Origin of the sequence: Streptomyces sp. 35G-GA-8 (assembly GCF_023534745.1) — a bacterium.
Lineage (GTDB): Bacteria > Actinomycetota > Actinomycetes > Streptomycetales > Streptomycetaceae > Streptomyces.
In genome coordinates, this window is sequence record NZ_JAMHJQ010000011.1 from 1 (window position 1) to 230,686 (window position 230,686).

Consider the following 230,686-nt stretch of genomic DNA (forward strand, 5'->3'; position numbering starts at 1 on the left):
CGTGCGCGCCGCTCGGGGGCGCGCCGCTCGGGAGCGGGGGCCGAACGGCCGGACGCGGGGCGCGCGGGGGCCGGGCGGGACGCCGGGGCGGGACGGGGCGCCGGGCGCGCGGCCCCTGACCCGGCCGGTGCGGGGACGTCCGGGCGGATCTCCATCCGGGCCTCGGTACGGGCCGGGGGCGCGGAGAAGGCCCGGACGTCGACGGAGCTGATCGACTCCGTACGGCTGTCCGGTTCACCGTCGGGCCCCGCCTCCTCGGCGGTGCGCACCTGAAGCTCCTTGGCGTAACGGCGCTCCATGGCCGCCCGTCCGGACAGCAGCCGGATGGCGGTGCTGAAGCGTTCCGTCGGGCGTGCCTCATTGAGCTCGTCCTGCCTGCGGAGCCACATCGGCACCAAGTAGGCGGCCCAGGCCCCGACGATGACTGCGTAGATGAGGCCGCTGCTGCTCACGGTTCACACCGTAGAGGGGTTCGCACGAGGGCATCCGCCAATTGAGCCGGTGTGTCGCACGATCTAGCTGATAGCACTGACTTTTTTTGTGATGGTCCACATCACTTTATGGCCATATGTCAATCAATATCGAACACTTATTTCATTTTATGATCGTTGCCGGTCGCACCTCGTCGGGCCCTGCGCCAGCGCCGTAGCAGTCCGTCGGGCACCTCCTCGGCCGTGAGCACATAGACGAGATGGTCCCGCCACGCCCCGTCGATATGCAGATAGCGCGGCCGGAGCCCTTCCTCGCGAAATCCGAGCTTGTCGACGACCCGGCGGCTGGGACCATTCTCCGGACGGATACAGATCTCGACGCGGTGCAGTCCGACCATGCGGAAGCAGTGGTCCACCGCGAGGGCGACCGCGGTCGGCATGACCCCGCGCCCCGCGACCTCGCGGTCCACCCAGTAGCCGATATGGCCCGAGCACATCGAGCCCCAGGTGATGCCCGCGACGGTCAGCTGGCCGACGAGCCTGCCCTGGTACTCGATGACGAAGGGCAGCATCCGCCCGGCGTTGGCCTCGCCGCGCAGATGGCGGACCATCTGACGGTAGGTGGGGCGCTGGGCGATCGGACCGCCCGGGGGCGGTGGCGGGATCGTCGCCTCCCAGGGCCGCAGCCAGTCGCGGTTGCGGCGGTTCACCTCACGCCAGGCGCGCTGGTCGCGCAGCCTTATGGGGCGGAGGGTGATCTCGCCGTCCACCAGCGTCACGGGCCAGGCCGGGTTCATCCGGAGGTACGGGGGTGATCGCCGCCGTGGATCTGGTCCACGGCGTGGACGAGCAGCCGGCCGAGTACGGCGAGACCGTCCCGTACCCCGCCCGTCGAGCCCGGCAGGTTCACGATCAGGGTCCGCCCCGCGACACCCGCCAGACCACGGGAGAGAGCGGCTGCGGGGGCCTTCGCGGCGCCCTCGGCGCGGATCGCCTCCGGGATGCCCGGGATCTCGTAGTCGAGCAGGCGCCGGGTGGCGTCCGGGGTGCGGTCCGTCGGGGAGATACCCGTACCGCCGGTGGTCAGGATGACGTCGTACGCGGCTGCCACGCCCTCGCGCAGGGCCTGTTCGACCGGATCCCCGTCGGGGACGACCTTCGGTCCGTCGACCGCGAAGCCCAGCGCGGTCAGGCCGTCGGCGAGGATCGGGCCGCCCGTGTCGGCGTAGACGCCGGCGGCGGCGCGGTTGGACGCCGTGACGACCAAGGCGCGGTACGTGGATGTGGACGGAGAAGGGGACGACGGGGAGGGGGACGACGGCGACGGGGCGGCGGACTGCCGCTCGGGCCCGGGGCCCCCGCTTCTCGCGGGCGTACTCACTCCGTGCCTCCGTCCGCCTCGGAGACCGCCGCCTCCGGCGGCACCTCCGCCTCGGGGCGGGTCCAGTGGCCCGATTTGCCGCCCGTCTTCTCCTCGACCCGTACGTCCGTGATGACCGCGCCCTTGTCGACCGCCTTCACCATGTCGACCACGGTCAGCGCGGCCACCGAGACAGCGGTCAGGGCCTCCATCTCGACGCCCGTGCGATCGGTGGTCTTCACCGTCGCGAGGATCTCGACGGCGTCATCCGCGACCGAGAGATCGAGCGTGACCCCCGAGACGGCGAGCGGATGGCAGAGCGGAATCAGGTCGGGGGTCCGCTTGGCACCCATGATGCCCGCGATACGCGCGGTGGCGAGGGCGTCCCCCTTGGGCACTCCCCCGCCCCTGAGCAGTTCGACGACGCGCGGCGAGACCAGCACCCGGCCGCTGGCGCGCGCGACGCGCGCCGTGACCTCTTTCGCCGAGACGTCGACCATACGAGCCGCGCCCGACTCGTCGATATGCGTCAAGCCGCCTTGCTGAGGGGGTCCGGGGGTCTCCCCCCGGGAAAACACAGTCATTCGCTGTGGCGCTCCCGGTCCGGGCCCGACGGGGCCTGTGTGGGCAGACACGGTACCGCCACCGCGTGGCGATCAGCCGATCAGGACGACGTCGACGTCCGTGCCGGGCTCCACCGAGACGGACTCCTCCGGGATCACGATCAGCGCGTCGGCATGGGCGAGGGCGGCGATGAGATGGGAACCGGCCCCGCCCACGGGGGTGATCGTGCCCTCCTCGGCGTCGTACGTACCGCGCAGGAACTGCCGGCGGCCCGCCGGGGACGACAGCGTCTTGCCGGCCGCGAGAGTCGCCCGGACAACGGGGCGGTGCACATCCTCGCGGCCCATCAGAGCGCGGATCGCGGGGCGGACGAACAGCTCGAAGGAGACGTACGAGGAGACCGGATTGCCCGGGAGGGCGAGCAGCGGGGTGTGTTCCGGGCCGATCGAGCCGAAGCCCTGCGGCTTGCCGGGCTGCATGGCGAGCTTGCGGAAGTCGACACCGCCGCCCGGCTCGTCCTCGTCGCCGACGGTGGAGAGCGCCTCCTTGACGACGTCGTACGCCCCGACGCTGACACCGCCCGTGGTGACGACCATGTCGGCGCGGATCAGCTGGTCCTCGATGGTGGCGCGGAGCGTGTCGGCGTCGTCGGTGACGGCGCCGACACGGTAGGCGATGGCGCCCGCGTCCCGGGCGGCGGCGGTGAGCGCGAAGCTGTTCGAGTCGTAGATCTGGCCCTCTCCCAGCTCCTCGCCGGGCTGGATCAGCTCGCTGCCGGTGGAGAGCACGACCACGCGCGGGCGGGGTCTGACCCGTACCGAACCGCGGCCGATGGCGGCCAGCAGACCGATCTGCGGCGGCCCCAGGACCGTGCCCGCCTCCAGGGCCAGGTCTCCGGCGTGCACATCGCTGCCGCGCGAGCGGACATGGGCGCGCGCCTCGGCCGAGCGGAACACCCGTACCTCACCGCTCGCGCCCTCACCACCGGCGCCGGCGGGGCGCATCGCGGTGGCCGCGGCGCCGCCCGCGCCGCCGTCGGTCCACTCCACCGGCACGACGGCCTCGGCGCCGGGCGGCAGCGGGGCGCCGGTCATGATCCGGGCGGCCTGCCCGGGGCCGACCTCGGGCAACGCGCCGCTGCCCGCCGCGACATCGCCGATAACGGTCAGCACGGCCGGGAACTCGTCGGTGGCCCCCGCCACATCGGCCGTGCGGACCGCGTATCCGTCCATGGAGCTGTTGTCGAACGGCGGCAGAGCCACCGGTACCGTGACGTCCTCCACCAGCACACAGCCCTGGGCGTCGGGCAGTTGCAGCTCGATGGGGTCGAGCGGATGGACCGCGGCGAGGATGTCCGCGAGATGGTCGTCCACCGACCAGAGCCGCTCGTGGCCGGCGGCCGGTACCGATTCTGCCGTGCTGCTCAAGTGCTACATCTCCTCGCTGACATAACTGCGGAGCCAGGCACGGAAGTCCGGGCCCAGGTCTTCACGTTCGCATGCGAGTCTGACAATGGCACGCAGATAGTCGCCGCGGTCACCTGTGTCATAACGACGGCCCTTGAAGACCACGCCATGGACCGGTCCGCCCACCTTCTCGTCCACGGACAGCTGCTGGAGCGCGTCGGTGAGCTGGATCTCACCCCCGCGGCCCGGCTCGGTCTGACGCAGTATCTCGAAGACGGCGGGGTCGAGGACATAACGGCCGATGATCGCGTAATTGCTGGGGGCGTCGGCGGTTTCGGGCTTCTCGACCAGATCGTGCACCTTGACCACATCGGAGTCACCGGTGGGCTCCACGGCGGCGCAGCCGTAGAGGTGGATCTGCTGGGGGTCGACCTCCATCAGCGCGATGACGCTGCCGCCCTCCCGCTCCTGGATCTCGACCATGCGGGACAGCAGCGGGTCGCGCGGGTCGATCAGGTCGTCTCCGAGGAGCACCGCGAAGGGCTGGTCACCGACGTGCGGGGCGGCACAGAGCACGGCGTGGCCGAGGCCCTTGGGGTTGCCCTGACGCACGTAGTGCATGGTGGCGAGGTCACTGGACTCCTGGACCTTCGCGAGACGGCCGGCGTCCCCCTTCCGGGTAAGCGCCTCCTCCAGTTCGTAATTCCGGTCGAAGTGGTCCTCCAGCGGACGCTTGTTGCGGCCGGTCACCATGAGGACGTCGGAGAGCCCGGCGGCCACGGCCTCCTCGACCACGTACTGGATCGCGGGTTTGTCCACAACCGGCAGCATCTCTTTGGGAGTGGCCTTCGTGGCGGGGAGGAACCGGGTGCCGAGGCCCGCGGCGGGGATGACAGCCTTGGTGATCCGGGAGGACGAGTGAGTCATGCGGAGCACCCTATCCGCGCTGTATGGGCGGAAGATGATACTCCGGTTAACTTTCGTTTCATAAATGATCAGACGCGAGGTTTGTGATGTCCGGTGCGTAATGATGAGCAATGACATGACCGGAAAAGCAGCGCTGCGCCGCGAACTCCTCGCCACGAGAGCGCTCCTGTCCCATGAGGACGTCCGGGAAACCGCGGCGGTTCTCGCGCGGCGTGCGCTCGATCTGCCGGAACTCGCCCGCGCCCGTACCGTGGCCGCCTATGTCTCGGTGGGGCGCGAGCCGGGCACGCGCGCGCTGCTCGACGCGCTGCGCGCGCGGGGCGTACGGGTCCTGCTGCCGGTGCTCCTGGCGGACAACGACCTCGACTGGGCGGAGTACGAGGGCGGGGACCGGCTGGCCCCCGCGGGGCGGGGGCTGCTGGAGCCGGACGGTACCCGGCTCGGCGTGGACGCGGTGCTGGACGCGGAGGTCGTGCTGCTGCCCGGCCTCGCGGTGGACGGGCGCGGGATGCGGCTGGGGCGGGGCGGCGGCTCGTACGACCGGGTCCTCGGGCGGCTGGCCCGCGCCGGAGCGGAACCCGCGCTGACCGTCCTGCTGTACGAGAACGAGGTGGTCGCGCGAGTCCCTGAGGAACCGCACGACCACCCCGTACGGGCCGTGGTGACGCCGGGGGGCGTCAGGCGCTTCGACGACCAGCAGCGTTAGAGCGCTGCGACGAACGGCGGCGTCGGAACGCTTCGACGACCGGCGGCGTCAGGATCTGGGCGGCTCAAGCGTGAGCCTGTCGCTCGTCGCGCGCTCCACCGAGTTGACCGTGAAGGACCAGTCGAGCAGCTCGCCCTTGGCCCACTTGTCCGTCTGGTCGGTGTAGTGCGGGCTGTACGCGTGCCCCGAGGCGCCCGTCAGATTGATCCAGCGGGACTTGTCCCAGTCGCCGACGTTGACGACCATCCGCATCGAAGGCACCCACACGACCTCGTACCCGCCCGCCGCGTTCCAGCCCGTCGCGTTGACCGCGGCCTCGCCGCCGCCGAGGTTCCACGGGCCCCGGTTGAGCATCTGCCGCAGAATGCTGGGGCCGCTGGTGCCGAGGGTCTGGTTGTCCAGCTGGAGCTGGTGCAGCCGGCCCCAGCTCCAGCTGGAGACGTCCTTGCCGAGCTTGGCGGTCAGCTCCCAGCGAGCGTCCTCCATGGCGCGCTCAAGCAGCTTGTCGCGGGTCTTGGTGGCGTCGTCCCTGCGGCTGCCCGGGGAGCTCCACCACGCGTTGTCCTCGTCCTTGATGATGCCGCGCACGACCTCGTACCAGCGGTCCCCGCCGTCCGGCTGGGCGGCGTCGGGCGCGCGCTGGCCGCACTCACGTACCAACGGGACGTCGTCGTCCGCCGGGCCTGTGCTGTCGGCGGGACGGACGTTCAGGCACTCGCCCTTGACCCGTACCTCCTTGGGAAGCTTGTTCCCGAAGGCGAGCTTGAGGACGTTGCGCCAGACCGCGTTGAAGTAGGCGGCGGCGCCCGAGTCGGGCTCCTGGGTGTAGTCCCAGCCTTCGAGGAGCTTCTGCGCCTCGCGTACGGACGGCTCCGCGATATCGATCTTGAGCAGATAGGGCATCAGCAGCTTCGCGATCTCGCTGGTGTTGTCCATCTGCATGGTCTGCATGTCGTCGGTCGAGATCTTCCCGCCGTCCTTGATCTTCGACTCGATCAGGTCGTTTATCCGCTGGCTGCGGGCGCCGTAGCCCCAGTCCTCGGTCAGCGGGTACGGGTACTTCTTCGAGTCGACGACGGCCTGGTTGGCGGTGACGATGTAGCCGCGCTCCGGGTTGTACTCGTACGGCAGCTCATCGAAGGGGATGTACCCCTTCCACTGGTACTTCGGGTCCCAGCCGGGAGCCGGCGTCCGGCCGTCGAACCCGTCCGAACGGATCGGGATGCTGCCCGGCGCCTGATAGCCGATGTTGCCCTTGGTGTCGGCGTAGATGAGGTTCTGCGAGGGGACCTCGAAGTGTTCGGCGGCCTTGCGGAACTGGCCGAAGTCCTTGGCCTTGTTGAGCTCGAAGACCGCGTCCATGGACTTGCCCGGCTGGAGCGCGGTCCACTGGAGCGACACGGCGTAGCCGGAGCCGCGGTCCGGGGCGACGTCGCCGACCGGGGCCTTCTCGCCGACCTTCACCAACTCGCTGTCCCGGTCCGAGACCACCGGGCCGCGGTCGGTGGAGCGGACAGTGATCGTCTTGCTCTGGCCTCCCGCGACCTTGATCGTCTCCTCGCGGGTCTTGAACCGCTTCTCCTTGTCGCCGTACTGGTAGGAGTCGCCGTTGACCTTCTCCAGGAAGAGATCGGTCACATCGGCGCCGAGGTTGGTGAAGCCCCAGGCGATGTCCTGATTGTGGCCGATTATGACGCCGGGCATTCCGGCGAACGTGTAGCCCGCCACGTCGTACTGGCAGGTCGCCGAGACGCTGCGGCAGTGCAGACCCATCTGATACCAGAGCGAGGGCAGCTGGGGCGCGAGATGCGGGTCGTTGGCGAGGAGCGGCTTGTCCGTTGTCGTGTACTTGCCGGAGACGACCCAGGAGTTGGAGCCGATGCCGCTGCCGCTCGGGCCGAGCAGTTCGGGGATCTCGTCGAGCGTGCCGGAGAGCGCTTCGAGCTGGGAGTTGAAGCCGGAGGTGGCGTCGGAGGCGCTGTCGGCGCCGCTGGTGCCTACGTCTGTGCCGGTCCCGGTGCCCGTGCCGGTGCCGGTCCCAGTGCCGGTGCCGGTGCCGGTGCCGGTGCCGATGCCGGTCCCGGTGCCCGTGCCGAGATCTGAGCCCGTGCCTGTACCCGTGCCTGTACCGCTTCCCGCGGCGTCGCTGGGCTCGGCCTCGGGGTCGTACTTGCCGGTGATCGAGTCGATCCCGCCCTCGCTCACGATCGGCTTGTTCCGGTCGTACGGATACGACGGGTACAGGTCATCGATCTGCTGGTCGCTCAGCCGGCTCGTCAGCAGCGAGCGGTCGATCTCGTCCTGCATATTGCTGCGCAGGTCCCAGGCCATCGCCTTGAGCCAGGCCACCGAGTCGACGGGCGTCCACTTCTCGGGCTTGTAGTCATTGGTGAAGCTCAGCGCGGCGTACTCGACGGAGATGTCCTCGCTGTCACGGCCCTCCAGATACGCGTTCACGCCGGCCGCGTACGCCTGGAGGTTCTTCTTGGTCTCCGCCGAGAGCTTGGTGTCGTACTCGCGCTGTGCCACCCCGTGCCAGTCGAGGGTGCGCAGGAAGGTGTCGGTCTTGAGCTGGCTCTTGCCGAACATCTCGGAGAGCCGGCCGGAGGTCATATGGCGCCGGACGTCCATCTCCCAGAAGCGGTCCTGCGCCTGGACAAAGCCCTGGGCGCGGAACAGGTCCTCGTCGGTGTCCGCGTAGATCTGCGGGATGCCGTAGCTGTCGCGTCTGACGTCCACGCGATCGGAGAGGCCTTCGAGTTCGAGCGTCCCCGTCGTCTGGGGGAAGGAGGCACGGACCGTGCTGACGCCCCAGTACGTGCCGTAGCCGACGCCGCCGACGAGCGCCAGCACCAGGACGATCACGATCAGACGGGCGCGTCGCCCCTTCTTTTTGGCGGAAGGGGGGGCTGTGTTGGCGGGCATCGCTGTCCTTCGAGGGGCAGGGTGGTCCTGGGAATGCTGGAGCAACCATAGGCGCAGCCGTTCATCGTCCCGGACGCGGTGTCATGTAGTGCGACTCGTCGGACGATCGCACATGTGATCACGCCATGGTTCCCGCCATACAGCGGCCGAAAGGGAGGCACAGATCACATCGGCTCGTACTGGCGATCGAAAGCGTCAAGAAAACGTTAAAGATTAGGTAAGGTAACGAAGTACCGGCTGCCGGAGGAACGATCCGGCATGCGCGAGGGGAAGGATCGGCCGCTGTCTGTCCACCATCTCAACGAACTCCTGCTGATCGGCTCTCTCGTGCTGCTGATCGCGGTCGCGGCCGTCCGGATCTCCTCCCGGAGCGGGCTCCCCAGCCTGCTGCTGTATCTCGGGATCGGGGTCGTCATAGGGCAGGACGGCCTCTTTCACGTCAAGTTCGACAACGCCGAACTGACGCAGGTAATCGGATATGCCGCCCTTGTGGTGATCCTGGCCGAGGGTGGTCTGGGCACCAAGTGGAAAGAAGTGAAACCGGCGTTGCCCGCCGCCGCCGTGCTCTCCACCGTGGGGGTCGCGGTGAGCGTCGGGGTGACGGCCTCGGCCGCGCACTATCTGATCGGCCTGGAGTGGCGGCAGGCGCTGATCGTCGGCGCGGTCGTCTCCTCGACGGATGCCGCGGCGGTCTTCTCCGTGCTGCGCAAGGTGCCGCTGCCGTCCCGGGTGACCGGGGCTCTGGAGGCCGAGTCGGGCTTCAATGACGCCCCTGTCGTGATCATGGTGGTCGCGCTCTCGGCTGCGGGCCCGGTCGAGCACTGGTACGTGCTGGTCGGCGAGATCACGCTGGAACTGGCCATCGGCGCGTGTGTCGGACTCGCCGTGGGCTGGGCGGGCGCCTTCGGGCTGCGGCATGTGGCCCTGCCCGCCTCCGGGCTGTACCCGATCGCCGTGATGGCCATCGCCGTCTCGGCGTACGCGATCGGTGCCACGGCACACGGCAGCGGCTTCCTCGCCGTCTATCTCGCCTCGATGATCCTGGGGAACTCCAAGCTGCCGCACGCCCCGGCCAACCGCGGGTTCGCGGAGGGGCTGGGCTGGATCGCGCAGATCGGCATGTTCGTCCTGCTCGGGCTGCTGGTGACCCCGCACGAACTGGGAGACGACTTTCTGCCCGCGGTCGTCGTCGGTCTCGTACTGACCGTGGTGGCCCGGCCCCTGGCCGTGCTGATCAGCCTGCTGCCGTTCCGCATCCCCTGGCAGGAACAGGCGCTGATGTCCTGGGCCGGGCTGCGCGGCGCGGTGCCCATCATCCTGGCGACCATCCCGATGGTGTCGAACATCGAGGGCAGCCTCCGGATCTTCAACATCGTCTTCATCCTGGTCGTCGTCTACACGCTGATCCAGGGGCCGACGCTGCCCTGGCTGGCCAAGGCCCTGCGGCTCGGCGACCCCGCCGAGGCCGCCGACCTGGGCATCGAGTCGGCGCCGCTGGAGCGGCTGCGCGGCCATCTCCTCTCCGTGGCGATCCCCGCGCACTCGAAGATGCACGGCGTGGAGATCGGAGAACTGCGGCTGCCGGCCGGCTCCGCGGTGACCCTGGTCGTACGGGACGGCAAGAGCTTCGTACCGCAGCCGGCGACCGTACTGCGCCGCGGCGACGAGCTCCTGGTCGTCGCGACCGATCCGGTACGGGACGCCGCCGAGCGACGGCTTCGGGCGGTCGGACAGGGCGGAAAGCTGGCCGACTGGCTGGGGACTGGCGCCGGTGCGGGGGCGGGGGCGGGGGCCGGAACGGGTGTCTGACCCGGCGCCCGAACCGGTGTCCGAACCGGTCCCGGGACCAGGACGGGCACCGGGACCGGGACGGGCACCGGGACCGGGGGCACCCTCCGTCCGTAATCGCAGGCGCGCGTTCATGATGTTCACTCCTTTCCCAGGTGGCGTGGTGTTCGTGCCTGTACGATGAAGGCATATTTGATCGACCAACTCTGCCTGACGCAGTGCTGGCGCGACCGTATGGCGGCCGTGGCGTTCCCCGATGTGGGCCCTGGTATCTACCGCAGTTCCGCGCAAGAGGACAGCTCTCGGCGGCGCCCGTCCATCCGGGGGCGCGCTACCAGGCGGCGGAAAGGCAAGGACCGTGTCCCACAACACGGTCGACACCACCGAGGACGCCGCCCCGGCCGCGACGCCCCGTCCCGGATACGGGCGGCTGCTGCGCACGCCAGGCGCCTGGACGTTCCTGCTGCCGGGTTTCGCCGCCCGGCAGCCCTTCGCGATGCTGACGATCGGCATCGTGCTCCTGGTCCAGCACACGACCGGCTCCTATGGCAGCGCGGGCGCCGTCGCCGCCGTGACCGGTGTCTCCATGGCGCTCTTCGCGCCGCAGGGCGGGAAGCTCGCCGACCGGTTCGGGCAGCGCGCGGTGCTCGTCCCGGGCGTGCTGCTGCACACGGCGTCCGTCACGGCCCTGATCGTGCTCGCGCTCACCGACGCCCCGCTGTGGGCGCTGTTCCTCGCCGCCGTCCCGACCGGCGCCTCGGTCCCGCAGATCGGCCCCATGGTCCGGTCACGCTGGGCCGCCGTGCTGGGAGGCAGCCCCTCCGGGGGCCCCTCTGACAGCCCCTCCGGTTCAAGCTCTGCTTCGAGCGCCGGTTCGAGCGCCGGCTCCCGCTCCGGCGGCGACGCGTCGCTGCTCCCGACGGCCGCCGCGTTCGAGTCCGTGACGGACGAGTTCACCTTTGTCATCGGTCCGGTGCTGGCAACCGCGCTGTGCACCGGCGTCCACCCGGCCGCCGGACTGATCGCCGAAGCCGTGCTGACTCTGGTCGGCGGGCTGCTCTTCGCCGCTCAGCGGCGTACCCAGCCCAAGATCGTCCGACGTGGGGAAGCCGGCCCGGCCGAGCCTCGTGCCTCCGCGCTCTCCGTGCCCGGGGTGCGGGTCCTCGCCATCTCCTTCCTGGGGATCGGTTCGGTCTTCGGGGGGATGCAGGTCTCGCTGACCGCGTTCACCGAGGAGATCGGCAACCCCGGCGTGAACGGTCTGCTGTACGGCGTCTTCGCGGCGGGCAATATGCTCGCCGGCATCGTCTGCGGCGCTGTGGCCTGGAAGATCGGGCCACAGCCCAGGCTGGTGGTCGGATACGCGGGGCTGACGCTGGCCGCGTCGGCGCTGTGGGCGGTGCACTCGGTGCCGTTGCTCGCCGGACTGGGACTGCTGGTCGGTCTCTGCATCGCGCCCGCGCTGATCACGGGCTACACACTGGTCGAGTCGCTGGTGCCCGCTTCCGCCCGTACCGAGGCGTTCACGTGGCTGACCGGCGCCGTCGCGCTCGGCCAGGCCGCGGCGGTCACCGTCGCCGGACAGCTGGCGGACGCCCATGGCGCGAGCGCCGGTTTCCTGGTGCCGTTGGTGGGCACCGCGCTGGCGCTGGTCACGCTGGTCACTCTGCGTTCCTGGCTGACCCCGACGGCCTCCGGGCGGGTCTCCACGCGTGCGATGAGTCACCGCGTGCCGATGGCAGTGGACTGATCGCGCGGAATACGTCAGTATGGAGCGTCGTTAGCACTCATTGAGTGAGAGTGCCAGGAGGAGCAAGTGCCGACCTATCAGTACCAGTGCACCGAGTGTGGCGAGGGCCTTGAAGCGGTGCAGAAGTTCACCGATGATGCCCTCACCGTGTGCCCGAATTGCCAAGGACGCCTGAAGAAGGTCTTCTCCGCGGTCGGCATCGTCTTCAAGGGCTCCGGGTTCTACCGGAACGACAGTCGTGGCTCTTCGTCGAGCAGCGCGCCTGCTTCAACGGGCTCCTCGGGCTCCGGTTCGGGTTCCGCGGACACGAAGTCGTCCTCGTCGTCGGAGTCCAAGGCCCCGGCGTCGGCCTCGTCCTCCTCCGGCTCGGGCTCCTCCTCGGGCGGCTCCGGGTCCGGTTCGGGCTCCAGCTCCAGCTCGTCGAGCAGCTCCAGCGGTTCCTCCGCCGCCTGACGCCTCCCTTCTCTTTTTCTTTGGTTCTTGGCTTCCGTTTCGTGGGGACCCCGCCGTTTTGAACGGCCGGGGTCTTTCGCGTATGCGCGGGCGAGTACCGCTACTGTGATCGGATGGCGAACGCAGAGATCGGCGTGATCGGTGGCTCGGGTTTCTACTCCTTTCTGGAGGATGTGACCGAGGTCGAGGTGGAGACTCCCTACGGACCCCCAAGTGACTCCCTCTTCCTCGGCGAGATCGCCGGCCGACAGGTCGCGTTCCTGCCCCGGCACGGACGCTCCCACGGCCTCGCGCCGCACCGCATCAACTACCGCGCCAATCTGTGGGCACTGCGTTCCGTCGGTGTGAAGCAGGTTCTGGGACCGTGTGCCGTGGGCGGGCTGCGGCCGGAGTTCGGGCCGGGCACGCTGCTCGTGCCCGATCAGCTGGTGGACCGTACGAAGGCGCGCACGCAGACCTACTACGACGGGCTGCCGCTTCCGGACGGAAGCACCTCGAAGGTCGTGCACATCTCGCTCGCCGACCCGTACTGCCCCGAGGGACGCAGGACAACACTGGCGGCGGCGCGTGGGCGCGACTGGGAGCCGGTGGACGGCGGGACGCTGGTGGTCATCGAGGGCCCGCGTTTCTCGACGCGGGCGGAGTCGCGGTGGCATGCGGCCATGGGCTGGTCGGTGGTCGGGATGACCGGGCACCCCGAGGCCGTACTCGCTCGTGAACTGGGGCTCTGCTACACCTCCATGACTCTGGTGACGGATCTGGACGCGGGCGCGGAGACGGGCGAGGGGGTCTCCCACGAGGAGGTCCTCAAGGTCTTCGCCTCGAATGTCGACCGGCTGCGCACGGTGCTGTTCGACGCGGTGGGCGGATTGCAGGCGAGCGAGACGCGCGACTGTCTGTGCTCGCACGCTCTGGACGGGATCGACACCGGGATCGAGCTGCCCTGATCACGATGTGCCCGGCCCCCTCGCGAACCATGCGCGAGAAACCGGGAATTGCGGCGATGCCCGCCTGAACCACTCGGGCGGGTGGGGAAGTTGTCCACAATCGGTGACTGATCCACAACCCGCAGCGGGATCGTGACGGACCGTGCATCGTGAGGAGCGACCGCAGAACTCCTCACGGCAGGTGGTTGCCATGTCCCGTTCCTTCTCGCATGATCCGTCGCTTCCTCCTCTTCCAGTTCCAGGTTCTTCGCCCGTCCCCTCCCCGCTCTCCTCACTCTTTCCTTCTCCTCTCCCCTCACCCGCCGCGCCCGAGCCGTGCGGAGTGCCGCCCTTCGATCCGGTGCGGGTGCGAGGCTCGGGCCGACGGCTGCGCAGAGCCCTGTCCAGGCGGCGGCGTGCGACGGCGGCCGGACTGGCCATGACGGCTGCCGCGCTGGCCACCGCGGGAGCGGGAGGATCCGTCCGTGCGGCGGCGGATGCCGGCGCCCGCGCGGAGTCCGGGGCACCCGGCGCCGTGGCGGTGGCGAATCCGTCCCAGTCGTCCCGCGCTCAGCGGGCCGCGAAGATGGTGTCCGCGCCGGTCCGTATCGCGGACGGGGCGACGGTCCGGCTGCTGCGCCGAGGAGACCGCGTGGATGTGATCGCGGCCGCGGAGGGGGCGCCGGAGGCGAGGGTGGTGGCCTCGGGCGCCCGGGTGATCGAGGTTCCGAGGACACGGGAGACCGTCGTGGACACCGGGGACGGCGGGGCGCTCCTTGTCCTCTCCGTTCCACGCGCGACCGCCACGGAGCTGGCCGCCGCGGGCGCCACCTCGCGGCTGGCGGTGACGCTGTGCTGAGCCTGCTCGTGCGGGGCCGGCTCGTCGGGCGTCGGTTCGTGCGGGGTCGGTTCGTACGGGGTCGGTTGGCGCTGGGTCGGCGCGTTCGCACTCGCACTGGCGAGCTGTGGGGTCGCCTGATCGCGTCTGCGGATTGGACAGTGTGGGCACGCGCTGCCGTAGGTTGCGAAGCTGATTGTCACCTCTACCGCACATGCGAAGAAAGGCTCACTCGTGAGCAAGGAGAAGGAGAGCGTATTGGAAGGCTTCAAGGCCTTCCTGATGCGCGGCAACGTGATCGACCTCGCGGTCGCGGTGGTCATCGGCGCGGCGTTCACGAATGTGGTGAACTCCGTCGTCAAGGGTCTGATCAACCCGGTGGTCGGCGCGTTCGGCACCCAGGATCTGAACAAGTACAGCTCATGCCTGAAGTCGCCGTGCGAGACGAACGACGCGGGCGAGGTCGTGAGCGGCATTCCGATCATGTGGGGAACGGTGCTGAGCGCGGTCCTCACGTTCCTGATCACGGCGGCCGTCGTGTACTTCCTGATGGTCCTGCCGATGTCCAAGTACCTCGCCAGGCGGGCCAGGCAGCAGGCCGCCGAGGAGGAGGTTCAGGAAGCCGTGGACGTCAGCGAGCTGGAGGTGCTGAAGGAGATCAGGGACACTCTGATCGCGCAGCGCGGGCCGGGCACGGCCGTCCCTGGACAGACCACCGCGGGACAGGCAACCGCCGGTCAGACCACCAGCGGCCAGGCCACCCCGGGGACGACCAATCCAGGGCAGGGAAATTCGTAGCGGCTGATCGCCGCACGGCTGGTCAGAGTCAGAGGTGGTGGGGCGGCTTCTCGTCCAGGAAGCGGGCGAGATCGGCCGCGCTGTCACCACCCCCGCCGGGTCGGTCTCCCCAGCCACGGTCCGTGTCGTCCGTCGACTGCTGGTCCAGCGGATCGTCGAAGATCAACGCCGGATTGGGGCGGGGTGGCCGGGACGGCTGGGCCGACGGGGACTGCTCCGCTGCCGGAGGCTCGGGGGTGGGGGCGGTGCTCATGGCTCCAGGGTACGGGCGCGCGGTCCCCACCGTGACGGCGGCGGATGCGAGGAAGAGCTCGGGCGGTTCTCGCGTCCGGGCCGGGGGCGGCGACCGTGGGGGTGGGGGTGACACGTGCCGGGAGCGCGGACCACCGTGGTACGGATGAGGGTTCATGACATCCAATGACGCACTGACCGACGTGGCGGGCCTGCGGGTGGGGCATGCCCGAGTGACCGGGGACCGGGCGCTGACCGGCACCACCGTCGTGCTCGCCCCGGAGGGCGGGGTGGTGGCCGCGGTGGACGTACGGGGCGGTGGGCCGGCCACCCGGGAGACCGACGCCCTCGATCCCCGCAATATCGTCCAGCGCGTCGAGGCCATCGTGCTGACGGGCGGCAGCGCGTACGGGCTCGACTCGGCATCCGGGGTGATGGCGTGGCTGGAGGAGCGCGGGCGCGGCATCCAGGTCGGTCCCGACCCGTCCCAGGTGGTGCCGGTCGTGCCGGCGGCCGGGGTCTTCGATCTGGGGCGCGGGGGCGACTGGCGGGTCCGGCCGGACGCGGCGACGGGCCGTGCGGCGGTGGAGGCGGCGGCCGGTACGGCGAGCGGGGCACCGGTCGCGGAGGGCGGTGTGGGCGCCGGGACGGGCGCTCTCGTCGGCCCGGTCAAGGGCGGGATCGGTACGGCGAGCCTGGTCCTGGACTCCGGGATCACCGTGGCCGCCCTGGTCGTGGCCAACGCGGCGGGTTCCGCGATCGATCCGCTGACGGGCGTGCTGTACGGGCGCTACCTCAACGGCCGTACGGCGTACCCGGCGCCCGAGGTCCACGAGGCGGCCCAGCGGCGGCTGGCCGAGCTGCGCGAGCGGAACGGACCCCCGCCGCTCAACACCACGCTCGCCGTCGTCGCGACCGATGCCGAACTGTCCCGGGCACAGGCGCACAAGCTCGCGGGTACGGCGCACGACGGCATCGCGCGCGCCGTCCGTCCCGTGCATCTGCTCAACGACGGGGATACGGTTTTCGCCCTGGCGACGGGTCAACTCCCCCTCGCCGAGCGCGATCCGCTCGCCCTCAATGAGGTACTGGCGGCCGGAGCTGACGTTGTGACCAGGGCAATCGTGTCCGCCGTCGTGGCGGCGGAGAGTGTGGCGGGGCCCGGCGGGACCTTCCCGTCGTACCGGGAGCTGTACCGGCTCGACTGACCGGCGTAGTCACCGAGTTGGCGGGGGGCGCGCGGGAACTTCACGTACGCCCCCTTCGTTTTCTCAAACTTAGGACGCGATGTCAGCCCTAGGCACTACGTTATGCAATCACCAAGTGACATGTGGCGACGGCCTGGAGACCCATCTTGAACGATCCTTACGAGACAACCGAGACGCACCTCGAGCGACTCCTGGGTCGGGCACTCAACTCCTTCGACCTGCCGGACGCATTGGTCGAGCGACTGAGCCATGCGCTGGCGCACGCCAGCTCGCTGTGCTCCGCGCACCACAGTGCGGGGCTGCACCGCGAGACGTACCGGCACACGTATCTGCTCGTCGACGGCAGCGCACTCAGTCTCTGGGAGCTGGTGCACAACACCGGCCGGGACGAAGCGCGGTCGCACGAGCTGTACGCGGAGGAGTCCGAGGCGCAGTTGGCCGCGGCCCGTCTCTGCCGTCCCGGCAGCCCCGAGGCGCCACGGCTCTCCGACGACGGGGCGGCGGGCCCGGAGGCCGTGCGCGATCCGGACGGGCCGCCCATGGACGATGTCGCGGCGGGTCTGCTCGCGGAGCTGGAGTCCGAGCGCACGGCCGAGATCGACGCGCATCTCGCCCTGCTCCGCGGTCTGCGGGCCATGCCGTCGACCCCGGTTCCACGGCACCGGATGTACTCGCCCGACAACTCCCCGGACCATGCCCGCCGGGTGCTGCGCCGGGCCGAGAACGCCGACCGGCCGGGCGAGGAGACCGCGCGGCTGCTGCGGACGGCGTTCGCGCACCACATCACGCAGGTCTTCGGCAGACAGTGCCAGGTCGAGGGCAAGGACGCGGGGTTCATGCTCTACGAGCACGCGTTCCTGCTGATCGACGGCAGCGAGACGAGTCTGTGGGAGGTGGAGCACACGGCGACTCCGGACGGCCGTCATATGTGCGAGGTCTACGAGACGGAACACCTCGCGCGCGAAGCCATGGAGCTCCGCGCGCAGGTGAGATGACATGAGGTGAGGACGGGGGTGCGACGGGGCGGGTCGTACGCCGTCAGGGGTGGGCGACGTACGACCACGAGGACCCGGCTCAGGCGGCCACCGGTACCTTGGCGTCCGCGCCAGGTCCCCCGTCACCGGTGATGCCATCGGCGGTGCTCCCGGCGTCCGCCGTCCGGTCCGGGCGGCCCGTCCTGCGGGCTTCCTTGAGCAGGATGACCAGCCCGGTGCTCACCGCCGTACCCGCCGCGATCGCGATCAGGTAGAGGAACGGATTGCCGATCAGCGGGATCACGAAGATGCCGCCGTGCGGGGCCCGGAGCGTGCACTCGAAGAGCATCGACAGCGCGCCGGTGACCGCGCCGCCCGCCATCGCGGACGGGATCACCCGCAGCGGGTCCGCGGCCGCGAAGGGGATCGCGCCCTCGGTGATGAAGGAGGCACCGAGCACCCAGGCGGCCTTGCCGTTCTCCCGTTCGGTACGGGTGAACAGCCTGCCGCGTACGGTCGTGGCCAGCGCCATGGCGAGCGGCGGGACCATGCCGGCGGCCATCACGGCTGCCATGACCTTGAGGCTGCCCTCGTTGGGGTTGGCGAGGCCGCCGACCGCGAAGGCGTACGCGACCTTGTTCAGCGGGCCGCCCAGGTCGAAGCACATCATCAAGCCGAGAACGACACCGAGGATGATCGCGTTGGCGCCGGAGAGACCGGACAGCCAGTCGGTCAGCGCCTTTTGGAGGGAGGCGATGGGTTTTCCGACCACCAGGAACATCAGGAAGCCGACGATCGCGGAGGAGATCAGCGGAATCACGACGACCGGCATGATGCCGCGGAGCGGGGCGGGGACCCTCAGCTTCTGGATGGCCATCACCGTGCCACCGGCGATCAGACCGGCGGCCAGGCCGCCCAGGAAGCCCGCGTTGATCGTGAGGGCGATGGAGCCGCCGACGAAGCCGGGCACCAGACCGGGACGGTCGGCCATCCCGTACGCGATATAGCCCGCGAGGACCGGTACCAGGAAGCTGAACGCCAGGCCGCCGATCTGGAACAGCAGGGCGGCCCAGCTGGTGTGGTCCGTCCAGATGAAGTGCTCGGCTACGGAAGGAGCCTTGTTGATGGTGTAGCCGCCGATGGCGAAGCCGAGGGCGATCAGAAGCCCGCCCGCGGCCACGAACGGAACCATGTAACTCACGCCGGACATCAGCCACTTACGCAGCTTGGTGCCGTAGCCCTCGCCCGGTCCGCCCGCGTTGTCCACGGGCGAGGCGTGGTCGCTCGCCGTACCGGTGACCTCGCCGCGCTCCGCCTTGCCGCGTACCTCGGCGATCAGTTCGGCGGGCCGGTTGATGCCGGCCTTGACGCCTACGTCGACGGTGGGTTTCCCGGCGAACCGCTCCTTCTCCCGTACCGGCACATCGTGGGCGAAGATCACGGCGTCGGCGGCGGCGATGACGGCGGGGTCGAGCCGGTTGAATCCGGCGGACCCCTGCGGCTCGACGGCCATCTCGACGCCCGCCTGCTGCCCGGCCTGTTCCAGCGCTTCGGCGGCCATATAGGTGTGGGCGATCCCGGTGGGGCAGGAGGTGACGGCGACGATCCGGAAGACGCGGGCGGGGGACTTCTCGGGCTCCTCGGCCGCAGACGCGGCGGATCCGGCAGGCGTGGCGGGCACCGGCTCCGGCTCCGGCTCGGGTCGCGGCTCGGAGGCGGGCCGCGCGGCGTCCTCGCCACGTATCAGCGATGCCGCCGCGGTCGCGTCCGTCGCCGTACGCAGGGCCGTCGTGAAGTCCTCGTTCATCAGGCGCCGCGCCAGGGCGGAGAGGATCGTCAGATGGGCGTCGTCGGCACCGGCCGGGGCCGCGATCAGGAAGATCAGATCCGCGGGGCCGTCCGGGGCTCCGAAGTCGATGCCCCGTGCCGAGCGGCCGAAGGCCAGCGTGGGTTCGCTGACATGGGCACTGCGGCAGTGCGGGATACCGATGCCGCCGTCGAGTCCGGTCGGCATCTGCGCCTCGCGCGCGGCCACATCGGCCAGGAAGCCGTCCAGGTCGGTGACCCGGCCCAGGGCCACCATCCGTTCGGCCAGCGAGCGGGCCGCGGCTTCCTTCGTCTCGGCGGCCAGGTCGAGGTCGACCAGGTCCGCGGTGATCATGTCGCTCATCGCGGGCTCCTTCGCTTGCTTGTCGCGCGGGTCAGGTGAGTGGAAGAGGAGGCAGGGGACGGGGATGGGGACGGGGGCGGGATCATGAAGCGGGCTCCGTGAGAGGACGGTCCAGCGGGACGTCCGCGGTCACCGTGACCGCCGACGGGTCCAGGTCCGCGGGCGACGGCATCACGCTGCCCGGCAGCTGCACCGCCGCCGCGCCGTGGGCGACGGCGGACGCGAGAGCGTCGGGGCCTTCGCCGCCCGCCGCCAGGAAACCGGCCAGCGAGGCGTCGCCCGCACCGACGTTACTGCGTACCGCGGCGACGGCGGCGGAGCCGAAGTACGTCCCCGCCTCCGAGACCAGCAGTTGGCCGTCCGCGCCGAGGCTGGCGAGGACGGACCCGGCGCCGAAGGTCCGCAGCTCCTCCGCGGCCTTGACCGCGTCGCCCACCGTCGCCAGGGGGCGGCCGACGGCCTGGGCCAGCTCTTCGGCGTTCGGCTTGACGACGTCCGGCCGTTCCCGGAGGGCGGCCAGCAGCGAGGGGCCCGAGGTGTCCAGCGCGATCCTGGCTCCGGCGCGATGCGCGCGGGCGACCAGCTCCGCGTACCACTCCGGTGCGAGACCGCGCGGCAGACTGCCGCAGCAGGCGATCCAGGCGGCCGCTCCCGCGTGCGTACGGATCGTGGAGAGCAGCGACTCGGACTCGACGGCCGTCAGTTCTGGACCCGGCGCGTTGATCTTCGTCAGCGTGCCGTCCGGCTCGGCGAGCGCGATGTTCGAACGGGTCGCGCCGGCGACCGGCACCGGCGCGACCTCGATGCTCTGCTCCGCGAGCAGTTCGGCGACGAGCGCGCCCGGTGCGCCGCCGAGCGGCAGTACGGCGACCGTACGCCGGCCCGCCGCGGCGACGGCCCGCGAGACATTGACCCCCTTGCCGCCGGGGTCCATGCGCTCGGCCGTGGCCCGCAGCACTTCGCCTCGGTCGAGGGCCGGGACCTCGTACGTACGGTCCAGGCTCGGGTTCGGGGTGACGGTGAGAATCATGCGGCGCTCTCCTGGTCGCACGGCTACTGGTCGCACAGCTCCTGCTCGCACAGCTCCTGCTCGCATGGCTAGACGCACAGCACTTCGGTGCCCGCGGCCTCTACCGCCGCGACGTCCGAAGGGCTGAGCCCGCTGTCGGTGATGAGCAGGTCGACATCGGCGAGAGCGCCGAAGCGCGCGAAGTGCTCCTGGCCGTGCTTCGCGGAGTCGGCGAGCAGCACCACCCGCCGGGCGGCGCCGACGAGCGCGCGCTTGACCGCGGCTTCCGCGAGGTCCGGGGTGGTGAGACCGCCCTCCGGCGAGAACCCGTTCGTGCCGAGGAAGACGACATCGGCGCGGATCTCGCCGTACGCGCGCAGGGCCCAGGCGTCGACGGCGGCGCGCGTGCGGTGCCGCACCCTGCCCCCGACGAGATGGAGATCGATGCCCGGGTGGTCGGCCAGGCGGGCGGCGACGGGCAGCGCGTGGGTGACGACGGTGAGCCCGCACTCCAGCGGCAGCGCCGCCGCGAGCCGCGCCACGGTCGAACCGGCGTCCAGGATCACGCTGCCGTCCTCCGGCAGCTCGGCGAGCGCCGCGTGCGCGATACGGTCCTTCTCGTCGGCGGCGGTGGACTCGCGCTCCGCGAGATCGGGTTCGAAGTCGAGCCGCCCGGCCGGTATGGCCCCACCATGCACACGCCGTACGAGCCCGGCCCTGTCCAGGGCCTTGAGATCACGCCGTACGGTCTCGGCGGTGACCTGGAACTCCTCGGCCAGCGACAGCACATCGACGCGGCCGCCCTCGCGGGCGAGGCGCAGGATCTCCTGCTGTCGCTCCGGTGCGTACATGTGGTTTTACGTCCATTCCGTGCCCGAACCTGTGGTTTCGGCGAGACGCTACGCCAAGATTTCCAGAAAGTAAACAGATCCGGGCACGGTACGGACAGAGTCGGGCGTCAGCCGTTCTCGGCGGTCGCGCTCCCGCCGTAGTCGACGGCTCCCTCGCCGCCCTCGTGCCCGGCGGGGCCGTCGTCGTTGCCGGCGGCACCCTCGTCGGACGCGCCGCCGACAGCCCCGTCACCGACAGACCCGTCACCGACAGACCCGTCCCCAACGGAACCGTCGCCCACCGACCCGTCGCCGATCCGCGCGCCGACCGCCGCCAGCGCGGTGGTCACGGGCTGGAAGAACGTCTCGCCGCCGACCGTGCAGTCGCCGCTGCCACCGGAGGTCAGACCGATGGCGCTGCCGTCCGCGGTGAAGAGGGGGCCGCCGCTGTCGCCGGGCTCCGCGCAGACATCGGTCTGGATCAGGCCGGTGACCGTACCCTCCGCGTAGTTGACGGTGGCGTCGAGGCCGGTGACCGAGCCGTCGCTCAGCCCGGTGGTGCTGCCCATACGGATCACCGCCTGGCCCACCGTGGCCTCGGCGGCGCCGGTGATCTCCACAAGCTGTCCGTCGCCCGTGTCGACCGCGCTCGGAGCCTCGGTGGTGGCGTCGTCGTAACCGACGAACGCGAAGTCGCCCTCGCCCGGGAAGGTCGCCTGCTGGACGGTGCCCACCGGCGCCCCGCCCGCGGCGTCCGACCACGCGGCGGCGGCGACTCCGCAGTGGCCGGCGGTGAGGAAGCCAGGCGCGCCGTTGCCGTCGATGACGTTGAAGCCGAGCGAGCAGCGCGCGCCGCCGCCGAAGATGGCGTCACCGCCCGCGGCGACGGTCTTGAACTCGCCCGCGGACCTCTTGATACGCGCCGTGTCCGCGCCCAACGACCTGACCGTGGACTCGATCCGGTCCCACTCGTCGCCGGTGACGGTACGGTCCGCCGTGACCTGGATCTGGTTCGTCCTCGGATCGACGGCCCACGCGGTGCCCGGAATGGTGGCCCGCTGCCGCAATGTCGCCGCGGCGGACTTCAGTTGGGCCGTGCTGTTCCTGACGCTTCGCACCACGGCTCCCGACCTGGCGACTTCGGCACGCATATCGCTGTCGTCGCTGTCGTCGCTGTCGTCGCCGACGACATTGATGATGACCTGCTGCCTGTCCTTGTCGTAGTAGGCACCGGCGAAGGCCGGACCCAGCCGCGCGGCGATCCGCGAGGCCAAGTCCCCCGCGGACAAGGCGCTCAGAGTCTTGGGCGCCGGGGCCGGAGTGGGGTCGGATCCGGTCCCCGAGGCATTGGCCTGGGGCAGCAGAATCGCGGCCGCCACCACGGCGGCGGCGCCTCCCCCAGCGAAGACGATCTTCCGCTTGGGTATGCGTTTGTGGCTCAACTCGTGACCTCCTGTGGGGAACGGAGTCCGCTCGTCGGCAGCAGACGAAACGCGCTGGGCGCTATGGGCCTTGATACGGGGGAGACCTGAGTTGTGTTCAGCTCGGCCGTACGCGAATGACGGAGACCCGCACCTGACGCCTGCCTGGTGCGGGTCTCCGTATGCGCATGGCCACTACGCCCGAGCATCCTCCACGGCGGACTCCTCCACCTGCTGCTTCGGCCGCGCCGGCAGCGCGAACATCACCACGAAGATCGCCACCAGCACGGCGACCACCCACCACAGCGCGTGCTGGAATCCGTCCACGAAGGCCGTGCCGACCGCCAAAGGGCCGTCGGCCGAGGCGCCACCGACCCGGTCGTCGATCACGCCGAAGAACACCACCGACACCAGCCCGAGCCCCAGCGCGTTGCCCATCTGCTGGGTGGTGTTGATCAGACCGGACGCCGAACCCGCGTGCTCGCGCGGCACTCCGGACAGCACCGCGTCCGTCAGCGGCGCGACGATCAGCCCCATCCCGAGCCCCATCACCGTCAACGGCAGCGCCATCTGCCAGGCATGGATCTCCGTTCCGTACCGGCCGGCCTCCCAGATGTAGAGCAGCAGCCCCACGGCCATCGTGAGCGCGCCCGCCTGGAGCACCTTCCGGCCGAAGCGCGGCACCAGCTTCTGTACGGACAGCCCCGCCGCCACCGAGACCGCGATCGAGAACGGCACTCCCGTGAGCCCCGCCCGCAGCGGGCTCCAGCCGAGGCCTATCTGCATATAGAGCGTCCAGACCAGGAAGAAGATGCCCAGAGCGACCCCGAAGGTCAGCTGCACGGCGATGCCCGCGGCGAAGCTCTTCACCTTGAACAGCGACAGCTCGACGAGCGGCGAACCGTCCTTGCGCGTCTTCCTCTTCTCGTACGCCACGAAGCCCGCGAACACCAGCACGCTGCCCGCCATGCACAGATGGCCCCAGAGCGGCCAGCCCAGCTCGCGCCCGCGCGTGAGCGGGTAGATCAGCATCAGCAGCGCGACGACCACCAGCACCACGCCGACCAGATCGAGCCGGAGCGCCTTGGGTGCCTTGGACTCGATGATGAACTTCCGGCCGAGGAGTACGCCCGCGATCCCGACCGGCAGATTGATCAGGAAGATGGGCCGCCACTCCAGCCCGGCGATGTTCCACTGCGTCAGCAGCGCGCCGAGCAGCGGTCCCGAGACGGCGCCGAGGCCGACGATCGCGCCGAACATCCCGAAGACCTTGCCGCGTTCGTGCGCGGGGAAGGTGACATGGATGATCGCGAGCACCTGCGGGACCATCATCGCCGCCATGGCGCCCTGGAGCAGCCGTGAGCCGGCCAGCATCTCCGGGTTCGCGGCGAAGCCGCAGAGCGCGGAGGCGACCGTGAAGCCGGTGATTCCGATCAGGAAGAGCCGCTTGCGGCCGTATATGTCACCGAGTCGACCGCCGGTGATCAGTCCGGCGGCGAAGGCGAGGGCGTATCCGGCGGTGATCCACTGGATGGCCCCGAAGGAGGCGCCCAGATCCCGTTCGATGCTCGGGATGGCGATATTGACGATCGTGACGTCGACCAGGTCCATGAACGCGGCGGTCATGACGACGGCGAGGGCCAGCCAGCGACGACGGTCACCGGGCGCGGAGACCGCTCCGCCGGCGGCCGAGCCACCGGCCGAGCCACTGGCCGAGCCACTAGTGGAAGCAGAAGCCTTGTTCAGAACAGCCACAGACGTTGAGAGAGCAGGTGAAGACGCAGCAGAAGGAGAAGAGGCGGGCGAAGAACTCATGCGGACGAAGCTAGAGACCATCTAGGTCAAAACATGTCCTAGAGAGCGCGCACCATGGATCCCATGACCGACACCCCGGCGCGGCTCCTCACCCTCCTCTCCCTCCTCCAGACTCCGCGTGAGTGGCCGGGCAGTGAGCTGGCCGAGCGGCTCAGCGTCAGTCCGCGCACCATCCGCCGCGACATCGACCGGCTGCGCGCCCTCGGCTACCCCGTGGAAGCCACCATGGGCGCGGTGGGCGGCTACCGGCTGGTCGCCGGCACCGCCATGCCGCCGCTGCTCCTGGACGACGAGGAGGCCGTCGCCATCGCCGTCGGGCTGCGCGCCGGGGCGGGCCATGCCATCGAGGGCGTGGAGGAGGCATCCGTAAGGGCACTCGCCAAGCTGGAGCAGGTGCTGCCCTCCCGGCTGCGCCACCGCGTCTCCACGCTTCAGGCCGCGACGATCCCCCTCGCCCGGGGCGACGGCGCCACCATCGATCCGCGCACCCTGACGGTGATGGCCTCGGCGGTCACCGCCACCGAGCGGCTGCGGTTCGGCTACCGCTCGGGCGACGGTACGGAGACGAAGCGGCAGGTCGAGCCGTACCGTCTCGTCTCCACCGGCCGACGCTGGTATCTGGTGGCGTACGACCTCGGGCGCGAGGACTGGCGTACGTTCCGGGTCGACCGGGTCAGCGAGCCCTTCGCCACCGGCGCGCGGTTCCGCCCGCGTGAGCTGCCCACCGGGGACGCGGCGAAGTTCCTGAGCCGGTCGATGTCCCGGATGCAGCCGCGGATGGAGGTGGATGTGAGCTTCCGGGCGCCCGCGCGGTTCGTGGCGGCGAGGCTCCCGGCCCATCTCGGCGTGCCCGAACCCACCGGGCCGGACTCCTGCCGGCTGCGCACCTCGGTGAAAGACTCGCTGGAGTGGCTGGCGCTTCGACTGGCCCTGGTGGACTGCGAGTTCACGGCGCACAGTCCGGAACAGCTGACGGACTACCTGCGGGATCTGGGGGCGAGGCTCACCCGGGCTGCCGCCCCGGAAGCGGCATCGTAGGAGCCGGGACGGACACACCCCGGACAGAGGTGAGCCCCGGCACCTGGGGGGGGTTGGTGCCGGGGCTCGTTCTCGGGGGCCGACGGGTCGGCCCGTGTGTACCGCTCGGAGAGACAGTACGAGTAAGGGCGACACTACGGCTACAGAACGGCGACGTCACGCCGCCGCGTCGAAACCTGTGTCACGAGCCATCTTTTTCAACTCCATCAGCGCGTGCTTCTCGATCTGCCGTATCCGCTCGCGCGTCAGACCATGCTGCTTGCCGACCTCGGTGAGCGTTCGCTCCCGGCCGTCCTCGATGCCGTACCGCATCTTGATGATGGAGGCCGTGCGCTGGTCGAGCTTGCCGATCAGATCCTCCAGCTCCTCACTGCGGAGCAGCGTCAGCACGGACTGCTCGGGCGATACCGCGGAGGTGTCCTCCAGCAGATCACCGAACTGCGTGTCTCCTTCGTCGTCCACCGACATGTTCAGACTGACCGGGTCACGCGCCCAGTCCAGTACGTCATTGATCCGCGCCGGGTTCGACCCCAGCTCCGCGGCGACCTCCTCGGGCTCCGGATCCCGTCCGTTCTCGCGGTTGAACTCCCGCTGGACGCGCCGGATCCTGCCCAGCTCCTCCACCAGATGGACCGGCAGCCGGATCGTCCGTGACTGGTCCGCTATGGAACGCGTGATGGCCTGGCGGATCCACCACGTCGCATACGTCGAGAACTTGAAGCCCTTGGCGTAGTCGAATTTCTCCACGGCACGCACCAGGCCGGCATTGCCCTCCTGGATCAGGTCCAGCAGGGGCAGACCGCTGCGCGGATAGCGCCGCGCCACGGCGACCACCAGGCGGAGGTTCGAACGGATGAAGATGTCCTTCGCACGCTCGCCCGCGGCGACCAGCGCCTCAAGCTCTTCGTGCGAAGCGCCACCCGCTTCGCTCTTCACCTCTCCGTCGAGGATCTGCCGGGCGTAGACTCCGGCCTCGATGGTCTGGGACAGCTCGACTTCCTTTGCGGCGTCGAGCAGCGGCGTACGCGCGATCTCGTCGAGGTACATGCCGACCAGGTCGCGGTCGGCGATCTCCCCGCCTACAGCGCGAACACCGCTTGCCGCTTTCGTCCCGCCAGAGGCGGTACGACGGGCGACGGCACGGGTTGCCATGCGAGCTCCCTTACTGAACTGAGTAGGTCGCGACACCCTCCCGGGTGCCCTGCATCCGAAGGAAACAACGACTGGAATCCGGACAGAATTCCCATGCCGTACATGGATTTTGTGATCATGCAGTATGCTGCGCCGCCGCGACGGGGCAGCCGGTGCCGGGGAGAGGTTCAGAAGCCCAGGTCAGGGCGGGGATCGGAGCGAGGTTCTGAGCGAGATTCGGAGCGAGGTTCTGGGCAAGGTCACGGGCCGGGACCCGGTGGTTCCGTATCCCTGTGGCCCACATTCCTGAAGACGGCGCGAGCCCGTCTTTGGTTGCTCGACCGCTCGCCGGCCGTGCGCTCGCCTGGTGAGTCGCAGGAGCGACCGTCAGCCGAACTGCACCGATCTCTTCGCCAGGCCCATCCAGAAGCCGTCGATCACGCTCCGGCAGCTCTCCAGCTCGCCCTCCGACGCACCCAGCGTCACGAAAAGGGGGGCGAAGTGCTCCGTACGGGGGTGGGCGAGGCGGCCGGCCGGGGCCTTGTGCTCGAAATCGAGCAGGGCGTCGACATCCCGCGCCCGCAGCGCCCGCGTACCCCAGTCGTCGAACTCCGCCGACCAGCCGGGCACCCCGCCGCCCGGCTGCCGCAGCGCGGCCAGGTTGTGGGTGAAAAAGCCGCTGCCGACGATCAGTACGCCCTCGTCCCGCAGCGGCGCCAGCTTGCGGCCGATCTCCAGCAGCTTCCGCGGGTCAAGCGTGGGCATGGAGACCTGAAGCACCGGAATGTCGGCCTCCGGGAACATCTCCACGAGCGGCACATACGCGCCATGATCCAGCCCGCGGTCCGGCACGTCCTGCACCGGCGTCCCGGGGCCGCGCAGCAGCTTCCGTACGGAGTCGGCCAGGCCGGGCGCCCCCGGCGCCGCGTACTCCACCGTGTAGTAGCGCTCCGGGAACCCCCAGAAGTCGTACACCAGCGGCACGGCCTCGGTCGCGCCGAGCGCGAGCGGGGCCTCTTCCCAGTGCGCGGAGACCATCAGGATCGCCTTGGGGCGAGGCAGCGTCGCGGACCAGGCGGCCAGTTCACCGGGCCAGACCGGATCGTCGGCCAGCGGCGGGGCCCCGTGGGAGAGGTAGAGGGCGGGCATGCGCTCCGAGATGGCGTTCATGACTACTCCCGTGTCTGTTGATCCGCTTACGCCCGTCAACCGATCGCGATCGATCTGATCCATCTGATCCATCTGATCCATCTGATCCATCTGATCGATCGCGATCTACTTGAATCCTCAAGCATTCGATTCCCAGAACCCTAACCAGATCTAGTTTAAGTTTCAAGAATGGGTAGAGTGGAATATATGACCACGGCATCCACCGGCAGCGGCGCCGGTACGGGCGGGGAGCCTCGCTGGCTCAGCGACGAGGAGCAGCGCGTCTGGCAGGCGTATCTCCAGGCCACCACCTTGCTGGAGGACCATCTCGACCGCCAACTCCAGCGCGACGCCGGGATGCCGCACATCTACTACGCCCTGCTCGTGCATCTCGCCCGCGCGCCCCGGCGTCGGATGCGCATGACCCAGCTGGCCAAGGACGCCAAAATCACCAGGTCACGGCTGTCACACGCGATCGCGCGGCTGGAGCAGCACGGCTGGGTGCGGCGCGAGGACTGTCCCTCCGACAAGCGCGGACAGAACGCGTTCCTGACGGACCAGGGAAACGATGTCCTGGAGAAGTCGGCGCCGGGCCATGTGGCCGCCGTACGCCAGGCGATCTTCGACCGGCTCAGCCCCGAGCAGGTCGGCCAGCTCGGCGAGATCATGCGCGTGATGGCGGAAGGGCTCCAGCCGGAGGGTACGGGCGCGGATCTGCCCTGGCGCCGCTGAAGTACGAGGTCCCGACGTACGGCGCGCAGACGTTCTGACGTACGACGTTGTGACGTACGACGTTGTGACGTACGCCGGAGACCGAGTTGCCCCGGTACCACCGCTGAATCGCGGCGGCACCGGGGCAGTTCCATGCCATTTCCCTGCCATGGGGCAGCGGCCTTGCCGGCACGCTGCACGCTGCCCCAGGGGCGGCGGCCTCAGTGCATCGCCACCGGCATCTTGATCTCGTCCTCCGCGCCCTCGGCACCCGAACCCGAGGCGACCGACGAAGTGCCGGGACGGCCCGTGTTGATGAGGGTCACGGCGATCGCCGAGGCGACCAGCAGGATGCCGACCGCCCACCAGATCGCGCTGGAGAAGCCGGCCACCAGGGCCTGGAGCTCAAGCAGCTGCGCGTTGGTGGCCGTCGCCGCGTGGGAGGCGACATACGCAGTGGTGGCCGAGGCCGCGATCGTGTTCAGCAGCGCCGTACCGATCGCGCCGCCCACCTGCTGCGAGGTGTTCACCATCGCCGAGGCGACACCCGCGTCACGCGGCTCGATGCCATGCGTGGCAAGCGCCATGGCGGGCATGAACGCCGTACCCATACCGAGGCCGAGCAGCAGCTCCGCCGGCAGGATCAGACCGGTGTACGAGGAGCCGATCTCCAGCTGGGTCAGCAGGAGCATGCCGACGGACGCGACCAGGAAGCCGGGACCCATCAGGTACCGCGGCGGCACCCGGGTCATCAGCCGGGCGCCGATCTGTGTCGAGCCCGTGATCATGCCCACGATCATCGGCATGAAGGCGAAGCCCGTCTTGACCGGCGAGTATCCCTCGACGACCTGGAGGTAGTAGGTCAGGAAGAGGAACAGTCCGAACATGCCGATGATGGCGAGGCCCAGTGAGAGGTAGACACCGGCGCGGTTGCGGTTGGTCACCACGCGCAGCGGCAGCAGCGGAGCCTTGACCCTCGACTCGACGGCCACGAACGCCGCCAGCAGGACCACGGCGGCGACGAAGAGCGAGATCGTCGTCGCGTCGCTCCAGCCGTCGGACTCGGCGCGGGTGAAGCCGTACACCAGCGAGACCAGGCCCAGCGTGGAGAGCACGACACCGGGAATGTCCAGCGCGGAGCGGTTGCGGCCCTCGGCGGGCTCGCGGATCACGAAGTACGCGCCCAGCGCGGCCACGATCGCGAACGGGATGTTGACGAAGAACGTCCAGCGCCAGTCCAGGTACTCGGTGAGGAATCCACCGAGGATCAGACCCACGGCGCCACCGCCACCGGCGATCGCTCCGAAGATGCCGAAGGCCTTGGCCCGCTCCTTGGCATCGGTGAAGGTCACGGCGAGCAGCGACAGAGCGGCGGGAGCGAGCAGCGCGCCGAAGACACCCTGGAGTGCGCGGGCGCCGAGGAGCACCCCCTCGCCGTTGGCAGCGCCGCCGATGGCGGACGCGGCGGCGAAGCCGATGAGGCCGGTGACGAACGTGCGCTTACGTCCCCACAGGTCGGCGATGCGCCCACCGAAGAGCAGCAGACCACCGAAGGCGAGGGCGTAGGCCGTGATGACCCACTGCTTGTTGCCGTCCGATATCCCCAGATCCTGCTGGGCGGAGGGCAGCGCGATATTCACGATCGTCGCGTCGAGCACGACCATGAGCTGCGCGAGGGCGATGAACACCAGCGCTTTCCAGCGGCTGGGGTCGACGGCCGTGGCACCCGGTTCGGGGCGCCGTGTCTCGGCTGTTTTTGACATGGAGGGATCCACCTAAGGGTGCGTAAAGGCGAAAACGTACGTAAGGGCACGCGACGTTGCGTGACTTACGAAGTCATGGGGTCGAAGTCATGCGGTCATGGAATCTCTGGTACGGCCGCTGGTGCGCGAGCCGCTGGCCGCGGGCTCGGGCATGGGTCGGCGGACCTCTGAGCTGAGTGGGCCACTGGAGCCGCCGGCACCGCTCCCGGAGCTACTGGAACGGAGTGGGCTGGTGGGAGTGGGCTGGTGGGACTGGGATGGGCTACTGGGACTGTGGGGGCCTGGCCGCCGGGGTTCGCGGTCCTGGCCTGTGCGTTGGTTCAAGGGCGCGTCACGGAGCGGCGCGGCGCAGATCCTCCAGAGTCACGGCCGAGCCGGCCAGTTCGGACCTGGCGGGTGCTTCCAGGCCATCGAGGAACAGCTGGAGATGCCGGTGGACGAACCGGTCCATACCCAGGCAGCCGGTGCCAGGGAGTGGGCGGGTGAGCTGGGACAGCGCGACCATCAGATCGCCGACGGCGACATCCGTACGCAGCCTCCCGGCCTGACGCGCCCGCTCCATGAGCCCTTCGACAACCGTCTCCAGACGCACACGCTGGGCGTCCAGATCGGGCCGTTCCCTGTCGAACGTAGCGGACAGCATCGGGCAGAGCGCCCCGACTCGTTCGTCCGCCGCGGCATGCACGAAGCGGCGCAGCGCGATGAACGGGTCGGACTCCTCCGCGGCGATACGGTCCGCCTGGTCGGCGACACTCTCCATGACGGAGCGCACAACAGCGTGAACGAGGGCATACCGGTCGGCGAAGTGCCGGTAGAGCGTGGCATTGCCGATGCCGGCGCGGCGGGCGATCTCGTCGAGCGGGACGTCGGGCCCGAACTCCACGAACATCTCACGGGCCGCCGCCACGATCCGCTCCCGGTTGCGCAGAGCGTCCGCACGCGGACGGGGTGCTCGGCGCGCAGGAGTTTCGGCTGCGGTGGCGGTCACGTCGAACCCTTCCCTCGGTCGTCGCAAGCGGGGATCGCTTCCCCGCTTTCCAGAGACACCGGTGCAAACGGGGAAGCCATCCCCGGTTATTTCACTCAAACATGTGAGCTGGGTCACCCTGCTCCATTCGGTGGCGGAAACCCACGATCGGCGCACCCAGCGAGCGCCGACACGCCGACCGACGCAGGGTGATCGAACAGCGCAGTCAGTACGGCCGACTGCCGCGGACGTAAAGGGCGACCGCATGCAGCAGAGGCGTCAGATACGCGGATCCGGACACGGGGCCGGAGCCGAGGACAGGGCCGGAGCCGAGGACGGGGCCGGAACCGAGAAGGGGGCCGGGAACACCGACGGCACGGCCCGCACCCGCACCCGCAGCCGCAGCCGCACCCGCATTCCACGCGTTCGTGGCATCGTCGCCCGGGCCAAGGGCCCCCGCCGGGTCACCGCCATCGCCGGACTCACCGCGCTCACCCTCGCCGCCCTGACCACGGCGAGTTCGCCCCTCCACGCCACCCTCGCCGCCTCCGGGGGCCCGGGGCTGGCCATGAACTCCCCCCTCGGCCCGTGCCGCATCGCCTCGAACAACGCCGTACAGATGTCGGAGGGTCTGCCCACCCCGCCCGGTTACTCCCGCTCCACGGGCAAGGTCCGCGCTCTCAATCTCATGATCGATTTCTCGGACGCACCGGGCCCGGGGAAGGCGCTCGACCGGCTCTCCGAGTTCTTCCCGAAGACATCGCAGTGGTACAGAACCAGTTCGTACGGGCGGCTCGACTACCGCCCCGAGGCCCCGCTGTCGGAATGGGTACGGATGCCGCTGCCCTTCGCGGACTACGGGATCGCGCGCGGGTCACCGTACGAGCCGGGCTACCGCAAGCTGGTCGACGACATCGTGGCCGTCACCGACTCGCGGGTGGACTTCAGCGCGTACGACCTGGTCAACATATTGGTCACGCCCAACGCCGGCCCCTCGGCGCTGGACACCGTCCTGTCCGTCACCTTCTCCGGCAACGCGGACGCCCCGCAGGCGGACGGCGCCCCGCTCTCCAACACGTCCTTCGTCTACAGCCGTCAGGACGACGGCTCGGGATCGTACGCCGAGACCGGCTACCGAGTGCTGCCGCACGAGAACGGCCATGTCTTCGGCCTGCCCGATCTCTACACGATGGACGGCGGCGGCTCGGTCGGGCACTGGGACATCATGTCCGAGGACTGGGGCGCCAACAACGATCTGCTGGGCTGGCACAAGTGGAAGCTCGGCTGGCTCGACGACGAACAGATACGCTGCGCGTCCGGTGCGGGCAGCAGCGACCATGTGCTCGGGCCGCTGGCCACCACGGGCGGGCCGAAGCTCGCGTTCGTGCCGATCTCCAAGGAGTCGGGGTACGCGGTGGAGGTACGGACGCGCGAGGGCAACGACGAGGCGGTCTGCGAGCCGGGGGTCCTGATCTACCGCGTGGACTCCGCGGTCGACACGGGTCGCGGCCCGATCACCGTCGCGGACGCCAAACCGAACAGCGGTGGCTGTACGCGCAGGCCCAATGTGCACGCGGAGCTGTCGGACGCGCCGTACCGGCCGGGGCAGACCTTCACCGACCCGGACAACGGCATCAAGATCTCGGTGCTTGAGCAGGAGCCGGACGGAAGTTTCAAGATCAGGGTGAAGCGTTCATGAGGGCCGGGGCCCGTGGCCCGAACGTGAGCCTGAGCCTGAAGGTGAACCCGAACCAGAACCGGAACCCGAGCCCGTGCGGGAAGCCGAACCCGAACCGGAACCCGAACCCGAACCCGAGCGGATGTGCTCCGCCACGGGGTCCCGCAGCTCGCGCTTGAGGATCTTGCCGGTCGGGTTACGGGGCAACGGCTCCTCCTGTACGAGCACATGGGCCGGCACCTTGAACGCGGCCAGACGACGCCCGACATGGGCCCGCAGCTCCCCGGCCTCCGTCCCCGCCCCGGGCCTGATCCGCACCACCGCCGCGACCTCCTCGCCCAGCACGGGGTGGGGGACGCCGAGCACGGCTGCGTCGATGACGTCCGGGTGGGCGTGGAGTACGTCCTCGACCTCGACGCAGTACACGTTCTCGCCACCGCGGACGATCATGTCCTTGACCCGGTCCACGACGCTGACGCGCCCGTCGTCCCGTACGACCGCGAGGTCACCGGTCCTGAACCAGCCGTCGCGGGAGAACGCCCGCGCGCTCGCCGCCTCGTCCCGCCAGTAACCACGTACGAGCGACTGGCCGCGCAGGCACAGCTCCCCCACCTCCCCCTCGGGCAGGGGCCGGCCGGCCGGATCCGCGATCCGCAGTTCGGTGACGGGTGTCGGACGTCCCACGCTCGCCGGGAACCGTCGGTAGTCGGCGCCGAAGTTGGCGAGCACTCCGCCGGAGGTCTCCGTCAGGCCGTAGCCGTTACGGGCCTCGACACGCTCCCCGTAGCGGGCGGTGAGCCGGGCGACCAGATCGGGCGGCGCGGCGGCGCCGCCGGTGGCGAGCATGGTGAGGGATTCCAGCGGGTCGTTCGCGGCCGTCGCCTCCTCCAGGAGTTGGAGGGCGGTGGCCGGGACGCCCGCGAAGTGCGTCACCCGGTGCTCGTGGATCAGCTCCAGGGCCCGCCGCGCGTCCCACTTCCGCATCAGCACGAGCGTGCCGCCGACGGCCATCGCCGAATAGAGGCTGGTGAACGCCGCCACATGGAAGAACGGGAAGGTCATGAGCGTGATGGGCGCGGGACCCTGGCCGGGGATCCGCCCGCGTCCGAGGGCGGAGGCGGCGGCCTGGAAGCGCGGGTTCATGGCCGCGCCGGCCTGGGCGAGCTGCGTGGCGACGGCACCCTTGGGCCGCCCGGTCGTCCCAGACGTGTAGATGATGGTGGCGTCGTCCTCGGGCCGCACCTCGACGTCGGGGGGCGCGGCGGCGGGATCGGGGGCGGGCAGTTCCTCGTACCGCTCCGTGCGCGGGCCGATCTCGCCGTCGTAACCGTCGTAACCGTCGTGGTCGAGGTGGTCGAGGTGGTGGAAGACGACGATCCGCACCCGCTCACCGTCGCGCTGCCCCTGGCTCTGCCCCTGGCCCGCGGCCCAGCGGCTGACGCGCGGCAGCCGCTCACCGTCCACGAGCAGGACGCGCGGCGCGCAGTCGTCCAGCGCGTGCCGGAACTCGTCCTCGGTCCACCAGGCGTTGAGAGGTACGGCGATCAGCCCCGCCAACTGGGCGGCCCAGAAGGCGATCTGCCACTCGGGGTGGTTGCGCATCGCGATGACGGCGCGGTCGCCGGGGCGCAGCCCGTACGTATCGAGGAACCGGTTAGCGAGGGCGGAGGCGGCGGCGAAGAACTCCCCGTACGTATACGTCCGGTCCTCGGCCACCAGGAACGGCTGATCGCCGAAGGCCCAGGCCGGCTCGACGAACTCGCGCAGGGTGCGCGGCCCTTCGGCGTAGACGAGCGAGCCGTTCTCGGCACGTACGACGGCGAACGGCGCCCCGGGCGCGGTGAGGATGTGCGACACGGACACCTCGGGAATCTCTCCAAGCGCTTGCTCAACCGGAGGCGACGCTACTCCACCGGCCGGGGGGAGTCGATCCGGTCCGCCGCGCCCGGTCAGTCGACCTGTGTCCCACAGGTGATGTTGAGAGCGGTCGCGGTCATGGAGCGGGCGCGGTCGGAGGCGGCGAATGCGGCCACGTTCCCCACGTCCTCCAGCGAGGCGGCCCGCTTGAGCATCGTGCGCCGCTCGATGTCGTGAACGATGGCCTCGCGTCCGTCGAAGTCGGCGGGGAGCGTCTCCGCGATCCCGGCGGTCTGCAGCGTCAGCGCCCGGATCCCGTACGGCCCCAGCTCACACGCCAGTTGGCGGCGCAGCGATTCGAGCGCCTGGAAGGCGACTTGGAGCTCGCCCAGGCTGAACTCGGGCGTGGGATCGCCGTACCCCCCGAACACCAGGATCACACCGGAACGGCGCGGCTTCATATGGCGCGCGGCGGCGCGCGCGGTCAGGAAGTTCGTCCGCAGGGCGGTCACGACGGGCCGTTCGAAGTCCGCGAGCGCCATGTCCGCGAGCGGGGTGCCCTGCACATCGTTGTGCGAGATCAGATTGAACGAGATGTCGATACCACCCGCGCGCTCGACGACATCATCGGCATGTGCGTCCACGGCCCGCTCGTCGAGCGCGTCGAGTACGGCGGTCTCGACGGCGCCGCCCTCGGCCCTGATGCCCGAGGCGACGCTCTCCAGCGGCCCGGGGGTCCGGGCGGCGAGAAAGACCCGCGCCCCTTCCCGCGCGAAGGACCGCGCCACGGCGCCACCGACGGCCCCGCTGCCGCCGTAGACCACGGCGGTCTTGTTCCTGAGCAGCATGTCCGCTCTCCCACTCACATCGGAACACGACGGAACGAACGCCCGCCACATGAAACGACCGCGGCCCCACCCAAAACTCATCGCCACACCCCGCCCGCGAGCTCGCGCGAGCTGCCACCACCGAGACACCCACACCCCACGCCGACCACCTGCCGGACAACGCCACCCGCTACACTGTCTGCGGCGGCGCAGCCTCACCGGCCGCGCCACGCCTTCGTAGCTCAGGGGATAGAGCACCGCTCTCCTAAAGCGGGTGTCGCAGGTTCGAATCCTGCCGGGGGCACCAGCCAAAAGGCCCCGGACCGATCATGGTCCGGGGCCTTTTACATCTGCTTCTGACATCAACGAGGGCGGTCACTCGCAACCGGTCGCCGCTTGAGCAGCCGGTCCATGTGGCTGATGGCCTCGCGCGCTGGGTGTCCTGCACGACGTGCGTGTACACGTCCATGGTGATGCTGATCTGACTGTGCCCGAGGATCTCCATCACGACGCGGCGCGCGACTCCGGCGACCGTGGGGAGGGTAGCGGTGCCGTGGCGGGCGTCATGGAGCCGGATCACACGGAGGCTGGCAGACTCCGCGCCGCAGGTGAAGGAGCGGTAGACGTTCCGCGGCTCGACCTGGCGGCCGGTCCGGGTGGCGAAGACGTAGTCGGAGTCCTGCCACTTCTCCCTCGCCTTGCCGCGAGCGGCCGCCTGTCGCATGCGGTGCCAGGGCAGGGGCGCTACATAGAGGGCAGGCAGCGGGACGCCGCGGCGACGGCCGCTCTTCGGGTCGTCGTCGTAGAGGACGCCACGGCGGCGCTGGGTCTGCTGGCGGACGTAGAGGACGCTGTTGTCCAGGTCGAGGTCAGACCAACGGAGACCGATGATCTCCCCTCGGCGAAGGCCCATGGCGAAGGCGAGTACGAAGGCCTCGTAGAGCGGGTCTTTGCGTGAAGCGGCGGGGAAGTCCAGCGTCTCGTCGAGAGTCCAGGGCTTGAGCTCCCGATTGTCGGTGCGGGGCGGCTCGACAAGCTTGGCGACGTTGCGCGTGATCAACTCCTCACGGCAGGCAGCTTGCGGTGTCAGCTCAGGTGGTCGCCTTGTCGGTGACGGATGGCGGGGGCACCGGTACGGCTCCGAAGGTCGAGCACCGGGACCAGTACGCGGGGCACGGCCGAGGGCTGGGCATGGTCAGCGTCATCGCACACCGGGTCGTGGTCCACGACAGCGACGGCGGTCACACGGTCACCGCGGAACTCTTCACGGACCTACGCCGAGGAGGGCACACGTGCTGAGCGTCACGACCAACCGCGGGTTCTGGTGCGAGTGCTGGACAGAAGGAGTGCACGGGCAGTTGCCTCCGGCTCTGTTCGGTTCCTTCGACGTGTACTCGGAGCGCGAGGCGGACAACTGGGTGTCGACGATCCTCCGCACCATCTCACCCGCCCTCGGCACCGACGCTTTTCAAGAAGCGTGGGAACGGCTCTACAACCATCGCATCGACACGAGACGAGCGCTCTTGCGCAGGGACCCTGGGCGGTGTCCGTCACCCACGTCAGCACACGCATCACCTGGACAGTACGGCCAGCACTCTTCGTGCCGATGGCACACCGCCAATGCGGGAAACTTCCTTCTTTCGCTCACGAGTTCAACCCCCAGCAGACCAAAATCGGCCGATGGTCCTCATTAAGGTGCTTGCATGACGGAGACAGACGGGAAAAAACGCAGGCCCAGACAGCTTGGTGAGCTCACCGACGTCCACGACTTCCTGGAGGAAGTCCGACTCCGTCCAAACATGTGGGTCCGTGGTAGTTCATTGCAGCACCTGGACTCCATGCTCACGGGCTACCGCATTGCCCTGGGCGTCCACGACACCGCGGAGCCGTTCGACTTCTGGAACCCCGGCAGGACGGGCCGCTTCTCCGAGTGGCTGTGTCAGCGGTTGAGCCGCCAATCCTCCCTCGGCTGGGCAACAGAGATCGAGCGCGAGGCGGAGCAAGCCGGCATACCTGCCATGGAGATGTTCTTCGAGTTCCTAGACGAGTTTCGCGCCGCTCATAAGCAGCTTCCCGGCGAACCGGAGCTCGACAGCCACAGCGCAGCGGAGCCCCAACAGCCCCTTGCCACAGACTGAGTTACAACTTTCTCTACTGGTTCAAGCCCCGGCTGCGCTCCGCCGGGCGCGCTCCCGGCTCCGCTGCGGGCGCCGCTCCTGCCTTCGGCCCGCTCCGCCCGCACTGCGCCGACGCGCGCCCACGAATGGGAAGAGGCCGGGCTATGGGTGGCAAGCATCGCACGATCGAGGCCGCGGTCAGAGCCTGTGCCTCCAGCGGGGGATCGGCCGGCACCGGGATGGAGGGGGCGCCGTTGCCGGGCGCGGGCACGTTGTGGCCTGCGCGGGGAGCTCCCATCCTGTCCACCGCCGACCCAGGCAGAGCCGAGCAGACGCGGCCCAGGGCGTCCAGGTCGTTCGTACAGTGGCGCGCTCCACCTCGCCCTGAACCACGCCCGCTCCACGGTGTGTGGGTCGACGGCGGACGGGATGGGAGCTGGGGTGAGTGGTGGGTTAACGCAGTGAATCAGTCCGCGATCCTGAAGCTACTGAGTGCGCACCATCACGGTTTTCGTGAATCGGCGGTCCGCCCGGTACTGAAGCGGACCGCCGTCGGCGCTTAGAACTGGCTCACCCAGGTGATGATCCGCTCGGCAAAGTCCTGACCGAAGACCTTGCGGGCCCCACTTCTTAGGCCAAATGCAGCAGCACCGAGAAGTCCGCTCGGGGCACGGTGCCTCGAAGAGAAGGCACGGACAGCCGTCCACGATGACTTCCAAAAGGGGTCCCGGCTCGACGCAGGGACAGGCTGCCCCCTAATCCGCACCTGGGGCCGGCGCGGCCGCACACCGGTGGTGCGGGTCACCGCCGCCAACACCAAGCGGGTGTCGAATCCTGCCGGGGCACAGAGAAACACCAGGCCAGAGGCCCTTCCGTCCAGACCGCGGAGGGGCATCTGTGCTTACAGCATCCATGCAGCAGGTGCGGAGGAGCGGGCGCTGCCGCAGGGGGTAGACGTACGCAACCTTGAGGCCCTCTCGACGGTCGGTGACGTTGCGCTTACCGTGTGTCGAGTTGGATACCGGGAGTGTGCTGGCCTCTGGGGGCGGGATGCAGCGCAGGGACGGGTTTCGGCGAATCGTCAGCGAGTTTGGTGCGACGTGCAAGCAGGCATTGCTGCACGGGCAGAAGGAAGCCGCGATACGAAGGGCAGTGGAGACACTTCTTGTCGACGCGGCGGGCGTGTTGGGGCTACGGGCTGTCCTGCACGCCGAGGTCGCGATCACCGCGCACCGTATTAGACCCGACCTGGCAGTGCGGATCGGGAAGTCACCGCGCAACATCGTCGGCTATGTCGAGCTGAAAAGCCCAGACAAGAACGTGATCCATCCTGGCGGGCTGAACCAGCGCGACCGCCGTCAGTGGGAGGGCATGGCGAAACTCCCCAACTTGATCTACACCAACGGCCAGACGTGGATCATGTACCGCTCGGGCCGGCAGCACGGCGACACCATTCACCTTGACGGCGATCTGCGCACCGCCGGCTCTCGCTTGCGGCTGCCGGCTGTCAGTGAGGCCGCCTTCGAAGCAATGCTGATCGCGTTCCTCAGCTGGCAACCGCACCCGCTGACGTCCATGCGGGAAGTGGTCGCCCATGTAGCTCCTCTGTGCACTCTCCTGCGTGACGCCGTCCACGACCGCCTCGACGCCGAAGCCGGCCTCTCACGTCACCAACGCCCGTTCACCGACCTGGCATCCACCCTTGAGGTCGACCTCTTCCCGACCACGGACGACCGGGACAAACGGGCGGCCTTCGCTGACCGCTACGCCCAGTCCGTCACCTTCGCTCTCCTGCTCGCCGGCTCCGACACCACCGGCGACAGCGACAGCGCATTGGCCGGTATGAGTCTGCACGAAGTAGGCAGGCGTCTGGGGGCGGAGCACTCCGTCATGGGCCGCGCCCTGCAGATTCTCACCGACCAGGTCGAGGGAGAATTCCGCGACAGCCTCGACATGCTCGTACGCGTCATCGACGCCATCGACTGGAGGAGTGCCCTGGCCGGCGAACCCGGCTTCCACATCCATCTCTACGAGCACTTCCTGCAGGAGTACGACGCCGACTTGCGCAAGGACTCCGGCACCTACTACACGCCGGCACCGCTGATGACGGAGATGATCCGCCTTGTTGATGAGGTGCTGGCCACCACGCTGGACTGCCCGGACGGCTTCGCCGACCCCGGTGTGTCCATCATCGACCCCGCCATGGGCACCGGCACCTTCCTCACCGGCATCATCGACCTCGTCGCCCGTAAGCAGTCCGAAGGCGGCAACGAAGGCTTCCGCGCCGAATCCGTACAGGAACTAGCCGGCCGACTGATCGGTTTCGAGAAACAGATGGGCGCCTTCGCCGTCGCCCAGATGCGTGTCGGGCAGATGCTGCGCCATCTCAATGCCCGGGTCCGGCTGCACGACATGCGCCTGCACTTGGCCGACACCCTCGCCGATCCCTGGCGTCCCAGCGAACTCTTTGATCGATACGGCGCCTTGTGGGGGCCCTTACGTGATGACGCCGAAGCAGCCAGCACCATCCAGCGCGACGGACGCATCACCGTTGTCATCGGCAACCCGCCCCACCGCGAACAGGCAGAAGGCCAGGGCGGATGGATCGAAAAGGGCTCACCTGGCCGCGGTGACCCACCTCTGGACGCCTTCCGGCTACACGGTGCCGCAGGCGTGTACGAGAACAAACTGAAAAGCCTGTGCACCTACTTCTGGCGCTGGGCCAGCCACAAAGTCTTCGACCAGCACGACGACCACCGCCACGGCGTCGTCTGCTTCGTCAGTACAGGCGGATTCATCCGCGGAGCCGGATTCCAGGGCATGCGCTCCTATCTGCGGCGCACCTGCACCGAGGGCTGGGTCATCGACCTCACCCCCGAAACCAAAAGACCCCCGCTCAACAGCCGCTTCTTCCCCGGTGTCCAGCAGGAGTTAGCCATCGGCATCTTCGTCCGCCGGCAGGGTGAGCGACACGAGGAACTGGCCCCGGTCCACTACACAGCCGTCCACGGCACCCGCCAGGGCAAAGAACAGCAGCTGCAGCACCTGCACATCGGCGGTCCTGGCTGGCGTACCTCCCGCCCTGCCGAGCCCGCCCCCTTCACGCCCGCCTCCATCAGCGGCTGGGATACCTTCCCCGCCCTCACCGACCTCATGCCCTGGTGCAAACCTGGCGTCACCACCAATAGGAACTGGGTCATCAGTCCTTCCAAGATCACCTTGCGCCTACGCTGGGACCGCGTCATCCAAGAACGCAACCCCGCCGCCAAACAGGCCCTGTTCAAGAAAACCCACAGCCGTACTCTCGATCGAGAAGCCCCCCAAATCCCCGGCCACCCCCACCCCGCGATCCTCCTTCGTGACGAGCGCGGTCCCTGCCCGACACCAGTACGTATCGCCCGCAGAGCCCTGGATCGTCAATGGCTCATACCGGATGGCCGCCTCATCGACCGCGCACGTTCCGAGCTGTGGCAGGCCGACATCGACAGCCAGATCTACGTCATCGAGCAGCATGCCCAGCCCTTGCAGACAGGTCCGGCACTGCTGTTCACCGCCCTCGTCCCCGATGTGCACTACTTCAACGGAAATGGCGGCCGCGTCCTGCCGCTCTTGCACGCTGACCACACACCCAACATCGCCCCGGGACTGTTACACCACTTCGCCAATTCCTACGGCCTCCAAGAAGTCCTCGCCGAGGACCTGCTCGCCTACATCGCCGCCATCACCGCCCACCCCGCCTTCACCGAGCACTACACAGACGACCTCAACTCCCTCGGCGTACGCATCCCTCTGACCGCCGACCGCGGCCTCTGGCACGAGGCCATCTTCCTCGGACGCCACATCCTGTGGGCGTCCACCTTCGGTGCACGCTGCATCAACCCCGAAGACGGCCGCCCGGCAGGCACATCGAGCTCCTGGCGACGCCTACACCCCGAGATCATGTACGCCCGAGAAGTCGCGCCCGACACGCTTCCTTCCGCGATCAGCTACGACAGCGAACGCCAGCACCTGGTTATCGAGGGCGGCATCTTCACCGGTGTCACGCCACGTATGCGCAACTACACCACCGGCGGGCGCAACGTCCTCGACAGCTGGCTCGGCTATCGCAGCGACCGCACCGCCGGCAAAATCACCAGTGAACTCGACCGCGAGCGCCCCGAACACTGGGAGCCCGATTGGAGCAGGGAACTCGTAGAAATCCTTGCCGTGCTCAGCCACCTCACCGCCATGGAACCGCAGCAGGCAGAGCTACTCAACCGCATCGTCGCCGCACCCTTGATCGACGTCGCTGAACTCACCCGACGCCGCGTCCTCCCGGTACCCGAGCACTCCAAGCACGCTCACACGGGTGCGGATCACACGTTCCTGCCCGGCATGGAAACAGTCGATGGCCAACCGCCAGAACCCGTCGCCCCCCTTTCCCTCCCAGACGATCCCCCAGGTAGCGCGCTGCCCACGCAGCACTCACCTGTGCGGCCCAACCCACACACTCGACGGCGCCGCGGCCCCGCCTGATCCGTGGCGCCGGCAGTCAGTTCGCATTCGCTTTCGGACTGCATCCGCATTTGCTCCCATGGTGGAAGGGCATAGAAACTGCTGAGAAGCCTCCATCCAGAACGCATTCAGCACACATGAGAACGGGAAGCCCCGCGAACACGTGAGAACTGGGGAGGGATGTCTCCCCAGGCCAGGCACCCTGCAGCCGACGTTCCCGCAGGCCACAGCCTCGCCCCGGGAAAACCCCTAACGCGGGTGTCGCAGGTTCGAATCCTGCCGGGGGCACAGCACAATATGCCGCTGACCTGGGGTTTCTCCCCCAGGGAGGCGTTCTGTTCGGCCTCGGTCTCCCCGGGAAGCAGGTTCGTACAGGTGTCGGCCGTGACGGTGATCGAAGGAGTGGCCGGGCATCTCCTGGATGTCCTTCAGGTCAGCCCCAGGCGCCTGGGCGAACGCAGCAAGAACAGTTCAGCGACGCCGTGTTCGCATCGTGACTCTGACGCACCACCTCGTTGAGAGCCGCTCCGTTCATGGCGCCATCAGTGACTCAGCTCGCGCGACTCCCACATGCTTCGCATCTGCTCACGGGCCTGATTGGGGGCGGGGACTCGTTCAAAGGCACCCGGGGAAACCCGATGAATGACGTCGATCCCGTAATGGTGAAGAAGGTGCCGTTCCTTAGGATCGAGCGCTTGAGGGAAGAGCGCTGCAAGGCGGCCGACCGCGTCAGGGGCATATCGCGCGTAATCGAGCAGTTGGGCCAGTGCCTCGCGCACGTAGCTACGCTCGACGCGCGACTTGGCCTCGATCAGTTCGCTTCCCTCGGGACCGTTCAAGAAGATGTCACAGATGCCCGCCGCACTGGCGAAACGTGTCGCTGTGGTGTCCGTGAGAGTTCGGCAGAATTCGATGACCAACGCCGACTCCTCCCGGTTGAAAAGAACCTTTTGCGCGGCTCGCTCCACCGTCGTGGAGCGAGTGTGCTGCCGCTCCACCGGCAACTCGCTGACCGTGTCGGGCAGCGCCACAGCGCCCGCCTCCTCCAGGGCCGTCCTGGTGGTAATCAGCAGACCGTCGATTCCCGCACGAGCCCGCTCACCGGACAGCACCAACTGCCCTGGGTACATGAAGGTGGACCTGTAGTCGAGGAGAGCGCTCAACGTGGCGTACGGAATCTCCGCCGGACCGAACTGGCGCAGACTGTAGACCGTGTGCCAGCTCTCGCCCCCCTGCTTCGGCGGCCACATCACGTCGGCGAAGGAACTGTTCCGGAAAATGGCCCCGATCTCACCGATGGCACGTACGTGGTTCTTCCCGGTGAAAAGCACTACGTCACCGGTGCGGACCGCTGCCATCTTGCCATCGTGGCCTGGCGTGGCACCCCAGAAGCGGGCCTTCCCGTCCGGGTGGAACTCCTTCAGACGACCCAGCTGGTCGTCCGTCAGCCTCTCGGCGAACTGGGATTCGGTGAACGGAACAAGCCGGTCCAGGGTGTCCTTCCAGTGCCGCCGCGACTCGGCACTGCCGAACGCCGGGGAGATCAACAGACGTGTCGCGAAGCTTGAGTCGGCGGATGCCTTCTCCGCTCGGGGTCCCTCAACATGGAAGCCGAGTCGGGTCAGCACCGGGACAACTGTCGCGGCACCTCCGGAGAAGTCACCTGGTCCCAAAGCGTGACCGTTCACATGACGGTGGGCCACACCGACGATGGCCTTGGAGTCATATCGGCGGCCGTCATGAAGGATCAGATAACTTCGAGCAGGCTTGAATCCGTACGTGGAGAGGAACACCTCCCTGCTGAGGTCGTCATACTCCGCCAGTGTCTGGAGCACATGGTCACGGGTGACGTCATCGATTCCCACATTCAGATCATATGACTAGCGGTCGGCTCGACGACGGTCAGAATCAGCTCCAGGCGGATCGTTCCTCACGTGGCTCCCGCGCCCTGCGCCGGATCAACCGACCTTGCGTGCTTGTGGTATTGAGGGAGCCGGGCACGGCTCGGCACATCGAGCGGTGCCGGACGTGCGTGCGCGATGCGTGAGTGGACGGAGGTCGCAGTACTGACCAAAGGAGCCGTCGGCTATCCCCAGCGCGATCCTGAAGGGCACCTCCGGCCCCTGCGATGAGGAACCGGGTAGCCATCCGCATGCCGCGTCCTACTCGTCGTCCTTTTCCCGGTCTTCTTCGAAGACGAAGAGCGGTTTGGCGCCGTGAGCGGGTGTTTCGGCGTAGGCGATGGCTTCCGTGAAGCGTTCCAGCGGGAACGGGCGGCCTTGGGGGATGGTCAGTACTTCATCCGCGACCAGGGTGCGCACCTCGGACAGCGTGCGCAGCGCGTCCGTGGGTGAGGTTGTGCCGAACCAGCGGTTCAGCCAGAAGCCACGGACCACTTTGGTCTCGTAGATGACCGAGCGCGCGGACAGCGGAATCGTCAGCGCCGCCGGGGCGGTCTGCCGGTGGGTGGAGAGCGCGCCGTAGATCACGGTCTCTCCTCCCGGAGCCAGTGCCTGGGACACCTGGGCGGCTACGTGGCCCGCGACACAGTCGACGGCTTTGCGTACGCCGGCCGGTCCGGCGATGTCCCTTACACGTTGTGGCAGATCCTCGTCCTCGGTGCAGATGACCTCGTCGCCACCGAGCGCCTTGATCTCCGCGACGGCATCGCGCCGCCGCACCACATTGATCGTCCGAATACCCAGATGCCTGGCCAGCTGAATGACAAGTCGGCCGACGGTGGAACCCGCCGCCGTCTGCAACAGCCATTCTCCCGGCCGTACATCGAGTTCCCGGGTCACCAGGAGCAGCGCGGTCAATGGATTGACAGCGAGTTGGCAGGCGCTGGAATCGCTCAGATGGTCGGGGACCGGCAGAAGCCGCCGCGTATCGGTGACAAGGTATTCCTGCCAGGTGCCGGCCACAGGCGGCCCGGGTACGGCCGGGACAGTGACGGCCACCACACGCTCGCCGATCTTCAGTCCCTCGGTATCCGGACCCAGGGCCTCAATATGGCCTACGCACTCCATGTACCCGCCGACAGTGGGAAACTCGGGCGAGAAACCGTAGCGACCACGCAGCACGTGCAGATCGCTGGCGTGAATCGGAGTCGCCTTCACGCGGATCAGCGCCTGGCCGGCCTCTGCCGTGGGAACAGGCCGGGATTCCAGCCGCAGGACATCGTTCGGCTCGCCGGGCCCTCCGGCCACGAGCGCACGCATGGAGTGCGGCATGAGTGACCTTCCGTCTCTCAGCACCCGCTGAACTCTCAGCACTCGACGAATTCGACGAACTCGACGAACTCGGCGGGCGGTCCGCGCAGGAGCGACGCAGCCGATCTCCAGGTGCCACCCCTGCGCTCCTCCCAGCTTGCGCTCCTTCGCGAGCGCTGTCATGTCGTAGCGGCCTTGCCCCCTGACGGCTGCTCCTACGGCCGCTTCGGCCACGGCCCGGTCGTTCCGCGTACAACCCTTGGGCCCCATTACCGGTCATATCTGCACCGGACGACGCATGTGCGCGGGGTCGGAGGCCGTCAGGATCAGGTCCCCGCAGGTGGTCGGCCCGGGATACCGATTCGGATGGGCCGCCACGGCGTCCGGCGTGCCGTAGGAGAAGAAGACACGCATGCAAAAGCACCTGCGCACCACCCTCGCGACCACCGCCTCGGCCGCTCTCGTCGGCGGTCTGCTGCTCGCCGCCGGGGGCACCGCCGTCGCCGCGCCGTCCGGCATTCAGGGCGACTTCAACGGCGACGGTTACCGCGACCTCGCGATCGCCGCGCCCCTCGGGAAGATCAGCGGGAAGTCGGGGGCCGGATACGTGGCCGTCGTCTACGGCACCAAGAACGGACTCGACAAGTCCAAGCGCGCCATCATCAGCCAGGCCACCACCGGTGTTCCGGGGGTGGCGGAGGAAGGAGACTTCTTCGGCGACCGTCTCACCACCGGTGACCTCGACGGTGACGGCTACACCGATCTGGTGGTCGGCGTACACAGCGAGCGGATCGGCGACAGCGACTCCTACGGCGTCATCACCGTCGTCTGGGGCGGCGCGAGTGGACTGAAGTCCGCCGTCGACATCTCGGCGCCGCTGCCCGAGTACCGGAGCGAACTCGGCTGGGACGTCGCTTCCGGTGACTTCGACGGGGACGGACGCACCGACCTGGCCGCCCTCAATAACTCCATGCCCGGACTGAACATCTTCAAGGGACCGATCTCCCGGACCGGCAAGGCGGCGGGCCTCGTCGGTATCGACACGCTCGACCAGACCGACATCAGCGCGGACAAGATCATCGCGGGGAATGTCAACGGCGACGGCGCGACCGACCTCCTGGTCCTGGGCCAGCAGCAGAGCGACGACGACGTCTACCCGACCCGGGGCGTCCTCTACAAGGGGGGAAAGAGCGGTCTCAAGGCGTCGAGCAAGGTCGCCGGGGGCTACGAGGCGGTCATCGCCGATGTCGACAAGGACGGTTACGGCGACATCGTCACCGGCAACTTCATGGAGAAGTCCGCCGACGAGCCGAACGGCGGCCACGGAGGCGCGGTCACCGTGACCTACGGCAGCGCCGCCGGGCTGTCCACCCGTACCCCGGTGCGTATCACCCAGGACACCACCGGAATCCCCGGCACCGCCACCAAGGGCGACCGCTTCGGCTGGGGTCTGGCCGCGGGTGACACCAACGGCGACGGATACGCGGATATCGCGATCGGCGCGCCGGGCGAGGACACCGGGAGCGCGATCGACACGGGCAGGGTCACCGTGCTGCGCGGCTCCGCCAAGGGACTGACCGGCACCGGATCCATAAGCTTCTCGCAGAACACGGCGGGGGTGCCCGGTGTCTCCGAGGCCACGGATCAGTTCGGCGCCTCCGTCAGGCTCACGGACAGCAACAGGGACGGCCGCGCGGAGCTGGTGGCCGGCGCCTTCGCCGAGAACGAGGGCGCGGGTTCGGTCTGGCTCTTCAAGTCCGGTACGAGCGGTGTCACCACCACCGGTTCGACGTCCTTCGGCGCCGCCTCGGTCGGGGGGCCCACCGGTCTGTCGTACTTCGGCCAAGTCCTCGCCGGGTAGGTAGGGGCACAGCACGGATCAGAGGTCGGAGGCAGGGGGCAGGGTCAGGGGTCAGGTGCAGTCGAGCTTCATCTGGGCCGCCGCGTGGTGGGCTCCGTAGCGGTCCCGGCCTCCCCAGTCCCTGCCCCGGTCGACGAGTTGCACCGAGAAGGAATCGCCCTCCACCCGGTAGCTGCCCACGCTCACGAGGCTGCCGCGGTGGACGGTCTGGCGTACGCCGAAGGCGGCGTAGGCGGGATCCCGCCACTCTCCGGCAGCAGAAGCTCACGATTGGTTGATTGACCTTTCCCCAGGGTCAGAGCGCACCGTCCCGTCACCGGGCCGAAAGCGGTCCGGTGACGGAGGATGGGACCTCGTGGAACTGCTCACGATCGGCGAGTTCGCGGCGCGGTCGCGGCTCTCGCCCAAGGCGCTGCGGCTGTACGACCGGCTCGGACTGCTCACACCCGCGCGGGTCGACGCGGTCACCGGCTATCGCTGGTAACGCCGGGACCAGGTGGAGCGCGCCAGGCTGGTCGCCCTGCTGCGGCAGCTCGACATGCCGCTGGCCAGGATCGCCGACGTGGTGGCGCTGTCGGGTGAGCGGGCGGCCGACGAGGTTGCGGACTACTGGACCGAGGTCGAGGAGCGCCATGCCGTACGGCGCGAGGTCGCCGACCATATCCGTGACCGACTGTCGGGCAGGAGAACCCACATGTACGAGGTCAAGACCATCGACACCCCGGAGCAGGCCGTCCTCACCGAGCGCAAGCACGTGCTCTCCGACGAACTGCCGCGCTGGATCCCGGCCGCCCTCGACCGGCTGGGGAAGGCCGCCGGGGAGTGCGGGGGCATCGCCGGCATCCCGTTCGTGGCGTACTACGCGGCGGTGAGCCCGGACAGTGACGGGCCCGCGGAGGCATGCGTTCCGGTCGCGGACATCGCGGCGGCGGAGGCATACGCGGCGGCCGGCGGCCATACACGGACCGGCCGTACGACCACACTCCGCATCGAACCGGCGCAGCGCCTGGCGTACGTGCGCATCACCAAGGCCCAGGTGGCGCACCCGCAGATCCTCTCCGCGTTCGAGGCGGTCGAGGAGTGGATCACGGCCCAGGGGCTGACGGTCAGCGGGCCCTGCCGTGAGATCTACTTCGCGGACTGGGACGCCGCGTCGGCCTCGGACGAGGTCTGTGACATCGCCTTCCCGGTGGGTGAGGCGGATACGGCGGGCTGACCCCGGAAGGCGGTCCCGGGCCGGTCGGTCCCGAGGCCCAAGCCCCGGGCCAGGCCGGTCCCGGGCCGCCCTCACGTCCCCGTCTTCGCCTCCGCCGGTGCCTTCCACTCCGCCACCGTCGTCGTCATCGCCTCCACCACTCGACGGCTGCGCCCCTCGTTCTCCCGGATCGTGCGGTTGAACTCCACATGGATGAACGGGACTCCGTCGTCCGCGGCGAGCTTGCCCTGCTTGTTCGTACGTCCCGCCAGCGGGCACTTGGACGACCACGCGCGGCACACCCGGAAGCCGTCGTCCGCCAGCGCCCGCGCCAGAGTGACGGCCTGGGCGCGGCCGTCGTCGCCCGCGCCCGTGGACACCACCGCGTCGTGCGGCGGCGACGTCGAGTCCGCGAAGCCGTGCACCTGGATGCCGGGGAGCCCGCGGGCGACGAGTTCCGCGCAGACCGCGTGGAAGATCGTGTCGGTACGGTGGGCGACATCCGCGGCGTTCCCCTTGCCCGCCGCGCGGTGGGCACCGGCCACGACCAGCACCCCGCCGGGGGCGCCCCGCAGCACCCCGGCGCCGAGGGATTCGCTGTACGAGTCGGCGATGGGGTGCGGCACCTGCACCGAGAAGCGGACCGGCGCGTCGAGGTCGATGTACACCCGCCCCCAGCCGCGCACGTCCTCGCGGGCCCGGTCGGCGATCTCCGCGTACCGCCGGCCCTCGGTCGTGCCCTTGGCGGTGTCCCGGAGTATGCGCACGCCGAAGTCGACCTCGGCGAGCTTGCGTTCGGCCTCGGCGCGTTTGCCGTCGAGATAGAGTCCGACCCCGGCGGCCACGGTCTCGCGCTCGACGCGGCCGGGCGGCAGGAAACCGGCGTCGGCCACGGTGTCCGCGGCGAATCCCGAGATCCGGTGTTCCAGATCGAGGTCATTGCCGGTGGCGGGCGCGGAGGGTTCGTCGGAGCGCCGGTCCAGGACCGGGGTGACGATCACCACAGCTGCCGCGATCAAGACCCCGACCAGCAGGCTTGCCATGATTGTTATCTTCACGGTCGGAGATCGTGTCATATGACGTTCAAAATACCTATGTGAAGCAACCCACCCCTCTGCCCCGCGGACGACGCGCCGCCACCCGTACGGCCCTTCGCGCCGCCGCGACAGCCTCTCTCGCCACCTGTCTCGTCATGGCCGCCGCGGGGTGTTCCGTACTCGGCTCCGACGACGGGGGGGACGCGAAGGGGGGCGGCCCCTCGTTCACGGTCGCCGCCGCCGGTGACGTACTGATCCATCCGCCGCTGACGGAGCAGGCGGCCAAGGACTCGAAGGCCAAGGGGGGCAAGGCCGGCAGCCTGGACTTCGGGCCGCTGATGGCCGGGGTGAAGCCGGTGATCAGCAAGGCGGATCTGGCGATCTGCCACATGGAGCCGGTGGTCGCCAAGAAGGGCGGGCCCTACGAGGGGTTCCCGAACTTCCAGGTCCCGCCGGAGATCACCACCACGCTCAAGGACCTCGGCTACGACACCTGCTCGACGGCGTCGAACCACTCGATCGACCACGGCGAGGCCGGGGTGCGCCGCACCCTGGACGCGCTCGACGCGGCCGGACTCAAGCACACGGGCTCGGCCAGAAGCCAGGCGGAGTGGGAAAAACCGCTCATCATGGACGTGAAGGGCGTGAAGGTGGCGCAGATCTCCTTCGCGTTCGGCTTCGTCCGTAACGAAGTGCCCGCGGACAAGCCCTGGTTGGCCAACAAGACGTCCTTCAAGGCGATCAAGGAAGCCGAGCAGCGGGCCCGCAAGGCGGGCGCGGACGTGGTCATCCTCAGCATCCACTGGGGACGCGAGTACCAGTCGGCGCCGAGCACCTCCCAGCTGGAGCTGGCGCGCCGTATCGCGAAGGACACCGGCATCAATCTGGTGATCGGGCACCACGCCCATGTCGTGCAGCCGATGGAGAAGATCGGCAACACCTGGATCGCCTTCGGCCTCGGCAACCAGATGGCCCGGCACGAGGTGCCGAACGGCCAGTCCGAGGAGGGGGCCATCGGCTGGTTCACCTTCACCAAGCGCGGCGGCGAGTGGGACGTGAAGGCGCAGTACCTGCCGACGTTCGTCGATGTGCCGCCGGAGCCGGAGGACCCGGAGCAGCCCGACAAGCTCCCGGCGGGCGCGGTCAGGGACTACCGGCTGCTGGACCCCGCGGTGGCGGTGAAGGAGGGCGCCTCGCCGGACGGTACGAAGTACAGCGACGAGCAGCTCGCCCGGTACCGGCTGGCATTCGAACGTACCCAGGGCACGATGCTGAACCGAGGCGCGATCAAGGACGGGCTGACGCCCCTCCACGAGCTGCCGGAGTAGGGCGGGGTACGAGGCGAAGATCCGGGCGGAGGTTCCACGTATCCGGCGTGTTACGCCTGTAATTCAAATCACAGGCACGTCAGGCCGGTTTTGGACAACCATTCGACCCTGCGACCAGTCCTCTTTTCGCGGTGAATCGGTCCCGTCCGGACCTCTCACCCCACCCCACACGTCGCGTGCGCGCGGGCACCGCAGCTCCGGCTGCCCGCAATCATCTTGAGAGAGGTACCACCCCATGGCCGTTTCGTCGGCGAAACGGCGGCACAAGGTCCGCAGGCGGGCCGACATGTCGCTCCTGGGCGGCATACGCCCGCCGATCGCGGTCCTCTCGGCCCTCCTGCTCGCACTGGCCGGGCTCACGGCGCTCGGGTTCGGCAAGCCGGCCTACGAGCCCCTGCCCACGGCCGTACGCACCTCGCAGCAGCACTTCGCCGAGGACGGCGCCATCGCGTTGCGGGCGTCGCTCGACGAGTCCATCACCGACCTGAACCGGACCGCGTCGCTCTTCAACGCGGGCGACCCGGTCTCCGCCGACACGGTCCTCGACAAGCTGGGCAGCGTCTACCAGAAGTGGCGCGGCTCGGCCATCGTCGAGATCAAGTCCGGCAAGCTGCTCGCCGCGCGCGGTGAGAACGTGCCGCTCCTGGCGGTCGACCGGGAGAAGCTGTCCGACGAGGACGGGCTCGCCCCCCGGATGGTGCGGCTGAAGAACGGCGAGACCCGGCTGCTCACCTTCGCCCTGCTGTCGTGGGAGGGCCGGCCGCAGCAGCTGCTGGTCACCTCCAACAGCCTGAAGGTCCCCGGCATCAGCCTCGGCAAGTTCCGGGCGATCGCCGTGGTCGACTCCGGCGGCACGATCCTCAGCAGCGACGGACTCCGGGGCCCCGAGGACATCCCCTCGAAGACCGTCGAGGACGAGGTCAAGGAGACCAAGAAGCAGCTCGCGTCCTTCGCGAAGCTCGCCGCCGAGAAGTCCGCCGCGAACCCCGTCACCACCAAGGAGCCCGGCTCCGGCGGGTTCTTCGGCGTCAGCGGCACCATGACCGGCTCCCGTATCAGCCAGGAACGTCCGGTCGTCGGTTACGCCACGCTCGCCGCGCCCGAGGCCGGCGAGTCCACCGACGCGACCGGCCTCGGACTGTCCGTGGTCACCCTGGTGACCGTCCCCGAGAACACCAGCCGGGTGACCGACCCGCTGTTCAGCCTGTTGTCCGCCGCCGCGCTGATCGTCATCGGGGCACTGGCCGTGGCCATGCTGCTCGGTACGGTCCAGCGTCCGCTGATCCGGCTCTTCCTGGAGAGCCGCCGCCTCACCCGCGGGGATCTCACCCGGCCCGTGACCGTGCCCCGGTTCGGCGAGACACGCCGGATCGGGGACGCGCTGGAGCGGCTGCGGCTGCAACTGCTCGGCGCCGCCCCCGCCGAGACGGGCGACGACGCCACCGGCCCCGACGGCACCAAGCGCCGGCGCGGACGGCGCGTGGGCACCCGCGCGCTGCTCGCCGGCTGCGGCATCCTCCTGCTCATCTGGTCCGCGCCGATGATGCTGCTCCTCAACCGCGCCGGCGACACCATCGTCGTACCGCAGCAGCTCGTCAACGACCAGCGCGACCGCAGCGACACCCTCGCCGACCGCGTACGCCGCGCCCTCAACGAGGGCCACGCCGACCTGCTGTCCGTCGCCACCCTCATCGGCGACCAGACCTCCCCCACCGACATGGCCACGGTCCTCGAACGCACCATGACCGAGCACCCGCGCTACCGCTCCCTCTACGTGCTCTCCCCCGACGGCACCGTCCTCGCCAAGGCGGGCGAGGACCCGCAGCACCCCAGCGGCAAGCGCGAGGGCAACGCCCCCCTCGCCGTCCTCACCACCGACACCAAGGAACCCCACATCGCCGGATACGCCGAACTGCCCGGCCGCGACGGCGCCCTCGTCGTCGGCGAGTTCCGCGTCGACTTCCTCAACTCACTCCTCAAGCGCCCCGGCCTCGGCCAGGTACGCATCGTCGACGCCCAGGCCCGCACCCTGGGCTCGAACAACGGCTACCGCGCGTTCCAGAAACTGCCCTCCAGCAGACTCGACTCCCTCGTCGAGGCCACCGGCCAGAAGGTCGGCCTCAGCCCACGCCCCAGCGGAGTCCTCTTCCGCGACGACGACGGCATCCAGATCGCCGCGGCCGCCCCCTTCGTCGGCGGCGGCGCCGCGAAATCGCTCGGCTGGACCGTCGTCAGCTGGCAGCCCGCCTCCGCCCTCGCCATCCCCGAGTACAGCGCGCAGAACCGCACAGTGCTCGCCGGACTGCTCGGGGTCACGGCAGCCGCCGCCTGCCTGGGCTGGCTGCACATCGTCGTCGTACGTCCGCTGCGCGAGCTGGCCGGACAGGCCGAGACACTGGCCGACGGCGACCGCCGCACCGTCCTCTACCCGCGCCACCACGACGAGGTCGGGGCCATCGCACGCTCCCTGGAACTGCTGCGCCAGCAGCTCCAGGAGCAGCGCAGGCGCGAAGGCGCGCCGCCGGCCCTCGCCGAAAGGATCTGACCGACCGTGCTCTTCCTCTATTTCGTGCTGCTCGTCTGCAGCATGATCCTGTTGGTCGCCGGACTCGTCGAACAGCGACGGCACTTCACCAACCTGAACCGCATCCCCACCCGGGTACTGGTCAACGGCATCCGCGGCAAGTCGTCCATCACCCGGCTGTGCGCGGGCGCGCTGCGCGGCGGCGAGCTGGTCACGGTCGCCAAGACCACCGGTACGGCGGCCCGGTTCATCCACCCGGACGCGACCGAGGAGCCCGTCTACCGCAAGTTCGGCATCGCCAACGTGGTGGAGCAGATAGGCATCGTGCGCCGGGCCGCCGCGTACAACCCCGACGCGCTGGTGATCGAGTGCATGGCCGTCATGCCGGCGCTCCAGGAGATCAACCAGTCCAAGCTGATCCGGTCCACGATCGGCGTGCTGTGCAACGTACGTGAGGACCATCTCGCCGAGATGGGCCCGACCCTCGACGACGTGGCCCGCTCGCTCTCCCGCTCGATGCCGGAGGACGGCATCTGTGTCACCGCGGAGAAGGACCGGTTCGCGATCCTCCAGGAAGAGGCCGACGCCCGGAACTGCCAGCTGATCTACGCGGATCCGGAGACGGTCTCCGACGAGGAGCTGCGCGGCTTCAGCTGGTTCACGTTCAAGGAGAACGTGGCCATCGCGCTGAAGGTCGCCGAACTGCTGGGTGTGGAGCGCGAGACCGCGCTCCAGGGGATGTACGACGCGCCGCCGGACCCGGGTGTCCTCTCCGTGGAGCGCTACCTCACGCCGGACGCCAAGCGGCTGCGGTTCGCGAACGTCTTCGCGGCCAACGACCCCGAGTCGACGCTGATGAACATCAACCAGCTGCTCGATCTGGGCGCGATCAACCGTCCGCTCCATGTGGTCATCAACTGCCGTCCCGACCGGGTCGAGCGCAATGGCCAGATGGGCGAGATCATCCCCGAGCTCCAGCCGGAGAAGGTCTTCGTCATCGGCCATCCGGCGAAGAGCGCCATCGACGCGATCCCGGCCGACTGGCGCTCGCGCGCGGTCGACCTCGGCGGCGACAAGCGCGATCCCGAGGAGTTCATGCGCGAGCTGCTCGGCATGCTCGGACCCGACTCCTCACTGGTCGCGATCGGCAATATCCACGGCCAGGGTGAGCTGCTGCTCGAACACCTGGCGGAGCTGCCGCCGGACGAGACGCCGGACCCGGAGGACGGGCCCGCCGATCCGCCCGCCGGACCGCCCGCCCGCCGTTCCGCTCCGGGACAGGCAGCGGAACCGCACATTCCGGCGCAGGTCCAGGCGCAGGCACAGGACCAGGTGTCGGACACCGTCGCCATCCCGGTCGTCTCCGCCGACGCCGGCCCCGGGACCGCCCCGCAGCAGAACCAGCAACAGCAGCAACAGCACCCGCGTCACGAAGAGACGATGGCACTGGCCCGTTACGCGCCGCGCCTCGACCCGTTCCAGCCCTACCCGGAGGCGTACGAGCAGCGCTACCAGCAGCGTCCCGCCGCCGGACCGCCGCGTGAGCGCGGCCTGTTCGAACCGGTCCAGATGCCGGTCCAGACCCCCGAGCAGACGCCGGAGCAGGCGCCGGAGGGGACCCGGGACCAGCGGCAGCCGGACCCGTACGACTCCGGCGACGCCGCGCAGCACCACTCCTCGCCCCGCCAGCAGCCGCACCAGCCCGAGTACCCACAGCTCCCGCACTCCCCGGACCCCTCGCACTCCGTGGCGCCGCAGAACCCAGGAGAACCCCGTTGATCCCCGCAGTCCTCACCCCCGAGATCGCCGCGATCGGCATCGGTCTGGGCCTGATGTTCTCCCTGATCTGCTATCTCACGACCAACCTCTCCCCCGGCGGCATGATCACGCCGGGCTGGCTGGCGCTGACCCTCGTCGAGGACCTCCAGCGCGCCGCCATGGTCGTCGGCGTGACCGTACTGACGTATGTGGCCACGCTGGTCGTGCAGCGCTTCGTGATCCTCTACGGAAAGCGCCTGTTCTCCGCGGTCGTCATGATCGGTGTGCTCCTCCAGGGCACCGTGATGATCGTGCTCTCGCTCGAATTCCCGCTGATGTACGCGAACCAGACGCTCGGCTTCATCGTCCCGGGTCTGATCGCCTACCAGCTCGTACGCCAGCCCAAGGGCGCGACCATCCTCGCCACCGGCACGGTCACGCTCACGGCCTATGTAGTCCTCACCGCCGGCATCCTGCTCGGCGCCCTGCCGTCAGCCTGACCCGCCCATCCACGGGAGCCGATTCGTCATGAGTGCCAAGTCCAAGAAGCGGGGCCGCCCGGTCCTGCACGCCGCGACGGTCCTCGCGCTGCTGGCCGGCAGCGCCTATCTCACCGTCGAACTCCGCAAGGACGAGCAGGCGAAGGCGCCCGCCGTCCAGGCCATCACCGACATCCCCGCGCTGACGTCGGGCAACGGGAGCACGGCAGGCGAGCAGACCTGGGAGCGGCTCCAGAACCCGGCGCGCTCGGTGCTGCGCGGCGGGGACGGCGAGATCCTCGCCACCTTCACCGACGACGCGCGCACGGCGACCCTGACCGGCCCCAGCCGCACCTTCGACGAGCCCACGAACACCAAGTCCCGGGTGGTCACCGAGAACTGGGTGCGGCTGATGCCGGAGGCGTGGAAGAAGGGCGCCGAGAAGGAGAAGTGGTTCAAGGACTGGTTCAAGGAGTACTTCGGCAGCGAGGAGGACGACATCTTCGCGTTCGCCTTCCAGTACGTCGAGGGCGCGCCCATCAAGAAGGACGACGAGGGCGTTCCGTACTCGGGCGACGCGTTCTTCGGGCCGATCGACGAGTCGAATCCCACGAACCGGCTGGAGCAGTCCGACTTCTACGACTACCTCGGCATCCCGTACACCTTCCGGGACGGCACCACCATGCAGCCGGAGCAGCCGAAGTACCGCGCGCTGGACTGCTCTGGCTTCATCAGGACGGTGTTCGGCTATCGCGCCCGCTACCCGCTGATGGCGACCGACAAGGCGGGCGACGGTCTGCCGCGCACCGCCAACGGCATGACGCGCTCGGACGTCGGCGTGGACATCTACAAGCTCCAGGGCCCCGCCCCCTGGTACACGCGGCCGGAGTCCACCAGCAAGCTCCAGCCGGGCGACCTGGTGTTCTTCAAGATGGACAAGCGGACCGGGAACCGGATGGACCATGTCGGCCTGTACATGGGCAACGACACCGACGGCCACCAGATCTTCGTCTCCAGCCGCAAAGAGGTCAACGGCCCGACGATCGGCGACCAGGGCGGCACCTCGCGCCTGGACGGGAACGGCTTCTACGCGGGGCTGCTGCGGGCGGCGAAGCGCCTCTGACGGCCAAGCGCCTCTGACATAGGGCGGGGGGCGTCACCGTACATACGGTGACGCCCCCCGCGGTCGTCTCAGCGCAGTTCCTCCGGGCAGCCGGTCCCGCGCGGCAGCTGGTACGGCGCGGCCAGCCGGTAGACGCCGGGGCGCGGCGCCAGCAGCTCCGTCCACTCGTCGCCCTCCACGTTCGTCTCGGCCTTCAGCAGACAGCCGTTGGGGTTCGTGTAGACGTTGGGCCCGTCCTTGTCCGCCTTGGACGCCGGCGTCTCCTGCGGGGGCAGCACGCTCTTGCCCTCCTCGTCGACGAGTCCGAGCCACGGGGAGTACGGGATCCGGATCAGCACCCGCCCGGCCGACTTCACATGGATCGTCAGCTCGCCCGCGCCCGCCCGGTCCACCGTCGCGGGCGGATCGGCCAGCGGCATCGGGTCCTTGACGGCGAAGAGCTGCCAGTTGGAGTCGCCCCAGACGTGCTCCAGATAGGGCAGCCCCTTCCGCACGAGCTCCGCCTCCAGGCCCGCGCCGGAGTCGGGCTTGCCCTTGGGCAGCACCACATAGTGCACGGCCCAGCGGTCCAGCCAGCCGCGGTAGCTCTCCGCGGTCAGCGTGTCGTCGTAGAAGAGCGGGTTGCGCTCCATGTCCGCCTGGCGGTTCCAGCCGCGGGCGAGATTGACGTACGGAGCGAGCGCGGAGGCCTCGCGGTGGCTGCTGGCCGGTACCACCTCGACCCGGCCCTTCTCCGCGCCTGTCCGCTGCAACTGGTTGACCAGCGGCGCCAGCGCGCGTGTCCAGGACGCGGTGGGCGCCGTACGCACCATGTCGTCGACGCCCTTGAACCCTATCCAGAAGTTGAGCCCGGCGAAGGCGATGACCAGCGCGTACCAGCGGCGGGAGCGCGGTGCCGCGTACGGCAGCGCGGCGAGCAGCACCACACCCGCTATGACCATCGCGAAGCGGGACACATTGGACCCGATCTGCGAATCGATCACATAGGTCCCCAGCACCCCGACGCCGTAGACCGCCGCCGCGACCCGGACCGTACGCCACTGACCGGGGACGAGCACGAACACGAGCACCGCGAAGAGGAAGGGCAGCGAGGCCGTCCCCACCGACATCGGCTGCGTCCCGGAGAACGGGAACAGCCAGGAGGAGAGCGCCACCACGGCGGCCGGCGCGAGACCGAGCGCGTACGCGCCGGGGCGCCGCTTGTTGAGGAACAGCGCCGCCGCGACGACCCCGAGGAACAGCCCGGCCACCGGGCTCGCCGCGGTCGCGAGACCGGCGAGCGGGGCGGCGGCGACCGCCTTGGCCCAGCGCTTCGTCCGCCAGCGGTACGGCCAGCAGAACACCGCCGCGACGGCGCCGAGCGCGAACATCATGCCGAGGCCGAAGGTCACCCGCCCCGACAGCGCGTTGCACAGGAACGCGAAGACCCCGGCCATCGAGCACGCCACGGGGTTACGGACGGCCGGTACCCGGACCAGGATCAGTGAGGTGAGGGCCGCGGAGAGGGTCCCGACGATCATCATCGTCGTACGGACTCCGAGAACGGACATCAGATACGGCGAGACCACGCTGTACGAGACCGGGTGCATCCCGCCGTACCAGGCGAGGTTGTACGCGGAGTCCGGGTGCTGACCGACGAACTCGGCCCAGGCGTCCTGCGCGGCGATGTCGCCGCCGCTGTTCGCGAAGAAGAGGAACCACACCACATGCACGACGGCGGCGACGGCGGCGGTGAAGAGGACGGGATGACGGGCCACCCGCCCCCGCAGGCGCCCCCAGGACCCCTGGGGCTCCTGGGGCTCCTCTGGCGGCGCGTCGCCGCGCGGCGCGGGCAGTCGTATTCGTGGCCGGGCGGGCCGGGCGGGCCGGGCGGTGTCCCGCGCGGGTGAGGTGACACCGTCGGGCGGGGTGACGCCGTCGGCGTGCGTCGGCTCAGTGGTGGTCACTGCGGCTCTCCACGTCTTTCCGTCTCACCGTTGTCCCACCCGGTGTGCCACCCCCGACATCCGGCAAGACGCCGTCCCCGCGTCCGGCGGTTGCCCGGGCGGCCGGCCGAGCAGGTGCCTCATGCAGATGTCCGTTTCGGGACGCTAACACGTGGCGGCGGCCGGGGAGGACGCCATTTCCGGCGCCTTCCCCGGCCGCCGGGCCCCGCGGGGGCCGTCGGACGCGCGGTGGGGCGGGTCAGCCGACCCGGGTGAGCTTCGCGCCGAAGCCCGGTTCCAGCAGCTCCTCCTGGAGCGCGACCGGCGCGGAGACCCTGCCCGCACCGGTGCCGACGGTGACCTCTCCGACGACCGTGCCGGAGGCGGCGGTGTGCGGCACCGGCTCCTTGCCCTCGGTGAGATCGAGCTTCACCTGAAGGCCGCCCCAGCCGACCGCCTTCAGGTCCTTGGTGGAGACCACCGGGGTCCGGCCGCCGAGGCCGTCGTCCACGTACCCGACGAAGTCGCCCTTCTTGACCACCGTGGCGGAGGTGACGCCGTCCTGGGCGCTCTTGATCAGCTTGAGGCTGTTCTGGATCGCCAGCTCCAGTTTGTCCCAGAGCTTCACGGCGTCCTGGGCACCCATCACCATGCCGATGATCCGACGGTTCTGACCGTCGATGATCGTGTTGGCGGACCACAGCAGATTGCCGCCGGCCGGGGTCGACGAGCCGGTCTTGATCCCGCTCACGCCGGGCTCCAGCAGGATCGAGTTGTTATTGATTATCAGGTTGTCGATGCCCGGGATCTCGACCTGGGGCAGATTCACGATCTCGCGGAAGACATCGTTCTGCATGACCGCCTTGCCCAGCTTCAACTGGTCGGTGGCGGTGGACACGGTGGAGGACTCCAGACCGCTCGGGTCCGTGTACGTCGTGTTCGTCATGCCCAGGTCCTTGGCGGCGGCGTTCATCTTCTCGACGAACGCCGACTCCGACTTCGCGTCCCAACGGGCCAGCAGCCGGGCCGCGTTGTTCCCCGAGGGGATCATCAGCAGCTGGAGCATCTGCTTCTGGGTGAACTCCTGGCCTTCCCTTATCGGCGCGGTCGACTCGTCGGGACGGTTGGCCTCTTCGCCCGCCTTCTTGTCGACCTCGATCTTCGGGCCCACCTGCTCGCCCGTGATCGGGTGGTCCTTGAGGATCACGTACGCGGTCATCACCTTCGCGACACTCGCGATCGGCGCGGGCTTCTGCTGCCCGTACGTGCCGATCGTGCCGACGCCCTCGACCTCGACGGCGCCCTGGCCCTCGGCGGGCCACGGCATGTCGAGCTCGCCGCCCTCGAAGGTGAACGTGGGGTCCGCGGAGAGCGCGAGCGTGGGCGCCGGGAGCGGCCGTACGGCCTGTACGACCGCGAAGACGATCAGGGCGAGCACGACCAGCGGCGTGTAGATCTTGACCCGCCGGACGGCCGTACGGACCGGAGTCTCGGGCGGGGCGGGCTTGTTGGTCAGCTCGGCCAGCAGATCGAGCGGCGGCATGGGCGGCATCGGCTGCTGCCGGGTCCGCTCGGCCGCCTCGGGGAGCGGGGTGGGCGCGGACGGGGGCGGCGACGGCGACGGGTACGCAGACCGGGACGGAGACACGGGAGCGGGCGGCAGGTCGTCCCGGCGCAGCGGTACGAACGTACTGGTCCGCTCGGCCGCCGACTCGGGCTGCTCACCGGCCCGTTCCTCGGGCTTCTCGGTCGGCTCGGCCTTCTCCCCGGCTTTTTCTCCGGCCTTCTCCCCGGCCTTCTCCCGCACCGTGAGCGTGGTGGTGACCTGATCGACGGCGGGCCGCGGAAGCGTCTTGAAGACGGCGGTGGGCCGGTCGACGGGCGTGGAGTCCGCGGCGGGGGCGTCGGTCTCGGCCGGGCCGGCGTCGTCGGCGGCGGTGGCGTCCTTGGAGACGTCGTTCTTGGAAGCGTCGCCCTCCGGGGTGTCGTCCTTGGAGTCCGGCTCGGGCGTCTTCTTGGTGTCCTGCTTGCCGGACGCGTCGCCCTCGTCGGGCTCCTCCACCTCGTCGGCCTTGTCGCCCTTGTCGGCCTTCGCCGCATCGACGTCGGTGTCCGTGTCGGCGGACACGGACTCCTCGGCGCCCTCCGCCTTCTCCGGATCCTCCGCCTTCGCGGGCCCGGCCTTCGGCGGCTCGGGGGCCGGAGTTATGCGCACACCGTCCGACACGTGCGCGCTCTCGGCCTCCCCGGACTCCTCCGTACGATTCGCGATCGCAACCTTCGTCGACACCGCCGAGCCGGAGTCCCGCTCCGCCCGCCCCGCCCCATCGGCCGCCGCTGTCGCCGGTTCTCGGAAGACCGCGAGCCGCGGGTCCCGCTCTCCCGTGACCGTCTCCCCCGATGACTTCCGCTGATCCGACTTGCCGGGGGACTCGCCCGCCACCGTGTCTCCTTCATGTCTCATCCGACGTACCGAACTGTCCGAAGCATCTGTCAGTGTCCTGCTCTGAGACCTCGGCCAACGTGCTAGACGAGAACGACATACATAACGGTTCCCGCACAAAGCACCCAGGCACCCTCGACAGACCAATGTGAGAGGGGTCACCCTGTCATTCATCCACGCGGGGAGGCATGGATGGGCAGGAGCCGCAGAACAATTCCGGAGGAGCTTCTGCTGCTCGCTCTGGACCCGGCCACGGGTACCACAGCGCAGCCGCAGTCGCTCGACCTCGGCCTGGCCGGAGCACAGCTAGTAGAGCTGGCTCTGGCAGGACGGATAGCCCCTGACGGGGATCGTATCGCCGTGGTGATGCCACGGCCGACCGGAGATCCGACTCTGGACTCCGCACTGGAGCTGCTGCGCAGACGCGGCAGCCCGGTCCGGGCCGTCCACTGGATCGGCGGGCCCCGCCTGGGGCTGCGCCAGACGTATCTCTCGCATCTGGAACGGTGCGGCATGGTGCATGCCGTCGAGGGCCAGATGTGCGGAGTGCTGCCGACGACTCGCTACCAGGCGACGGAGACGGCGATCAGCCGGGAGATCAGGTCCCGGCTGGACAGTGCGATCCGCACCGGCGTACCGCCGGACCCGCGGACCGCGGCGCTCGCCGCGCTGGCCCACGCGGTCGGACTCGGCAAGCACCTCTACCCCGGTAACGAGGGGCGCTCGTCGCGCTCCCGCCTCCGGGACCTGATCAGACATGACCCGATGGGCGGTCTCGTGGCACACGCCGTGATGGACGTCCAGAACGGTGTGGGCGCACAGCCACGCCGTAATCCCGCCCAGGGCGCCCCCAGCGCCCCGGGTGGCGGACGGACCCCGGGAGCCGTGCCGATGCAACCGCATCACGGCGGCATGGCCCGCGTTCCGGCGCACTGAACGACCCGCACATCCGCAGCACCTCAACACTCTCAACACCCGCAGGAACCGCAGGAACCGCCAACACCGCAGTCCGCCGCACCGACGTCCCCAGAGCCGGTCCGGGAGCCGCACAAAACGCGCGGGGCAGTCAGACGACACCAGTCTGACTGCCCCGCGCGTCGCGTACCGGCCCCCTGATGGCCTTCTGACGACTCCCTGACGGCCCTCTGACGGGCCCTGAGGGGCCCCTGACGGCCTGTGGGCGATCAGCCGGGGCCCGGGGGTGGGTCGGAGCCCGTTCCGGCGCGGGGGCGCTCGCACCGGCGCGCGAGGAACCGCGCAGACCGGTCCATTCGTCTCTGTGGCCATTTTCCAGCGCAGTCACGGCATTTGGTGGCAGTCTGCTGAGCAGTAGATACGTACAGCTACGCAGCCGGAGGTGCAGTTTCCGTGGCGTCCAACGTCAATCCCACCGTCAGGCGACGCCGATTGGGCCAGGAGTTGCGCCGGCTCCGCGAGCTGAAGGGCATGACGGCCGAGGAGGTGGCGGAGCGCCTGCTGGTCTCCCAGTCGAAGATCAGCCGCCTGGAGAACGGCCGCCGTTCCATCAGCCAGCGCGATGTCCGTGACCTGTGCGGAGTGTACGAGGTCGAGGACCAGCGCATCGTGGACTCGCTGATGCAAATGGCCAAGGACTCCCGTCAGCAGGGCTGGTGGCACGCCTTCGGCGACATCCCGTACAGCGTGTACATCGGTCTGGAGACGGACGCGGCGTCCCTGCGGGTGTACGAACCCCAGGTCGTCCCCGGGCTGCTCCAGACCCGGCCGTACGCGGAGGCGCTCATCAACGGCGCGCTGCCCGAATCCCCGGTGCTCGACGTCGAGAAGCGCGTCGGGGTCCGACTGCGACGGCAGGACCGCATCAGCACGCCCGAGGACCCGCTGCGGCTGTGGGCGGTGGTGGACGAGGCGGCGCTGCGCCGCCGGGTCGGCGACCGGCAGCTGATGCGTGAGCAGTTGGAACACCTCGTCGAGCAGTCACAGCTCCCGCATGTGACGGTGCAGGTGCTGCCCTTCGACATGGGGGCGCATCCCGGAATCACCGGACATTACGCGATTCTTGAATTCCCGGACGCCTCGGACTCCAGCGTGGTCTACATCGAGGGCGTGACGAGCGACCTTTATCTGGAGAAGGCGAATGATGTGCAGCGCTACAGCGTGATGTACGAGCACCTGCGCGCACAGGCCCTGAACGCCGATCAGACCCGGCAGTTCATCGCGGATATCGCCAAGGAATATGCCCGCTAGCGGACCCTGAGTCCGAGCGGGCTTCCGAGCGGGCTTTCGAGCCGTATACCGGCTGCCGGATCCAGAGGAGCCGGCCGGCGGCCGGTCGGTGATTGACCGGTGGCCGATCAGCGGTTTCAACGGAGCCCGCCACCATGTCATTTGCGTGAAATGTCGAATACGCCCACTTCCCCGCGCCGAGCGAGGGGAAGGTACACCTCCGCTACCTGAATGCGGAAGACCCCCAGGGGATAAGCCATCAGGACGAGTGAACGCCCGTCCCGCCCATGGAGTGGGGCTAGTAGCGTCGATCATGCCAGCAGGAAGTTGGCGCTATTTCACCCCCATTGCTGAACCGGAGCGAACATGGCAATTCTTCAGGGCGCTACGGACACGTGGATCAAGTCCTCGTACTCCGGCGGAAACGGCGCGTGCGTAGAGGTCAAGTCCCCCGTCGTCCAGGCCATTGCCGTCCGGGATTCGAAGGACCCCGAAGGTCCCTCGATCTCCTTTGTCCCCACCTCATGGAATGCCTTTGTGCAGGAAATGAACAAGGGCGCCTTCGACCTCGGCTGAGGTCATTCGGCGCCCTGCACCCGCACCACGGAAAGAGCCCTCTCGACCGGTCCGCCGTCCTGGCCGAGGGGGCTCGGCCATGCCCGGCGCCGGCCTCCCCGCCCTCTCCGCCTCATCTTCCGCTCTGTCACGTCCTCGCATTCCCGGCCGCATGGGACCCGCATCCCCTGCGGTCATTTTCGTTGTGGCCGAAGCCTGACGAAGTGCTCGCTCATCGTGTGGGCGCCGTCACGTTCACGACAACGCCCCAACAGGTCAAGAACAAGTAAAATCGTTCTGCGTTCTGACCTGAGTTCACATTTATGACCGGCGGGACCCTTGACCAGCCGCCGCGCCAGGCGGTTCAATCCCCGAAGTCCCCGCTCCCGCACGGGGAACCGGCGACCGGACGAACTGACGAAGAGCACTCGACGTTCATAAGGCGGACCCCTGGAGGGGGCACATGAACAGCCTCGACTGGATCGTGCTCATCGCATACTTCGGTGTGATGGTCGCGATCGGCCTCTGGTCGCACAAGCGCGTGGACAACGTCAGCGACTTCTTCACCGCGGGCGGCAAGATGCCCTGGTGGCTTTCCGGTATCTCGCACCACATGTCCGGTTACAGCGCGGTGATGTTCACGGGATACGCGGGCATCGCCTATATCTACGGTGTCACCTCATTCGTGACCTGGTCACTCCCGATCGCCATCGGCATCGGGATCGGCGCCAAGCTCTTCGCGCCCCGGCTCAACCGGCTGCGCTCGCGGCTCCATGTCGCGTCGCCGCTCGAATACCTCAAGAACCGCTACGACCTGAAGACACAGCAGGCGCTCGCCTGGTCGGGGCTGCTGCTGAAGATCGTGGACGTGGGCGCCAAGTGGGCGGCCATCGCCACCCTGCTCTCCGTCTTCACCGGGATCTCCCTCAACCAGGGCATCCTCATCACCGGTGTCATCACCGGTATTTACTGCACCGTCGGCGGGCTCTGGGCCGACGCCCTCACGGAGCTGGGGCAGTTCATCATCCAGCTCTTCGCCGGTATCGCGATGCTCGTCGCCGTCATGAGCAAGCTGGGCGGCTTCAGCGCCCTGTGGACGGTCTGGGACAAGCTCCCCGAGGGGCACGCGGAACCGACGGCCGGGCCGTACACCGTGACGTTCCTGCTGGCCTTCCTCTTCATCAAGACATTCGAGTACAACGGCGGCATGTGGAACCAGGCCCAGCGCTACATGGCGACGGCCAACGCCCGTGAGGCGACCCGCTCGGCCCGGCTCTCCGCCGTCCTCTGGCTCGTCTGGCCGCTGGTCCTCTTCTTCCCGATGTGGTGCGCGCCGCTGCTGGTGGAGGCGCAGAAGCCGGACGCGTCCGACTCGTACGCCCTGATGACCGAACAGCTGCTGCCGCACGGTCTGCTGGGCCTGGTCATCGTCGGCTTCTTCTCGCACACCATGGCCATGTGCTCCTCCGACGCCAACGCCATCGCGGCGGTCTTCACCCGGGACATCGCGCCCGTCGTCTCGAAGGCGGCACGCGGCTGGTCGGAGAGGGCGGGGCTGATGGCGGCGCGGCTGTCGACGATCGCGTTCCTGGCGCTGTCGATGGCGATCGCCACACAGGTCAACTCGCCGACGTTCAAGGACATCATCACCGTCGTGATCAAGTGGGTGGCCGGGCTGATGGGCCCGATCGCGATCCCGTTCATGCTCGGTCTGCTCAAGCCGTTCCGCAGGTCGGGACCGACCGCGGCGCTGACCAGCTGGGCGCTGGGGCTGCTGGCCTTCTGGCTGGTCAACTACCCCATCAACTGGAGCGTCGACGGCGGTGTGCCCCTCCAGTACCAGGTATCGGTCCCGCTCGCGGTCTCGCTGGTGCTCTACATCGTGATCGGTTTCCTGAAGCCGGAGGAGTCCGACGAGCGCGAGGTGCTGCTGGCCCGGATCAACGGGGAGGGCGACGGCGACGGTTCCGAGCTGACCGCGGCCTCGCTGCGGGTGCCGGCGCCCACCGAGCCGGGTGACGCGAGGACGACGGACAGGAAGGGCTCGGACGGCTGAGGCCGAGGTCACGGGTACCTCTCCGGGACCGCCGTGCGGCGGGTACGGGCGTACGTCACGCCCGTACCCGCCGCACCCTCGCGTCAGGACCTCGCGTCAGGACCCCGCGTCAGCCGCGCGGATAGCGGATGAGCCAGCCCGAGGCCGCGCTGCCCGGGCTGTGCAGCGCCGGGCCCTGGGTCATCTCCATCGCGAAGTCGTCGGCGATCTCCAGCAGGGTGGGCCGGCCCTCCAGCTCCGCCAGCCACGCGGGCGGCAGCGCCGTCTCGCCGTGCAGCGCCCCGAGCAGCGCGCCGCAGAGCGTGCCGGTCGCCGCCGACGGGCCGTCGTGGTTGACGGCAAGGCGCAGCCCCTGGCGGATGTCCTCGGCCACCAGGGCGCAGTAGACGGCGACGGCGAGCGCCGACTCCGCGGTACGTCCCTCGCCGAGCGAGGCGATCCGTTCCGGGCCCGGGATCCCCTGCCGTACGGCGCCGAGCGCCTGCTGAAGGGCGTCCGAGACCGGCTGGTGCCCCGGGCGCGGGGTGAGCTGGGCGAGAGCGCGCTGCACGCCCGCGTCCAGCGTCTCGCCGCGTGCCAGGGCGTGCACGATCACCGCGAAGGCGCCCGCCGACAGATACGCCCCCGGGGAGCCGTGCGTCTGCACGGCGCACTCCACGGCGAGCTGGCACACCAACTGCGGCTCCCAGCCCACGAGCAGCCCGAACGGCGCGGACCGTACGAGGGCGCCCGAGTCGCGCGCGATGGTGTTCTTGGGCTTGTCGAGTGTGCCCATGATGGTGTCGCCGAGCCCGGTGAGACAGGAGATGGTCGGGTCGCGGCGCGCGTACAGCCACTCCTCCTGGGCGAGCCAGCCGCCGTCCTTGCGGCGCAGATCCGGCCCCCAGTCCCGCTGGGTCGCCGCCCAGCGCAGATGCGCGCGGTGCACATCGGTCGGCGGATGCCAGGCGCCGGTGTCCCTGCGGACCTGGGCGCGGATCAGCCCGTCGACGGTGAACAGGGTCAGCTGAGTCGCCGAGCCGACCGCGCCGCGGCGGCCGAAGGCGGGCACGAAGTCGTTCACGGCGCCCTCTCCGTGGGCGGCCCTGATCTCGTCGAGCGTGAGCGCGGAGACTCCGGTGCCGAGCGCGTCCCCGATGGCGCCGCCGAGCAGACAGCCCCGCACCCGGCTGCGGAAATCCTGCTGTTCCGCACGGCCCCAGATGGCTCCGGACGGTGTGCTCACGCGCCACTCCCTCCCCTGTGCCTCCGAGCGACCGCACAAACTGCGCAGCACTGTAATCGACCGGGAACAGCGGGTTGAGGGCGCGCTTCGCGCTCGCTGGTGCGGGGTGGGGCGGTATGGGCGGCGGACGCCCGGCAGGTCGGTTTTGGGCGGCCGGGCCGGGTGCGAAGGTTTCGTGACGGTTACGCGGGGCCCTCGGGGCCCTTAGCGCGGTGCTGTCCGGAGGCCGGGGTCATGAGGCCGGGGTCATACGGACGCCGGGCTACGGCCCGGACGCTCGCGCTGCCGCATGGCGGGCCGCTCCAGATGGGTGGCGGCGCGCAGCAGCCATTCGACCGGGCCCATCCGGAACCGCCGCATCCACCAGGCGCTCCACACCACTTGTACGGAGTAGATGGCCACCGCGATGCCGAGAACCGCCGCGTACGGCACACGGCCGATGAGCCCGAGGCCGATCCCCGTGAAGATCAGTACGCACAGCAGCGACTGGCTCAGATAGTTGGTCAGCGCCATCCGCCCCGGCCGGGCGAGCACCTCGGCCAGCCGCGCGCCGCGCGCGGTCCTGAACACGCGCAGGAGCGTGGCGACATACGCGGCGGTGAGGAACGGCGCGCTCACGAGATGCGCGGCGTTGGCGAAGAGGTTGTCGTGCCCGCCGAAGGTGTAGAAAACCGAGCCCGCCAGCCCGACGGGGAAGCCGATGAGCTGGATGAGCCTCAGCTTCCCCTCCTGGGCGGCGGGGTCGGCCAGCACGCGCCGCTTGCCGGCGGCCAGCCCCACCAGGAAGGCGGAGAACGCCAGCGGCCCCTGGAAGAACAGGATCAGCGGGAACGAGGTCCCCAGCGAGGAGATCCGCTCGCCGATGACCGACCCGAAGCCGCCGCGCATCGCCTCGGTGCCCGCCCTGCCGTCGGCGAGCATCCTGGCCTGCTCGGCGGCGGTGGGGGTCGCGGAGGCACCGTCGATGAGCATCACGAGGACGGCCACGGTCAGGAACAGCAGCGCGATCGTGCCGGTGATGATCCCGGCCACCCACAGCGCGCGGCGGGGCGAGATGCCGCGCACCAGGAAGAGCAGCAGACCGAGCACGGCGTAGGTGACGAGGATGTCGCCGTAGAACAGCAGGACCGCGTTGGCGACACCTATCAGGAACAGCCCGCCGAGCCGGCGCAGAAAGCGGGGCCGGAAGGTGAGCCCGCGCGCGGCGGCGGAGTTGAGCTGGAGGGTGAAGCTGTAGCCGAAGAGGAAGGCGAAGAGGAGATAGAACTTCGACTCGAAGACGAACCGGACGACGTTCTCCGCGACATCGTCGTGCCAGGCGAGCCGGGCCGGATCGGGCACGTCCAGCAGGGTGTAACCGCTGGCGAAGAACGGGATGTTGACCATCAGGATGCCGAAGAGCGCGAAGCCGCGCAGCGCGTCGACATCCGCGAGCCGCGCGGTCGCGGGCGCACCCGCGTCGGCCGGGCCGGTCTGGGACGGTGGTGTCATACCGTACGACGCTACGGTCGGCCGCCGGGGCGCCGCATCCGACCAAAGTAGGTCCCCGGGATCCTTCTGTCTCTCCTGGGGAGTGCTCCGCTCCGGCTCACGCCCAGCGGGCGGCGAACTCGTCGCGCGCGGCGACGACTCGGGCGATACGGGGGCGGAGGCGGGCGGTGTCGACACCGGGGGCGTGGAGCAGTTCTTCGAGGTGGCCGACCACGTTCGCGAGGTCGTCCCATTCGGCGTCCATGGCGAGCAGCGTGGCGAGCGAGGCGTCCAGCGCCTCCCAGTCCCCGCGCACGGCCCCGCTCAGCATGGCCACATAGGCGGGCATCTCGGGCGAGGGGTCCGCGGTCTCCGCCAGCCGTCGCGCCAGCTCCCGCCAGGCCGGGACCCCGACGGTCGCGCCCTCGCTCCCGGTCACCGTCATTGCTCGCTCAAACGCGCCGTACAGCGGCTCGTCGACGCTGTACCGGTCGGCCGCCGCACGTGCCGCGGGCCACTGGCCGGTCCTGCGCAGCGCCTCGCAGCGATCGGCCAGGTCCTGGACGCCTGCGCCGGTCAGCTCGTCCAACAGACGAAGGGCCTCCTCGGGTCTGCCGAGGTTCAGGCTCGCGCTCGCCGCCCTGCGCCTGGCGTGGTCCGCGGTGACGTCCAGGGCGACGCACCTCCCCAGATCGGCGAGCGCCCGCTCGGGACGGCCCATGGCCACCTTCGTACCGGCTCGCCAGTAGTACGCCCACGCGTCGTCCGGATCGATCTCCAGGGCCCGGTCCAGATCCGCGAGGGCGTGCCCGTAGCGGCGGCAGGCGTGGTGGGACCTGCCGCGCAGCGCGAGCGCCCAGGTGTCGTCGGGCACTTCGGCCAGCACCACGGTGAGATCGGCTACGGCCTCCTCGTGCAGTCCGGCACGCCGCCTCGCCTCTCCCCGCTCCAGCCGGATCCACCGCAGGCGCCCCTCGGCCTCGACGGCGCGGTCCAGGTCGGCCAACCCGCCCGCGGTGTCGTCCAGTTCCTGGCGCAGCCGGGCGCGATGGACCAACGCCCAGGCATAGGCGGGGTCCGAGGCGATCGCGCGGTCCAGATCGGCGCGCGCCTCCGCGTGCTTGCCCAGCAGATGGCGGACGGCCCCTCGGCCCGCGCGGGCCGAGGTATGACCGGCGTCGATCGCCAGGGCCCTGGTCAGCTCCTGCTCCGCCTCCTCGTTCCGGTCGGTGAGCCGGTACGCCTCGCCGCGCTCGGAGGCGATCCAGGCGCTGTCCGGCGCCAGTTCGACCGCTCGGTCGAGATCCGCGAAGGACCGGTCGGACTCCCCCATGTCGCGCAGCACGCGGGATCGGCGGGCCAGCGCCCACAGATACTCGACGTCCAGCTCCAGGGCGCGGCCGAGATCGGCCAGGGCGGCGGAGTGCCGCCCCAGTCCGTGCTGGGCGACGCCCCGGCAGGCCAGGGCGTAGGCGTTGGTCGGGTCGAGCGCCAGGGCGCGGTCCAGCAGTCCGACGGCTTCTTCGCGTCGGCCGGCGAGCCGTAGCGTCTCCCCGTACTCGTCGAGGATCCACGGGGTGTCCGGGGACAGTTCGTCGGCCCGGCGCAGATCGGCCAGAGCCCTCGCCAGATCGCCGTTCAACTGGTGGGCGAGACCCCGGCCGTAGTGCGTCGTGGGCTCGTCGGGATCGAACGCGAGCGACCGGTCGTACTCGGCCAGTGCCTGTGCGTACTCGCCCGCGCCCCGCAGTTCCCGCCCCCGTACGGTGTGCGCCGCCGCGCGGCCCCGGGTGTCCAGACCGCTCCCGTCGAGCAGCAACCCGAGGGCCGTCCGTATCCCCACTTCCTCGTCGTCGAGCGCGGCCGTCAGCCGCCGCCCCCAGTCACGGGCCACGGCGTCGTCGGTGTCCTCACCGGCCTCGGCCAGGACCTGCGCGGCGCGGCGGGCCGCCGCCTGGCTTTCGCGGCATCCCTCGACCACGTCCCGCAGCGCCTCGGCGAGCGCGGCGCGCGGACCGGCGCACAGCGCGTGGTAGGTCTCCTCGAAGCGCTGCGCGCGCCACTCCGCGCTCTCCCACACCTCGTCGGCCCGCAGGCCCGCTTCCGTCTCCTCGCGCCAGCGGGCGAAACATCCGGCGAGCGCCGCGTGCCGCTCGCTCCAGCCGCGCGGCGAACGGGTGCGCTGCAAGCGCAGCATGGGGGCGCGGACCACCCCGTGGTACGAGACGCCCGTGTCCTTGCGGGTAACGAAGGGCAGGGCGCGCAGCCAGTCGTAGAGCCCCGCCGCGTCCTGCGGCGCCGCCGCCCGGAAGACGTCCTCGTCCAGCCGGCGGGGCAGGGCGCAGGCGAGGGCCGCGGCTCTCCGTACCGGGTCCTGCTCCCATTTGAGGAAGCGTTCGACGGCGGTGGCGCTGGGGTCGCCGACGTCGGCGCGGTCGGCCGGCTGGTTCTCGGCGAGGGTGGAGACCAGGACGGGCAGACCGCCGGAGAGCCGCAGCACCTCCTCGACCACGGTTTCGTCGGTGACGTCCTTGGCCGTGAGCAGCTGGCGTGCCTCGTGCTCCGTGAAGGGTTCGAGCCGCTGGTCGGTCATGAAGTCCGCGAAGCCGCCCCAGCGCGCGGCGTCGAACGGGCGCTGTCCCGCGAGGGTGACGATGACCTGGGCGGGCAGCGCGCCGTACCGTTCCGTCGTCATCAGGTCGCGCAGCCACGCGTCCAGGAAGGGTGCGGTGCGTTCGTACGTGTCGAAGAAGAGCGCGATCCAGGGGACGCGGCGGGCGACCTCGGCCAGCTCGGTGACGAGTACGGGGGTGAGCACCCGGTCCGGCGCCAGCACGAGCTGTACGTCCTCCTGGTCGCGGAAGCGCGCGCTCAGCGTGGCCCGCAACCGGTCGGCTCCCGCCGCGAGTTGTACGGTGTCGAGCGCTCCGGCGAAGGCCCCGACGACCGGCACCATGCCGAGCCCGATGACGCCCGCCGTCACCGCGGCCGTGCTCGCGGCCGACGGCACGGGCGGCGGCTGCTGCTGCGGTGGCTGCCGCCGCGGTTCCACGGACTGCGGGAACTGCGGCGACCGCTGCTCCGGCTGATCGACGAGCGCGGCCGACGAGGACTCCGCCTCGTGCCGCCGCTGCCGGTAGGTGGCGAGCAGCCGGTCCAGTTGCTTCAGTGGATGCCCTTGCTCCGCGAGCTGTTCGCCGAGCACGGCCATCGCCTCGGGGACACTGCTCACGGACTCGTCGATATAGCAGGTCAAAGCCCCGCGTTCGCGTGCGGTCTGCTCCAACTCCCGTACCAGGAACGTCTTTCCCACCCCCGCGTTGCCGTGGATGTGGAAGAGGAAGCGATGCCGGTCGTCGTCGGGCGGGACGTCGAAGTTGGCGCGGAAAGCGCCCAGCTCGTCACGGCGCCCGATGAAACGCGCCCTCCGACGCCGCCTGATCAGCTCGGCCATCGACATCTGTGCTCGCGCCACGCGCCCCTCCACGTCCCCCGACGAAGGGCCCCGTACGCCCCGGCCCCCAGTCTGGCAGGAGCGGCAGCGGTTCCGCATGGTCCGTTCACCCGCCGCCGCGGGCGGCGGCGGGCGAACGGACCATGACGCTCAGCCGTCCTCGCCGCGCACGGGCAGTACGGGGAGCAGAGGCAGCAGCTCCGGCAGATGCCCGTCCGACGCCGCCGCCGTCCGTACGCGCTCCTCCGGGACCTCGCCGTACAGCGTCGTGCGCGGCTTCGCCGGGCGGCCCGCCGCGTCCGCGATGGCGATGAGGTCCTTGACCGAGCGGTACGAGCCGTAACTGGACCCGGCCATCCGGGAGATGGTCTCCTCCATCAGCGTGCCGCCCAGATCGTTCGCACCGGAACGGAGCATCTCCGCCGCGCCCTCCGTGCCCAGCTTCACCCAGCTCGTCTGGATATTGGTGATGTGGGGATGCAGGAGGAGCCTGGCCATCGCCATGACCGCGCGGTTGTCGCGGTCCGTCGGGCCGGGGCGGGCGATACCGGCCAGATAGACCGGCGCGTTGGTGTGGATGAAGGGGAGCGTCACGAACTCCGTGAAGCCGCCGGTCTCCTGCTGGATCCGGGCGAGCGTACGGAAGTGGCCGAGCCAGTGGCGCGGCTGGTCGACATGGCCGTACATCATCGTGGAACTGGACCGGATGCCCAGTTCATGGGCGGTCTTGACGACCTCGATCCATGTCGCCGTCGGCAGCTTGCCCTTGGTGAGGATCCAGCGCACCTCGTCGTCCAGGATCTCCGCCGCCGTGCCCGGGATCGAGTCGAGTCCGGCCTCCTTCGCGGCCGTCAGCCACTCGCGGATCGACAGGCCGGTGCGCGAGGCGCCGTTGACGACCTCCATCGGGGAGAAGGCGTGGATATGCATACCGGGGACGCGTTCCTTCACGGCGCGCGCGATGTCGAAGTACGCCGTGCCGGGGAGGTCCGGGTGGATTCCGCCCTGCATGCAGACCTCGGTGGCCCCGACCTCCCACGCCTGCTGGGCACGGTCGGCGACCTGGTCCAGGGAGAGGGTGTACGCGTCGGCGTCCGTGCGGCGCTGCGCGAAGGCGCAGAAGCGGCAGCCGGTGTAGCAGACATTGGTGAAGTTGATATTGCGCGTGACGATGTAGGTGACGTCGTCGCCGACCACGTCCCTGCGCAGCTCGTCGGCGATCCGGGTCAGCGCGTCGAGCGCCGGGCCGTCCGCGTGGAGGAGCGCGAGCGCCTGGTCGTCGGTGAGCTTCACCGGGTCGTCGGCGGCCTGGGCGAGTGCCGACCGTACGTCCGTGTCGATACGGGAGGGCACCATGCCGGGGGCCGCGGCCTCGCGCAGCGCCTCCCAGTCGCCGTACACCTCGTCGAAGTCGTCGCGCCGGTCGGTGGTGCGGCCGTCGGTGTCGATCGTGCGGTGCAGATCCGTACGGCCGGTGGCGGTGAAGCCCTCGTCGGGCTCCTGCCAGGGCAGCCCGGCCGGCCGCGTGTCCTCGCGGGCGAGGCCGGTCTCCGGGTCGGCCAGCGCCCGGACGTGCGGCATCAGCCGGGGGTCGAGCCAGGGCTCGCCGCGCGCGATGAACTCCGGGTAGATGGTGAGCCGCTCGCGCAGCGCGAAGCCGGACTCGGCGGTACGCGCGGCCAGTTCGTCGATGTGCGGCCAGGGGCGTTCCGGGTTGACATGGTCGGGGGTGAGGGGCGAGACGCCGCCCCAGTCGTCGATGCCCGCGCCGATGAGCAGCGCGTACTCGCCCGCGGCGGAGCCGCCGATGGTCGCTGTGACCAGATTGGGCGGGGCCTGGATACGGGCGGCGGGGCCGAGGACGTGCCGGGTCACGGCGATGGCCGCCGCCAGCTCCTCCAGCTCGGCGTCCGGCATGCCGCGCATCGCGGTGTCCGGCTTGGCGCGGAAGTTCTGGACGATGACTTCCTGGATGCCGTGGTACGCCCGCTGGACGCGCCGGAGCTCGAAGAGGGCGTCGGCGCGCTCCTCGTACGACTCCCCGATCCCGATCAGCACGCCGGTGGTGAACGGGACGTTGGAGCGGCCCGCGTCCTCCAGCACCCGCAGTCGTACGGCGGGCTCCTTGTCCGGCGAGCCGTGGTGCGGGCCGCCGGGCTCGGACCACAGCCGGGTGGCGGTGGTCTCCAGCATCATGCCCATGCTGGGCGCGACGGGCTTGAGCCGCTGGAGATCGGTCCAGGACAGGACGCCCGGGTTGAGATGGGGCAGCAGCCCGGTCTCCTCCAGGACGCGGATCGCCATGGCGCGGACATACGCGAGGGTGTCGTCGTACCCCTCCGCCTCCAGCCACTCCCGGGCCTCGGGCCACCGGTCCTCCGGCTTGTCGCCGAGCGTGAACAGCGCTTCCTTGCAGCCGAGCGCGGCGCCCTGACGCGCGATCTCCAGGACCTCGTCCGGGGAGAGGAACATGCCGTGCCCGGCGCGGCGCAGCTTGCCGGGGACGGTGACGAAGGTGCAGTAGTGGCACTTGTCCCGGCACAGCCGCGTCAGCGGGATGAAGACCTTGCGGGAGTACGTGATGACCCCCGGCCGGCCGGCCGCCGCCAGCCCCGCGTCCCGCACCCGCGCGGCGGAGGCGGCGAGATCGGTGAGGTCGTCGCCGCGCGCCTGGAGCAGCACGGCGGCCTCGGCGACATCCAGCGCGACGCCGTCCCGCGCCCGCCTGAGCGCACGCCGCATGGCGTTGGCGGTGGGTACCGCCGTTCCTCCGGGTTGTCCGCCCGATGGGGCGGGGTGTGCGGGTGGTCCGGGGTGTGCCGGTCGGCCGGTCCGCTCTCCGGCGGGTCGGGGGGTCGTCGGTCGTCCTGTTCCGGATTCCTCAGGCACGCGGGTCGTCATCCTCCGAGAATACGTTCGGCCGTGCACCCCACCAGGGGACGGGGGACGGGGTGAGGCGGGTCCTGGGCGACACCCCCGGGCGAGGGCCGAACCGGCAGGCCGGGCCACCCGAGGAACCACATCTGCATTTCGCCTGCACCGATGCTACATTGCAGTCATGACTGCTCTCACCATCCGGGATGTCCCGGAAAGCGCCCTCGCCATACTGAAAACCCGTGCAGCCCAAGCCGGAAAGTCGCTCCAGGCCTACACGTTGGACCTCCTTGTCGGTGCGGCCACCAGCCCCACACTCGCCGAGATCACCGCCCGCGCCGAAGCGGAGGCGAGTACGACACTGACCATCACGGACGTACGGGACGCGATCGACGACGCGCGGGCGGCGCGGTGATCGTTGTCGATTGCTCAGCACTCGTCTTCTTCCTGACCGACGACGGCCCCACCGGACACCAGGTACGGAAACGTGTCGTCGAGGAGGACCGCCTCGCCGCACCTCATCTGATCGACTACGAAGTCATGTCCGCCCTGCTCGGCCTGGCCAGCGGTCGGCGCGGAGGAGTCCCCAAACTGAGCGAAAGGGCACTCCGCAAGGCCATGGCGACGTTCCGGGATCTGCCGGTCGACCGGCACGAGACCCTGATCCTCTGGGAACGCGTCAAAGCTCTGTCGGCGAACCAGTCCGCCTACGACGCCCAGTACGTCGCCCTCGCCGAGACCCTGGGAGTACCACTGATCACGAGCGACGCCAGGATCGAGCGCAGCGGCGCGGCACGGTGCGAGATCGAGGTCTTCGAGGCGCGCGCCTGATCCCGTTTCGGTGCGTGAGATGCCTTTTCGGTGCGAGAGAGGCCGCGCGCATGTCCCGTCCGTGTTTCCGCCACCTGCCAATCCCCTTCCCTTGCCTCCTGGTTCACGGCTCAATACCAGAGTTCGAACGCACGAATCGGGTGGTCGCTGTGACCACTTGTCCCTCTCGGCACCCTGGGAGCCGCCGGCATGTGCAAGGACCACGCAGACACCCATGACAGCGCGATAGCCCGACGGGGCCTTCTGGTGACGGGCGCCGCCGCCGCGCTTACGTTGAGTACCGTGAGCTTCGCGAACGCCGCGCCGGCCGCCGGGAGCGGCGGCGGAGAGACCGGCGAACAGACCAGAACCGTCCGCGGCACACTGCCGACCGGCTCCCCCGACTTCGTCCATCTGCCCGTCGAGGTGCCGCGCGGCGTCCGCGAGATCCATGTCTCGTACTCCTACGAGCGCCCCGCCATGCCGGCGGGCACCCAGGGCAACGCCCTCGACATCGGCATCTTCGACGAGCGCGGCACGCGGCTCGGCGGCAAGGGCTTCCGCGGCTGGTCGGGCGGCGCCCGCACCGAGTTCTTCCTGCGCGCCGACGCGGCCACCCCCGGCTATCTCCCGGGCCCGGTGAACGCGGGCACCTGGCACATCGCGCTCGGCCCGTACACCGTCGCCCCACAGGGCCTGGCGTACGAGGTGACGATCACGCTGCGGTTCGGCACCCCGGGCGAGACCCCGAAGCCGGTGTACCCGCCGGAGCGCGCCAAGGGACGCGGCCGGGCCTGGTACCGCGGTGACTGCCATATCCACTCCGTCCACTCCGACGGCAGGCGCACACCCGCCGAGATCGCCGCGCTCGCCAGGGCCGCGGGTCTCGACTTCATCAACACCAGCGAGCACAACACGCATTCCGCGCACAGCGCCTGGGACGGCCTGTGGGGTGACGACCTGCTGATCCTCACCGGCGAGGAGGTCACCACCCGCAACGGGCACGTCGTGGCCCTCGGCATGGACGGCGGTACGTTCATCGACTGGCGCTACCGCGCCCGCGACAACCGTTTCGGCCACTACGCCCGCGAGATCCGCCGCGCCGGCGGTCTGGTCGTCCCCGCCCACCCGCACGCCACCTGCATCGGCTGCAACTGGAAGTTCGGCTTCGCCGACGCCGACGCGGTGGAGGTGTGGAACGGCCCCTACACGGTCGACGACGAGGTCTCCCTCGCGGACTGGGACAGCACCCTGGCCTCCGCGGCCCGCTCCGGACGCCCCTGGACCCCCGCGATGGGCAGCAGCGACGCCCACCGCGACCCCGACCCCATCGGCACCCCGCAGACCGTCGTCCTGGCCGAGGACCTCACCCGCGACGCCATCGTCGCCGGTATCCGCGCGGGTCACAGCTATGTCGCCGAGTCCTCGTCGGTCTCCCTGACCTTCGGCGCGGCGGGCGGCCGGGGCGGCCACGCGGGCATCGGCGACCGACTGCGCGTCCGCGACGACGAACCGGTGACGGTACGTCTGGAGGTCACCGGCGCCCCGGGATGCACCACCCACTTCGTCACCGACCAGGGCACCCTGCGCACGGGCACGATCCCGGAATCCGGCACGGGCACGCTGGAATGGAGCACCACCGCCACGTACGCCACCTACGTACGCGCGGAAGTACGCCACGCCCCGAAGACCCCGGGCCTCCCGGGCGCGCTCGCGGCGTTCACCAACCCGGTGTTCCTCGGGGAGTGACAGCACTCTGAACGGGATGCCCGGCCGACACCCCCGAGCGCAGGTGTCGGCCGGGCCCCTGGGGAAGCAGGGCCTTTATCGGGTCGCGCCGTCGGGCCACAGGACGGTGACGGGCACGCCTACGCGCCCCGCGTACGCCACGACATCGGCGGTGCCACCGTATCCCCGGGCCGGCAAGCCGTCCCAAACGGCGAGTACGACGTCGGAGAGGCCGACGAGGATCTCGCTTCCCGCCTGGTGTGCCTCCGAGGTGGATTCGGTCATTCCCGTGTGGTGGGTATCAGAGGCGCTGGAGAACAGCGCGTCGTATTCAGCGTGATGCCAGTCGGGCAGGTCCTGGCGGTACTGCGCTGCCGGGATGACGACCTCGATCTTTCCTCCGGCGTCGAGGACTGCTTGACCCCACCATGTGTCCGGCCCGTCGGCGATACAGCTGATTCCGACGAGGTCGCGTACGTCGAGCGTGGCGATCTGTTCGGCGAGCATGACCTTTACTTGCCGCTCGATCTCCTTGGACAGGCCGCGATGTCCGGTGATGCCCACGCGCATGGTGTGCCCCCTACAGGTAAGCGGTGTGTGGCTACTCCAGCGGAGCGGCGCTGGAAGCCGGTGCGGTGCGCCGCTATCTCGCTGACCCGGACGCGTTCTTACCCGGGTTCTTGAGAGCCTTTTACGTGCCGGCCCACCGGGTCCTCGTCCACCGGGTCGTGGAAACCTCGATCCGGTGGGCGCGCGCAGATCCCGCCGTGCGCTACGGGCGTCCGGCCCGCTGGCCTGTCCACTCCGTGAGCGCGTGGCGCAGGCCCGCCGGGTCCGGGTGGTCGGCCGCCCAGGCGATATAGCCGTCGGGCCGGACGAGCAGCGTACGCGTGGCGCTGTGCGCGAACTCGGCGTACAGCGCCGGGCCGTCGTCCGGCACCGCCGACCGTACGTGTGCGTCCCCATGCGGTCCCACCGCCACGAACCGGCCCGCGCGCAACGCCTCGTACAGCCGTCCGGACGACAGCGCCAGGTCGGGGGCGCGTCTGCCGACCAGCGGGTGGGCGCCGCGCGGGGAGGGGTACGCGATGCCGATGCCCGTGACCACGCGCATCACACGGTCGCCGAACGGGGCGGCCCGGAAGAGCAGTTGGGAGCCGGCCGACCGCAGGGCGCGCAGGGGGGTGGAGCGGGCCAGCGCGAACCGGGTGATGATGCCGCTGGCCCGCAGCACCATGGCGCCGACCGGGTGGCGCTCGGACTCGTACGTGTCGAGCAGCGCGTCGCCCGCACGGCGCGCGAGCACCGCCGACAGCTTCCAGCCGAGGTTCGCGGCATCCTGAAGACCCGTGTTCATGCCCATGCCGCCGGCCGGGGAATGGACATGCGCGGCGTCGCCCGCGAGGAAGACGCGCCCCACGCGGTAGTGCGGCACCTGCCGCTCGTCGCTGTGGAAGCGGGAGATCCAGCGCGCGTCGTGCATGCCGTAGTCGGAGCCGAGCGCCTCCCGGGCGGCTTCCCGCACCTCGTCGAGATCGGCGGGCGCGCCGTCGGGGAGCTGCCTGGCGCGGTTCCAGCCCATGACGCGGTACCAGCCGTCGCCGAACGTGCCGATCAGCGCGAGATAGTCCCCCTCGGCGTTGGCGATCAGCGGGGCGGGCGGATTCTCGGTCAGCCGGACGTCGGCCAGCACCATCGAGCGGATGACGGCGGAGCCGGGGAAGGGCAGCCCGAGGGAGCGGCGGACGGTACTGGAGGCGCCGTCCGTGCCGACGACATAGGAGGCGCGGAGCGTGCGGAGCGTGGAAAGCGTGCGGGCCCCGGCCCCGGCCCCCAGCTCCGGCCCGGCCCTCGCCACCTCCACCTCCGCGCCGTCCTCGTCCTGCCGTACGCCGGTCACCTCGGTGTCGTACAGAAAGGTGACACCCGCCTCGCGGGCACGCCGTTCGAGCAGTCGCTCCACCTCGTACTGCCCGACGATCAGGACGTACGGGAAGCGGCTGCGCAACCGGCTCAGATCAATGGACGCCCGCATGAGCAGCCGCAGTTCCCGCACCCGGTATCCGCGCGCCACCAGTTCGTCGGCGAGCCCGCGCGCGTCCAGCTGCTCCATCGTGCGGGCGTGCACGGCGAGCGCGCGCGTGAGATTTCCGACGGCTTCCGAGCGGCGTTCGACCAAGGTCACGGAGTGTCCGGCGGCCGCCAGATCCCCCGCGAGCAGCAACCCGGTCGGACCGGCACCCACCACGATCACATCAGTCACGGCCGCTGCCTCCTCATCGTCCGTACCAGCGGTGGTCACCGTCCTACCCATACCCACTGGTCAAGCGAACTACGGCGCTCCGCTTCGCCCGGGTCAATGGCGGTCCGGATCCTGTCGAGGGCTTGTGCAGACCCCCACTCACTGCTGACGCACAGCCATCGACAAGGCAGACTGTCGAGGGCGATACCGGCAGTGGCAGGCAGGGGGAGCTATGGAACGTGACGGCGGGCCGCGCGTACCGGAGCAGCGGGCTCCGGCCGTGCCGGGTGACTCCGGCGAGCTGCGCTTCGGCGTGCTCGGACCGGTACGCGCCTGGCGCGGCGGCGAGCCGGTGCCGCCCGGGTCACCGCAGCAACGCGCCCTGCTCGCGGCCCTGTTGCTGCGCGACGGCCGTACCGCCACGGCCGGTGAGCTCATCGACGCGCTCTGGGGCGACGACCCGCCCTCGCAGGCGCTGGCCGCCGTACGGACCTACGCCTCGCGCCTGCGCAAGAAGCTCTCCTCCGGCGTGCTCGTCACCGAGGCCGGCGGCTACGCGGTGCGCAACCGGCCGGATCTGCTGGATCTGAACGTGGCTCAGGAGCTGGCCAAGGAAGCGGAGAAGGCCCGCGTCGCCGGGGACCGCAACCAGGCCCGCGAGCTGCTGAACAAGTCGCTGGAACTGTGGGAGGGCGAGACGCTGGCCTCCGTGCCCGGCCCGTACGCCGAGACGCAGCGCGCCCGGCTGGAGGAGTGGCGCCTCCAGCTCACCGAGACCCGGCTCGATCTGGACCTGGAGGTCGGCTGCCACGCGGAGGCCGTCTCCGAGATGACCGTCCTGACCGCCGCTCACCCGCTGCGGGAGCGGCTGCGTGAGCTGCTGATGCTCGCGCTCTACCGCAGCGGGCGGCAGGCGGAAGCGCTCGCCGTCTACGCGGACACCCGCCGGCTGCTCGCCGAGGAGTTGGGCGTCGACCCGCGTCCCGAACTCGCCCAGCTCCAGCGGCGCATTCTCCAGGCGGACGCCGAGCTTGCCCGCCCCGTCGAGCAGCCCGCGCCGCCCGCGACGTTCACGCGCCCGGCCCAGCTCCCGGCGACCGTGCCCGACTTCACCGGTCGCGTCTCCTTCGTACGGGAGCTGGGCAAGCGGCTCTCCACGGTCGAGGGGTCCGTGATGGCGGTCTCCGCGCTCGCGGGGATCGGCGGCGTCGGCAAGACGACCCTGGCCGTGCATGTCGCGCACGCGGCACGGACGTACTTCCCCGACGGTCAGCTGTACGTGGACCTCCAGGGCGCGGGCACCCGGGCCGCCGAGCCGGAGAACGTCCTCGGCTCGTTCCTGCGGGCGCTCGGCACGCCCGACACCGCGATCCCCGACTCCCTCGACGACCGCTCCGCGCTCTACCGCTCGACGCTCGACGGCCGGCGCATCCTGGTCCTGCTGGACAACGCCCGCGACGCCGCGCAGGTCCGCCCGCTGCTGCCGGGTACGGAGGGCTGCGCGGCGCTGGTGACCAGCCGGGTCAGAATGGTCGATCTGGCGGGCGCGCATCTGGTCGACCTCGATGTGATGTCGCCGGAGGAGGCGCTTCAGCTCTTCACCCGGATCGTCGGCCAGGAGCGCGTCACCGCCGAGCGCAAGGCGGCGCTTGATGTCGTCGCGGCGTGCGGCTTCCTCCCGCTGGCCATCCGGATCGCGGCGTCCCGGCTGGCGGCCCGCCGCACCTGGACGGTCTCGGTCCTCGCGGCGAAGCTCGCCGACGAGCGGCGCCGGCTGGACGAGCTCCAGGCGGGCGATCTCGCGGTCAAGGCGACCTTCGAACTCGGCTACGGCGCCCTGGACCCGGCCCAGGCCCGCGCCTTCCGCCTGCTCGGCCTGGCCGACGGCCCGGACCTCTCGCTGGCCGCCGCGGCGGCCGTACTGGACCTGCCGCTGCACGACGCCGAGGACCTGCTGGAGTCGCTGGTCGACACCTCGCTGCTGGAATCCGCGGCCCCGGGCCGCTATCGCTACCACGACCTGGTCCGCCTGTACGCGCGCGCGTGCGCGGAACGCGACGAACAGCCGCCCTCGGAGCGGGAGGCGGCGCTCTCACGGCTGCTGGACTTCTACCTGGCGACGGCCGCGAGCGTGTTCGCCCTGGAGCGCCCGGGGGACCGCCTGGTGGACCACCTGGAGCAGACGACATACCCGGGCCTGTCCTTCACCGACCGGCACGACGCGCAGGACTGGCTGTACGCGGAGGCCAACTGCCTGCTGGCGTTCGTACGCCAGTGCTCGGACACGCCGACGCTGCGGCGGGCGGTGGACCTTCTGTGGGCGGCACTGGACCTCGGCGAGTCGGGCGCCAACTCGAAGGACTACGAGGCGTCGGCGAGAGTCGTACTGGAAGCCGCGCGTGTCCGCGGCGACGCGTTGGCCGAGGGCCGGGCCCTGATGACGCTGGCCAACGTGCACAGTGTGGCGGGCCGCTTCGACCAGGCCGAGGAAGAGGCGGCGGCGGCCATGCGGCGTGCCGCCACGACCGGCGACGTACCGCCCGGGTGCTGGGCGCCCAACGTCCGGGGAATCATCGCGCTCTATCAGCACCGGCACGCCGACGGCGAGCGGCACCTCACCATGGCCATCGACAACTTCCGGGCCGACGGGGACCTTCCCGGCGAGGCGAGCGCGCTGTGCAATCTCTCGCGCATCCGCTTGGCCACGGGGCGCACGGACAGCGCGATCGCCCTCGCGCGGCAGGGCATCGGCATCTACGACGCCCTCGGTCACACGTTCCGCGGCGCGAACGGCCGGTACGCCCTGGGGCTGGCACTCGCCCAGGGCGGACAGCTGTCCGACGCTGCGGAACGGCTCAACGAAGCCCTCGCCGTTTTCCGGGACAGCCGCCAGAGGCTGTGGGAGGGAATGGCGCTCTTCCGGCTGGCCGAGATCGACATCTCCGCCCGGAAGATGGCGCAGGCGGCGTCGAACGCGGAAATGGCGCTGACCGTACTCCGCGACATCGGCGGCGAGTGGCGCCGCGGCAATGTGCTGACCGTGCTCGGCCGCGCGCTCAGCGGCATAGGGCAGACGGGCCGTGCCCAGGTCTGCTGGCAGGAGGCGCTCTCGATATACGAGGCTCTGGGGTCACCCGAGGCGAGCGAGGTCCGTGCGCTGCTGAGGCCCGTGGCGGCCGCGTAGGCCCTGCCCGGCCGACAGACCTGGGTCCCGCGTCAGGCCGTTCATCGTTCGTTTATCGCGCCACGGCATCGTCACTCCTGTCGGTCCGCCGAATCGGGGGGCGCACGGATCGGCGAGGGGCCGCGGCGCTAAGGTATGCGGCCTTGTGTGCCCGCCCGGCGGTCCCCGGGGGAACCGCCGGGCGGGTACGGCCGATCCGCCACGCAGAGCAGATAACGGGAGATTGTGATCATGGACGACGTCAAGAAGAAGGACACGGCGGTCAAGCCGCAGGACCAGCACGCGACGGGTACGGAAGAAGAAGGCACGGCCACGACTCAGGACCAGCACGCCACGGGTGGCGGGATCGCCACGCTGGACCAGCACGCCACGTCCGAGCCCTTCAAGCCGGGCGCCTAAGACCTCACCCTCGCGGGGGAGGCGGCCGCGGCGGCGCGGAGGGGGAGCCGCCGCGGCCGCCGCATGTCCGACGACCTCGCATTCACGCCATTCGATGGGCGTAAACCGCCATATCGACCGAACAAGCGTGCCCTAATACTTAGGGTACTGAGGGTCGAGAACGACCGACGAGCCCACTTTCAGGAGTTGAAGTGACGCGTACGAAGAAGTTCTTCGTTGCAGCGGCTGTCGCGCTCGCCGCCGCGGCGGCTACGGCCTCCCCGGCCATGGCGGACGCGCACGCCACCACCATGGGAAGTGGTGTCTCCGTCCAGGACGCGCACGCCACCGGCGGCGACGCCACCACCAGCGACGTTCACGCCACCTGAGGCACGCGCCGCGCATGGAGAGGGGCCCGGGCGAGATATCGCCCGGGCCCCTTCTCGTGTCCTACGACACGCCCTGGCTGTCGACCGTCGCCTCGCACTTCCGTACCCGCGCGACCTGCTTCGGGCTGTCCATCGGGACCCTGACCGTCGTCGTCTCCCCGCCGTCCAGCTCGACCGTCGTGTCGCCGAAGTCGACGGCCGAGCCCGACGCGTCCTCGAAGGTCACGTCGACCTCGTAGGTGTCCGTAGGACCGGCTCCCGCCGACACCCGCACGGTCGCGTATGTGACGGCCTTCCGCTTGCCCTTCGCCTTGCTGACGCAGGTGACGATCCGCGCCTCGGCGCCCGCCGTCGCCGTGGGCGTCGGGTCGTACGAGCTGCCGGACGAGCCGTAGTCGTCATCGGAGTCGTAGTCCGAGCCGGAGTACGAACCGTTGCTCTTCTTCGAGTTGGAGCAGCCACCCCCGCCGCCGCTCGATCCCTTGCTCTTGCCGCTCTTGCCGCTCTTGCCGCCCGTGGAGGACGAGAACCCCGTCAGGGCCAGCACCACCAGAACCAGTACGGCCGCGACCTTCAGACGTCGACGTATCACGATCGAGTCACTCCCCCGTATGTACGCATTCTCACCGACGGCCCAGGGTCCGACGTACCCGTGGACCTGTCAAACGGGCGCGACACGCGAGCAGTTGGGGCGCGGGCGCCCCCGGCGGCGCGGCGGGCGCCCGGCGGTCGCGTGGCGGGGGCCGGATACGCGGCGTAGCGTCGCTGACGGAGCACGATCACGCACCGCGAAGGAGGGCCGACGATGGTCCGTAACATCCTCGGCTCGCTGCTCGCTCTCATCGGAGCGGCCGCCGCCGTCCTCAGTCCCTTCCGTCCCTGGTACGACGGCCGGGAGGGGAGCGACTTCCCCGTCACCGACCTGTTCAACGGCATCTCCGGCAACGGCTCCAGCGTCTTCGTCTCGCTCGCGCTGCCCTTCCTCTTCGCCGCCCTGGTCACGCTGTTCGGCGTGGTGCTGCGCTCGCGCGCGCTCGTGGGGCTGGCCGGTCTTGTCGTGCTCGGTTTCACGGTCCTGTGGATGGTGCGCCAGGGCCAGTCGGCGGACGGCCTCGGCGTCACCGCCACCGGTTCCGGCCTGGGCACCGGCGTCGCGTACGCCGCCGGCGGCGGGATCGTCCTGCTGCTGGCCGCGCTGGTGATGAGCGGCCGCAGGCGCCGCGCCCAGTGGCGGAGCCAGGAGCCGCCGTACGACTACGAGGTCCCGTACCCGCAGCAGTACCGGCCCCCGCAGCCGCAGCAGCCCGCTTACGAGCACACGCCGTACGAACACACGCCGTACGAGCACGCGCAGTACCAGCAGCCGCAGTACCAGCAGGCGCAGTACCAGCAGCCGTCCGGGCCCCCGGGGCGATACGACCAGTACGCGTACCGGCCCTACGGATACGAGCCCCAGCCGCCGCCGTCCTCACCCCCGGAGGAGTGGTCGCCGCACGACGGCGACACCCAGTCGCTTCCCCGGGTCACCGACGAGCAGTGGAGCCCGAGCTCCACACCGCCGACGGGACCGCCGCCCGAAGATCCGCCCGACGCCCCACGGTCGCGCTGACGCCCGCCTCGGCGCGACCCTCAGCGCGAGCCGCGCCCCGTGGCCGTCCCCTTCACCGAGTCCAGCGCGTATACACAGCGGTCCCTGCTGCACGCGTACACCACGCCCCGCCGGGCCACGGGCGAGCCCGTGATCTCGCCGCCCGTCGCCAGCTTCCAGCGCAGCTGGCCACCGCTCGCGTCCAGCGTGTAGAGGACATGGTCGGCCGAGCCGAAGTGCAGCCGGCCGTCGGCGACGACCGGTGCGCCGATGACCTCGCCGCCCGCCGCGAAGCGCCACTTGGGCGTGCCCGTCACCGCGTCCAGCGTGTACAGGGCGCTGCCGCTGCCGACATGGACATTGCCGTCCGCGACCAGCACCGGTTCGATCGACTGCCGGGATTCCGTCGCGATGCGCCAGCGGTCCTTGCCGGTGGTGGCGTCCAGCGCGTACACCGTGCCGAGATAGTCCGCGAGATAGACACCGCCGCCCGTCACGGCCGGTCCCGGGGCGAAGGCGGGCGGGGAGAGGAAGACCGCGGGCGCCTCGAAATGCCAGCGCACATGGCCGCTGACCAGATCGATGGAGAGCACGCGCGTACCGGCCGAGACATACAACTGGCCGTCGGCGGCGGGCCGTAGCCGCACGGGCACGCCCCCGCAGGAGGCGGCGTCACCGATGGGGTACGACCACAGCTCGGTGCCGGTGCGCGCGTCCAGCGCCAGCAGCCGGGCGTCCTTCCACACGTACACCGTGCCGTCGTGGATCGCGGGCCCGGCCTCCGGTGTCTCGAAGTCCGTCTGGGCCCCGGCGGTCTCCCACAGCTTGTCGCCGTTCGACGCCTCCCACGCCTGGACGCCGCCGCCGCGCGTACCGGTGACGACCGTGCCCCGGTCGACCTTCAGGGAGTACACCCAGGCATCGGTCTGGAGGCGCCAGCGCTCGGCGCCGTCCGCCGCGTCGAGCGCGTACAGCGTCGGCCCGTCCGAGGCGTGGATCCGGCCACCGGCGACGGCCATCGCCCACGCCACGTCCCTGGTCTTGAACTGGCGGCGTCCGCTGGCCACATCCAGCGCGTGCACCTCGAAGGACGTGACATAGAGCAGATCGCCGTCGACGACCGGCGTGCCCCAGACGTCGTTGGACATCCGGAACCGCCAGGGCCGCCAGCGGCCGGGAGCGCCTTCGGGAGGCGCGGCGGGCGCGGGCACCGGCGGTGCGGCCGGGGCGGGCGCGACGCCGGTGGCCGCGTCCGTACCGTTCAGCCCGGCGGGCGGCCGGATCCAGCCGGTGGCGGGGCCCGCGTCGGCGCCGCCGACGCCGACGCGCGTGTCCGCGACCCGGGGTCCTGGACCGATCGGCACCGGCGACCCCGCCAGCCTGAGCGGGCCGTCCGGCGGCGCGGAGCGGGGCGCGTGCGGCAGCGCGGGCGGCGACATCGCGGCCGATTCCTCGGACCGGCCCGCGTGCTGGCTCTCGTTCCCGCCACCGCCGCCCTGTCGCGCCGGGCCGGGCCGCCACGCGGCGTCCCAGTCGGGGGCCGCCTGCGCGGGCACCGGCGGCTCGTGCGCGGGCCTCGGCGGTACGGCGGCGATCGCGCCGGGACCGGCGCCCGGCGCCGCACCGGCACCGGCGTGCCGTACGGCGGGCGCGGGCCCCCGGCCGCCGGCCCTGCGGCGCTCGATCATCGCGGTGGCGAGATCCGGCAGCCACGCCGACGCCGTGCCGCTGTCGTCGCTGCCCGAGGCGAAGAGATGCGGGGCCAGCTGTGCCTGGAGATCGGCGGGCGAGGGCCGCTGGGAGGCGTCCATCTTCATGCACGCCTCGATGAGCGGTCTCAGCTCCTCCGGCAGCCCCGTCAGGTCCGGGCCCTCGCGCAGCAGCATGAAGACCGTCTCGACGGGGTTCGCGCCATGGAAGGGCGCGTGTCCGGTGGCGGCGAAAACGAGGGTCGAGCCGAGCGAGAAGACATCGCTGGCCCCCGTCACACTGCGCGAGTCGCGGGCCTGCTCGGGCGACATGTACGCGGGCGTCCCGACGGCGACATTGGTCATGGTCAGCCGGGTGTTGGAGACTCCGGAGGCGATGCCGAAGTCGATGACCCGCGGCCCGTCCTCCACCACCAGCACATTCGACGGCTTCATGTCCCGGTGCACGAGATTGGCGCCATGGATCGACTGGAGCGCCTCCGCGATCCCCGCCGCCAGCCAGCGCACCGCCTGGGCCGGCATCGGACCGCACTCACTCACTATCTCCTCCAGCGAGGGGGCGGGCACATACGCCGTCGCCAGCCAGGGCACGGCGGCCCGGGGATCGGCGTCCACGACGGCGGCGGTGTAGAACCCGCTGACGGCGCGCGCGGCCTCCACCTCTCGCGTGAAGCGGACCCGGAACAACTGGTCCTCGGCAAGCTCGGTACGTACCGTCTTGATCGCCACCCGGCGGCCGGACGCCGAGCGTGCGAGATAGACCAGCCCCATGCCGCCGGCTCCGAGCCGCCCGAGCACCTCGAAAGGGCCGATGCGCCTCGGGTCGTGCTGCGTCAGCTGCTCCACTTGCCTGCCACCTCCCCGTACGGGCCACAAAGGTACGGCCCCGTGCCCCCTGATTCTTCCTGTCGGAGGCGCCGGTTGCGAACCCGGGGGCGGATCGGGGTGTCTCACCTCGATCCGGACACTCATGTGCTTTCCTGCCCCGCTCCCCGCTCCGACGCGGGCTCCGGCTCGCGCTTCGGCTCGCGCTTCGGCTCGGCCAGCACGGCGAAGTACGCGCCCTGGTTGTCCAGCAGCCCCGCCATCCGTCCGTGGTCGATGTCGAACGGAGGTGCGGTGATCCTGCCACCGAGCCGCACGACCGTCGCCGCCGTCTCGTCGCAGTCGTCGACCGAGAAATAGCTGAGGAAATGGCCGGGCAGCTCCGCCGGGAACGCGTCCGTTATCACGCTGCGCCCGCCGATCGCGCTCTCCGCGCCCGGCGCGGAACCGGCCGGGGACCACAGCCGGAAGTCGATGCCGTCGCCCGGCAGATCCCTGCCCCGGAAGCGGAAGACCCTCTCGTAGAACGGGTCGACGCGCTCCTTGTCCCTCGTATAGACCTCCGTCCAGCAGAAGGATCCTGGCAGGCCCGTCTTCTCGAAGCCCAGGTCCTCGCCCGCCTGCCAGAACCCGAAGACCGCGCCGGCCGGATCCGCCGCCAGCGCCATCACACCGAACCGTCCGACGGCCATCGGCTCCCGCACCAGCTGGCCGCCCGCCTCCCTGATCCTCGCGCTGAGCGCGTCGGCGTCCGGGGTCGCGAAATAGATGGTCCATACGGTCGGCATCCGGCCGTCCCGCTTGGCGACGAGGCCCGCGACGCGCCTCCCGCCACTGAACGCCAGGGTGTAGTGCCCGTCTTCCATGCCCTTGGCCCGGCCGAAGGTCCAGCCGAACAGCTCTCCGTAGAAGCGCTTGCCCGCTTCCAGATCGGGGAGTGACACATCCACCCAGCACGGCGTGCCTTCCGCGAATGCGTCCATGTCCCGGACTCCTTCCGTATGGATAAATAGAACAATTGATTCACTATCGCAGCGTGAACCCGCCGCCACCCCGAGTTATCCACCGAAGTTGTCCACAGGCTGTTGATAACACTATTCAAGCCCGCGCCCGCGCCGCCCGCCTCCCGGATCACCCCGCGAGCCCCCCGCCCGCTCCTGGCCCGACCTCCGGTCCGCTCCCGGTCCGCTCCGGCTCCGCGATGGCCGGTTCCCCATTTGCAGTCGGCCAAATCGCGCTCGGATCACCCCTCGGTAAGCTGACTGCATGACAGGACAAGTGCGCACCGTCGACGGCCGCGTGGCTGGTCGACGCGGGCAGGCGACGCGGCAGAAGCTGCTCGACTGCCTCGGCGAGATGCTCAGCTCCTCGCCGTACCGGGACGTCAAAGTCATCGATGTCGCCCGCAAGGCGGGCACGTCACCCGCGACCTTCTACCAGTATTTCCCGGACGTCGAGGGCGCTGTCCTTGAGATCGCCGAGGAAATGGCCAAGGAGGGCACCGGCTTGACCGCGCTGGTCTCCGGCCGCTCCTGGGCCGGCAAGGCCGGCTGGCAGACGTCCGAGGAACTCGTCGACGGCTTCCTCGACTTCTGGCGCAAACACGACGCCATCCTCCGGGTGGTCGATCTGGGCGCGGCGGAGGGCGACAAGCGATTCAACAAGATCCGTATGAAGATCCTGAACTCCGTGACCGGCTCCCTCACGGAGTCCGTGAAGGAGCTTCAGTCCAAGGGCAGGGTCGACAAGGACATCAGCCCGGCGGCGCTGGCCGGCTCGCTGGTCGTGCTGCTCGCCTCGGTCGCCTCGCACCAGAAGGGCTTCCAGAGCTGGGGCGTGAAGCAGGCGGAACTGCGGCCTACGCTCGCCCAGTTGGTCCATCTGAGCGTCACCGGCAAGAAGCCCACGAAGTAACGCTCCGCCGAAGTGCGGAAGTATCGCTCCACAGAAGCAACGCTCCGCAGAAGTAACGCGCTCCACCTGAGGTAACCCGCCGAAGCGGGCCGGCGCCCGGGCCTGCGGCCACGGTACGTACGTACCGCGCGCCCCTCCCCCGTTCTGTCATGCCGGCGGCAGCAGCCGTTCCACCAGCGCTCCGATCAGCGCACCCGCCTCCACCGGGAACACCCGCCACGCCTCGAACCGCTCCGAGTGCGGCGATATGGGCGGCGCATGGACGAGGTTGAATGACCCGCGTGGACGACGACCGGCGACAAGAGACCTTCCGCGCCCTGCTGCGCGCCCAGCCCGTCTGGGACACCGAACTGCCCGCGTTCGATCCGGCGGGCGCGCCCGACGAGCCGCTGCCGCTGTTCCACCGCTGGTTCGCCGAGGCGGTCGCCGCCGGCCAGCCCGAGCCGCACACGATGACGCTGGCGACCGCCGACGAACAGGGCCGGCCCGATGTACGGACCCTGATGCTGCATGACGCGGACGCGCGGGGCTGGCACTTCGCCTCGCACGCGACCAGCCGCAAGGGCCGCCAACTGGCCGCGCGCCCCGAGGCCGCACTCGGCTTCTACTGGGCGGCGCAGGGACGTGCCGTACGCCTGCGGGGCGAGGTACGCACGGCAGGCGCCGAGGAGAGCGACGCGGATCTGCGGGTCCGTTCGACGGGAGCGCTGGCCTCCGCGCTCGTCGGCCGGCAGAGCGAAGTCCTGGGTTCGGCCGAGGAGTTGGCGGAGGCGAGCGCGGCGGCGTGGGAGCGGGCGCGGCGCGAGCCGGACGCGCCGGCGCCGTCCTGGACCGCGTACACGCTCGTGCCGGACGAGGCGGAGTTCTTCCAGGGCGACGCGCGCAGACAGCATGTGCGGCTGCGCTACCGGCGCGAAGGGGGCCTGTGGACAAGGGAGTTGCTCTGGCCATGACGCGGGGCGACGGGCAGCGGATGTGATCGATTCGCAACCCTTTTCCCATCTTGACCGAGACCCAACAAGTGAGGATGCGGTTACGCTCAGCTCTCATGTCCGACGATTCCGGCCGCGCCAACAGTCTTCCCGTGTATGTCATCGGCGCGGGACCCGGTGGGCTCGCCGTCGCCGCCGCACTGCGTGAACAGGGCGTACGGGCCGTCGTACTGGAGAAGTCCGACGCCGTCGGCGCCTCCTGGCGCCGCCACTACGAGAGGCTGCGGCTGCACACCACCCGCCGGATGTCGGCCCTGCCGGGGCTGCCGATCCCCCGTTCCTTCGGGCGCTGGGTGCCCCGCGCGCGGCTGGTGCGCTATCTGGAGAAGTACGCGGAGTTCCACGGCCTGGACATCGTCACCCGCGTGGAGGTCACCCGGGTCGAGCCCTCCCCCGACGGGACAGGCTGGCTGCTGCGGGCCACCGGCGGCCGGGAGCTGACCGGCCGCGCCGTCGTCGTGGCCACCGGCTACAACCACACCCCCCGGCTGCCGTCCTGGCCGGGCCGCGCGTCGTACGGCGGCGAGTTGCTGCACGCGGGCGAGTACCGCGACGCCCGGCCGTACGCGGGCAAGGACGTCCTGGTCGTCGGCGTGGGCAACACGGGCGCGGAGATCGCCGTGGACCTCGTCGAGGGCGGCGCGGCACGGGTGCGTCTGGCCGTCCGTACCGCCCCGCACATCGTGCGCCGCTCCACGCTGGGCTGGCCGGCGCAGGCGACGGCCGTGCTGGTCCGCCGGGTGCCGGTCCGACTGGTCGACCGGGCGGCCCGGACACTGGCCCGGATCTCGGTGCCCGACCTGTCGGCGAAGGGCCTGCCGCGCCCGGACACGGGCCTCTACTCGCGCGTCCGCGAGGGGGCGATCCCGGTGCAGGACGTGGGGCTGATCAAGGCGGTACGCGCTGGCCTGGTCGAGCCGGTGGCGGCGGTCGAGTCCTTCGAGGACAACACGGTCGTGCTGGCGGACGGCTCCCGGATCACCCCCGAGGTGGTCATCGCGGCGACCGGCTACCGCCGGGCCCTGGAGGACCTGCTGGGGCATCTGGACGTACTGGACGAGCGGGGGCGGCCGGTGACCCACGGCGGCCACACCCCTGAGCGGGCGCGGGGTCTCTACTTCGTCGGCTTCACCAACCCGATCAGCGGCAACCTCCGTGAGATGGCGATCGACGCGCGCAAGATAGCGAAGGCCTTGGCCGACAGGACCACGTCCGGCCGCCGGGCCGGCAGGTCCGGCCGTTCCGGTCGGTCCGGCCGGGCGCACCGACCCCTCCTGCCCCGCTGAACCGTCAGACCGTCGCCGTCGCCACCACCGGCCTGCGCCTGATCACCAGCGCCATCAGCGCCGCCGCCGCGCACAGCGCCCCCGAGGCGTACCAGACCACGTCGTACGAGCCGAAGACGTCCCGCGCCAGACCGCCCGCGAAGGCGACCACCGCCGCGCCGACCTGGTGGGAGGCGAGGACCCAGCCGAAGACGATCGCACTGTCCTCGCCGTAGTGCTCACGGCACAGGGCGATCGTCGGGGGAACGGTGGCGACCCAGTCCAGGCCGTAGAAGACGATGAAGAAGAGCATCGGCGGATGGACGGAAGGCGCCAGCAGCATGGGCAGGAAGAGCAGCGAGACCCCGCGCAGCGCGTAGTAGACCGCGAGCAGCCTGCGCGCCTCGAAGCGGTCGGTGAACCAGCCGGAGGCGATCGTGCCGACCACATCGAAGACGCCTATCACCGCGAGCAGCGAGGCGGCGGCCGTGATCGGCATGCCGTGGTCATGCGCCGCCGGTACGAAGTGGGTCTTGACCAGGCCGTTCGTCGAGGCGCCACAGATCGCGAAGGTCCCGGCGAGCAGCCAGAACGGCCCGGTGCGCGCCGCCGAGAACAGCACCGAGACCGCACGCCGCGCGGCACCGGTCACCGGCGCGGGCTTGGGTACGAACGTCTTCGCGCCGTACGCGGGCAGCCCGACGTCCGCCGGATGGTCCCGCAGCAGCAGCCAGACGAACGGGACCACCGCGAGCGCGGCCAGCGCGACCGTGACGGCGGCCGGGCGCCAGCCGTGGTGCTCCACCAGCCAGGAGAGCAGCGGCAGGAACACCAGCTGCCCCGAGGCGCCCGCCGCGGTGAGGATGCCGGTGACCAGACCGCGTCGCGCCACGAACCAGCGGTTGGTCACCGTCGCGGCGAAGGCCAGCGCCATCGAACCGCTGCCGAGACCGACCAGAACGCCCCAGTACAGCACCAGTTGCCAGGCCGCGGTCATCCATACGGTCAGCACGGAACCGGCCGAGATGATGGTGAGCGCGACGGCGACGACCCGGCGGATACCGAAGCGGTCCATCAGCGCCGCGGCGAACGGCGCGGTCAGTCCGTACAGCGCGAGATTGACCGAGACGGCGAAGCCGATCGTGCCGCGCGACCAGTCGAACTCCGTGTGCAGCGGTTCGATCAGCAGACCCGGCAGCGAGGCGAACGCCGCCGCGCCGATGATCGTCACAAACGTGACGACGGCGACGAACCACGCCCGGTGGACGCGCCCCGGCGCGCGCGGCGCGGACGGCGCGGACGGCGCGGAGGGCACGGACGGTGCGGAGGGCTCTGGCGGGTCGGGCTGTGCGGCGAGGTCGGTTGTCTGGGTCACGCCAGACAGCATCCAGGGGGGCCACGCCGGGAACGAGTGGCCCGACGGTCAGCATTCATCAGGATCGGGCCACCCCCCTCGACCGCCCGCCGTCGGGCGCACCGCCCGCCCTCACTCCGCTTCACGCGGCTTCACTCCACGCGCTTCAGGCCCCGGATCGCCGGTACCGCCAGCAGCACCGCGCACACCCCCACATTGATCACCGCCCCGGCCACCAGCACCTCCCGTACCCCCACCGCCTCCGCGACCGGCCCGGCCAGCGCCCGCCCCACCGCCAGCATGATCAGCGAGCCCGCCACGTCATACGCGTGCAGCCGGTTGAGGGCCGCGTCGGGGATCTGTGTCTGGACCGTCGTCGACCACATCACCAGCCAGAACGCCAGCGACACACCCCCGACGAAGAAGCCGGCGGCCAGCACGGGCACCGGCACGTCGTACGCCAGGACCAGTACGTTCGCGATCACCCCGAACAGCGCGAGCGCGCCCGCGAACAGCGGCCTGACCGGTCGCAGCCGCATCGCCAGCAGCCCGCCCGCCACATTGCCCGCGCCCTGGACCGTCATCATCAGACCGAACACCGCCGAGCTGTGCCGCTCGGTGACGACGACCGCCTCCAGCGGTGTGATCGGGCCGAGCACGGTGATGCCGTACACCGACCAGACGGCGATGACCCCCCACAGCCAGGACCTGGCCCGGAACTCGCGCCAGCCGCCGATCAGTTCGGAGAGCATCGACTCACCGGTCACCACCGGCGCGACCGACTCCATCCGGATCAGGAACAGACAGATCCCGCTGATCCCGAAGGTGGCCGCGTTGACGCCGAAGATCAGACCAGGTCCGCCGAAGCCGGCCAGCGCGCCCGCGACCGCCGGACCCGCCATCGTCATCAGCGACTCCGCGACCCGCAGCACAGCGTTGCCCCGCTGCACATCGGGAGCCAGCCTCGGGAGCATGCTGGCCACCCCCGGCTGGAAAACGGCGGCGCCCAGTCCGTTGAGCGCGCTGAGCGCGTACACGAGCCAGAGCGCGGGCGCTCCGGCGGCGAAGGCGACGGCCAGCACCGCCGTACCCACCAGCCGTGCGCCGTCCGCCAGCACCATCATCCGGCGCGGGGTGAACCGGTCGGCCAGCACCCCACCGACGATCACGAACCCCGCGAAGCACGCCATCCAGGAACCGAGCGCGAAGCTGACGGACGAGGCGCCGTACCCGGCGTCCAGCAGACCGGCGGCGAGGGCCACCGGCACCATGCCGTCCCCGAAGCGCGCGACGGTACGTGCGAGGAAGAAGAGCCGGAAGTTACGGTTCCAGAGGGTATGGACGGCCCGGACGGCCCCTTCCCGAGCTGTCCCGGCCGAGACTTCGTGCGGAGGTGCGGTCGGTTCGGGAATGTCCGGAGCCACCGTGCGCTTTTCTGTCACAGACGCGACTGATATCAAGTAAAGGTCTGGACCACCAGAGCCCATCCGAGGAACGGACGACGAAGTCCGCAGGAGATCCGCGGAAGATCCGCAGGAGAGGAGAGCGCACCATGCCGGACCGCCGCCCGCACCGGGTCGCCGTCCTCGCCCTCGACGGGGCGATCCCCTTCGAACTGGGCATCCCGCAGCGGATCTTCGGCCGCGCACGCGACTCCCTCCACAAACCGCTCTACGAGATCGTGACCTGCTCGGTCCGGGAACCGGGGCCGGTACGGACCGACGCCGACTTCGCGATCCTCGTCGAGAACGGCCCCAAGGTACTCGCCACCGCCGACACCGTGGTCATACCGGCGTCCTACGAACTGGGTCCGGTCTTCGACGAGGGCAGGCTCACCGACGAACTCCGCGCCGCCCTCGCCCGGCTGCGGCCGGGCACCCGTATGGTCTCCATCTGCACCGGCAGCTATGTGCTGGCCGCCGCCGGGGTCCTGGACGAGCGTCCCGCCACCACGCACTGGTCCTCCGCCGCCCACTTCCAGCGGCTGTTCCCACGGGTCAAGGTGGACGCGGACGTCCTGTTCATCGACGACGGTGACGTGCTGACCTCCGCCGGGGTCGCCGCCGGGATCGATCTCTGTCTGCATATCGTCCGGCGCGACCATGGCACCGCGGTCGCCAACGACGTCGCGCGGCGTACGGTCGTCCCGCCGTACCGGGACGGCGGCCAGGCGCAGTACATCCAACGCCCGGTTCCGGAACCGCAGCTGGCGACCACCGCGACCGCCCGCGACTGGGCCCTCGCGCGCCTGCACGAGCCGATACAGCTGCGCGACATGGCGGAACAGGAGTCGATGTCCGTACGGACGTTCACCCGCCGCTTCCGCGAGGAGGCCGGGATCAGCCCCGGGCAGTGGCTGGTGCTGCAACGGGTCGAACGGGCCAGACAGCTGCTGGAGTCGACGGACCTGTCGGTCGATCAGGTGGCGCGGGACGCGGGGTTCGGCACGGCGCAGTCGATGCGCCAGCATCTCCAGTCGGCGCTGGGGGTCCCGCCGACGGTCTACCGGCGTACGTTCCGCGCGGGAGCCGGATCGGGCCGCTAGGGCGTGTCCGGCGGATGGCCCTGGGCCGCATCCGGCTCACCCCGGCACACGGGCCCCCGGGAACCGGGGGAACCACGCGTCACGCGGGTCGGGGGACGGCGCAGGGGAGCTCGTACGCGGCAGGGGCGCACGCTTCGGCCGCCACCCCCGGCGCACTTCTGTCCACCTCGCACCAGATGCGCTTGCCCGCGCCCTCCGGCTGCCAGCCCCACCGGTCGGCGAGGCCGTCGACCAGCTCCAGCCCGCGGCCGTTGGTGTCCTCGCCGTCCGCGTGGCGCGGGCGCGGCGGACAGGCGCTGGTATCGGCGACCTCCACCCGTACCGTCCCCGCCTCGGCCGCTCCCGCGCCGAAGAGCATCCGCAGCACGGCCGGACAGCCGGTGTGCACCACGGCGTTGGTGACGAGCTCCGAGATGAGCAGGATCAGCGTCTCGGCGACGGGCTCGTCGTCCTCTATACCGGAACCGGCCAGCCTGGAACGGGCCCATCTGCGGGCGCGCCCCACCTCCGCGGGATCCGGCCCGACCTCCAACTGAACCTGAAGCACCTGCACCGCTCACACCATCCGAACCGGCGGACACATCGCCTCGCGCCTCGACAAGGTCCTCAACAGAGTCACAAGAGTCTCAAGAGTCACGGAACGTGATTTCCTTGCGAGACAGCATGGTTGACGTACAGTCACCGCAACAAGCGCTTCGGGCATATTCCAGCGCGAAGGAGTACGCGTAGTGCATACTGTGCGACGCCCGTCGCGGGGAGTCGAACACGGGCGCACACGGCGCCTTCGTACCGCGCGAGCGGCGCACATTCGCGTTCCCGGAGCCGCCGTACCGGCAGCACCGCGACCGTCGCGCCTCGCAACCTCTCGCACCCCACGGAGCGTACCGGAGGGCGGACACGACTCCGGCCTGTGACGGCCCGCCGCCAGGACACAACCCGGTATCGACCTCGGGCGCCATGTTTCGGCCACGGACGGTGACGCGTTCGGAGCGCTGGGGCCAGGGCTTTCCCCTTCCACGAGTGCGGAGTTCATGAGGGGAAGTTCGTGTGTGGGGAGTCGCCCCGCCGTGCCCCGGGGAAGTCACCGCGCCCCGGAGGGGTCACCGCACCCGGGGCCGGCCCACCGGCCCCGGGACGCTCATCAGGGCTCCGGCGTCACGTAGTACGCCGCGAAGCCGGACAGGATCTCTCCTTCATGGATCCTGCCGTCGTGGTCCACGTCGAGCTCCGCCGCCACCTGGGCCGCCGCCTCCTGCTCGACACCGAGCACCCGTAGCGCGCGCTCGGCCGACGCGCGGGTGACCCCGCCGCCGTCCTCGTCCGCCACGGCGATCGCGGCACGCAGGAACGGGCGGGCGATCTCCGCGAACCGCTCGGGGTTGTCCCGCAGCCGCTTCACCGCGCCGGTGACGAACTCCTGCCTGCTGACCCGCTGGTCGCCGTCCACATCCGCGATCCCGGCCATGCCCTGCCAGAACGCCTCGGCCCCGCTGTAGAGCGCCTGTCCCTTGTCGGAGCGTGCCGTCGTACCGAACTCGGCGAGCAGCGCCGCCGCCGCTCCGCTGAAGTCTTCGCGGTCGATGTACCCGCTGCCGTCCTGATCGAAGGCTGCGAACCGTGAGGCGATCTTGGCCTCGTACTCTGCGCTGTCCATCCCCGGAGCGTACGACGGCCGGGGGGCGCGATGTGACCCCTTACGCGCGGAACCGCTATGCCGAAAGCGGCTGGACCGCGTCGTCGACGGCCGCGGGCACGTCCGGGTAGACCTCGAAGAGACGGCGTACGCCCAGCGCGGCCAGCACCCGGTTGACATGCGAACCCGCCTCGGCGCCACGGGCGGGCAGGATGACGTGGAGCCTGCCCCCGCAGGAGTGGAGCAGTCTGCGTGCGGCGATCAGTACGCCGACCCCGCTGGAGTCGCAGAAGAACACCTGGGAGAGATCGAGCACGAGCGCGTGGCGCCCGGCGGCCACCGCGTCGTGGACCCGCTGGCGGACCTCGGGCGATGTCATGAGATCCAGCTCGCCGGTGATGTGCAGCACGGTCCACCGGCCCTGCTCGGACTCCTCCATCTTGAGCGTCACGCGCCTGGACCTTTCGTCGGGTTCCTGGGCTGATCCGGAAGTTGCCGTTCCTCATCCCGCCACTGCCCCGCCGCGCCCTCGCGAAACGTTGTGAAACCTCACTCCGCCCCCCAACGCCCCCGCGCCGGGCCCGCAGGAGCGCCTCGGGGGCGCACTTGGGCAAAGGGGAGTGCGTTGTCGGCGGCGCCCACTACATTCGAAGGAACGATGGCCAATGGTGGCCGCCGGCGGGCTTCGACATGATGGTGGACAGGGGCAGGGGCACGGACAGAGGCACAGGCAGGCGCACGGAGGAACAGGGCTGGGGGTCGCATGGCGAAGGACACACCGCCCCGGTGGGACCGCAGGATGCACCAGCGGTTGTCGCGGGGCGAGGCGGCGGCTCTCGGTGAGCTGTACGACCGTTACGCGTCGCTGGTGCACGGCCTGGCCCACCGGGTGCTCGACGACGACGACGCGGCGAACCGGATCACCCGCGAGGTCTTCGGTCATGTCTGGGAGAACCCGGACACGTACGACCCCAAACAGGGCTCCATACGCTCGTGGGTGGCGAAAGTCACACAGCGGCTGGCCGTGCAGCGGCTCCGGCGTACGGAAGCGGAGGCGTACGAGGCGCGCGGCGAGGGTTCGGCGGAGGAGCTGGAGCAGAAGATAAGCCAGGTCTCGGTGGCCGCGCGGGCGGACTACATAGTCAGGTCGATGCCGGCGCCCCTGTGGGACGCGCTGGAGCTGGCGTACTTCCAGCGCAGGGACTACCGCCAGACCGCGGCGGACCTCGGTGTCACGGAGGACGAGGCACGCCGCCGGCTGCGGCTCGGGCTGCAACTGCTCTCCACGGCCAACACCCAAGCCCGGACCGGCTCGTCGCCGCCGGGAAGCGGACGTTCCTTGTGACCGGCCCTCTGGACGGCGGCTCCCATGAAGGTCGCGAGCCGGACGAGCCGACGGCCTTCCTCCATATCCCGGCACCGAGGACGGCGCCGGACGACATGACGGAACCGGACGACCTGACAGCACCGGACGACATGACAGCACCCGGCAGCGTTACGGAGCCGGGCGGCGTGACGGCACCGGGTGGCGTGATGCCCGCCGCCGAGCCGCTGTCGCACAAAGTGCTCATGTCGCTGCTCGGGGCCTGGGCGCTGAGCGCCTGCTCCGCCGAGGAGACCGCGCTCGTCGAGGCGCATCTCACCGAATGCGCCCCCTGCGCGGACGAGGCGCTTCGGCTGCGCGACGCCGTGGGCCTGCTGCACGCCGACGGAAACCTGGACCTCGATCCGCTGCTGCGCTCCCGCGTACTGGAGAACGCCCTCGGCCGCCGGCCCGCCCGTGTCCCGGTGCCCGGCTGGGCCGCCGCCTACGACGCCGAGACCGCGCGGCTCGACGCGCTCCTGCGGGACATCGGCGACGCCGAGTGGCACACGCCCGTACGGCTCAAGTGGTACGAGGACGAGGGAGCCGTCTCCCGCCGGACGACCGTCGCCGGGGTGATCGGCCATCTGATGACCGTCGACGGCCTGGTCGCCGCCTCCCTCGGTCTCGACGACCCGCTCGGCTCCGACGCGCCCGTCCACCCCACCGAGCGTACGGAGAGCTTCTGGCGGGGCGCGAAGCCGCCGCCGACCCGCACCATCCACGAGCCCTGGCGCGAGCAGAGCCACACCCTCATCAGAACGGTGTCCTTCGCCGGCCGCGGGGTCGCCGAACTCTCCGTGTCGTACGGGTTCTTCGCGCTGCCCCTGCGCGACGCGCTGCTCGACCGCGCCTTCGAGTGCTGGGTGCACGGCGCGGACATCGCGGACGCGGTGGACTACCCGTACAAGCCGCCCAGCGGCGGCCATCTGCGCGAGATGATCGATCTGGCGACGCGGCTGCTGCCCGCCGCGCTCGCCATCCGCCGCCGGAGCGGTCTCGCGGGACCGGCCCGTGAGCTGGTGACGGCGGGGTCGCCCGGCCGCTCGCTGCGACTGGAGATCGAGGGCGCGGGCGGCGGCGACTGGTTCATCGCGCTCGACTCACCGGCGGCGGTGGGCTCGCGCGAGCGCTCCGTGGCGCATGTCGCGCTGGACGGCGTCGAGTTCTGCCAGCTGGTGGCCGGGCGGGTCTCGCCGGAGGACGCGGCGGCGGGTCAGGAGGGTGACCGTGAGGCGATCAGGGATGTGCTGTGCGCGGCGGCCACGATGAGCCGTCTCTGAGGCCCCACGGTCGGAACCGACCGCTCGATCCTTGCAGTCCTTGAACTCAGTGGACCCGGTGAGCCCGGTGAGCCCGGCCGGACCTGCCCGCCCGGCCCGCCCGGCCCGCCCACTCAGTCGAAGACGACGGTGCGGTGCCCGTTGAGCAGGATCCGGTGCTCCGCGTGCCACTTCACCGCGCGCGCCAGCGCCTGGCACTCCACGTCCCGGCCGATCGCGACGAGTTGCGCGGGCGTGACCTGGTGGCCGACCCGCTCGACCTCCTGCTCGATGATCGGCCCCTCGTCGAGATCGGCGGTCACGTAGTGCGCCGTCGCGCCGATCAGCTTCACCCCGCGCGCGTGCGCCTGGTGGTACGGCTTGGCGCCCTTGAAGCTCGGGAGGAAGGAGTGGTGGATATTGATGATCCGGCCGTTCAGCTGCTTGCACAGATCGTCCGAGATGACCTGCATGTAGCGGGCGAGCACCACCAGCTCCACCCGCTCCGCGCGGACCAGCTCCAGCAGCTCGGCCTCGGCCGCCGCCTTGGTGTCCCTGGTCACCGGGATGTGGTGGAACGGGATGTCGTACGAGGCGGCCAGATCGGCGAAGTCCGTATGGTTCGAGACGACCGCCGCGATGTCCACCGGCAGCGCGCCGATACTCGCCCGGAAGAGCAGATCGTTCAGGCAGTGGCCGAACTTGCTGACCATGAGGATGATCCGCATCCGCTCGTCCGCGCGGTGGATCGCCCACTCCATCCGGAACGAATCACCGATGGCGGCGAAGCTCGCGCGTAGCTTCTCCACGGTCACCGGCGCGTCCGCCGAGAAGTGCACCCGCATGAAGAAGAGACCCGTGTCGTGGTCCCCGAACTGCTGGCTGTCCTCGATGTTGCAGCCGGTCATGAAGAGATAGCTCGACACGGCGTGCACGATGCCCTGTTTGTCCGGGCAGGAGAGCGTGAGCACGTACTGATCGGACGGCGGGGCGACGGGTGGCGGCGTCTCGATGGTCATGACCCCAGAGGATCCCACATCTGTCCCGCGCGCCCCGGATTCGGCCAGTACGTGGACATTGCGCCGGTGCCGCCGGTGCCGCGCGGGTGACACCGAGTGATGTCACCATGTCATGGCGAGGTCAGGCGGACCGCGTCATGATCCGCAGCACATCCAGCGAGGTCGGAAGGACGTCCGGATCGTCCCCGTCGCTCGTCGCCAGCCGTACGTGCGCCTCGCGGGCCGCCCGTACCGCCTCCGGCCAGCCATGGTGCTCCAGATAGGCGGAGACGGGCGCGTCCGCACCGACCTGGTGCATGATGCGCAGCACCCGGAGCACGGCGAGATCGACGAGGGCGGCCTCGCCCGAGTCGCGGAAGATCGTGCCGACGTATTTCTCGGCGGACCAGTTGTCCAGCCAGGTGTCCTCGACCAGCCGGTAGACGGCGTCGGTGACGTCGCCGTACCCCTCCAGGCCGGCCAGCCAGTACTCCTGGTGGAAGACGGGATCGGAAAGCATGTGCAGCGCCGAGCGCACATTGCTGCGCCAGCGCCACCACGGCATGTCATTGAGCGGCATGCCGCCCATGGTGGGGGAGCGACGGGCACGACGGGAAGAGTTCTCGGAACCTTGCTGCACAGTCCACGACTTTACGTTCCGCACGGGAGCGTGCGATCGGGCCCCTGTAATTCACCTCCAGGACACTCAACGTTGAACCATGCTCACTCCGGTGTTACTCGGAGGGCGGAAGTGTGCATGACTATGACCGGTTGGCGACGCTCCTCCTCCCTCCGCCCCTTCCAGTCCGGCGTGATCCGCGCCCTTTGTATGACGGCGGCCGGGGCCGCGCTCCTTCCCCTCCTGACCGGCTGTGGCGTTCTCCCTGGCGGGTCGGGGGGCTCCAGGGAGCCCGTCACGGTCATGACCTGGGCGCCGGTCGGCACGAATGCCACGAATCTGCCCGGTATGCCCGCCATGGCCAAGGCGTACGCCCGCTGGGTCAACGCGTCCGGCGGCATCGACGGCCACGAGCTGCGCGTGCTGACCTGCAACGAGCGCAACGACAGCGCGGGCGCCGCCGAGTGCGCGCGCCGGGCGGTGAAGGAGAAGGCAGTCGCGGTCGTCGGCTCGTACAGCCAGCACGGCCGCGAGTTCATGGCGCCGCTGGAGGCCGCGTCGATCCCGTACATCGGCGGATACGGCGTCACCGAGGAGGAGTTCACGAGCTTCCTCTCCTACCCCGTCAACGGCGGCCAGGCCGCGCTGCTCGCGGGCAGCGGCCTCCAACTGGCCCGTAACTGCGAGAAGACCGCGCTGGTGCGGCCCGACACGATCTCGGGCGACGATCTGCCAGAACTGCTCAACTCGGGCCTGGCCAAGGGCGATCGCGGCCCGGTCACCGACATCCGCGCGGCGGAGGACGCCACCGACTACACCGGCCAGGCGGCCCGCGCCCGCGAGAGCGCCGAGGACGAGGGCTGTGTCACCGCGGTGCTCGGCGACCGCACGGAGACCTTCTTCGACTCCTATCGCCGCCTCCCCGAGGACGGCCTCGACATCCGCGTCTCCTCGGTCCTCGGCAGCGTCGGCCAGCCGTTGATCAACCGCACGGGCGGCAAGAACGGCCCCTTCGAGGGGGCGTACCTCACCGGCTGGTACCCGGTGACGAGCGACCCGGCGTGGAAGCCGATGCGCGACGTGATCGACAAGTTCGCCTTCAGCGACAACGATATCGACCCGGCCGACCCGGGCGCCCAGACCACCTGGATCGCGTACACCGCCCTCAAGGCGGTGGTCGAGACGATCAACAGCGAAACGATCACCGCGGGCAAGATCGCGGACACCCTGGACCGCGGCGTACGCGTCGACACGGGCGGCCTGACCCCGCCCCTGCGCTGGCGCTACGAGGACATGCTGGGCACACCGGGCTTCCCGCGGATCGTGAACGGGAACGTGACGTTCCAAGTGGTGCGCGACGGAAGGCTGGTGGCGGAGAAGAAGGGCTTCGTGAACGTGGGCCAGACACTGAACGGCTCGCACTAGGTCTGTCCGGCCGGGGGCGGTGTTCACGGGTCCCCGGCCCCCGGCTCCACCCGGCTCGGCGGAGTGAGCGCGCCCAGGTGTAGCGAGCCATACACTCGCGACCATGATTCGCGCGGTGGTCTTCGACGTGGGTGAATGTCTGGTGGACGAGACCCGGGAGTACGGCACCTGGGCCGATTGGCTCGGGGTCCCCCGTCACACCTTCGCCGCCATGTTCGGCGCCGTGATCGCCCAGGGCCGCGACTACCGCGAAGTCTTCCAGGAGTTCCGGCCCGGATTCGATCTGTACGAGCAGCGTGAGGCGCGCGCCAGGGCCGGCCGGCCCGAGCACTTCGACGAGAGTGACCTGTACCCCGACGTCCGCCCCGCCCTCGCCCAACTGCGGGCGGACGGGCAGTGGCTCGGCATCGCGGGCAATCAGACCGTTCGGGCCGGTGGCATCCTCCGCGAGCTGTTCGCGGACGATGTCGACCTGATCGGCACCTCCGACGACTGGGGCGCGAGCAAGCCTGACCCGGAGTTCTTCGTTCGCGTCGCCGACGCCGTGCCCTTCGGGAACGAAGAGATCCTCTACGTCGGTGACCGCCTCGACAACGACATCCGTCCCGCCCTCACGGCGGGCATGCGCACGGCGCTGATCCGACGCGGTCCGTGGGCCACCGTCCAGTGGGGAACCGAGGAGGCGAAGAGGCTGCCGACCCTGCGGATCGACAGCCTCACCGAACTGCCCGAGCAGATCGCCAAGCTCAGCGCGCAAGAGCGCTGACCGTCGTCGACCAGCTGTACAGCCGGTCGTCGAGCTCCCGGACACAGGGCTCGTGCTGCCACGGCGCGAGCGACTTCCGTACCTCCCGCACCCGCTCCATTCCGGTCGCGTACCACGTGATGGCCAACTGGTCGAGGGCGCGGATCGCGTACTGGCAGGATTCCCCGGGATTCCCCGCCGCCGCCTCAGCGGCGGCCAGGTCGCCGAGAACGACCGTGGCCTGTTTGGCGTCCCCGGGCGACAGCTCGTCCAGTACAGCGAGAAGAGTGGCGCGGGCCTGCGGCACGTGCCCCGCCTTGAGCTGGGTGTTGCCTTTGAACGCCGCCAGGCGGGCCGGGCCGAACCAGTCCATCCACTCCGGATTGGGATGATGCGACCCCGCGGCGATGGTGTCCTCGCCGTGCCGGATCAGATTGAGCGCGGTCCTGCTGTTTCCACAGCGCGTCTCGCACTCGGCCTCGACCGCGTCCAGCCACGCTTCGAACTCCGCCGACGCCTGCCCACGTCGGGCGTAGGTACGTGCCGCCACCATGCGCTCCAGGGCATCATCACGCCGTCCCTCCCACCCCGGAATGAACGCGGTGTGCGCGAGAACGGCGGACCCGAGCAGGGGGTCATCCGCCTCCCCCGCCGCCTGCAACGCTCGCAGCAGCGTGTCGCTCGCCCGGTCCGGTTCACGCAAGTCGAAGAACTCGATACGTCCGACGAGCAACCATGTCTCGGACAACGCGGCGGCAATCAGCTTCCGCGTCTGCCCTGCGGTCTCGGGGAGCAACGCGCAGCCCAGAGAGGCATGCGCGGCCGCCGACGGGTACAGCGTGGCGGGGGCCACTGACCAGTACAGGCGTCGGTGCGAACGGGTCACCGCCGTGAAATCGGCTGCCACGCTGGCCGGTTGCACGGCCAAGGCCGTCTGCATCGGGACGGCCGCGAGGCCGACGGCGGCCACGGTGGTCGTGATCAGATTCCGGCGTACGCGATCCGGGCTCTCGGTGGTGGCTTCCCAGGGTGGAGTGAATCCCAAGGACTCCATGTCCTGGCCCAGCATGTGCGTCAGTACACGCTGACAATCCGGCTGCGGCCAGGGGGGATTCGCGGACTCCCAGCGGCGCACCTGCCGGACCCCGATCGCCAGGCCGCGGATTCCCAGCCCCTTGGCCGCCTCCGTCAGGGCATCGGCCAGTGCCTGCTGCGAGTTGTAGCCGGCCGCCACCCGGGCGGACTTGAGCCTGATATTGCCTGTTGGTCGCGACACGCTCTGCCTCCAGCGCCGAACAGATGGGACTTGCAGTCTCGCACCAGGCCCTCTTCATGTCGCCGCATCACCCGAAAGTGCAAAGAAGGTCCTCTAACCGCCGTCCCCAAGTCCTTCGAGAGGCCTCGTCTGGTGCGGCAGACGGAGCCACGCTGATCGGGCACCGATCTAGCGACACCCTGACAACGAGGAGCCATGACCATGGCCGGGACCGGCACAACACCGTTGCCACGCAGCACTCCTGACGCAGGAGCCGCCCCAGAGGGAGCGGACCGAGCCATCGCCCAGTGGCAGAGAACCATCGACCGCGCCCGGCAGGTCGGCTCCGGGACGCGTACGCGCGACGAGTTGGCCGAGTTGGCCGCGGCCCTCCGTGCGCACATCGGCGAACTGCTCCCCGTCGCACGATCCGGAGCCGACCGGCTCTGGCGCGGGGGCACCGACTGGTACCGGCTGACCGCCCGCCTGGACAGCATCCAGCGCCATGCGGGGGAAGAACTCGGCGACGGAGTTCTGGCGACGCACGTTCAGGTGCGGCTGCTCGCGCTCGACTGCCAGTGGCTTCTGGAGCGCCATGCCTCCGACCTCACCGGAGCGGAGTCGGCACGGTGACGGGGTGCGTCAAGGGGGGCCATGACTTCCCGTACGAGGACGAGACCGGCGCCTACTGCCACGAGCACGGGGTGACGCTGCTGTGGCGCGGGGATCCGATCGCGGGGAGCGGGCTTCCCGGCGGCTGTTCGCCGGGCGCCGGGTCGGTAACCGGCGACCCGGACGACCCTGGCGGCCCGGACGGCGTCGGCGGGCGGTGAGGCGCCGCCCAGGGCTACAGCTGTGTCGGGGCGCGCTCCGTCAGGCCGTACTGCTTCGCGATGCTGTTCCACAGGCCCGACGCCTTCTGCTTCGCCGCCGTGGCCTCGCCGCTCGCCTGGTTCGCCTTGGCCGCTTGCGAGGTGGTGCGTGCCTGGCCGTCCTTGCAGCCCTTCTTGCCCTTGGTCTGCTTGGCCCATGCCGCGTAGTGGTCGTCCGCCGAGGCGGAGGCCTGCCAGGCGTCGGTGAGGGAGGTCGTCAGTTCGGTGTGGTTCGGCAGCTTGTCGAGCGTCAGCGCCTCCAGCTTGGTCACCAGTCCCCTGCGCTGCTCGGCCGCCCCGTGCAGGTCGGTGGCCGCCTGGTCCAGGTTGTCGCAGGACTTGATGTCCTCGACCGCGCTGATGACCGTCGACCGGCTGCTGTTGCTGTCCGCGAGGAGCTTGTCGAGCGCCTCGGCCTGTTGCTTCACCGGGTCGGGGGCGGCCTGGGTGGAGGGTTCCGTGCTGGGCGAACTCGCCGACGCCACCGTCTTGCTGTCGTCGCCCTGGGGCGCGTCGCCGCCGCTGCTCATCAGCGCGCCCGCGCCCAGGCCGAGCGCGGCGCAGCCGACGACGACGGCCGCGATCATGGGCGCGCGGGACGACTTGCGGCGGCCGGCGCCCCGGGCCTGGGACCGCGCCTGGGACGGTCCCTGGGGGGATCCCTGGGGCGGGCCCTGCGGTGGCTGGTGCTGGACCGGCGGGTGCGGGTAGCCGTACGGCCCGCGCTGCCGCGGCGGCCCCGCGTCCCGGCCCGCGTCGAACTGGGGCATCTGCTGCGTCGACTCCGTGCCCTGCTCCCCGCCCGGCCCGTCCGTACGGAAGAGGTTGTCGAACTCCGCGGGCGGCTGCCGGTCGCCGGGAGCGCCGGGCCGGATGCCGTACGGGGCCCCGGGAGGTGCGGCCGGGACGGGCGCGATGAACTGCGTGGCTTCCGCGTCCGAGCCATGCGGGGGCGGCGCGGCGGACGGCAGATACTGCGTGGCCTCCGCGGCGCTCTCCGGCGGCAGCATGCCGGGGCCCGGCGGGACCGGCGCGATGAACTGCGTGGCGTCCGAGTCCCCCATCGCGGGCACCGGCGGCAGATACTGCGTCGCGTCCGCGCTGCCGGGCGCGGGCGCCTCGGCGGGCAGCGGCAAGGGCTGCGCATGGGGCTGCGCCGGGGGAAGCGGCTGCGGCAGGGGCCCCGACTGCGCGGGCGGAAGCTGCTGCCCCGGCGGAAGCGGAGGCTGCTGTTCCGGTGGAAGCTGCTGCCCCTGCGGATACTGCTGGTACGGCGCGTACGGCTGTCCCGGGCCAGGCTGTCCCGGGCCAGGCTGACCCGGGGCCGGCTGACCGAAGGCCTGCTGGCCGGGCGCCTGCTGTCCCTGCTGCCCCTGCTGCGGCTCGTACGGCTGCCCGTACGACTGCCCGTAGGTCCCTCCGTACGACTGCGGTACGCCCTGCGGGGCCGACGGCGCGCCGCCGCCGTACCCGGGCTGCTCCTGGCCGCCGTCCTGGGGGCCCCAGGGCCCTCCCCACGGCTGCCCGCCGGTCGGCACGACCCGGTCCTGGTCCGCGGCCGAGCCGGGAACCCAGGGCCCGCTGCCGTCGCTGGGCAGCACTACGCCTTCGTGCGCGGGGCGAGCGGCGGGGTGCTGCGGCTCATCCCCTTGTCCGCTGTGCGTCACCAGGACTCCTACGTGTGGAACGTGTAGACCTACCGAATCGTCGGCTCACGCTACCGGGTGAATCGCGGCCACTGCCACGCGCGTCGGCCCTGTAACAACTCATCCTCCCAAGACGCTGACTACGGGTCCGAATTCACCCGCACCGCCCCGGACTTGATCACCCTCACGCCAACCCCACGCACCCCCCACGGCGCCCACACGGCGCCACCCGCTCAGGGCTCCGCCAGGTCCTGTCCGGTCGGCCCTCGTGCGCCACGAAGACCGACCGGGCAGGACCTGGCGCCGTCACGCCGCGTGGATCTCCAGTCGCGCCCCGAACTCCCGCACCGCGGGCTCGTTGGCATACGGCTCCAGCCGCTGCTGGAGATCGTCGAGATACTCCGCGCCCCGGCTGGAGCGCAGCGTGCCCAGCAGCTCCACCGCGCGTGTGCCCGTCCGGCACGCCTCCTCGACCTCCCGCTGCTGGACCTGGGAGGTGGCCAGCAGGACGAACCCGATCGCCCGCCGCCTGGCCCGGGACTCGGGATGGCCCGCCAGCGAGTCCTCGGCATGCCGGGCCGCCGCCTCCGGCCGGCCCAGATCGCGGTAGCAGTGCGCCAACTCGTCGGCGAGATAGGCCTGATCGAAATGCGTGATCCAGTCCGGGTCGTCGCCCGAGGCGTCGCCCGAGCGCTCCAGCGCGGTGATCGCCCGGCCGACGACCGCCTCGCAGGTGCGGCCGTCGCCCATCAGCGCGTGCCCCCGGGCCTCGGCCGCGTAGAACATGGCCTGCGCCCGCGGCGCCACCTGACCACGCGCCCCTTCCTGCGCCGCCCGCGCCAACTGCGCGATCTCGCGCGGATTCCCGAGCTGGGCCGCGAGATGGCTCATCGACGCGGCCAGCACATAGCCGCCGTAGCCGCGGTCCCCGGACGCCTGGGCCAGCCGCAGCGCCTGGATGTAGTAGCGCTGGGCGAGACCCGGCTGACCGGTGTCGATCGCCATATAACCGGCCAGCTCGGTCAGTCGGGAGACCGCCGCGAAGAGCCGCCGGCCGACCGACTCCCGGTACGAACCGGAGAGCAGGCCCGAGACCACGCTGTTCAGATAGTGGACGACGACCGGACGTACATGGCCGCTGCCGAAACGGTGGTCCAGATCGATGAGGGCCACGGTCATGGCCCGTACCGCCTCGACATCCGAATCCCCCACCCGCGCACCGGTGTTGCGCGCGACGGCCGGGTCCGCGCCCGTGATCAGCCAGTCCCTGCTGGGTTCGACGAGCGCCGAGGACGCCACCGCCGAGCCGGAGAGGAAGTCACGGCGGCCCACGTCGCTGCGCCACAGCTCACAGGCCTGCTCGATCGCGCCCATGACAGTGGGCGAGAACTGCAGGCCGACCCCCGAGGCCAGATTCTTGCCGTTCGCCATCCCGATCTCGTCGATCGTGACCGTACGGCCCAGCTTCCGGCCCAGCGCCTCGGCGATGACGCCCGGGGCCCGGCCACGCGGCTGCTGTCCCCGTAACCAGCGCGCCACCGAGGTCTTGTCGTAGCGCAAGTCCAACCCGCGCTCCGCGCCCACCATGTTGACGCGCCGGGCGAGCCCGGCATTGGAACACCCCGCCTCCTGAATGAGCGCCTGGAGCCGTTCGTTCGGCTGGCGCGCGACGAGTGGTCTGGCTGCCAATGGATACCCCCTGTGGCCGCAGTGATCAGCTCACTGAACACTGCCCGTCACATATGCAAAGAATGCACATGTTCGGTGATAACGGAAAAATTCGAGGAATTTCAGAAAGCTTCGGTAAACACAAGGGGACTCGCCCGTGTGCCGCCCGCGTTGCCCATATGTTGTCTGACCCCCGAGGGTGGCTACCCCCTTACCGGCCCACCCCTTCCCGCGCGCCCCCGCCCATGCATCCATGCGCCCCGCATGCAGGGCGGATGTTCCCCGGCGTGGTAACGGGCACCCCGTAACCCGTGGTGGCGGCGGTAGTTGTGCTGTTCGTGGAAGAGACCATCGGAGTGACGGGCACCGCGCACATCCCTCACCAGCGGGGCGACCTGCTGCTGGACAGCGCGGTGCGGTACGCGGAAGAGCGGCACTGGGACGTGTTCCCCGGTACCTGGCTGGAGGCGGCGGACGGCCGGGAGATCTGCTCGTGCGAGCGACCCGACTGCCCTGCCCCGGGGGCGCACGCGACCGGTCCCGACTGGGCGGCCCAGGCGACGGGCAGCGCGGTCGCGGCGCGCAGACTCTGGTCGAAACAGCCCGGGGCGTCGGTCCTGCTGCCGACGGGACGCACCTTCGACGCGCTCGACGTACCGGAGTCCGCCGGCTTCCTGGCGCTGGCCCGGATGGAGCGTATGGAGCTGACGCTCGGGCCGGTGACCCGCACCCCGGACCGGCGGATGCTGTTCTTCGTACTGCCCGGGGCGGTGCTCAAGGTGAACGATCTCGTACGGAGGCTGGGCTGGACGCCCGAGGCGATCGACCTGGTCACGCGGGGCGAGGGGGAGTACGTGGCGGCACCGCCGACGCGGGTCGGCGGCAGCGGCGCGGTGCAGTGGGCACGCCACCCCACGCAGGCCAACCGCTGGCTGCCGGACGTCGAGGAGCTGATGAGCCCCCTCGCGTACGCGTGCGGACGGGAGGCCGCCGCGCGGCGGGCCCGCCCCGCATAGGCGGTGCCTCCGCGTCGCGCTCGTACTTAAGGTGGTCCCCGTAGCTGCACGGGGACATCTGTACGAGACATCGAAAGGCGGTGCGCGATGCCGGACCAGGCACGGGACCAGGCACGGGATCGGACACCGGCCGAGAGGGCCGCTGGGGCTGAGAGGGCCGCTGGGGCCGAGGGGGCCACTGGGGCCGAGGGGGCCGCTGGGGCCGAGAGGGCCGCCCGCGCCGAGCCCGCCGTCCAGGTCGAAGGGTTGTGGAAGCGGTTCGGCGAGCACATCGCCGTCGCCGGCATCGACCTCGAACTGCCCGCGGGCCAGTTCATCGGCCTGGTAGGACCGAACGGCGCGGGCAAGACCACGACCCTGTCCATGGTCACCGGCCTCCTCCGGCCCGACCAGGGGCGGGTACGGGTCGCCGGACACGACGTCTGGCGGGACCCCGTCGAGGTCAAGGCGCGGATCGGGGTCCTGCCGGAGGGGCTGAGGCTCTTCGAGCGGCTCTCCGGGCGGGAACTCCTCGGCTACACCGGGCGACTGCGAGGACTGCCGGGCGCCGAAGTCGACAAAAGGGCCACTCAGCTTCTCGATGTATTGGACCTGGCGGGCGCGCAGCACAAACTCGTTGTCGACTACTCGACAGGTATGCGAAAGAAAATCGGCCTCGCGGCAGCGCTGCTCCACAATCCCCAGGTGCTTTTCCTGGACGAGCCGTTCGAAGGCGTCGACCCGGTCTCCGCGCAGACGATCCGGGGCGTCCTTGAGCGCTATACGGACTCGGGCGCGACCGTCGTCTTCTCCAGCCATGTGATGGAGCTGGTCGAGTCGCTGTGCGACTGGGTCGCCGTGATGGTGGCGGGCCGTATCCGCGCGCAGGGCACCCTCGAAGAGGTACGGGGTGACGCGCCCTCCCTCCAGAACGCCTTCCTGGAGCTGGTGGGCGCGCAGGGACGCGGCGCCGGGGAGTCGCTGGACTGGCTGGGCGGAGCGCGATGAACATGGCCGAGAACAACCCGGTGCCCGCCCCGGCCGGGACCCTCCCGCCCGCGTCCGTTCCGCTCACGCCCGTCTTCGTACGGCTGAAGCTCTCCCTCCTGCGCAACGGGCTGCGGCAGTCGTCGGGCCGGGCGGTCGCGTACATCGCGTCGGCGGTCCTCGCGCTGCTCCTCGCCGGGGCGCAGTTCCTCGGCCTCCTCCTGCTGCGCGGAAACGAGCACGCGGGCACGTTGGTCGTGCTGCTGACCGCCCTGCTGGCACTGGGCTGGGCCGTGATGCCGCTCTTCTTCCCCGGCGGCGACGAGACGCTCGACCCGACCCGGCTGGTGATGCTGCCGCTGCGCCCGCGACCGCTGGTCGGGGCGCTGCTCGCGGCGTCGCTGGTGGGGATCGGACCGCTGTTCACGCTCTGTCTGGCGGTCGGCTCGGCGGCGGCGACGGCGCACGGCGCGGCGTCGGTGGCCGTCTCGGTCCTGGCCGTACCGCTGGTTCTGCTCATGTGCGTCGCGCTGGCGCGCGCCGTCGCCACGGCCAACATCCGGCTGCTGACCTCGCGCAAGGGCCGCGATCTGGCCGTCCTGAGCGGTCTGGTGATCGCGGTGGGCATCCAGGTCGTCAACTTCGGCGCCCAGCGGCTCGGGAACGCGGGCGGGCTCGCCGCGCTCGATCCGGCGGCGCGGGTCGTACGGTGGCTCCCGCCCGCGTCCGCGATGGGCGCGGTGGAGTCGGTGGGCGACGGCGCGTACGGGCGGGCCGTGGCCCAGCTGCTGCTGACGGTGGCCGCGCTGGCGGCCCTGCTGTACGCGTGGCGCCGGTCGCTGGTGAAGCTGATGACCGCCCCGGACGGCTCGACGCTCGCGGCGGCGGAACCGGCCCGCAAGGAGTCGGTGTGGCAGCCGGGGCGGCTGCTGCCCGAGGGGCGTACGGGCACGGTGATGCTGCGCAGTCTGCGCTATGTGTGGCGCGACCCGAAGACCAAGGCGGCCTGGGTGACCTCGCTGGCCATCGGTCTGATCGTGCCGCTGTTCAACGCGCTCCAGGGCACGGGCACGATCTACTTCGCGTGCTTCGCCGCCGGGATGCTCGGCATCCAGATGTACAACCAGTTCGGCCAGGACACCTCGGCCTTCTGGATGGTGGCGCTGACGATCTCCTCGACGCGGGACGCCTATCTCGAACTGCGTGCGCGTGCGCTGGCGCTGCTGGTGATCACCCTGCCGTACTCGGCACTGGTGACCGTGGCCACGGCGGCGCTGCTGGGCGACTGGCAGGCCCTGCCCGAGGCGCTCGGGCTGTCGTTCGCGCTGCTCGGCGCGATGCTGGCGACGGGCGCGATCGCCTCGGCGCGCTTCCCGTACTCGATACCGCAGGACAGCGGCTACAAGAACGTCGCTCCCGGCCAGGCCGGGCTCGCCTGGATCTCGATCCTCGGCGGGATGCTCGGCGCGGCGCTGCTGTGCGCGCCGGTGCTGGCGCTGGCGATCTGGGTCCATGTCTCCGGCGCGGACGAATGGTCGTGGCTGCTGCTCCCGGCCGGTACGGCGTACGGGGCCCTGGCGGTGGCGGGCGGTCTCCGGCTGGCGGCCCCGCGGACAGCGGCGCGGCTGCCGGAGATCCTCACGGCGGTCAGCAAGGGCTGACGGCGCCCGAGCCGCCCTCCCCCGCCCGACGCGGCCGCCGCGTCAGGGCGGCCCGCTCACGTCAGGGCGTCAGCACGCCGTCCAGGAACGGTTCGATCGCCGCCCGCCACGCCTCCGGCTGGTCGTAATGGGCGAGATGGCCCGCGTCCGTCACCTCCGCGTACTGGCCGCGCGGCAGCACCCGCACCATCTCCTGCGCCTCCGCGCGGCCCAGCTCGCCGTCCGGACCGCGGACCACCAGGGTGGGGCACTGGACCTGCGCCAGCTCCTCCCAGTGCGCGTCATGGACCCAGGTCTCCCGGGACGTCAGCATCTGGCGGCGCGCGAAGACGGGGCGCCAGCCGTCCGCGCACTCCTTCATCACCTCGGCGAAGAACTCGCCACGCGCCGGCGTGGGACGCTCCACCCAGGGGTCGTCCTCGCCGAACCACTTCCGTACGTCGGCCAGCGTCGCGAACGGGACGGGCCAGGCCCGGAACCAGTCCGCCCACTCCCGCTGGGACGCCGCCCCCAGCGCCGAGGCCCGCATGTCACAGATGATCAGGGCCCGGACCAGATCGGGGCGCTTGGCGGCGAGCTGCCAGGCGGTGAGCGCGCCCATCGAGTGGCCGACGAGCGTGACGGGCGCCAGCCCGAGCTGTTCGATCGCGGCTTCGGCGTCGGCCACGTACGCCTCGCGCGTGAACGGTCCCTCGGACGGCTTGTCGCTGCGGCCGTGGCCGCGCTGATCGAGCGCGATCGCGCGGTGCCGCTCCGAGAGCCAGCGCGCCGTGGCGGCCCAGTGCGAGGCGCGGCCCATGAGGCCGTGCAGCAATAAGACGCCGGAGGCCCGCTCCGTCTCCTCGCGTCGCTTGGGCGGGTCGGCAAACTCCCAGGCAGCGAGACGTACGCCGTCCGCTCCGGTCACATCGATGCGCCGCACCATGCGTCCCGGCACCCCCTTCGGTCCTGAGTGGTCGAGTCGGATTCCGCTATGGCCCCGTTCCGATGCGTCCAGCCGCGCCAGACTATCGAACTCTCATTCGAAAATATGAATCCCACGCGCAACACCGCTCGTTCGAGTGACCACGCTCCAGGATTGCCGGACGCGGCCCTGGGGAGATCTTCACCGGGAGGCGGGCCGCTCGGGGATGACGGTCCGAGGGGAATGACCCTGGGAGCTCGGGGCTCCGGGTCAGCGCAGGGGAGGACAGGCTCCGGTGCCGAAAGGCGCCGGAGCCGCCCCCTCGCGCGGCACCCCGGCTCGTACCACCGGGCTCGGGCGGAGTGCGCGGAACACGCAACTGCCGCGGGTCATACGCGCCGTACCGCAGACGCGACACACAGTGCACACCCCCGCACAGGCGCATCACCCTGCTCCCTCCCCGGCCGCGGGCCGACCCGGAGCCGCACCCCCGGTCGGTACCTCAGGTCATATGCCTCTGCCACAGACTGGCACGCGAACGCCCAGCCGTCGCCCCCTCCGGCCGGAAAGCGCATACCCTCCGGCCACGGAGCGGCTCCCCTGAGTCACTTCTTTGGCCGGAAGTCTCAGCACACCCCCGTACACACACCTCGGGTACGCACACCCGCACGCACATCCGAGTACACGCATCCGCGCGATATCCGCGCCCCATCGCACCGGAGCCCCGCCCGCCCCCAGATGCGGACGGCGGACGGTGCTCCTCCGACGACAGAACCCTGCGTCAGCGGGGCCCGGAATCCGGGACCCCGCGTGCCTCAGCGCTTGGCGACGAAGACGTGCGACGCCACCTCGGACTGAAGCTCCGCCGCCTCGCCACTGCTCCCGACCAATACCCCGCCGGAGGACTCCGTCACACTCACCACGGACCCGGGCTGTACGCCCGCGCGCCGCAGCGTGTACATCAGCTGGGCATCGGTCTGGATGGGCTCGCCGATCCGCCGCACCACGACCGTCTTGCCCTCGGCGCCCGGATCCAGCTCCGCGAGGCTCACCAGCCCCACGTCCAGGAACGGGTCGGCCTCGGCCTTCTCGCCCAGCTCCTCCAGGCCCGGGATCGGGTTGCCGTACGGCGACTCCGTCGGGTGGCGGAGCAGTTCGAGCACGCGCCGCTCGACCGCCTCGCTCATCACATGCTCCCAGCGGCACGCCTCCGCGTGCACCTGCTCCCACTCCAGGCCGATCACATCGACCAGGAGACATTCGGCGAGCCTGTGCTTGCGCATGACGCGCGTCGCCAGCCGGCGTCCTTCCTCGGTCAGCTCCAGATGCCGGTCACCCGCGACCTGCACCAGTCCGTCGCGCTCCATACGGGCCACGGTCTGGCTCACCGTCGGCCCGCTCTGGTCGAGCCGCTCCGCGATCCGGGCGCGCATTGGGACCACACCTTCCTCTTCCAGCTCAAGGATGGTGCGGAGGTACATCTCCGTCGTGTCGATCAGTCCGGACATACATGCCCCTCGATAAATCGTGCGCTGGCCCTGAACCAATTCTGACGCATACCACCGACAACCGTGCCGTGCCGTGGTGAGCGGAAGGGGCGGGATCCCGATGCGGCGGGACAGCCATGTCGAGTCGCATGTCGAGTCGCCGTATTGACAGAGCAATGGTCCAGACCTCAACGTGATCCGCGGCACAGACATTCCCCGCCCCCGCCCGGCCCCCGTTCCGCACCTGCTCCGCCCTCTGCGCCACCCTCCTGTTCCGCCCTTGAAACCCCACCCTGGAAGGGCCTCCTCGATGAGCGAGAGCAACCTGGCCGGTCAGTTCTTCGATGCGGCGATCGGTCTGCTCCAGCGGGTACGCGACGAGGAGTCCGCCAGTGTCGCCGCCGCCGGAACCGCCGTCGCCGACACGGTCGCCGCCGGGGGCCGGCTCTTCGCCTTCGGCGCCGGACACTCCTCGCTCGCCGCGCAGGACGTCGTCTACCGGGCCGGCGGCTTCGCCGTGATGAATCTGCTCACCGTGCCCGGCGTGGTCGGAGTCGATGTCATGCCGGCCACCCTCGGCTCCGCGCTGGAGCGGGTCGACGGGCTGGCGAGCGCCGTGCTCGACTCCAGCCCCGCCCGCGCCGGGGACCTGCTGGTGATCATCTCCCTCTCCGGGCGCAACGCGCTGCCCGTCGAGATGGCGATGAACGCGCGGGCGCTGGGGCTGAAGGTCATCGGTGTGACGTCCGTGGCGTACGCGACGGAGACCAAGTCCCGGCACCTCACCGGGACCTATCTCAAGGACCACTGCGACATCGTGCTGGACAGCAAGATCGCGGTCGGCGACGCGGAACTGACGGCCGACGGCATCGAGGCTCCGTTCGCCCCGGCCTCGACCGTCGTCACCAGCGCCCTGATGCAGGCGATGATGGCCGCGGCGGCCGGGGAATTGGTCGAACGCGGAATCGAACCCCCGCTGCTGCGCTCGGGGAATGTCGACGGCGGGACCGAGTGGAACGGCAGGGTCATGACCGAGTACAGCGATCGCATCTTCTACCGCCACTAGAACGTTCTTACGGTAAAGAGAGGCGTGTGCAGAAAGAAATGCGACACACGCAACAGCGGAAACCGAGAGTGACGTCTGAGTGACATCCGGGGCCTGCGGGGGACGTTCCCGCAGGCCCCGGCCCGTTCCCGCTCCCAGGAACCGCAACTTTGCGTCACCACGGGAGCACTTGGCGGAATTTTGATCTTTCACAGAGAGGTAATGTTCAGGCAAAGTAGGGGAGACTTCGGTGCGGCATCATCGGAGTTGACGACGTGTCGGACGCGTCGGCGCGTACTGCCACGCCCGCACGGCACCACAGAAAGACCGAAGGACGGAAAGGGCGAGCTGTGAGAATCCGACTGGACCGCGAGTCCTCCGTCAGACGCGGGACGACCGCTTCCTGACCCGGCCGCCCGGACCACCGCACGGCAGCCGCGAAGCCGGCCTCCCAACTGCCGCGATCCGGCAGGGCGCGACGCCCCTCACGCTTCGACCTTCACGTCTCACACCCTCACGCCTCAACCCTCACGCTCAACCCGCATGCTCAACCCGCAGTTCTCGCACATCCGTTTCACCCCCCACTGACCCGACCACACCGCGCCCCGGCGAGCCCGCGGGTGCAGGAGGCAGGCCATCATGAAATCCCTCATCGACAACGCCCGTTCCTTCTCCGTGCAGGTGGCTGAACGCCCCGACGAATTCCGAGATCTCGCGGCGGGGCAGACGCCGCAAGCGCTCTTCATCACCTGCTCGGACTCACGCGTCATCCCCTCTCTCATCACCGGCGCCCGACCCGGCGAGCTGTTCGAGCTGCGCACGGCGGGCAACATCGTCCCCCCGTACGACGCGGACCGGCCCGGCGGCGAGACCGCCACCATCGAGTACGCGCTGCGCGTGCTCGACGTCCGTGACCTCGTCGTCTGCGGTCACTCGCACTGCGGCGCCGTGGGCGCCATGGTCCGCGGCGAGGACCTGTCGGCCGTTCCCGCCGTGCGCGGCTGGCTCGGCCTCGGTGCCTCCGAGCTGCCGTCGGCGCAAGGCCTCGCCCACGCCGTACAGCACCACGCGGCGGCCCAGCTCGACACCCTCAGGAGCTACCCCGCCGTGCGGGAACGCCTCGCGGAGGGCCGGCTCTCCCTGCACGCCTGGTACTACGAAGTGGACACGGGCGCGATCAGCGTCCACCGGCCCGAGCTGGGTGGGGAGTTCAGACCGCTGTGACAGCGGTCTCGGCATCGATCTCTCCCCACCTCCTGTCCGCTCGCGGACCGCACAGCTAGGACAACCCGTCATGCTCTCCCTCCCACTTCTGAAGGACCAGCGTGTCCTTCGGCGCGAGATACTCGCGTCCCTCGTCGTCTTCCTCGTCGCCCTGCCCCTCTGTGTGGGGGTGGCGGTCGCCTCCGGTGTCCCCGCCGAACTCGGTCTGGTCACCGGCATCGTCGGCGGACTCGTCGTGGGCTTCCTCCCCGGAAGCTCACTTCAGGTGAGCGGCCCCGCCGCCGGTCTCACCGTCCTCGTATACGAAGCCGTCAAGGAGTTCGGCGTCGGCACACTCGGCGCCATCGTCCTAGTGGCCGGACTGCTGCAACTGGCCCTCGGTGCCCTCGGCTTCGGCCGCTGGTTCCGGGCCATCTCGGTCGCCGTCGTCCAGGGGATGCTGGCCGGCATCGGCCTCGTTCTCGTGCTCGGCCAGGTGTACGCCATGGCGGACACCCCACAGCCGTCCGGCGGGCTCGACAAGATCGCCGGACTGCCCGGACTCGCCGGCGACATCATCACCAACGGCACGGCGCTGACCGCGTTCCTCATCGGAGCCGGGACCATCGCCGTACTGGTCCTCTGGCCCCGCCTCCCGGCCGGGGCCCGGATGATCCCGGGCCCGCTGGCCGCCGTGGCGCTGGCCACCGCCGCGGTCTTCCTGCTGGATCTGCCGGTCGCCAAGGTCGAGGTACAGGGGCTGCTGGAATCCATACGTCCGCCCGGGCTCGACGAGTTCGGGCAGCTCGCGAGCGTGGCCGCCCTCGGCACGGTGCTCGCGTTCACCCTGATCGCCTCGGCGGAGAGCCTGTTCAGCGCCGCGGCGGTGGACCGTATGCATGACGGCCCGCGCACGGACTACAACAAGGAACTCATGGCGCAGGGCGTGGGGAACACGGTCTGCGGGGCGCTCGGCGCGCTGCCGATGACCGCGGTCATCGTACGGAGCTCCGCCAACGTGCAGGCGGGCGCGCGGACTTCACTCTCCCGGATCCTGCACGGCCTGTGGCTGCTGCTGTTCGCCGCGCTGCTGCCCGCGGCGATCGGCATCATCCCGCTCGCGGCGCTCGCCGGTGTCCTGGTGCACGCGGGCTGCAAGCTCGTACCGTTCAAGGATCTGCGCCCGCTGTGGCGGGAGCACCGCGGCGAGGTGGTGATCCTCGCCATCACGGCGCTGGCGATCCTGGTCACGAACCTCTTCGAGGGCGTGGTCCTCGGGCTGCTGCTCGCGGTCGTCAAGACCGCCTGGGAGATCTCGCACCTCCATGTCGACGTCCATGAACTCACGGGCGGCCGGATGGTGGTGTCGGTCACCGGCAACGCGACGTTCCTGCGACTGCCGCGCATCATGGAGCAGTTGGAGGCGCTGCCGAAGGACCGTCCCATCGAGCTGGATCTGTCCGGCCTGCGCCATGTCGACCACGCGTGCCGCATCGCCCTGGAGAACTGGGCGCTGCGGCACAACGACGCGGAGACGGAACCGGTCAGGATGCTGCCCCCGGAGACGGCGTCCCTCCGGGAGGGCGGCCCGGCGGCGGGCCCCAGGACGGGCGCGTCCTGACGGTACGTCAGTAAGGGAAGTACCGGACGGCACGCGCGGCGGCGCACGCACGACAACGCCGCACGTGCCGTCCGGCACCTGGCCTCCGCGACGCCGTCTCAGGGCACCGCCTCAGGTCACCGTCTCAGGACCTCACCTCAGTCGGACAGGACGTCGAAGAGATCCAGGGCCGCCGCCACGCGGATCGTGACATCCTCCGCGTACACCGCGTCCGGCCGTTCGAAGGTGGCCCGGCTCGCTCCCCGCAGGAACGTCACCACACCCAGCGACCGGCCCCGGCTGCGCAGCACCGTACACAGGGCGTGCACCGAGTCCGGTGGCCACTGCCGATAGGTCGCCCAGGCCGGGGAAGGGACGGCGCCCGGCGCCTGCGCCGGCGCGGAGGCGGCCGACCCGGCCGACGCGCCAGGGGCGCTCGCGCGTACCGAGCCATTGCGGTCCATCGCCTGAAGCGCCGGATGCCCGGTCACGTACCGCACCGGTATCCCGCCCGTCTCGACGGGCATGCCCTGCCCCGCCCCGCCACCGGACGGCGTCTCCGCCACCCGCACCAGCCGTACGGGAGCCGCCGACCCGTCCGGCCGCTCCCCCGCCACCAGATCGATCAGCGCGTGATCCGCGAAACCCGCCAGCGCGAAGTCCAGATAGACCGTCGCCGCCTCCAACGGATCCTCGCACTCCGCCGCCGCGCGCCCCGCCCGGTACAGCTGGCTGGAACGGAACCGCAGCCGGTCCCCCTCCTGCGCCGCCAGCTTCGACTCCGTCACATCCTGGAACATCCAGCCCACGCCCAGCGGCACCGGCTCCTCCGCCAGCGGAGACGCCAGCCGCAGGAATCCGCTGCGCCAGCAGCGCCGCCGCTCCCCGTCCGCCACGGGGACCGACACCCACAGCTCGGCGGGCGACTTCGGCGCCCCTTCCGCGAGCACATGGTGGAGCGCGGCCTCCACCTCCTCGACGCCCTGCACGACCAGCTCGCCCAGCGGCCGGCCGAGCACCGAGCCACGTCCGGAACCGAACGCGCGCGCCGCGTATCCATTGACGACGGTCGGCCGCAGATCGACGTCCACGAGCACGACACCCCAGGACGCGTCGTCGAAAAGCGCCTCGCTCAGCGCGATGGACCGCTCCAGATCGATCTGCTCATGGACCTCGCTGAAGGCGCTGTAGACCCCGGCGGGCTTGCCGTCAGCCCCGCGCATCCCGGACGACTGGGTCCGTATCAGCACCCTGCCGCCGTCCTTGCGCAGCAGCGCGAACTCGTCCACCTGCCGCCCGGGCGTGTCCATCACGGCCATCAGCCGCGCCCGCACCTCGTCCGCGTCGGCGGTACGCGCCGCCCATCCGGCGAAGCCCTGCCGTCCGACGGCCTCCTCGGCGGACCAGCCGAGTATCCGCTCGGCCTCGCGGTTCCAGTGGGTGATCACGCCGTCCGCGTCGAAGGCGCACAGGGCCGCGTCCATACCGTCGAGCAACGCCGCGAGCAGATCGGATCCGGCCTCGTCCCGCTCCGCCCCGCCGCCGCCCGCACCGGCACCGCTCTCCGATTCGGGATCGGGATCCGGCTTGTCCGGCCCGCGCGGATCGGTGGTCTCACTCCGAGAAGCACTCATCTGGCACCCCCTGCAGGGCGTCTCCGCCTGTGCTGACGCACGCCCGATCATTCAACTCGAACGTGACTCAGCACACACAAGGTTCCCCGAAATCGTCGCACCCCAAAAGCCGTCCCGCACACCGGCTACCACACGCCATGGGGAATCGATCAGAGTTTCGATGAGGAACACGCATACGAGCGTACCCGGCATCCTTTGAGCGCATAACCGTTGTGTGAGCCGTGCGGCGCCGGACTCCCTCAGAAAATCGCTTGAGAGTCCCCAGGGCCCCTCCTAAGGTGTGACTCACACTGAAAGGAGGTGATTCGGAAGTGATTTCTTTCCGGACTCGTGAGGTGGCTGCGGGCTGACGGCCCGTTGTCGCACTCAGTGCGGAGCCGGTAACCGCCGGCCCAATCCACAGCAGTCACCGCCCCGCGGGCTCGCCGGTACGTCCGGCCGGCTCCTCTTCGGAGGAACCCGAGCCCGCGGGGTACTGCTTTTTCCACGGGCATCCCCGGACGTCTACGGGCAGAGCCGCTCCACCCGCCAGCCGACGCCCTCGCCCCTGCCTGCGCCCTCGCCCTCACCTTCGCGTACGTAGCGCAGCCGGTCGTGGAGCCGGTTCTCATGGCCCTGCCAGAACTCGACGGTCCTCGGTGTGACGCGGTAGCCGCCCCACTGCGGCGGCACCGGCACCCGCTCGTCCTCCGGGTAGCGGGACGCCAGCTCGTCGTAGCGCTGGAGCAGTTCCTCGCGGGAGGCGATCGGGCTGGACTGGTCACTGGCCCAGGCGCCCAGCTGGGAGCCGTGCGGGCGGGTGCGGAAGTACGCGGCGGTCTCGTCGCGGCCGGTGCGCACGGCGGTGCCCGTGATGGTGATCTGGCGGGCCAGGGGGTGCCACGGGAAGAGCAGCGAGACGGACGGGTTCGACTCGATCTCGTCGCTCTTGCGGGACGTGTAGTTCGTGTAGAAGACGAAGCCCCGGTCGTCGTACGCCTTCAGCAGCACCATGCGCGAGGAGGGCCGGCCATCGGGGGTGGCCGTCGCGACGACCATCGCGTTCGGCTCGTGGATGCCCGCGCTCACCGCGTCCTTGAACCAGCGGGCGAACTGCTCCATCGGCGCGGGCGCGAGGTCCTTCTCCAGGAGCGGGGTGGTGCGGTACTGCTCGCGCATCGCGGCTGGGTCCGCGGGATCGGCACGATCAGCGGGATCGGCAGGATCTGCGGCATCGGCGGGATCGACGGGATCCGGAGTCTCGTAAGGCACGCGGCCATCCTGCCGCAGGCTCAGTTTTCCCGGCACCGGGTGCCGCTAATCCCCCGGGGCGGAAGTCTGGCAGTGTGCCGGTTATCACGCTTCCCCGCATCGGAGGAACCCGCCAAAATCTTGGGGCAGGCCACTGTGGCCTTCGTACACCAGGGGCTATCGTTCCTGCCTCCCGGACGTTCCCGACTCCCGGACGGCTGCCGCAGGGGGCATCCACCGGGGTGACCGACCCGCCGAAGTCCGCCCCCACCTCAGAGGAGCCGCCTGATGTCCGCTTCCGACACCTCCTTGGACAACTCGTTCGTCCCCGGACTCGAAGGAGTCGTCGCGTTCGAGACGGAGATCGCCGAACCGGACAAGGCGGGCGGCTCGCTCCGCTACCGGGGCGTCGACATCGAGGATCTCGTCGGCCAGGTGTCCTTCGGCAATGTATGGGGGCTGCTGGTCGACGGGGCGTTCGCGCCCGGTCTGCCGCCCGCCGAGCCGTTCCCCATCCCGATCCACTCCGGTGACATCCGGGTCGACGTCCAGGCCGCGCTGGCGATGCTCGCGCCCGTGTGGGGGCTCAAACCGCTCCTCGACATCGATGAGCGGACGGCCCGTGAGGATCTGGCGCGTGCCGCGGTGATGGCGCTCTCGTACGTCGCCCAGTCGGCCCGCGGTCAGGGGGTGCCGATGGTGCCGCAGAGGGAGATCGACAAGGCCGAGTCCGTCGTCGAGCGCTTCATGATCCGCTGGCGCGGTGAGCCCGACCCCCGGCATGTGCGGGCCGTCGACGCCTACTGGACATCGGCCGCCGAGCACGGAATGAACGCCTCCACATTCACCGCCCGGGTCATCGCGTCCACCGGCGCCGATGTGGCCGCGGCCCTGTCGGGTGCGGTCGGCGCCATGTCGGGGCCGCTGCACGGCGGCGCGCCCTCGCGGGTCCTCCACATGATCGAGGAGATCGAGCGCACGGGCGACGCGACGGCGTACGTCAAGCGGGCCCTGGACAAGGGCGAGCGGCTGATGGGCTTCGGACACCGGGTCTACCGGGCCGAGGACCCGCGGGCGCGGGTGCTGCGGCGTACGGCCCGGGAGCTGGCCGCGCCGCGGTTCGAGGTGGCGGAGGCGCTGGAGAAGGCCGCGCTGGACGAGCTGCACGCGCGCAGGCCCGACCGGGTGCTCGCGACGAACGTCGAGTTCTGGGCGGCGATCGTGCTGGACTTCGCGGAGGTCCCGGCGCACATGTTCACGTCGATGTTCACCTGTGCCCGTACGGCCGGCTGGTCGGCGCACATCCTGGAGCAGAAGCGCACGGGCCGGCTGGTGCGTCCTTCGGCGCGCTATGTGGGGCCCGGGACGCGGAGCCCGCGTGAGATCGAGGGGTACGACGCGATCGCGCGCTGAGCGCCCGGCGCCGAGCGCCCGGAGCCGGACGGACTCCCTGCCCCGTCGGACCGTCCGACGGGGCAGCCGCCGCGGCCGGGGCAGCCGCCGCCGTGGCCGGGGCAGCCGGTCCGCTCAGCCGAGCACGCCGTCCAGGATCCGCGCCCACTGCGCCACGACCCGCTCCCGCCGCCGCGCGTCGTCCGTCAGCAGCGTCGCCAGCCCCAGGCCGCGCGCCATGTCGAGCAGCCCCTGCACGGTCTCGCGCACGCCCGGCACGGACTCGTCCGCGCCCAGCAGTTCGACCGCGATCCGGTGGGACTCGCGGCCGACCCGGGCCTCCAGTTCGGTGACGCGGGGCCGCAGCTGGTCCTCGTCGGAGGCCGCGACCCAGAGATGCAGCGCCGCGCGGAACAGCGGGCCCGTATAGAGCGCGACGATGCCCTCGACCGCCGCGTGGCGGTGCCCGGGCCCGGCCGGGACCAGGGCGCGCAGCGCGGAGGAGCGTTCCTCCGCCACATACTCGACGGCCGCGGTGAACAGGTCCTCGCGGGTCGGGAAGTGGTGCTGCGCCGCCCCGCGCGAGACACCCGCGCGCTCGGCGACGACGGCGACCGTGGAACCCGCCCAGCCGTACTCGGCGAGGCAGGCCACGGCCGCCTCCAGCAGTCCCCGCCGGGTGGCGCGGCTGCGGTCCTGTTTCGGCGCGGCCCGGACAGGACCTATCGCACCCACGAGGCGTCCCGTCGTTCGAGGAACGCCGTGATGCCCTCGCGCGCCTCCGCCGTCACGAAGAGCGAGGCGGAGCGCTGGACAAGATCCTCGGCATACCGCTCGAAGGCGTCCAGCACACCGACCGTGAGCAGCTTCTTGGACTCGGCCAGCCCTTGCGGCGAGGCCCTGCGCAGTCCGTCGAGCACGGGCGCAAGCGCGGCGTCCACATCGTCCGCGGCCTCGGTGATCACCCCGGCGGAGGCGGCGCGCCCGGCGTCGAAGCGCTCGCCGGTGAGGTAGTAGCGGGCCGCCGCGCGCGGTTCGACGCGGGGCAGCAGCGGCAGCGAGATCACGGCCGGGGCGACTCCGATCCGTACCTCCGTGAAGGCGAAGTCGGACGTACGGTCGGCGACAGCGATGTCGCACGCGCCGAGCAGCCCGATGCCACCGGCCCGGACATGGCCGCTGACGCGCGCGACGACCGGCTTCGGCAGCTCGATGATCTGCCGCATCAGGGCGATGAAGGTGTACGGGTTGGCCGGTTCCTTCAGATCGGCGCCCGCGCTGAAGGTGGTGCCGGTGTGGGTGAGCAGCACGGCCCGTACGGCCGGGTCCTTGGCGCAGGCCGTGAGGGCGTCACCGAGCGCGTCGACGAGCCGCGCCGACAGGGCGTTGCGGTTCGCCGGTGAGTCCAGGGTCAGCGTGGTGATGCCCCGCTCGTGCGCCGTGGTGACCAGCGCGGGCCCGGACGCCGGTGGCTGCGTCTGCGTCACGTGTTCTTCCTCTCGCGGTCCCGCGCTTCCCGGTCCCTCAGTTCGCGTTCCCTCAGCTCACGTCTGAGGATCTTTCCGGAGGCGGCGCGGGGTACGCCTCCGACGAATTCGACCCGGCGGACCTTCTTGTACGGGGCGACGCGTTCGGCGACGAAGGCCATGACGTCCTCCGCCGTGAGCACGCCCGCACCCGACTGGCGAACAATGTATGCCTTGGGCACCTCATTGCCGTCCTCGTCGAGGACCCCGATCACCGCCGCGTCCGCGATGCGCTCATGGGTGAGCAGCAGCGCCTCCAGATCGGCGGGGGCGACCTGGAACCCCTTGTACTTGATCAGCTCCTTGACCCGGTCGACGACGAAGAGCCAGCCGTCGGCGTCCACCCGGCCCACATCGCCGGTGCGCACCCAGCCCGCGTCGTCGATCAGCTCGGCGGTGGCCTCGGGGCGGCCGAGATATCCCTTCATGACCTGCGGGCCGCGCAGGAGGATCTCGCCCTCGGCGCCCGGGTCGAGGTCCTTGTCCGGGTCGTCCAGCGCGACGACGCGCATCTCCGTACTGGGCAGGAGCTTGCCGACGGCGCCCGGCGGCGGGTTCTCGGCGGTCAGCGGCACCACATGTGTGCCGGGTGACAGCTCCGTCATGCCGTACGCCTGCCGTACGGGCGGGAGCCCGAGCCGGGCCGAACAGGCGGCGGCGAGCCGGGCGTCCAGTGGGGCCGCGGCGCTCAGGACGTAGTCGAGCGAGGAGAGGTCGTACCGCGCGACGGCCGGGTGCTTGGCCAGCGCGAGGACTATGGGCGGGGCGACGTACAGGCCGTTGACGCGGTACTTCTCGATGGCCGCGAGGAACTGGTCGAGATCGAAGCGGGGCAGGACGACGACCGTCGCGCCGTGCCGCAGCGGCGCGTTCATCAGGGCGGTCAGCCCGTAGATGTGGAAGAACGGCAGAACGGCGAGGATACGGTCGCCCGGCCCCATGGGCATGACCGGTTCGAGCTGCGCGAGATTGGTGGCGATCGAGCGGTGCGTCAGCATGACGCCCTTGGGGAGGCCGGTGGTGCCCGAGGAGTACGGCAGGGCCGCGATGTCCTCGACCGGGTCGATGGCGATCTCGGGCTCGGGGGCCGTCGACCGCGCCAGGTCCAGGATCGAGCGGTGCCCCTCCGCCCGGTCGCAGACGAAGATCTCCTCGATGCCGCCGACGAGTTCGGCCGATCTGCGGGCCGCGTCGAGCAGCGGCGAGACGGTGACGATCCAGCGGGCGGCGCAGTCGCGCAGCTGCGTGGCGAGTTCTTCGGGCGTGGCGAGGGGGTGGACGGTGGTGACGGAGGCGCCGGCGCGCGTGGCGGCGTAGAAGACGGCGGGGTACGCCACGGTGTTCGGGCTGTGCAGGGCGAGGACGTCTCCTTTGCGCACCCCGGCGTCGGTGAGCGCGGCGGCGATCCGGCGGTGGAAGGCGTCGAGCTCGGTGTACGTCGTGCTCGCGCCGGTCACGCCGTCGATGAGGGCGACGGTGTCGCCGTATGTGGCCGCCCGGCCGAGCACGGCCTCGTGGATGGGCAGTTCGACGGCCGGGACATCCGCGTACTCGCTGTGGAACACCATGACGACCCTTCGACGCGGTGGACGTGCGGCGTGCCGGACGTGCGGGCCCTACTGGACGTGCGGACGTGCTGGACATACGGGGAGAGACAGGATCCCCTGTGTCAGTACGACTTGGGGAGACCCAGGGACTGGTGGGATACGTAATTCAGGATCATTTCCCGGCTGACGGGCGCGATCCGGGCCACCCGGGCGGCCGTGATGAGGGACGCCAGACCGTACTCACGGGTGAGCCCGTTGCCGCCGAGGGTGTGCACGGCCTGGTCGACGGCCCTGACACAGGCTTCTCCGGCGGCGTACTTGGCCATGTTGGCGGCCTCGCCCGCGCCGGTGTCGTCGCCCGCGTCGTAGAGATGGGCGGCCTTGCGCATCATGAGGCGCGCGAGTTCGAGTTCGATATGGGCCTGGGCGAGCGGATGCGCGATGGCCTGGTGGGCGCCGATGGGCTCCTTCCACACCTGGCGGGTCCTCGCGTACTCGACCGCCCGGTCCAGCGCGTAGCGGCCCATGCCGAGGGCGAAGGCGGCGGTCATGATCCGCTCGGGGTTGAGCCCCGCGAAGAGCTGGAGCAGCCCGGCGTCCTCGTCGCCGACGAGCGCGTCGGCGGGCAGCCGTACGTCATCGAGGACCAGCTCGAACTGCTTCTCCACGGCGTGGAGTTCCATCTCGATCAGGGAGCGGTGGAAGCCCTCGGTGTCGCGGGGGACGATGAACAGACAGGGCTTGAGGCTGCCCGTCCGCGCGTCCTCGGTACGGCCGACGACGAGGGTCGCGTCGGCGAGGTCGACACCGGAGATGAAGACCTTGCGGCCGTTCAGCACCCAGTCGTCGCCGTCCCTGCGCGCCGTGGTCGTGATCCGGTGCGAGTTGGAGCCGGCGTCGGGTTCGGTGATGCCGAAGGCCATGGTGAGGGAGCCGTCCGCGAGACCGGGCAGCCACCGCCGCTTCTGTTCGTCCGTGCCGAAGCGGGAGATCACGGTGCCGCAGATGGCGGGCGAGACGACCATCAGCAGCAGCGGGCAGCCGGCTCCCCCCAACTCTTCCAACACCAGGGAGAGTTCGGTGATCCCGCCGCCTCCGCCGCCGTACTCCTCGGGGAGGTTCACGCCGAGGTAGCCGAGCTTGCCGGCCTCGCGCCACAGGGTCTCGCGGTCGTATCCGCGGCCATGGCGGCGGCCGAGGGCGGCGACGGCGGCGCGCAGCGCGGTGTGCTCTTCGCTCTCGATGATGCTGCTGTTGCTCGCGTTGGGACTGCTATGGCTGCTGTGACTGCTGTGACTCATGGTGACGATTCCTCCTGGGCGTCCTGGGCGTCCTGTACGTCGGTATCGGTGACGACGGCGAGCAGGGCGCCGACCTCGACCTGGCGGCCGGGGACGGCATGGAGCGCGGTGAGCGTGCCGGAGCCGGGAGCGGTGACGCGGTGCTCCATCTTCATGGCCTCCAGCCAGATGAGCGGCTGCCCGGCGGTGACCCGGGCGCCTTCGGCCAGCCCGGGAGCCAGCCGTACGACGGTCCCGGGCATCGGCGCGAGCAGCGATCCGGGCGGGGTGCGGTGGCCGGTCTCCTCGAACCGCGGCCGGGCGATCAGCCGGTACGCGCCGGTGGCGCTGTCCACATGGACCTCGTCGCCGTACGCGCGGACGTCGAAGTGCCGTACGACACCGCCGATGTCGAGGCTGACGCGGTGCGGCGCCGCGGCGACGACCTGTACGTCGTCGCCTTCGTCGGCCTCCACCACGAAACCGTCCCGGGTGGCCCGGTAGCGCACCTCGTGGTCCCCGTACGTCTTGCGCTGCGCGGGCGTGCCCACATTGCGCCAGCCGCCGAGCCGCGCGGGCAGCGCCCCGCTGGCGGTACGGGTCGCCGCGTCGGCGAGCGCGGCGGCGACGGCGGCGTGCCGCTCGCCGGGGACGGGGGTGGTGAGCGCGTCCAGATGCCGTTCGTAGAAGCCGGTGTCGAACCGGGCTTCGGTGACGTCGGGGTGGGCGAGCGACCGTACGAGCAGGTCCCGGTTGGTGCCGGGGCCGTGCACCCGGGCGCGGCGCAGCGCGTGGCGGAGCCCGCGCAGCGCCTCGGCGCGCGTGGGGGCCCAGACGATGACCTTCGCGAGCATGGCGTCGTAGTGCGTCCCGATGGTGTCTCCGTGCGTGTAGCCGGTGTCGACGCGCAGGCGTGGCACGGAGGCGGCCGTCGGAACAGGCCCCGGCGCCCGGCCCGCCGCCTGCCCTGGCACCTGTCCGGGCACCTGACCCGCCGCCTGTCCTGGCAGCTGACCCGCCACCTCCAGCGCGTGCAGCCGCCCCGTCTGAGGCGCCCACCCCGCCGTCGGATCCTCCGCGTAGAGCCGCGCTTCCACCGCGTGCCCCTGGGCGGCCGGCGGCTGCGCGGGCAGCGCGGCGCCCTCCGCGACGGCGAGTTGCAGGGCCACCAGATCCAGCCCGAACACCTCTTCCGTCACCGGGTGTTCGACCTGGAGGCGGGTGTTCATCTCCAGGAAGTACGGCCGCCCCTCGGGCGAGATCAGGAACTCGACCGTGCCCGCGCCCCGGTAGTCGACCGCGCGGGCCGCGGCCACGGCCGCCTCGCGCAGTACCGCACACAGCTCGTCCGGGAGACCGGGCGCCGGACACTCCTCGATCACCTTCTGGTGTCTGCGTTGCAGGGAGCAGTCCCGGGTGCCCAGCGCCCACACCGTGCCGTGCGCGTCCGCCAGGATCTGCACCTCCACATGTCTGCCGCGCTCCACATACGGCTCGGCGAAGACCTCCCCGTCCCCGAACGCGGACCCGGCCTCAGCCGACGCGGCCGACAACTCCTCGTCCAGCGAGGAGAGTTCACGCACGATCCGCATACCGCGGCCACCGCCGCCCGCCGCCGCCTTCAGCAGCAGCGGCAGATCGGCCGCGGTGGCGGCGGCCGGATCCACCGCCGCCATCAGCGGAACGCCCGCCGCCGCCATCAGCTCCTTCGCCCGGGTCTTGGACGCCATCGCCTCGATCGCGTCCGGCGGCGGCCCGACCCAGACGAGGCCCGCGTCCAGCACCGCCCGCGCGAACTCCGCGTTCTCGGAGAGGAAGCCGTACCCCGGATGCACCGCGTCGGCGCCCGCCGCGAGCGCGGCCTTCACGATCAGATCGCCGCGCAGATAGGTGTCGGCCGGCGCGGCCCCCGGCAGTCGTACGGCCGCGTCCGCCTCCCGTACGTGCAGCGCGCCCGCGTCGGCGTCCGAGTGGACCGCGACGGTGGCGATCCCCCGTTCGCGGCAGGTCCGGAAGACCCGGCAGGCGATCTCGCCCCGGTTGGCGACGAGCAAGGACTCGATCATCTGGGACCTCACATCCGGAAGACGCCGAAGCCGCCCCGGGCACCCTCGACCGGGGCGGTGTGGACGGCGGACAGGCACAGGCCGAGGACGGTACGGGTGTCGCGCGGGTCGATGACCCCGTCGTCGTACAGCCGCCCGGAGAGGAACACCGGCAGCGACTCGGACTCGATCTGCCGCTCCACCATCGCGCGCAGCGCCGCGTCCCCGCCTTCGTCATATGGCTGCCCCTTCGCCGCCGCCGAGGCCCGCGCCACGATCGACAGGACCCCGGCGAGCTGCTGCGGGCCCATCACCGCGGACTTGGCGCTGGGCCAGGCGAAGAGGAAGCGGGGGTCGTACGCGCGACCGCACATGCCGTAGTGCCCGGCGCCGTACGACGCCCCCATCAGCACGGACAGATGGGGGACGCGCGAGTTCGAGACCGCGTTGATCATCATCGCGCCGTGCTTGATGATGCCGCCCTGCTCGTACTCCCTGCCGACCATGTAGCCCGTGGTGTTGTGCAGGAAGACGAGGGGGATGTCGCGCTGATTGGCGAGCTGGATGAACTGCGCGGCCTTCTGCGACTCGGCGGAGAACAGCACGCCCCGCGCGTTGGCGAGCACCCCCACCGGGTAGCCATGCAGCCGCGCCCAGCCGGTCACCAGGCTCGGCCCGTACAGCGGTTTGAACTCGTCGAAGTCCGAGCCGTCCACGATCCTCGCGATGACCTCGCGCGGATCGAAGGGGATCTTCAGATCGCCGGGGACGATGCCGAGCAGTTCGTCCTCGTCGTACTTCGGCGGCTCGGCCGGGCCCGGATCGGGGTGTGCCTTGCGCCAGTTGAGCCGGGCGACGATCCGCCGCGCGCGCCGGATCGCGTCCTGTTCGTCCAGCGCATAGTGGTCGGCGAGCCCGGACGTGCGGGCGTGCATCTCGGCGCCGCCGAGCGATTCGTCGTCGCTCTCCTCGCCGGTGGCCATCTTCACCAGGGGCGGGCCGCCGAGGAAGACCTTCGACCGTTCCTTGATCATGACGGTGTGGTCGGACATCCCGGGGACGTACGCGCCGCCCGCCGTGGAGTTGCCGAACACGACCGCGACGGTGGGAATACCGGCGGCGGAGAGCCGGGTGAGATCGCGGAAGAGCGCGCCGCCGGGGATGAAGATCTCCTTCTGGGAGGGGAGATCGGCGCCACCGGACTCGACCAGGCTGATGACGGGCAGCCGGTTGGCGAAGGCGATCTCGTTGGCGCGCAGGGCCTTCTTCAGCGTCCAGGGGTTGGAGGCGCCGCCGCGTACGGTCGGATCGTTGGCGGTGATCAGACACTCGACGCCCTCGACCACACCGATCCCGGTGACCATGGACGCGCCGACCGGATAGTCACTGCCCCAGGCGGCGAGCGGGGACAGTTCGAGGAACGGGGTGTCGGGGTCGAGCAGCAGCTCGATCCGCTCGCGCGCGAGCAGCTTGCCGCGCTTCCGGTGCCTGGCGGTGTACTTCTCCCCGCCGCCCGCGAGTGCCTTGGCGTGTTCGGCGGCCAGTTCGTCGAGCTTGCCGAGCATGGCGGCGCGGTGGGCGCCGTAGTCGGCGGACGCGGTGTCGAGGGCCGAGGGGAGCACGGTCACAGCAGGACCTCCGGGATATCGGCGTACCGGGCGCGCAGCCACTCACCGAGCGCCTTCGCCTGGGGATCGAACCGGGCCTGGGCGGCGACACCCTCGCCGAGCAGCCCCTCGACGGTGAAGTTGACGGCGCGCAGCCGGGGCAGGAGCTGCCGGACCACGGTCAACTCCCGGCTTTCCGGGATCAGCTCCCGGAATCTGTCGGTCGTCAGCTGATGGGCGAGCCAGCGCCAGCCGTCCTCGCTCCTCGCCCAGACACCGACGTTGGCGTCGCCGCCCTTGTCGCCGCTGCGGGCGCCCACGACGAGCCCGAGGGGCGCGCGGCGGGTGGGCAGACCGGCGGGCAGGGGTTCCGGCAGCGGGGGCGCCGGGACCGGCTCAAGTGCCTTGGTACGTGAGGGAGCGGGCACCGCCAGGCGCCGCCCGTCGGGGAGCACGGCCGTGTGGGCGACGTCGGAGGCGTCCACGTACGCCGCCTCGAAGACCCCGTACGGCACGCCGTTGCCCGGCGGGGCGGTGACATGGAACCCGGGGTAGCTGCCGAGCGCCAGCTCGATCGCCGCCCCGCTGACCGCCCGGCCCACCGCCTCCGGATCGCTGTCGCGCACGACGAGGCGCAGCAGGGCGCTGGCGGTCTCCTCGGTGTCGGCGTCCGGCCGGTCCGTACGGGCCAGCTCCCAGCGGACCTCGGCGGGGCGCCGTCCGGCGAGCGCGTCCTCCATCTGGCCGCGCACCAGCCGGGCCTTGGCGTCGATGTCGAGGCCGGTGAGGACGAAGACGATCTCGTTGCGCAGCCCGCCGAGCCGGTTGAGGCCGACCTTGAGGGCCGGGGGCGGCGGCTCGCCCCGTACGCCGGAGATCCTGACGCGGTCGGGCCCGTCCTGGTCGAGCCGCACGGTGTCGAGGCGCGCGGTGGCATCGGGCCCCGCGTACCGGGCGCCGCCGGTCTCGTACAGCAGCTGCGCGGTGACCGTACCGATGTCGACCATTCCGCCCGTGCCGTCGTGCTTGGTGATGACCGCCGAGCCGTCGGCGTGGATCTCGGCGAGCGGAAAGCCGGGGCGGCGCGTGTCGTGCCCGCATGTGTCGTGCCGGGTGAAGAAGGAGTAGTTCCCGCCGGTCGCCTGCGTACCGCACTCCAGCACATGCCCGGCGACGACCGCGCCCGCGAGCGCGTCGAGATCGCCGGGGCGGTCGGGGTGGCCGGGGTCCCAGCCGAAGTGCGCGGCGGCGGGCCCGGTCACCAGCGCCGCGTCCGTCACGCGTCCGGTGATCACGACATCGGCACCGGCCCGCAGACAGGCGGCGATTCCGGCGCCGCCGAGGTAGGCGTTGGCGGTGAGGACGCCGTCGCCCCAGCCGCCCCGGGCGAGGAGATCGTCCCCTTCGACATGGGCGACCCGTACGGGCACGCCCACCCGCGCGGCCAGCGCGCGTACGGCGGCGGCGAGTCCGGCCGGGTTCAGTCCGCCCGCGTTGGTGACGATCCTGACGCCCCGCTCATGGGCGAGTCCAAGGCCCTCCTCCAGCTGCCGCAGGAACGTCTTCGCATAGCCCGTGTCCGGGTTCTTCCGCCGGTCCCTGCCGAGGATGAGCATGGTCAGCTCGGCGAGATAGTCGCCGGTGAGGACATCGAGCGGACCGCCCGTGAGCATCTCGCGCAGCGCGTCGAAGCGGTCGCCGTAGAAGCCGGAGGCGTTCCCGATCCGCAGCACGCCGGGCGGGGAAGCAGCCGGGGAACCGACGGTCATCGGGCCCCCTTGGGCGCCCGGCCGGGGCCCGCCGGTCCGGCGAAGGCCTGCGCGATGTCCAGCCACGCGTCGGCGTCGGGGCCCTCGGCCCGTACGGCGAGATCCGCGCGGTGCGCCCGCTGGGTCACCAGCAGACAGAAGTCGAGCGCGGGCCCGGTCACGCGCTGGGCCGCGTCCTCGGGGCCGTACGTCCACAACTCGCCGCCTGGGCCGGTCAGTTCGATACGGAACGGACCGGCGGGCGGCTGCTCGCCCCGTACGGCGTAGGCGTAGTCACGGGCCCGTACGGCGTAGGCGTAGTCACGGGCCCGTACGCCGATCCACGCCACATGGCGCAGCCGCGCGGTCGGCTCGCGGCGTACGCCGAGCGCGTCCGCGATGTCCTGGCCGTGCGCCCAGGTCTCCATCAGCCGTGCGGTCGCCATCGAGGCGGCGCTCATCGGCGGCCCGTACCAGGGGAAGCGCCCGCCGGGCGGCGCCCCGCGCAGGGCCCGGTGCAGCCGCGCGCGCCCGTCGCGCCATCGGGCGAGCAGCTCGGCGGGCGGAAGTACGGCGCCGGCCGCCGCGCCCTCGTCGACGAAGGTGTCGGGGGCGGCCAGGGCCTTGCCGGACTCGGCGGCGAAGGACCCCGGGTCGGTCAGGGCGAGCAGCGCGGCGGAGTCGGTCCAGGTCAGATGGGCGATCTGATGGGCGATGGACCAACCGGGCGACGGGGTCGCGAGAAGCCATCTCCCGGGCTCCAGTGGGGCGACCAGCCGGTCGAGTTCCTCGCTCTCGCTGTGCAGATCACCGAACACTTCGGCAGAGCCGGAGTCGGACACGAATGCGCTCCCCTCGGGGCACGACGGTGTGCGTGCCCCGGAGCATGGCAGCGCCCGGAGAAACAATCAAGCGTGCTTGCTTTGCTGTTACCGGACCTCGCCCCGGGCCGACTTGCCCGTGGGCTTGGGGGCGGGCTTGGGGTTCCCGCGCCCGATCTGGGTACGTACGGCGCCCATGCTCGCGACGATGACCAGCGCGATCGCCAGCGCGTCGGTGGCGGAGAGAGCCTGGTGCAGAACCAGGAATCCGGCGGTCGCCGCTATGGCCGGTTCCAGACTCATCAGCACGGCGAAGGTGGGGGCGGGCAGCCGCCGCAGGGCGAGCAGTTCGAGGGTGTACGGGAGGACGGAGGACATCAGCGCGACCGCGAGGGCGAGCCCGAGCGTGGAGGGCACCAGCAGTTTCGAGCCGGACTCCACGATGCCGAGCGGCAGGGCGAGCAGCGCGCCGACCGCCATCGCCAGCGCCAGCCCGTCGGCCTGCGGGAAGCGTCGGCCGGTGCGCGCGCTGAAGACTATGTATGTGGCCCACATGGCGCCCGCCCCGAGCGCGAATGCCGCGCCCAACGGGTCGAGCCGGTCGAAGCCACCGCCGCTGAGCAGCAGCACACCGCCGAGCGCGAGCCCCGCCCACAGGAGGTTGACCAGCCGCCGCGAGACGATCACGGAGAGCGCGAGCGGCCCGATGACTTCCAGGGTGACGGCCGCGCCGAGCGGGATACGGTCGGCCGCCTGGTAGAAGAGGCAGTTCATCGCGGCCATGGCGGCGCCGAAGGCGATCACCGTGCCCCAGTCGGCGCGCGAGTGGCCGCGCAGGGCGGGCCGGCAGACCGCGAGCAGCACGATCGCGGCGAGCGCGAGCCGCAGCGAGACGATTCCGAGAGCGCCGGTCCTGGGCATCAGCAGGACGGCGATGGCGGCACCGAACTGTACGGAGAGCCCACCCGCGACGACCAGGGCGACGGGTCCGAGGCTCCGCCTGCCGCCGACGGCCTTGCCGGGCCCGACGGCCTGGACGGCGCCGGTGGCCTGGACGGCGCCGGTGGCTTCCGGCAGTGAGACAGCGGCGGCAGCGTCGACAGCGGCCACAGCGTCAGTGGCGGCAGCGGTACGCGGCTCTTCCACCGGATCCCTCCCTCAGTTCGCTTCAATGGACCCGTGGTCCAAGATACTGCACTTGTCCGACTGTCTCGCACCGTCACGCTACGACCCCGGCCCACACCCCGTGAAATACTTATTGGGCTGCCGTTATGCTCCGGACGCATGAGCATTGAGCTGCGCCATCTCCGCTGCTTCCTCGCCATCGCCGAGGAGTCCAGCGTGACCAGGGCGGCGGCCCGGCTGCATCTCACCCAGCCCGCCGTCTCCCGCACCCTCGCCGCACTGGAGAAGCATCTCGGCGTACGGCTCGCGGAGCGCTCCACCCACCATCTCGCGCTCACCGCCGAGGGGCGCGCCTTCCGCGACCGGGCGGCCTCCGCCGTCGCCGCGTTCGACGATGCCCTCGACGCGGAGCGGCTGCGCCGGAGGCCGCTCCGGCTCGGCCACGCCTGGTCGGCCTTCGGCCCGTACACCACGCCGCTGCTGCGCCGCTGGGAGCGGGAGCGGCCGGAGACCCCGCTCGAACTGCTGCGGATCGACGACCGTACGGCCGGGCTGGCCAGGGGCGAGGTCGACGCGGCGCTGCTGCGCGGCCCGGTGGCGGCACCCGGGCTGGTCACGGAGCTGCTGTTCACCGAGGCCCGGATCGCGGCGGTCCCGGCCGATGGACCGCTGGCCGGGCACGCCTCCCTGACGCTCGCGGATCTGGTGACCCAGCCGCTGATCGTCAACCGGGTCTCGGGCACGACGAGTCCGGCGCTGTGGCCGCCGGGGGCGGGTCCGGCGACCACCGTCACGGTCACCAACACCGACGACTGGCTGACGACCATCGCCGCGGCGCGCGGCATCGGCGTCACGGGCGCCTCGACGGCCGCCGTGCACCCCCACCCCGGGGTCGCCTACCGGCCCCTGCCCGATGCCCCGCCGCTCCAGGTCTTCCTGGTCTGGCGCGAGGGCGCCGCACATCCGGCGATCCCCCATCTCGCGGCCCTCGCGCACGAACTGGCCTCGGGAGCCTGACCGCGCACCTCACCGCGCGCCTCACCGCGCCCGACCAACCCCGGATCTCGCCCCGTTCACCCGCATGCCCGCCACCGCGCGCCCCCCTCCACAGGGGACGAACACACTGATGTCGACTCGCCCTCACCCGTCTCAAAAGAGGAGAGAGAGACATGCCCATGCCATCCACCCCCGGGCGGCGGATACGTTCGCGGCCCGGCCCGAGGAGAGGTCCGCGTTCCGGCCCTCGGATACGTTCGCACCACGCTTGCGCCCTCGCCGCGATGTTCACCGCGACGGCCCTCGTCAACGCCATCCCCGCCGCCGACGCCGCCGCTGCCGCCGACCACTCCGCGAGCCGCGGCGTCACCGCCGCCAAACCGACGATCGTGCTGGTGCACGGCGCCTTCGCCGACGCGTCGAGCTGGGGCGAGGTCGTCCCGAACCTGCAGAACGACGGCTACCTCGTCATGGCACCCGCCAATCCGCTGCGGGGCCTGCACGGCGACGCGGCGTACATAGCCAGCTTCCTCAGAAGCATCAAGGGCCCGATCGTTCTGGTCGCCCACTCCTACGCCGGCGCGGTGATCAGTGGCGCCGCCATCGGCAATCCGCACGTCAAGGCGCTTGTCTACATCAACGCGCTGATGCCCGACAGGGGCGAGGTCCTCTCGGTCCTTTCGGACAAGTTCCCGGGCAGCGAACTCGGTACGGCCACGAACTCCGTGCCGTTCACCCGGCCCGACGGATCCACCGGCACCGATCTCTACATCAAGCCCGAGCGGTTCAGGGCGGTGTTCGCCGCCTCGCTGTCCGAGGCCACCACCGTGGTACTGGCCGCCACGCAACGCCCCATCGCCGCCCAGGCGTTCGCCGACACGGCCGGCCCCGCCGCCTGGAAGACCATCCCCTCCTGGGCCCTCGTCTCCACCCAGGACAAGACCATCTCCCCCGAGCTGGAGCGTTTCGAGGCCAAGCGGGCCCGCTCCCATACGGTCGAGATCAACGCCCCGCACCTCGCCATGCTGGCCGATCCCGGGGCCGTCACCGATCTGATCCTCGACGCCGCGCGGTCCCGGGCGGCGGGCGGAGAGCCCGACGCGGCCCTGGCCTCCACGGGCCCCAACCCGTCGGTCGTCGCCGGAGTCGCCGGCGCGGCCGTCATCGCGGGGGCGAGCCTGGTCTCCGCGACGCGCAGGCGACGACCCACCTCAAGCTGACGCGTACGTGCGCGAGCACAGCGGCCGGCCGAGGCGCCAGGCGGTTCAGAGCGCGGACACCACCGTCACCGCGCCTCCCGTCACCGCCCCTCGGCCGGCCTCTCCGTCGATCCCTCCGGCGCCCCTTCCGATTCCGGTTCCCGCTGCAACGCCTCCGCGAGCACCTCTGCCAGATGCCGCGCCCGGTGGCCGCCCAGCTGCGCCAGTTGGGTACGGCACGAGAAGCCGTCCGCCAGGATCTCCGCTCCCTTTCCGGCCGCCCGCACCGACGGCAGCAGCTGGTCCTCCGCGCAGGCCACCGAGACGTCGTAATGGCCGCGCTCGAACCCGAAGTTGCCCGCCAGACCGCAGCAGCCGCCGCTCAGCTCACCGGTCAGGCCCGCGCGCGCACGCAGCCGCCGGTCCGCCTCGTCGCCCAGGACCGCGTGCTGGTGGCAGTGCGTCTGACCGGTGACCGGACGGTCCAGACGAGGCGGTCGCCACCTCGGCGCGCACTCCTCCAGGGCCTGGGCGAAGGTCCGTACGGACGCGGCCAGCCGCGCCGCGCGCGGGTCGTCTCCGAGCAGTTCCGGCAGGTCCGTGGCGAGCGCGCCCGCGCAGCTCGGTTCCAGGACGACGACCGGCAGCCCCGCGTCGAGCAGCGGTTCCATCAGGTCCAGTGCCCGGCGCATGACCGTACGCGCCCGGTCGAGCTGGCCCGTCGAGACATAGGTCAGCCCGCAGCAGATCCGTCCTGCCCGCGGCGGCGCCACGACACCGATCCCGGCCGCCTCGAACACCCGTACCGCCGCCCGGCCCACCGACGGCGTCAGATACTCGGTGAAGGTGTCCGGCCACAGCACCGCCGAACGGCTGCGCGCGAAGACCTCCGTACGGGCCTTCACATGCCGCCCCAGCCACCGTCCGAAGGGCTCGGGCGCCAGCCGCGGAATCGTACGCTCCGGGGCGATGCCCCCCAGCCGCTTGGCGAGCGACGCCAGCGGGGGCACCCGCGCCGCCGCGTTCAGCACCCGCGCGAACGGCGCCGCCGGCCGCAGCCAGCGCGGCAGCATGCCCATCGCGTAGTGCGCGGCGGGCCGCAGCCGGCCCGCGTAGTGGTGGTGCAGGAACTCCGCCTTGTACGTGGCCATGTCCACGCCCACCGGGCAGTCGCTGCGGCAGCCCTTGCAGGACAGACAGAGGTCCAGCGCGTCCCGTACCTCTGTCGAGCGCCAGCCGTCCGTCACCACCTCGCCCGCGAGCATTTCGTGGAGCAGCCGGGCGCGGCCGCGTGTGGAGTGCTGTTCCTCGCCCGTCGCACGGAACGACGGGCACATCACCCCCGGCCCCGAACTCGCCCCTCCCCCTGCCCCTGCCACCGCTCCCGCTCCCGAACCGGGTCCGCCCACGCGGCACTTGGCGACCCCCACACACCTGCGTACGGCCGCCGAGAAGTCCCCTCCGCCCGGCCCGTCGTGCGGATAGCCGAACGCGACCTCGACACGGTCGCGCGGCAGCACCGCGAAGCGCAGATTCTCGTCGAGGCGGGCCGGGCGGGCCAGCACGCCCGGGTTCATCCCGCCCGCCGGGTCCCACAGGTCCTTGAACCGGCCGAAGAGCCCGACCAGTTCGTCCCCGTACATCTTCGGCAGCAGCTCCGAACGGGCCAGTCCGTCGCCGTGCTCGCCCGAGAGCGAGCCGCCGTGCGCGACGACCAGCGACGCCACCTCCTCCGAGAACCGCCGGAAGCGCCGTACGCCGTCGTCGGACAGCAGATCGAAGTCGATACGGACATAGATGCAGCCGTCGCCGAAGTGCCCGTAGGGCGTGCCGCGCAGGCCGTGTTCCGCGAGCAGCGCGCGGAAGTCGCGCAGATACGCGCCGAGCCGGGCGGGCGGCACCGCGCAGTCCTCCCAGCCGGGCCACGCCTCCGTGCCGTCGGGCATCCGGGTCGCGGTTCCGGCCGCGTCCTCCCGTACGCGCCACAGCGCCCGCTGCCCGGCCGGGTCGGCCACGACCGTCCCCTCCAGCGCGTCGGCCGCCCGGAGGATCGCGGTGGCGGCGGCCCGCGCCTCGCCGGGCGTCGTACCGCCCGTCTCCACGAACAGCCAGGCCCCGCCGCGCGGCAGTCCGTGCCCGCCGTCGCCCCGTACGCGCACAAGGTCCTCGGACATGCCCTCGACGGTCAGCGGACCGTACGGGAGCAGCCCGGCCGCGGCTTCGGCGGCGGCGCTCTCGTCCGGATAGCCGAGGACGGCCAGGGCGCGGGCCGGGGGCGACTCGACGAGCCGTACCGTCGCTTCGGTGACGACCCCGAGCGTGCCCTCGCTGCCGCAGAAGGCGCGGGCCAGATCGGTGCCGGCCTCGGGCAGCAGCGCGTCCAGCGCGTATCCGGAGATCCGCCGGGGCAGCCCGGCGGGAAAGCCCGTACGCAGCGGCGCGAGATGGGACTCGACCAGCTCGCGCGCCCCGGCCGGGGCGCCGTCCCAGCCCTTGCCGAGGCGGGATGTGTCGCCGCCGTAGGTGATCACCGACAGCTCGTGGACATTGTCGGCCGTCGTGCCCCAGGCCACCGAGTGCGCTCCGCACGAGTTGTTGCCGATCATCCCGCCGAGCGTGCACCGGCTGTGCGTGGACGGATCGGGTCCGAAGGTCAGCCCGTACGGCCGGGCGGCCTCGCGCAGCGTGTCCAGGACCACGCCCGGCTGGACGACCGCCGTGCGCGCCTCCGGGTCCACGGACACGATCGACCGCAGATGGCGGGTGAGGTCGAGCACCACGCCCAGACCCGTGGCGTTTCCCGCGATGGAGGTCCCGGCGCCGCGCGGCACCACCGGCACCCCGTATGTACGGCAGACCGCGAGCGCCGCCGCCACATCCGCCGCGTCACGCGGGGCGACGACTCCGACCGGCACCCGCCGGTAGTTGGACGCGTCCATGGTCGTCAGCGCTCTGGCCGCCGCGCCGAAATCGACCTCTCCGCGCACGGCGGCCGTCAGCGCCGCGGCCACTTCCGTGGCCGGTGCCGCGTCCGTTGCCGCGTCCGTTGCCGACGCCCCGTCCGCTGCCCGTGCCGTCGCTTCCCGTGCGTTGCGTGCATCCCGCAGATTCCGCGTATCGCGCTCAGCCATGAACCCAGCATGCCCCCGCCGTACTCACCGTCCCGGTTCTTCCTGATTCGCCGCTCCCGGAACAGCAAAGAAAGGAAACATGAACCTCCCAAATTGATCGTCAATTCTCATATAGTGGCCACCGTTTGAGCAATATCCAACAGCGCCCGCGCCCCTCACCCCGCATGGCCCGGGCGGCCGACCGCCTTCCCGATCCCCACATCCTGGAGCAGGTGCGCGTTGGACTCCGCAACCTCCGAACGGGCCTCAGGCCCGTCAACGGCCCGGCAGGCCCTGCCCAGCACCGCCGACAACGGTCTGAAGATCGTCATCGTCGGCGGCTTCGCTGTCGGCAAGACGACCATGGTCCGTTCCGTCAGCGAGATCCGTCCCCTCAACACCGAGGAGGCGATGGGGCACATGGGCCAGGACCTCAGCGGACTCGCCGGGCTCGACGGCCTCCAGCGGAAGAACACGACCACCGTCGCCTTCGACTTCGGCCGGATCTCCCTGGACGCGCGCTCGGTGCTCTATCTCTTCGGCGCCCCCGGGCAGGAACGTTTTTGGTATCTCTGGGACCGGCTCTTCACCGGCACGCTCGGCGCCGTCGTGCTCGTCGACACCCGCCGTCTCTCCGACTCCTGGTACGCGATCGACCGGCTGGAGCACCACGGCATTCCCTTCATCGTGGCCTGCAACGACTTCGGCGGGCCCGTCCACACCGAGGAGGAGATCCGCGCGGCGCTCGTTCTGGCGCCGGACGTGCCGCTGGTGGAGTGCGACGCGCGGGACCGCTCGTCCAGCAAGTACGTACTGATCACGCTCATCGAGTACCTCCACGCCCTGTCCGAGAAGAGAGCCGCGGCCACGGGGGCGACTCCCTGACGCCCTCGTACTCCCTACGGGTGAAGCTCTGGCGGTGGAGCGGGGGTGGCGAGGACACGAGCCCGGCCGTTGTACCCCCCTTCCCGCCGCCCGGACGGGTGTCTCACCGTGTCTCACCCGACGGACACGGTTATCGGGCGCGCCGGGCGAGCGACTACGCTCCGGCCCGTGGCCGATATCGAGATTCCCGCTGACATCAAGCCCGCCGACGGCCGTTTCGGCGCAGGCCCCTCCAAGGTGCGGACGGAGGCGGTGGACGCGCTGGCCGCCACCGGTACGTCGCTCCTCGGCACATCCCATCGCCAGGCCCCGGTCAAGAACCTGGTCGGCGCGGTGCGCGAGGGCGTACGGAGCCTGTTCGAGCTCCCCGAGGGCTACGAGGTGATCCTGGGCAATGGCGGCTCCACCGCCTTCTGGGACATCGCGACGCACGGTCTGATCGAGAACAAATCACAGCACCTCTCCTTCGGTGAGTTCTCCTCCAAGTTCGCCAAGGCCGCGAAGCTCGCGCCGTGGCTGGCCGACCCGACCGTCATCGCCGCCGACCCCGGCTCGCACCCGGACCCGAAGGCCGAGGCGGGCGTCGACGTCTACGCGTTCACCCACAACGAGACCTCCACGGGTGTCGCGGCCCCGATCAAGCGCGTCGCGGGCGCCGACGAGGGGTCACTCGTCCTGGTCGACGCGACCTCCGGCGCGGGCGGGCTGCCCGTCGACATCACCGAGACGGACGTCTACTACTTCGCCCCGCAGAAGTCCTTCGCCTCCGACGGCGGCCTGTGGATCGGCGTCTTCTCGCCCGCCGCGCTGGAGCGCGCCGCTCGCGTCCACGCCTCGGGACGCCATGTCCCCGAGTTCTTCTCGCTGCCGACGGCGATCGACAACTCGCTGAAGAACCAGACGTACAACACCCCGGCGCTGGCCACGCTCTTCCTGCTCAACGAGCAGCTCACCTGGCTCAACTCCCAGGGCGGCCTGGACTGGTCGGTCCGCCGCACCGCCACCTCCGCCCGGGCGCTCTACGGATGGGCCGACGCGTCCAAGTACGCGACCCCGTTCGTGGTCGACCCGGCGAAGCGCTCGCAGGTCATCGGCACGATCGACTTCGCGGACGAGATCGACGCGGCGGCCGTGGCCAAGACGCTGCGCGCCAACGGCATCGTCGACACCGAGCCCTACCGCAAGCTGGGCCGCAACCAGCTGCGCGTGGCGATGTTCCCGGCGATCGACCCGGCGGACATCACGGCGCTGACCGAGTGCGTCGACTACGTGATCGAACGCCTCTGACCGTCCGGATCCCCCGGGCCTGCAGGATCCCGGGGGATTCGACGGGCTCCCACGGATCTCGGCGGTTCGGCTCGCTGCTTCCCGGGCCCCGGCGCACGCACACCGCGCCGGGGCCGTCGCATGCCCCCCGTAGCGCGTCCTCCGCTACACACTCATCTGCTCAGCCGCTGAAACCTCCGTACCGCCAGCGGCACGAACACCGCCGTCAGCGCCAGCGGCCAGGCCACCGACAGCAGCAAGGCATGGTCCTCCGGCCAGGTGCCGCCGCTCGCCACCGGATTGCCGAACAGCTCGCGCGTCGCCGTCACCGTCGAGGACACCGGGTTCCACGCGGCCACGGTGCCCAGCCAGTCCGGCATCAGCGAGGGCGCCACGAAGACGCTGGAGATCATCGTGAGCGGAAAGGCGACCACGAAGAGGTTCCCGGCCGCTTCCGGGCCGGGCAGCAGCAGGCCCAGCCATACCCCCACCCATATCAGCGAGAAGCGCAGAAGAAGCAGCAGTCCGAAGGCCCCGAGCGCGCCCAGGAACCCGCTGTCCCACCGCCAGCCGATCACGAACGCCGTCACGGCCAGGATCCCCAGCTCCGCGACCGCCGTGAGCAGATCGCCGACCCCCCGGCCCGTGACCACCGCCGACGGGGCCATCGGCATCGACCGGAACCGGTCGATGACCCCCTTGACGCTGTCGGTGACCACCGCCGTCGCCGTGTTCATAAAGCCGAAGGCCATCGTCATCGCGAACATCCCGGGCATCAGGAACTCCCGGTAGTCGCCGCCCCCCGGCACCATCATGGCGCTGCCGAAGACATACCCGTACAGCGGCACGGAGACGATCGGGAAGCCCAACTGCCAGACGATATAGACCGGTTGGCGCTGATAGTGCGTAAGCCCCCGCCGTACGACATTCCAGCAGTCGGACACCGCCCAGTACGCCCGGCCATGACCGCTTCCGTAATCGCTCCCGGTCTCCAGATCCAGCACGGCACTCATGCCGCCACCCCCTCCTTCAGGTCCCCGGACATGTCCCCGTCCGGACCTCCGTCCCGGCCCCCGCCCTGGCCTCCGTCCGAGCCGGCGGCGATATCGGCGCCGGCGCCCGTACGGCGTCCGGTCAGCCGGAGGAACACATCGTCGAGGCTGGGCCTGCGCAGCCCGATGTCCTCCACCGCCGTCCCCCGGTCCTGAAGCGCCCGCGCCACCTCCGTCAGCGCGGCCACCCGGTCGCTCACCGCCGCGTGCACCCGGCGGGCCGCCTCGTCCGTCTCCACCGCCGCGTCGGCCACCCGCGCCACCGCCTCGACCGCCACCGGTATGTCCGCACGCTCCGCCACCACGACCTCGATACGGTCGCCGCCCACGGTGTTCTTCAGCTCGGCCGGGCTGTCGTCCGCGATCGCCCGCCCCTGGTCGATGACCGTGATGCGGGACGCGAGCTTGTCCGCCTCGTCCAGATACTGCGTGGTGAGCAGTACGGTCGTGCCACCCGCCACCAGGGCCCGGACCGCGTCCCAGACCTCACCGCGCCCGCGCGGGTCGAGACCGGTCGTCGGCTCGTCGAGGAAGAGGACCTGCGGGGCGAGGATCATCGACGCGGCCAGGTCCAGGCGCCGCCTCATCCCCCCGCTGTACTCACCGACGCCCTTGTCGCCCGCCTCCACCAGATCGAACTGCTCCAACAACTCACCCGCGCGCAGCGCGGCCCGCCGTGAGCCGAGATGGAAGAGGCGGCCGAACATCTCCAGGTTCTGCCGGCCGGTCAGGATCTCGTCGACCGCCGCGTACTGCCCGGCGAGGCCGATCCTGCTCCGCACCCCCCGGGGATCGCGCGCCACATCGACGCCCGCCACCTCCGCCCGCCCGCCGTCGAACCGCAGCAGGGTCGCCAGCACCCGAACCGCGGTGGTCTTGCCCGCGCCATTGGGCCCGAGCAGCCCATGTACGGTGCCTCTGCGCACGGCGAGGTCGAAGCCGTCGAGTGCGTACGTCCCCGCACTCTCCCCCTTCTTCCCGCTCTTTTTCCCTCTCCCCCCTTTCTCCCCGTACCTCTTCTGGATCGCCTCCGCCAGCACGGCGTGTTCGTTCACAGCCCCTCCCAGGCAAGCCGTCGATCAACTGAGTACAGCGTACCCACATGAGAGTACACCGTACCCATTTTCTTTCCAGGGGATTACGCTGAGCCCATGACATCGACGGAATCGACCGGCAGCGGCAACGTCGCACGCAGTCTCGAACTGCTCTGGGGATCGGGCGAACGCCCCAGCCGCGGCCCCAAACCCGGCCTCACGCTCGACCGGATAGTCACGACCGCCGTCGCGCTCGCGGACGCCGAGGGCCTGGACGCCGTCTCGATGCGCCGGCTCTCCACCGAGCTGGGTACGGGCACCATGTCGCTCTACCGGTACGTGCCCGGCAAGGGCGAGCTGATCGATCTGATGCTGAACCAGGTACAGGGCGAGACGGCCGCGCCGGCCGAAAGCCCCGGCACCGCATCAGGCTGGCGGTCCGCCACCGAGGCGCTGGCGCGCGCCACGCTCGCGCTCCACCAGCGCCATCCCTGGCTGCTCTCCGTGAACCAGGCCAGGCCGGTCCTCGGCCCCAACTCGGTCAATGGGCTGGAGAAGACGCTTTCCGCCATCAAGGGAATGGGACTGAGCGACCCGGAACTGATCTCGGTGATCATCATGATCGAGGGCTATGTGACCGGGATCGCCCGTACACAAGTCCACGCCATCGAGGCGGAGAAGAAGTCGGGCATCACCGACGAGGAGTTCTGGCAGGCTCAGGAGCCCGTTCTGTCGAACGCCATGAACAGCGGGGTGTATCCGGTCATGGCCTCGCTGTCCGTGGAGGCGTTCGGCCCCGAATTCGACCACTTCGAGTTCGGGCTCCAGCGGATCCTCGACGGCTTGGAGGTGCTGGTCGAACGACGTGCGGCGGAGGCTGAGGCGGAGCGGGAACGGGAACGGGAGACGGCGGAGCAGGAGACGGCGGGACGGAAGACGACGGGACGCGGTACGCCGGGATGAAGGACGCCGGGACGCCGGGGGACGGGACGCGGCCGGTGCTCCGCCTCAGCCCTTCCGGCGCAGTCGCTTGAAGGCGAAGACCAGTGCGGCCCCACCGATGACGATGATCGCGCCGAGAGTGGCGTTCCCTTGGTTCTCGCCGGCGCCCGCGCCATCGGCCGTACCCCCGTTCGCGGCCCCGCCCGACGAGGAATTCCCGCTTCCGGAGGAGGAGTTGCCCCCGGAGGACGAGTCGCCGTCGGTGCCCTTGTCCAGGTCCACGCGTACGACCCCGCTCTTCTCGCCCTCGGTGCCGAACATCAGCGCCTTGCCGTCCGCCGTATAGGTCACCGACTCGGCCTGCCGCTGGAACGGCGCGCTGATCCGGCTCTCCTTGCCCAGCCGGCCGTTCTGCCACACATAGGCACGCGCACTGAAGTACGAGCGCAGCACCAGCTCCTTGCCGTCCGGCGAGAACGCCCCGTCCGTCACCCAGGGCACGTCATCGACCCGCCGGAAGGTGTTCGTCCCGGACGAGGTCAGCTCCGCCGGACCCTCGTACAGACCGCCGCCGTCCTCGTTCTTCGAGGCGATATAGACCCGCCCGGTCTTGGGGTCGACCATCATCGACTCGGCGTCGCGCGGCCCGTCGGCGTACTTCACCGTGAACTGTGTGGCGCGTACCGTCGCGTCCTTGAGCTGCTTGGGCTCGGGGAAGCGGTAGATCCACACGTGATCCCAGGTGCCGTTCAGATTGTCGCCGATATCGCCGACATACACATTCCCATCGGGACCCATGGAGATGGCCTCTACATCCCGGGGTTTGCCGATGCCTTCGAGGGTGAGCGTCGCGACCGTCTCACCGGTCCTGGAGTCCACGGCATAGATCTGGGGCCCATAGCCGCTGTCGTTGTGTGTCCAGTAGACGCCGGGATGGGTTCGGCTGGCGGCCAGACCGCTGGACTCGGTGATCCTCGGGTCCTTGATCGTGAAGCTCTGGTCGGGCGCCCCCTCGTCGGCCGCCGCGGCGGGGGTGACGGCGGGCGCGAACACCACCGCGGAGGCTGTCATCAGCAGGACGGCGGCGATGACACCGGAAACACGCGGGCCGAGGTGGCGCGGAAGCGAACGCATGCGTCAAGACTGCCATCCCCGCTTGCGCCGGCCTGCCGGTATGGCCGGTTCGGGCAGCCGGTCCGGATGGCCGGTCCGCATTCAGGCGAGCGCGGGCTCCGCCCCGAACCCCGGGTCGATCGGTGCCCGGGTGAGTCGGTTCGCCAGGGTCGACAGCGTGTACGCGCCGATGCCGAGGACGACTTCCAGGGCGTTGCGCTCGGTGTATCCATGCGCGAGAAAGGCGTCAAGCGTCTCGTCGTCGACGCCCCCGGCGGTCGCGAGAACGGCGAGGGTGAACTGCCTTACGGCTTCGAGGCGTTCGTCCGGCAAGGGCCGCTCCGGGTGCTGCTCCCGCAGCGCGTCGATCAGCTCGTCACGGGCGCCGAGCGCCCTGAGCTTCCCGGTGTGTATGACGACACAGAGATGGCATGCGTTGCGTACGGCGACGGTCATGACGATGACCTCACGCGCGAGTGGGTCGAGCGTCGTGGAATCGAAGAGACCCGTGAGCTTCTGAAAGCCGTCGAGCAACTGCGGCGAGGTAGCGAGACGGGCGACGGCGGACGGCAGAAAGCCCAGATGGTGGGTAGTGGCCTCGATGGCGCGACGGGAGGCGGCGGGCGCGGATTCGAGGGTGTGGTCAATGAAGCGGGAGGACATGCGGAGGGCGCTCCTCGATAGGATGGACAACATGGTTGACGGTAAAAAGGTAAACCGGGTTGTCGGGTTTCGCAATGGCTGAGCGCGCGGACGACGGAGCCCGGGACGACGCCCGGGACACGCCCGGCTTTGAGCTGCCCCTGCTGCTCTTCGCTGGATTCCGGTCCCTGATCGACCAGTTGCATGCCGAACTGGCCCGCCAGGGCCACCCGGACGTACGGCCGGCCCATGGCTTCGCCATGCAGGCCATCGGCCGGGACGGCGCCACGGCGGTCACGATCGGCCGCCGCCTCGGCGTCTCCAAGCAAGCCGCGGGCAAGACGGTCGACCGCCTGGAGTCCTTGGGCTACGCGGTACGCACCGACGACCCGGCGGACGCCCGCCGCAAGCTGGTCCACCTCACCCCACACGGCCTCGACGCCCTCGCCCGCTCGGCAGCGATCTTCGACCGCCTACGCGACGACTGGGCCGAAACGCTGGGCCGGGACCGCGTCCAAGCCATGGAGTCGGACCTCCGCGCGGTAACCCCACCCCAGGCATTCCAGCTTGACGCGGCGGGGTGGTTGGAGAGGTAGGGGTGCGGGTTCGTGCCGAGGGGTAGTCGGGGTGGGCCAGAGTCGGACATGGCGGGTGGGGGCCGCCCCTAGGTTTCAGTTTCGCGGTTGCGGGCCGGGTATCAAGGGCGCTCCTTCGTCGCGTCGGCTGCGCCGATTCCGCTTCGCTCCACCCTTGACCCCCGCCCCTCCACCGCAAGTGCAGCTTTGAGGGGGGCGGCCCGGGGGGAAGGGTCCCCGGGGAAGCACCCATGCGCCGGGACCGGTTCCCGGCTTTCGGGTGGGTGGGCCCTGCGGGGCGCGCGGCAGTGGAATGGGGCGGCCCGGCACCGGCTCAGCGAGCAGGCGTGGGTGGGTAGTTGGGACTCATGCCCCGCTGTGCGGGTCCGTTGTCGGGTGACACCTGTCGACGGAGGTGGGCGAATCCTCGACCCATCCCCTATGTCCCAGTTCGGCGGACTGTTCCAGGGCTCCTCGGCCGGTCATGCGTCCTGAGTCCAGTTAAGTCGTTCCCACGACGCATCACCGGCTCCGACTGGCCCATTGGCCGCCCCATGAGTCACACCCGCCCCTCTGCTCACGCACCCCAGGGCGGTGGGGCGGGTGTGACTGTCGAGGCACTGATTGGACCGGTCGGAGTGAGTGATGTGTCATGGGGCCCGGTTAACCGAACTCCGGACACATGACCCGCCGGAGCCCTCCCCAAAGCCCCTTCCAAAAGGGGACATTGGGGGCAGGTGGCAGGCCCGTCCACCTCAGCTAACAGGTGTCACCCGACAACAGACCCTCACAGCGGGGCATGAGTCCCAACCACCCACCCACACCAGCCCGCCGAGCCGGGGCCGGGCCGCCCCACTCCACTCCCGCGCCCCACCCACCGACCTGCGGTCGGCAACAGACCCCGACAGAAAGGGAGCCTCCCCGGGGGCCCCTCCCCCCGGGCCGCCCCCCTCAAAGCTGCACTTGCGGTGGAGGGGCGGGTGTCAAGGGTGACCGGAGGTCATCGGCTTGCCGACGCGACGAAGGAGCGCCCTTGACCCCCGACCCGCAACCGCGACACTCAAAGATCAGGGGCGGCCCCCACCCGCCATGATCAACCCCGGCCCACCCCGACTACCCCTCGGTCCTCACCTCACGCCGACCACCCGGCGCGCGTCGCCGCCCGGGTGTACCCGAGTCCGCATCCGCGCCCGCGTCCGTGCCCAAAGCCGCCCGGTCCGCGATCCGTTGTCGCATTGGGCGGCGGTCCAGCGCCTCCAGCGCCTCGCCGATCAGCCGGCTCAGTGGGTACGACAGCTCCGCCTCGAACTCCGCCGCCGCGGCCGAGGTCGCCTCCCACTCGGCGTTCAGCGCCGGAAGCAGCTCCTCCGCCCAGGGTGTCAGCCGTACCATGCGCCGCCGGGCGTCATCGCCCGGAGCCAGGACGACCAGGCCGTCCTTGGCCATCTGCGCGACCGTCTGACTCGCCGCGGAGTGCGTCACCCCGGTCGCCTGCGCCAGTTCGCGGATGGAGCACGGTCCCGGAGCGGCGGCCAGGACGCGGGCGACCGGGGTGTAGCGGGGGCGGAAGCCGTCCATGCCGAGATCCGCATAGACAGCCTCGACCCCGGCGTCCAGACGGTCGAGGAGATGCCGTAGCCGGGTCCCGAGCAGTTCGGGACCCGGAGGGCCCGGTGGAACGCGCGCACCTCGCGCGCCATACGGACCGGGGCTGTCTGAAGTCATAAAAGAAAATGTAACAGGGCTGTTGTATCTGTAAGGTCGGCGCCGACACCACCGAACGATCCGCGCCCCGCGCGCCGCACCCAGGGAGCCCACCCCATGCCCCGAGCCGAGAACCCGTCCCCGGCCGAGAACCCAGCCCAGGCCGCGAACCCGCCCCAGCCCCAGTCACCCGACCCGCTCTACCCGCCCATCGAGCCCTACGACCAGGGCATGCTCGACGTCGGCGACGGCAACCTCGTCCACTGGGAGGTCTGCGGCAATCCCCAAGGCAAGCCCGCGCTCGTCGTCCACGGCGGTCCCGGATCAGGGGCCGGCCCGCGCTCCCGGCGGTTCTTCGACCCCGCGCGCTACCGCACCGTCCTGTTCGACCAGCGCAACTGCGGACGCAGCACCCCGCACGCGAGCGACCCGGCCGCCGATATGCGCCACAACACGACCGACCATCTCATCGCCGACATGGAACGGTTGCGGGTCCATCTGGGAATCGACCGCTGGCTGCTGTTCGGCGGCTCCTGGGGCTCGACACTGATCCTCGCGTACGCCGAGCGGCACCCCGAACGCGTCTCCGAGATCGTCATCGCCGGCGTCACCACCACCCGGCGGTCGGAGATCGACTGGCTGTACGGAGGCGTCGGACAGATCTTCCCCGAGCAGCACGACCGCTTCCGCGCGGGCGTCCCGGAGGCCGGGCTCGGCGCGCGCACCGCCGATCTCGTCGCCGCCTACGCCCGGCTGACGGAGCATCCCGACCCCGCCGTACGGGAACAGGCCACGGCCGACTGGTGCGCCTGGGAGGACGCCGTGCTCTCCATGGAGCCGCACGGCTCGGCCCATCCGTTCGGCGAGCGGGAGGCCGCCGCGCGGCGCGCCGTCGTACGGATCTGCGCGCACTACTTCTCGCACGGCGCCTGGCTCGACGAGGGCGCGCTGCTGCGCGACGCGGGACGGCTGGCGGGGATCCCCGGCGTGCTGGTGCACGGCCGCTTCGATCTGAGCGCGCCCCTCGGCACGGCATGGGAGCTGGCCCGCGCCTGGCCGGACGCGCGGCTGATCGTCATCGAGGACGCGGGGCACAAGGGCAGCGCGGAAGAACGCCGCGAAGTACGGGCGGCGATCGACGCGTTCGCGACCTGAGACGGCCGGAATGATGAGCTGACACGGCCGGAAAGGCCGGAGACACAAGGACGCGAGGACACGACCACAAGGCCCAGCAGGGGTTGCTTCGAGCGCGCTCGAACGCGTTGGCTGTGGAGTCATGAAGTACACGCAGCTCGGACGCACCGGACTCAAGGTAAGCCGACTCGTCCTCGGGACGATGAACTTCGGCCCGCTCACCAATGAGGCCGACGGTCACACGATCATGGACGCCGCGCTCGACGCGGGCATCAATTTCTTCGATACCGCCAATGTCTACGGCTGGGGTGAGAACAAGGGCCGTACCGAGGAGATCCTCGGCACCTGGTTCGCCAAGGGCGGCGACCGCCGCGACAAGGTCGTCCTCGCCACCAAGGTCTACGCGAACATGGCCGCCGAGGACCCCGCGTGGCCCAACCACGACAAGCTCTCCGCCCTCAATATCCGCCGGGCGGTCGACGCCAGCCTCAAGCGTCTCCAGACCGACCACATCGATCTCTACCAGTTCCACCACATCGACCGCGACACCCCGGTCGAGGAGATCTGGCAGGCCATCGACACCCTGATCCAGCAGGGCAAGATCCTTTACGCAGGGTCCTCCAACTTCCCCGGCTGGAAGATCGCCCAGACCAACGAAACCGCCCACAGGCTCGGTTCGTACGGTCTGGTCAGTGAGCAGTGCCTGTACAACCTGGTCGAGCGCCGCGCCGAGATGGAGGTCATCCCGGCCGCGCAGGAGTACGGCCTCGGGGTCATCCCCTGGTCACCGCTGAGCAGCGGGCTGCTGGGCGGCGCGATCCGCAAGGAGCGCGAGGGCGGCGGCGCCCGCACGACCACCGGTCGTTCGGGCGCCGGGCTCGCCGATACGAAGATCCGGGCGCAGATCCAGTCGTACGAGGACCTGCTCGACAAGCACGGCATCGACCCGGGCGAGACGGCGCTGGCCTGGCTGCTGACCCGGCCCGGGGTGACGGGCCCGATCGTCGGCCCGCGGACGCTGGAGCAGCTGGAGTCCGCCCTGCGGGCGGTCGAGCTCGAACTGTCGGAGGAGGTCCTGTCCTCGCTGGACGAGATCTTCCCGGGTACCGGCCCGTCGCCGGAGGCCTTCGCCTGGTAGTACGCGGGCGATCGGTCCGTACCGGCGACGGATGACGTCGGACGACGACGGAGCATGACCGACGACGGAGCATGACTGACGGCGGCCGGGGCCGGTGACTAACCGACCGCGGCCGCCACAGCGATGATCACGAACATCAGCACAAGCACGCCCGCCATGATGCGGTTCCGGGTTTTGGGGTCCACACGTCGAGGTTAACGGCCGGGGGTGACAGCGCCGACGTCCGGGTTACCCGGACTCCCCCGGCCGGGACCGGCCAAGGGGACAGCGCACGACCGCCTCGTACCGCGGCTGCTCCCCCGGCACCCCGCTGACCGGCAGCCGGCTGCGTACGAGGACCAGCTCGGCCACCTCCCAGGGCGTGCCGTCGAAGGCGTCGAGGGCGTCCGCGTACAACGCCAGATCCACATCCGTACGACCGGCCACATCGGTACGACCACCAGGCGCGTCCATACGCCCGCCACGGCTGCGCGCGAGCGTCAGATGCGCCTGGTAGCGGCGGTGCTCCTCCATCGGCACCCCGGCCCGCCGCGCCGCCGCGCCGGAGCGCTTCGCGAGAAGGCGCAATTCGCCGGTCTCCCCGGCGGCCCCGGCCCACAGGGCCCGCCCGCCGAAGTGTCCGCCTCCGTGGATACGGAGCGCGAACGGCTCCGTACGCCGCGCGGCCCGCTCCAGCCGCTCGGTCAGTTCGGGCAGCAGCCCGTCCTCGACCTCCCCCATGAAGGCCAGCGTGAAGTGCCAGCCGTCGTGGCCGGTCCAGCGCAGCCGATCGGCGCCGGGCAGCCCCCGCAGCCGGTCCACGGCACGGGCCAATTCCTCGACGGCTTCGGCGGGCGGCAGCACGGCGGCGAACAGTCTCATGGTCATGAACCTCCCCTGCTCATGGGGCCGAGTCTCCCAGCCGTCCCCCAGCCGTCTCCCCGCCGTCCCCCAGCCATCCGAAACCGTACGTAACCCGGTCACCGTGCGTATCGTTGTACTGCGCGGCTGCCGCGACCCCGCGGCAGCGGGGAGGAGCGCCAGGATGACCGCCGTCGTAGAGACCGTCAGGATCGCCATGGCCGAGGAGAGCAACGGGCTGACTCTGGACAAGATGTTCGAGTTGCTCGAAGAGATGCCCGTCCCCGAGGGATACAAGGTCGAAATTGTCGGGGGGGCCATTTACATGTCGCCACAACGGGACACCCATTGGGAGATCATCCGCCGCTTTCTGTGGGCCCTGGAAGACACGTTCGGCAGGTCCGCGAAGTTGAAGTCCGACGTGCGGTTCGACTTTCCCGGGTACTTGAACGGATTCTGCCCGGATGTCGTCAAGCTGGCCGCTGACGCGAAGCAGGATGCCCGTAGCCGATGGGACTTCGCAGACGTGGAGTTCATCGCCGAGGTGATCTCGAAGGACACGGCCGCCAATGACTACGGCCCGAAGAAGGACGTATATGCCGCAGCCGGCATCCCCGTCTACGTCATCGCGGATCCGTACACCGGCAGGTGCCATGTCTACACGGATCCGAAGGAGGGCGAATACACGGGCGAACTTACCGCCACCTTCGGCATGGAAATCGACCTCACCATCGCCGGCTCAGCCCTGACGTTGCGCACTGACGACTTCCCCCGCCGCTGACACCAGGACCCACGGTGGTCCGCACCGCACCCAAGTTCATCGGTACGGACCACCGTCGCCTCACGCCGCCGTCGCCAGCTGCTCCTTCTTCGGTACGAACGCCACATGCGGGCGTCCGCCGCGCAGGCCGACCTTCAGCCGTACCCCCGCCACCCGGGTCAGGATCAGGCCGATCGTCGCCGCCGCGAGCAGCGAGACCAGGCCGCCCGTGGCGAAGCCGACGCGGGCGCCGTACGTATCGGTGACCCAGCCGAGAAGCGGGCCGCCGATGGGGGTGCCGCCGACGAAGACCATCATGTAGAGGCTCATCACCCGGCCCCGCATCTCCGGGTCGGACGCCATCTGCACACTCGTGTTGGCGCTGATGTTGGTCGTCATGCCGAGCATGCCGATGGGCACGAGCACCAGCGAGAACAGCCAGACCCACGGCGAGAAGGACACCGCGATCTCCAGCACGCCGAAGGCCATCGCCGCGAGAAGGAGCACCCGCAGCCGGCTGGACCCCCGGCGGGCGGCGAGCAGGGCGCCCGCCAGGGAGCCGGCCGCCATCAGGATGTTGAAGAAGGCGTACAGGCCGGCGCCGCCGTCGTAGACCCCGTGCGCGAACGCCGTCAGCCAGATCGGGAAGTTGAAGCCGAAGGTGCCGATGAAGCCGATCAGGACGATCGGCCAGATCAGCTCCGGACGGCCACGCACATAGCGCAGTCCCTCCCTGAGCTGGCCCTTTCCGCGCGGTACGCGGACGGACTTGTGCAGCTCGTGCTGGCGCATCAGCAGCAGCCCGACGAGCGGGGCGATGAACGACAGGCCGTTGAGCATGAAGGCCCATCCGCTGCCGACCGTGGTGATCAGGACACCGGCCACGGCGGGGCCGATGAGCCTGGCGGACTGGAAGTTGGCCGAGTTGAGGCTGACCGCGTTACGCAGCCGGTCGGGGCCGACCATCTCGGAGACGAACGACTGGCGGGTCGGGTTGTCGACGACCGTCACCATGCCGAGCAGGAAGGCGATCAGATAGACGTGCCAGACCTGGACTTGTCCGGAGAGCGTCAGAACGGCGAGCGAGAGACCGCACAGGCCCATCGCGGCCTGGGTGAAGAGCAGGAGCAGACGCTTCGGGTAGCGGTCGGCGATGACGCCGCCGTAGAGGCCGAAGAGCAGCATCGGCAGAAACTGGAGGGCCGTCGTGATGCCGACGGCGGCCGATGAGCCGGTGAGGCTGAGGACCAGCCAGTCCTGGGTGATCCGGGACATCCACGTACCGATGTTGGAGACGACGGCGCCGGTCGCGAACAGCCGGTAGTTGCGGATCTTCAGCGACGAGAACATTCCGCCGTCGGTCGTGCGCTCGACGGCCGTGCCGTCGGGTATCTCACTCTCGGGGTCGCTCATACCGCTGTCGGATATACGGCCGTCGGATATACGGCTGTCCTGAGTCGCACGCTCCGAAGTCGCACTCTCCGAGGTCGTGTTCCTCGAAGCCGTGCTTTCCGAAGCCGTGTTCCTCGAAGCCGTGCTCTCCGAGGTAGCTGTGTCCGAGCTGTCCGAGCTGTCCGAGCTGTCCGGGGTCTCCGGGGTGGCTCGGTCCGAGGTGGTGAAGTCGTGGGTGGATTTCGGTGCGGGGGCGGAGTCTGCTCCGGATCCCGTACTCAAAGTGGGTTCGCCTCCTTACGGCGCGCGAATTACAAGTGGGCGAGCTTCTCCAGTACGGGGGCGGCAGCGCGCAGCTTCGCCCACTCGTCATCGTCCAGGCCCTCGGCGAGGGACGCCAGCCAGACATTGCGCTTGCGACGGCTCTCTTCGAGCATCGCCTCGGCCCGCTCTGTCTGGCTGACCACCTTCTGCCGACGGTCGTCGGGGTGCGGCTCCAGCCTGACGAGGCCCTTCGCTTCGAGCAGCGCCACGATGCGGGTCATCGACGGCGGCTGGACATGCTCCTTGCGCGCCAGCTCGCCGGGGGTGGCGGAACCGCAGCGCGCGAGGGTGCCCAGTACCGACATCTCGGTGGGGCTCAGCGACTCGTCGACACGTTGGTGCTTCAGGCGCCGGCCCAGCCGCATGACGGCGGAGCGAAGAGAGTTCACGGCGGCTTCGTTCTCGTCGCCGTGGGATAGATCAGGCATGTTTGTTAGCGTAACTCATTACCCAGTCTAAATACCACCGGGATGCACACACCGGGGCGCAGGTTCCCAGAAGCGGACGACGGGCGGGAAGATCATGGCGACGATCACCCAAACGAGTGAGAGCGCTGCGGAAAGTGACGCACGGGGGCACGTATGGGCCCGACCCTGGTGCGTATGGGATCGACAGTGCTCAGCCTGCGGATCGACGGTGAGCTGCTCGACCGGCTCCGGCGGCATGCCGCCAAACGCGGAATGAGCGTCCAGGACTATGTGGTCGGGACGCTCATCCGCGATGACTTCGACGAACGCTTCAAGTCGGCCGTCGAAGAGACGGAGAAGTTCTACGGGGTGAACGAGTACGGAGTGAAATGAGGCGGCCCCTGCCCCCGCCGAGCCCCGCACCGGGCCTGGCGCGGCCCCTGCCCCCGAGCCCCGCGCCCCTCCCGCGCCCAGGGCCGGGCGCTACGTCAGGCCCAGCGCGGGCATCGCGTAGTAGAAGACGAAGACCGCCGATACGACATACATCGCCACCGGCACCTCGCGGCCCCGCCCGGCCGCCAGCCGCAGCACGCTGAAGCTGATGAAGCCGATTCCGATGCCGTTGGTGATCGAGTACGTGAACGGCATCATCACCATCGCCAGGAAGGCCGGAACGGCGATGGTGTAGTCGCTCCAGTCGATGTCCCGTACGGAACCGGCCAGGATCAGGAAGCCGACCGCCACCAGAGCGGGCGTCGCGGCCTGGGACGGGACCATCGTCGCCAGCGGCGTGAGGAACAGCGCCACCGCGAAGAGCAGACCCGAGACGATGGACGCCAGCCCGGTCCTCGCGCCCTCGCCGACACCGGCCGTGGACTCCACGAAGCAGGTGTTCGCCGAGGCCGAGGACGCGCCGCCGGCCGCGACCGCGATGCCGTCGACGAAGAGGACCTTGTTGATGCCGGGCAGATTCCCCTGCTTGTCCATCAGCTTGGCCTCGTCACCGACGCCCAGGATCGTGCCCATCGCGTCGAAGAAGGACGACAGCAGCACGGTGAAGACGAACAGCACACCGGTCAGGATGCCGGCCTTCTCGAAGCCGCCGAACAGGCTGAAGTCCCCGATCAGACCGAAGTCCGGGGTGGAGACCGGGTTCCCCGGCCACTTCGGGGTCGTCAGACCCCAGCTGGGCACCTTCACGACCGCGTCGATGATCATCGCCACGACCGTCATCGCCACGATGGAGATCAGGATCGCGCCCGGCACCTTACGGATGATCAGCGCGAGCGTGAGCAGCACCCCGAGGGCGAAGACCAGTACCGGCCAGCCGTGCAGATGCCCGTTGGAGCCGAGCTGGAGCGGCACGGTGGTCCGGGCGATGTCCGGGATACGCGAGACGAAGCCGGAGTCGACCAGCCCGATCAGCATGATGAAGAGGCCGATACCGATCGCGATGCCCTTGCGCAGCCCGAGCGGCACAGCGCTCATCACGCGCTCCCGCAGCCCGGTCGCGACCAGCAGCATCACCACGAGACCGGCGAGTACGACCATGCCCATCGCGTCGGGCCAGCTCATCCGGGGGGCGAGCTGGAGGGCGACGACGGTATTGATACCGAGGCCGGCCGCCAGGGCGATCGGCACATTGCCGATGACCCCCATCAGCAGCGTGGAGAAGGCCGCGGTCAGCACGGTCGCGGTGACCAGCTGACCGTTGTCGAGCTGATGCCCGTACATGTCCTTCGCGCTACCGAGAATGATCGGGTTCAGCACGATGATGTACGCCATCGCGAAGAAGGTGGCGAAGCCGCCGCGTACCTCACGGCCGACCGTGGAGCCGCGCTCCGAGATCTTGAAGAACCGGTCCAGCCCGCCGGACGGCTGCCCGGGGGTCGGCGGCTGGGCGTCGGAACCGACCGGAGCGGTGGCCGAGGGGGGCATGCGGAAACCTCAGAAGTAGGCAGGTAAGAGCGGACTAGCGAGCGAAATCCAGCCCGACTTGGACATTCAAACGAACAAAACAAGTCAGCCAGAAACCGTTTCAGTATGAATACATGAGTCGAAGATCGCTATCTCCGCGCGTAGAGCCCTGCGGCACCTGCCTTCCCGACGCCCCGCCCATGCCCCCGCATAGACTGACGGGCATGACCGGTTCTTGGACGGGAACTCCCCGGCGAGCGGCGCCCGAGCCCCTGGAGGGGCCGGTCGTCGGCACTATCACGGGCGGCACGATCATCTGGTTCGCCCTCTTTCTTCTCCAGCTCCCGTTCTACGGCTGGTTCAGCGATCACGGGCACACCTGGTGGATCTGGACCTGCCTCGCCGGCGGCGGGCTCGGGCTCATCGGGATCTGGTACGTACGGGGACGGGACGCGGCGATCAAGCGCGCGGCGGCCACGGCGGCGGACCAGTCGAACCACGCGAACGGGACGGACAGCGCCGGCCACCCCGACGGCACACGCTGACCCTCGGGCCCGGTCGACCCGGGCCCGACCCCCACTCCGACCGGACCCGACCCGACCCGACACCCGCCCAAGTCGCATCCCAGCCGCCCTCGGCGTACTGCCAGGGGACGATCCGCCTCGTCCCCGGGTCGGATCTTCTCCCCGGCCGGCGGGTGAACGCGCCCCACCGGCCGTACCGTCGGAACCATGACGCAGCGGGCGAAGATCGACACCGACGGCCCCGAGCCCGATGGCCCCGAGCCGCACGGCCGCGGATCTCACGGCCCGATCGAGCCGACCGGCCCGACCGGCCAGGTCATCGACGCGGGCGCCGAACTCGACCCCGTACACCCACACCCCATGAGGCCGCCCCGGCCAAGCGACCGCCACAGCGGCCTGACCGCCGCCGAGGTGGCACGGCATGTCGCCCGCGGCGAGGTCAACGACGTCCCGGTCCGCAGCAGCCGCTCCCTCTCCGAGATCATCCGCGCCAACGTCTTCACCCGCTTCAACGCGATCATCGGCGTTCTCTGGGTGATCATGTTCTTCGTCGCGCCGATCCAGGACACCCTCTTCGGCTTCGTGATCATCGCCAACACCGGGATCGGCATCATCCAGGAGTGGCGCGCCAAGCGGACCCTCGACGGGCTCGCGGTCATCGGCGAGGCGAAGCCGACCGTACGGCGTGACGGCGTCGCCGCCGAGATCTCCACCAGCGAGATCGTCCTCGGGGACCTCATCGAGCTGGGCCCCGGCGACAAGGTGGTGGTCGACGGCGAGATGGTCGAGGCCGACAACATCGAGGTCGACGAATCGCTGCTGACCGGCGAGGCGGATCCGGTCCTCAAACGCCCCGGCGACCTGGTGATGTCCGGCAGCTTCGTGGTCGTGGGCGGCGGTGCGTTCCGGGCGACCAAGGTCGGGCGCGACGCCTATGCCGCGCAGCTTGCGGAGGAGGCGTCCCGCTTCACGCTGGTCGACTCCGAGCTGCGCAACGGCATCAGCACGATCCTCAAGTACGTCACGTGGATGATGATCCCGACCGCCCTCGGACTCATCATCAGCCAGCTCGTCGTCCAGCAGAACGACTTCAAGAACTCCATCGCCAGGACCGTCGGCGGCATCGTCCCGATGATCCCCGAAGGGCTCGTCCTGCTGACCTCCGTCGCCTTCGCGATCGGGGTCATCCGGCTCGGCCGCAAGCAGTGCCTGGTGCAGGAGCTGCCCGCGATCGAGGGGCTGGCCCGTGTCGATGTCGTCTGTCTCGACAAGACGGGCACGCTCACCGAGGGCGGCATGGACGTCCGCGAGCTGCGCCCGCTGAACGGCGCGGACGTGACGTACGTACGGCGGGTCCTCGGTGCGATCGGGCGGTCCGACCCGCGTCCCAACGCCAGCCTCCAGGCGATCATCGACGCCTACCGCGACGAGAGCGGGCGGTGGCCCGTCACGAAGGCGCTGCCCTTCTCCTCCGCGCGCAAGTACAGCGGCGCCGCCTTCGGTGAGTCCGAGGGACAGGCCGCCGGGGTGTCCGGCGGGCAGGCCGACGGGGAGGCCGCTCGCTGGCTGCTCGGCGCGCCCGACGTGCTGCTGGCCTCCGACGATCCCGCGCTCGCCGAGATCGACCACCTCAACCGGCAGGGTCTGCGCGTCCTGCTGCTCGCCCGCGTCGACAGCGAGCTCGACGCGCCCGACGCCGCGTCCGGGGCCCGCGCGACCGCGCTCGTCGTCCTGGAACAGCGGCTGCGGCCCGACGCCGCCGACACCCTGGCGTACTTCGCGGAACAGGACGTCGCCGCCAAGGTCATCTCCGGCGACAACGCGGTGTCGGTCGGCGCCGTGGCCGGAAAGCTCGGCCTGCCGGGCGCCGAGCACACGGTCGACGCCCGGCACCTGCCCGCCGAGCGGGCGGAGATGGCCGAAGCACTCGACTCCGGCGCGGTCTTCGGCCGGGTCACACCCCAGCAGAAACGCGACATGGTCGGCGCGCTCCAGTCACGCGGGCATACGGTCGCGATGACCGGGGACGGCGTCAACGACGTCCTGGCGCTGAAGGACGCGGACATCGGCGTCGCGATGGGCTCGGGCTCGGAGGCGACCCGCGCCGTCGCCCAGATCGTGCTCCTGAACAACAGCTTCTCGACGCTGCCGTCGGTGGTCGCCGAGGGCCGCCGGGTCATCGGCAACATCACGCGCGTGGCGACGCTCTTCCTGACGAAGACGGTCTACTCGGTGCTGCTGGCGGTCCTGGTGGCCTGCTTCCAGGTGGAGTATCCGTTCCTGCCGCGCCATCTGACGCTGCTCTCCACGCTGACGATCGGCATCCCGGCGTTCTTCCTGGCGCTGGCCCCCAACACCGAGCGCGCGCGGCCGAACTTCGTGCGCAGAGTGATGCGGTACGCGATCCCCTCGGGCGTCATCGCGGCGATCGCGACCTTCGTCACCTATCTGCTGGCCCGGAGCTACTACTCCGGCCCCGACGCCCTGAACGCGGAGACCAGCGCGGCGACGCTCACGCTGTTCCTGGTCTCCATGTGGGTCCTCGCGATCGTTGCACGCCCCTACACCTGGTGGCGGATCGGCCTGGTGGTGGCGATGGGGGCCGGGTTCCTGGTGGTACTGGCCGTGCCGTGGCTCCAGCACTTCTTCGCGCTGAAGCTGGTGGGTACGACGATGCCGTGGACGGCGGTCGCGATCGCGGTGGTGGCGTCGGCGGCGCTGGAGTTCTGCTGGCGGTGGGTGGGCCGCAGATTCCCGGCGTAGTGCCGGGCGGGACCTGGTGCCCCTCCCGGCAATGTTTGCCCCGTCGCGCAAACATTGCCGGTCGCGGCACTAGTCGAACCAGCGGTCCCTGGCCAGCTCCGCCGTCCGCGACGGATCCTCCAGCAGCGCCGCCACCTCGAAGCGCCGCGGCCACTGGCCCGCCGCCCAGGCGAGCCCCGCCGCCACACCCTCCAGCGTCGCCGCGTGCACCACTCCGTCCGGCGTACGGCGCCAGTCCAGCTCGACACCGCCCGCGAGAAGTTCCTCGTGCTCCACGTAACTGCCGGGGGTACCCGCGCCGAGCAGTACCCGGACCGAGTCCGGGACCGTGTGCTCCTCGCCCTCCGTGGTCACCCCCGCCGCGTCGGCCACCACCTCGCTCAGCCGCCGCACCTGAAGCAGCTCGGCCAGCTCGGTCACCCGGGTCGGTGACACCGGCAGCAGCGGCAGCCCGCCCGCCAGCGGCAGCAGATCGGGCGCGTCCGCGATCACCGCGTCCGCCGCGTCGGCCACCCGCACCTCGCCGTCGACGACCGCCCGCAGCTCGTCCGGGAGCGTCACCTGCTCGGGATCGAGATCCGCGAGCGCCGTGTAGAGCCCGTGCAGCTGCTCCGGGCTCACCTCCCGGTCCGGGTCGGCCAGCCTCCCCAGCAGCTCCGCCGCGCCGCCCGGCTCGTCCAGCAGCGCGGCGACCGAGGTCCGCACCCCCAGCGCCCGCAGCACCTGCGCGTCGTCGAAGCCCGTCGCGTCCACGGAGTCGTACAACCCCGCCAGCAGCGGGTCACCGCTCGCGGCCCGCAGTCCGGCCGGGCGGCGCCCGTCGAGTACGGGATGGTCGCGCAGCCACCACGCGGTGTACGAACGCACCGTCTCCGTCGTACCGTCCGGCAGCAGCACCCGTACGGACTGCGTCAGCGCGTCCCGCAGCGGCGGTCGCGCCAGCAACGCCAGCGCGCGCGGCCACGCGTCGTCGTCGACCAGATCCAGGTCCCGTACGGCCACGATCTCGGTCGCGACCGGCGGTACGGGCGTCTCCGGCAGCCGGTCCAGTACGTCCTCGCACCACACATCGACCGCGTCCAGCAGCCCCGCGTCGTCCGGCTCGGCGAAGTCCCCTTCGCGGGGCTCCAGTTCATCGGGGTCCAGCACCACGTCCGTGGCCCGTACGAGCGCGAAGTCCGCCAGGACGCCGCACGCGGCGAGCGGCTGCTCGCCCCAGCGCTCGGCCAGCTCCGCGTCGCAGAAGGCGAGTTCGTCCTCGCGCAGCACCGAAGCGAACGAGCTGCCGGGCAGCACCAGTTCACCGGCCGGCGTCAGCTCGCCGTCCTCGTCGGTCAGCGCCAGCGCGCCGAGCCACGGCTCGTCCCCCACCTCAAGACCGGCGTCGCGTACGAGACCGAGCACGATCTCGGCCAGCTCCTCCGCGTCGGGCGTGTCGACGTCCTCGTCCCAGACCTCGCCCGCGTCCAGCGAGGCGGCGACCGCCGCGCGTACCTGCGGGGTGGTCAGTACGGCCCGGGGCGTCGCGGGCAGCGCGCCCAGCTTCTCCAGCAGCGGATGCGTGGCCTCGGGGTGCGCCACCTTCAGCCCGAGCCGCGCCAGATCGGCCGACCCCGCGGCGTCGGGCAGCGGCAGCAGAATGTGCCGCGGCCCGATCGTCGTACGCCCGTTGGCCAGCGGCACCGGCAGCCCGGACAGCCGCTCGGGGTCGACGCCCGCGAGCGAGTCGTACAGCCGCCACCACCAGCCGGGCGGCCGCTCGGCGCCCGCGATCCGCTCGATGGCCTCTCCGAGCGGCAGCCGCCCGACACCGAGCGTGCGCAGCTCCACCCGCCGCTCCAGCCCGGCGGGCAGCAGCGTCGGCAACACCTCCGCCAGCACACTCACGGTGTCGGCGCCCGCGCCCTCCACGACCTCCGCCTCGAACGCCCGCAGCGCGGGCAGCTCCTCACTCGGAGCCGCCGGCGCGAGGAAGGCCACCCGGGGCAGCCGCTCCAGGATCGCGGCCCGCAGCCGGCCGTCCAGCTCGCCCTTGCCGAGCGGACCCGGCACCAGATCGATGGTGCCGGTCGACACCGGCTCCCAGCCGCCGAGCAGCTCCGCGTACGCGTCGGCCGCCTTCCCGACCAGGAAGTCGGTGAGCGGTCCCGGCGCGGGATGGCGCCGTGTGGTGTCGAGCGGCAGCGAGGCGATCAGCAGCGCGGGCACGCCGAGCGGCTCGTCCGTGGGCGTCGGCGCGTGCACGACGGGCGCGGTACGGGGCCGGGCCGGGGCGCCCTCGCCGTCCACGGGCACGGCCCAGGTGACGGACCAGTGGGGCCGCAGCCGCTCCTCCACGGGCCGCCCTTCGAGCAGCGTGGGCGGCGTCGCACCGTGATGTCCGACGACCCGCCAGCGGTGCGTGGCGCCGTCCGCGCTGTCGTCCACGTCGATGTACGGGCCGTCCTGCGAGCGGCGCAACACCCGTACCCCGTCGGGGGTTTCGATCACGACCTCGGCGAGACCGGCGAGCGTCAGCAGCAGCGCGTCATCGACCTCGGCGAGGAGCCGCGCCACCAGATCGGCGGCGGTGCCGTCCCGCAGCGGCAGGATCACGGCCGTGTCGTACCCCTCCGGGGCCGTGCCCTCCGCCGGCAGCGGCAGCCGCAGCAGCGGTACGTGTCCGTCGCGGCGCCGCAGCTCGTCCCCGAGACCGGGGCTCGCCTGCGCGGCCCGCCCGGCCAGCTCGCGGGCCTCCGTGAGGGACCAACGGACCCCGCCGTGCCGCCCGATGACGGCGGGCTCGTCGCTGACGGCGAGTACGGCGGCGAACCCGACGCCGAACCGTCCCACGGCGCCCTCGTGCCCCTCGCGCTTGGCCGAGGCGCGCAGCGTACTGAGCGACTCGACACCGGTCGCGTCGAGCGGCGCGCCCGTATTGGCGGCGACGAGTACGGCGGGGCCGTCGACTCCGCCGGGGCGCAGGGTCAGCCTGAGCCGGCCCGGCACGCCGGCGCGGGCGGCGGCGTCGGCGGCGTTCTGGGCCAGCTCGATGACGAGCCGGTCGCGGTAGCCGCCGAGCGCGAGGTCTTCCTCGGCGTTGGCGTCCTCCCGGAACCGCGCGGGGCTGGCGCCCCAGGCATCGAGCACTCCACGCCGCAGCCGAGCCGTCCCGAACGGGTCGGCCCCTTCGGTGGTCCTGACGCTCACGCTGTGACTCCGCTCTTTCGCTGTCGCGTACGTGCGGGCCCGAAGGTACCGCGCGTCGCCGTCCGGCGGGGGGTGCGGGGTGCGGGTGCGTGCGTGGTGGTGCCGGGGGCCGGGGCCTCCGGAGGTACATGTCCGGACGGCATGATTTACGGCGCGCAGCTGCCCTGTCGTTGGTTCGGGCGGTCGCGCGCCACAAATCACGCTTTAGTGTCCGGACACGCACCTCCTCCGACCCCGACCCCCTCCCCCCGGTGGTCGCCACCAGGCGCCGACTCGGCTGGGGGTGGGGGGCGGGTGCGGCCCGGTGGCCCCGGCCATTCGCCGTCCCGGCGGGGGTGGGTGGGCTGGTGCGGGAGTGTGCCGCCGCCCCGCGCACGACCGGGTCGCTTGTGCGGGCGGTGAAGGGGGGCGCGCAGGGGTCGTGTCCGGGACGTAGAGCGTGATTTGTGGCGCGCGACCGCCCGCATCCCAACTGTGGCCAGAGTCGCGACGTAAATCATGCAGTCCCGGGCACGGGCCCGGAGCGACCACCGGCGACAACCCGCACACCACCACCGGCCCCAGCCGAAACGCAGCGAAAACCGCTACGAGTGACCCAGGTCCTCCGACTCGGCCTCCGCCGTGATCACCGACCCGCTGTCCGGCGACGGCCTCAGCGGAAACGCGTCCGTCGCCATCGAGTCCAGCACCGGCGCCGCCCGCCGCGGCGGCTTCGGCATCACCGCCGCCTCGGAGTGCCCCCCGCACCCGTACGCCAGCGAGACGACCCGCCCGTCCGCCGGCGAGAACTCGTTCGCGCAGACGCCGAAGGCCTGTCGCAGGGAGCCCGCCAGGGGTAGCAGGAAGCCGCAGGTCACGCAGGGCGCGGGCGCCGCCTGTGCCATGGGGGTCTTCGCGCCGAACGCCTCGTCCCAGCGGTCCGCCGCCGCGTGCAGCCCGTACCGCGACAGCACCCGCGCCCGGCGCATGCCGAGCTCCTCGGCGACCGACGCGATCGAGCCACGCTCGGGCGCGGGCGACGTGTCCGCCACGCGGTCCGTCGCACGGTCCGCGCGGTCCCCGCGGTCCGCCGGTTCCGGAGTCGCATCCTCCGCTTCGACGAGGTCCGCGAGGTTCTGCGGGGTCACCGCATCCGGCAGCGCCGAGTTCGGCGGCGGTGCGTCCGCGCCGGAGTAGCCGGGCTCAAGCCGGGGATCCTCCGCCTCGGTGGGCAGCAGATCGCCGGGGCCCATGTCGCCGGGGCGCAGCCGTTCGCTCCAGGGCACCCACTCGGGGGCCAGCAGGGCGTCGGGGCCCGGCAGCAGCACCGTTTCGTCCAGCGTGACGACCTTCGCGCGGGACGCCCGCGCCACCGTCACCGCCCAGCGCCAGCCCCGGTAGCCGGGCTCCTTGCACTCGAAGAAGTGCGTGACGACCCGGTCCCCGTCCACCACCACCGAGACATGTTCCCCGACAACGCCGGGCGCGGCGGCCTCCTCGGCAGCCGCCCTGGCGAGGTCTACCGCCTCGGCGCACAGGCGGTCGGGGGTTCGGCTTCGCGTCGTCGCAGCACTCACAGGTCTCGCTTCTCTCCTACGCCGTCTCACGGGTGCGCCGGCCGAATCGCGATGTACGAGCCGAGGGCGGAGCGGACCAGAGGGCCGCATCGACGTCCACGCCCGATCTCTCCTCGGGCACACCTACCGTTATCCATTCTGCGGGATGACGAACAGGCGCGCGGCCGAGAACAACCGCCGGTGGCGCGCTACGCACGCTACCCCCTCTCTCGCCCCCCGCCCACCTGCACGCCGCCTTTCCCGGACTTCGGCCCACACCGCAACCAGGCCGTGACCCGGGGGAACCCCATGGTGGGAGGCCGACAATGTGTTCGGATCCACCCGGGAGAGATTCCCGGCGCGTCCACCGCTCCGGCGCCGGTGAGCCACCACTCCGGTACCGGCCGGTGAACTCTCCCCGGCGTACCGGTGACCCGCGTCGGCTCGTCCTTCATGGCACCGTCACGGCCCCGTCACGCCCGGAATCGGTTCGCACCAGGAGGCCTTGGGGCACTATGACGAGGTGGCAGCCGTGAGGTCGTCCGATACGCATACGGCCGGCCCGGTCCGGAGGGCCGGGCGGGCCATCGGTCATGCCCTGCGGCTCCCGGTGACGGCCGGGGCGAGGGGTATCCGCAAGGCGACCCACGCGCATGGCGCGGGGGAGTCGGGGCTCGGCAAGCTGATCGAGCTGCACGCGGTGAACGGCGCGGGCGATGTCATGATCACCGTCGCTCTCGCGTCCACGGTCTTCTTCTCCGTGCCGACGGACGAGGCGCGGGGCCGCGTCGCGCTCTATCTCGCCGTCACGATGGCGCCCTTCACCCTGCTCGCCCCCGTCATCGGCCCGCTGCTCGACCGTCTCCCGCACGGCCGCCGCGCCGCCATGGCCTGCGCCATGTTCACCCGGGCCGCGCTCGCGATCCTTATGTCGACCGCCGTCATCACGGGCAGTCTGGAGCTGTATCCGGCCGCGCTCGGGGTGCTCGTGGCGTCGAAGGCGTACGGGGTGGTCCGCAGCGCGGTCGTACCCCGGCTGCTGCCGCCCCGGTTCTCACTGGTGCGGGCCAATTCCCGGGTCACGCTGGCCGGGCTGCTGGCCACCGGTGTGGCCGCGCCGATCGGCGCGGGGCTCCATCTGATCGGTCCGAAGTGGCCGCTGTACGGCGCGTGCCTGATCTTTCTCGTCGGCACGTTCCTGGCGTTCACGCTGCCGGGCACGGTGGACTCCGCGAAGGGCGAGCGCCGGGCGCGGCTGGTCACGGTCTCCCAGGGGGAGAAGAGGAAGCCCTCGCTGCGTACGGTGGGCCCGGCGGTGCTGCACGGCCTCCAGGCGAACGCGTCCCATCGCGCGCTCTCCGGCTTTCTGACGTTCTACCTGGCCTTCCTGCTGCGCGAGCATCCGCTCTTCGGGCACAGCGCCGTCGTCTCCCTGGGCATCGTGGGCGTGGCCGCAGGGGCGGGCAACGCGCTGGGGACGGCGGTCGGCGCCTGGTTGAAGGCCCGCGGTCCTGAACTGATCATCGCCACCGTCCTGGGCATCGCCCTCACCGCGGCGATCGTCGCGGCGCTGCTCTTCGGCGGCCTGATGATCGGGGTGCTGTGCGCGGTGGCCGGATTCACCCAGGCCCTGTCGAAGCTCTCGCTGGACGCGGTGATCCAGCGGGATGTCCCTGAGCAGGTGCGGACCTCCGCCTTCGCCCGCTCGGAGACTCTGCTCCAGATGTCCTGGGTGGTGGGCGGCGCGATCGGTATCGCGCTGCCGCTCAACGGCGTGCTGGGGATGTCGGTCGCCGCGGCGATCGTCGGGATCGGCGCGATCACCGCCGTACGCGGACTGCTGACCGCGGCACGGCGCGGCACGGCGCACGCGCGCATCGCGTGACACCGGCCCCGGCCGCCCCGGTGGACGGCTCGCCGTACCCCCTCGCGTCGTGGGCTCGGGCGACCGATAGCCTTCGCCCCATGACCGTTGCGTTCTTCTCTGGTAGGTCCCGCCGGGCCGGTGCCGCCCTCGGTGCGGTGTCCGCCGGGCTCCTCGTCCTCGCCGCCTGTGAAAAGCCGACGCCGCTCGCGACCGTGACGGTCGGTGACAACTCGATCAACACCGAGGCGGCCTGCTACAACGACGGCGAGGCGATCAAAGCCGCCGACATCCAGCCCTGCCTCAACAAGAAGGCGGACAAGGTCGTCGAGATCGCGATGGACGACAAGGTCCACTTCGGGGTCGACCCGACGATCGCCGAGCACGGCTGGACGCTCTTCATCAACGGCCAGCAGGCCGAGCAGGAGCCGTACAAGAAGACCTACCGGACCATTCCCGGCAACGCCTTCTTCTCCACCCAGACCGGCGAGACCACGAGCGACACCCAGGTCAGCATCGTGGAGACCAACGGCAAGACACTGACCGGCATCTGGCACTTCGAGTTCAAGAAGAAGTCCTGACCGACCCGGTGATCCGGCGGCCGGCACGGCCCCGGAGACCGGGCACCACTGGAGGCTCCCGCCATGCGTGTACTTGTCGTCACGGCGGTGGCCGCGGAGGCGGACGCCGTCGCCGCGGGCCTCGGCCGGTTCGCGGGCGCCGGTGTCCGGGAGCTGACGGGTGGGTACGAGATGACGACCCACGCGCAGTTCACGCCGAGGCCGGGGTCCGTGCGGATACCGGTGGTGGAGGTCCTGGCGGGCGGCGCGGGACCGGCCGCGGCGGCGGTCGCCACGGCGACGGCGCTGGCGGCCTCCCCGTACGACCCGCCGTACGATCTCGTCATCTCCGCGGGCATCGGCGGCGGCTTCGCGCCGCATGCCCCGCTCGGCTCGCTCGTCGTCGCGGACACGATCATCGCCGCGGATCTGGGCGCCGAGACCCCCGACGGCTATCTGCCGGTCGAGGAGCTGGGTTTCGGCCGTAGCGTCCACCGGCCGCCGGCCGCGCTGACCGCCCGGCTGTCGAAGGTCCTGGAGGCCGATCCGCGGGTCGGGGCGGTGCTCGCGCCCGTCCTCACCGTCACCACCGCGACCGGCACGGCCGCCCGTACCGCCGAGCTGGCCGCGCGTCATCCGCGCGCCGCCGCCGAGGCGATGGAGGGCTTCGGGGTCGCGGAGGCCGCCGCCGCCCACTCCGTACCGTGCGCCGAGATCCGCGCGATCTCCAACACCGTCGGCCCGCGCGACCGCGCCGGCTGGCGGATCGGCGAGGCGCTGGACGCGCTGCGGTACGCGTTCACGCTGCTCACCCCCGTATTCGAGGAGCCGTCATGACCCCGCAGCCGTTGCAGATCGCCTACTCGCCCTGCCCCAACGACACCTTCGTCTTCGAGGCCTGGGCACACGGCAGGGTCACCGGAGCGCCCGACATCGACGTCACGTTCGCGGACATCGACATCACCAACGGCATGGCGGAGCGCGGGGAGTTCGACGTACTGAAGGTCTCGTACGCCGTGCTGCCCTGGATCCTGGACGAGTACACCCTGCTGCCCTGCGGCGGCGCGCTGGGCCGGGGCTGCGGCCCGCTGGTGCTGACGAAGGAGCCGGGCGCCGATCTGACCGGCGGGACCGTCGCCGTACCGAGCGAGCGCTCCACGGCCTATCTGCTCTTCCGGCTGTGGGCGGCGGATGTGCTCCCCGGCGGGGTGGGCAAGGTCGTCGTGCTGCCCTTCCACGAGATCATGCCCGCGGTACGCGACGGGAAGGTGGACGCCGGACTCGTCATCCACGAGGCGCGCTTCACCTATCAGAACTACGGGCTGCACCGCCTCGCCGACATGGGCGAGCACTGGGAGTCCACGACCGGGCTGCCGATCCCGCTCGGCGCGATCATCGCGAAGCGTTCGCTGGGCACCGAGGTGCTTCAGCTGCTGGCCGAGTCGATCCGCAGGTCGGTACGGATGGCCTGGGACGATCCGGAGACCTCACGGCCGTACGTACTGGCGCACTCGCAGGAGATGGACCCGGCGGTGGCGGACCAGCACATCGGGCTGTACGTCAACGAGTTCACCGCGGATCTGGGCGAGGACGGCTACGCGGCGGTCCGCGGGCTGCTCACCCGCGCCGCGGCCGAGGGGCTCGTACCGCCCCTCGGCCACGACGCGCTGCGTTTCGTCTGAGCTGCCCGGCAGGCTCACCCGCCCCGGTCACACGTCCAGTTGGTCGGCCACCGCGCGCAGCAGGCCGGCGATCTTCGCGCCCTGCGCCTTGTCGGGGTAGCGCCCGCGCTCCAGCATCGGCGTGATGTTCTCCAGCAGCGTCGTCAGATCCTGGACGATCGAGGCCAGTTCGTCGGGCTTGCGGCGCTGGGCCGCCGCGACCGAGGGCGTCGGGTCGAGGACCGTCACCGAGAGCGCCTGGTCCCCGCGCTGGCCCGCCACCACACCGAACTCCACGCGCTGGCCTGGCTTGAGCGCGTCGACTCCGGCGGGGAGGACCGACGAGTGCACGAAGACGTCTCCGCCGTCGTCGCGGGAGAGAAAGCCGAAGCCCTTCTCGCTGTTGAACCACTTGACCTTGCCGGTAGGCACGTCTGTCCTCGTCCTCGTACTCGTTGGGGCGCCGGAGGATGTCGACACCCCCTGGCGCGCGAAAAACGGCTCTGGATAGCACTACAGCGGGTCCATCGACCCGCCACCACCAAGGCTAATGGTCCAGAGGCTGGTGACAAGACGTCGCCGGACGGTTCCTGTCCGCTGCTTTCCGCAGGGAACTACCCTGGTGGCGTGACTGCTACTCCTGAACCCCGTGCGACGGAAGAGGCCGGACCCGGCGACGGGCTCGTTCGTATCGGCGCGATCGTCTTCATCGTCGGCGCGATCGCCACCCTGATCACCGTCGCTCCGCTGTTCCTCGGCTCCGAGCCCTTCCCGTCCATCGCCTACGCCGTGTGCATGCTGATGGGAGTGGGCTTCGTGATCGCCGCCGCGGGTGTGCTGCGCTCGATCGCCGCTCAGCGCCGCCGGGCCAAGCCCGCCGCGTAACCCTCCAGCCAGGTGGGGAAGGCGGTCAGGTCGGGCAGGATCACCTCGGCTCCCGCGCCGCGCAGCGCCCCCTCGTCGCACGGCCCGGTCGGTACGGCGACGGACAGCGCCCCCGCCGTGTGCGCCCCGCGGACATCACCGATGTGGTCGCCGACGAACACCGACGCGTCGTACTCCCGCAGCGCCTCGCCCTTGGCCTCGGCCCACAGCCAGCCGATCACCGCGTCCGGCTCGATCCGGAGGTGGGTGAGGTGGAGCTCGGCGTTCGGCTGGTGCTTGGCCGTGACGACGATCGCGCGCCCGCCCAGCTCCTGGACGGCGGTGACGGCCTCCCGGGCGCCGGACATCGCTTGCGTCGGCGGGATCGCGTATGTGGGATAGATCTCCCGGTAACGGTCGGCCACTTCGGCCACCCGCTCCTCGGGGAACCAGTGCGCCAGCTCCTGTTCGAGCGGCGGGCCGAGCCGGGTGACCGCGAGATCGGCGTCGATCGGGACCCCGGTCTCCTCGGAGAGCGCCTGGTAGACCGCTCGGATCCCGGGCCGTGAGTCGATCAGGGTCATATCGAGGTCGAAGCCGACGGTGAGCGGTTGCCGAGCCGTGAGGGAAGCCATGCGGCCATTGTGCCCAGGCTCCGGGCCGCGGGCAGGCGCGTCGGGCCCCGGCGGATGGCCGGAACCGGGTGCTTAGACTTAGCCAAACCTAACCGTCGCCCGCCGTCGCTCGTCCGCTCTCGTCTGCCCGCCGCACCGTCCGATAGGTTCCGATGCCAGCCGCCGCCCCGCCGATCCACAGCACCAGACACACCCTGGTCGCCCGCCGCGTCGGCTGGACGGCGGCAGCCGTCGTGGCCCTGCTGCTCTCGGTCCTGCTGAGTCTCGCGGTCGGGGCCCGCGCCGTCGCTCCCTCCGCCGTCATCGACGCGCTGCTGCACAGTGGCCGGGGCGACGACGCCGAGGTCATTCGCCAACTGCGGGTGCCGCGCACGCTGATCGGGCTGATGGTCGGTGCCGCGCTCGCGCTGGCGGGCACCGCGCTCCAGGGCATCACCCGCAACCCGATCGCCGACCCCGGCATCCTCGGCATCAGCCAGGGCTCCTCCGTGGGCGTCGTCCTGGCCATCGCCTTCGCCGGGGTGCACACGCTCGCCGGCTATGTCTGGTACGCGTTCGCGGGCGCGGCGGTGGCGTCGGTGGCGGTGTACGCGATCGCGTCGAGCGGACGCGGCGGCGCGACCCCGGTCAAGCTCGCCCTCGGGGGCGCGGCGATCAACGCGCTGCTGGTGTCCGTGACGACGGGCGTGCTGACGACGAGCGCGGCGACGCTGGACGAGTTCCGCTTCTGGCAGGTGGGCTCGATCGCGGGCCGGGACGCCGAGATCGCCGGTCAGATCTGGCCGTTCCTGCTGATCGGCACCGTACTGGTGATAGCCGTGGCCCGTGGCCTGGATGCCCTGGCCCTCGGCGAGGACGTGGCGAAGGGCCTGGGCCAGAATGTCGCGGCCGTCCGGATCGTCGGCGGCCTCGGCGCGACCGTACTGATCGGAGCGGCGGTCGCGGCGGCGGGGCCGATCGCCTTCATAGGGCTCGCCGTTCCGCATATCGCCCGCGCCATCGTCGGCTCGGACCATCGCTGGGTGCTCCCCATGGCGGCCCTGATCGGGCCCGTGATGCTGCTGGTCTCCGATGTCGTCGGGCGCGTCGTCTTTCCGCCGGGCGAGGTCCCTGCGGGGGTGATGACGGCCCTGATCGGGGTGCCGTTCCTGGTCGCTCTCGTACGCCGGAAGGCGGTGCCGGCATGACGACGGCCCTCAAGGAGGCCCCGGGGAGCGTCACCGGGGCGGGCGGGATACGGCCGGCGGGCTATGCGCGGGTACGGATCGGACGCGCCTCGTTCCTGCTGCACCGGCGGGCGGCGGCCGTGGCGGTCGGGCTCGCCGTCGCGCTGGCCGTCGTGTGCGTGGCGTATCTGAGCGTCGGCGAGAGCTTCGTGCCACCGTCCGAGGTGCTGAAGGTGATCCTCGGGCAGCCCTCGTCGGACGAGCTGGTGGTCGGCACGCTGCGGCTGCCGCGCATGGTGGTCGGGCTGCTGGTCGGGCTCGCGTTCGGCGTCGCGGGCGCGCTGATCCAGACCGTCGCCCGCAATCCGCTCGCCAGCCCCGACATCATCGGCGTCAGCCAGGGCGCGAGCGCGCTCACGGTCGGGGCGATGACCTTCGGCGTCACCTCGTACACCGTCCTTCCGTATCTGTCCGTGGCGGGCGGCATCGTCGCGGCGGCGCTGGTGTACGTCTTCGCCTGGCGCGGCGGGCTGCACGCCACGCGCTTCGTGCTCATCGGCATCGGCTTCGCGATCGCCCTGCGCTCCATCACCACGCTCTTCCTGACCAAGGGCGACTATCTGGTCGCCCAGCAGGCCCAGGTCTGGATGACCGGCTCGCTCAACGGCCGGGGCTGGGACTTCGCCGCGCCGCTCGGCTGGCTGCTGCTCGCGCTGGTGCCCGCGGTGCTGTGGGCGGCGTACGCGCAGCGCACGGTCTCGATGGACGACGACACCGCCACGGCGCTCGGCGTACGGCTCGGCCGGGTCCGGCTCGGGCTCGCCCTGCTCGGTGTGGTGCTGGCGTCGGTCGCGACGGGCGCGGCGGGTCCGGTGGACTTCGTGGCGCTGCTGGCGCCGCAGATCGCCCGCCGCATGACCCGTACCGCGCAGATCCCGCTGCTGTGTTCGGCGCTGATGGGGGCGGTGATCGTCGTCCTCGCCGATCTGCTGGCCCGCAGGCTGCTCTCGCCGACCGAACTCCCGGTGGGGGTACTGACGGCGGCGGTCGGCGCCCCGTATCTGATCTGGCTGATCGTCCGCGGCCGTACCGCAGGAGGCAAGGCATGAGCAGGCTCACCGCCCGCGAGCTGACGCTCGCGTACGAGGACCGCACGGTCGTCCACGAGCTGGATCTGGCCGTCCCCGACGGGCGGGTGTCGGTCATCGTCGGCCCGAACGCCTGCGGGAAGTCGACGACGCTGCGCGCGCTCGGCCGGCTGCTGAGGCCGCGCGGCGGTTCCGTACTGCTGGACGGCACGGAGCTGGCGCGGATCCCGACCCGGAGCATCGCGCGGTCGATCGGCCTGCTCCCGCAGTCGCCGGTCGCCCCGGAGGCCATCACGGTCGCCGACCTCGTCTCGCGCGGCCGTCAGCCGCACCAGCGCTGGTGGCAGCAGTGGTCGGACGAGGACGAGCGCGCGGTCACGGACGCGATGGAACGTACGGATGTGACCGCGCTCGCCGACCGGTCGGTGGACGAGCTGTCCGGCGGCCAGCGCCAGCGGGTGTGGATCGCGATGGCGCTCGCGCAGGAGACGGATCTGCTGCTGCTGGACGAGCCGACGACCTTCCTGGACATCGCGCACCAGGTGGAGGTGCTCGATCTGGTCCGCCGCCTCAACCACGACCAGGGCCGTACGGTCGTGATCGTGCTCCATGACCTCAACCAGGCGGCGCGGTACGCGGATCACCTGATCGCGATGAAGGCCGGGCGGATCGTGGCGGAGGGGCGCCCCGCGGAGGTGGTGACGGCGGAGCTGGTACGGGAGGTCTTCGGCCTGGAGTCGGTCGTGGTCCCTGACCCGGTGACGGGGTCGCCGCTGGTGGTGCCGGGCGCGCCGTACCGGCCGGACTCCGCGCGCGCCTCGTAACCTCCGGACCTCCCGCGCGCCCCGGACCTCCTGACACGCGACCACCCGACAGGACCGGGCACGGATTGCCGGGTCCGGTGGGGCGGCTTCTTCCTAACGTGGCTGATCAGTAAGGGAAGGAGGTCCGGTGATGCTGGAACGGCTGAACCAGGCCATGGAGCACATCGAGCGGAACCTCGGTCAGCGGATCGAGGTGGCCGAACTCGCGCGGATCGCGGTGACGTCGGAGTACCACCTCCGGCGGCTGTTCTCCGCACTGGCGGGCATGCCGCTCTCCGAGTACATCCGGCGCAGACGGCTCACGGTCGCGGGCGCCGAAGTGCTCGGCGGGGAGCGGACGCTGCTCGATGTCGCGGTGCGGTACGGCTACAGCTCGGGCGAGGCGTTCGCGCGCGCGTTCCGTGCCGTCCATGGCGTCGGTCCGGGCGAGGCCCGGCGGACCGGCGCGGCGCTGCGGTCCCAGCCACGGATGTCCTTTCGCCTCATCGTCGAAGGGAGTAGCGACATGCGGTACCGAGTGGTCCAGAAGCCGGAGTTCAGGGTGGTGGGCCCGAAGACACGGGTCCCGCTCGTGCACGAGGGCATGAACCCGGCGATCGTCTCGTTCATCCGGGGCCTCGGCCGGGACACCCTCCGGCGGCTGGAGGAGCTGGGGGAGCTTTCCGACCAGGAGCCGCGCGGGATCGTCGCCGTCAGCGACGACCTCGCCGAGAGCCGCGCGGAGGGCACCGAACTCGACTATCTGCACGGCGTGGTGACCGAGGCCGCCGCGCCCGAGGGGATGGCGACGCTGACGGTCCCGGCGGGGACATGGGCGGTCTTCGAGAGCTCGGGCGAGTTCCCGCGGGCGCTCCAGTACTTGTGGCGGGACGTCTATACGCAGTGGTTCCCGTCCAACCCGTACCGGAGCGTGCCGGGCCCGGAGATCCTCCGTACCCGGCTGTCGGAGGACGGGACGCGGGCGGACGCGGAGTTGTGGATCCGGGTGGAGCGCGAGGAGGAGTGAAAGAGGTGGGGCCCGTACCGGTTCTCGGCGTCCGGTTCTCGGCGTCCGGTTCTCGGTACGGGCCCCACCTCACCCCCGCCTATCACGCCCGTTTGCGCCGCGCCCGCCAGACCAGATACAGCGCCGAGGTCACCGCCGCCGTACGGAGCACCACCGGCCAGGCGCCCGACAGCGCGTCGGCCATCCCGTCCTGCGGGATCGCCTCGCCCCAGCGGCCGTCCAGCCGGCCCCAGAGCCAGACCGCGCCTCCGGCGGCCGAGATCCCGGGAAGGCCGAAGACCGCCCATTTGGCTTCGGCGCGGGAGAGCACCCGGGAGGCGTACGCGAGGAGCCAGCCGCCGCCCAGGGCCAGCCAGGAACCGAACACCGCTCCGGCGACCAGCAGCACGGCGGCGAGCAGCAGGAAGGGGTGGGAGAACCCGCCGGCCCGCTTCTTCGCGCCCGCGCCCGCTGCCGCGCCCGTACCCGCGCCCCGGCGCGACAGCTTCGGCCGCCACCGGCGCCGGCCGGTGTCCCGCGCCGCCTCTTCGGCCGCGTCCACCGTCCCGTCCCCGTCCCCGTCCCCGGCTTCGTCCTCGGCTTCCGCGCCCTCCGCCGCCTTGCCGGGCTTCTCCCTGGGCTCCTTCGGCGGTGGCTTGAGTATGTCGGGGATCTCGACCCCGCCCACGAACCCGGGCACCTGTTCCGCCGAGCCCAGCGGGCCCGGTTCGATCCGCCACCAGTCGGGCCCCGGGCCGCCGGACGGGCTCAGCTCGTCCATCCCCGCCAGGTGCGGCGGTGACGCGGCGGGCGTCGCGGGGGCGGGCGAGTCCGACGCCTGCTCCGGGATGACCGGTCTCCTGGCTCCCTTCAGCCACCGGGTCCGCTGCTCCGGCAGCGCGGGCCGCGGTTCCGGCGCACGGGCGGGGGTGTCGTCGCCCGTGGCGCCCTCGGAGACGGCCCGTACCACCGCGTCCGGTGTCCCCAGCCGCCCCAGGATGCGGCGCACGGCGGCCGGACTGTCCCCGCCGGCCTTCCCGCGCTGCTTGTCGATCTCGTTGCGCAGCGACGACACCAGCCGCATCCGGTCCCCGGAGGGCAGCTGGCGCTGCTGAGCCTCGTCCCCCACCCGACTCAGATAGTCATAGACCAGCTGATCGCTCTCGATCCCCACACTGTCCTCCGCACAGGCACGCCCGGCAGCCGCCGTCACGACGGACTGCCGTAGGCGATCGTGTCGAAGTCACCCCCGTACGTCCACCCCGTACATCCGCCCGTACATCCGCCCGCTCATCCGCCCGTTCATCCAGCCCGTTCATCCAGTACGAAGAAGGCGCGAAGAAGGCGCGGCGGCGCCCCCATGGCCCGGGGGCGCGGGCAGAGCGCCTTCCAGGGGCTAACGTGGAACGGATGGGGACCCGCGAAGCCTGACCAGGAGGCGCACGTGCCAGAAGGAACCGGCGGTACGCCACCGCGTACGCTCGCGGAGGCCCTGCGCGCCCAGGGTGACGGATCGCTCGTCGCGCTCCTGCGTGCCCGCCCCGATCTGCTCAGCCCCGTGCCCAGCGACCTCTCGCAGCTCGCGACACGCGCGGGCACCCGCGCCTCCGTCGTACGGGCGCTGGAACGCCTCGACCGGTTCACGCTCCAGACCGCGGAGGCCCTGGCCGTCGCGGCGGAGCCCGCGCCGTACGAGGCGCTGCGCGCGCTGCTGACCGGCGACGAGGGCGACCCGGAGATCGAGGCGGCGCTGCCCCGAGCGGTGGCTACGCTGCGTGACCGGGCGCTGATCTGGGGCGCGGACGACCGGCTGCGGCTGGTGCGCACCGCCCGCGAACTGCTCGCCCCCTCCCCGGCCCATCCCTCGCCGACCGGGCTCGGGCCGACGGTCGCGGAGGCCACCGCGGGCATGTCACCCGGCCGGCTCCAGGAGATCCTGACCGCCGCCGGGCTGCCCTCCACCCACGATCCGGTCTCCGCGGTGGCCTCGCTCACCGCGCTGTTCACCGACCGGACGCGGATGGCGGCGCTGCTCGACACCGCCCCGGTCGAGGCACTGTCGGTGCTGGACCGGCTGGTGTGGGGGCCGCCGTACGGCGAGGTCACCTCCAGCCCCACCCCGCCCGTGCAGTGGCTGCGCGACCGCGGGCTGCTGCTGCCCGCGACCACCCGTACGGTCGTCCTGCCGCGCGAGGCGGCGCTGCATCTGCGCGCCGGGCGCGCGCACCGTACGCCGGAGCCCGTGGCACCCGGCGTCGCACCCCGCGCCTCGGACGCGAGCACCGGCGCCCGTCCACAGGTTGTGGACAACACGGCGGCCGGACAGGCGTACACGACGCTCGCCACCATCGAGGAGCTGGCCAAGGACTGGAACGAGGGCGGCCCGAACGTCCTGCGGGCCGGCGGTCTGTCCGTACGCGACCTGAAGCGCACCGCCACCGCCCTGGACGTCGCCGAGCCCGTCGCCGCCTTCTGGGTCGAACTGGCCTACGCGGCCGGGCTGTTGGCGGCCGACGGCGAAGCCGACGAACGGTACGCGCCGACGCCCGCCTACGACGACTGGCAGGAACTGCCCGCCCCGGAACGGTGGGCCCGGCTCGCCACGGCCTGGCTGACGGCGACCCGCACGGCCGGTCTGGTCGGCAGCCAGGACTCCAAGGGCCGTACGCTCGCCGCGCTCGGCCCCGATCTGGACCGCGGCGCCGCGCCCGAGGTACGGCGCCGGATCCTCGACCTCCTCGCCACCCTCCCCGAGGGCACGGCCCCCGACCCCGAGTCGCTGCTCGCCCGGCTGCGCTGGGAACGCCCTCTGCGCGGCGCGTCAGGCGCCGGCCGCGCCGACGATCTGCGCACGCGGCTGGCGGCCTGGACCCTCAACGAGGCGGAGATGCTGGGCATCACGGGCCGGGGAGCGCTCTCGTCGCACGCCCGAGCCCTCCTGGCACCTGACGACGCGGGCACCCCCGACGAGGACACCCTGACGCCCGGCGAACTGGCCGCGGCGGGCCGGCGCGCGGCCCGCGCCCTGGCGCCGCTCCTCCCCGAACCCCTCGACCACGTCCTCCTCCAGGCCGACCTCACCGCCGTGGCGCCCGGCCCCCTCCTGCGCCCCCTCGCCGAACTGCTCGCCATCGCCGCCGACGTCGAGTCGAAGGGCGGGGCGACCGTCTACCGCTTCACCCCCGGCTCCGTACGCCGCGCGCTCGACGCCGGACAGTCGGCCTCCGACCTGCACGACTTCCTCAGGAACCACAGCCGTACACCCGTCCCCCAGCCGCTCGCCTACCTCATCGACGACGTGGCCCGTAAGCACGGCCACCTCCGGGTCGGCGCGGCCTCCGCGTACGTGCGCTGCGACGACGAGGCCGTACTCGACGAGATCCTGGCGGACAAGCGCTCCCAGGGCCTGCGGCTGCGCCGCCTCGCCCCGACCGTGCTGGCCGCCCACGCGGACGCGGTCACCCTGCTCGACGGGCTGCGCGTGATGGGCTTCGCACCGGCCGCCGAGTCGGCCGAGGGCGACGTCATGATCACCCGCGCCCACGCCCACCGCACCCCACCCAGAACGGCCCCCGCCCCGGTCCCTGACGGACCCCCCACCCCGGACACGGCGCTGCTCAGCGCGGCGGTGAGAGCGATCCGCGCGGGCGACCTGGCCGCCACGGTCGTCCACAAACCGGTCCCGGAACCCTCGGGCTCCGGCTCCGCCGCCCTGGCCTCCGCCGCGGCGGCCTCCAGAAACGGCGCCCTCCCCCGCACCACCTCCGCCGAAACCCTCGCCACGGTCCAGGCCGCCGCCATGACCGGCTCGGCGGTCTGGATCGGCTACGTCAACGCGGACGGCGCGGCCAGCCAACGCGTCATCGCCCCGGTACGGGTGGAGGGCGGCTACGTCACGGGCTACGACCACACGGCGGACGAGGTCCGCACGTACCCCTTGCACCGCATCACGGGAGTGGCGGAACTGGCCGACGACCCGGCCTGAGATCACCGGCCCGCACCAGCCCCGATCCCCTACAGCGACAGCGCCCCCGGCAACCCCGTCGCATGCAGCACAATCAGCCCCGACACCGCCCGCGTCAACGCCACATACAGCCGCCGCAGCCCCGTCCGTTCGTCCGGTTCGCCGTCGACCACCGCCGCCGGTTCGTCCAGGACCACGTAGTCGTACTCCAGACCCTTCGCGAGGGACGCCGGGACCAGTGTCAGCCGGGCCTCGGCCGTCGTCTCCTCGCCCGGTGAGAGGTAGGCCAGGCCCGCCGCCGTCAGCGCCTCCCGCAGCGCCGGGATACGGGCGTCCGCCGCGATCAGGCCCGTCGAGCCCTCGTGCGTCAGCGACTCCACGCAGGCCGCGACGACGGCCCTGTCGAGACCCGCCGGCCCCGTCGGGACCGGCCGTACCGAGAGCGAGCCCGGTGACTCCCGTACCGACGCCACCTCCGCCAGCCCCGGCGCGATCGACGGCAGCAGTCTCGACGCGTACGCGATCACTTCGCGCGGCACACGGAAACCCGCCGTCAGCTCCTCCACCACCGCGTCCGTCTTGCCCAGGTGCCGCAGCGCGTCGGTCCAGCTCGCCGTCGCCCACGGCGTCGTCCCCTGCGCCAGATCGCCCAGTACCGTCGCCGATCCGGTCGAGCAGCGGCGGCCCACCGCGCGGTACTGCATGGGCGACAGGTCCTGCGCCTCGTCGAGCACCACATGGCCCAGCGAGTGGGTACGGGCGATCAGATCGTCCGCCTCGTCGATCAGCACCGCGTCCGCCGCCGACCACTTCGCCGACTTGACGCTCCGCACCGGCTTCGCCCACAGGATCGTCTTCTGCTCGTCCGGTGTGAGGACGCCCTCGGCGTGCGCGGCCAGGAACTCCGCGTCGGAGAGCAGCCGCAGCACCAGCTTCGCCGGTTCGACCGGTGGCCAGATGGCCTTGACCGCCGCCTTCACCGCCGGGTTGCGGGCCACCGCGTCCTGCACCCGGTCGTCGGGCGCCTCCCCCGCCTCCTCCATCCGTACGAGCACGGCGTGCGCGATCCGCTGCGGAAGGGCTTCGCGCGCGGCGCCGTACCGCATGTCGCGGGCGAGCAACTGCTCGACCATCTCTTCGAGTTCGTACGCCGGGACCCGCCACCGGCGCGAGCCGCGTACCACCACGACCGGCTCGGTCGGCGGCGTGACATGGGACCGTACGGCGCGTCGGAGGACGTCCGCCATGCGGGCGTCGCCCTTGACGACGGCGGCGGGCGCGGGGTCCGTGCCGCGTACGTCCACCGAGGCGACCAGATCGTCCACCGTCGCCTGCTTCACGTCCAACTCGCCGAGCGCGGGGAGGACTTGCTCGATGTAGTGGAGGAAGGAGGCGTTCGGGCCGATGATCAGCGTGCCGGTACGGGCCAGCCGCTCGCGGTGCGCGTACAGCAGATACGCGACCCGGTGCAGACCGACGGCGGTCTTGCCGGTGCCGGGGCCGCCCTGGACGCAGACGGTGCCGCCGAGTCCGCTCCGTACGATCTCGTCCTGCTCGGGCTGGATCGTCGCGACGATGTCGCGCATGGGGCCGACGCGCGGCCGTTCGATCTCGGCCTGGAGCAGCTTGCTGGAGAGCGCGGTCTCGGCCGGGTCGGAGAGGTGCTCGTCCTCGTACGCGGTGATGTCGCCCGCCGTGTAGCCGAAGCGGCGGCGCAGTCCGACGTCCAGCGGGTCCTTCTTGGAGGCCCGGTAGAACGGCTGGGAGGCGGGGGCGCGCCAGTCGATGACCATGGGATCGCCGTCGGCGTCGTGGACATGGCGCCGGCCGATATAGAAGCGCTCGCCCTCGGCGCCCTCGGCCTCGGCCGCGCCCACGGGGTGCAGATAGTCGAGGCGGCCGAAGAAGAGCGGGGTGTGGGAGAGATCGGCGAGCGCCTTGATGCGGTCCTCGATCTGGGCCTCCAGGACGGCGGCGTTGACCCAGTTCGCGGTGACGTCGCGGATGTCGAGCGCCTGGACGTCCTCGCGCATGGCGCGCAGGGCGGAGCGGGAGGCGGCGAGGTGGGCGCGTTCCCGCGCCAGCGGATCGGGGGGCCCGAGGGGATCGGGGGTGAGGTCGTCGAGGTCGTCAGGGGCGTGCGCGGACACGGTGGTGCCTCCGGGGGCTTTACGCAGGCCGACGGGCCGCGTCCCGTCGGGCGACGGGCGGCGGTGGCCGTTCGGCGTGGATCACGTCATGGCGGTCGGCCGTCCGGTTTCCGTCCGGACGACGGCGCTCCGCGAGGGAGGCGGGCAAGGTGGGCGATTGTAGCCAGCGGGTGACGGGGAGGCGAATGATTTTCCTCGGGGGCCGCGCCGCGCGGTCCGCGCGCACGGTTCGGCGGCGCCCTCATCGGTCCCCCCGGCGGCACTCTCGGCGGCGGGAGCGCGTCCGGCTTCCGGGCCATCCGCGCCTCCATCCCGTAGGGGAGGCCCTTCGACCGTAGGCGTACATGGCCCCGCCCAAGGCTCAAACCCGAGGGCGATGACTCACACGGCGGACGTGCCCATCATGGATGTATGAGTACCGCGACTTTCACCCCGGCCCATGCCCCGCACGGTTCGCCGCTCCCCGGCGCGACCGCCACGGGCTCCGTTCCCCACCACGCCTACTACGTCGGCAACGCGCTGCGCGCCGTCAAGGTCTTCGTGACCACCGCGTTCAGCGTGGCGGTCCTCGGGGAGTACTCGGAGGAGGCGGGTATCAAGCGCCGCTGAACCCTATCGAACGCCAATGATCCTTATCGCGCCAACCACGCGCCGCCCCGTCCCGCCGCGCTCCTGAGTAACGCCTCTGATCCACTAGGGTCGCGGCCGTGACATACCGGACCGTGACGCCCCGTTCACTCGCCGCAGTGGGCGCGCTCGCCCTGTCGCTGGCCGCACTCGCGACTCTCTGCGTCGCGCGGCGCATTCCCATGGCCGACACGCTCGTCTACCGCGCGGAAGGCGCTGCCGTCGTCCACGGCACCGACCTCTACGGGTTCACGGTCACCGAATGGCAACTACCCGCCACCTACCCGCCGTTCGCCGCGATTCTCTTCGTACCCACCACCTGGCTGCCCGTCGACGCCCTCAAGGTCGCCTTCGTCATCGGCAACGCCGCGCTGCTGGCGCTGCTCGTACGGCTGTCCTGGCGGTTCGCGGGGATGCCCGCCGGTCCCGTACCGCTGCTGGCCGCCGTCGCCGTCGGGCTCTGGCTCGAACCCGTCTTCCAGACCGTCCTCTTCGGACAGATCAACCTCGTACTCGCCTGTCTCGTTCTCTGGGACCTGTCCAGACCCGAGCACGCGCTCGGCAAGGGGTTCGCCCTCGGTGTCGCGGCGGGCATCAAGCTGACTCCGGCCGTCTTCATCGTCTATCTGCTGGTGACCGGGCGCGTACGGTCCGCGCTGATCGCCCTGGCCTCCTTCACCGGCACGGTGCTGCTCGGCGCGCTCGTACTGCCCCAGGCGAGTGGCGAGTTCTGGACGACACGCGTCTTCGAGACCGGCCGGGTCGGCAAGGCGTGGATCGTCGACAACCAGTCACTGCAAGGGATGCTGGGGCGCCTTCTGCACACCCCGGAGCCGGGCGCGGTGTGGATGGTGACCGCCGGGCTGACGGCTGTCGCCGGGCTGTGGATCGCCCGGCGGGCCGTCGTGGGGGCCGGGCTGGAGACCTGGGGCGTACTGGTCACGGCGCTGACCGCGCTGCTCGTGTCGCCGATCAGCTGGTCGCACCACTGGGTGTGGTGCGTACCGCTGCTCGCGGTGCTGATCGCGGAGCGCCGGTTCCGTACGGCGGCGGCGGTCGGGGTGGTCTGGACGGCGCGCAGCTTCTGGCTGGTGCCGCACCACGGCGATCTGGACCTCAGGCTGCCGTGGTGGCAGCAGGTGCCCTCGTCGCCGTACGCGCTGTTCGCGCTGGGGCTGCTGGCGTTCGCGGCATGGCGCACGGGCGCGGGCGCGGGCAGGAAGGACTCCGCTCTCGTCCTTCCGGTGCAGCGCGCGGAGGCCGGTTCGGGGGTGAGTACGACGGCGGGTACGGGGTGAGTACGGGCTCAGCTCTCCGCGAGGAGTTCGTCCGCGTCCACGATCCGGTACGCGTAGCCCTGCTCCGCCAGGAACCGCTGGCGGTGCGCCGCGAAGTCCTGGTCGATGGTGTCGCGCGCGACGACCGAGTAGAAGCGGGCCTCGTGGCCGTCCGCCTTCGGACGCAGGACCCGGCCGAGGCGCTGGGCCTCCTCCTGGCGGGAGCCGAACGTGCCCGAGACCTGGATCGCGACCGTCGCCTCCGGCAGATCGATCGAGAAGTTCGCGACCTTCGACACGACCAGCACCGAGATCTCGCCCTGCCGGAACGCCTCGAAAAGCTTCTCGCGCTGCGCGTTGCTGGTCTCGCCCTTGATGACGGGGGCGTCCAGATGTTCGCCCAGTTCGTCGAGCTGGTCGATGTACTGGCCGATGACAAGCGTCTGCTCGCCCCGGTGCTTGCGCACCAGCGCCTCCGTCACCTTCCGCTTCGTCGCGGTCGTCGCGCAGAAGCGGTACTTCTCCTCCGTCTCGGCCGTCGCGTACGCCAGCCGCTCGCTGTCGGTCAGATTGACCCGTACCTCCACACAGTCCGCGGGCGCGATATAGCCCTGCGCCTCGATCTCCTTCCACGGCGCGTCGAACCGCTTCGGCCCGATGAGCGAGAAGACGTCCGACTCGCGGCCGTCCTCCCGTACGAGCGTCGCCGTCAGCCCGAGGCGGCGCCGGGCCTGGAGGTCGGCGGTGAACTTGAAGACCGGCGCGGGCAGCAGATGCACCTCGTCGTAGATGACCAGGCCCCAGTCACGCGAGTCGAACAGCTCCAGGTGCGGATAGATGCCCTTACGGCGGGTGGTCAGCACCTGGTACGTGGCGATCGTGACCGGGCGGATCTCCTTCTTCGTACCGCTGTACTCGCCGATCTCGTCCTCGGTCAGCGAGGTCCGCTTCACCAGCTCGTGCTTCCACTGGCGGGCCGAGACGGTATTGGTCACCAGAATCAGCGTCGTCGCCTTGGCCTCGGCCATGGCACCGGCCCCCACCAGCGTCTTTCCCGCGCCACACGGCAGCACGACCACGCCCGAGCCGCCGTGCCAGAACCCCTCGACGGCCTGCCGCTGGTACGGACGCAGCGCCCAGCCCGTCTCGTCCAGCTCGATGGCGTGCGCCTCGCCGTCGACATAACCGGCGAGGTCCTCGGCCGGCCAGCCCAGCTTGAGGAGCGTCTGCTTGATCTGGCCGCGTTCCGAGGGGTGGACGGCGACGGTGTCCGGATCGATGCGGTTGCCGACCAGCGGCTGGACCTTCTTGGAGCGCAGGATCTCCTCCAGCACGGGACGGTCCGTGGAGGTCAGGACCAGGCCGTGGGAGGGGTGCTTGGAGAGGGTCAGCCGACCGTAGCGGGCCATCGTCTCGGCGACATCGACGAGCAGCGCGTGCGGCACGGGATACCGGGAGTACTCCACGAGCGCGTCGACCACCTGCTCGGCGTCGTGCCCGGCGGCGCGGGCGTTCCACAGCCCGAGCGGGGTCAGCCGGTAGGTATGGATGTGCTCGGGGGCACGCTCCAGCTCGGCGAACGGCGCGATGGCGCGGCGGCAGGCGTCGGCCTGCTCGTGGTCGACTTCGAGCAACAGGGTCTTGTCGCTCTGGACGATAAGGGGTCCGTTCACGCGCGGCTGCCTTTCGGGATGGCTCTGCACGGCCGAATGACCAGTGGCCAAATGACCAGTGTCGCGCATCTTCGCCGGATCGGGACCGGCGGGCGCGTAACCGGGGCGGGCGGGGGCGTATCCCCGGCGGGCGGGGGCATCCGGGGACTATGACCGCGGAGACGGAAAGGCCCAAGCCGGCGAAGGCTGTCCCAGGGGGTATCCCGTGGAAGCGCGCCGCGTTGCGCATTCTCATCATGACGGTGGCGTTGGTCGCCCTGACCGGGTTCGCCGCGGTACTGGCCGAACTGACGCTGACTCCGTCCCCCGCGTCCGAGGAGATCGCGGGGTCCAATCTCAGCCCGGGGCACTCGCTGAGGCAGTACGCGGAGGACTACACCTTCCTCGCCGCGTGCAAGCAGATCGGCGGCAATCTGCTGATGGGGGCGCCTTTCGGGCTGATCCTTCCGGTACTCGTGCCACGCAGGCTGCGCATGGTGCGGGTGGTGGCGCTGACTGTGCTGGTGATGGTGCTGGTGGAGCTGGCGCAGGGGGCGGTGGTGCGGGGGCGGGCGTTCGATGTGGACGACGTGATTCTGAACACGGGTGGGGCGGTGATCGCGTATCTGCTGGTGGGGAGGGTGATCGGTCGACGCTTCCACGCGTTGGGCGCGGGGCCGCTTGGTCGGCGCTGAGGTGTGCGGGTGCGGTTGCGTGCGTTGTGGTGCCGGGGGCCGGGGCCTCCGGAGGTACATGTCCGGACGGCACGATTTACGGCGCGCAGCTGCCCTGTCGTTGGTTCGGGCGGTCGCGCGCCACAAATCACGCTTTAGTGTCCGGACACGCACCTCCTCCGACCCCGACCCCCTCCCCCCGGTGGTCGCCACCAGGCGCCGACTCGGCCGGGGGTGGGGGGCAGGTGCGGCCCGGCGGCCCCGCCGATTCGCCGTCCCGGCGGGGGCGGGTGGGCTGGTGCGGGAGGGTGGCCCCTGCGATTCGCCATCCCGGCTGGGGTGAGTGGGCTGGTGCGGAACGGTGCCGCCGCCTCGCGCACGGACGCCTCGTCGGTGACGGGCGGTGAAGGGGGGCGCGCAGGGGTCGTGTCCGGGACGTAGAGCGTGATTTGTGGCGCGCGAACGCCCGAACCAACGACAGGCCAGAACCGCGCCGTAAATCATGCAGTCCCGGACGCGAACCCGGAGCGACCACCGGCAACAACCCGCACGCAACCACCGGCACCCGCCGAAACGAAACGAACCCCGGACAACGACGCGCTACGCGTCCAACGCGTCGCGCCACCCCCGTACCGCCCCCGGCGACACCGACCCCGCCCACCCCCCCGGCCGCGCCGCGCCCCCGATGTGGAACGCGTCCACCCCCGCCGCCACCAGCGCCCCCAAGTGGTCCAGCCGCAGCCCGCCGCCGACCATCAGCCGCGCCCCGTACCCCGGCTCACCCCGCTCCCCCGCCGCCGTCTCCGTCAGCAGCGTCGGCAGCCCGGCGTCCACGCCCGTCGCCGAGCCCGCCGTGAGGTACGTGTCCAGGCCCGGCAGGTCCGCCAGCCGCTTACGGAGCGCGTCCCGGTCGGCCGCGCGGTCGATCGCCCGGTGGAAGGTCCACCGGCAGCCGTCCAGCTCGGCGATCAGGCGTTCCACCGTCACCAGGTCCGGCGCCCCGGCCGCGTCGAGGAAGCCGAGGACGAACTCGTCCGCGCCCTCGGCCCGCAGTCCCCGTGCCACCTCGACCAGGGCGTCCGCGCCTGCCGGCTCGCCCACCGTGAAGCCGTCGGCCAGCCGCAGCATCACCCTCAGCGGGATGTCGACGGCGGCCCGGATCTTCGCGAAGGTCTCGCGGGGTGGGGTCAGCCCGTCCGCCGCCATGTCGGTGACGAGTTCAAGGCGGTCCGCGCCTCCGTTCCGGGCGGCGACCGCGTCCTCCGCGTCGAGAGCGATCACCTCCAGGAGTGCACGCTTACTCATGGGACCTCATTCATAGGTATGCCGGCGGATCGTGGACATGACTGGACAGGACCCCGCTATAGGTCTAGTCCAATGTCCCAGCCTACGGGGCGCCCCCGTCCGCGCGCATCAGCACATCCGGGAAACGCCTTGCCTCAGATACCCCATGGGGGTATACATAGAGGAGTGAGATACCCCTAGGGGGTAGGATGCAACGGTCGAGGAGAAGGAGCCGTCAGCCATGAGCCCCACACGGACCACTGGCGCAGCCACCACGGGCGCCACCGGCACAGCCGCCGAAGTCGAGCTCGTGATCGGCGGTATGACCTGCGCCTCCTGCGCGGCGCGGATCGAGAAGAAGCTGAACCGCATGGACGGGGTCGAGGCCACCGTCAACTACGCCACCGAGAAGGCCAAGGTCAGCTACCGGGGTGCGGACGTCGCGGTCGAGGATCTGATCGCCACCGTCGAGGCCACCGGCTACACCGCCACACCGCCCGCACCGGCCCCCGTGGCCGCGGCGGACGGCACGCACACAGGCGAGGACACCGCCGAGGACGCCGCGGACGCGGAACTGCGGCCGTTGCGGCAGCGGCTGACCACCGCCGTCCTTCTGTCCGTCCCGGTGATCGCCATGGCGATGATCCCCGCCCTCCAGTTCGACTACTGGCAGTGGCTCTCCCTCACCCTCGCCGCCCCCGTCGTCACCTACGCCGCCTGGCCCTTCCACCGCGCGGCCTGGACCAACGCCCGCCACGGCGCGGCCACCATGGACACCCTCATCTCGGTCGGTGTCTCGGCCGCGTTCCTCTGGTCCCTGTGGGCGCTGTTCTTCGGTACGGCCGGCATGCCGGGGATGACGCACCCCTTCGAGCTGACCATCGCCCGTACCGACGGCGCCGGGAACATCTACCTCGAAGCCGCCGCCGGCGTCACCGCCTTCATCCTCGCCGGCCGCTACTTCGAAGCCCGCTCCAAGCGCAAGGCCGGCGCCGCCCTGCGCGCCCTGCTCGAACTCGGCGCCAAGGACGTCACGGTCCTGCGCGACGGCGGCGAAGTGACCATCCCCACAGCCCAGCTGCGCACCGGCGACCACTTCCTCGTCCGGCCCGGGGAGAAGATCGCCACCGACGGCACCGTCGTGGATGGCTCCTCCGCGATCGACGCGTCGATGCTCACCGGGGAGTCCGTGCCCGTGGAGGTCACCGTCGGGGACCCGGTCACCGGCGCCACCCTCAACGCCGGTGGCCGTCTTGTCGTCCAGGCCACCCGCGTCGGCGCCGACACCCAGCTCGCCCGCATGGCCCGCATGGTCGAAGACGCCCAGAACGGCAAGGCCGCCGCCCAGCGCCTCGCCGACAAGATCTCCGCCGTCTTCGTACCCGTCGTCATCGCCCTCGCGCTGGCCACCCTCGGCTTCTGGCTCGGCAACGGCGCCGGACTCACCGCCGCCTTCACCGCCGCCGTCGCCGTCCTGATCATCGCCTGCCCCTGCGCCCTCGGCCTGGCCACCCCGACCGCCCTCATGGTCGGCACCGGCCGCGGCGCCCAGCTCGGCATCCTCATCAAGGGCCCCGAAGTCCTCGAATCCACCCGCCGCGCCGACACCATCGTTCTCGACAAGACCGGCACCGTCACCACCGGCCGTATGACCCTCCTCGGCACACACACCGCCGACGGCACGGACGAGACCGAGGTGCTGCGGCTGGCGGGCGCGCTGGAGCACGCCTCCGAACACCCCATCGCCCAGGCCGTCGCCACCGCGGCGGCCGAGCGGACCGGTGCGCTCCCCACGCCCGAGGACTTCGCCAACGTCCCCGGCCTCGGCGTCCAGGGCATCGTCGAGGGCCACGCCGTCCTCGTGGGCCGCGCAAAGCTGCTCGCCGAGTGGGAGATCCATCTCCCCGAGGACCTGGAGCAGGCGAAGGAGGCGGCCGAGGCCGCCGGCCGCACCGCCATCGCCGTCGCCTGGGACGGCCGGGCACGCGCCGTCCTCGAAGTCGCCGACGCCGTCAAGGACACCAGCCCCGAGGCCATCCGCAGGCTGCGCGCCCTCGGCCTGACCCCGCTGCTCCTCACCGGCGACAACAAGGCCGTCGCCCACGCCGTGGCCAAGGAAGTGGGCATCGGCCCCGACCAGGTCATCGCCGACGTCATGCCCGAGGACAAGGTCGACGTCGTCAAGAAGCTCCAGGCGGAGGGCCGCTCCGTCGCGATGGTCGGGGACGGTGTCAACGACGCCGCCGCCCTCGCCCAGGCCGACCTCGGACTCGCCATGGGCACCGGCACCGACGCGGCCATCGAGGCCGGCGACCTCACCCTCGTACGCGGCGATCTGCGCACTGCCGCCGACGCCATCCGGCTCGCCCGCCGCACCCTCACCACGATCCGCGTCAACCTCTTCTGGGCCTTCGCCTACAACGTCGCCGCGCTCCCCCTCGCCGCCGCCGGGCTCCTCAACCCCATGATCGCCGGAGCCGCCATGGCCTTCTCCTCCGTCTTCGTCGTCGGCAACAGCCTCCGGCTCCGCAGCTTCCGGGCCTCATAGCCGAGCAGGCGCCTCATAGACGAGCAGACGAGCACGCGAGCAGCCGTACCGAGCCGGGCCCCGGAACCCCCGTTCCGGGGCCCGGCTCTATCGTCGTCCCATGCCCGCACCCGATCTGCGCAGCCGGTTCGCGACCACGCTTCTCGCACTCCGGGCGGAGGCGACGGGTCCCGACCCGTACGAGTACGCCGACCGCCTCCTCGCCCGCTGGGCCGAGCCCCAGCGCCGGTACCACACCACCGATCATCTGCTCGCCGTCCTGGACCGCGTCGACACCCTCGCCGAGTTCGCCGACGACCCCGACGTCGTACGACTCGCCGCCTGGTTCCACGACGCCGTCTACCTGCCCGACCGCTCCGAGAACGAGGAGCGCTCCGCCCGCCTCGCCGAGCGCGCCCTGCCCGAGGCCGGGCTGAGCGAGGAGCATACGCGCGAGGTCGCCCGGCTCGTCCGGCTCACCACCACGCACGCCGCCGCGCCCGGCGACCGCGACGGCGCCGTCCTGTGCGATGCCGACCTCGCCATCCTGGCCTCGGGCCCCGAGGCGTACGCGGCCTACACGGCGGCGGTACGGGAGGAGTACGGCTTCGTCCCCGACGACGCCTTCCGTACCGGCCGGGCCGCCGTGCTGGAGCAATTGCTCGCCCTGCCCGCGCTGTTCCGTACCCCTTACGGCGCGCGCGAGTGGGAGGCGCGCGCCCGCGCGAATCTCGCCGACGAGCTGCGCGGCCTCACCCGTCTCACCAGCTGAGAGCCGGTGATCCGGCGGAATGCGACGGCCGGTACGTACGTTGGCAGCTGTCATGCCCGACTCCGCCGATTCCTCGCCGCCGAAGCAGCCGACACCGAAGCCGATACCGAAGTCGATGCCATCGATGGCGAAACCGTCGATGGGGAAGCCGCTCCCGTCCCCCGGCCGGCCCGCGTCCCAGGATCCGTCCCCGTCCCGGTCCCGTATGCCCCTCGCCGTCTACATCCTCGGCCTGTCCGTCTTCGCCCTCGGTACGAGCGAGTTCATGCTCTCGGGCCTGCTGCCGCCTCTCGCCGACGACATGAACGTGTCCATCCCCACGGCCGGGCTCCTGATATCCGCCTTCGCGATCGGCATGGTCGTGGGCGCGCCGCTGCTCGCCGTCGCCACCCTGCGGCTCCCCCGCCGCACCACCCTCATCGCGCTGATCTCGGTCTTCGGCCTCGGCCAGGTCGCGGGCGCGGTCGCCCCGACGTACGAGATCCTCTTCGCCTCCCGCGTCGTCAGCGCGTTCGCCTGCGCCGGGTTCTGGGCGGTCGGCGCGGCCGTCGCCATCGCGATGGTGCCGCACAACGCGCGCGCACGCGCCATGGCGGTCATGATCGGCGGGCTCTCCATCGCGAACGTCCTCGGCGTCCCGGCAGGCGCGTTCCTCGGCGAGCACCTCGGCTGGCGCTCGGCGTTCTGGGCGGTCGGCGCGGCCTCCGCCGTCGCGCTGGTCGGCGTCGTCACGCTCATCCCGCCTATCCCGCGGCCCGCCGAGAAGCCCCGGCTGAAGCGGGAGTTGACCATCTACCGCGACCGTCAGGTCTGGCTCTCGATCACCGTCACCGCGCTCGCCGCGGGCGGTGTCTTCTGCGCGTTCTCGTATCTCGCCCCGCTGCTCACGGACGTGACCGGCCTCGACAGCGGCTGGGTGCCGACCGTGCTCGCGCTCTTCGGTCTCGGCGCGCTGGTCGGTACGGCGCTCGGCGGCCGGTACGCGGACGCGCATCTCTTCGGCGTCATGATCGGCGGCGTCACCGCGTCGACGGTCCTGCTCGCCCTGCTGGCGCTCACCGCCTCGCACCCGGTGGCCGTCATCACGCTGACCTTCCTGCTCGGCGTCTCGGCGTTCTTCACGGCCCCGGCCCTCAACGCCCGTATGTTCAATATCGCCGCCGCGGCCCCCACTCTCGCGGGCGCCACCACCACGGCCGCCTTCAACCTCGGCAACACCGGCGGCCCCTGGCTCGGCGGCACGGTCATCGACGCGGACTTCGGCTTCGCCTCGACGGCCTGGGCGGGCGCGGCGATGACGGTCGTCGCGATCGGTCTCGCGGCGCTCTCGCTGCGCTACCACCGCGCGACGGCGGGCAGCCGGGTGGTCGCGGGCTCGCTCCTGGCCTCGTCCGCCGAGTCGACCAAGGCCGCCCAGACGGCCACAGACGACGTCCGCAGTCCCCTGCCGTAGCCGTGCCGTCTGGTACGTAACACTCCCCACGCCCCCCTCGGCAATCTAGAGTTGAGGCACATGAGTTGAGGGCCCATCAGTTTCACGCGGGGGAGACCGGAATGTCGCAGCACGAGCCGGACGGGACCGAAGGACAGACGCTGCCGTTCTGGGTCGACGTCGTGGAGGAGGAGGGCGAGGACGGCAACGCGATGGGCGGCCTCTTCCGGCACGACGGCGAGGCGGTCCTGCGCTCGGTCCCCCTCGGCCCCCTCCGCAAGAACCTGGCCGATACGGTCGACGCCCTCCAGAAGGTCTTCGAGGAGGTCACCGCCCGCGGCGGCGCGCTCCCGCTCGCCGAGGCCCAGCTCTCCTTCCAGGTCACCGCCACCGGCGGTATCCAGCTCATCGGCAGTGGCCAGGTACAGGGAACCCGCGGTCTGACGCTCACGTTCAAGCGCCCGTCGTAGGGGTTCCATGCCACGCCACAAGGCTCTCCTCATCGGAGCCAGCGAGTACGACGACGAGACGATCCGCTCGCTGCCCTTCGTCCGCGACGACCTCCAGCGGCTGGAGGGCGCGCTGTCCGACCGGGGGTTCCGGCCGGTGGAGATCGCCGAGTCCCAGCGCGGCATCACCCCGAACGCCGTCAACCGCCACGTACTGCGCTTCCTGCGCGAGGCCGGCCGCGGCGACACCCTGTTCATCATGCTCAGCGGCCACGGGGTGCACTTCGACGGCCGGGACTACCTCGTCCCCGAGGACGCCTACTACGAGAGCGAGCCGTTCGCCGAGAGCTGCGTCGAGATCGGCTGGCAGAAGGAGCTGGAGGACTCCCCCGCCGGCCAGGTGGTCTTCCTCATCGACGCCTGCCGGGAAGGATCGTCCCGCAGGACCAAGTCCCCCACCCGGATGCCCGGTTGGGAACGCCCCAAGATCGCCGCGACACTGCGCCGCAAGGTCGCGTACGTGTACGCGTGCTCCAAGGCCCAGTACGCGCTGTACGTGGACGAGTCCGAGGCCGTGCTCCCCGAGCACGCCGACGTCGCCGGCACCCAGCCGAAGGACTCGTTCAGCCTCTTCTCCCGCGCGGTCTCCGACATCGTGTCGAACGTCCCGCACACGCTGCACATGGGCGAGTTCATGGACGAGGTGCAGCGCCGGGTGACCGAGCTGCACACGGCGTACGGCAAGACGCCACCGGTCCAGCGGATCAGGGCCGAGACCGACATCCCCTGGCAGGAGTTCACGGTCCTGCCCGGCCCCGCCCGGGACGCCGCCGAACATCCCTGGGTACGCGGCACCGCCACCCACCCCGTATGGGAACGGACCGCACCGGGCGCCGCCCGCGAAGCGCTCAAGGACGTCTGCGCCACCCTCGCCGCCCGGCTCGCCGAGGGGTACGAGACGGCCGCTGCCACGCTGCGCGACGACCCGTGGCACGACGCGGAGCTGGCCAAGCGCGCCCAGGACCGGCTGGGCTTCCTCACCGGCAGGCTCGCAGCCGGTACGGAACTCTCCCCGACCGAAGGCGCGTTGACGGTCCTGCTGCCGCTGCTCGGCCAGGCGTTCTGGACGCATGAAGCGGCCCAGCGGGCGCCCGTCGTCACCGCGGGCCCGGCCGATCAGTCCACCCCCGAGCGCGACCGCTTCGGCAAGTTCGCCCAGGGCTTCCCGCGCCTCCAGCGCCGACTGCGCACCCTGGAGCAGCGCGGTGTCTCGGACGGATCGGCCGAACGCATCCGCTGGTGGCTGTTCCACCGCTGGCTGATCCGGCAGCCCGAGCTGTACGCGTCACAGACCCTGAAGACCCTGCTCGGCCCGCCGCCGGGCGGCCCCGAGTGCCCGGAGTGGGTGACGGACGCCCTGTCCGGCGAGCGCTTCATGCGCTTCCTCCAGGAGCTGCGGGCGGCGCCGTTCGCCGTACCCCGCCGCGCCACCGGCCGCACAGGCGATGCGGACCGGTCGGACCGTACGGGGCAGGGCGACGGCGACTACGACGTCATCGCCGCCAGTACGCGGGACGAACACGAGGTGAGGGAATCCCTCGTCGCGTCCCTCGCCAAGGCCGCCCAGGCGTTCGCCGTCGACCCGGTGGATCTGCCGGAGATCCTGGTGGAGCACATCGGGATCTCCGACAGCGTGCACCTCGGCAATCTGCTGACGACGATCCGCGGCTCCGACTGGCGCACCTCGGGCCTCGGCCGCTCCCTGAACGCGGTCTGCCGCCACCCGGCCGTCCAGATCGCCCTGCGCGAGCACGCCCACCGCGTGGACGCGCTCCTGCGCGACATCAACCGGACGTCGGCGCTCGCCCCGCTGCGCGCCCTGCCGCCGTACGCCGACGCCGACCGCGTCAGGCTCAGCGGCAACACCCCCACGCATCTGGCCGACGGCATCCGCTTCCAGCTCGCCGAGGACCGGGTGCAGGAACTGCTGATGGGCGAGGAGCTGTACGGCGAACGCGAGCTGGCGATCAGGGAGTTGTACCAGAACGCCCTGGACGCCGTCCGTTACCGGGACCGCCGTACGGAATACCTGCGCAGGACCGGCGAGATGCCCACGCGGTGGGACGGCCTCATCGAGTTCGTCCAGAAGGCCGACGCCCAGGGCCGCCCGTATCTGGAGTGCCGGGACAACGGCGTCGGCATGGGCATCGACGAGCTGCGCAACGTCTTCTCCCAGGGCGGCGCGCGCTTCGTCGACCTGCCGGAGTACATCGAGGAACAGACGGCCTGGGCCGAGCTGGGCGAACCCCGCATCGAGCTGCACCCCAACAGCCGCTTCGGCATCGGCGTGCTGAGCTACTTCATGCTGGCGGACGAGATCGAGGTGACGACGTGCCGCATGGGGCGTGACGGCCGCCCCGGCAACAGGTACCAGGTGAAGATCGCGGGCCCGGGGAACCTGTTCCGCGTCGAGGACCTGGGGCCGGGTACGGACTCCGGCACGACGGTGCGGCTCCTGCTGACCGATCACAAGGAGCGTGTCTCGTGCGTGGACACCCTCCAGAGGGTGCTGTGGCTGGCTCCGTACCGTACGAAGGCGGAGCACGGCTCGCGACGGCACGAGTGGGAGCCGGGGCGGCTCTCGGTCAGCGGTCCCGAGCTGGCCTGGGCGGAGGACTCGGACATGTTCCTGCGTTCCGGCGCCTGTTACCCGTCCGGGAACCCGGACGTCTGGTGGGTGGACGGCACGGGCCGCTTTCTCTCGGACGGTCTGCTCGCGAGTACCAACTCGGTGACCACCGGCAGCAGCGCCCGGGAGCGCTATGGCGCCGTGGTCAACCTCCGCGAACAGCATCAGCCGGAGCTGAGCGTCGACCGCAAGACGATCCGTTCGAACGACGAGGACCATGTCACCGCGGTGCTGAGTGAAGCGCTGCCGAGCCTGTTCTCGACCGCGCGACCGCTTCTGATGCCTGACTGGCTGCTTGAGGCCAGCAGGTCCTCCGTGGGTTTCGGGGACGAGGTCGCCGAACGCGCGCGTACCAGTGGGGTGCCCTGGCCCGCGGGGGACACCGAACGCCCCTTCGGCACAGTGGGGTTCTTCCGCCCCGACCAGACGATTCTGCCGCTCGTGACCGGCCACTACCCGGCGGTACCGGAGAAGCACGGACCGTCCTATCTCCGTCTGGTACCCGCGCCCGTACTGCGGTGGCGACTGCTCACGCTCTACCGGGCCGGCCTGGGGGATCCGCTGACCGAGGCCGCGCAGGCATCTCCTCCGCTGCCCTGCGCACGCCCCTCGGACCATCAGCTGCTCAGTGCCCGGAGCTTGTACACCGCGCTCAACTGGACCCAGCGGTACAAGGACTGGCTCACCGGACCTGAGAACAGCACCTTCTATCTGCTCAAGAGTCCGTCCCGCACCCTGGTGGACTCCGGGATCCTGAGCGCCCGCAGCGTCGAGGTGTGGCGCGATCCCGAGCAGGTGGTCACCCTCGACGAGATCTTCGGCCTGGTGGACCTGACCGAACTCACCGCCGAGGCCGTCGCCGAGCGTCTGACGGCTCTGGGGTACTCGGTCGTTCCTCCCACGGGCTGCGAGAAAGTCCGGCGGGAGGATCTCCCTCTGCTCAGCCCGCTGGGCTCGGTGACCGACGGCTGGCTGGAACCTGGCAGCGACCTGTCAGTGGCTCAGCTCTGCCGCAGCGCGGCGATGGCCGAGTGTTCCACTCGTGAGGCGGCCGACCGGCTCCGCGACCTGGGATTCGCCGTCCCCGCCGAGTATCCGAACTCCGACGTCTGGACCGCGGAAGACCGCGAGGTGCTGCGGAGACTCTGGGATCTGCACGCCGATCCGGTGCCACTGGACCGGGCCCGGGAGATCAGCTACGCCCAGCTGATCAGCGTGGCACGCGCCTCCGGTACGACCACACAGGCGGTCGTCGCTCTGCTGAGGGACACCGGCTTCTCCGTGCCCTCCCCCGGCACCCCCGAGCTGGCGATCCGGGACGACGAATGGGCGCTTCTCGTCTACAACGGCATCTCCCTCAATGTGGACCGCCCGGTCCCGCTGCCCCATGTGGTGGGGGTGGCGCACCGCACCGGGCAGACACCGGAGTCGGTCGCCGTACGGTTGCGCGCGCTGGGCTTCGAGGTCCCCGAACTCCCCGCCGAGGGGCCGCTGCCGAGCAAACAGGACATCAACTTCCTCTACGCGCGATACGAATCGTCGTCCAGCAAGGCATGGCCCCGGCCGGATCGCCCGATGGGGCTCGGCGCGATCGCGGAGCGGGCGGGTCGCTCCACCCTCTCCATGACGGAAACGGCCGCCAGACTGATCGGCCTGGGGTACCGCTGCGCCCCGGCTCAGTGGCTGCTCGACCGGTTCCAGGAACACGACGTCGAAGCGCTCCGGTGGACCCTGCCCGATGATGACCATCAGACCGTGATCTCTCCCCCGCAGTTGTACGCGGTGGCCGAACATCTGGGGCGCCCCGCGGAGGATGTCGCGCGGTCGCTCACGGACTTCGGCTACGACGTCGCCGAACTCCCCGACACCTGGCTCCAGGAACGGAACGCGGAAGCGTTCCTGATGGTCAAAATCGACCCCCTCGCGCACAGAGGAGAGCGGATCGAGGTGCCGATCCTAGACGGCGAGCACGCGGTGGAGATCTCGCTTCCCACCCTCGCCACCGTGGCCATGCGCCTGGGGCTGCCCTTCCGTACCGTCGCCCGCAAGGCCACCGACCTCGGCATGCGCCACGAGGCCGAGACCTGGTTCGCCGCCGACGAAACCGCCGGCTGATCCCATCTGTCACAGATCATCGACAGCGCGAACCGATCACACCGGTTGTCCTCTCTTGTGGGACGGACGGGGGACACACCGTCCGCCGCCCGCGCCGACGCGCCACCCGAGGAGACACCCGCGATGCCCGAGACCTCAACTTCCCTGTTCCGGCGTCTTCATGGCCGGGTCATGGGACTCGCCGTGGCCGGTACGGCCCTCGCGCTCCTCGCCCCGGTCCCGGCGTCGGCCGTGACCGCCCAGGCCGGTGCCGCCGCGGCCGACCCGGTCTCCGTCCTGAAGTTCACGGCCAAGGAACGGCGGGAGGCACTTGCCTACTGGACGGCCGCCCGCATCAAGGCCGTCGGGAAGTCCGTGGACCTCGGTCCGACGGGCCCCAAGGCCAAGCCGTACAAGGGCGCCACGCTGAAGACGGTGGGCCGGCTCTTCTTCGTCAACGCGCGGGGCGCCGACACCTGGTGCACGGCCACCGCCGTCAAGAGCGCCAACCGCTCCGCCGTGATGACCGCCGCGCACTGCGTGCGCATGGGCTCCTCCCCCGGCAACACCAACACCGCGATGGTGTTCGTCCCCGCCTACCACAAGGGCAAGCAGCCGTACGGCGCGTTCGCGGTCCGCTCCACCGCGACCCCGCGTACGTGGGAGAACGACTCCGTCAACGACATGTCCGCGCTGGTCGTCGACGCCGACAAGAAGGGCCGCGAGCTCACCGACGTGGTGGGCGGCCAGCCCATCTCCTTCGACCGGGCCGTCGGCGGCACGGTCACCGCACTCGGCTACTCCGCCACCCGCCCGCAGCTCGGCGAGGAACTTCTCCGCTGCGTCGGCAGGACGAAGCGGGAACACGGCACGCAGATGATCCCCTGCGACCTGACCGGCGGCGCCAGCGGCGGCCCGTGGCTGGCCGACTTCGACGCCACCACCGGCAAGGGCAAGGGCGTCCTGGTCTCGGTCAACGCCTCGCTGGACAGCCTGGAGCCGACCAAGATGTACGGAGAGGTGCTGAGGTCCACGGCCAAGAAGGTGTACGACAAGGCCCAGCAGAGCTGACAGGCGAACCCGCGATAAAGCCCGTTACGCCGCCGGGCGCCCCTTCGGCCGCCGCAGCCCCGCCTCCGTGATCCTGCGTACGAGTTCCTTGGAGCCGATCTCCACCGCGCCCGCCCGCACGGCGTCCCCGTAGCGCTCGGACGGTATGTCGTAGTGGTCGCGTTCGAAGGCGCGCGCCGGGCAGCCCATGGACGCGGCGAAGGCGTGGAGCTCGCCGAACGAGTCGTCGCTGACCAGGTGTGACCACATCCGCCCGTGTCCCGGCCAGGTCGGCGGATCGATATAGACCGTCACGGAGCGCCCTGCCCGTCTCGCGAACCGGGCCCTCGCGAACCGGGCCCCGGCGAGCCGAGCGAGCCCACCGCCGCGACCACCACCCCCGCCTTCCCGCACACCCAGTGCGGATCGGGCCCCAGCTCCGGTTCCACCTCCAGCGCGTGCGGACCGTCGGGCTGGTCCTCGGCGCAGACCGGGCAGAGCGGCCACCGCCCGTACCGTTCCAACAACGCGTCTTGTACGTCCTGCGCCACCAGTCCGGCCACGTACGCCACGCCCTCCGGCCACTGTTCGACCCACCAGCGCCGGTGCGACACCGACTCCTCCACCAGCGACACGACCTCCGCCCGCGCGACATCGCCCGCCGCCAGATCGGCCAGCACCAGGGCGCGGGCGATGTGCAGTGCCTGCTCAAGGTCGTCCATTCAGCCATTGTCAGGGATGCCGAGACGTTGACGACGAGGGGTTGACGACGACGAAGGGGTTGACGAGGACGGAAGGCCGAAAATATCTTTCATAAGTGACCCAAGACGTGAAGGAAAGTTTCAGCGGTGGCGCCCCACCCGCCCCCGCAGCCCTGGCCGCCAAGGTGCGGACCCTCGCGCCGACCATGACCCGCTCCATGCAGCTCGTCGCCGAAGCCGTCGCCGGTGACCCCGCCGGCTGCGCCGCGCTCACCGTCACCGGTCTCGCCGAGCTGACCGGTACGAGCGAGGCCACCGTGGTCCGTACCGCCCGCCTCCTCGGCTACCCCGGCTACCGCGATCTGCGCCTCGCGCTCGCCGGGCTCGCCGCCCAGCAGCAGTCCGGCCGCGCCCCCGCCGTCACGGCCGACATAGCCGTCGACGACCCCATCGCCGACGTCGTCGCCAAGCTCGCCTACGACGAACAGCAGACACTCGCCGACACCGCCGCCGGACTCGACACCGTCCAGCTCGCCGCCGTCGTCGCCGCGGCGGCCACCGCCCGCCGGATCGACATCTACGGCGTCGGCGCCTCCTGCCTCGTCGGCATGGACCTCGCCCAGAAGCTGCTGCGCATCGGCCTGATCGCGCATGCCCACTCCGACCCGCACCTCGCCGTCACCAACGCCGTACAGCTCCGCTCGGGCGACGTCGCCATCGCGATCACCCACTCCGGCTCCACCGGCGATGTCATCGAACCGCTCCGCGTCGCCTTCGACCGGGGCGCGACGACGGTCGCGATCACCGGCCGCCCGGACGCCCCGGTGTCCCAGTACGCCGATCACGTACTGACCACCTCCACCGCCCGCGAGAGCGAACTGCGCCCGGCCGCCATGTCGAGCCGTACGAGCCAGCTCCTCGTCGTCGACTGCCTGTTCATAGGCGTGGCGCAGCGTACGTACGAGACGGCCGCGCCCGCGCTCTCCGACTCGTATGAAGCCCTCGCGCACCGCCACAGCCCGCGCCACACCCGCTGACCCTGCACCGCCACTTCACCGCCAAGGGCACCCGCACCCCATACCGCTCACTCAGATGAAAGAGCCGTTTCTTCATGACCTCTCAGTACGGCGACCTCCGCGCGCAGCTCGACACCCTCACCACCGAGGCGTTCCGCCCCGAGCTCGCCGAGATCGACCAGCTGCCCACTCTTGACATCGCCCGCATCATGAACGGCGAGGACAGCACGGTCCCCGCCGCCGTCGCCGCCCAGCTCCCCCGGATCGCCGCCGCCATCGACGCCACCGCCGAGCGCGCGGCCCGCGGCGGCCGGCTGATCTACGCGGGCGCCGGTACGGCGGGCCGGCTCGGCGTGCTGGACGCCAGCGAGTGCCCGCCCACCTTCAACACCGACCCCGAGGAGGTCGTCGGGCTGATCGCGGGCGGTCCCGGCGCGATGGTCACGTCCGTCGAAGGCGCCGAGGACTCCAAGGAGCTGGCCGCGGCCGATCTGACGGCCATGAAGCTGTGCGCGGAGGACACGGTCGTCGGCATCTCCGCCTCCGGCCGTACCCCGTACGCGATCGGCGCCGTCGAGCACGCCCGCGGTCTCGGCGCGCTCACCATCGGGCTCTCCTGCAACGCGGACAGCGCGCTGGCCGCCGCCGCCGAGCACGGCATCGAGATCGTCGTCGGCCCCGAACTGCTCACCGGCTCCACCCGCCTCAAGGCCGGTACGGCACAGAAGCTCGTCCTCAACATGCTCTCGACGATCACCATGATCCGGCGCGGCAAGACCTACGGAAACCTCATGGTCGACGTCCGCGCCTCCAACGAGAAGCTGCGGGCCCGCTCCCGGCGGATCGTCTCGCTCGCCACGGGCGCCTCGGACGACGAGATCGAGACCGCGCTCGCCGCCACCGACGGCGAGGTGAAGAACGCCATCCTCACCATCCTCGGCGCGGTCGACGGACCCACCGCCGCCGCGCTCCTCACCGACTCAGACGGCCACTTGCGCGCCGCGCTGAAGGCGGCCCGCGCCGGCTGATAGACCACGCACCATGGCACCAGCAGACACCCCCGAACCCCCCGGAACCGACAGAAACCGCACCACGGCTGAGGCGATCCTCCCGCTCGTCGGAGGCGCCGCGAACATCGCGTCCGTCGCCCACTGCATGACCCGGCTCCGCCTCGGCCTGCACGACCGTTCCCTCGTCCGGGACGAAGCGCTCAGAGCGCTGCCCGCCGTGCTGGGCGTGGTCGAGGACGAGACGTACCAGATCGTCCTGGGCCCGGGGACGGTGGCGCGCGTGACGCCGGAGTTCGAGCGCCTGGTGGAGGCGGGACGCGCGTCTCGGGCGCCCGGCGCAGCCGAACTGGCCGAGCGCGGCGCCGCGATCAAGGCAGCACGCAAAGCCAGGAACGCCACCCCGTTCAAGCTCTTCCTCCGCCGCATCGCCAACATCTTCGTCCCGCTCATCCCGGCGCTCATCGGCTGCGGCATCATCGCGGGCCTGGGCGGTCTCCTCACCAACCTCCACTGGCTCCCCGCCCTCGTCCCCGCGCTCGCCGCCCTCTCCTCGGGCTTCATGTCGCTGATCGCGGTCTTCGTCGGCCACAACACGGCGAAGGAGTTCGGCGGTACGCCCATCCTGGGCGGCGCGGTCGCCGCGATCATCGTCTTCCCCGGCGTCGCCGACATTGACGCGTTCGGCCAGAAACTCGCCCCGGGCCAGGGCGGCGTCCTCGGCGCGCTGGGCGCGGCGGTGCTCGCGGTATACGTCGAGAAGTGGTGCAGGCGGACGGTCCCGGAGGCGCTGGACGTCCTCGTCACCCCGGCCCTGACCGTCCTCGGCTCCGGTCTGGTCACGCTGTACGGCCTGATGTACATCGCGGGCGGGATCTCCACGGCCATCGGCGACGTCGCCAACTGGCTGCTGGCGAACGGCGGCGCGGGCTCCGGCTTCGTCCTCGGCGGCCTCTTCCTCCCCCTGGTCATGCTGGGCCTGCACCAGGCCCTGATCCCGATCCACACCACCCTGATCGAGCAGCAGGGCCACACCGTCCTCCTCCCCATCCTCGCCATGGCGGGCGCGGGCCAGGTCGGCGCGGCGGCGGCCGTCTACGTACGCCTCCCCCGCAACGGCTCGATCCGCCGCACCATCAGGTCCGCCCTCCCGGCCGGCTTTCTGGGTGTCGGCGAACCGCTCATCTACGGCGTCTCCCTCCCCCTCGGCCGCCCCTTCGTCACGGCCTGCGTCGGCGGCGCGTTCGGCGGCGCCGTCGTGGGTCTCTTCGGCCAGCTCGGCGCGACGGTCGGTTCGACGGCGATCGGCCCGTCCGGCTGGGCGCTGTTCCCGCTGCTCGCTGGCGACAAGGGCCTCGGCGAGCTGGCCGCGGTGTACGGGGGCGGGCTGCTGACCGGCTACGCGGCGGGCTTCGCCGCCACGTACTGCTTCGGCTTCACGAAGACGATGCTGACGGAGTTCAATGTGCGGACAGCGCCCTCAGCCGTGCCGGAAGGCGGCCCGGTAGACGTGCGGGCTGGTGCCGACCACGCGCTTGAACCGGTCGCGGAAGGCGGTAGGTGACCCGAACCCCACCTGGGTCGCGATGCGGTCGACCGGGTGGGTCGTCGCCTCCAGCAGGTACTGGGCCTGCCGGATACGCGCCCGGTGCAGCCACTGCAACGGCGTCGTCCCGGTCTGCTCCCGGAACCGCCGGTTCAGCGTCCGCGTGCTGGTCGCCGCCCGCGCGGCGATGTCCTTGAGGGTCAGCTCCCGGCCCGCGTTCTCCTCCATCCACCGCAGAAGCGGCTCCATCGTGGCCCCGGCGGGCACCGGAGGCTGGTCCTGGACGATGAACTGCGCCTGGCCGCCCTCCCGTTCCAGCGGCATGACCGACAGCCGGGCCGCGTCGGCGGCGACGGCCGAGCCGTAGTCCTTACGGATCATGTGCAGACACAGGTCGAGCGCGGCGGCGGCCCCGGCCGAGGTGAGGAACTGCCCGTTGTCCACGTACAGCACATCGGCGTCGACGGTGACGGCGGGATGACGCGCGGCCAGAAGCGGGGCGGCCAGCCAGTGGGTGGTGGCACGCAGCCCGTCGAGCAGCCCGGTGGCAGCGAGGATGAAGGCGCCGCTGCACACGGAGGCGATACGGGTGCCACGCGCGGCGGCGGCCCGCAGCGCGTCGAGTACGTCCGGAGGCACCGGGGCGGCCGGGTTGTCCGTACCGGGCAGGACGATCGTGTCGGCCTGGGCGAGGGCGTCGAGCCCGTACGGCGCCCGGATGACGAACGGCCCGGCGTCGACCTCGGCCCCTGCCGAGGCCGCGCAGACCACGACCCGGTAGGCGGCCCGGCCGTCGGGCAGCCGGGTACGGGAGAAGACCTCGATCGGTGAGGACAGGTCGAAGGGGATGACCCCGTCGAGTGCGAGGACGGCCACGGTGTGCATGGCCACAGGCTAGACAGCCCTCACGACCGCTTCGTCGGCGGTGGCGAGAATCCGTGGCTACCTGGCAATAGCGCCACTACTACGGCCGTGAGCAGCGCCTTAGCGTCTGTGCGGAAGCGTCCGCACCCCGCCGAAGCCGAAAGAGCGATCCACGCCGTGACGAAGTTCCTGCTCGCCGTTCATGTCCTCGCCGCGATCGTCGCGATCGGCCCGGTCACCGTCGCCGCCAGCATGTTCCCGCCGTACGCGAGACGGGCGATGGCAGCGCCCGGGGATCCCCGGGCGCTGTCGTCGGTGCAACTGCTGCACCGCATCTGCCGTGTCTACGCGGTGGTGGGCCTCACCGTGCCGGTCTTCGGCTTCGCGACAGGAAGCGCGATGGGCGTACTGGGGGACGCCTGGCTGATCGTCTCGATCATCCTCACCGGGCTCGCGGCCGGCACGCTCATGGCGCTGGTACTGCCGCGCCAGGAGGCGATAGTGACGGACCTCGAAGAAGCCACGGGGACCACGGGGACATCGGGAACATTGACCACCAAGCTGACGGCCCGCCTGGGCATGCACACGGGGATCTTCAACCTCCTGTGGGCGACGGTCACGGTCCTGATGATCATCCGCCCCGGCTCCACGACGGGGGCGTGAACGTCCAACAGGTCGTTCAGCCCACCGGCGCCGCCGCCGTACGCAGGAAGCGCACCAGGTCCTCCACGCTGTACCCGAGCAGCGGCCCGCGCTCGGCGGCCATCAGCAGCAACTGCCCCACCACCTCCGCGCCCCGGCCGTCGGTCCCGTCGGAGGCCCACTCCCAGAGCCCCTCGATCCCCAGGTCGGTCATCAGCAGACCGTGCTCGGCCCTGATCTCGGCGCACAACGGCCCCACGGCGTCGAGCAGGGTCGCACCCCGGCGCACGCAGCGCAGACTGAAGTACGCCTCGAATCGCACCACCGTGCATCCCTCCGGTGGCCGGGCCTTGAGCCCGTCGTAACGGGGGTCGTCGAAGTCCGGGGAGCTGCTGGCGGAGCAGTGGACGAGGTTGAACCGGTGGGTGACGGCATCTCTTGTGTCCTGGGTTCGAATCAACGCAACTCTCCACTGTGTGTGAACGATTGGGCTACACAGCGTGGCCAACTGTCGCTAGCGTGCATAGAGGAAGCGGCACAACACCGACATCTGTCCCACCGGGAGCACCTATGCCTGGACCCAAGCCACTCGACCCGTCATCCTCACCCCGCGCCATGCTCGGCGCCGAGCTCCGACATCAGCGCGACGAAGCGGACATGTCCCAGGAGGAGCTGGGCAGGCCGATCTTCGTCAGCGGATCGCTCATCGGCCAGATCGAGGCCGGTACGCGCCGAATGCAGCCGGAATACGCGATTCACTTCGATGAGGTGTTCAAGACGGACGGCTTCTTCCTGCGGAATTGCGAGGCGCTGAAGAAGTCGAAGTATCCGGATCACTTCGCGGAGGCGGCGGAGGCCGAGGCGATCGCGACGATGATCAGGGAGTTCGAGCCGCAACTGATTCCGGGCCTGTTGCAGACAGAGGCGTACGCAAGGGCGGTATTCCGCAGGTACCACCCGACAGCGCCCGAGGAGGTCATCGACGAGTTGGTGGCAGCGCGGCTGGATCGCGCCAAGCTGCTGAAGGATCCAACAAGGCCCCTTGTGTGGACCGTGCTTGACGAGGCGATTCTGCGTCGACCGGTGGGTGGACCTGCGGTGATGGCGGAGGCACTGCGTCATGTCACGGCTCTGATCCGACGGCACAGGATCATCGTGCAGGTACTGCCGTTCAGCGCGGGAGCTCACGCGTCCATGGGAGGCGCCATCAAACTCATGTCTTTCGAGGACGCACCCCCACTCGCCTATCTCCAGGGCGCGGGATCGGGCCAATTGCTGGACGATCCGGCATCGGTCGCCCGGTACGAACTGGCCTACGATCTATTGGGGGCCAGCGCACTCTCACCGGAAAAGTCCTTGGCCCTGATCGAATCAGTGGCGGAGGATTACGAACATGCAGAGCAGCAGCCATGAGTACGACCTGAGCGGCGTGTCCTGGCACAAGTCCAGCTACAGCGATGGCAGCGGCGGCAACTGCCTGGAGGTGGGCACCTGGCAGAAGTCGACATACAGCGGCGGAGACGGGGGCGACTGCCTGGAGATCGGCACCTCCTGGCGGAAGTCCACCCACAGCGGCGGCAGTGGCGGCAACTGCCTCGAAGTAGGCACCGTCTGGCGCAAGTCGACGCACAGCGACGGCAGCGGTGGCGACTGCGTCGAGGTGGCCGACGGCCACCCCGACATCGTCCCCGTCCGCGACTCCAAGAACCCCGACGGCCCGGCGCTCGTCTTCCGGACCTCGGCGTGGTCGGCCTTCATCACCGACGTCAAGACCGGTTGACCCATCCGGCGGCCCGGCAGCGGAGGGATGTCAGCGCCCTCCGCCAGGTCCGGGCGTCGGCCGGTCGTGGACCGTGTCACCTCGTTCGGCCGACAGCGGTCGCTGGAGGCCATCAGTCGCGATGTCATGACAGTGCGACCGGGGAGATCGTGTGCGGGAGCGCCGCCGCCACAGATCGCCGCCGACCTGGCACACCCGGATCGCACTACGGAGCGGCACCGCCACAAGTGGGACAGGAGGGGCCAATATGCTGCAAAAGCGATTGAACTGAACGGAGTGGGTGATGGCGCGTCCCTGGCTGAACGTGCTGGCACAGGTGGTGCCCGTTCCACTCGGGTTACTGCTCAGCGGTGCTCTGGTCTGGGGGGCGACCAACGCCGACTGGAGCGGTACCAGCAGCAACAGCGGCAACGAATGGACCTCCCGCTCGGCGGGGCTGGCCAATGACAGCAAGGTGCCCATGTTCCGCGTCGGCAGCATGCTCCCCGGCGACAAGGGCTCCAACTGCATCAATGTCAAGTCGAACGCCGACTTCCCCACGGCGCTCAAGCTGTACAGCAACTCGGCGAACTGGCCCAACAACTATCAGTCCTTCATCGACCTCAAAATCGAGGTGGGCCGCGGTGGCACCTTCGGGGACTGCGACGGCTTCGTCCCGCACAGGACCGCGTTCGACGGCACCCTGGACACGTTCGTCGCCCTGCACACCGATTTCCGCACCGGCGTGGGTCCGTGGCCCCTGACCGGCCAGGCACCCAACTCGCTGAGCTTCCGCTTCGCGTGGAAGTACAGCGCGCTCGCGCCCGGCGGCTCGCAAGGCTCGAACACCAATGAGGTGACTTTCACCTGGGAAGCGCGGGAACGGACGTGACCTTCCCGGGTGACCTGGCCGCCCGTCCGCTCCACCCCCACCCCACGGCCGACGGCACCCCGCACCCGGTCCGCATGGTCACCTCGGTCATCTCACGCACCGTGCTCGGCTCGATGATCGGGCTGCTGGTGTGGGCGCACTTTCCCGTGCTGGCCCTGGGCTGGACAGCGGGCGTGGTGCAGTCAGGCTCCATGCGTCCCGCCCTGGCGCCGGGCGATGTCGTTCTCTACCAGCCACCGCGCGGGCGCACTCCGGCGGTGGGCCAGATCGTGCTGACCCAGGACCCCACCCGGCCCAACCGTCTGCTCACCCATCGGGTCCACCAGGTGCGTCCCGACAACGACCTGATCACCAAGGGTGACGCCAACTCCGCACCGGACTCCACACCGGTCCGGCCCTCGGCGCTCAAAGGCGTCGCACGATTGCGCGTGCCCTGGATCGGCACGCCGGTCCAGCTCTGGCGCGACAAGCAGCCCGTGCCCGCGGCGGCCATGCTGCTCGGACTCGCCCTTCTGCTCACGCTCGCCGCTCTGCCGTTGCACAGCCGCCGGGGGTCCGGCGGCGGAGGATTGTCAGACCCCTCCGCTAGGTTCCGCGCATGACTGAATTCGTACTCGTGGCAGGCGCGTGGCTCGGATCGTGGGCGTGGGACGAGGTGGTGCCGGAGCTGCGCGCGGCCGGCCATGGCGTTCATGCCGTGACGCTGTCCGGGCTGGCCGAGAAGCGGGGCGTACCGGCAGGGCAGCGGCGGCATGTGCGGGACATCGTGGACGTGGTCGAGCGGAACGATCTGCGGGACGTCGTCCTGGTCGGCCACAGCTATGCGGGCATTCCGACCGGCCAGGCCGCCGAGCTGATCGGGGACCGGCTGGCGCGCGTGGTCTTCGTCGACTCCAGCGTTCCGGCGGAGGGCGAGTCGTTCGTCTCGGGCTGGCCGGACGGCCGGGCGATGGTGGAGGGCGCGATCGCCGAGACCGGCGGCTTCTGGCCCCCGCTGACGGCTCCCGACTACGCCGGCCAGGGCCTCACCGACGAGCAGATCACCCGGATCGTGACCGGCTCGACGCCCCACCCGGGCGCCTCGCTGACCGAACCGGCCACGTTGTCCCGCCCGCTCGGTGAGCTTCCGGCGACATACATCAAGTGCCTGCTCGACGGCGCCGAGCCGAGCCCCGACGTGGCCGCGCTGCTGACCAGTGACCGCTGGCGGCTGGTCGAGATGGACACCGGCCACTGGCCGATGTTCTCCCAACCCCACGAACTGGCCCGTGTCCTGCTCACCGAGGCCGCCACGACGGGCTGACACCCGCTGGCGACTCATCGCCATCGCCTTGTTCCGTACCCGGCCCGGCCTCCACGCTGACAGAACACCCCGAACCAGTGGATCAGTGGAGGTTTCCCCATGGTGCGGAAAATCCTTGTCCTGTCGGCCGCCGTGACCACGCTCCTCGCCGGTACGTCCTTGGCTCCCGCCCACGCGGACGCGGCCGAGCCCGGGGTGATCATCACCGATGGCGACCGCGTCCATATCTCCAGCACCCCGCCACCCACCGCGTCCGCCCACGGGTGGTGGAGGAAGGTCAGCGGGCCCGGCGACAAGGCGCGCGTCACCGTTGATTTACAGGTGAAGAACGCTGACGGTTCCTGGCGGACCGTGGCGACCGGTTCCAAGGTCGTGAAGCCGGGTGGCGGCAGCGCACGCCGGGCCAATGCCCGCAAACAGTGCGTCAACGTGAACCGGACCATCAGTTGGCGAAGCGTCATCGATGTGGACATCATCGGTGTCATCGACTCACCCGAGAAGGCCGTCACGGCGCCCCAGTCGTTGCGGTGCGCCGTCTAGAAGGGAAGCTCCTTGACCGACGACGCGGACTACCTGGCGCCGACTCTGATTGTGGGCGTCCATGGCGTCCTCGACCTGGAGCCATGGATCCGCCGGGCCCATGAGGACGACAGCCTCGAAGAGGACATGTACAGCCTCGTCGTGAAGCGGACGGTCGCCTATGGGCTGAGTTCCTTCCACGCGGGCGGGCCGGAGGGCGAGCGCTGGGGACACAATGACGCGGGCGGCGACTGGACCCAGGACGGGAAGGTCCACCAACTGGCCTGGCTCCAGGTCGCGGTCAGCGAGGACCTGCGCGGGCAGCGGATTCCGGTTCAGCCCGCGGTGACGGTCCTCCGCGATGTCCTGACCCGCCTGGGCCGCTTCCGTCCCACGGGGCTGCACACCCTGGCGCCCCTCCAACTGGCCCCCGACGCCCGCGCCGACCTCGTGGACGCGGCGGCCTGGTTCGCCCTCGCGGACCCGGACCCCGCCACGTCGGTCGACCTCACCGTCTCCGTATGGGCCCCCGAGACCGCCGACCTGCCCGACCGCGCGTCCGACCTCCTCACCGAGGCCCAGGAACGCACATACGACGCGATGACGATCCGTCCCGCACCGCCCACCAAGGCCACGACCACCGCGCAGGACGGTCTGGACCTCCCCCTCGCGGGAGAGGTCCAGGCGGAGGGAATGCGCCCCGGCCCGGCGTTCCATTGCCGCGTCCATGAATGGTCACTTGATGTGGCCGCGTGGACGACGGAGATCTTCGTGGACGCCCTGAGGTCCACGGGGACAAGGGCCCCGGCACTGATCACGGTCTCGGCCGGGGAGCGCGCTCACTAGTGCCGTCAGATCCCGGGGCTCAAGCCCCGGGATCCGAGCCCTCTTTCCAAGGATGGGGTGGCGGGTCTTCACCCACCCACCCTCCCTGCCTGGGGAGTTGACTTTTCGTGACCGACTTGCCACGCAGGGTGGCGACGCTCTAGCGTGCCCCACAGAGCACAAAACGGCCCCCGCCGATGCTTGCGACATCTGGCGAGGGCCTGACCAATCAAGATCGACGCTCTAGGAAAGCGATCCCATGGCTGAGAGCCACTTTAGTGCTGCCGCGCCCGAGACGCACGCGGCCTCACCCGCTTCACCCACTTCTCCCCCGATGGCGGTCCCCGGGTACGGCAAGCGTTCGACACCCGGTCAACAGGCCCGCAGCGCCGACACCTTCGCGCACCTGCCGCCGCGCGAGGCCGCCGTCGCCACGTTCATCGACCGGCTGCCCGAGGGCACGGACATCTCCGTGAAGGCCCTCGCCAAGGTGCTCCCGTACGGGCAGTGCGCTCTGCGCACCGCGCTCCGCCGGCTCCAGGTGGCCGGACATCTGCGACGCGGCAAGGAACACCTCGCCGGACCTGACGGCATGCGCTGGGTGACGCGTACGTGGTTCTCCCGTACCGCGCGGGACAACGACTGGTGGGCGGCGTTCGTCTCCGGCGACCTCGCCACCGCGGACGCACGGGCCAATACCTCGGACCCGCCGACCCGTTCCCGCGCCTTCATCCTGCTCGCCGCGCTCGGCCGCAGCGCACCGGTCATGTCGCTGTCGGCCGCCGACTGCGCGGCCCTGGAGCCGCTGACCACCCCGTGGTTCGAACGGGGCGCCACCGAGAGGGACGTCCTGCACGCACTCACCGCCGGACTCCCCGCCGTCGTCCACCACCCGGCGGCGCTCGCCCGCGTACGGCTGACGTCCAAGCTCCCACCCGAGCGGATCCGCGCGCCACGCCCGCCGCTGCGCGTCCTGGAGTGCGCGAAGTGCGGCGCCCCCGGCCGCCCCGAAGTGCTCACCGACGGCGAGTGCGGCCCCTGCCGGGGCGAGCCCGCCCCCGCACCCCCGGCCTCCCGACTGTCCCCCGCCCAGGTCCGCGCCCACGTCGCCGAGGCCCGCGCGGCTGCGACCCGCCCACCCGAAAGGATCCGTACATGACCATCCAGTCGATCCGCCGCCATAAATCCGGGGCACCATGGAGGGGAGGAGGCGACGCCATGACCCCCAGCCCCAGTTCCAGCCCCTGCGCCGAGGTGCGGCCGCAGATGTCCGTCGAGGACTTCGAGGAGCTTGCTCGCAAGGCTCCCGAGACGGTGCTGCTCGAATTCATCAACGGAAAGCTAGAGGTCAAACCGTTGCCGGACCAGCTTCACGGGGCCATTGCCATGTGGTTGCTGAGGCAGTGCATGCAGCAACGTCCCGAACTCGCGCTGTACCCGGAGCAAGGTCTTAAGGTCGAGACCTACCGCAACGGCCGCGCCCGCGCGGACGGCGCCCTCGCACCACTCGACCACTTCGTGGGCCAGGTTGGTGAGTGGGCCGGCCCCGACGGCGTACTGATGACAGTCGAAGTGACTTCGCACGACCACGACACGGACCGCCGCGACCGCATCGAGAAGCGCGACGGCTACGCGGCGGCGGACATCCCCGTCTATCTCCTCATCGACCGCGACGCGGAAGAACTGGTCCTTTACGCCGATCCGCGGAAGGGCAAATACCAGACGCGCACCACACACCCTTACGGCTCCACCGTCAAACTCCCCGACCCCGTCGGCATCACCCTGGAAACCGAGAAGCTCAAGGACTACACCCCCTGACGAAGCCGCTGAAACGCCCGAGGGCGGTACCCCCGCGAAGGGGTACCGCCCTCGGTCACTTCAGACCATGGACCACGTCCGAGCCGTCAGGCTCAGAAGTCCATGTCACCGCCCGGCATACCGCCGCCGGCCGGGGCCGCGCCGGCCTTCTCCGGCTTGTCGGCGATGACAGCCTCGGTGGTGAGGAACAGCGCCGCGATGGAGGCGGCGTTCTGCAGGGCAGAGCGCGTCACCTTCGCGGGGTCGATGATGCCCTCGGCGATCATGTCGACGTACTCGCCGGTCGCGGCGTTCAGGCCGTGACCCACCGTCAGGTTGCGGACCTTCTCCACGACGACGCCGCCCTCAAGACCACCGTTGACGGCGATCTGCTTGAGCGGAGCCTCCAGCGCGAGCTTGACGGCCTGCGCGCCGGTCGCCTCGTCGCCCGTCAGCTCAAGCTTCTCGAAGACCGAGGAAGCCTGGAGCAGAGCCACGCCACCACCGGCGACGATGCCCTCCTCGACGGCGGCCTTGGCGTTGCGCACCGCGTCCTCGATGCGGTGCTTGCGCTCCTTGAGCTCGACCTCGGTCGCGGCGCCGGCCTTGATGACGGCCACGCCGCCGGCCAGCTTCGCCAGGCGCTCCTGGAGCTTCTCGCGGTCGTAGTCCGAGTCGCTGTTCTCGATCTCGGCGCGGATCTGGTTGACCCGGCCGGCGACCTGGTCGCTGTCACCGGCACCGTCGACGATGGTGGTCTCGTCCTTGGTGATGACGACCTTGCGGGCGCGGCCCAGCAGGTCCAGACCGGCGTTCTCCAGCTTGAGGCCGACCTCCTCGGAGATGACCGTACCGCCGGTGAGGATGGCGATGTCGTTGAGCATGGCCTTGCGGCGGTCACCGAAGCCCGGGGCCTTGACGGCGACGGACTTGAAGGTGCCACGGATCTTGTTGACGACCAGGGTCGACAGCGCCTCGCCCTCGACGTCCTCCGCGATGATCAGCAGGGGCTTGCCCGACTGCATGACCTTCTCCAGCAGCGGAAGGAGGTCCTTCACGTTGCCGATCTTGGAGTTGACGATCAGGAGGTACGGGTCGTCCAGGGACGCCTCCATACGCTCCATGTCGGTGGCGAAGTACGCCGAGATGTAGCCCTTGTCGAAGCGCATGCCCTCGGTGAGCTCAAGCTCAAGGCCGAAGGTCTGCGACTCCTCGACGGTGATGACGCCTTCCTTGCCGACCTTGTCCATCGCCTCGGCGATCAGCTCGCCGATCTGGGTGTCGGCGGCGGAGATGGAGGCGGTCGAAGCGATCTGCTCCTTGGTCTCCACGTCCTTGGCCTGCTCCAGCAGGGCACCGGAGACGGCCTCGACGGCCTTCTCGATACCGCGCTTGAGGGCCATCGGGTTGGCGCCGGCGGCCACGTTGCGCAGGCCCTCGCGGACCAGCGCCTGGGCGAGCACCGTGGCGGTGGTCGTACCGTCACCGGCGACGTCGTCCGTCTTCTTGGCGACTTCCTTGACCAGCTCGGCGCCGATCTTCTCGTACGGGTCCTCGAGCTCGATCTCCTTGGCGATGGACACACCATCGTTGGTGATCGTGGGGGCGCCCCACTTCTTCTCCAGGACGACGTTTCGGCCCTTGGGGCCAAGGGTGACCTTGACGGCGTCGGCGAGCTGGTTCATCCCGCGCTCGAGACCGCGCCGTGCCTCCTCGTCGAACGCGATGATCTTGGCCATGTGAAGTGGTCCTCCCGGACGGATGGGGTCTCCCCTGCTCGAACGCAGTTGAGAGCTTGGGGAAGGATTGCTCCGGACCGCGCTGGCGCCCGCGACGGACGGCCCGAGAGCCGTGCGGTTCCTTGCCCCACCGGCTCTTCGGGCCTCACCGACCCGGTCCTTAAGTTGTCACTCTCACTTGCAGAGTGCTAACGCCAATGATTAGCACTCGACCCCCGAGAGTGCAAGCTCCTCCCGTGCGCAGCGCACCCGCCGACCCCTCCGGAACCACGACCGGAACGCACGACCGGAACGCACGAAGGGCCCGCATCCCCTGTTCGGGATGCGGACCCCTCGGCGTGAGTCACGAGTCGTGCGTCGTGAGTTCGTACGTCAGTGCGTCGGTGGCCGATCGCGCCGGGATCAGACGGCGAGCTTGACCATGTCCGCCTGCGGACCCTTCTGGCCCTGCGAGATCTCGAACTCCACTCGCTGACCTTCTTCAAGGGTGCGGTAACCGTCCATCTGGATCGCGCTGTAGTGGACGAAAACATCCGCACCACCGTCTACCGCGATGAAGCCGTAGCCCTTCTCCGCGTTGAACCACTTGACGGTGCCCTGAGCCATGCCTAACTCCCCTATTACTGGCCCTTGCACGGGGCCACACTTCGCGCCGGAACGCGTCGACCGCGGCTGAATGTATCTGCCCAACTGCCCTCTGCAACAGGTCAATCGGACGAGAATTCTGGGCATGGCTGAACACGCATAGCGTTGAATTCCCTGCGTTCCAGGGCAAGTCGGGCCGGGCAAAGCGCACCTACGGCGCATACGGCACTCCGACTTCGACCCCATGTTGTCGCGTTCTCGCATGCGTTCGGCAGGGGCGACAGCGGGGCGTTCCCATACTGTACCGCGCTCAACCATGTAGAACGGCCCCCTCCGCTTCTCTCACGGAGGGGGCCGTACCAGTCACGGAGCGGAGGAGAATCCGGGGTCCGGGGTTCAGCCTCCGGCGACGGCGGGGATGATCGAGACGCCGGCGCCCGCCGGGGTGGCGGTCTCCAGGCCCTGCTCGAAGCGGACGTCGTCGTCGTTCACGTACACGTTCACGAAGCGACGCAGCTTGCCCTGGTCGTCCAGGACGCGGGCGGCGATGCCCGGGTGGTTCGCCTCCAGGGACTGGATGACCTCGGAGAGGGTCGCCCCCTCGGCGGCGACCTCGGCCTTGCCGCCGGTGTAGGTACGGAGAATGGTGGGGATGCGGACGTTGACGCTCATGGTGGTGTTCTGCCTTCCGTCTTCCGAAACGTCGGAAACGTCGTGGTGGTCGTCAGTCGCCGGTCGTCAGCTGCCGGCCAGGCCGGCGTCGCGGAACGCGTCCAGGCTCGGGCGGATGGTCGCCGTCGGGCCGGTCGTCGGGGCGACGGCGTCGAGCGTCTTGAGACCGTCTCCGGTGTTCAGGACGACGGTGGTCAGCGCCGGGTCGAGGAGCCCGGCCTCGATCAGCTTCTTCGTCACGCCGACGGTCACACCCCCGGCCGTCTCCGCGAAGATGCCCTCGGTGCGCGCCAGCAGCTTGATCGCGTCGACGATCTGCTCGTCGTCGACGTCCTCCACCGCGCCGCCGGTGCGGCGGGCGATGTCCAGGACGTAGGGGCCGTCGGCCGGGTTGCCGATCGCCAGGGACTTGGCGATGGTGTCCGGCTTCTGGGGCCGTACGACGTCGAGCCCGGCCTTGAAGGCGGTGGACACCGGCGAGCAGCCCTCGGCCTGGGCGCCGAAGATCTTGTACGGCTTGTCCTCGACCAGGCCCAGCTTGATCAGCTCCTGGAGACCCTTGTCGATCTTCGTGAGCTGCGAGCCCGAGGCGATCGGGATGACGATCTGGTCGGGCAGCCGCCAGCCGAGCTGCTCGCAGATCTCGTACGCCAGCGTCTTGGAGCCCTCGCCGTAGTAGGGGCGCAGGTTGACGTTGACGAAGCCCCAGCCCTCGCCCAGCGGGTCGCCGATCAGCTCGGAACAGAACCGGTTGACGTCGTCGTAGTTGCCCTCGATACCGACGAGTTCACCGCCGTACACCGCCGCCATGACGACCTTGCCCTGCTCCAGGTCGTGCGGGATGAAGACGCAGGAGCGGAAGCCGGCGCGGGCGGCGGCGGCGCCGACGGCGCCGGCCAGATTGCCCGTGGAGGAGCAGGAGAGCGTGGTGAATCCGAAGGCGCGGGCGGCTTCGACGGCGATGGCGACGACGCGGTCCTTGAAGGAGTGCGTCGGGTTGCCGGAGTCGTCCTTGATGTGCAGGGAGCCGGTGATGCCCAGTTCACGGGCGAGGTTGTCGGCCTTGACGAGCTTGGTGAAGCCGGGGTTGATATTGGGCTTCGTGGCCACATCGGCGGGAACGGGCAGCAGCGGCGCGTAGCGCCAGATGTTGTCCGGGCCCTCGGCGATACGCTTCTTCAGCTCTTCGGGGGTGCCGCTCGGCAGGTCGTACGCCACTTCGAGCGGCCCGAAACAGCTGGCACAGGCGAAGATGGGGCCGAGGTCGAAGCGCTCTCCGCATTCGCGGCACGAGAGTGCGGCGGCGGGTCCGAGATCCACCGAGCCGGCGTCGGGGACGGAGTCGGCGTTCTGTACGGCGGTCTGCACAGCCATGGAGGCGAGGCCCTTTCTCCTCATCTTCCTCGCGACGTACTTCGCCACGAGACGGAATTGGCACCTTCCCCACCGTGACCTCGAATGGTCGGCGGGAGGGTTGCCGGGACTTCAACGGGCCGTTCCCTCAGTCCCTCTGGATGAGCGCTATGGCGCCGGACCCCGGGTCCGACGCGTTTATTGACGTAATGACCCCCGGCATGCGGTGGTCATTCGTGTTGTTCAAGACTGTAACCGACGGAGCGGACGGTTGAGATAGTCGTCCGCACCGCGAGATGGATCACGTTCATGGCACACGTACGCACACGCTCAGGGAGTTCCGACCGTGCTGGAAGAGGTGGAGCACTGGCTGACCAGGCGTTCCTGGTCCGTGGCCGACCGCCCGCTCGACCGGCTGACGGTGGCGAAGGCCGCGCGGGGTTCGACCGTGAGTGTGGTCCTTCCGGCGCTGAACGAGGAGGAGACGGTCGGCGAGATCGTCTCCGTGATCCGGCGCGAGCTGATGGAGCGGGTGCGGCTCGTCGATGAACTGGTGGTGGTCGATTCCGGTTCCACCGACCGTACGGCCGCGGTCGCCGCGGCGGCGGGCGCGCGCGTGGAGCACCGGGACGCGATACTGCCGCGGCTGCCCGCGCTGCCCGGCAAGGGCGAGGTGCTGTGGCGGTCGCTGCTGGTGACGAGCGGCGACATCGTGTGCTTCGTGGACGCCGATCTAAAGCGGTTTTCGGCCGATTTCGTGTCCGGGATCGTGGGGCCGCTGCTGACCGATCCGGACGTGCAGTTCGTGAAGGCGATGTACGACCGTCCGCTGTACCCGGACCCGGCAGGACCGGGAGCGGGACAGGGACCGACACCGGACCTCGGCCAGGGCGGGCGCGTGACCGAACTGGTGGCCAGGCCGCTGCTCAATCTGCACTGGCCCCGGCTGGCCGGTTTCGTTCAGCCGCTGGGCGGTGAGTACGCGGCGCGGCGCTCGCTGCTTGAGCGGCTGCCGTTCCCCGTCGGGTACGGGGTGGAGCTGGGGCTGCTCGTGGACGCCCTGCACACGGCGGGTCTCGACGCGCTGGGACAGGTCGATGTCGGGGTACGGATCCACCGCCACCAGGACGAGCGGGCGCTGGGGCGGATGGCCGCGGCGATCTACCGCACGGCGCAGCTGCGGCTGTCCCGGGCGCATTTGGTACGGCCGGAGCTGACGCAGTTCGAGCGCGGCGAGAGCGGTTTCGTACCGCGCACGCACGCGGTGGACACGGAGGAACGGCCGCCGGTGCGGGAGATCGCGGAGTACCCGGCCGGACGCGCGGCGTAACGGAATGCGATCATGCGAATTATCTAGATTGCCCGGTTATGGCGATGAATCCTGCGGTGACCTGGGCTCTGAGCGCTGTGCACGCGCAGCTGGCCCAGGCCGGGAGCACGGCCGAGCGGCTGTGGCTGCTCGGCGGGGTGGTGCTGGCGCTGAGCGGCGCCGGGGTGGTCGCGCTGGCCGCCCTGCGCGGCCGGCGGGACTGACCGGCCGTGCCCGGCCAAGGGCGGGCGACACAGCCGCGTCCGTACGTTTGAGCGTTTCCGTGACGGGCTAGGTTTCGGCACATGGTTACCGAGCCGCCCTCCCGGGCCCAGGTCCTCGTCGCGTCCAACCGCGGCCCCGTCTCGTACACCCCGCGGGACGACGGCTCGCTGGAGGCCAGGCGCGGCGGCGGCGGGCTGGTGTCCGGTCTGTCGGCCATCGGGCAGGACGGGGACGCGGTGTGGGTGTGCGCGGCGCTCGGGGAGGGCGACCGCGAGGCGGTACGGCGTACGGGCGGCCGGCTCGACCCCGCCGACACGGGCGGCCAGCGGGTGCGGATGCTGGGCATCGCGCCCGAGGTGTACGCGGACGCGTACAACGGCGTCGCCAACTCCACGCTCTGGTTCGTCCACCATCTGCTCTACCAGACCCCGCTGGAGCCGTCCTTCGGCCCGGAGTTCCGCGCGCGGTGGGCGTCGTACGAGACGTACAACCGCGCCTTCGCGGAGGCCCTGGCCGACGAGGCGGCGGACGGCGCGGCCGTGCTGGTGCAGGACTACCACCTGGCGCTGGTGCCGGGGATACTGCGCGCCCTGCGCCCCGACCTGAGGATCGGGCACTTCTCGCACACGCCCTGGGCCCCGGTCGACTACTTCCGGCTGCTGCCCGACGACATCGCGCGCCAGTTGCTGCGCGGCATTCTCGGCGCGGACCGCGCGGCGTTTCTGACGCACCGGTGGGCCGACGCGTTCAGGGCGTGCTGTACGGAGCTGCTGGGCGCGACGGGTGGCACGGGAAAGACCCGGATCGGCGTGCACGGGCTGGGCGTGGACGGCGACTTCCTGCGCGAGCGCGCGCACCGCCCGGACGTGGACGAGCGGATCGGGACCCTGCGCGGGCAGATCGGCCGTACGGGCACGGGCGAGGAGCGGAAGACCATCGTCCGGGTGGACCGTACGGAACTGTCGAAGAACATCGTGCGCGGCCTGCTCGCCTTCCGGCTGCTGCTGACCGATCGCCCGGAATGGCGCGAACGCGTCGTCCATCTCGCCTTCGCCTATCCGTCGCGGCAGGACCTGGCGGTCTACCGCGACTACACCGCCGAGGTCCGGCGGGTGGCCGACGAGATCAACGCCGAGTTCGGCACGGACGGCTGGACGCCGGTGGTCCTCCATGTCGAGGACGACTTCGCCCGCTCGCTGGCCGCCTACCGGCTGGCGGATGTGGCGCTGGTCAACCCGATCCGCGACGGCATGAACCTGGTCGCGAAGGAGATCCCGCTCATCTCGGAGCGCGGCGGCGCGCTGGTGCTGTCGCGGGAGGCGGGGGCGTACGAGGAGCTGGGCGAGGACGCGCTGGTGGTGAACCCGTACGACATCGGCGCCACGGCGGCGGCGCTCCACGAGGCGCTGACCATGCCGGCCGACGAGCGCGCGGAACGTGCCAAGCGGCTGGCCGCGGCGGCGACGGCGCTGCCGCCGCAGCAGTGGTTCCTGGACCAGCTGACGGCGCTGCGGGCCTGACGACTCCTGGCGCGACGGGGGGGGCGTCGGTCCGCCCGGGTGCCAGGTGTTCAGCCGTCAGGTGCCAGGTGTTCAGTCGTCAGGTGTCAGACATCTGCCGTCAGACATCAGCCGTCAGGTGTTCAGGTGTCAGGTGTCAGGCCATCGCCTTCGCCAGCGCCGCCAGGAAGTCCGCCAGCGCCGCCGGTCCCGGCAGCCGCAGGTCGGCGCGCTCGGCCAGTTCGGGCACTTCGCCGCCGCTGCAGATCAGCAGCCCCGGGTGGCCGTCCGAGCGAAGCTTCTCGACCGCCGCGTAGGCCGGGAGGTCGCCCAGGTCGTCGCCCGCGTACAGGACCGTCTCGGCGCCGACCTCGCGTACGTACTCCAGCAGTGCCACGCCCTTGTCCACGCCGGGCGGGCGCAGCTCCAGGACCATGCGGCCCGGTTCGACGATCAGTCCGTGGCGGGCCGCCAGCTCGGTCAGCGGGTCGCGCAGCGCGTCGAACGCGGCCTGCGGGTCGGAGGCGCGGCGGGTGTGGACCGCGACGGCCTGGCCCTTCTCCTCGATCCAGGTGCCGCGCCAGGCGCCGAACCGGTCGAGGACGCCGGGGAGTTCGGCGCGGACCGCCGCGACGCCCTCGTGCGGGGCCGGGGCGCTGACGGTGCCGGAGACCGCGTCCCAGCGCTCGGCGCCGTAGTGGCCGAGGACCACGAGATGCTCCAGCCCCGGCACTCCGGCGAAGCCGCCGTACCGCACGGCGACCCCGGCGGGGCGGCCGGTGACGACCGCGACCGACGCGACGTGCGGCGCGAGCGCGGCCAGTGCGGGGACGGCACGCGGATGCGCGCGGGCCTGTTCGGGGTCGGGGACGATCTCGGCGAGGGTGCCGTCGAAGTCGAGCGCGACGACGGCCTTGCCCGGCCGCGCGAGGAGCGCGGCCAGACCGTCGGCGCCGGCGGGGGTGGCCGGTTGCGGCAAGGGGTACGGGTTGCTGCCCATGCCACGACCCTATCGGCGCCCGCCACGGCACGGAGTCTGTCCGGCCAATAGAGACTCCTCTCCCGCCTCTCCCGCGAGGACGAGGACACCGATGAGGCCAGGCCCTAACGGCGGCGGCGTCTCTCGTCCCTGATCCGCCGCAGCCTGTTCACCGTCACCGGGTCGTGCTCCAGCGCCAGCGGATCGTCCAGCAGCGCGCCCAGCAGCTGGTAGTAGCGGGTCGGCGACAGGCCGAGCCCTTCCCTTATCGCCCGCTCCTTGGCGCCGGGGCCCGGCCAGCCGCGCCGCTCCATGGCGAGTACGGCGCGGTCCCGCTCGGACAGCCCGGCGGGCCCACGTACATCCTCGGGGTCGGCGGCGGGGTCAGCCGGGTCAGACGCGGTCATATGACCACACGCTACTCGGCGGCCTCGGCCGTCGCCGCGTCCCTGGCGATCCCGCCGAGGACGCTCGACGGGCTGGCGCCCGGCTCGACCGCCTTGCCGATGTTCTTCTTGAGGCTCTCGCTCACGCTCGCCCACGAGTTCTTGCCGTACGGGATCAGCTCGGAAGTGGGCAGCGCGGTCAGGAACGTGCGCAGGTCCGCGTACTGCGGGTCCGCCACCATCGCCTCGTTCGCGCTGTAGGTGACCGGCAGCAGGTCGTACTGCCCGGCGAAGGACATCACGTTCTTGTCGTTGTACGCGAAGTCCAGGAACTTGCCGATCGCCGTACGGTGACCGTTCTGCTTGAAGGCCATCATCCAGTCGGCCACGCCCATGGACGCCTTGGCCTTGCCGTTGACGCCGGGCAGCGGCACCATCCCGACCTTGACGCCCTGCTTCGCGGCCTCCTCCATCAGGGAGGGATGTCCGTTGAGCATGCCGACCTGGCCGCTGGTGAACGCCTTGAAGGCGGTGGCGCGGTCGAGCTTGCCGGGGGCGACGGGCCCGGTCAGCCCCTTGCCGACCAGCTCCTTCTGGAGCCACTGGAATGTCTTGATGTTCTGTTGCGAGTCGATGTTGTACGAGCCGTCGGCGGTGTCCGTGTAGCCGCCGCCGCCGCTCAGCAGCCACATCATGGTCTCGCCCTGCGCCTCCTCGGAGCCCAGCGGCAGCGCGAACGGTGTGGTCACGCCCGTGGCCTTGAGCGCCTCGGCGTGGGACTGGATGTCGTCCCAGTTCTTCGGGGCGTCCAGACCGGCCTGGTCGAAGAGTTCCTTGTTGTAGAAGAGCAGCCGGGTGGAGGCGACGAACGGCAGTCCGTACTGGATGCGGTTGACCTTGCCGGCCTCGGAGAGCTGGGAGAGGAAGTTCGCCTGCGTGGGGACGGAGAGCACTTCGTCGGCGGTGTAGAGCTTGTCCTGCTTCACATAGTTGGCGTACGAGCCGACCTGCGCGATGTCGGGGGCCCGGTCCTCCTCGACCATCGTGGCGACATCGCTGTCGACGGTCTTCCAGGGGCGGACGCTGACGTCGACCTTGATGCCGGGGTTCTCGGACTCGAAGGCGGAGGCGAGCGCGGACCAGTACTTCTCGGAACTGTTCTCGGAGCTGGTGCCGTAGTCGGCGGCGACGAACTTGAGGGTGACGTCGTCCCCGGACCCTCCCGTACTGCCACAGCCGGCCAGCGCCATTGTCATGCCCCATGCGGCTATCGCCGCGGTCATTCCCAGATAGCGCTGTCGCACAGCTGTGTTCCCGCCCTTGTTCTTCGATTGCGCGTAAGGCCCCGGTCGGTCCCCCGTGACGCACTGTTATGAAGCAGTGATTTTCCCCCATCCGGAGGTTTCGGGTCCACCGGGGATTGGTTTCACTTAGGCAACGCCCACACCTGGAGCCCAGGGGCCTCCGCGTTTGTATGGAGACTCAACAATCCTGGGCAGTGGACTAGACCTTTCAAGGGTCTACGCGCGAGACTGTTTCCGTGAGACACGTCATCGCCCTGGATGTGGGCGGCACAGGCATGAAAGCCGCCCTCGTAGGGGCGGACGGCGCGCTGCTGCACCAAGCGCGGCGGGCGACCGGCAGGGAGCGCGGGCCCGAGGCCGTCGTGGAGACCATTCTCGGTTTCGCGGCGGAACTGCGCGCGTACGGCGTCGAGCACTTCGGCGAGAGCGCGGTGGCCGCCGGGGTCGCCGTGCCCGGCATCGTCGACGCCGAGCGCGGTATCGCGGTGTACGCGGCCAATCTCGGCTGGCGCGACGTACCGATGCGCGAGCTGCTCGGCGCCCGGCTCGGCGGCGTACCCGTCGCGCTCGGGCACGACGTACGCACCGGCGGTCTCGCCGAGGGGCGGCTCGGCGCGGGCCGGGGGGCCGACCGGTTCCTGTTCGTGCCGCTGGGCACCGGGATCGCCGGGGCCATTGGCATCGCGGGCTCCATAGAGGCCGGCGCCCACGGCTACGCGGGCGAGATCGGGCATGTCGTGGTCCGCCCCGACGGGCCCGAGTGCGGCTGCGGGCAGCGCGGCTGTCTGGAGGCCCTTGCCTCCGCCGGGGCCGTGACCCGCGCCTGGGCGGCGGCCAGCGGCGACCCGGAGGCGGACGCCGCCGACTGCGCGAAGGCCGTGGAATCCGGCGACCCGGCGGCCGTACGGGTCTGGCTCGACGCGGTCGACGCGCTCGCCGCGGGGCTGGTCACCGCGCTCACGCTGCTCGACCCCCGAACGCTGATCATCGGTGGCGGTCTGGCCGAGGCGGGGGAAACCTTGTTCACACCCCTGCGGGCCCGGGTCGAGGAACGGGTCACGTTCCAGAAGCTGCCCGAGATCGTCCCGGCGGCCCTCGGTGACCACGCCGGCTGTCTGGGCGCGGGCCTGCTGGCCTGGGACCTGCTCGCCGCCACCGAGCCCACCGCCACCCACGACACCAATCCGTCCGACGCCGACCCACTCGCCACGGAGGTATCCGCCTGATGGCCGCTAGCGCCCCACGCGCCGCGCACGCCGCACGCGCCCCACGCGCCGAAAGCACCGTTCTCACCGGCGCCCGGGTGGTGCTGCCCACCGGAACCGTGGAGGGCGGGCGGGTGATCATCGAGGGCGGCCGGATCGCGGGCGCCGCCCACGACGACACCGTCTCGCTGGATCTCTCCGGCCACTGGATCGTCCCGGGCTTCGTGGACATGCACAACCACGGCGGCGGCGGCGCCTCGTTCACCTCCGGCTCCGTGGACGACGTGCTCAAGGGCATCCGTACGCACCGCGAGCACGGCACCACCACCCTGGTCGCCTCCACCGTCACCGGCGAGATGGACTTCCTCGCGCACCGCGCGGGCTTCCTCTCCGAGCTGGTCGAGCAGGGCGAGCTGGCCGGGATCCACTTCGAGGGCCCGTTCATCTCCCCCTGCCGCAAGGGCGCCCACAGCGAGGCGCTGCTGCGCGACCCCGACCCGGCCGAGGTGCGCAAGCTGCTCGACGCGGCGCGCGGCACGGCCAGGATGGTCACGCTCGCCACCGAACTGCCCGGCGGCATCGAGTCCGTACGGCTCCTCGCGGAGCACGGCGTGATCGCCGCCGTCGGCCACACGGACGCGACATACGAGCAGACCGTGGCGGCCATCGACGCGGGCGCGACCGTCGCGACGCATCTCTTCAACGCGATGCCGCCGCTCGGCCACCGCGCTCCGGGACCGATCGCCGCGCTGCTGGAGGACGAGCGGGTCACGGTCGAGCTGATCAACGACGGTACGCATCTGCACCCCGCGGCCCTGGAGCTGGCGTTCCACCGCGCGGGCGCGGACCGGGTCGCCTTCGTCACGGACGCGATGGACGCGGCCGGCTTCGGCGACGGGCGCTATGAACTCGGCCCGCTCGCCGTCGAGGTCAAGGAGGGCGTCGCGCGGCTGGTGGAGGGCGGCTCGATCGCCGGTTCCACGCTGACCCAGGACATCGCGTTCAAGCGGGCGGCGACCGTGGACCGGCTGCCGGTGGAGGACATCGTGCGGGCGGTCTCCGCCAACCCGGCGCGGCTGCTCGGCGTGTACGACAAGGTCGGCTCGCTGGAGCCGGGCAAGGACGCGGACCTGGTGGTCCTCGACGAGGAGTTCTCGGTCAAGGGTGTCCTGCACAAGGGCGAATGGGTGATTGAACCCAAGTAGGTTGATTTACCCGCGAGTACGAGGAAATCCATCCGGAGGCGGTCGGCCCGGGGTCTGGGCCTACCGCCTTCTGTTTGGCATGATCGCTCCGGTAATTGGCCGAACGAGCGCGTTTCCCGGGGGTGCGACGGATGATCGTGACGGTCACGCTCAATGCCGCGCTGGACATCACGTACCACACCCCCGCGCTGGTCCCGGGCACCACGCACCGCGTCAGCGATGTCACCGAACGCCCCGGCGGCAAGGGCCTGAACGTCGCGCGGGTGCTGTCGGCACTGGGCCACGAGACGGTGGTGACGGGGTTCGCGGGCGGCCGGACGGGCGATGTGCTGCGGGAACTGCTCGGCAACAGCGGCCCCGGGAGCTCCAGGGCCCGGCCGGTGGACGCGCTCGTACCGATCTCCGGCTCCACCCGCCGCACCCTCGCCGTCGTCGACGAGACGAGCGGCGACACCACTCAGCTCAACGAGCCGGGCCCGACCGTCTCCTCCGCCGAGTGGTCCGACTTCCTCGGCGCGTACGAGCGGCTGCTCACCGGCGCCGACGCCGTCGCCCTGTGCGGCAGCCTGCCGCCCGGCATCCATGTCGGCGCGTACGCCGAGCTGATCCGCCGGGCCCGCGCCGCCGGCGTGCCGGTGCTCCTCGACACCAGCGGCGAACCGCTGCGCCGGGGCGTCGCCGCCCGCCCCGATCTGGTCAAGCCGAACGCCGACGAGCTCGCCCGGCTCACCGGCTCCCGCGAGCCGCTGCGCGCCGCGCGCGACGCCCGCCGGCGCGGCGCGCACGCCGTCATCGCCTCGCTCGGACCCGACGGCATCCTCGCGGCCACCCCGGACGGAATCTGGCAGGCGACCCCGCCCGCTTCCGTGAAGGGCAACCCGACGGGCGCGGGCGACTCGGCGGTGGCCGGGCTGCTCTCGGGCCTCGTCGAGCGGCTGCCCTGGCCGGCCCGGCTGGCCCGCGCGGTCGCCCTGGCCACGGCGACGGTCCTGGCCCCGGCGGCGGGCGAGTTCGACACGGAGGCGTACGAGGAACTGCTGCCACGGGTGACGGTGACGGAACAACCCGGACCGTAGCGTCGAGGAACGCCCCGGACCCGGCGTCAAGGCCGAGGACGGAACCGCAAGCTGGAAGGACTGAGGCACGCATGCCACTCGTCAGCACCGGAGAACTCGTCACGGCCGCGAGGACCGCGGGCAGCGGAATCGCCGCCTTCAACGTCATCACCCTGGAGCACGCGGAGGCGATCGCCACCGGCGCCGAAGGGGCCGGGGCGCCCGCGATCCTCCAGATATCGGAGAACGCGGTGACGTTCCACGGCGGCGACCCCGGCGCGGTCACCGCCGCCGCGGCGGCCGTCGCCCGCGCCTCCTCCGCGCCGCTCTCCCTCCATCTCGACCATGTCGAATCGGTGGCACTGCTGCGGGCCGCGCCCCGGGCCGGCTTCAGCTCGGTGATGTTCGACGCGTCGAAACTGCCGTACGCGGACAACCTCGCGGCCACCGCCGAGGTCGTGCGCTGGGGCCATGACCACGGCATCTGGGTCGAGGCCGAACTGGGCGCGGTGGGCGGCAAGGACGGCGAACCGTCCCTCGACGCACACGCCCCGGGCGTCCGTACGGATCCGGCCGAGGCGAGCGTCTATGTCGCCGAGACCGGCGTGGACGCGCTGGCCGTCGCGGTCGGCTCGTCCCACGCGATGACCCACCGCACGGCCGCTCTCGACCACACCCTGATCGCCGCGCTGCGCGACGCCGTCCCCGTACCCCTGGTCCTGCACGGGTCGTCCGGTGTCCCGGACGAGGAGATCCGCCGGGCGGTCGCGGCCGGCATGGTCAAGATCAATGTGGGTACGGCGCTCAACACGGCCTTCACCGGCGCCGTACGCGCCTATCTCGCCGCGCACCCCACGACGGTGGACCCCCGGAAATACCTCGTCCCGGCTCGCGAGGCGATGGCCGGGACGGTGGCGGATTTCCTGCGGGTGGTCAGCTCCGCCGACTCCCCGGCGCGCTGATCACCACCCCTTGGGGAGCTACCCCTTGGGAGGACTACCTCTTGGGGGACTACCCCTTGGGGGGCGTGACCTCCAGCCAGTCGAGAATGGCGTCGCACTGATTGCCCTGCTCGCAGGAGATCTTGAGGGTGTTCTTGCCCTTCTTGAGCTCGACCGGCGCCCACGTGGTCTGCCAGTTCTTCGACCAGTCCGGGTCGTTGGAGCTGATGAAGTTCTTCAGCCCGAGCGGGGAGTTGTTCGCCTTGCCGTTGACGGTCAGGGTGGCGTTGGCGTCCTTGGCGGGTATGGCGTAGCGCACGGACAGCGCGTAGGAGCCGGCCTCCTCGATGTCGGCGGTCCAGGTCACCGACGCCCCGACGGCGTTGAAGCCGGTCACATAGGAGCCGTTGGTGCCCTGGGCACCGTCGATGTCCGTCGCGAGGACGGCGGGCGGGCCCAGCTTGAGGGTGGCCGCGTCCTGCTTGGGGAGGCCGATCCCGTCAGGCGACGAGTCGTCCTTGCCGCTCGCCTCCTCGGTGGGCTGCTGCTGCGACTGGTCGGCCGAGGGGCTGGTGCCGCCGGTCGGTGGCACGTCCGCGTTGTTGTTCTTGTCGTCGCCGTTGGTGAGCAGCGCGGCCGTGATACCGATCACGACCACCGCGACGACGGCGATCGCGCCGATCAGCAGGCCCTTGGTGTTGGGGCCGCTGCCGCGCCCGCCGCCCCGCTGGGCCGGCACCTGGCGGGTGGTGGCACCGCCGGGGTGGGTCTCGGGGGCCGCGTAGTGCGGGTTCTGCTGCTGGCCGTAGGGCGCCTGACCATAGGGAGCCTGGCCGTAGGGGGCCTGGCCCTGGGGTGCCTGCTGCTGACCGTAGGGAGCCTGGCCGTACTGCGGCTGCTGACCGTACGGCGCCTGCTGCGGCCCGGCCGCCTGCTGCTGACCGTACTGACGCTCGCCGACCGTTCTGACCTGGTTGTACGAAGTCCTTGGCACGCCGGGCTGCGCGGCCGGACCGGGGTAGCCGTAGCCGCCTTGGCGTCGCTGATGGGCACCCGCCGCCTGTCCGTCCTCGTACAGATAGCCGAACGGATCGTCGTCCTCGGGCGTGCTCGTGCCGTTGTTCCCGGCCGTCATCCCTGGTCACTCCTTACCATCTCGCCAGCGTCGCCGACCGGCCGAGCCTACCTCGAATGGGCAAGGCCACGGGCGGGCCTTGACGGGTGGCAGCCAGTCTGCGACCCGTGGGTGAACAACGGATCGCAGACATGTCCCAGCACTGTCCCGAACGGCTGTGGAAACCGTCCCGACATGTCGGGACGCCCCCTCGGGGAGCGTCTACCCCGCACGCCGGTGCACCTTGCTCCGCGACCGCTTTTCGATATACATCCGCTGGTCAGCGGATTGCAGTACTTCCTCGACCGACATCCCGCAGCTCGCCCAGCTGATACCGAAGCTCGCCCCGACCCGGACCGCCCGGCCGTCGACCCTGATGGGCGGAATGATCGCGTTCCGCAGCCGTACGGCGAGATCGGCGGCGTCCGCCGAACCGAGTCCGTCCGCGAGAACGACGAATTCGTCACCCCCGAGGCGGGCGACGGTGTCCCCGTCCCGTACCCCGGTGGTCAGCCGGCGCGCGACCTCGATCAGCACCGCGTCACCGGTGTTGTGGCCGAACCGGTCGTTGATGGACTTGAAGCCGTCGAGGTCGCAGAAGAGGACCGCCAGGCCCTTCGTGCCGTCGTCGGCCTCGGGGTCGTCGTTGGGCGCGACCATGTGCACATGGTGGTCGAGGGGCACCCCGCCGACCGCGGGCACGACCGAACGGCCGCCGCCCTGGCCGCCGCCGCGCTCCTCGTACTGGTCATAGCCGTCATAGCCGTCGTACGCGTCATATCCGGGCTCGTACAGGACGGTGCCCTCGTACCCTCCGTACGCCGCGTCCAGCGCCTCGACCGCGGTCTCCCGCATCGCGTGGGGCCGCGAACAGAGCCGGGCGCTGAGACGGGAGCGCAGCTCGGCGCTGTTCGGCAGGCCGGTGAGCGAGTCGTGCGAGGCGCGGTGCGCGAGCTGGAGCTCGCGGCTCTTGCGCTCCTCGATGTCCTCGACGTGGGTGAGCAGAAAGCGCGGGCCGTCGGCGGTGTCGGCGACCACGGAGTTGCGCAGCGAGACCCAGACGTAGGTGCCGTCGCGCCGCAGCAGCCGCAGCTCGGCGCGGCCCCCCTCGGCGGAGGTGCGCAGCAGCGTCCCGATGTCCTCGGGGTGGACCAGATCGGAGAAGGAGTGGCGGCGCATCGCGGAGGCGGGGCGGCCCAGCAGCCGGCAGAGCGCGTCATTGGTCCGCAGCAGCCGGCCGTGCTGGTCACCGCCCATCTCGGCGATGGCCATCCCGCTGGGTGCGTACTCGAACGCCTGGCGGAAGGATTCCTCACTGGCCCGCAGCGCCTGCTGTTCCCGTTCGAGCCGGACCAGCGCGCGCTGCATATTTGCTCGCAGCCGAGCGTTACTGATCGCAATGGCGGCCTGCGACGCGTACATCTGGAGCGCTTCCTGCCCCCAGGGGCCCGGCCGGCGCCCGCCGCGCGGCCGGTCGACGGAGATGACGCCGAGCAGCTCGCTCCCGCCGCCGGACGCGTACATCGGGGCGTAGAGCCGGTCCTGCGGGTGCCACTCGTCCTCGAAGCGCGGATCGGGACCCTCGGTGTACCACTGCGGGACGTCGTCCTCCAGCAGCACCCAGCCCTCGGTGTGCGGTATGAAGCGCAGCTCGCCCCAGCTCTCGCCCATCAGCAGCCGCCGCTCCCAGGAGGCCCGGGAGCCGACACGGCCGGTGATCAGGGCTTCGGCGGCGGCACTCCCGGCGAACGCGGCGACGACGAGGTCACCGTCGGCCTGGACGACATTGACGCAGGCCAGTTCGTACCCGAGCCCGGTGACGACACCGTCGGCCACGGTCTGGAGGGTGTCCGCAAGGCTGCGGGCGGTGTTGAGTTCGGCGACGGCCTCATGCAACTGCCGCAGGGTCGCAAGACGGACATACGGCTCCGACTCGGTCTCCATTGCTCGCTCTCCCCGAGACCTCGACAGCAACTCCAGGATTCTCATCGGCTCTCGTCCTGCACTGGCCTCGCCACTGAATCACAGGGAGCTGCGCGCTCGGTACACAGGGTCAACAATTACCCCACTCTGTGAGTCAAGTCACATGACCCGATGAAGGGATGGACGGCCTGGTGAGAGCGCTCCCCAACTTTCTTGAACGCAAATTCGGCGGGGTGGCGAGCCAAGGTGACGGGCCGGGGCGGCGGGCCGGGTGGCGGAGGCGGGTGACGGGGACGGGTGGCGGGGGCGGGTGACGGGGACGGGTGGCGGGGGCGGGTGACGGGTGACAGGGCGGACGCTCCTGTGACGCACCTGGTCCTAGGACCGGGCTGGTCCCCTGGCCCGATGCGGGTGGGAATGGCACGGGCTAGCGTCTCCTCTGTGCCCCCATCTGTGCCCCGAACGAGCCCTGACACCCGTACCGACGCCCTCGGTCCCATCCCCCATCCTGAAGGGGTGAGCAACGAAGAGTTCCGCGCCGCCCTCGCCCGGCTGGCCTCGGGGGTGGTGCTGGTGACAGCGCACGAGCCCCCTTTGAGCGCCACCGGACCGCGCGGCGAGGACGCCGGGATGACGGCGACCGCCTTCATGTCGGTCTCGCTGGACCCCCCGCTGGTACTGGTCAGCGTGCGCAACGGCTCCCGCATGGACGACCTGCTCCTCGAACAGCCGCTGTGGGCGGCCTCCTTGCTCTCCGAGAGCCAGCGCCATGTCGCGGGCCGGTTCGCGATGAAGGGCCGGATCAGCGACCGGCTGCTGTTCGAGGACATCCCCTACCGCCGGGGAGAGGTGAGCGGCGCGCTGTTGATCGGGGGATCGCTCGCGGTGCTGGAGTGCCGTACGGAACAGCGGATCGAGGCGGGCGACCACACGCTGGTCATCGGACGGGTGCTGACGGCGGAGCTGCCGAGCGCGGAGGGCGGCCCGCTGATGTACTTCAAGGGACGCTACCGGCAGCTGGGTTCGTAGTCCCGGAGGTCTGACGGGGCCGGTACTCGTCTCCGACGGGGTCGGTACTAGCCCCCGGCCCGGACTTGCACGGGGCCTCAGGTCCAGTCGCGGCCGGTACGGCCGCGCTTCGTCTCGGCGCGCTGCTTCTTCTCGCGCAGCCGCCGTTCGTTGATGCCACGCGGGATCTTCGTCTTCCTGCGCGGGCGCGGCGGCGGGGCCGTCGCCTCCGCCAGGAGGGAGGCGAGGCGTACGGCCGCGGTCTCGCGGTTGCGCCACTGGGAGCGGTGCTCCGACGCGCGTACGGTGATCACGCCGTCCACCAGCCGGTCCGCGAGCCGCTCCAGCGCGCGTTCCTTCCACACCGGCGGCAGCGCTTCCGTCTTCGCGAGATCGAAACGCAGTTCCGCCTTCGAGTCACTGGTGTTGACGTGCTGTCCGCCCGGCCCGGAGGACCTTGAGAAACGCCACATCAGTTCGGCCTCCGGCAGGGAGACCGAACCACGGATGACATGAGCGTGTCCGGACATGCCCCTATGGTCCCGTGTCCCGCCCGCTTCCGTCACCCTTTTTTCCCGGGGCACGCGTCCACCTCGGGTAAAGAAAGTAAAGGGGGGCGGAACCTCCTGGACCTCTGCCCACGTTATGTCGGGTGACGGTAGCTTCGGGACGACTCGAAGCCCGCACTGACAACGAAAGGGACATCCCCATGGCTGTAAGCCTGTCCAAGGGCGGCAACGTCTCGCTCACCAAGGAGGCACCGGGCCTGACCGCCGTCACGGTCGGCCTCGGCTGGGACGTCCGTACCACCACCGGCACCGACTTCGACCTCGACGCCTCGGCGATCGCGGTGAACGGAGGCGGAAAGGTCGTCTCCGACAGCCACTTCGTCTTCTTCAACAACAAGTCGACGCCGGACCAGACGATCGTCCACACGGGTGACAACCGCACGGGTGAGGGCGAGGGCGACGACGAGGCGATCAACGTCAACCTGGCGGGTCTGCCGGCCGACGTCGACAAGATTGTCTTCCCGGTCTCGATCTACGACGCCGAGACCCGCAGCCAGAACTTCGGCCAGGTGCGGAACGCGTACATCCGCATCGTCAACCAGGCCGGCGGCACCGAGATCGCCCGCTACGACCTGAGCGAGGACGCCGCCACCGAGACCGCGATGGTCTTCGGCGAGCTGTACCGCAACGGCGCGGAGTGGAAGTTCCGCGCGGTCGGCCAGGGCTACGCCTCGGGCCTCGTGGGCATCGCCACGGACTTCGGCGTCAACCTCTGACACGAACACCGATGCGGTGACGAGGTGACGAGGTAACCAGTGGGCCCCGGCTCCGGCCGGGGCCCAC

189 protein-coding genes, 2 tRNA genes, 7 pseudogenes and 1 riboswitch are annotated in these 230,686 nt (G+C 70.7%); of the genes and pseudogenes, 107 read left to right on the top strand and 91 right to left on the bottom strand.

Features of this window, described 5'->3' with window-relative positions; translation table 11 throughout:
- The 6 genes and pseudogenes from M1203_RS24825 to galU form a co-directional block, all read right to left on the bottom strand.
- A pseudogene (locus M1203_RS24825) lies at positions 1-452 on the bottom strand (hypothetical protein); the annotation flags it as partial.
- 137 nt (positions 453-589) lie between these two features.
- Positions 590-1,228, bottom strand: a complete 639-nt coding sequence (locus tag M1203_RS24830) for a GNAT family N-acetyltransferase (RefSeq protein WP_249952019.1) — start codon at positions 1,226-1,228, stop codon at positions 590-592.
- Positions 1,225-1,698: a molybdenum cofactor biosynthesis protein B gene (locus M1203_RS24835; protein ID WP_283959023.1), complete on the bottom strand. Its 474-nt coding sequence runs from the start codon at positions 1,696-1,698 to the stop codon at positions 1,225-1,227. The genes M1203_RS24830 and M1203_RS24835 overlap by 4 nt, the downstream gene beginning before the upstream one ends.
- A 110-nt stretch (positions 1,699-1,808) precedes the next feature.
- Positions 1,809-2,375 carry a cyclic pyranopterin monophosphate synthase MoaC gene (gene moaC / locus M1203_RS24840; RefSeq protein ID WP_249952021.1) on the bottom strand — a complete coding sequence of 189 codons (567 nt, stop codon included), beginning with the start codon at positions 2,373-2,375 and terminating at the stop codon, positions 1,809-1,811.
- 72 nt (positions 2,376-2,447) lie between these two features.
- Positions 2,448-3,782: a gephyrin-like molybdotransferase Glp gene (gene glp / locus M1203_RS24845; protein ID WP_249952022.1), complete on the bottom strand. Its 1,335-nt coding sequence runs from the start codon at positions 3,780-3,782 to the stop codon at positions 2,448-2,450.
- A gap of 3 nt (positions 3,783-3,785) precedes the next feature.
- Positions 3,786-4,688: a UTP--glucose-1-phosphate uridylyltransferase GalU gene (galU, locus tag M1203_RS24850; protein WP_249952023.1), complete on the bottom strand. Its 903-nt coding sequence runs from the start codon at positions 4,686-4,688 to the stop codon at positions 3,786-3,788.
- Between the two features lie 103 nt (positions 4,689-4,791).
- On the opposite strand from galU, the gene M1203_RS24855 reads away from it, so the two are divergent.
- Positions 4,792-5,394, top strand: a complete 603-nt coding sequence (locus tag M1203_RS24855; protein ID WP_249952024.1) for a 5-formyltetrahydrofolate cyclo-ligase — start codon at positions 4,792-4,794, stop codon at positions 5,392-5,394.
- A 48-nt stretch (positions 5,395-5,442) separates the two neighbouring features.
- On the opposite strand, the gene M1203_RS24860 is transcribed toward M1203_RS24855, so the two are convergent.
- Positions 5,443-8,319: a penicillin acylase family protein gene (locus M1203_RS24860; RefSeq protein WP_249952025.1), complete on the bottom strand. Its 2,877-nt coding sequence runs from the start codon at positions 8,317-8,319 to the stop codon at positions 5,443-5,445.
- Between the two features lie 258 nt (positions 8,320-8,577).
- On the opposite strand from M1203_RS24860, the gene M1203_RS24865 reads away from it, so the two are divergent.
- The 6 genes from M1203_RS24865 to mscL all read left to right on the top strand — a co-directional run bounded on the left by M1203_RS24865 (position 8,578) and on the right by mscL (position 14,872).
- Positions 8,578-10,128, top strand: coding sequence for a potassium/proton antiporter (locus tag M1203_RS24865; protein ID WP_249952026.1), 1,551 nt, complete (start codon positions 8,578-8,580; stop codon positions 10,126-10,128).
- Between the two features lie 337 nt (positions 10,129-10,465).
- Positions 10,466-11,857, top strand: coding sequence for an MFS transporter (locus M1203_RS24870; RefSeq protein WP_249952027.1), 1,392 nt, complete (start codon positions 10,466-10,468; stop codon positions 11,855-11,857).
- A 66-nt stretch (positions 11,858-11,923) separates the two neighbouring features.
- Entirely contained in the window at positions 11,924-12,310 is a 387-nt protein-coding gene (locus M1203_RS24875; RefSeq protein WP_249952028.1) for an FmdB family zinc ribbon protein, read from the top strand.
- A 113-nt stretch (positions 12,311-12,423) separates the two neighbouring features.
- The gene (locus M1203_RS24880) at positions 12,424-13,257 is read left to right on the top strand and encodes an S-methyl-5'-thioadenosine phosphorylase (RefSeq protein WP_249952029.1); all 834 of its coding nucleotides are present in this window, start codon (positions 12,424-12,426) and stop codon (positions 13,255-13,257) included.
- Between the two features lie 322 nt (positions 13,258-13,579).
- On the top strand, positions 13,580-14,095 hold the full coding sequence (locus M1203_RS24885) for a hypothetical protein (RefSeq protein ID WP_308404902.1): 516 nt from the start codon (positions 13,580-13,582) through the stop codon (positions 14,093-14,095).
- A gap of 213 nt (positions 14,096-14,308) precedes the next feature.
- Positions 14,309-14,872: a large conductance mechanosensitive channel protein MscL gene (mscL, locus tag M1203_RS24890; RefSeq protein ID WP_249952031.1), complete on the top strand. Its 564-nt coding sequence runs from the start codon at positions 14,309-14,311 to the stop codon at positions 14,870-14,872.
- Positions 14,873-14,900: 28 nt separating this feature from the next.
- Here mscL and M1203_RS24895 read toward each other — a convergent pair whose 3' ends face one another.
- Positions 14,901-15,125: a hypothetical protein gene (locus tag M1203_RS24895; RefSeq protein WP_249952032.1), complete on the bottom strand. Its 225-nt coding sequence runs from the start codon at positions 15,123-15,125 to the stop codon at positions 14,901-14,903.
- Between the two features lie 154 nt (positions 15,126-15,279).
- Here M1203_RS24895 and M1203_RS24900 point away from each other — a divergent pair, with 154 nt between their 5' ends.
- Together M1203_RS24900 and M1203_RS24905 are read left to right on the top strand one after the other, a co-directional pair.
- Positions 15,280-16,311, top strand: coding sequence for a P1 family peptidase (locus M1203_RS24900; RefSeq protein WP_249952033.1), 1,032 nt, complete (start codon positions 15,280-15,282; stop codon positions 16,309-16,311).
- Positions 16,312-16,457: 146 nt separating this feature from the next.
- Positions 16,458-17,306 (top strand): DUF6227 family protein, encoded by an 849-nt coding sequence (locus M1203_RS24905; protein WP_249952034.1) that lies wholly within the window; start codon positions 16,458-16,460, stop codon positions 17,304-17,306.
- A gap of 79 nt (positions 17,307-17,385) precedes the next feature.
- On the opposite strand, the gene M1203_RS24910 is transcribed toward M1203_RS24905, so the two are convergent.
- The 5 genes from M1203_RS24910 to M1203_RS24930 all read right to left on the bottom strand — a co-directional run bounded on the left by M1203_RS24910 (position 17,386) and on the right by M1203_RS24930 (position 24,530).
- Positions 17,386-19,455 carry a fructose-specific PTS transporter subunit EIIC gene (locus M1203_RS24910; RefSeq protein WP_249952035.1) on the bottom strand — a complete coding sequence of 690 codons (2,070 nt, stop codon included), beginning with the start codon at positions 19,453-19,455 and terminating at the stop codon, positions 17,386-17,388.
- A gap of 82 nt (positions 19,456-19,537) precedes the next feature.
- Positions 19,538-20,485 carry a 1-phosphofructokinase gene (gene pfkB / locus M1203_RS24915; RefSeq protein WP_249952036.1) on the bottom strand — a complete coding sequence of 316 codons (948 nt, stop codon included), beginning with the start codon at positions 20,483-20,485 and terminating at the stop codon, positions 19,538-19,540.
- Between the two features lie 68 nt (positions 20,486-20,553).
- Positions 20,554-21,315: a DeoR/GlpR family DNA-binding transcription regulator gene (locus M1203_RS24920; RefSeq protein ID WP_249952037.1), complete on the bottom strand. Its 762-nt coding sequence runs from the start codon at positions 21,313-21,315 to the stop codon at positions 20,554-20,556.
- Positions 21,316-21,422: 107 nt separating this feature from the next.
- Positions 21,423-22,736, bottom strand: coding sequence for a S1 family peptidase (locus tag M1203_RS24925; protein ID WP_249952038.1), 1,314 nt, complete (start codon positions 22,734-22,736; stop codon positions 21,423-21,425).
- 174 nt (positions 22,737-22,910) lie between these two features.
- Positions 22,911-24,530 carry an MFS transporter gene (locus tag M1203_RS24930; RefSeq protein WP_283959010.1) on the bottom strand — a complete coding sequence of 540 codons (1,620 nt, stop codon included), beginning with the start codon at positions 24,528-24,530 and terminating at the stop codon, positions 22,911-22,913.
- A gap of 63 nt (positions 24,531-24,593) precedes the next feature.
- Here M1203_RS24930 and M1203_RS24935 point away from each other — a divergent pair, with 63 nt between their 5' ends.
- Positions 24,594-25,568 carry a YafY family protein gene (locus tag M1203_RS24935; protein WP_249952039.1) on the top strand — a complete coding sequence of 325 codons (975 nt, stop codon included), beginning with the start codon at positions 24,594-24,596 and terminating at the stop codon, positions 25,566-25,568.
- A 156-nt stretch (positions 25,569-25,724) separates the two neighbouring features.
- Here M1203_RS24935 and M1203_RS24940 read toward each other — a convergent pair whose 3' ends face one another.
- Entirely contained in the window at positions 25,725-26,720 is a 996-nt protein-coding gene (locus M1203_RS24940; RefSeq protein WP_249952040.1) for an RNA polymerase sigma factor RpoD/SigA, read from the bottom strand.
- Positions 26,721-27,086: 366 nt separating this feature from the next.
- Positions 27,087-27,869 carry a dioxygenase gene (locus M1203_RS24945; RefSeq protein WP_249952041.1) on the bottom strand — a complete coding sequence of 261 codons (783 nt, stop codon included), beginning with the start codon at positions 27,867-27,869 and terminating at the stop codon, positions 27,087-27,089.
- A 177-nt stretch (positions 27,870-28,046) separates the two neighbouring features.
- On the opposite strand from M1203_RS24945, the gene M1203_RS24950 reads away from it, so the two are divergent.
- Positions 28,047-28,580, top strand: a complete 534-nt coding sequence (locus M1203_RS24950) for a MarR family transcriptional regulator (RefSeq protein WP_249952257.1) — start codon at positions 28,047-28,049, stop codon at positions 28,578-28,580.
- Between the two features lie 200 nt (positions 28,581-28,780).
- Here M1203_RS24950 and M1203_RS24955 read toward each other — a convergent pair whose 3' ends face one another.
- Both M1203_RS24955 and M1203_RS24960 read right to left on the bottom strand, forming a co-directional pair.
- A complete protein-coding gene (locus M1203_RS24955; RefSeq protein WP_249952042.1) occupies positions 28,781-30,322 on the bottom strand; it encodes an MFS transporter in 1,542 nt (513 codons plus the stop codon).
- 331 nt (positions 30,323-30,653) lie between these two features.
- Entirely contained in the window at positions 30,654-31,310 is a 657-nt protein-coding gene (locus tag M1203_RS24960) for a TetR/AcrR family transcriptional regulator (RefSeq protein ID WP_249952043.1), read from the bottom strand.
- A gap of 244 nt (positions 31,311-31,554) precedes the next feature.
- On the opposite strand from M1203_RS24960, the gene M1203_RS24965 reads away from it, so the two are divergent.
- Positions 31,555-32,988, top strand: a complete 1,434-nt coding sequence (locus M1203_RS24965; protein WP_249952044.1) for a M6 family metalloprotease domain-containing protein — start codon at positions 31,555-31,557, stop codon at positions 32,986-32,988.
- Here the strand turns inward: M1203_RS24965 and M1203_RS24970 are convergent.
- Both M1203_RS24970 and M1203_RS24975 read right to left on the bottom strand, forming a co-directional pair.
- The gene (locus M1203_RS24970; protein WP_249952045.1) at positions 32,983-34,830 is read right to left on the bottom strand and encodes a class I adenylate-forming enzyme family protein; all 1,848 of its coding nucleotides are present in this window, start codon (positions 34,828-34,830) and stop codon (positions 32,983-32,985) included. The two genes, M1203_RS24965 and M1203_RS24970, sit on opposite strands and share 6 nt — an antisense overlap.
- Before the next feature lie 86 nt (positions 34,831-34,916).
- On the bottom strand, positions 34,917-35,672 hold the full coding sequence (locus tag M1203_RS24975; RefSeq protein WP_249952046.1) for an SDR family NAD(P)-dependent oxidoreductase: 756 nt from the start codon (positions 35,670-35,672) through the stop codon (positions 34,917-34,919).
- Positions 35,673-35,882: 210 nt separating this feature from the next.
- Between M1203_RS24975 and M1203_RS24980 the strand changes: the two genes are divergently transcribed.
- Positions 35,883-35,958: transfer RNA gene (locus tag M1203_RS24980), tRNA-Arg, on the top strand.
- A gap of 55 nt (positions 35,959-36,013) precedes the next feature.
- Here the strand turns inward: M1203_RS24980 and M1203_RS24985 are convergent.
- Positions 36,014-36,729, bottom strand: a pseudogene (locus M1203_RS24985) (tyrosine-type recombinase/integrase); the annotation flags it as partial.
- On the opposite strand from M1203_RS24985, the pseudogene M1203_RS24990 reads away from it, so the two are divergent.
- From M1203_RS24990 to M1203_RS25010, 4 genes and pseudogenes are all read left to right on the top strand, one after another.
- Positions 36,729-36,950: pseudogene (locus M1203_RS24990) on the top strand (ATP-binding protein); the annotation flags it as partial. The pseudogenes M1203_RS24985 and M1203_RS24990 sit on opposite strands and share 1 nt — an antisense overlap.
- A gap of 404 nt (positions 36,951-37,354) precedes the next feature.
- A complete protein-coding gene (locus M1203_RS25000; protein WP_249952047.1) occupies positions 37,355-37,789 on the top strand; it encodes a hypothetical protein in 435 nt (144 codons plus the stop codon).
- Positions 37,790-38,818: 1,029 nt separating this feature from the next.
- Positions 38,819-42,283: a type ISP restriction/modification enzyme gene (locus tag M1203_RS25005; RefSeq protein ID WP_249952048.1), complete on the top strand. Its 3,465-nt coding sequence runs from the start codon at positions 38,819-38,821 to the stop codon at positions 42,281-42,283.
- A gap of 213 nt (positions 42,284-42,496) precedes the next feature.
- A tRNA-Ser gene (locus M1203_RS25010) sits at positions 42,497-42,550 on the top strand.
- Between the two features lie 254 nt (positions 42,551-42,804).
- Here M1203_RS25010 and M1203_RS25015 read toward each other — a convergent pair.
- The 3 genes from M1203_RS25015 to M1203_RS25025 form a co-directional block, all read right to left on the bottom strand.
- Entirely contained in the window at positions 42,805-44,127 is a 1,323-nt protein-coding gene (locus tag M1203_RS25015) for a hypothetical protein (protein WP_249952049.1), read from the bottom strand.
- 297 nt (positions 44,128-44,424) lie between these two features.
- Positions 44,425-45,483: a zinc-dependent alcohol dehydrogenase family protein gene (locus M1203_RS25020; RefSeq protein ID WP_249952050.1), complete on the bottom strand. Its 1,059-nt coding sequence runs from the start codon at positions 45,481-45,483 to the stop codon at positions 44,425-44,427.
- A 267-nt stretch (positions 45,484-45,750) separates the two neighbouring features.
- Positions 45,751-45,888: a hypothetical protein gene (locus M1203_RS25025; RefSeq protein ID WP_249952051.1), complete on the bottom strand. Its 138-nt coding sequence runs from the start codon at positions 45,886-45,888 to the stop codon at positions 45,751-45,753.
- On the opposite strand from M1203_RS25025, the gene M1203_RS25030 reads away from it, so the two are divergent.
- Entirely contained in the window at positions 45,887-47,335 is a 1,449-nt protein-coding gene (locus M1203_RS25030; protein WP_249952052.1) for an FG-GAP and VCBS repeat-containing protein, read from the top strand. The two genes, M1203_RS25025 and M1203_RS25030, sit on opposite strands and share 2 nt — an antisense overlap.
- A 51-nt stretch (positions 47,336-47,386) precedes the next feature.
- Here M1203_RS25030 and M1203_RS25035 read toward each other — a convergent pair.
- Positions 47,387-47,575: pseudogene (locus M1203_RS25035) on the bottom strand (adhesin); the annotation flags it as partial.
- Between the two features lie 115 nt (positions 47,576-47,690).
- On the opposite strand from M1203_RS25035, the pseudogene M1203_RS25040 reads away from it, so the two are divergent.
- Positions 47,691-48,551 (top strand): annotated as a pseudogene (locus M1203_RS25040) (MerR family transcriptional regulator).
- A gap of 71 nt (positions 48,552-48,622) precedes the next feature.
- Here M1203_RS25040 and M1203_RS25045 read toward each other — a convergent pair.
- Positions 48,623-49,573, bottom strand: coding sequence for a hypothetical protein (locus tag M1203_RS25045; RefSeq protein ID WP_249952053.1), 951 nt, complete (start codon positions 49,571-49,573; stop codon positions 48,623-48,625).
- Positions 49,574-49,722: 149 nt separating this feature from the next.
- Here M1203_RS25045 and M1203_RS25050 point away from each other — a divergent pair, with 149 nt between their 5' ends.
- The 5 genes from M1203_RS25050 to M1203_RS25070 all read left to right on the top strand — a co-directional run bounded on the left by M1203_RS25050 (position 49,723) and on the right by M1203_RS25070 (position 56,779).
- Positions 49,723-50,895: a CapA family protein gene (locus tag M1203_RS25050; protein WP_249952258.1), complete on the top strand. Its 1,173-nt coding sequence runs from the start codon at positions 49,723-49,725 to the stop codon at positions 50,893-50,895.
- 235 nt (positions 50,896-51,130) lie between these two features.
- Entirely contained in the window at positions 51,131-53,440 is a 2,310-nt protein-coding gene (locus M1203_RS25055) for a HAMP domain-containing protein (RefSeq protein WP_249952054.1), read from the top strand.
- A 6-nt stretch (positions 53,441-53,446) separates the two neighbouring features.
- Positions 53,447-55,198, top strand: coding sequence for a poly-gamma-glutamate synthase PgsB (pgsB, locus tag M1203_RS25060; RefSeq protein ID WP_249952055.1), 1,752 nt, complete (start codon positions 53,447-53,449; stop codon positions 55,196-55,198).
- Positions 55,195-55,677, top strand: a complete 483-nt coding sequence (locus tag M1203_RS25065; RefSeq protein WP_249952056.1) for a poly-gamma-glutamate biosynthesis protein PgsC/CapC — start codon at positions 55,195-55,197, stop codon at positions 55,675-55,677. Before pgsB ends, M1203_RS25065 begins: the two co-directional genes overlap by 4 nt.
- 28 nt (positions 55,678-55,705) lie before the next feature.
- Complete coding sequence (locus M1203_RS25070; RefSeq protein WP_249952057.1) at positions 55,706-56,779, top strand: C40 family peptidase; 1,074 nt, start codon at positions 55,706-55,708, stop codon at positions 56,777-56,779.
- Positions 56,780-56,847: 68 nt separating this feature from the next.
- Here M1203_RS25070 and M1203_RS25075 read toward each other — a convergent pair whose 3' ends face one another.
- Positions 56,848-58,725 carry an MFS transporter gene (locus M1203_RS25075; RefSeq protein WP_374403925.1) on the bottom strand — a complete coding sequence of 626 codons (1,878 nt, stop codon included), beginning with the start codon at positions 58,723-58,725 and terminating at the stop codon, positions 56,848-56,850.
- 238 nt (positions 58,726-58,963) lie between these two features.
- Complete coding sequence (locus M1203_RS25080) at positions 58,964-61,168, bottom strand: serine hydrolase (protein ID WP_249952058.1); 2,205 nt, start codon at positions 61,166-61,168, stop codon at positions 58,964-58,966.
- A gap of 171 nt (positions 61,169-61,339) precedes the next feature.
- On the opposite strand from M1203_RS25080, the gene M1203_RS25085 reads away from it, so the two are divergent.
- From M1203_RS25085 to M1203_RS25100, 4 genes are all read left to right on the top strand, one after another.
- The gene (locus M1203_RS25085) at positions 61,340-62,083 is read left to right on the top strand and encodes a GPP34 family phosphoprotein (protein WP_249952059.1); all 744 of its coding nucleotides are present in this window, start codon (positions 61,340-61,342) and stop codon (positions 62,081-62,083) included.
- 432 nt (positions 62,084-62,515) lie between these two features.
- Positions 62,516-63,373: a helix-turn-helix transcriptional regulator gene (locus M1203_RS25090; protein ID WP_249952060.1), complete on the top strand. Its 858-nt coding sequence runs from the start codon at positions 62,516-62,518 to the stop codon at positions 63,371-63,373.
- A gap of 345 nt (positions 63,374-63,718) precedes the next feature.
- Positions 63,719-63,928, top strand: a complete 210-nt coding sequence (locus tag M1203_RS25095; protein WP_249952061.1) for a DUF397 domain-containing protein — start codon at positions 63,719-63,721, stop codon at positions 63,926-63,928.
- Between the two features lie 442 nt (positions 63,929-64,370).
- Positions 64,371-65,963, top strand: coding sequence for a sodium:solute symporter family protein (locus M1203_RS25100; RefSeq protein WP_249952062.1), 1,593 nt, complete (start codon positions 64,371-64,373; stop codon positions 65,961-65,963).
- Between the two features lie 109 nt (positions 65,964-66,072).
- On the opposite strand, the gene M1203_RS25105 is transcribed toward M1203_RS25100, so the two are convergent.
- The 4 genes and pseudogenes from M1203_RS25105 to M1203_RS25120 all read right to left on the bottom strand — a co-directional run.
- A complete protein-coding gene (locus M1203_RS25105; protein WP_249952063.1) occupies positions 66,073-67,188 on the bottom strand; it encodes an ADP-ribosylglycohydrolase family protein in 1,116 nt (371 codons plus the stop codon).
- A 246-nt stretch (positions 67,189-67,434) separates the two neighbouring features.
- On the bottom strand, positions 67,435-68,679 hold the full coding sequence (locus tag M1203_RS25110; RefSeq protein ID WP_249952064.1) for a DUF418 domain-containing protein: 1,245 nt from the start codon (positions 68,677-68,679) through the stop codon (positions 67,435-67,437).
- A 97-nt stretch (positions 68,680-68,776) separates the two neighbouring features.
- Complete coding sequence (locus M1203_RS25115; RefSeq protein ID WP_249952065.1) at positions 68,777-72,133, bottom strand: tetratricopeptide repeat protein; 3,357 nt, start codon at positions 72,131-72,133, stop codon at positions 68,777-68,779.
- 129 nt (positions 72,134-72,262) lie between these two features.
- Positions 72,263-74,869: pseudogene (locus M1203_RS25120) on the bottom strand (bifunctional FO biosynthesis protein CofGH); the annotation flags it as partial.
- A gap of 301 nt (positions 74,870-75,170) precedes the next feature.
- Here M1203_RS25120 and M1203_RS25125 point away from each other — a divergent pair.
- The 3 genes from M1203_RS25125 (at position 75,171) to M1203_RS25135 (ending at position 77,545) form a co-directional block, all read left to right on the top strand.
- Positions 75,171-75,401 (top strand): antitoxin, encoded by a 231-nt coding sequence (locus tag M1203_RS25125; RefSeq protein ID WP_249952067.1) that lies wholly within the window; start codon positions 75,171-75,173, stop codon positions 75,399-75,401.
- Positions 75,398-75,817: a type II toxin-antitoxin system VapC family toxin gene (locus M1203_RS25130; RefSeq protein ID WP_249952068.1), complete on the top strand. Its 420-nt coding sequence runs from the start codon at positions 75,398-75,400 to the stop codon at positions 75,815-75,817. Before M1203_RS25125 ends, M1203_RS25130 begins: the two co-directional genes overlap by 4 nt.
- A gap of 189 nt (positions 75,818-76,006) precedes the next feature.
- Positions 76,007-77,545, top strand: coding sequence for a CehA/McbA family metallohydrolase (locus M1203_RS25135; RefSeq protein WP_249952069.1), 1,539 nt, complete (start codon positions 76,007-76,009; stop codon positions 77,543-77,545).
- Between the two features lie 75 nt (positions 77,546-77,620).
- Here the strand turns inward: M1203_RS25135 and M1203_RS25140 are convergent, their stop codons facing one another.
- Positions 77,621-78,094, bottom strand: coding sequence for a hypothetical protein (locus M1203_RS25140; RefSeq protein WP_249952070.1), 474 nt, complete (start codon positions 78,092-78,094; stop codon positions 77,621-77,623).
- Positions 78,095-78,296: 202 nt separating this feature from the next.
- Positions 78,297-79,787 (bottom strand): FAD-dependent oxidoreductase, encoded by a 1,491-nt coding sequence (locus tag M1203_RS25145; RefSeq protein ID WP_374403932.1) that lies wholly within the window; start codon positions 79,785-79,787, stop codon positions 78,297-78,299.
- 211 nt (positions 79,788-79,998) lie between these two features.
- On the opposite strand from M1203_RS25145, the gene M1203_RS25150 reads away from it, so the two are divergent.
- The 3 genes from M1203_RS25150 (at position 79,999) to M1203_RS25160 (ending at position 83,717) form a co-directional block, all read left to right on the top strand.
- Positions 79,999-82,950, top strand: a complete 2,952-nt coding sequence (locus M1203_RS25150) for an AfsR/SARP family transcriptional regulator (RefSeq protein WP_249952071.1) — start codon at positions 79,999-80,001, stop codon at positions 82,948-82,950.
- 231 nt (positions 82,951-83,181) lie between these two features.
- The gene (locus tag M1203_RS25155; RefSeq protein WP_249952072.1) at positions 83,182-83,349 is read left to right on the top strand and encodes a sigma-like protein; all 168 of its coding nucleotides are present in this window, start codon (positions 83,182-83,184) and stop codon (positions 83,347-83,349) included.
- Between the two features lie 191 nt (positions 83,350-83,540).
- Positions 83,541-83,717 carry a hypothetical protein gene (locus M1203_RS25160; protein ID WP_249952073.1) on the top strand — a complete coding sequence of 59 codons (177 nt, stop codon included), beginning with the start codon at positions 83,541-83,543 and terminating at the stop codon, positions 83,715-83,717.
- A gap of 61 nt (positions 83,718-83,778) precedes the next feature.
- Here M1203_RS25160 and M1203_RS25165 read toward each other — a convergent pair whose 3' ends face one another.
- A complete protein-coding gene (locus M1203_RS25165; protein WP_249952074.1) occupies positions 83,779-84,309 on the bottom strand; it encodes a hypothetical protein in 531 nt (176 codons plus the stop codon).
- Between the two features lie 213 nt (positions 84,310-84,522).
- Between M1203_RS25165 and M1203_RS25170 the strand changes: the two genes are divergently transcribed.
- Positions 84,523-85,326, top strand: a complete 804-nt coding sequence (locus tag M1203_RS25170) for a hypothetical protein (RefSeq protein ID WP_249952075.1) — start codon at positions 84,523-84,525, stop codon at positions 85,324-85,326.
- A gap of 20 nt (positions 85,327-85,346) precedes the next feature.
- Here M1203_RS25170 and M1203_RS25175 read toward each other — a convergent pair whose 3' ends face one another.
- Entirely contained in the window at positions 85,347-87,860 is a 2,514-nt protein-coding gene (locus M1203_RS25175; protein ID WP_249952076.1) for a PQQ-binding-like beta-propeller repeat protein, read from the bottom strand.
- 122 nt (positions 87,861-87,982) lie between these two features.
- The gene (locus tag M1203_RS25180) at positions 87,983-88,822 is read right to left on the bottom strand and encodes a VOC family protein (RefSeq protein WP_249952077.1); all 840 of its coding nucleotides are present in this window, start codon (positions 88,820-88,822) and stop codon (positions 87,983-87,985) included.
- 283 nt (positions 88,823-89,105) lie between these two features.
- Here M1203_RS25180 and M1203_RS25185 point away from each other — a divergent pair, with 283 nt between their 5' ends.
- From M1203_RS25185 to M1203_RS25195, 3 genes are all read left to right on the top strand, one after another.
- The gene (locus M1203_RS25185; RefSeq protein WP_249952078.1) at positions 89,106-89,753 is read left to right on the top strand and encodes a TetR family transcriptional regulator; all 648 of its coding nucleotides are present in this window, start codon (positions 89,106-89,108) and stop codon (positions 89,751-89,753) included.
- Between the two features lie 272 nt (positions 89,754-90,025).
- Positions 90,026-90,706, top strand: a complete 681-nt coding sequence (locus M1203_RS25190) for a pyridoxal 5'-phosphate synthase (protein WP_249952079.1) — start codon at positions 90,026-90,028, stop codon at positions 90,704-90,706.
- 95 nt (positions 90,707-90,801) lie between these two features.
- Positions 90,802-92,031 carry an NAD(P)/FAD-dependent oxidoreductase gene (locus M1203_RS25195; RefSeq protein ID WP_249952080.1) on the top strand — a complete coding sequence of 410 codons (1,230 nt, stop codon included), beginning with the start codon at positions 90,802-90,804 and terminating at the stop codon, positions 92,029-92,031.
- Between the two features lie 4 nt (positions 92,032-92,035).
- On the opposite strand, the gene M1203_RS25200 is transcribed toward M1203_RS25195, so the two are convergent.
- Positions 92,036-93,397 (bottom strand): MFS transporter, encoded by a 1,362-nt coding sequence (locus tag M1203_RS25200; protein ID WP_249952081.1) that lies wholly within the window; start codon positions 93,395-93,397, stop codon positions 92,036-92,038.
- 119 nt (positions 93,398-93,516) lie between these two features.
- On the bottom strand, positions 93,517-94,806 hold the full coding sequence (locus tag M1203_RS25205) for an MFS transporter (RefSeq protein ID WP_249952082.1): 1,290 nt from the start codon (positions 94,804-94,806) through the stop codon (positions 93,517-93,519).
- Positions 94,807-94,916: 110 nt separating this feature from the next.
- Here M1203_RS25205 and M1203_RS25210 point away from each other — a divergent pair, with 110 nt between their 5' ends.
- Entirely contained in the window at positions 94,917-95,909 is a 993-nt protein-coding gene (locus M1203_RS25210) for a GlxA family transcriptional regulator (protein ID WP_249952083.1), read from the top strand.
- Positions 95,910-95,988: 79 nt separating this feature from the next.
- Here M1203_RS25210 and M1203_RS25215 read toward each other — a convergent pair whose 3' ends face one another.
- The 3 genes from M1203_RS25215 to M1203_RS25225 all read right to left on the bottom strand — a co-directional run bounded on the left by M1203_RS25215 (position 95,989) and on the right by M1203_RS25225 (position 97,993).
- Positions 95,989-96,462, bottom strand: a complete 474-nt coding sequence (locus tag M1203_RS25215) for an ATP-binding protein (RefSeq protein ID WP_249952084.1) — start codon at positions 96,460-96,462, stop codon at positions 95,989-95,991.
- Between the two features lie 588 nt (positions 96,463-97,050).
- Positions 97,051-97,563 (bottom strand): EF-hand domain-containing protein, encoded by a 513-nt coding sequence (locus M1203_RS25220; RefSeq protein WP_249952085.1) that lies wholly within the window; start codon positions 97,561-97,563, stop codon positions 97,051-97,053.
- Positions 97,564-97,618: 55 nt separating this feature from the next.
- Positions 97,619-97,993 (bottom strand): STAS domain-containing protein, encoded by a 375-nt coding sequence (locus M1203_RS25225; protein WP_249952086.1) that lies wholly within the window; start codon positions 97,991-97,993, stop codon positions 97,619-97,621.
- Between the two features lie 312 nt (positions 97,994-98,305).
- On the opposite strand from M1203_RS25225, the gene M1203_RS25230 reads away from it, so the two are divergent.
- Together M1203_RS25230 and M1203_RS25235 are read left to right on the top strand one after the other, a co-directional pair.
- A complete protein-coding gene (locus M1203_RS25230; RefSeq protein ID WP_249952087.1) occupies positions 98,306-98,887 on the top strand; it encodes an RNA polymerase sigma factor in 582 nt (193 codons plus the stop codon).
- Positions 98,884-100,188, top strand: coding sequence for a maleylpyruvate isomerase N-terminal domain-containing protein (locus M1203_RS25235; RefSeq protein ID WP_249952088.1), 1,305 nt, complete (start codon positions 98,884-98,886; stop codon positions 100,186-100,188). The genes M1203_RS25230 and M1203_RS25235 overlap by 4 nt, the downstream gene beginning before the upstream one ends.
- Positions 100,189-100,301: 113 nt before the next feature.
- Here the strand turns inward: M1203_RS25235 and purU are convergent, their stop codons facing one another.
- Entirely contained in the window at positions 100,302-101,186 is an 885-nt protein-coding gene (purU, locus tag M1203_RS25240) for a formyltetrahydrofolate deformylase (protein WP_249952089.1), read from the bottom strand.
- A 121-nt stretch (positions 101,187-101,307) separates the two neighbouring features.
- The gene (locus M1203_RS25245) at positions 101,308-101,754 is read right to left on the bottom strand and encodes a hypothetical protein (protein ID WP_249952090.1); all 447 of its coding nucleotides are present in this window, start codon (positions 101,752-101,754) and stop codon (positions 101,308-101,310) included.
- Between the two features lie 174 nt (positions 101,755-101,928).
- On the opposite strand from M1203_RS25245, the gene M1203_RS25250 reads away from it, so the two are divergent.
- Together M1203_RS25250 and M1203_RS25255 are read left to right on the top strand one after the other, a co-directional pair.
- The gene (locus M1203_RS25250) at positions 101,929-103,209 is read left to right on the top strand and encodes an ABC transporter substrate-binding protein (RefSeq protein ID WP_249952261.1); all 1,281 of its coding nucleotides are present in this window, start codon (positions 101,929-101,931) and stop codon (positions 103,207-103,209) included.
- Positions 103,210-103,312: 103 nt separating this feature from the next.
- Positions 103,313-103,975, top strand: a complete 663-nt coding sequence (locus tag M1203_RS25255) for an HAD family hydrolase (protein WP_249952091.1) — start codon at positions 103,313-103,315, stop codon at positions 103,973-103,975.
- On the opposite strand, the gene M1203_RS25260 is transcribed toward M1203_RS25255, so the two are convergent.
- The gene (locus M1203_RS25260) at positions 103,956-105,230 is read right to left on the bottom strand and encodes a transcriptional regulator (protein WP_249952092.1); all 1,275 of its coding nucleotides are present in this window, start codon (positions 105,228-105,230) and stop codon (positions 103,956-103,958) included. The two genes, M1203_RS25255 and M1203_RS25260, sit on opposite strands and share 20 nt — an antisense overlap.
- A 201-nt stretch (positions 105,231-105,431) precedes the next feature.
- On the opposite strand from M1203_RS25260, the gene M1203_RS25265 reads away from it, so the two are divergent.
- Positions 105,432-105,842 (top strand): DUF6415 family natural product biosynthesis protein, encoded by a 411-nt coding sequence (locus tag M1203_RS25265; protein WP_249952093.1) that lies wholly within the window; start codon positions 105,432-105,434, stop codon positions 105,840-105,842.
- A complete protein-coding gene (locus M1203_RS25270; protein ID WP_249952276.1) occupies positions 105,839-106,042 on the top strand; it encodes a hypothetical protein in 204 nt (67 codons plus the stop codon). The genes M1203_RS25265 and M1203_RS25270 overlap by 4 nt, the downstream gene beginning before the upstream one ends.
- A gap of 14 nt (positions 106,043-106,056) precedes the next feature.
- Here the strand turns inward: M1203_RS25270 and M1203_RS25275 are convergent, their stop codons facing one another.
- Positions 106,057-107,217: a hypothetical protein gene (locus tag M1203_RS25275; protein WP_374403943.1), complete on the bottom strand. Its 1,161-nt coding sequence runs from the start codon at positions 107,215-107,217 to the stop codon at positions 106,057-106,059.
- Positions 107,218-107,226: 9 nt separating this feature from the next.
- Here M1203_RS25275 and M1203_RS39255 point away from each other — a divergent pair, with 9 nt between their 5' ends.
- Positions 107,227-107,775 (top strand): hypothetical protein, encoded by a 549-nt coding sequence (locus M1203_RS39255; RefSeq protein ID WP_374403945.1) that lies wholly within the window; start codon positions 107,227-107,229, stop codon positions 107,773-107,775.
- A gap of 258 nt (positions 107,776-108,033) precedes the next feature.
- Here M1203_RS39255 and M1203_RS25280 read toward each other — a convergent pair whose 3' ends face one another.
- Positions 108,034-109,416: a transcriptional regulator gene (locus M1203_RS25280; protein WP_249952095.1), complete on the bottom strand. Its 1,383-nt coding sequence runs from the start codon at positions 109,414-109,416 to the stop codon at positions 108,034-108,036.
- Positions 109,417-109,724: 308 nt separating this feature from the next.
- Between M1203_RS25280 and M1203_RS25285 the strand changes: the two genes are divergently transcribed.
- The 3 genes from M1203_RS25285 to M1203_RS25295 all read left to right on the top strand — a co-directional run bounded on the left by M1203_RS25285 (position 109,725) and on the right by M1203_RS25295 (position 113,038).
- Positions 109,725-110,411, top strand: coding sequence for a bifunctional DNA primase/polymerase (locus tag M1203_RS25285; RefSeq protein ID WP_249952262.1), 687 nt, complete (start codon positions 109,725-109,727; stop codon positions 110,409-110,411).
- Positions 110,412-110,498: 87 nt separating this feature from the next.
- Entirely contained in the window at positions 110,499-111,398 is a 900-nt protein-coding gene (locus tag M1203_RS25290; protein WP_249952096.1) for an ABC transporter ATP-binding protein, read from the top strand.
- Between the two features lie 2 nt (positions 111,399-111,400).
- Positions 111,401-113,038 carry a transporter gene (locus tag M1203_RS25295; RefSeq protein WP_249952097.1) on the top strand — a complete coding sequence of 546 codons (1,638 nt, stop codon included), beginning with the start codon at positions 111,401-111,403 and terminating at the stop codon, positions 113,036-113,038.
- Between the two features lie 61 nt (positions 113,039-113,099).
- On the opposite strand, the gene M1203_RS25300 is transcribed toward M1203_RS25295, so the two are convergent.
- Together M1203_RS25300 and M1203_RS25305 are read right to left on the bottom strand one after the other, a co-directional pair.
- Entirely contained in the window at positions 113,100-113,963 is an 864-nt protein-coding gene (locus M1203_RS25300; RefSeq protein WP_249952098.1) for an alpha/beta fold hydrolase, read from the bottom strand.
- A 794-nt stretch (positions 113,964-114,757) separates the two neighbouring features.
- The gene (locus M1203_RS25305) at positions 114,758-115,450 is read right to left on the bottom strand and encodes a metal-dependent transcriptional regulator (protein WP_249952099.1); all 693 of its coding nucleotides are present in this window, start codon (positions 115,448-115,450) and stop codon (positions 114,758-114,760) included.
- 289 nt (positions 115,451-115,739) lie between these two features.
- Between M1203_RS25305 and M1203_RS25310 the strand changes: the two genes are divergently transcribed.
- The 3 genes from M1203_RS25310 to M1203_RS25320 all read left to right on the top strand — a co-directional run bounded on the left by M1203_RS25310 (position 115,740) and on the right by M1203_RS25320 (position 119,298).
- A complete protein-coding gene (locus M1203_RS25310) occupies positions 115,740-116,495 on the top strand; it encodes an SIS domain-containing protein (protein WP_249952100.1) in 756 nt (251 codons plus the stop codon).
- 618 nt (positions 116,496-117,113) lie between these two features.
- On the top strand, positions 117,114-117,698 hold the full coding sequence (locus M1203_RS25315) for a carbonic anhydrase (protein WP_249952101.1): 585 nt from the start codon (positions 117,114-117,116) through the stop codon (positions 117,696-117,698).
- A 70-nt stretch (positions 117,699-117,768) separates the two neighbouring features.
- On the top strand, positions 117,769-119,298 hold the full coding sequence (locus tag M1203_RS25320) for a SulP family inorganic anion transporter (RefSeq protein ID WP_249952102.1): 1,530 nt from the start codon (positions 117,769-117,771) through the stop codon (positions 119,296-119,298).
- A gap of 137 nt (positions 119,299-119,435) precedes the next feature.
- Here M1203_RS25320 and M1203_RS25325 read toward each other — a convergent pair whose 3' ends face one another.
- Positions 119,436-120,911 (bottom strand): PAS domain-containing protein, encoded by a 1,476-nt coding sequence (locus M1203_RS25325; RefSeq protein ID WP_249952103.1) that lies wholly within the window; start codon positions 120,909-120,911, stop codon positions 119,436-119,438.
- A gap of 504 nt (positions 120,912-121,415) precedes the next feature.
- Positions 121,416-122,069, bottom strand: a complete 654-nt coding sequence (gene pdxH / locus M1203_RS25330; protein WP_249952104.1) for a pyridoxamine 5'-phosphate oxidase — start codon at positions 122,067-122,069, stop codon at positions 121,416-121,418.
- 360 nt (positions 122,070-122,429) lie between these two features.
- On the opposite strand from pdxH, the gene M1203_RS25335 reads away from it, so the two are divergent.
- Positions 122,430-123,554, top strand: a complete 1,125-nt coding sequence (locus tag M1203_RS25335; RefSeq protein WP_249952105.1) for a citrate synthase 2 — start codon at positions 122,430-122,432, stop codon at positions 123,552-123,554.
- A gap of 114 nt (positions 123,555-123,668) precedes the next feature.
- Here the strand turns inward: M1203_RS25335 and M1203_RS25340 are convergent, their stop codons facing one another.
- The 9 genes from M1203_RS25340 to M1203_RS25380 form a co-directional block, all read right to left on the bottom strand.
- On the bottom strand, positions 123,669-124,268 hold the full coding sequence (locus M1203_RS25340) for a TetR/AcrR family transcriptional regulator (protein WP_249952106.1): 600 nt from the start codon (positions 124,266-124,268) through the stop codon (positions 123,669-123,671).
- Positions 124,256-125,020, bottom strand: a complete 765-nt coding sequence (locus M1203_RS25345) for an enoyl-CoA hydratase family protein (RefSeq protein WP_249952107.1) — start codon at positions 125,018-125,020, stop codon at positions 124,256-124,258. Before M1203_RS25345 ends, M1203_RS25340 begins: the two co-directional genes overlap by 13 nt.
- On the bottom strand, positions 125,017-126,627 hold the full coding sequence (locus M1203_RS25350; protein ID WP_249952108.1) for a 4-coumarate--CoA ligase family protein: 1,611 nt from the start codon (positions 126,625-126,627) through the stop codon (positions 125,017-125,019). The genes M1203_RS25345 and M1203_RS25350 overlap by 4 nt, the downstream gene beginning before the upstream one ends.
- Before the next feature lie 101 nt (positions 126,628-126,728).
- Positions 126,729-127,907 (bottom strand): acyl-CoA dehydrogenase family protein, encoded by a 1,179-nt coding sequence (locus M1203_RS25355; protein WP_249952109.1) that lies wholly within the window; start codon positions 127,905-127,907, stop codon positions 126,729-126,731.
- Positions 127,904-129,952, bottom strand: a complete 2,049-nt coding sequence (locus M1203_RS25360; RefSeq protein ID WP_249952110.1) for a biotin carboxylase N-terminal domain-containing protein — start codon at positions 129,950-129,952, stop codon at positions 127,904-127,906. The genes M1203_RS25355 and M1203_RS25360 overlap by 4 nt, the downstream gene beginning before the upstream one ends.
- 8 nt (positions 129,953-129,960) lie before the next feature.
- Positions 129,961-131,559, bottom strand: coding sequence for a carboxyl transferase domain-containing protein (locus M1203_RS25365; RefSeq protein ID WP_249952111.1), 1,599 nt, complete (start codon positions 131,557-131,559; stop codon positions 129,961-129,963).
- Positions 131,556-133,307 (bottom strand): acyclic terpene utilization AtuA family protein, encoded by a 1,752-nt coding sequence (locus M1203_RS25370; protein ID WP_249952112.1) that lies wholly within the window; start codon positions 133,305-133,307, stop codon positions 131,556-131,558. Before M1203_RS25370 ends, M1203_RS25365 begins: the two co-directional genes overlap by 4 nt.
- Complete coding sequence (locus M1203_RS25375) at positions 133,304-134,128, bottom strand: TIGR03084 family metal-binding protein (protein ID WP_249952113.1); 825 nt, start codon at positions 134,126-134,128, stop codon at positions 133,304-133,306. The genes M1203_RS25370 and M1203_RS25375 overlap by 4 nt, the downstream gene beginning before the upstream one ends.
- A gap of 87 nt (positions 134,129-134,215) precedes the next feature.
- Positions 134,216-135,253, bottom strand: coding sequence for a DMT family transporter (locus tag M1203_RS25380; RefSeq protein WP_249952114.1), 1,038 nt, complete (start codon positions 135,251-135,253; stop codon positions 134,216-134,218).
- Between the two features lie 138 nt (positions 135,254-135,391).
- Here M1203_RS25380 and M1203_RS25385 point away from each other — a divergent pair, with 138 nt between their 5' ends.
- Together M1203_RS25385 and M1203_RS25390 are read left to right on the top strand one after the other, a co-directional pair.
- Complete coding sequence (locus M1203_RS25385) at positions 135,392-136,249, top strand: LysR family transcriptional regulator (protein WP_249952115.1); 858 nt, start codon at positions 135,392-135,394, stop codon at positions 136,247-136,249.
- 263 nt (positions 136,250-136,512) lie between these two features.
- Entirely contained in the window at positions 136,513-137,448 is a 936-nt protein-coding gene (locus M1203_RS25390; protein ID WP_249952116.1) for an alpha/beta fold hydrolase, read from the top strand.
- A gap of 80 nt (positions 137,449-137,528) precedes the next feature.
- On the opposite strand, the gene M1203_RS25395 is transcribed toward M1203_RS25390, so the two are convergent.
- Entirely contained in the window at positions 137,529-140,558 is a 3,030-nt protein-coding gene (locus M1203_RS25395) for an FAD-binding and (Fe-S)-binding domain-containing protein (protein ID WP_249952117.1), read from the bottom strand.
- Between the two features lie 158 nt (positions 140,559-140,716).
- Here M1203_RS25395 and M1203_RS39075 point away from each other — a divergent pair.
- The 3 genes and pseudogenes from M1203_RS39075 to serC all read left to right on the top strand — a co-directional run.
- Positions 140,717-140,794 (top strand): annotated as a pseudogene (locus M1203_RS39075) (DUF742 domain-containing protein); the annotation flags it as partial.
- The gene (locus M1203_RS25400; protein WP_249952118.1) at positions 140,778-141,422 is read left to right on the top strand and encodes an ATP/GTP-binding protein; all 645 of its coding nucleotides are present in this window, start codon (positions 140,778-140,780) and stop codon (positions 141,420-141,422) included. The pseudogene M1203_RS39075 and the gene M1203_RS25400, both read left to right, overlap by 17 nt.
- 168 nt (positions 141,423-141,590) lie before the next feature.
- The gene (serC, locus tag M1203_RS25405; protein ID WP_249952119.1) at positions 141,591-142,709 is read left to right on the top strand and encodes a phosphoserine transaminase; all 1,119 of its coding nucleotides are present in this window, start codon (positions 141,591-141,593) and stop codon (positions 142,707-142,709) included.
- Between the two features lie 152 nt (positions 142,710-142,861).
- Here serC and M1203_RS25410 read toward each other — a convergent pair whose 3' ends face one another.
- Both M1203_RS25410 and M1203_RS25415 read right to left on the bottom strand, forming a co-directional pair.
- Entirely contained in the window at positions 142,862-143,701 is an 840-nt protein-coding gene (locus M1203_RS25410; protein ID WP_249952120.1) for an ABC transporter permease, read from the bottom strand.
- Positions 143,698-144,795, bottom strand: a complete 1,098-nt coding sequence (locus tag M1203_RS25415) for an ATP-binding cassette domain-containing protein (protein WP_249952121.1) — start codon at positions 144,793-144,795, stop codon at positions 143,698-143,700. The genes M1203_RS25410 and M1203_RS25415 overlap by 4 nt, the downstream gene beginning before the upstream one ends.
- 96 nt (positions 144,796-144,891) lie before the next feature.
- On the opposite strand from M1203_RS25415, the gene M1203_RS25420 reads away from it, so the two are divergent.
- Positions 144,892-145,737, top strand: a complete 846-nt coding sequence (locus M1203_RS25420) for a TetR/AcrR family transcriptional regulator (RefSeq protein WP_249952122.1) — start codon at positions 144,892-144,894, stop codon at positions 145,735-145,737.
- 45 nt (positions 145,738-145,782) lie between these two features.
- Here the strand turns inward: M1203_RS25420 and M1203_RS25425 are convergent, their stop codons facing one another.
- The gene (locus tag M1203_RS25425) at positions 145,783-146,850 is read right to left on the bottom strand and encodes a WD40 repeat domain-containing protein (RefSeq protein WP_374403956.1); all 1,068 of its coding nucleotides are present in this window, start codon (positions 146,848-146,850) and stop codon (positions 145,783-145,785) included.
- 81 nt (positions 146,851-146,931) lie between these two features.
- On the bottom strand, positions 146,932-147,492 hold the full coding sequence (locus tag M1203_RS25430; protein ID WP_249952123.1) for a carboxymuconolactone decarboxylase family protein: 561 nt from the start codon (positions 147,490-147,492) through the stop codon (positions 146,932-146,934).
- Positions 147,493-147,566: 74 nt separating this feature from the next.
- Here M1203_RS25430 and M1203_RS25435 point away from each other — a divergent pair, with 74 nt between their 5' ends.
- Positions 147,567-148,067, top strand: a complete 501-nt coding sequence (locus M1203_RS25435; protein ID WP_249952124.1) for a MarR family winged helix-turn-helix transcriptional regulator — start codon at positions 147,567-147,569, stop codon at positions 148,065-148,067.
- 1,092 nt (positions 148,068-149,159) lie between these two features.
- Here the strand turns inward: M1203_RS25435 and M1203_RS25440 are convergent.
- Entirely contained in the window at positions 149,160-149,771 is a 612-nt protein-coding gene (locus M1203_RS25440) for a MarR family winged helix-turn-helix transcriptional regulator (protein ID WP_249952125.1), read from the bottom strand.
- A 96-nt stretch (positions 149,772-149,867) separates the two neighbouring features.
- Between M1203_RS25440 and pip the strand changes: the two genes are divergently transcribed.
- Together pip and M1203_RS25450 are read left to right on the top strand one after the other, a co-directional pair.
- Entirely contained in the window at positions 149,868-150,905 is a 1,038-nt protein-coding gene (pip, locus tag M1203_RS25445) for a prolyl aminopeptidase (RefSeq protein WP_283959015.1), read from the top strand.
- A gap of 121 nt (positions 150,906-151,026) precedes the next feature.
- The gene (locus M1203_RS25450; protein WP_249952126.1) at positions 151,027-152,022 is read left to right on the top strand and encodes an aldo/keto reductase; all 996 of its coding nucleotides are present in this window, start codon (positions 151,027-151,029) and stop codon (positions 152,020-152,022) included.
- A 228-nt stretch (positions 152,023-152,250) separates the two neighbouring features.
- Here the strand turns inward: M1203_RS25450 and thpR are convergent, their stop codons facing one another.
- Positions 152,251-152,883: an RNA 2',3'-cyclic phosphodiesterase gene (gene thpR / locus M1203_RS25455; RefSeq protein ID WP_249952265.1), complete on the bottom strand. Its 633-nt coding sequence runs from the start codon at positions 152,881-152,883 to the stop codon at positions 152,251-152,253.
- A 163-nt stretch (positions 152,884-153,046) separates the two neighbouring features.
- Here thpR and M1203_RS25460 point away from each other — a divergent pair, with 163 nt between their 5' ends.
- Positions 153,047-153,643 carry a Uma2 family endonuclease gene (locus tag M1203_RS25460; RefSeq protein ID WP_249952127.1) on the top strand — a complete coding sequence of 199 codons (597 nt, stop codon included), beginning with the start codon at positions 153,047-153,049 and terminating at the stop codon, positions 153,641-153,643.
- Positions 153,644-153,703: 60 nt separating this feature from the next.
- Here the strand turns inward: M1203_RS25460 and M1203_RS25465 are convergent, their stop codons facing one another.
- The gene (locus M1203_RS25465; protein ID WP_374403960.1) at positions 153,704-155,296 is read right to left on the bottom strand and encodes an MFS transporter; all 1,593 of its coding nucleotides are present in this window, start codon (positions 155,294-155,296) and stop codon (positions 153,704-153,706) included.
- A 29-nt stretch (positions 155,297-155,325) separates the two neighbouring features.
- On the bottom strand, positions 155,326-155,766 hold the full coding sequence (locus M1203_RS25470) for a MarR family winged helix-turn-helix transcriptional regulator (protein WP_249952129.1): 441 nt from the start codon (positions 155,764-155,766) through the stop codon (positions 155,326-155,328).
- Between the two features lie 174 nt (positions 155,767-155,940).
- On the opposite strand from M1203_RS25470, the gene M1203_RS25475 reads away from it, so the two are divergent.
- Positions 155,941-156,138 carry a BrnA antitoxin family protein gene (locus tag M1203_RS25475; RefSeq protein ID WP_249952130.1) on the top strand — a complete coding sequence of 66 codons (198 nt, stop codon included), beginning with the start codon at positions 155,941-155,943 and terminating at the stop codon, positions 156,136-156,138.
- 90 nt (positions 156,139-156,228) lie between these two features.
- On the opposite strand, the gene M1203_RS25480 is transcribed toward M1203_RS25475, so the two are convergent.
- Positions 156,229-157,683 carry an NCS2 family permease gene (locus M1203_RS25480; RefSeq protein WP_249952131.1) on the bottom strand — a complete coding sequence of 485 codons (1,455 nt, stop codon included), beginning with the start codon at positions 157,681-157,683 and terminating at the stop codon, positions 156,229-156,231.
- A 203-nt stretch (positions 157,684-157,886) separates the two neighbouring features.
- Here M1203_RS25480 and M1203_RS25485 point away from each other — a divergent pair, with 203 nt between their 5' ends.
- Positions 157,887-158,207, top strand: coding sequence for a DUF2530 domain-containing protein (locus M1203_RS25485; protein ID WP_249952132.1), 321 nt, complete (start codon positions 157,887-157,889; stop codon positions 158,205-158,207).
- A gap of 186 nt (positions 158,208-158,393) precedes the next feature.
- A complete protein-coding gene (locus M1203_RS25490; protein WP_249952133.1) occupies positions 158,394-160,949 on the top strand; it encodes an HAD-IC family P-type ATPase in 2,556 nt (851 codons plus the stop codon).
- Between the two features lie 69 nt (positions 160,950-161,018).
- Here M1203_RS25490 and M1203_RS25495 read toward each other — a convergent pair whose 3' ends face one another.
- Positions 161,019-164,138, bottom strand: a complete 3,120-nt coding sequence (locus M1203_RS25495; protein ID WP_249952134.1) for a sacsin N-terminal ATP-binding-like domain-containing protein — start codon at positions 164,136-164,138, stop codon at positions 161,019-161,021.
- 584 nt (positions 164,139-164,722) lie between these two features.
- Positions 164,723-165,694, bottom strand: a complete 972-nt coding sequence (locus M1203_RS25500; protein ID WP_249952135.1) for a DUF3027 domain-containing protein — start codon at positions 165,692-165,694, stop codon at positions 164,723-164,725.
- Between the two features lie 502 nt (positions 165,695-166,196).
- Between M1203_RS25500 and M1203_RS25505 the strand changes: the two genes are divergently transcribed.
- The 4 genes from M1203_RS25505 to M1203_RS25520 all read left to right on the top strand — a co-directional run bounded on the left by M1203_RS25505 (position 166,197) and on the right by M1203_RS25520 (position 169,779).
- Complete coding sequence (locus M1203_RS25505; protein WP_249952136.1) at positions 166,197-167,558, top strand: MFS transporter; 1,362 nt, start codon at positions 166,197-166,199, stop codon at positions 167,556-167,558.
- A gap of 80 nt (positions 167,559-167,638) precedes the next feature.
- A complete protein-coding gene (locus tag M1203_RS25510) occupies positions 167,639-168,118 on the top strand; it encodes a DUF2771 domain-containing protein (protein ID WP_249952137.1) in 480 nt (159 codons plus the stop codon).
- Between the two features lie 63 nt (positions 168,119-168,181).
- Positions 168,182-168,934, top strand: a complete 753-nt coding sequence (locus tag M1203_RS25515; protein ID WP_249952138.1) for a futalosine hydrolase — start codon at positions 168,182-168,184, stop codon at positions 168,932-168,934.
- The gene (locus tag M1203_RS25520; RefSeq protein ID WP_249952139.1) at positions 168,931-169,779 is read left to right on the top strand and encodes a 1,4-dihydroxy-6-naphthoate synthase; all 849 of its coding nucleotides are present in this window, start codon (positions 168,931-168,933) and stop codon (positions 169,777-169,779) included. The genes M1203_RS25515 and M1203_RS25520 overlap by 4 nt, the downstream gene beginning before the upstream one ends.
- 27 nt (positions 169,780-169,806) lie before the next feature.
- Here the strand turns inward: M1203_RS25520 and M1203_RS38800 are convergent, their stop codons facing one another.
- Positions 169,807-170,190, bottom strand: coding sequence for a cold-shock protein (locus tag M1203_RS38800; RefSeq protein WP_308354918.1), 384 nt, complete (start codon positions 170,188-170,190; stop codon positions 169,807-169,809).
- Between the two features lie 195 nt (positions 170,191-170,385).
- Between M1203_RS38800 and M1203_RS25530 the strand changes: the two genes are divergently transcribed.
- Entirely contained in the window at positions 170,386-170,643 is a 258-nt protein-coding gene (locus tag M1203_RS25530) for a hypothetical protein (RefSeq protein ID WP_249952140.1), read from the top strand.
- Here the strand turns inward: M1203_RS25530 and M1203_RS25535 are convergent.
- The gene (locus M1203_RS25535) at positions 170,613-171,257 is read right to left on the bottom strand and encodes an HAD family hydrolase (RefSeq protein ID WP_249952141.1); all 645 of its coding nucleotides are present in this window, start codon (positions 171,255-171,257) and stop codon (positions 170,613-170,615) included. The two genes, M1203_RS25530 and M1203_RS25535, sit on opposite strands and share 31 nt — an antisense overlap.
- 152 nt (positions 171,258-171,409) lie before the next feature.
- Here M1203_RS25535 and M1203_RS25540 point away from each other — a divergent pair, with 152 nt between their 5' ends.
- The 4 genes from M1203_RS25540 to M1203_RS25555 all read left to right on the top strand — a co-directional run bounded on the left by M1203_RS25540 (position 171,410) and on the right by M1203_RS25555 (position 175,341).
- Entirely contained in the window at positions 171,410-172,444 is a 1,035-nt protein-coding gene (locus M1203_RS25540; RefSeq protein ID WP_249952142.1) for an iron ABC transporter permease, read from the top strand.
- Positions 172,441-173,532 carry an iron chelate uptake ABC transporter family permease subunit gene (locus M1203_RS25545; protein WP_249952143.1) on the top strand — a complete coding sequence of 364 codons (1,092 nt, stop codon included), beginning with the start codon at positions 172,441-172,443 and terminating at the stop codon, positions 173,530-173,532. The genes M1203_RS25540 and M1203_RS25545 overlap by 4 nt, the downstream gene beginning before the upstream one ends.
- Positions 173,529-174,335, top strand: coding sequence for an ABC transporter ATP-binding protein (locus M1203_RS25550; RefSeq protein WP_249952144.1), 807 nt, complete (start codon positions 173,529-173,531; stop codon positions 174,333-174,335). Before M1203_RS25545 ends, M1203_RS25550 begins: the two co-directional genes overlap by 4 nt.
- A gap of 130 nt (positions 174,336-174,465) precedes the next feature.
- A complete protein-coding gene (locus M1203_RS25555) occupies positions 174,466-175,341 on the top strand; it encodes an AraC family transcriptional regulator (RefSeq protein WP_249952145.1) in 876 nt (291 codons plus the stop codon).
- Positions 175,342-175,423: 82 nt separating this feature from the next.
- On the opposite strand, the gene M1203_RS25560 is transcribed toward M1203_RS25555, so the two are convergent.
- On the bottom strand, positions 175,424-176,494 hold the full coding sequence (locus tag M1203_RS25560) for a hypothetical protein (protein WP_249952146.1): 1,071 nt from the start codon (positions 176,492-176,494) through the stop codon (positions 175,424-175,426).
- 186 nt (positions 176,495-176,680) lie between these two features.
- Between M1203_RS25560 and M1203_RS25565 the strand changes: the two genes are divergently transcribed.
- The gene (locus tag M1203_RS25565) at positions 176,681-179,305 is read left to right on the top strand and encodes a helicase C-terminal domain-containing protein (RefSeq protein ID WP_283959018.1); all 2,625 of its coding nucleotides are present in this window, start codon (positions 176,681-176,683) and stop codon (positions 179,303-179,305) included.
- A 29-nt stretch (positions 179,306-179,334) separates the two neighbouring features.
- Here M1203_RS25565 and M1203_RS25570 read toward each other — a convergent pair whose 3' ends face one another.
- Complete coding sequence (locus tag M1203_RS25570; protein ID WP_249952148.1) at positions 179,335-181,434, bottom strand: UvrD-helicase domain-containing protein; 2,100 nt, start codon at positions 181,432-181,434, stop codon at positions 179,335-179,337.
- Positions 181,435-181,845: 411 nt separating this feature from the next.
- Between M1203_RS25570 and M1203_RS25575 the strand changes: the two genes are divergently transcribed.
- Positions 181,846-182,043: a hypothetical protein gene (locus M1203_RS25575; protein WP_249952149.1), complete on the top strand. Its 198-nt coding sequence runs from the start codon at positions 181,846-181,848 to the stop codon at positions 182,041-182,043.
- Positions 182,044-182,141: 98 nt separating this feature from the next.
- Positions 182,142-183,359: a glycosyltransferase 87 family protein gene (locus M1203_RS25580; protein WP_374403969.1), complete on the top strand. Its 1,218-nt coding sequence runs from the start codon at positions 182,142-182,144 to the stop codon at positions 183,357-183,359.
- Between the two features lie 8 nt (positions 183,360-183,367).
- Here M1203_RS25580 and M1203_RS25585 read toward each other — a convergent pair whose 3' ends face one another.
- Positions 183,368-185,011: a DNA repair helicase XPB gene (locus tag M1203_RS25585; RefSeq protein ID WP_249952150.1), complete on the bottom strand. Its 1,644-nt coding sequence runs from the start codon at positions 185,009-185,011 to the stop codon at positions 183,368-183,370.
- Between the two features lie 221 nt (positions 185,012-185,232).
- Here M1203_RS25585 and M1203_RS25590 point away from each other — a divergent pair, with 221 nt between their 5' ends.
- Positions 185,233-185,685: a VanZ family protein gene (locus tag M1203_RS25590; protein ID WP_374403971.1), complete on the top strand. Its 453-nt coding sequence runs from the start codon at positions 185,233-185,235 to the stop codon at positions 185,683-185,685.
- A 579-nt stretch (positions 185,686-186,264) separates the two neighbouring features.
- Here the strand turns inward: M1203_RS25590 and M1203_RS25595 are convergent.
- A complete protein-coding gene (locus M1203_RS25595; RefSeq protein WP_249952151.1) occupies positions 186,265-186,969 on the bottom strand; it encodes a copper homeostasis protein CutC in 705 nt (234 codons plus the stop codon).
- Between the two features lie 220 nt (positions 186,970-187,189).
- Between M1203_RS25595 and M1203_RS25600 the strand changes: the two genes are divergently transcribed.
- The 6 genes from M1203_RS25600 (at position 187,190) to M1203_RS25625 (ending at position 197,982) form a co-directional block, all read left to right on the top strand.
- The gene (locus tag M1203_RS25600; RefSeq protein ID WP_249952152.1) at positions 187,190-189,496 is read left to right on the top strand and encodes a cation-translocating P-type ATPase; all 2,307 of its coding nucleotides are present in this window, start codon (positions 187,190-187,192) and stop codon (positions 189,494-189,496) included.
- Between the two features lie 100 nt (positions 189,497-189,596).
- On the top strand, positions 189,597-190,247 hold the full coding sequence (locus M1203_RS25605) for a hypothetical protein (protein ID WP_249952153.1): 651 nt from the start codon (positions 189,597-189,599) through the stop codon (positions 190,245-190,247).
- A 205-nt stretch (positions 190,248-190,452) separates the two neighbouring features.
- The gene (locus tag M1203_RS25610; protein WP_249952267.1) at positions 190,453-191,700 is read left to right on the top strand and encodes a Cmx/CmrA family chloramphenicol efflux MFS transporter; all 1,248 of its coding nucleotides are present in this window, start codon (positions 190,453-190,455) and stop codon (positions 191,698-191,700) included.
- A gap of 101 nt (positions 191,701-191,801) precedes the next feature.
- Complete coding sequence (locus M1203_RS25615; protein WP_249952154.1) at positions 191,802-192,149, top strand: hypothetical protein; 348 nt, start codon at positions 191,802-191,804, stop codon at positions 192,147-192,149.
- A gap of 7 nt (positions 192,150-192,156) precedes the next feature.
- A complete protein-coding gene (locus tag M1203_RS25620) occupies positions 192,157-196,932 on the top strand; it encodes a caspase family protein (RefSeq protein ID WP_249952155.1) in 4,776 nt (1,591 codons plus the stop codon).
- A 123-nt stretch (positions 196,933-197,055) separates the two neighbouring features.
- Positions 197,056-197,982: a serine protease gene (locus M1203_RS25625; protein ID WP_249952156.1), complete on the top strand. Its 927-nt coding sequence runs from the start codon at positions 197,056-197,058 to the stop codon at positions 197,980-197,982.
- Between the two features lie 24 nt (positions 197,983-198,006).
- On the opposite strand, the gene M1203_RS25630 is transcribed toward M1203_RS25625, so the two are convergent.
- Complete coding sequence (locus M1203_RS25630; RefSeq protein WP_249952157.1) at positions 198,007-198,276, bottom strand: DUF4031 domain-containing protein; 270 nt, start codon at positions 198,274-198,276, stop codon at positions 198,007-198,009.
- Positions 198,273-198,683 (bottom strand): hypothetical protein, encoded by a 411-nt coding sequence (locus tag M1203_RS25635; protein WP_249952158.1) that lies wholly within the window; start codon positions 198,681-198,683, stop codon positions 198,273-198,275. Before M1203_RS25635 ends, M1203_RS25630 begins: the two co-directional genes overlap by 4 nt.
- Positions 198,684-198,778: 95 nt before the next feature.
- Between M1203_RS25635 and M1203_RS25640 the strand changes: the two genes are divergently transcribed.
- From M1203_RS25640 to M1203_RS25650, 3 genes are all read left to right on the top strand, one after another.
- Positions 198,779-199,699, top strand: coding sequence for a MurR/RpiR family transcriptional regulator (locus tag M1203_RS25640; protein ID WP_249952159.1), 921 nt, complete (start codon positions 198,779-198,781; stop codon positions 199,697-199,699).
- Between the two features lie 74 nt (positions 199,700-199,773).
- The gene (gene murQ / locus M1203_RS25645) at positions 199,774-200,706 is read left to right on the top strand and encodes an N-acetylmuramic acid 6-phosphate etherase (protein ID WP_249952160.1); all 933 of its coding nucleotides are present in this window, start codon (positions 199,774-199,776) and stop codon (positions 200,704-200,706) included.
- Positions 200,707-200,719: 13 nt separating this feature from the next.
- Entirely contained in the window at positions 200,720-202,249 is a 1,530-nt protein-coding gene (locus M1203_RS25650) for a PTS transporter subunit EIIC (protein WP_249952161.1), read from the top strand.
- Here the strand turns inward: M1203_RS25650 and M1203_RS25655 are convergent.
- A complete protein-coding gene (locus M1203_RS25655) occupies positions 202,166-203,116 on the bottom strand; it encodes a GlxA family transcriptional regulator (RefSeq protein ID WP_249952162.1) in 951 nt (316 codons plus the stop codon). The genes M1203_RS25650 and M1203_RS25655 overlap by 84 nt on opposite strands.
- Positions 203,117-203,272: 156 nt before the next feature.
- On the opposite strand from M1203_RS25655, the gene M1203_RS25660 reads away from it, so the two are divergent.
- Positions 203,273-203,758 carry a DUF2269 family protein gene (locus tag M1203_RS25660; protein WP_249952163.1) on the top strand — a complete coding sequence of 162 codons (486 nt, stop codon included), beginning with the start codon at positions 203,273-203,275 and terminating at the stop codon, positions 203,756-203,758.
- Positions 203,759-203,774: 16 nt separating this feature from the next.
- Here the strand turns inward: M1203_RS25660 and M1203_RS25665 are convergent, their stop codons facing one another.
- Positions 203,775-204,197: a DUF572 domain-containing protein gene (locus tag M1203_RS25665; protein ID WP_249952164.1), complete on the bottom strand. Its 423-nt coding sequence runs from the start codon at positions 204,195-204,197 to the stop codon at positions 203,775-203,777.
- Positions 204,198-204,307: 110 nt separating this feature from the next.
- On the opposite strand from M1203_RS25665, the gene M1203_RS25670 reads away from it, so the two are divergent.
- From M1203_RS25670 to M1203_RS25715, 9 genes are all read left to right on the top strand, one after another.
- A complete protein-coding gene (locus tag M1203_RS25670; RefSeq protein WP_249952165.1) occupies positions 204,308-205,150 on the top strand; it encodes a helix-turn-helix transcriptional regulator in 843 nt (280 codons plus the stop codon).
- Positions 205,131-205,517 carry a DUF397 domain-containing protein gene (locus M1203_RS25680; RefSeq protein ID WP_283959019.1) on the top strand — a complete coding sequence of 129 codons (387 nt, stop codon included), beginning with the start codon at positions 205,131-205,133 and terminating at the stop codon, positions 205,515-205,517. Before M1203_RS25670 ends, M1203_RS25680 begins: the two co-directional genes overlap by 20 nt.
- Before the next feature lie 283 nt (positions 205,518-205,800).
- Entirely contained in the window at positions 205,801-206,388 is a 588-nt protein-coding gene (locus M1203_RS25685; protein WP_249952166.1) for a hypothetical protein, read from the top strand.
- Entirely contained in the window at positions 206,385-206,990 is a 606-nt protein-coding gene (locus M1203_RS25690) for a signal peptidase I (RefSeq protein WP_249952167.1), read from the top strand. Before M1203_RS25685 ends, M1203_RS25690 begins: the two co-directional genes overlap by 4 nt.
- Entirely contained in the window at positions 206,987-207,691 is a 705-nt protein-coding gene (locus tag M1203_RS25695; protein WP_249952168.1) for an alpha/beta fold hydrolase, read from the top strand. The genes M1203_RS25690 and M1203_RS25695 overlap by 4 nt, the downstream gene beginning before the upstream one ends.
- A 99-nt stretch (positions 207,692-207,790) precedes the next feature.
- The gene (locus tag M1203_RS25700) at positions 207,791-208,231 is read left to right on the top strand and encodes a hypothetical protein (protein WP_249952169.1); all 441 of its coding nucleotides are present in this window, start codon (positions 207,791-207,793) and stop codon (positions 208,229-208,231) included.
- A gap of 12 nt (positions 208,232-208,243) precedes the next feature.
- A complete protein-coding gene (locus M1203_RS25705) occupies positions 208,244-209,056 on the top strand; it encodes a hypothetical protein (protein ID WP_249952170.1) in 813 nt (270 codons plus the stop codon).
- A gap of 313 nt (positions 209,057-209,369) precedes the next feature.
- Positions 209,370-210,194, top strand: a complete 825-nt coding sequence (locus tag M1203_RS25710) for a hypothetical protein (RefSeq protein ID WP_249952269.1) — start codon at positions 209,370-209,372, stop codon at positions 210,192-210,194.
- Positions 210,195-210,253: 59 nt separating this feature from the next.
- Positions 210,254-210,853 (top strand): Uma2 family endonuclease, encoded by a 600-nt coding sequence (locus M1203_RS25715; RefSeq protein ID WP_249952270.1) that lies wholly within the window; start codon positions 210,254-210,256, stop codon positions 210,851-210,853.
- A 92-nt stretch (positions 210,854-210,945) separates the two neighbouring features.
- Here the strand turns inward: M1203_RS25715 and groL are convergent, their stop codons facing one another.
- The 4 genes from groL to thrC form a co-directional block, all read right to left on the bottom strand.
- Positions 210,946-212,571, bottom strand: coding sequence for a chaperonin GroEL (gene groL / locus M1203_RS25720; RefSeq protein ID WP_249952171.1), 1,626 nt, complete (start codon positions 212,569-212,571; stop codon positions 210,946-210,948).
- 402 nt (positions 212,572-212,973) lie between these two features.
- The gene (locus M1203_RS25725) at positions 212,974-213,177 is read right to left on the bottom strand and encodes a cold-shock protein (protein ID WP_005315736.1); all 204 of its coding nucleotides are present in this window, start codon (positions 213,175-213,177) and stop codon (positions 212,974-212,976) included.
- 375 nt (positions 213,178-213,552) lie between these two features.
- Entirely contained in the window at positions 213,553-213,828 is a 276-nt protein-coding gene (locus M1203_RS25730; RefSeq protein WP_249952172.1) for a ubiquitin-like small modifier protein 1, read from the bottom strand.
- A gap of 66 nt (positions 213,829-213,894) precedes the next feature.
- The gene (gene thrC, locus M1203_RS25735) at positions 213,895-215,202 is read right to left on the bottom strand and encodes a threonine synthase (RefSeq protein ID WP_249952173.1); all 1,308 of its coding nucleotides are present in this window, start codon (positions 215,200-215,202) and stop codon (positions 213,895-213,897) included.
- Positions 215,203-215,219: 17 nt separating this feature from the next.
- Positions 215,220-215,349, bottom strand: a riboswitch (SAM riboswitch).
- A 178-nt stretch (positions 215,350-215,527) separates the two neighbouring features.
- On the opposite strand from thrC, the gene M1203_RS25740 reads away from it, so the two are divergent.
- The 3 genes from M1203_RS25740 to M1203_RS25750 all read left to right on the top strand — a co-directional run bounded on the left by M1203_RS25740 (position 215,528) and on the right by M1203_RS25750 (position 218,235).
- Positions 215,528-216,511: a glucosyl-3-phosphoglycerate synthase gene (locus M1203_RS25740; protein WP_249952174.1), complete on the top strand. Its 984-nt coding sequence runs from the start codon at positions 215,528-215,530 to the stop codon at positions 216,509-216,511.
- A gap of 56 nt (positions 216,512-216,567) precedes the next feature.
- Positions 216,568-216,714, top strand: coding sequence for a hypothetical protein (locus M1203_RS25745; protein ID WP_249952175.1), 147 nt, complete (start codon positions 216,568-216,570; stop codon positions 216,712-216,714).
- Between the two features lie 81 nt (positions 216,715-216,795).
- Complete coding sequence (locus tag M1203_RS25750; RefSeq protein WP_249952176.1) at positions 216,796-218,235, top strand: trehalose-6-phosphate synthase; 1,440 nt, start codon at positions 216,796-216,798, stop codon at positions 218,233-218,235.
- 136 nt (positions 218,236-218,371) lie between these two features.
- Here the strand turns inward: M1203_RS25750 and otsB are convergent, their stop codons facing one another.
- From otsB to M1203_RS25765, 3 genes are all read right to left on the bottom strand, one after another.
- Positions 218,372-219,214, bottom strand: coding sequence for a trehalose-phosphatase (gene otsB / locus M1203_RS25755; RefSeq protein WP_249952177.1), 843 nt, complete (start codon positions 219,212-219,214; stop codon positions 218,372-218,374).
- Positions 219,215-219,318: 104 nt separating this feature from the next.
- Positions 219,319-219,600, bottom strand: coding sequence for a DUF3263 domain-containing protein (locus M1203_RS25760; RefSeq protein ID WP_249952178.1), 282 nt, complete (start codon positions 219,598-219,600; stop codon positions 219,319-219,321).
- A gap of 11 nt (positions 219,601-219,611) precedes the next feature.
- Positions 219,612-220,862 carry an ABC transporter substrate-binding protein gene (locus M1203_RS25765; RefSeq protein ID WP_249952271.1) on the bottom strand — a complete coding sequence of 417 codons (1,251 nt, stop codon included), beginning with the start codon at positions 220,860-220,862 and terminating at the stop codon, positions 219,612-219,614.
- 296 nt (positions 220,863-221,158) lie between these two features.
- Here M1203_RS25765 and M1203_RS25770 point away from each other — a divergent pair, with 296 nt between their 5' ends.
- The 4 genes from M1203_RS25770 to M1203_RS25785 all read left to right on the top strand — a co-directional run bounded on the left by M1203_RS25770 (position 221,159) and on the right by M1203_RS25785 (position 225,310).
- The gene (locus tag M1203_RS25770; protein ID WP_249952272.1) at positions 221,159-222,109 is read left to right on the top strand and encodes an ROK family protein; all 951 of its coding nucleotides are present in this window, start codon (positions 221,159-221,161) and stop codon (positions 222,107-222,109) included.
- The gene (gene nagA, locus M1203_RS25775) at positions 222,109-223,293 is read left to right on the top strand and encodes an N-acetylglucosamine-6-phosphate deacetylase (protein WP_249952179.1); all 1,185 of its coding nucleotides are present in this window, start codon (positions 222,109-222,111) and stop codon (positions 223,291-223,293) included. Before M1203_RS25770 ends, nagA begins: the two co-directional genes overlap by 1 nt.
- Before the next feature lie 131 nt (positions 223,294-223,424).
- A complete protein-coding gene (locus M1203_RS25780) occupies positions 223,425-224,369 on the top strand; it encodes a 1-phosphofructokinase family hexose kinase (protein WP_249952180.1) in 945 nt (314 codons plus the stop codon).
- A gap of 71 nt (positions 224,370-224,440) precedes the next feature.
- Positions 224,441-225,310, top strand: coding sequence for a class II fructose-bisphosphate aldolase (locus M1203_RS25785; RefSeq protein WP_249952181.1), 870 nt, complete (start codon positions 224,441-224,443; stop codon positions 225,308-225,310).
- Between the two features lie 49 nt (positions 225,311-225,359).
- Here M1203_RS25785 and M1203_RS25790 read toward each other — a convergent pair whose 3' ends face one another.
- Together M1203_RS25790 and cdgB are read right to left on the bottom strand one after the other, a co-directional pair.
- Entirely contained in the window at positions 225,360-226,424 is a 1,065-nt protein-coding gene (locus M1203_RS25790) for a CBM35 domain-containing protein (RefSeq protein ID WP_249952182.1), read from the bottom strand.
- Positions 226,425-226,625: 201 nt separating this feature from the next.
- The gene (gene cdgB / locus M1203_RS25795; RefSeq protein ID WP_249952183.1) at positions 226,626-228,347 is read right to left on the bottom strand and encodes a diguanylate cyclase CdgB; all 1,722 of its coding nucleotides are present in this window, start codon (positions 228,345-228,347) and stop codon (positions 226,626-226,628) included.
- 495 nt (positions 228,348-228,842) lie between these two features.
- Here cdgB and M1203_RS25800 point away from each other — a divergent pair, with 495 nt between their 5' ends.
- A complete protein-coding gene (locus M1203_RS25800; RefSeq protein ID WP_374403986.1) occupies positions 228,843-229,355 on the top strand; it encodes a flavin reductase family protein in 513 nt (170 codons plus the stop codon).
- Positions 229,356-229,432: 77 nt separating this feature from the next.
- Here the strand turns inward: M1203_RS25800 and arfB are convergent, their stop codons facing one another.
- A complete protein-coding gene (arfB, locus tag M1203_RS25805; RefSeq protein ID WP_249952185.1) occupies positions 229,433-229,864 on the bottom strand; it encodes an alternative ribosome rescue aminoacyl-tRNA hydrolase ArfB in 432 nt (143 codons plus the stop codon).
- Between the two features lie 179 nt (positions 229,865-230,043).
- Between arfB and M1203_RS25810 the strand changes: the two genes are divergently transcribed.
- Entirely contained in the window at positions 230,044-230,619 is a 576-nt protein-coding gene (locus tag M1203_RS25810; RefSeq protein WP_249952186.1) for a TerD family protein, read from the top strand.
- The last annotated feature ends 67 nt before the right edge of the window (positions 230,620-230,686 follow it).

Excerpts from the sequence above, each read along its gene's own strand:
- M1203_RS24830 (WP_249952019.1), bottom strand. The coding sequence starts at position 1,228 with ATGAACCCGGCCTGGCCCGTGACGCTGGTGGACGGCGAGATCACCCTC.
- moaC (WP_249952021.1), bottom strand. The coding sequence starts at position 2,375 with ATGACTGTGTTTTCCCGGGGGGAGACCCCCGGACCCCCTCAGCAAGGC.
- galU (WP_249952023.1), bottom strand. The coding sequence starts at position 4,688 with ATGACTCACTCGTCCTCCCGGATCACCAAGGCTGTCATCCCCGCCGCG.
- M1203_RS24855 (WP_249952024.1), top strand. The coding sequence starts at position 4,792 with ATGAGCAATGACATGACCGGAAAAGCAGCGCTGCGCCGCGAACTCCTC.
- M1203_RS24860 (WP_249952025.1), bottom strand. The coding sequence starts at position 8,319 with ATGCCCGCCAACACAGCCCCCCCTTCCGCCAAAAAGAAGGGGCGACGC.
- M1203_RS24865 (WP_249952026.1), top strand. The coding sequence starts at position 8,578 with ATGCGCGAGGGGAAGGATCGGCCGCTGTCTGTCCACCATCTCAACGAA.
- M1203_RS24880 (WP_249952029.1), top strand. The coding sequence starts at position 12,424 with ATGGCGAACGCAGAGATCGGCGTGATCGGTGGCTCGGGTTTCTACTCC.
- M1203_RS24895 (WP_249952032.1), bottom strand. The coding sequence starts at position 15,125 with ATGAGCACCGCCCCCACCCCCGAGCCTCCGGCAGCGGAGCAGTCCCCG.
- M1203_RS24900 (WP_249952033.1), top strand. The coding sequence starts at position 15,280 with ATGACATCCAATGACGCACTGACCGACGTGGCGGGCCTGCGGGTGGGG.
- M1203_RS24910 (WP_249952035.1), bottom strand. The coding sequence starts at position 19,455 with ATGAGCGACATGATCACCGCGGACCTGGTCGACCTCGACCTGGCCGCC.
- pfkB (WP_249952036.1), bottom strand. The coding sequence starts at position 20,485 with ATGATTCTCACCGTCACCCCGAACCCGAGCCTGGACCGTACGTACGAG.
- M1203_RS24920 (WP_249952037.1), bottom strand. The coding sequence starts at position 21,315 with ATGTACGCACCGGAGCGACAGCAGGAGATCCTGCGCCTCGCCCGCGAG.
- M1203_RS24930 (WP_283959010.1), bottom strand. The coding sequence starts at position 24,530 with ATGAGTTCTTCGCCCGCCTCTTCTCCTTCTGCTGCGTCTTCACCTGCT.
- M1203_RS24935 (WP_249952039.1), top strand. The coding sequence starts at position 24,594 with ATGACCGACACCCCGGCGCGGCTCCTCACCCTCCTCTCCCTCCTCCAG.
- M1203_RS24940 (WP_249952040.1), bottom strand. The coding sequence starts at position 26,720 with ATGGCAACCCGTGCCGTCGCCCGTCGTACCGCCTCTGGCGGGACGAAA.
- M1203_RS24945 (WP_249952041.1), bottom strand. The coding sequence starts at position 27,869 with ATGAACGCCATCTCGGAGCGCATGCCCGCCCTCTACCTCTCCCACGGG.
- M1203_RS24955 (WP_249952042.1), bottom strand. The coding sequence starts at position 30,322 with ATGTCAAAAACAGCCGAGACACGGCGCCCCGAACCGGGTGCCACGGCC.
- M1203_RS24965 (WP_249952044.1), top strand. The coding sequence starts at position 31,555 with ATGCAGCAGAGGCGTCAGATACGCGGATCCGGACACGGGGCCGGAGCC.
- M1203_RS24975 (WP_249952046.1), bottom strand. The coding sequence starts at position 35,672 with ATGCTGCTCAGGAACAAGACCGCCGTGGTCTACGGCGGCAGCGGGGCC.
- M1203_RS25000 (WP_249952047.1), top strand. The coding sequence starts at position 37,355 with ATGACGGAGACAGACGGGAAAAAACGCAGGCCCAGACAGCTTGGTGAG.
- M1203_RS25005 (WP_249952048.1), top strand. The coding sequence starts at position 38,819 with ATGCAGCGCAGGGACGGGTTTCGGCGAATCGTCAGCGAGTTTGGTGCG.
- M1203_RS25020 (WP_249952050.1), bottom strand. The coding sequence starts at position 45,483 with ATGCGTGCGCTCGTGGCCGGAGGGCCCGGCGAGCCGAACGATGTCCTG.
- M1203_RS25030 (WP_249952052.1), top strand. The coding sequence starts at position 45,887 with ATGCAAAAGCACCTGCGCACCACCCTCGCGACCACCGCCTCGGCCGCT.
- M1203_RS25025 (WP_249952051.1), bottom strand. The coding sequence starts at position 45,888 with ATGCGTGTCTTCTTCTCCTACGGCACGCCGGACGCCGTGGCGGCCCAT.
- M1203_RS25045 (WP_249952053.1), bottom strand. The coding sequence starts at position 49,573 with ATGGCAAGCCTGCTGGTCGGGGTCTTGATCGCGGCAGCTGTGGTGATC.
- M1203_RS25050 (WP_249952258.1), top strand. The coding sequence starts at position 49,723 with ATGGCCGCCGCGGGGTGTTCCGTACTCGGCTCCGACGACGGGGGGGAC.
- M1203_RS25055 (WP_249952054.1), top strand. The coding sequence starts at position 51,131 with ATGGCCGTTTCGTCGGCGAAACGGCGGCACAAGGTCCGCAGGCGGGCC.
- M1203_RS25070 (WP_249952057.1), top strand. The coding sequence starts at position 55,706 with ATGAGTGCCAAGTCCAAGAAGCGGGGCCGCCCGGTCCTGCACGCCGCG.
- M1203_RS25080 (WP_249952058.1), bottom strand. The coding sequence starts at position 61,168 with ATGAGACATGAAGGAGACACGGTGGCGGGCGAGTCCCCCGGCAAGTCG.
- M1203_RS25085 (WP_249952059.1), top strand. The coding sequence starts at position 61,340 with ATGGGCAGGAGCCGCAGAACAATTCCGGAGGAGCTTCTGCTGCTCGCT.
- M1203_RS25095 (WP_249952061.1), top strand. The coding sequence starts at position 63,719 with ATGGCAATTCTTCAGGGCGCTACGGACACGTGGATCAAGTCCTCGTAC.
- M1203_RS25100 (WP_249952062.1), top strand. The coding sequence starts at position 64,371 with ATGAACAGCCTCGACTGGATCGTGCTCATCGCATACTTCGGTGTGATG.
- M1203_RS25110 (WP_249952064.1), bottom strand. The coding sequence starts at position 68,679 with ATGACACCACCGTCCCAGACCGGCCCGGCCGACGCGGGTGCGCCCGCG.
- M1203_RS25125 (WP_249952067.1), top strand. The coding sequence starts at position 75,171 with ATGACTGCTCTCACCATCCGGGATGTCCCGGAAAGCGCCCTCGCCATA.
- M1203_RS25135 (WP_249952069.1), top strand. The coding sequence starts at position 76,007 with ATGTGCAAGGACCACGCAGACACCCATGACAGCGCGATAGCCCGACGG.
- M1203_RS25140 (WP_249952070.1), bottom strand. The coding sequence starts at position 78,094 with ATGCGCGTGGGCATCACCGGACATCGCGGCCTGTCCAAGGAGATCGAG.
- M1203_RS25150 (WP_249952071.1), top strand. The coding sequence starts at position 79,999 with ATGGAACGTGACGGCGGGCCGCGCGTACCGGAGCAGCGGGCTCCGGCC.
- M1203_RS25155 (WP_249952072.1), top strand. The coding sequence starts at position 83,182 with ATGGACGACGTCAAGAAGAAGGACACGGCGGTCAAGCCGCAGGACCAG.
- M1203_RS25170 (WP_249952075.1), top strand. The coding sequence starts at position 84,523 with ATGGTCCGTAACATCCTCGGCTCGCTGCTCGCTCTCATCGGAGCGGCC.
- M1203_RS25180 (WP_249952077.1), bottom strand. The coding sequence starts at position 88,822 with ATGGACGCATTCGCGGAAGGCACGCCGTGCTGGGTGGATGTGTCACTC.
- M1203_RS25185 (WP_249952078.1), top strand. The coding sequence starts at position 89,106 with ATGACAGGACAAGTGCGCACCGTCGACGGCCGCGTGGCTGGTCGACGC.
- M1203_RS25190 (WP_249952079.1), top strand. The coding sequence starts at position 90,026 with ATGACCCGCGTGGACGACGACCGGCGACAAGAGACCTTCCGCGCCCTG.
- M1203_RS25195 (WP_249952080.1), top strand. The coding sequence starts at position 90,802 with ATGTCCGACGATTCCGGCCGCGCCAACAGTCTTCCCGTGTATGTCATC.
- M1203_RS25200 (WP_249952081.1), bottom strand. The coding sequence starts at position 93,397 with ATGCTGTCTGGCGTGACCCAGACAACCGACCTCGCCGCACAGCCCGAC.
- M1203_RS25210 (WP_249952083.1), top strand. The coding sequence starts at position 94,917 with ATGCCGGACCGCCGCCCGCACCGGGTCGCCGTCCTCGCCCTCGACGGG.
- M1203_RS25220 (WP_249952085.1), bottom strand. The coding sequence starts at position 97,563 with ATGGACAGCGCAGAGTACGAGGCCAAGATCGCCTCACGGTTCGCAGCC.
- M1203_RS25230 (WP_249952087.1), top strand. The coding sequence starts at position 98,306 with ATGGCGAAGGACACACCGCCCCGGTGGGACCGCAGGATGCACCAGCGG.
- purU (WP_249952089.1), bottom strand. The coding sequence starts at position 101,186 with ATGACCATCGAGACGCCGCCACCCGTCGCCCCGCCGTCCGATCAGTAC.
- M1203_RS25245 (WP_249952090.1), bottom strand. The coding sequence starts at position 101,754 with ATGGGCGGCATGCCGCTCAATGACATGCCGTGGTGGCGCTGGCGCAGC.
- M1203_RS25250 (WP_249952261.1), top strand. The coding sequence starts at position 101,929 with ATGACCGGTTGGCGACGCTCCTCCTCCCTCCGCCCCTTCCAGTCCGGC.
- M1203_RS25255 (WP_249952091.1), top strand. The coding sequence starts at position 103,313 with ATGATTCGCGCGGTGGTCTTCGACGTGGGTGAATGTCTGGTGGACGAG.
- M1203_RS25265 (WP_249952093.1), top strand. The coding sequence starts at position 105,432 with ATGGCCGGGACCGGCACAACACCGTTGCCACGCAGCACTCCTGACGCA.
- M1203_RS39255 (WP_374403945.1), top strand. The coding sequence starts at position 107,227 with ATGGGGCTGCGCCGGGGGAAGCGGCTGCGGCAGGGGCCCCGACTGCGC.
- M1203_RS25290 (WP_249952096.1), top strand. The coding sequence starts at position 110,499 with ATGCCGGACCAGGCACGGGACCAGGCACGGGATCGGACACCGGCCGAG.
- M1203_RS25295 (WP_249952097.1), top strand. The coding sequence starts at position 111,401 with ATGGCCGAGAACAACCCGGTGCCCGCCCCGGCCGGGACCCTCCCGCCC.
- M1203_RS25300 (WP_249952098.1), bottom strand. The coding sequence starts at position 113,963 with ATGGTGCGGCGCATCGATGTGACCGGAGCGGACGGCGTACGTCTCGCT.
- M1203_RS25305 (WP_249952099.1), bottom strand. The coding sequence starts at position 115,450 with ATGTCCGGACTGATCGACACGACGGAGATGTACCTCCGCACCATCCTT.
- M1203_RS25310 (WP_249952100.1), top strand. The coding sequence starts at position 115,740 with ATGAGCGAGAGCAACCTGGCCGGTCAGTTCTTCGATGCGGCGATCGGT.
- M1203_RS25315 (WP_249952101.1), top strand. The coding sequence starts at position 117,114 with ATGAAATCCCTCATCGACAACGCCCGTTCCTTCTCCGTGCAGGTGGCT.
- M1203_RS25320 (WP_249952102.1), top strand. The coding sequence starts at position 117,769 with ATGCTCTCCCTCCCACTTCTGAAGGACCAGCGTGTCCTTCGGCGCGAG.
- M1203_RS25325 (WP_249952103.1), bottom strand. The coding sequence starts at position 120,911 with ATGAGTGCTTCTCGGAGTGAGACCACCGATCCGCGCGGGCCGGACAAG.
- pdxH (WP_249952104.1), bottom strand. The coding sequence starts at position 122,069 with ATGCGCGAGCAGTACCGCACCACCCCGCTCCTGGAGAAGGACCTCGCG.
- M1203_RS25335 (WP_249952105.1), top strand. The coding sequence starts at position 122,430 with ATGTCCGCTTCCGACACCTCCTTGGACAACTCGTTCGTCCCCGGACTC.
- M1203_RS25350 (WP_249952108.1), bottom strand. The coding sequence starts at position 126,627 with ATGGTGTTCCACAGCGAGTACGCGGATGTCCCGGCCGTCGAACTGCCC.
- M1203_RS25355 (WP_249952109.1), bottom strand. The coding sequence starts at position 127,907 with ATGAGTCACAGCAGTCACAGCAGCCATAGCAGTCCCAACGCGAGCAAC.
- M1203_RS25360 (WP_249952110.1), bottom strand. The coding sequence starts at position 129,952 with ATGATCGAGTCCTTGCTCGTCGCCAACCGGGGCGAGATCGCCTGCCGG.
- M1203_RS25370 (WP_249952112.1), bottom strand. The coding sequence starts at position 133,307 with ATGACCGTCGGTTCCCCGGCTGCTTCCCCGCCCGGCGTGCTGCGGATC.
- M1203_RS25385 (WP_249952115.1), top strand. The coding sequence starts at position 135,392 with ATGAGCATTGAGCTGCGCCATCTCCGCTGCTTCCTCGCCATCGCCGAG.
- M1203_RS25390 (WP_249952116.1), top strand. The coding sequence starts at position 136,513 with ATGTTCACCGCGACGGCCCTCGTCAACGCCATCCCCGCCGCCGACGCC.
- M1203_RS25395 (WP_249952117.1), bottom strand. The coding sequence starts at position 140,558 with ATGGCTGAGCGCGATACGCGGAATCTGCGGGATGCACGCAACGCACGG.
- M1203_RS25410 (WP_249952120.1), bottom strand. The coding sequence starts at position 143,701 with ATGAGTGCCGTGCTGGATCTGGAGACCGGGAGCGATTACGGAAGCGGT.
- M1203_RS25420 (WP_249952122.1), top strand. The coding sequence starts at position 144,892 with ATGACATCGACGGAATCGACCGGCAGCGGCAACGTCGCACGCAGTCTC.
- M1203_RS25425 (WP_374403956.1), bottom strand. The coding sequence starts at position 146,850 with ATGCGTTCGCTTCCGCGCCACCTCGGCCCGCGTGTTTCCGGTGTCATC.
- M1203_RS25430 (WP_249952123.1), bottom strand. The coding sequence starts at position 147,492 with ATGTCCTCCCGCTTCATTGACCACACCCTCGAATCCGCGCCCGCCGCC.
- M1203_RS25435 (WP_249952124.1), top strand. The coding sequence starts at position 147,567 with ATGGCTGAGCGCGCGGACGACGGAGCCCGGGACGACGCCCGGGACACG.
- M1203_RS25440 (WP_249952125.1), bottom strand. The coding sequence starts at position 149,771 with ATGACTTCAGACAGCCCCGGTCCGTATGGCGCGCGAGGTGCGCGCGTT.
- pip (WP_283959015.1), top strand. The coding sequence starts at position 149,868 with ATGCCCCGAGCCGAGAACCCGTCCCCGGCCGAGAACCCAGCCCAGGCC.
- M1203_RS25450 (WP_249952126.1), top strand. The coding sequence starts at position 151,027 with ATGAAGTACACGCAGCTCGGACGCACCGGACTCAAGGTAAGCCGACTC.
- thpR (WP_249952265.1), bottom strand. The coding sequence starts at position 152,883 with ATGAGACTGTTCGCCGCCGTGCTGCCGCCCGCCGAAGCCGTCGAGGAA.
- M1203_RS25460 (WP_249952127.1), top strand. The coding sequence starts at position 153,047 with ATGACCGCCGTCGTAGAGACCGTCAGGATCGCCATGGCCGAGGAGAGC.
- M1203_RS25470 (WP_249952129.1), bottom strand. The coding sequence starts at position 155,766 with ATGCCTGATCTATCCCACGGCGACGAGAACGAAGCCGCCGTGAACTCT.
- M1203_RS25475 (WP_249952130.1), top strand. The coding sequence starts at position 155,941 with ATGGGATCGACAGTGCTCAGCCTGCGGATCGACGGTGAGCTGCTCGAC.
- M1203_RS25480 (WP_249952131.1), bottom strand. The coding sequence starts at position 157,683 with ATGCCCCCCTCGGCCACCGCTCCGGTCGGTTCCGACGCCCAGCCGCCG.
- M1203_RS25485 (WP_249952132.1), top strand. The coding sequence starts at position 157,887 with ATGACCGGTTCTTGGACGGGAACTCCCCGGCGAGCGGCGCCCGAGCCC.
- M1203_RS25490 (WP_249952133.1), top strand. The coding sequence starts at position 158,394 with ATGACGCAGCGGGCGAAGATCGACACCGACGGCCCCGAGCCCGATGGC.
- M1203_RS25510 (WP_249952137.1), top strand. The coding sequence starts at position 167,639 with ATGACCGTTGCGTTCTTCTCTGGTAGGTCCCGCCGGGCCGGTGCCGCC.
- M1203_RS25515 (WP_249952138.1), top strand. The coding sequence starts at position 168,182 with ATGCGTGTACTTGTCGTCACGGCGGTGGCCGCGGAGGCGGACGCCGTC.
- M1203_RS25520 (WP_249952139.1), top strand. The coding sequence starts at position 168,931 with ATGACCCCGCAGCCGTTGCAGATCGCCTACTCGCCCTGCCCCAACGAC.
- M1203_RS25535 (WP_249952141.1), bottom strand. The coding sequence starts at position 171,257 with ATGGCTTCCCTCACGGCTCGGCAACCGCTCACCGTCGGCTTCGACCTC.
- M1203_RS25540 (WP_249952142.1), top strand. The coding sequence starts at position 171,410 with ATGCCAGCCGCCGCCCCGCCGATCCACAGCACCAGACACACCCTGGTC.
- M1203_RS25545 (WP_249952143.1), top strand. The coding sequence starts at position 172,441 with ATGACGACGGCCCTCAAGGAGGCCCCGGGGAGCGTCACCGGGGCGGGC.
- M1203_RS25550 (WP_249952144.1), top strand. The coding sequence starts at position 173,529 with ATGAGCAGGCTCACCGCCCGCGAGCTGACGCTCGCGTACGAGGACCGC.
- M1203_RS25555 (WP_249952145.1), top strand. The coding sequence starts at position 174,466 with ATGCTGGAACGGCTGAACCAGGCCATGGAGCACATCGAGCGGAACCTC.
- M1203_RS25565 (WP_283959018.1), top strand. The coding sequence starts at position 176,681 with ATGGCCCGGGGGCGCGGGCAGAGCGCCTTCCAGGGGCTAACGTGGAAC.
- M1203_RS25575 (WP_249952149.1), top strand. The coding sequence starts at position 181,846 with ATGAGTACCGCGACTTTCACCCCGGCCCATGCCCCGCACGGTTCGCCG.
- M1203_RS25595 (WP_249952151.1), bottom strand. The coding sequence starts at position 186,969 with ATGAGTAAGCGTGCACTCCTGGAGGTGATCGCTCTCGACGCGGAGGAC.
- M1203_RS25600 (WP_249952152.1), top strand. The coding sequence starts at position 187,190 with ATGAGCCCCACACGGACCACTGGCGCAGCCACCACGGGCGCCACCGGC.
- M1203_RS25605 (WP_249952153.1), top strand. The coding sequence starts at position 189,597 with ATGCCCGCACCCGATCTGCGCAGCCGGTTCGCGACCACGCTTCTCGCA.
- M1203_RS25610 (WP_249952267.1), top strand. The coding sequence starts at position 190,453 with ATGCCCCTCGCCGTCTACATCCTCGGCCTGTCCGTCTTCGCCCTCGGT.
- M1203_RS25615 (WP_249952154.1), top strand. The coding sequence starts at position 191,802 with ATGTCGCAGCACGAGCCGGACGGGACCGAAGGACAGACGCTGCCGTTC.
- M1203_RS25620 (WP_249952155.1), top strand. The coding sequence starts at position 192,157 with ATGCCACGCCACAAGGCTCTCCTCATCGGAGCCAGCGAGTACGACGAC.
- M1203_RS25625 (WP_249952156.1), top strand. The coding sequence starts at position 197,056 with ATGCCCGAGACCTCAACTTCCCTGTTCCGGCGTCTTCATGGCCGGGTC.
- M1203_RS25635 (WP_249952158.1), bottom strand. The coding sequence starts at position 198,683 with ATGGACGACCTTGAGCAGGCACTGCACATCGCCCGCGCCCTGGTGCTG.
- murQ (WP_249952160.1), top strand. The coding sequence starts at position 199,774 with ATGACCTCTCAGTACGGCGACCTCCGCGCGCAGCTCGACACCCTCACC.
- M1203_RS25650 (WP_249952161.1), top strand. The coding sequence starts at position 200,720 with ATGGCACCAGCAGACACCCCCGAACCCCCCGGAACCGACAGAAACCGC.
- M1203_RS25655 (WP_249952162.1), bottom strand. The coding sequence starts at position 203,116 with ATGCACACCGTGGCCGTCCTCGCACTCGACGGGGTCATCCCCTTCGAC.
- M1203_RS25670 (WP_249952165.1), top strand. The coding sequence starts at position 204,308 with ATGCCTGGACCCAAGCCACTCGACCCGTCATCCTCACCCCGCGCCATG.
- M1203_RS25680 (WP_283959019.1), top strand. The coding sequence starts at position 205,131 with ATGCAGAGCAGCAGCCATGAGTACGACCTGAGCGGCGTGTCCTGGCAC.
- M1203_RS25685 (WP_249952166.1), top strand. The coding sequence starts at position 205,801 with ATGGCGCGTCCCTGGCTGAACGTGCTGGCACAGGTGGTGCCCGTTCCA.
- M1203_RS25695 (WP_249952168.1), top strand. The coding sequence starts at position 206,987 with ATGACTGAATTCGTACTCGTGGCAGGCGCGTGGCTCGGATCGTGGGCG.
- M1203_RS25700 (WP_249952169.1), top strand. The coding sequence starts at position 207,791 with ATGGTGCGGAAAATCCTTGTCCTGTCGGCCGCCGTGACCACGCTCCTC.
- M1203_RS25710 (WP_249952269.1), top strand. The coding sequence starts at position 209,370 with ATGGCGGTCCCCGGGTACGGCAAGCGTTCGACACCCGGTCAACAGGCC.
- M1203_RS25715 (WP_249952270.1), top strand. The coding sequence starts at position 210,254 with ATGACCCCCAGCCCCAGTTCCAGCCCCTGCGCCGAGGTGCGGCCGCAG.
- groL (WP_249952171.1), bottom strand. The coding sequence starts at position 212,571 with ATGGCCAAGATCATCGCGTTCGACGAGGAGGCACGGCGCGGTCTCGAG.
- M1203_RS25725 (WP_005315736.1), bottom strand. The coding sequence starts at position 213,177 with ATGGCTCAGGGCACCGTCAAGTGGTTCAACGCGGAGAAGGGCTACGGC.
- M1203_RS25730 (WP_249952172.1), bottom strand. The coding sequence starts at position 213,828 with ATGAGCGTCAACGTCCGCATCCCCACCATTCTCCGTACCTACACCGGC.
- thrC (WP_249952173.1), bottom strand. The coding sequence starts at position 215,202 with ATGGCTGTGCAGACCGCCGTACAGAACGCCGACTCCGTCCCCGACGCC.
- M1203_RS25750 (WP_249952176.1), top strand. The coding sequence starts at position 216,796 with ATGGTTACCGAGCCGCCCTCCCGGGCCCAGGTCCTCGTCGCGTCCAAC.
- otsB (WP_249952177.1), bottom strand. The coding sequence starts at position 219,214 with ATGGGCAGCAACCCGTACCCCTTGCCGCAACCGGCCACCCCCGCCGGC.
- M1203_RS25760 (WP_249952178.1), bottom strand. The coding sequence starts at position 219,600 with ATGACCGCGTCTGACCCGGCTGACCCCGCCGCCGACCCCGAGGATGTA.
- M1203_RS25765 (WP_249952271.1), bottom strand. The coding sequence starts at position 220,862 with ATGACCGCGGCGATAGCCGCATGGGGCATGACAATGGCGCTGGCCGGC.
- M1203_RS25770 (WP_249952272.1), top strand. The coding sequence starts at position 221,159 with ATGAAAGCCGCCCTCGTAGGGGCGGACGGCGCGCTGCTGCACCAAGCG.
- nagA (WP_249952179.1), top strand. The coding sequence starts at position 222,109 with ATGGCCGCTAGCGCCCCACGCGCCGCGCACGCCGCACGCGCCCCACGC.
- M1203_RS25780 (WP_249952180.1), top strand. The coding sequence starts at position 223,425 with ATGATCGTGACGGTCACGCTCAATGCCGCGCTGGACATCACGTACCAC.
- M1203_RS25785 (WP_249952181.1), top strand. The coding sequence starts at position 224,441 with ATGCCACTCGTCAGCACCGGAGAACTCGTCACGGCCGCGAGGACCGCG.
- M1203_RS25790 (WP_249952182.1), bottom strand. The coding sequence starts at position 226,424 with ATGACGGCCGGGAACAACGGCACGAGCACGCCCGAGGACGACGATCCG.
- cdgB (WP_249952183.1), bottom strand. The coding sequence starts at position 228,347 with ATGGAGACCGAGTCGGAGCCGTATGTCCGTCTTGCGACCCTGCGGCAG.
- arfB (WP_249952185.1), bottom strand. The coding sequence starts at position 229,864 with ATGTCCGGACACGCTCATGTCATCCGTGGTTCGGTCTCCCTGCCGGAG.
- M1203_RS25810 (WP_249952186.1), top strand. The coding sequence starts at position 230,044 with ATGGCTGTAAGCCTGTCCAAGGGCGGCAACGTCTCGCTCACCAAGGAG.